This window comes from Tenacibaculum jejuense (assembly GCF_900198195.1).
Taxonomy (GTDB): Bacteria; Bacteroidota; Bacteroidia; order Flavobacteriales; family Flavobacteriaceae; genus Polaribacter; species Polaribacter jejuensis.
This window is the reverse complement of the sequence record NZ_LT899436.1, coordinates 4329044-4559729: the sequence shown is the minus strand read 5'-3', so window position 1 is coordinate 4559729 and position 230686 is coordinate 4329044. Positions and strand designations below refer to the sequence as shown.

Here is a 230686-nt window from a genome sequence, read left to right as displayed (position 1 = left end):
ACTGAGTTTATAAAAGGGTTGATTAAATCAGATGATTAATATTTTAAAGTAAAGTATAGAAAGTATTTTCTTGTCAGAGAAGAGATTAACAAAAGATAAATATTAAAATGAAAAACAATGTAATAAATCTTTTGAATGAAATGATAAGATTTGTAGATACTGAAAATTACAAGTTAATCTATTTTCAAAAAGTTAATGAGAAAATAGATGATAAAAGATTATCCGTAATGTTTCAAGAGATCTTAGTATGGAATCACCCAGTATTTATAGATTTAGAAATAAGTGTTGAAACTGAATTATCTTTGAAAGATAGAAATAAAACTGATTATCAAAATTTATTGGAACAGAGTTCTCTAGGTGATTTTTTATTTATAGATAACGACTCTATAAAATTTAACAAGTCAGTATCAAAAGAAAAAAAGAAAGAGTTAAGAGAATTCATTAGAGAAAATAAAAAAGTAACTTTAAATAGTAAAGAAACTAGAAAAAAGGAGTTCAGAAATTAGTTTTGTTTAAGGTAACCGCATAACATGAAGCTAGCGCTCAACTTATGTCGAGTGCAGAAACAAATTTTAATAAGTGTTTGTAATATTTTACAATTAAAAAAGAAGAGGTGCTATTTTGCACCTCTTCTTTTTTATAAAACTGATAATGATTTTCAATTCTTAAAATAAAACTTCATCATTATCTTGCGAATATTTTATGTAACCAATTGAAACTGTTGTGAAAATAGCTTTACCACCACAAAAAGTTGCATCTGGCCTTACTTTAATTCTACCTATAGTTTGTAAAATACCATTAGAATTAACGGTGTTATAACTATTAAAATAAGTCTCTAAAATTAAACAAGCTATTCTATCTCTCATTATTTCTAAATCTGAAGTAAGAAATCTATCATGGTGGAAAAAATTATCAAAATATATTTCAAAATTACTAGTTTCTATCCACTCAGTTTTAGTCCCTGGTGCTAAAACAGGAGGAACTCCCTGATTCCTTAATCCTCTAAGAGCATTTTCTAATATATAACCAACACTACCTACATGATTAGAGTCGGCAGATATATTATATAAATAGTAAGGAGCTTCAACATTAAGAGGGATTTGCCAAATGTGAGGATTTCTAATTAAATCAAAGTCAGAGTTTACTAGATCTAAAGGATTACAGCTGTTATCATTTTTATGTACTAAATTGTATGATAGTACTTTCCTTTCTTTATCTGAAACAATAGTTAAAGAATTGGCACACAAAAAATCAAGATTTGATTTTTGAAAGCTATTTTCCTCTAGATGCACTTTTTTATTTAAAGAACCAGAATTCATGTCTAAAAATAATTGAACCTCAGATTTGCTTATATTTTTATGTGATTCGTTATTAGTTATAAGCTCTTCATTAATATCATGAAGTTCATTGGCATCACATGCTGTTAATAAAAATGGTAATAAAGCAAGTAGTAACTTTTTGTTTTTCATTGCGAATTTAATTTTTAAATTTTCCTCAAAAGTAACTATAAAATCAGTACAACTTACAGTGAAAAGTAGTTAAATGTTATAGAAAGAAGAAGCTCAAATCAAGTGTATATTATCTTGTTTTGAATCAGGATATTAGTGATAAAGAATTGTATGTAACAATAGGTTTATTGCTGTAAGTCTGTTATGTATTTGAGCAAAATGCTGTCAATTCAAGTGATTTTTTGGAATGAAATAGAGAAAAATCGTATCGAGAATACAACTTTTGACCTAATAGAAATTAGATTAACTACCGATTTAAAAACCTTCACAACACTTTAACTGTAAAATGTTTTTAAAACTGTAATATGTTTGTTATATTTGCAATGCTTATTTAACAGTACAACAGTATTGCAGAGGAGAAAGAAAAATTGATTAAACTACAATCTAGTTAAGACAAAAAGAAAAAGAAAGAATCAATTCATTATTTATCTCTTTTTATTTAAAAAAACACTTGCATGAACAATTTTAAATCAATGTTTTAGATATAAAAAACATTTTAATTTAAAAAAGAAAAATCAGTGAAAAGATCTTCGAACAGACACTTAGGTGTACTGTAGTATGAACATGTCTCTATTTTAGAGATTAAGATGATTACATATCAATAACCCAGGGATTTTTATAGTGAAGTAATTCCTGAGTTTTATGTGTATTTATTTCACAAAATTAAAAATATAATAATGAAAAAAAGTAAAGAAGAATTAAAGAGCTATTTTGAAAAAGGAGACAAACCTACACAAGCACAATATGCAGATTTAATAGATAGTTTTATAGATGAAAAACAGCCTTTAGGAGAAGCGAACCGAACATTTAACATAAATGAAAATGGAGAGATAAATCTTGTAAGTCAACAATCAAATTGGACTCAATCAGACGCTACTCAGCCAGATTATATCAAGAATAAACCAGAGTTAGAAAAATTAATTAAAGTACCTACTCGTAATTACGTGTTAAAAAGTCATGAGCGAAAAACAACCAATGGTGATACTTACGAATGCAAAGTACCATTAGTAAAAATGTATGGAGCTACTGAGCCAAAAACAAGTTCTTACTTTATGTCAGCAGATTTTCAAGTTACTGGTAAAACAAATCCAGGTGGAGAGATTGCAATAGAGTTTGTTGCTACAACAGAAGACGGAACAGTAATTACAGAAAAAATAGGTCTTCCTAAAGATAACATTACAGATGTTGGCGGTAGAAATTATTTAGAAAGAATAAGTGGTTTTTCATCTTTTTTTGGAGATGCTTTGTTAAGAAGTTTAACATGTAATTTAATTATTGATGTGCCGGATACACCTAGAGTTTTAGTATCTAATATTTATTTTGGATCTGGAAATGTTGCTGTAGATTGGCAACCTGCATTTGAAGACAGTGTATCTAACACATCAAGATCACCAATTACAATGTAAGCATATGAAAAAGACAAAAGAAGAATTAAAAACATACTTTGAAACTGGAGATAAACCTACACAGGAACAGTATGCAGATTTAATTGATAGTTTTATAGATGCAAAACAGCCTGTAGGTGAACCAAATCGAAGATTTATTATTGATGAAAATGGTGATGTATCCTTAAGTTCTGAAACAGCTCAAACAAGTAATTTCTCTGAGTTAGAAATTAAAAAGCTGAAAACATTAACAAAAAGGTTTGGCAGACTAGATTTTAATCATTTCAAAGATAGAGATGCACTTCCTACATTCCTTTGGGAAAATGGTTCATTGTTAGTGTTTTTTACAAATTACAACGACGGAACAAATAATGGAAACTATTTATTGGTAAAACAAACAGGAATTAGTGAAAATGTAAACTTATTATATCTTAGAAATAAAGAAAAGCTACAAATTTTATTTTATGATGATACTTTGTTTAATTTAAGTTTAATTATGCAAAGAACAAATGAGATTGTATTGAATGATTATATTGTTTTCAAACTAGAAAATACATATAGTGCTGCTTATGATCTTTTTGTACCCGATAGCGAAGGTTCATTTTATAAAAATATTTTAGTTATTCCAATTGAACCTAGCACAGAAAAAAGTGATGTGATTCCAATTGCAAGTAAAGATAGTAATGGGTTAATGAAAGCTAATTTTTACGAGGAAGGAGTTTATTCTCCAAACTTAGGAACTGGTTATACTTTTGCAAATTCAAATTGTAATTATGTTAGAATAGGAAACAAAGTAACTGTTAATATAGATGTTAACAATATTAATGGAAATTCTGGACCAATAGCAATATCAGCTCCTTTTCCAATAAACTCATATTCAGCGGGTCAATTGTATCAACTCAGAGGCTCGGATTTAAGTGAAATAGCAATAGCTAAATCATGTATTCATGCAAGTTTATTAGATAATTTTAATTTGGGTCAGATAGATGTTAATTCGGTGCAAGAAAATGTAAGTTTTACAAATGGTAGAATTATAGCTACAATAACATACATGACTAATGTATACACACCATAACTATTTCTAATTCTTTTTAGATGTTAAAAAACACCTTTTTGAGTAGTGTTGAGAATCTAGGTTTTATTACTCAGGTTTTACGACTATTCAATTAGGTGTTTATGAAATGATGGACAATTAATTTGTTAAAGAAAAAGAAATATTATGAGTGATTTTAATAATTTAATCAATTTTCTAAATCCTTACCGAGGTCAAAACGGGGATAGAAGAAGAGAAGAATATCAATTTATACGGATTGACAACGATTTTATCAATGAAAATCAAGATTTAAAAAGCAATAACCTTACTAGAGTTATAAGATATAAAGATGGTCGACCATTTAACAATCCATTTTCAGAAATCATTACAGAATTACCACTATATGTAAGTACAGCAAATAAGAGTTTAACTTACTTCTTTCAGAAAGATTTTAACGGACAAACTAAATACATTTCTATAGAAGATTTAATCAAAGGAGAAACCTCAGAAGAAAATTTTTTAGCGTTAGATGACTCAGCATTTATAGCGATAAGAGTAGTAACAGAAGAGGCTCTATTTTATAATGAAGAACAAAATAGTGTATATCTTTTAAATGTAGTATTAAGGGAAGTTATAATATCCGTACGAAAAACATTAGAGTACAATCCTAAAGAACTAGGAGGGTTATCTAGCGGAGTATATTATGTCGATTATACCAATGCAAAAGGATACAGGGATAATTTTATAGATAGAACATTAGGAAAAATCACAACTGAAATTTCTGAAGAAGATCTTAATAGAAGACATGTAAACTTAACTTTAAATCCTAAACCAGGTAAATTATATAGGTTTCCAGATTTTCAAATCGATAAAGATCAAGTTACAGTTTATTACGACTACGACATGATTGAAAACGATGACTATGAGGTAGAACCACTCAAAGAAGATTATGCTATAAAATTGAAATTTAGAGACCCAGAAGGTTTTTTAGGTTTTATGGTAGAGGTTTATTTTTTAAATGGTGTATCAATTTTAAATACAACTGAAGGTAGTGGAAATAGAAAATCTGATTTCAGTACAAAATATATAGAAATTATCCAGATTTTATTAAAAAAGAGGAGTAAAAATAACATTACTGAAAAGCTGACTTATTTATATTATGTTCCGCAAGAAATCTTTCAGAAAAAATTTAGAGGTTTAAACTTTGGAGAAGAGTACCTGTGGCAGTTAGTACAAGAAGCAGCGGAAGAAGCTATTACTAATTTCAGAACCAATAAAGAGGATATAGTTTTAAAACTTTTAGAAGCAATAAAGCTAAATCAAGACGATGAATATAATGTAGATCAAAAGAAAAACGATCTGTTTTTAGAAGAACTTTTAAAAAGGAGAACAAAAGACAAAAGCTCACTGTTGTATAAGTTAACTAAAAGAATAGATGGAGAACAGTTTATTAAGTTTATTGATTTTATATGGCAAATTTGGAAGAATAGTAGTTACGCAGTAACAGAAGAAACTAAAAATGAAAAGGTAAAAATAACCAAAACTAGCCCTGTATTACTAGATTATAGAACCAATAAAGTGTTAGGTTTTTATACCGATAATGCAGAAATTACTTGGAAAGATGAGCAAAACCAGTTAGACGTTACAGTGCGAGTAAAATCTGGAGAAAAGGAGGTGCCAAAACCTAGAATTAATTTTGATGATGGTAAAGTAACTTTTGAAGATACGGGAGAAACGAGGATTATAGATGTTTTCCAACATATCGATTATCAGTACCATCCTTTTTCACCGATATCATTTGTAAATAGCGAAAATCCACAGTTTTTATTACAAGATGGAGAAACTACAAATGCAACGAAAACAATTCTACCTGCTTTTGTTTTATTTGCCAATAATGAAAAAGCATTCTGGGAAAATGTATTTACTAGTTTAGAATATGCTTTAGATGTAGTGACAACAATATCTGGAGTTGCAAATATCATTAAAGCAGGACGTTTATTACGAGTATTACAGAAAGGAAAAACTGTTTTTTATAAAACAACGCAAGGAGTAAAAACCGTAGCAGAGTTTGCTGATGGAGTAGTAGAAGTTACCTCTGGAACTGTAAATGCTTTATTGAAATTAACAGGAGCCGAAGATACAGAGCTAGGAAAGTTAGCAGCTAAATATTTATTTTATTTAGAAATGGCTTCTTTGGCTGGAGGAATTTCAGCTTCATTAGAGCGTAAGTTAAAAAATACAGCTACAGAATTAGTTAAAAACTCTAAGTTTGAGGGATCTTTGGATGACTTGGTTAAAAAAGGAGATTTAAACGATGTAGATAAGGTCAAAATCACTGCTGAAATGCGTTTGATTTCCAAAAAAGGAATTAAAAAACGTTTAGATGTTGATAGAGTTGCGCAAAAATTTGTTCGTTTTGTAAGTGTAAAATCTGATGATGTTTCTAAAATTATTAAGAAAGCAGAAGAAGATATATTGAAATTAGCAAAAGGACCTAATGGTAAAACTTTACCTGAAAACCAATTAGAGTACGCATTTATTTATAATGAATCCAAAGGTTTTAGAACTTTAAAACCCTTTACATCTAATGCTAAAACTTATATAAATATTGATGATGCTTTTGATGTTGGTGAACTTACAATTGATAGGCTTAAGAGTTTTAAAGGAGCAATATATACTCATAATCATCCAAACTTCACAAGATTTAGTAATGCAGATATCAAAACATTTTTACAGTATCAACTAAAGGAAATGAGAGCTATTAATACTGATGGTATTATTTATAGTATTAAACTCAAAAATGGATTTAAGTTGACAAGACAAGAAGTAACTAAAGGCTTTAAGGTTTTAAGAAGAAAAAAGAAACAATGGATTAAACAATTTAATCTTAATATTAAAGAAGAGACTGATCGTATTTTATTACAAGACTTTGAAGAAGAGTTTCTACTTAATACTTTTGGGAATAAAATAGATTATAGAATTTTCATATAATGAACAATTATGATAGATAGAAATGTAACAGAATGGCTTTTTTATAAAAGTATATACCATAGAGCAATTGGTCGAGATAAGTGGGATGATCCAAAATGGGTTGACTTATATTTTCCGAATGAAGAAATATTTTGCAGTCAAATTATAGAGAGTGGTCTTGATGATTTTGTAAAAACTTTAATTTGGATTTTTAAAGATCAATATCCTATTGAATTTGCAAGTATAGAAACATGTATGTGGGGATTAGATAAAGAGAACACACCTTTTTACGAAGATGTTAACACTCGAAAATTACAAGACATTAAACCTATGGTTGTAAAAGAAGATGATTACGGTGGTATTCAGAGTGTTGCAGTTCATTTTAAAGAATCTCAACCTATGGTTTTTTCTTGGGTAACATCTGAGTTAAGTGATAAAATCGATACAAAAAAAGAAGAAGACGGAGTAATGATTTATACAGTTTCCGACAGTCCAATAAACTTCATAGAAGTAACTAAAGATATTATTACTATTCATATCCATCAAGATAAAATTGTTTATTAGTATATTATTTAGCTTTAAGAAACCAGCAATATCACAAAAAATTAAATCCCGAAATTATCTTTCGGGATTTTTACTACGTTAAAATAAAACATTTTACAAAAAAAACAGCAAAAAGTTTGTGAAAACTAAAAAAAGGTTGTATATTTGTACTCGTAATCGTCAGTTGGCATACAGTCGCAAATCGAGCTATTTTGTATGAATTCCAAACGGTACTTTTTTTGAGGTTTTAACTTGAGTTTCTTCATTTTTTTAAAATCTCTTCAACATTAATTCCAACATATTTTTTGAAGCTTTTATAGTCAAGCGCTTATCATTTGAATCATGATGCTATAAAACTGCAATCTGTTCACCTTTTTCGGGTGTATCTGTATGTGAATTAATAGAAGAGGACAAAACATTTTATGAAAGAACCAAATTAAAACTCTTATGGAGGAAAGCAGAAAAACCATATAAAAAACAGAGTACGTATATTTTAAAACCATCCTATTTATTATGCCAAATTTAGTACCAGAATTAAACAGTTTAGATTTCAACGTGTATATCGGAGGTCCGTTACAAGCGGCAATCCAAGCCCAAACAGAAGCTTCTATGGCTACTGTAGATTTCATTGAAAGAGTAGGGTTTGAAAAAGATGTTGATCCAGCAAAGCCAGATAACTTACGTTATGTAGATTTTAAATATAAGAAATCTACAGCTAATCCACATTTTGGAAAAACTGCTATCGAACTTTCTGATGAAGGTTTACCAGCCGACACAGATACTGATAATCAGTTTTTAGAAAGTAACGTGGCAATAAAGGTTCCGTTTTTAACAATGTTAACAATCCCATCTTTACGTATAGATGAAGTAAATGTTGACTTTAATGCACGTTTAAGTTCTGTTGAAACTAGAAGTATCGATACAAAGTTTGCTTTAGATGCTAAACTAGGTTTAAAGTTCAAGTTCATCAAATTTAAAGCTTCTGCTTCTTACAGAAGAAATACAACTCAAGGAACTAAAGTTGATAAAACATACAACTTAGGTGTTAGAGTTAGAGCTGTAAACGAAGAATTACCAGAAGGATTAAATAGAATTTTAGGCATGTTAGAAGATAGTATTGCTACTATAGCTTAGTAATTTATTTGAATTAATCTAACCACGGAGGTCATTCATTTTGAATGGCCTTCATTTTAAAAACTTAAAACAAAACAATGGTAAAACTTAATGAATATTTAGGAAGTATCGCTTCTAGTATTGCTGAAGCAAGATTAGTTTCTGATTTAAAATCTCTAGAAGTTGCAGAGCAATTTGCTAAACACGATTTGTTAAAACATTTTTCTATACCACGTTTCAAGGCTGAAAATATAGAGTTAACAATTCCAGTTGCAATTGCAGAAACGGGTCAAGACGATACAACTACAACATATGTTGCAAGTGTAACCAATAAGACAAGTTTAAGAAATGTAACGATTGAAGTTTTACAAGATCGTTTACCGTACAAAAAAAATGTTATTGGCGATATTAAAGGAGATATTGTCAGTAAAGATGAAACTGCTGCTTTTCCTCAAGAAATAAAGCCTACTGAAGATATTGTGGCTTTTGACGATGTTCAACCTCCTAGAGAAGAATCTTTAGCACCTCCTATTAAAGATGATGTTCCAGATTATAAAATTGCAGAATTAGAGAATTTTATTAATCAAGAAATTGTAAAACTTGATACAAATTTAAAGCTAGGTTTAAGTATTGAAAAAGAGTTAAGCGCTTATGCAGAAAGAGCGGTTAGAGCATTTACGAAAGTATACCCAATTCCTCCATATGTTAGAGTGGATTTAATTGGGGCTCAAAATGCTGTCAGCCAAAAGATAAAGAGTTATGTTAAATCTGCGCCTGTAACCGATGATTCGGCAGCTAAAGCTGGACCAAGAGTAATTGTAGAAGGTCACAAATTAAGAGAATTACCACCAGAAAATATCGTTCAAATTAAAATGACTTTAAAAGAAGAAAGTTTAGAATGGTATGCTTCTGAAAATGAAGAAGGAAACGTAAGTAATAAATTATTGCCAGAATAACAATGAGAAAATCAATTCTTAATACTTTAAATAGTCTAGAAGCTCAACTTTCTAAAATACATCCTATTGTAGATTTACTTGAGAAAAAGAGTAATTCAACTGCTAAAGAATTACGAGATTGGTTAGCAGAAACTGAAGAGTTATTCAAACAGAGTAATTTGGCAGAAGCTTCTATGTTTGCTGTAAAAAGAGGGGAATTATCTACCTATCACCCAGAAAACAGTCAGCATAAGAGAAAACAATTGTTGCAATTTTGTTCTAGTCTTTTAACAGATGCTCAAGGAGATGTATGGAAAGTATATGCTAGACTAAAAGATACAATTGAAAAAGCAAAAGTTTCTGTAAAACAATTGTTGGGAGTTATTTATCAAACCAAGCAATTTAAATACGATGTAAAAACTGATTTCACTCAATTCATAAATGAGTTATGGCAATTTTGTACAATGCATGAACAATTAAGAGGAATAACTGCTCAAATACAATCTTTAGTGAATAAAACAGATGTTTTACTTTTAATTGCTGAAGAAATAGAAATAGAAAACTTATAAGTTAGGAAACAAAAAACAGTAATATTACACAAAAAACAAGCTTCAAGTCTATATTGAGCTTGTTTTTTTGTTTTCGTATAACATTTTACAAAAATAAATTGTATTTTGTTTGTTTTGTGGTGTGATATGTTGTATATTTGTATTGCTATTAATTAGTGTTGTTTAATAATGAATCTTTTTATGTTATGTAGAAACATAAAGTTAGGTTAAACCACAATCTGGTAAAGAGAAAATATGAACCTCCAACTTTTTATGTTCTGTCTGCAAACGCTTTTATTAAAAAAATTATATGAATAAATTAATATCAGTGGCGTTATCGCAATATGGAGTTAAAGAAGTAAAAGGGGCAAAAGATCATCCTCAAATACTGAATTATTTTAAAACTATGGGTTTCGATATAACAAACTATAATGATGAAACAGCATGGTGTAGTGCTTTTGCTAATTGGGTAGCAAAAGAAGCTGGATATGAAAAATCAAACAAACTGAATGCAAGAAGTTGGTTGTCTGTAGGAACATCTACAAGTACACCAAAACAAGGAGATGTCGTTGTATTATGGCGAGAAAACCCAACGAGTTGGAAAGGTCACGTAGGTTTTTTAATTAAACAATCGAAACGTTATGTGTATTTACTTGGTGGTAATCAAGGGAATAGTGTAAGTATAAAAGCATATCCAAAAAATAGAATTTTAGATTATCGTGTTTTACAAAAAACCGCATAAATATATAAAAGCAAATGCTTGATAAAAGAAAGTGTAAATAAAGAGAAAAAGAAGAGTTAATCATAAGTCGCTAATGTAAGTTTAGCGGCTTTTTTTATGCAACATTAAAATAAATTATCTGTTAGTAATTTTCATTTCTCCGACCAATTTGTAAATTTGGTTTATGGCAATTCAAGATATTAAAACCTATACTTTTCAGGATGTTTTTTCATTACAGCTTGTAGATTTTGAAAAAGCTTGCGTTGTAAATGAACCAACACAAATAAATGAATATAAAATCTTTTGGATCAAAGAAGGTAAAGGAACTTATAATATAGATTTTAAAAGTTATTCTTTTGACGGAACAGTTTTGTTTTTCTTGTCTCCTGGTCAGGTATTTACTGTTGATTCTGAAAGAATAAAAGAAGCATATCAATTGAGTTTTACTAGAGATTTTTATTGTATACAAACTCATGATACGGAAATAGCATGTAATGGTGTTTTATTTAATAATGTCTATGAAACTCCATTTGTAACACCTTCAGAAAGGGATATAAAAAAACTTAATTTTATTCTAGATAATTTAGTAGAAGAGTTTGAATTAGCAGAAACAGCGCAATATGACATGTTACAATCTTTTTTAAAACAGTTCATCATTTATTCTGTTCGAATGAAAAAAGAACATTCTACAGTTAAAGATGATACAGAGACTAAATTATTTAAAGACTTTAGTTTACTTGTAGAACAAAATTTTAGAAAGCTTCACAGTGTAACCGACTACGCAAATCGTTTAGGAATTTCTCCAAAGTCATTAACCAAACATTTTCAAAAAATAGGAGCAGAAACCCCAAGTGATTTTATTAAAAATAGAATTGTTACTGAAGCAAAGCGACAATTACTCTATTCTTCTGAAGCTGTAAAGCATATCGCTTTCGATTTAGGATTTAATGATCCAGCTTATTTTTCTCGCTTTTTTACTAAAGCTACCGGAAATTCTCCTGCACAATTTAAAAAAACACAAAAAGTATAGTTGTAAAGTATACTTTTAAAATTATAGATTAAATCCGCTTTTGAAGAAATTTCAAGGCGGATTTTTCGCTTTTTCACCTTGTTTTTCAGCAAAAAGTCCAAATGTACAAGGCTTAGGAACTTTTGTCCATTTTTTAAGGTCTATTCTCGTCGCATCTTTGTACCAGAATTATTTGTTAATCCTCATTAAAAACAAAAAAGACATGAAAGTAATAACACATCAGTGCCCGAACTGTTGGGGATACCAAGAGTACGAAGAGCAAAACGAATTAAACAACAAACAAGAAAATAATAACTAAATAAAAACCTTAAGAAATGAGTACAAGAATTGAAACATTAAACCCAGAAACAACAACAGGAAAATCAAAAGAATTATTTGATGCAGTTCAAAATAAATTAGGATTTATTCCAAATTTAATTAAAGTTTTTGGTAATTCACCAGCAACATTACAGAGTTATTTATCATTAGGAGATTTAACAGCTAGTGGAAACTTTTCAAATAAATTTAGAGAGCAATTAGCCTTAGCAATAGCAGAAGAAAATAGCTGTAACTACTGTTTATCTGCACACACTGCAATTGGAAAAATGAATGGTTTAACTGATGAGCAAACTGAAGCAAACAGACAAGGACGCTCTTCTGATGATAAAGTAGCAGCGGGATTACAATTTGCTCAAAGTGTAACTAGAAACAGAGGTAACGTAAGTTCTGAAGAATTAGCAGCAGTAAAAGCAGCAGGATATAACGATAGTGATATTCTAGAAATTGTTTTAAATGTAGTTTCTAATACATTAACAAACTATGTAAATCACATTGCAGAAACTGAGATTGATTTCCCAGCAGTAGAAGCAGGAAAATTTACAGTTAATTCATAATAAAAAGTAATAAATATTTAAATCCCAAAAACAATAAATTAATTAAACATGAAAAAAGTAATAGCAATTTTAGTAGTAGTATTAGGTGCAGTAATGAATGTTAATGCACAAGAAGTAAAGACTGTATCTTTGGAGCAAACTAAAGGTGAGTTTACTCAAAAATCAGTAACATTAGCAGAAGGAACTTATATCTTCGAAATCGCTAATAGTAATGTTGGTAAAGATGTTGGTTTTGTTTTAGCTCCAAAAGGAAAGACAGATCAAGCAAACCACATTAAAGAAGCTTATGTTACTTCATTAGCTAAAAATAACACAAAGTCTACTTCTAAAAAAGTAACACTAAAAAAAGGAGAATACGTATATTTTTGTCCTTTAAACCCAACACCACAATATACATTGATTGTAAAATAGTATAGATTGTTAATTTTAAAAAGCTCGGTAGTTTTTACCGAGCTTTTTTATTTTTATAACTTTCCACCATCAAGTTCATCTTGCCATTTCAGTAATTCTTCCCATTTACCTTCGTAAGCAAGTTTAGCTTGTTGTGGCCATGTATCTGGCTTATGAATTCTGTATCGTTCACCACCGCTATTTAATACTTCTTGGCATTTTTCGATTGAAGCTTCACTTAAAGCTTTCCAGGTTTTAATATCAAAATTATGGAATAAACCTTCTATTTTTGGTCCAATTCCTTCTACAATCTTTAAATCGTCTTGTTTAATTTTTTTACCAAATACAGCTTTTGCGGCATCTGCATTAAATGGAATTAAATTTAAGTTGTTATTGGTGTTTTTAGCAGCTTCTAAATCAGTTTGTAAGTTAGCTTTTGCTTTATTACACGCATCTAATTCAGCTTCTAATTTTGTGATTTTATCTTTTAATTCTGAATCATCATTAGAGTTTTTAGCTAAAGATGCTGCTGCACCCAAGTTAGCGCTAGCTTCTCTAGCAAGTTTTAAGTCAGAACTTAATCCAGATTTGCTTTCACGACACGCATCTAAATCATTCTGTAAAGCTAATTTTGCTTTATTACAAGCGTCTAGATTAGCTTCTAATTGAGAAATCTTATTTCTTAATTCAAGTATTATCGAATCATTATCGTTGCTACTATTATCGTTTGAACTTCTAAAAAGTCTACCTAATAAGTAACCCAAAATAGCGCATATTAGGCCAACAATGATAGGAATGTAAATGCATGGACTCATAATTTTCTTATTTATTTAATTGTTATTATTGTTCTTCTGTTTTTTGCTCTTCCTTCTGGAGTACTATTATCTGCTATAGGTTCTGACTGTCCTTTTGAGGTTGCAATAATTTTATTCGCTGGAATAGCAGCATTTTTAACAAGGTACTCTTTAACTGAATTTGCTCTATTTTGACCCAAAATCACATTTTTAGTCACATCTCCAGTATTATCGGTATGCCCAGTGATAATACATGTAGCTCCATCTACTTTATCTAAATATTTTGCAATGTCAGCAATTTCTTGTCTTTCTTCTGAATTTAAGCTGATCTCAGATTGTCCAGATTTAAAATGTAATTCAATGGCATGTTCTTTAATGTATGTAGCTAGTTTATCCATTTCTTCAGAGTTATCTTTTAATTCTGAAATAGAAAAAGCAAGTGGACCGTGATAAACTTGCAACGAGTCAGCAATCATATCTTGTTTCAATTCGCCAAAAGTGTTCATTATTTTAGATGAAACACCTTTGGAGCTTAAGAAGTTCTTAATTGAGTTTGCTCTCGCTAAACCTAAATTAGGGTAGGCAGATTTGTTTTCCTCATCTTGAGTATAATATCCGGTTATTGATAAAGATTTACTATCATTTGTAGTTAAATAGTCTTTTAATTTATCAATCTCAGTTTCTAAATTAGTAGAAATTGGTTTTAAAAAGTTGAGGTTTGAAGCTTCAAAATTGAAATTATCATTTGACGAAAATGATAAGTTGCTAATAGCATCTTTAGCTAAGAACGGATATAAAGTAGGTTCTTTATATACTTTTTTGGTAGCTACAATTTCACTTGATGTTGTGTTTTCATCTTGGCTTTCGGAATTGCAGCATAAAATATAACTAAAGTAAGTTCCAATAATAATGGTAAGTAAAATACCTAGGAGATAAAATGATTTTCTACCCATAATTTTTGATTTAGATTACTGATTGTGAATTTATTATTTTTTTTTGAAAATTTTAACAGATTGAGTCTTTTACCTGTGTTTTTTTTAAGTTTTTAAAGAATTAGTATAGATTTTAGTATGATTTTAATAAATGTTAAAGAAATCTTATTAAAGTTATTGTTTTGTTAATTAAGCTGTTATGGTGAAACGATTTAGTTTTTTCTGTGTCTTGTAAGTAAATATCTACTAATTAATATTGAATTATGAAAAAAATCATTTTAACCATCGCCTTAGCCTTTTGTGCTCTTTCAACGACTACTGTTAATGCAACAGAATTAACAGATTATGAGAATATTACTGTTTTAGCTTATGACGACGTAACTACTTTTTGTAAGTTAATTAAAGAAGGGAATTACAAAGCAGTAGAAGCTATGATAAATAGTGGAGAAGACATTAATAAAAAGTCTACAGGATTAACTCCATTAATGTTTGCAGCTCGTTATAACAAAGCAAAAATTGCAAAATTATTAATTGATAATGGAGCTAAATTGAAAGCAAGATCGAATAGGGGATTAACAGCCTTAAAATGGGCAAAATTAGCGAAAGCTAATGAGACCATGAAAGTTATTGAAAATGCAATGAAGAAATAAGACCAAAAACTTCATCTGTAAATTGTTTGAATCAAAAAAAGACCGACAAATTTGTCGGTCTTTTGTTTTATATAGAATAATAAAAATTCTTATCCTTCAGCTTCAGCAGCAGCTTTAGCAGCATTACGAGACATACGTACTTGAGCAACCACAGTATTATCTGGGTGTAAGAAAGTAAAGTTCTCACTTGCTAATTCAGTAATATAAAGTTTATTACCAATTTCTAACTCAGTAATATCAGCTTCAATAAAATCTGGTAAGTTAGCTGGCAGAGCTTTAACTTTTACTTTACGCATATTGTGACGTAAAGCACCACCAATCATAACCCCTTTAGAATTACCTACTAATTTAACAGGAATTTCCATAGTTACTGGCTTATCTTCAAATAATTGATAGAAATCAATGTGTAAGATTTTGTCAGTTACAGGGTGAAACTGAATGTCTTGTAAAACAGCAGCGTAAGTGTTACCGTCCACTTCAATCGAAGCAGTATATACGTTTGGAGTGTATACTAAACTTTTGAACGCTTTTTCTTCAGCTGAAAAGTGAACAGGCTTATCTCCTCCGTATAATACGCAAGGAACCTTTCCAGCATTACGTAGGGCTTTAGTTGCTTTTTTACCTACGCTTTCTCTTTGAGATCCGTTGATTGTAATCGATTGCATTACTTATATTTATTTAAAAAATTTACATTAAAAACTTATCGCTTATTGATGTATTTTCTTGCACTTTGTGCATAACATCAGCGAATAAGGGCGCGCAAGATACAACTTTTATTTTAGAAATATCCTTTTTTAAAGGAATTGTATCTGAGACAATTAACTCTGTTAATTTAGAGTTCTGAATTTTCTCATAAGCATCACCAGAAAGTATTGGATGTGTACAAATTGCTCTTACAGATTTTGCACCTCTTTCTACCATTAAATCAGCAGCTCTAGTTAAAGTTCCTCCAGTATCGATCATATCATCAACTAGAATTACATTTTTACCTTCTACTTCACCAATTAACTCCATATGCTCAATAACATTAGCTTTTTTTCTTTGTTTGTAACAAATTACAACATCACTTGCTAAGTATTTAGAATATGCATATGCTCTTTTAGAACCTCCCATATCTGGAGACGCTATAGTTACATTTTCAAGTTGTAAACTTTCAATGTACTGCATAAAAATTGTAGAAGCATATAGGTGGTCTACTGGTTTTTCGAAAAAGCCTTGGATTTGATCTGCGTGTAAATCCATTGTCATAATACGAGTTGCTCCAGCAGCTTGTAAAAGATTAGCAACTAATTTCGCACCGATTGCTACTCTAGGCTTATCTTTTCTATCTTGTCTTGCCCATCCGAAGTAAGGCATAACAGCAGTAATATGTCTTGCAGATGCACGTTTAGCAGCATCTAACATTAACAGCATTTCCATTAAATTATCAGCAGTAGGGAAAGTAGATCCAATAATAAAAACCCTTCTTCCTCTTACTGATTCTTCAAAAGCAGGTTGAAATTCACCATCGCTAAAAGGTGTAATTTTAACATTACCTAGCTCTTCGCCATATTCTTTTGCTATTTTTTTTGCTAGCTCCATACTTTGTCTGCATGCAAACAATTTAGGAGTAAGTTGACTATAAGACATTTATCAGTTGTGTTTATTGTTGTGTTTGCGCAAAAGTAAAATTATTTTGAACAGTAATAAAGAGATTTATTCGAATTCAATAAAAAATATTTAGATTTGCAGCCTATTATTGCCAAAGTGGTGGAATTGGTAGACACGTCGGATTCAAAATCCGATGCTCATTAGAGCGTGTGGGTTCGAGTCCCACCTTTGGTACAATAACTCTTTTAGGTTTAAAAATTTTTATAAATCGAATCCAATATCTTTTCTGTAGTTCATTTTCTCAAATGAAATCTTGTCGATATTTTTATAAGACTTAGCTAAAGCGTCTTTAATAGTATCACCAAAAGATGTTATTGCCATAACTCTTCCACCGTTTGTTACTACCTTAGTATCGGTTATTTTAGTTCCAGCATGAAAAACAATAGAATCTTCAATTCCTTCGAAACCAGAAATTGCTTTTCCTTTTTCGTATGCTTCAGGATATCCACCAGAAACTAACATTACTGTAGTCGCAGTTTGTGAAGTTACTTCATAAGTTTTCTCATGTAAATTTTGGTTGGCAACTCCTTCAAATAAATCAAATAAGTCAGAATTGATTCTAGGCAAAACCACTTCAGTTTCAGGATCACCCATTCTTACATTGTATTCAATAACAAAAGGATCTCCAGCTACATTCATTAAACCAATAAAGATAAATCCTCTATAATCGATTCCTTCTTTTTGTAAACCATCAACAGTTGGTTTTATAATTCGATCTTCAACTTTAGTAAGAAAATCAGTATCAGCAAAAGGTACAGGTGAAATTGCTCCCATTCCACCAGTATTTAATCCGGTGTCTCCTTCACCAATTCTTTTATAGTCTTTAGCAGAAGGTAAAACTTTATAGCTTTTTCCATCGGTAAGTACAAAAACAGAAAGTTCAATTCCTTTCAAGAATTCTTCGATAACTACTGTAGCAGAAGCATCTCCAAATTTTTGATTGGTTAACATTTCTTTTAACTCAGTTTTAGCTTCTTCAATATGATCTAAAATTAGAACTCCTTTTCCAGCAGCTAAACCATCAGCTTTTAAAACAAAAGGAGGATTTAAGGTTTCTAAAAAAGCATATCCGTCTTCTAAAGAATCTTGAGTAAATGACTGATATTTTGCAGTAGGAATATTGTGTTTCTCCATAAATTGTTTAGAGAAATCTTTACTTCCTTCTAGCAAAGCACCATCTTTTTTAGGTCCGATTACAGGAATGTTTTTTAGTTGATCGTCTGCTAAAAAGAAATCATGAACTCCTTCAACTAAAGGAGCTTCTGGACCCACAACAACCATGTTAATTTCATGTTCTAAAACAGCTGTTTTAACGGCATTAAAATCTGTTGGATTAATACTTAAATTTTTAGCAATTTTATCTGTTCCTGCATTTCCAGGAGCTACAAAAACTTGGTTAACTTTTTTACTTTGAGATAGTTTGTAAGTGAATGCATGTTCTCTACCTCCGGAACCTAAAACTAAAATATTCATGTGTGTTGTGTTGTTATTTGGCTGCAAATATAGGTATTACCACTTTACGAAATACTTAAAAGCAGAAGATAAATGCCAAAGAAATAATTTAATTTTTTTAGAGGATTCTTTTTGTAAAACATGAGTGATTTGAACACTTGGATCGTAGTATTTCTTTTTTTCTAAGAGGTCTATTTTTTTACAGATATCTATATCTTCCATATACAAGAAATAACGTTCGTCAAAACCATTTAAACTAATGAAGTCTTCAGATTTAAATAACATGAAAGCGCCATGAATAGCTTCGGGATAAAAAGGTTGATTCAAATCTTTATTTCTGTATTCTTGTTCATGAATTCTACTCTTAAAAATATTTAGTTTTCTAATTATTAAATCGAAAAAAGTAGGATACTTCCTAACGTTATATTGGTGTTTTCCGTTTGGAAATTGAATTTTAGGAGTAATTACAGCTACATTAGTTTTGTTTTTTAATGTTTCAATTAGTTGCTGTATAATATTAGGTTTAAAAGTTACATCTGGATTTAAAACTAAATGATATTTAGAATCCTTTATTTTATCTAACACAAGATTTTGAGCCTTAGCAAAACCTAAGTTTTTATTGTTAAAAACATAAGTAATATCGGGGTGATTTTTTAGTTCCAGAGGTAAGTTCTGTTGAGGTGAATTGTCTACTAAAAAAAGGTGTTTTGTAAAATTAGAAATATTTAAAAAGGAATGAACAGCATTTTCTAAATCATTAATATTCTCATTATATAATACAATGCACGCTGTTATGTTGGTATAATTATCCATTAATAAGCATTTTCATCGCCCTTAAAAACGTTTAATACGGTACTAACAACAATTTTTATATCTAACATAAACGACCAATTTTCGATGTAAAAAATATCTAATCGAACTCTATTTTTAATATCTGATTTCTTTTTTATTTCGCCTCTATAACCGCTGATTTGAGCTAAACCAGTTATACCTGGTTTCACAGCGTGTCGTTCTAAATAATTATCAACATCTTTTTGATATTCAAGAGCTAAACTTTCTAAATGTGGTCGAGGTCCAACGACACTCATATTTCCTAGTAATACATTAAAAAACTGAGGAATTTCATCTAAGCTTGTTTTTCTTAAAAATGCACCTATGGGAGTAATTCTACTGTCATTTTTTGTAGCGTGAACTTTGTTCGCTTGTTTGTTTACATACATAGATCTGAATTTATAACACACAAATTCATCTCCGTTAAACCCTTCACGTCCTTGTTTAAATATTGCAGGGCCTCTAGATTCAATTTTGATTAATATCCATAATATTGGGTATAGCCAAGAAATAATAAACAAACAAACAAATGAAGAAAAAAGAATATCGAAAATACGCTTGATGATTCTATTCTCAATTAAATCGAAAGGTAGTTTTTTAACATTTAAAATTACCAGTGAATCTCCATAAAATTCTGTAGTGATATTCTTGTTATAAAGTTCATTAGCATTGGGTATTAATTTTACTATTCTTTTGTGGCGAATTGCAAATTGCTTAATTTTTTTTATTTGTTTGCTTTTCAATTCTGTTAATGAACAGTAAATTTCATCAATATTGTTACTTAAAACATAATTTTCATATTGTTTTAAAGTACCTAAAGTATCGTTAGTTTCAATCTTCTTATTAGTGAAAAAACCAAGAAATTGATACCCTAATTCTTTTTCCTTTTTTAACATCTCTGCTAACTTAATAGTAGATTCATCAAACCCCAATACTATAACTTTTCTATAATTTTTCCCATAGCTTCTATATTTTTTTAATAAATAGAAGAATAAAATACGAACAATACTAATGATTACTATAATTGTAACTAATACCTTAGTTTGGTTATGTACTATCTCTCCTTCCCTAAATAAACTAAAATATGAGAAAAACCCTAAAATAAAGAGTAATAATTGACCTGTTAATCGTGATAAAATTTTAAAGTAGTTGTGATGTCTGTAAATTTTATAAAAACCTGAAGTTAACGAAGCTATTATCCAAAATAAATTAATGTAAACTAAAAAATTAGTAATTAAATACTCTTTGTCTTTAAGAATAATCAAAGATAAATTTATCAAAAACAAATCTATTATCAATAATAGATAGGGAATGTATGTTGAATATCTTTTTTTCAAAATTAACTTATAACTGTTGCAAATATATTTTTTCTAAAAGAGAAATATTCTTGTTAATATTAAATTTCTGTTCATAAATTTTTTTCGAGGCATTTTCCATAGATTCCCTTAAGTTATTATTAAGTAAAATTTCAACGATTTTTTTAGAAATCTCTAAAGGATTCTCATTTACTAGAAAACCATTTACTTTATCCTCTATAAGATCTTTATGACCATCAACATTTGTAACTACACATGCTTTAGATAAAGCAATAGCTTCTATAACTGCATAAGGTAATCCTTCATATCTTGAAGTAGATATATAGAGTTTAGCTAATTTTAAAATGTACAATGTTTTGGCTCTTTCTAACCAAGGTATAATTGTTATACTTTCGTTAAGGTTTAATTTTTGAATTAAATAATTAACGGCTTCCAGTTCTGGTGAAAAATGACCTGCTCCCAAAATAACAAGATGAATGTTAGGAATCCGTTTTTTTAACTCAAAAAAGCTATGAATTAGTAATTGAGTGTTTTTTTGATACGACGGACGACCTATTGAACAAATAAAATTTGAAGGAAGTTTATCTTCAAAAGCCTGTAGATTAAAATTATTTTCTATAGCATTATTCCACAACAAAGCCTTTTTAGCATTAAATTTTAAGTCGTTTATAGTTCTATTATATTCTGATGTAGAACAAGCTAGTGTTTTTGCTGGAAATAGATTAAAAAGCTGCTCTATTCGTTTAAATTTTTTTTGTTTCTTTTTTGTGGTGGCACTTAAATAAGAATAGGCATGAGGAGTATACAATGTTGGAATACCTAAATAAGCACCAGCTATTCTACCTAATATTCCGGCTTTTGCACTATGGCAATGAATAACATTAGGTTTTATCTTTTTCAAATGTTTAATGATATCAATAAGACATTTATAGTCATTGATAATATTAATTTCTCTTTTTAAATTAACATGATAGGTTTTAATAGACTTATTGGTTAAACTTTTTATATCAATAATTTGATCTTTTTCATTACATAATAAAATATTATTAAATGTTATATGATCAATGTATTTATAAAGTAAATTGATGTAAATACCTACACCTGCAACTGGTCTAGCAATGTGAACAATCTTTGTCATTTACAAATTTTTTATTTAAAAAAAGTAAGGCGAAAAAACTAAATAATAAAATTCCTTTACCTCTTACTAATACAGATTCTGTAAGCATTATAAAACAAAAAAATAAAATAAAATAAATGTTTATCTCTTTATTCTTTAGTAAAAAGAAAATAAAAAAAATAAAAAATAAGAATCCTAAAATTCCCATTCCTATAAAAAAATGAAGGTATTGATTATGTGTATTAATTCCTTGAAAATATTTATATCCATCCGCTATTATTTTTTCACTGATTTTTTTTTCTACATTCTGCATGCCTATGCCAAGAAACCAGGATGTTTTTAATTCTTTGAAGGTATAATCATATGCAAGGTATCTTAGATACATGTTTTTCCAAGAATTATCAATTAAGTTTTGTTTGTTTTCGGTTTTAACAGCAGTGTAAAGTGCTGAAATTTCTTGTGTTCCTCTTTTAAATCTTGAGTTTTCTGAGGCTAAAAAAATAAAGATAACTGTTAACACAAAAATAATAGTTATCTTTTTTATTGGTTTTATTTTAATTTTCTGATAAATGAATAGTAATAGGATAAAACACGAAGTTAAAAGAGCTAATCTTGATCCAATATAAGCCATTAATGCAGTATTAAACATAAAAAATATACTATCTGTTATAGGGCTGATAAACGATTTTTTTTTAGAGTTAAGGTAAAGCAAAAACATATTAGAGGTACCTAAAAAGACACCCATATATACATGAGATAGTCCAATAGGTTCAGAGAAAAAAGTATGAACACTGCTCATTAACTTTCTTTGAAAAATATTAATAATGAATAGCAATACCGATGCAATAAATACAGAGGTGATATATACTTTTAATGATGTGATTATACAGATTTTAAAGTGTAATTTTTTTATTCCTAAGAACAACAGCGGGATTAATAGAAAATAGATAAATATATCCAAACCCTTTAAGTAAGGAGGAAAAATAAGATGATTGAGAGTTATTAAAATAAAAATCATTAAAAATAGATACTCATTCAACTTTTTTGGGATACGACTTTTTATTTTTCTGTTCACTATTAATTTTAAAAAAAATAAGAGCAAAATGCATAAAATGATCTTATGAATGCTATCGTAAAAAATACTGGCGTATATTAATAGATAGAAATAAATAGTAAAGAAATATTGATTAGAAATTTTATTCCTAAATAACTGATATACTTCAAAACAAGTAATAACACCAAATAATAGTAAACCAATACTATGTGTATTTTTAAAGCATAATGATACTGCCACAAATAATAATAGTGTTTTAGGGTCTTTTAAAAGAAAACTTTTTTGTGCTAGCTTCTTATCCATTAACATATAGTTTTTCCAATTGTTTAACATAGTTGTCTATATGGTATTTTTCTGTGAATGTATTATATCCTTTAATAGCTATTTTGTTTCTTAATTCAGGGTTATCTATTAATTCTTTTAGCTTTTCTGATAATTCTTTATCGTTTTTTGGAGTAAATAAAAGTCCATTTTTTTGATGTTGAATTAATTCAGCTGGTCCCTCAATATTTGAGGAAATTATAGCTAATTTTGCCCTAAAAGCTTCTAAAATTACAATTCCAAACCCTTCCCAAATAGATGGTAATATAAACACGTCTGCATTATAAAAATAGGAATCTATGTTTTTTTGTTGTCCAACAAAGTAAACCTTATCCTTTATATTTAATTTTTCTGCTAATGCTTCTAAGTAAGTTCTTAAATTTCCATCTCCTACAATAGTTAATTTGAGGTCTGTTTTTTTTAAAATAGCAATCGCTTTTAATAAAGTGCTAACAGATTTTTGTTTTACTAAACGCCCCACAAATAGTAGTTGTATAGTTGTATTCTCTTCTTTTACTAACTCTTTTTTATAAGATGGTATTGCGTTATATAATAAAAAAGACCTAGACTTTGACTGTTTTAAGGTGCTTATAACATGATTTTTTACAGATTTAGAAATAGAAATAACATGTGTTTTTTTAAGTTTGAAAAGGATTGTATATACAAAAAACAAAAAAGAATCTATTTTATTTTTCTTAAAGTAAATATTATGCATGGTACAAAACACTTTCGCTTTAAAACCTAAACTGGCTATAATTCCTAAAATATCTGCATGACTTAAATGTGTATGTATAATTTTTGCATTTACTTTTTTATAATATTGTCTTAATTTAATTACAGTTAAAGGGGATAAAGGAATGTATGTAATGCTGATTTCTTTTTTTAAAAAAGGAGATAAGTCATGTATCTTTTTTAAATAGATGATATGCACCTTATTATTTTCAGCTTGTTTATTTGCTACATTTAAAAGTAATTTTTCTGCACCACCAATACCAAAAGCAGTAATTACATGAACGATTACCATAATTTTTTTTCTTTTTGCTCAAGATAAACTAATTGAATAAATAAAAGTAATATCCACAAAGGAGCATGATAAAAATCGGACAAGATACACAAATGTAAGAAAGAAGTGATGATTGAGAATAGAATGAAAGGTCGAATTAGACGATTCATTTGGAGTGTTTTTTTAAATATTGCTTCTTGAAAACCAATAAAAAAGATAAAAGCAACAATTCCTAAGTCAGACAGTACAGTAAAATAAACACTTAAATAACCCTCATGATCTTCGTGAACACCATAACCAGGTCCATAGCCAAATATAGGATGATGAATAAAGTTAGTCAAGGCTCTTTTCCACTGGTATAATCTTTGTCCACTTGAGGTATAAGATCCAGTTTCATTAAATAATATTTTATCGATAAAATCACTTAGATGAAGACGAATACCGCCTAAATTAAAAGTTAAGAGTATCAATGTAATAATAACAATGGTACTTAATAAAAGAAAAATAATGTTAATCTGTTTTTTATTGATTTTGTTACGCTTAATTTTTTCGTAGATGAATATAGAAATTCCAGAAAAAATAGCAAGGGCAATGCCAGCACTAGAAAACATAGCAAAATGACTAATTAAAAACAACAACACTAAATACTTTAGGTGTTTTTTCTGCCTATTAATCGTTAAGTAAAATAAAGATATACCAAAATATAAGTTGTAAAAAAGAGCCATAGTACCAGGTTCTTCTGCTACTCCTCCAACTCTTCTAAAACCACTTCTGATATAATAATCCATATTACTAATTTTTCCATCCGCTACAGAGAAAACTTTTCTAAAACTAACTTCAAAAAAGTTAATTCCAATAAAATCGACAATTATGATTACTGATACACTAATGAATGAGAAGAAAATTGTTTTAGCGATTTGAAAAGAAGAAATATTAAATTTTTTCACAACATACTTCCCTAAGAAAAAGAAAAATAGAATTGCATTTGTATATGCTAAAGAATGGTTAAAGCTTCTCTTTTCTTTAAATCCTAATAAAAAACTTAACCACATAAGACCAAAGAATGTTAAGAGGTATATATCTTCTTTTAGTAACCATTTTTTATGTATTTTTTTAAATGTAAAAACACTTGAAAGGGTAATAAAAAAAAGAAATTGATTTACTATTACCGGTAGCCTTAACCAAGCTGACAAAGCAAAAAAACTTGTAAAAGGAGCAAAAAAGACAAAACCGTGAAATAGTTTTTTAACCATTTTTAATCGGTTTAATTACAATATCTCGAAAAGCAACTAAACAGTTAAAAGCTTGTTTTTTAATATAATTTAAAAAAGCATTTTTTACATGGTTCTTTTTTTGAATATGATAATCTTCACTAGACGATATCCATAAATTTTTTACTTGGCTAGTAGCACCACTATTACGCATATTAACTAAAAGATCTTCTGTATATAGAAAGGGGATATTGGCTTTAAAAGCTCTAAACATAAAGTCATAATCTGCTGAAAGTTTATAATATGTATCGAATTTTCCAATACTTGTATATATATCTTTAGGAACAAAACTAGCAGGATGATTAATAGGCATAAAATTACTAACGTTACTTATATTTTTATTGAGCATGGTTTTGTAAACTTTCTTTTCATGTGTCACTCTATTCATAGCTCCAGAAATAATGGCTTTTGAGTTTTTTTGAAATAAATTTACAACTTTTTCTATAGCATCTAATTCATACCAATCGTCACTATTTATTATCCCAATAAGTTTACCTTTGGCAATATCTATTCCTTTATTCATTGCATCATAAATTCCAGAATCAGATTCACTAATCCAAGAATAAGCGAATTTTTTTTCAGCAAATTTTTCTTCATACAAACGTATAATATTAAGCGTGGTATCTTTTGATGCTCCATCAACAATAATGTATTCAATATTTTCATATGATTGATTCAGAACAGATTCGATAGTGTCCTTGATTGTTTCTTCACTATTATAAGTTACTGTAATAATTGAAATTAAAGGAAAGAAATGATTCATAAATCTACATTAATATATTTTTGAACAAAATTTCATAATATATTTCACCATGATCACTTTCGGCAAAGGTTTCTCTATAAACCTCAATAAATCCATTAGATTTCATAAAAAGTATCATATCATCTAGTTTACAGCAGTTTTTATATGATTCGAAATTTGCCACTTCTGTTGAGATATATTTTATTTTCTTTAATAAGGCGATACTTCCCTGTAAAACAAGTAATTCGGACCCTTGAGTATCTAATACAATGGCTTGATATTTATTTATATCTATTAGCTCATCAGCGACTAGTTTTTGTAGGGTAATACTCTTTAATTGAAGTGTTTTTTCATAACTAACTTCTGGCCAAAGATCTTGATGTTTATCTAGTTTTAAAATAGAAGAAGAAGCTCCATTATTATTTGCTATATTAAACTCGTAAGTTTCATCATTTTTATTGGTTAAAAGAGCCTGAATTGCTTTTTGGTTAGGGAACTTTTTAATATTTCTTTTTAATTGTTGAAAGACCTCTGGTATTGGTTCTATCCATATTACATCTAATCCATATTTTTTATATAATCTACATTCCTGACCAATATTAGCACCTACATGTATTAAACCTGTAATATCTGTAAGGAATTTTTCAGATTCTTTATCAAAAAGTTTTTTGAATTTGTTTATTATTTTTTCTGAAAAGCTTTTCTTTTTTATCATTTTATTTATACCAAATTTGGGGTAATTTAACACTCTTTAATCCTTCAACACAATCTGCATCTAATTTGTGAGGAAAATCAGTTCTTTTATCTCTTACTTTACATCGATCATTTCTTAAAAATGTAACTTCTATAAGAGGAGGTATTTTTATACCATTAATAGTTACAATTTTGGAGCTATTATTAGGATGTATATGTACACAAGTATGATTTTCAATTAATCTACTGAAGACATTTGAGGCTACAGTATAAAAAAAAGGATTGGATAATTGTTCTAAATGATGAAATTCTACAACAATAATTCTAAATCTTTTTAGTAATTGATCTGAAATGTTTAAAAAATTAATATATTCATCTCCTTCAATATCCATTTGTAAAATCAAATCTGATTTTTTACTCTCTATGCTATTAGTAACCCATTTATCCATTGAAATTAAATCATCATTACTAATAGGATTAATAAATTTTTCTATAAAGTTAAACTTTTGAGGAACGTTCTCTTTTTTCACTGTTTTATCTGCAATAAAAACTGCCATTTCCTTTTTAAAACAATCCTCTTCAAATTGAAATTTATTGTCACATCCAGGAGAAAAACAGGCTTCAATTCCTTCAAAATCATTAGGTAGTAAATAACCACTATCTTTAGAAGCTCCTAACCGAACTAAATCTAAACCTACATAAACAGGTTGAATACTTTGTATTAGTTTTAGTATTCTAGTGTTGTTTACTTTGTAATTTATATTAAACCCTAGTAAATGTAATAGTCGTCTTAAAAAACTTTTCATGTTTAGGTGTATTTAAATACGTAAATAAATAAGATTGATGATATTAAAATTGCTAATATTGTAACAAAATGATTTTGTGGTATAATTTTATTATAAAAAATTAGGTCCATTTTTCTATTATATAAAACCGTAGATATAGCATAAGTAATTAAAAATGATAGAATTATTAAGTGTAAACTCTCATAAGTAGATAAAAAATAAAAACTAACATATAAAACAATAGAATTTATAAAACTAAAAAGGAATACAGTTTTTATTTTTCCTAAACCCAACAGATAATAATAGGGAATTGTGATGGTTGCTAGTATGGGAAGTATACTCACAAATAACGTTATATATTTTTTTGCTTTATTATACTCTTCATAACCTAGCCATAAACTAAAAAAGAAATCACCCAAAAGTAAAATACTTAATGTACTCAACGAACTTAACATAAGTATTGATTTTGAGCTTTTTATATACGATGTTGGATTTAACTTCCCTCGTCCTTCAAAAGAAACTTTTGGGAATAACCAAGAGGCAGATGAAGATATTAGCATATGTAATTGGTAAAAAATGTTTACAGCAATACTGTAATATGTTACCACTTTTAAGTCATATAATACGGCAACAATCCATTTGTCTAATTGAGTAGAAATTAGTACAAACAGATCGTTTAACCACACCCAAAAACTAAACGTAATAAAATCTTTAAATATTTTCCATTTTACATTTAGAAAAAAAGAAATCTCTGGATACCAATATTTGTTTAAAAAACAATGAAAAACAAAAAAAAAGAAAGAAAAGATTAAAGAATATGTATACAAGCATACCAAATCTTTTGTAATTAGGATAACAATTATTTGAATTGAAAACCTAATTATTTTGCTTACTGTTGAGATAATTAATGCTCTATCAAATCTCTCAAATCCTTTATGAAGACCATTGAAATTTTTCTCAAAGTTTTCAATGAGAAAAAAAGGAATAGCATAAACAATAATATTTTTAAAAATAATAGTATTTGCAGTTGGTTTAATTAAAGAAGATATTATGTAATCAGATAACAATAGAGTTAAACATAGGACTAATAAAGAAAGTACTAACTGAAAAACAAATATTGTACTACTAAATTCTTTGATTTTGCCTATTTGTTTTTTTCCACGATAACTAGAAATGTATTTGGTAATAGTAAAGTTTCCACCCAAATTAAAAATTGCAGCAAAGTATAATAAGCTTTGTACTAAAACATAGATACCATATTTTCCAGGCCCTAAATTTTTTAGAAAAATAGGTAATGAAATAATTATGAATAAAAGATTAGTTCCCGATTCAGAAATTGTAAAAAGAGATTTTGCTAATGATTTAGAAGCAATAAGTTTTTTTATTTTATTTCTAGTCAATGTTAGTTTCTATATACCATTTATACATTCTATCTATTCCATCTGTTAGCTCAACTGAATGTTTCCACGCTAAACTATTTAGTTTAGTTACATCTGTAACTTTTCTCATAGTACCATCAGGCTTATTACTATTAAACATTAATGTGCCTTTAAATCCTACTCTTTCTTTTATTAATAGAGCCAATTCTTGTATTGATATTTCTTTTCCTGTACCAATATTTATGTGTGTGTTTTTTACTTCTTTAAAATCCTTAATTAAGTCTTTAAAATCAACTTTATTCATAATATGAACACACGCATCAGCCATGTCTTCACTCCATAAAAACTCTCTTTTAGGTTTTCCTGAACCCCAAATTTCAACACTTTCAGAAGATACTCCGAATTTTGATAAATAAGATTTTGCTTCTTCTATTGAAGTTACATTCAAATCACTAATAATTTCAGATTCTTTTCCTTCAGATAATAATTTAGCTAAATGTATTTTTCTTATCAAAGCCGGTAGTACATGAGACTTTTCTAAATCAAAATTATCATTAGGGCCATATAAGTTTGTTGGCATTACAGAAATGAAATTAGTATCATACTGTAAATTATAACTTTCACACATTTTTATTCCTGCAATTTTTGCTATTGCATACGGTTCGTTTGTGTATTCTAATTCTCCTGTTAATAGTGAATTTTCCACTAAAGGTTGAGGTGCATTTTTAGGGTAAATGCATGTGCTTCCTAAGAATAAAAGTTTTTTTACATTGTGCTTATAACTTTCATGAATCACGTTATTTTGAATCATTAGATTAGCATAAATAAAATCTGCTCTATACGTATTATTGGCAATAATACCACCAACCTTTGCAGCTGCTAAAAACACATATTCAGGTTTTTCTTTTCTAAAAAAAGAAGCGGTTTCGGTTTGATTTGTTAAATCTAACTCATCATGTGTTCTGGTAATAATATTTGTGAAACCTTTTTGTTTAAGGTTTTTAGTTATAGCACTACCTACTAAACCTCTATGTCCTGCAACAAATATTTTAGAAGATTTATTCATAGTTATTTAAAATATTATGACCACCTTTTTGTAAATATCTTTCACGTTCCATTAATTTTAGATCACTTTCCATCATTTCTTTTACCATGTCTTCAAGTGTGTATTCTGGAACCCAGCCTAATTTTTCTTTTGCTTTTGAAGCGTCTCCTATTAATAAATCTACCTCTGTTGGACGATAATAATGAGGATCGATACAGGTTACTGTTTTTCCTATTTCTAAGTTGAAATTAGTGTTGTTACACGACTTTATAATTCCTTTTTCGTCTTTACCTTCTCCTTCAAATGATAATTCTACACCTATTTCATTAAAAGCCATTTTAACAAAGTCTCTTACTGTAGTTGTTTTACCTGTTGCAATCACCCAATCTTCTGGTTGTTCGGCTTGTAAAATCATCCACATCATGCGAACATAATCTTTTGCATGTCCCCAATCTCTTTGAGCATTTAAATTTCCTAGGTATAATTTATCTTGTAAACCGTGAGCAATTTTTGAAACAGCTCTGGTAATTTTACGTGTAACAAAAGTTTCTCCACGTATTGGAGATTCATGATTAAATAAAATTCCGTTACATCCAAAAATATTATAAGCTTCTCTATAGTTTACAGTAATCCAATATGCATACATTTTCGCAACACCATACGGACTTCTTGGGTAAAAAGGTGTTGTTTCTGATTGTGGTACTTCTTGAACTTTTCCATAAAGCTCTGATGTAGAAGCTTGATAAATTTTAGTTTTGTTTTCAAGTTTTAAAATTCGAATAGCTTCGAGTAATCTTAATGTTCCTAGTCCATCAACATTAGCGGTATATTCAGGTGTTTCAAATGACACATGAACATGACTCATAGCTGCAAGATTGTAGATTTCATCAGGCTGAACTTCTTGCAGAATTCTAATAAGATTAGTACCATCAGTCATATCTCCATAATGAAGAATCAAATTCCTGTTTTTAGTGTGTGGATCTTGATATAAATGATCTATTCGTTTTGTGTTAAAGCTTGAAGCTCGTCTTTTTATACCATGGACTATATAGTTTTTCTCTAATAAAAGTTCCGCTAAATATGCACCGTCCTGTCCTGTAATTCCTGTTATTAAAGCTACTTTTTTCATTTTATAATAAGACTAGTTAAAAAAGAATAAATATTAAGATGATTTATTGCTTCTGTAAGATTCTAAATATGAATTTAATTTGAGTAATAATAGTCCTGCTATCATCAAAGCTAAACCAGCTAATCCGAATTGAAAAGCTTTATTTTTTTCAATTTCTTTAATTTCATGACCAATAGGTTGAAAGTCAGATATGATGTTAATTACCTCCGATTTTTCAGATAAATCGTCATTAATTTCAATTAAACTTTCGTTGATTTTAATATCAGTATCAAAGAGTTTCAATTCTTTATTTGAGTTATTCGTCCTCTGTCCCAAATCAATATTAGTTCCAGAACTTGTTTTTTTAGCTTCCTCTAATAAAACTTTTTTATATAAATAATGTAGGGAATCTGCTTTTTGAAGATTTTTTCTTAACAAGGAGTCTGTTCTTAATAAGTTTTGCTTATTAATTTTTTTTAAGTTCTTGAAGTAACTATTATTTATAATTGAAGAAATAATTGGTCTACTTAATTTGGTAAAGAAATTATTTTTGTTAGAAACTACTGATATTTCATGCACTTTATAATCAAACTTGGTAAAAGCATTTTTGAATTTTTCATAAGAATAGCTTTTTACAGTTGAGGTATCTATAACCTGAATAAGTTCATCAAATGACGTTAAAATATCATTTTCGTTAATTACAGGATTTATTTTAAAACTCTTTAATGATTGAGCTTCTTCAGGGGTAATTTTAAATATGGTAGATAAATCTGTACTTTTCTTTTGTTTAACAAGATCGTTGTAAAATTTTACACTATTGTATAATTCTCTTGTACTTCCAAAATTTGGTTTTACATAAAGATTTCCTTCGTATCTATCTCCTGAGTTTTTTTCTAATAGTAGACCAACACCAACACCTATTAGAGAAGCAATACCTAATTTGATAATATTTTCTTTAAAAAAGAGTAAAACTTCTATCAGAAAAGTGAAAATAGTTTTAAAGATTGAACCTATAAAACTAAAAAGTTTAGAAAACCCTTTTCCTATGATAATGAATAAAGATCCTAAATCTACCTCTTCATTTTCTTTATGATGTTGATCAGACATTTTTAGTCGTTTAAGATTTGTTCTAGTATTTTTTGTGTGATAGCATAAGTTGGTGTTACACCACTCATTCCTAATCCACCAGAAGCTAATGTTGCTCCTGTTTCTAATGGATTATCCGAAGCATAATATGCATATCTTACTTTCACATTTTCACCAATATTACCTCTAATCTTAGATGCTGATTGAATAGCTTTTTGGTAATGCGCTCCTTCCATTTCTAACCCAATAACATCCCACGTTGAGTCATGGAAGAATTTTAAAAGATCTTTATTTTGTAAAGAAGTTCCTAATACAGTAACCATGGCACCATCAAATACTTCAACACCAAAACCTTCTAAGTCTTCTTTTTTAAGTTCGTTCTTAAATGGATAGTTATCTGCTGTACCTTCAAAAATGTGAGAAGAAGGAATCATAATATCTCCTTTACCACCTTCTAAAATTCCTGCTTTACCCATTATAGAAACCGATTCAACATTAATATGAACGATCTCATTATTACACTTGTATGGTTTTAACAATTCATCCATTGTTTCGTAAGCTTGCTCACCAAAAGCATAATCCATTACAATAATTACTGGTTTTGCAGACGAATTCGGACTGTTAAATTTAGTATTGTTGAAATTTACTTTAGCAGTATCAATAATTTGAACATTAATATTAGTTCCACTTCTATCTTTTAAATAAATTAATCCGTTTTCTGAAGCGTAATTTTTTACAGTAGTTTGTAAAGGTTTGCTATTTGCGTTACTTAATAATTCATACAGTTCAAAGCCTGAATTATTTTCTTCTGGTAAAGCGTTTTTGGCATATAATGTATTCAAGACACTGTGCATATTTGCACTGATAATATGAATAGGTCTGTTTAATAAATCGTTTTGTAATAAAGCTTCTTTAATATCATTAGCCCAAATTTCACCATGATAATGACGACCAATTTCTTCTGATAAAACAGAACTAAAACGGATAGATCTTTTCTTATCGTACAGTTCTTCATTAATTGCAAGTTTACCTAACCAATAAATTAATTGGAAGAAACGATGTGGATTTTCCTCTGTTCCGTAAGTATTGTGAGCTTGATAAACTTCTTCATAAGTTCTTCCTAAAATGCTTCCAAGATGAACGATTAAAACGTCTTTTTCTTGATCGGTAAGCGATTTGTTATGAAGAACAGTTTCCTCTAAGTTTTGCCACTCACGAGTTGTTTTTTTACCGTCACTAATTAAAACTCTATCTTTAATTTTATGAGATTCAATGAATAAAAAGGTAAGGTGAGTTAAAATATCATAGATATCAGATCTTCCTCTGGTAATCTCGATATTCATTTGATCTTTATCGATTCGATAACAGTTCCTTCTCCTTTTTGGAGGAATTATGGCTTTAAAATTAGAATTTCTATACCCTTCATCTCCTGTAAGATTAATGAATTGACATTCTTCTATTCCTTCAGGAAGTCTTTCTATAATATAATTTAAACCATTTAATTCAGATTTATCTTCAGCGATAGAACCATAGATTTCTGGTCTAAGTGATAATAATGATTTTCGTAAAGTTTCACCAGAAACTCCCATAGGTTTATAAAATCCACGACTAAATAAGTGACGCATAGAAATGTATAACCGTTCTATTGCATTTGTAGATTCTTGGGCTCTTGTTCTTTCTTTATATATTTTCGACATGTAATTTCTAGCTATTTCCTAGTATTTTATTGTATTTTGATGTATTATTTAATAAATCAACAGCTTGTTTTATTGTAGGATCGTTTTTCAAATGGTATTGATAAACTCCTTTATTATAAAAATATTGTTGCAGAATTTCATCTTGAATTTTTTCTAACAAAATATCTTTGTTTTTGTTGATTTGTTGAACTTTATAGGTTTTAATCTTAGCGATTAATTGATTATAATCTGATGCAACATTATCTTTATTTTTTAGTTTCTTGTAAGCATCTTTAAAAAGTTTTTCTTGTTCAGTAACAAAAGCTGTGTCTTTAACTTTTAAATAAGTTTTAAAACTTTCAAAATCATTAAAAGAGAAAGCATTGATATCTGACTTTTTATTTTGTCTCACATAGTCTGTTGCAAAATTAAAAATCGCTCTCGAACTTAAAAGTTTTTCGGTTTCTTCTGTTTTTTTAGAGATATCAATTTTAATATCAGGAGTTACTCCACCACCGTCATAAACAACTCGACCATTTTCAGTTTTAAAAGCGTTTACTTGACCATCAGAAAATTTAGGCACTTTTCCTGTTTTCCAATCACGATTTGCGTAATCTAATTCTTGAATACATCTACCACTTGGAGTGTAGTATTTTGAGATAGTAGCTTTCATTTGCGTACCATACGGTAAATCAAAATAACGTTGTACTAATCCTTTACCAAAAGATCGCTCACCTAAAACTACAGCACGATCATAATCTTGAAGTGCTCCAGATACAATTTCTGATGCAGAAGCAGATCGATCATTAATCAATACAACAACCGGAAGTGTTTCATCTAATGCGTCTTGATTGGTCGTATAACTTCTTGAATTTTTTCTAGTTTTCCCTTTTGTATCAACAACTTTTTTTCCCTTAGGAATAAATAAATTAGTAATATTTACTGCATCAAACAAAGAACCACCAGGATTACTTCTTAAATCAAAGACTAGTTTTTTCATTCCCTTTTCTTTCAAAACATTAATGGCATTTCGAACACCATCAGTAGATTTTCGAACAGTGAATTGAGTTAGTATAACATATCCAGTATCTTCATTAATCATTTCGAAAAAAGGAACAGGATTATCAATAATTTTATCTAATTTTAAGTCAAAATTTAAAGTTTTATTTCCTCTTTTAATAATTAAGGATACTTCAGTTCCAGGAATTCCTTTTAAAACCTGAGATAAATTTTCATTATCTAAGCCTTCTAATTTTTGATTATTTACATCAATAATTATGTCACCTGCTTTTAAGCCAATCTTATCTGCAGGAAATCCTTGCTTTACTTTACGTATAGTAATTCCTTGTTTAGAATACCAAGAAGAAATACCAATACCTCCATATTCACCTTCTCGTCTAATTTTCGCATCTTCTACCTGTTGTTCATTATAAAAACGAGTGTAAGGATCTAAATTTTCTAACGTATTATTTATCGATTTCGTTGTAATTTCTCCAGGATTAATCTCGTTGATATAATCAATATTTAGTGTCTTATATAAATTGTTATAGATTTCTATTTGTTTAGCAATCTCAAAAAAACGAGATTGAAAAGAGAAAAAAATAAGAACTACACTACTAGTAATTAGAATTAATTTTTTTTTATTTCTCATCTTCAGAAATTTTTTCGGTAAACTTCACTAAAAGTTTTTCCATTGAGTTTTTTAAGTTGGCAAATTGCCACTCTTCTTTTGCAAGATAAGAAATCATGAACACATAAGGTTTATCTACTTCCGAATACACTATATTTTTTTGTAAACGATAACTTTCTCTTAATAAACGTTTAATTCTATTTCTATCTACAGCTTTTTTAAAGTTTCTTTTTGGTACAGAAACTGCACATTGAACAGGAAAATTTGAGAAATGATCTGTTTGTAAATACACCATTCGTAAAGGAAAAACTTTTACAGATTTCCCTTCAGAAAATAACTGAGTAATTAACTTTCTACTTTTTAATCGTTCTTGTTTTCCTAAAGTAAATTTCATTAGGGCAAACATAAGGAAAGAAAGATGAATATCTGTTTTTTTAGCTATTTTTGAATAAAGCAAACAAATATGAAACCCGATCTTTTTCAAGCTCCAGATTATTACCTTATTGATGAGTTGTTATCTGATGAACATAAGCTAGTTAGAAATACTTCCCGTAGTTGGGTAAAAAAGGAACTATCACCAATAATCGAAGAATACGCTCAAAAATCAGAATTTCCAAAACAATTAATAAGTGGATTAGCAGAAGTAGGTGCTTTTGGTTCATATATTCCTTCTGAATATGGAGGAGCAGGATTAGATCAAATATCTTATGGTTTAATTATGCAAGAGCTGGAAAGAGGTGATAGCGGTATTCGTTCTACAGCGTCAGTTCAAACCTCTTTAGTAATGGGACCAATTTATAATTATGGTTCAGAACCACAACGAAAAAAATACTTGCCAAAATTAGCATCTGGAGAATGGATTGGAAGTTTTGGTTTAACAGAACCAAATCATGGTTCGAATCCAGGAGGAATGGAAACGAAGTTTAAAGATATGGGCGATCATTATTTGCTAAATGGAGCAAAAATGTGGATTTCTAATTCTCCTATTTGTGATGTTGCTGTTGTTTGGGCAAAAAATGAAGAAGGTAGGATTCATGGTTTAATTGTAGAACGCGGTATGGAAGGTTTTACAACTCCAGAAACTAAAAATAAATGGTCGTTGAGAGCATCGATTACAGGAGAACTTATTTTTAATAATGTAAAAGTGCCTAAAGAAAATATATTACCCAATAAATCTGGGTTAGGAGCTCCGTTAAAATGTTTAGATCATGCGCGTTATGGTATAGCTTGGGGAGCAATTGGTGCTGCTATGGATTGTTATGATACAGCTTTAAGATACTCAAAAGAAAGAACTCAGTTTGGAAAACCAATTGGACAATTTCAGTTACAACAAAAAAAGTTAGCTGAAATGATTACAGAAATTACAAAAGCACAATTAATGGCTTGGCGATTAGGTGTTTTAAAAAATGAAGGTAAAGCTACTTCAGCACAAATATCTATGGCTAAACGTAATAACGTAGAAATGGCAATTAATATAGCCAGAGAAGCTAGGCAAGTTTTAGGAGCAATGGGAATTTCTGGTGAATATTCTATCATGAGACATGCAATGAATTTAGAAAGTGTAATTACATATGAAGGAACACATGATGTTCATTTATTAATTACTGGACTAGATATTACAGGCTTAAATGCTTTTAAATAAAAAAAGCTACCGAATCCCCGCGGTAGCTTTCTTTGTGTCTAACTAATGTTGAATTGCATAACCGGCCCCTTCTCCCAGTTTGCTAAGCATTTTAGTTATCCCGTTTAAAATAATAGTTAATCGTTCTAATAACCCTTCAAATTGTTTCATTTTGTTCCCGTTTAATGTTCGTTATTTGGTATTAATACAATCCAAATTCTGAACACCCTACGTTTTTTTAAAAAAAGTTTGAAAAGCTATCGAATTTTAGTCGATAGCTTTTACATTAAGTTCGGTTTTTAGTGTTGTAATGCATAACTTGCTCCTTTACCCCACTCTTTTAAAGCTAATAAACAACGCCTTAAAATTCTTCTAGTTTTTATGAAAAAAACTTTCCCCATGATTTTAATTTTTAAAAATAATCCCTAAACTTGTTATTAAAGAATAACACTACAAATATACTAGGCTCTGTAAGGTTTAATCAAGGGGATAACCGCAAGATAGTATGCAATTTTCCGTAAAGTTTTTAAGGTTTTTTCCTAAATAGAAAGCACAAAAAAACCACCTAGTTTTAGGTGGCCATTTATATAGTTTATAGATTCGGGGGGTACTATATTCTAATTTTGTAATGCGTAGCTTGCTCCTTTAGCACATTCAACTAAATTAGCTATAAATGTTTTTGTTATTTTGTTAATCGTTAAAAGTAATAATTTTCCCATATTTTTAATTTTTTATAATCCCTAAAATTTTGTGTAACAAATAATTACATTACAAATATATCACGGGAATTTAATTTTTTAAAAGGGATATCCGCAGAAAAAAATGTGATTTTCCGTAATTAGGTAAAAAAATCAAGAATAATTGTTTAAAATGCTGATTAAGTTTGGTTTATGTTTTTGTCCGATAGGGATTTTATGTTCAGATACTGACAAATGATTCCCTTCAATAAAATTGATTTTTTTAGTATTAATTATATAAGATTTGTGAACTTGAATAAAATCTTTAGATGGAAGCTTTTCAAGCATTGCACTTAATTTACTATATGTAGTTAAAGAGTTATTTTCAGTATGTACTTTTACATAGTCACCTAATGATTGAATAAATAATATTTCATCAAAATTAATAAGATGAAGTCGTTTATCTGCTTTAACAACAAGTTGATGATCGTCTTTTTTTAAAATATCTTTTACTTTAGTTACGGCTTTAAAGAATCTTTCAAATGAGAAAGGTTTTAATAAATAATCGGTAGCATTTACATCAAAGCCTTCTATGGCATATTCTGCATATGCAGTTGTAAAAATTACCAACGGAGGATTAGTTAGAGATTTATAAAAATCTAAACCAGAAATAATAGGCATATTGATATCTAAAAATAATAGATCAATCTTTTCATTTTTCATTATTTCTTTAGCTTCTAATGCATGATTACATGTAGCTTTTAAAGCCAGAAAATCAATTTCATTTACAAACTGTTGTAACACTTGTTGAGAAGAAGGTTCATCATCGATAATGATACAGTTTATTTTTTTCATCATAACTCAATTTTTAATATTACGGTATAATCTGTATCTTTTTGAATAATTTCTAGTGTATATTGATTAGGAAATAAAATTTCTAATTGTTGTTTAACATTTTGTATTCCTATTCCTGAATATTTATCTGTATGATTTTTTTCTAGAAAATTATTAGATATATGGAATGATAGGCGATTATTTTTTTCTACCAAATTAATAATTACAAAAGGATTTTTTATACCACTTTTAATTCCATGTTTAAAAGCATTTTCAATTAAAGGTAATAAAAGCATTGGAGGAATTTTTTGATCTTTTTCTATGGCGTGTTCAAAATTAATTTTAGCATTAAGTACACTTCTGTTTTTTTCAAAATCAATGTAATTTTTAATAAGTTCAATTTCTTTACTTAAAGGAATCTTTTCATTTTCTGTTTCATAAATACCATATCTTAAGATGTTGGACAATTGTAAGATAGCTTGCGTTGTTTCCTCTTTTTTACTGATGGATAAAGAATACAAAACATTTAAAGCATTAAATAAAAAATGAGGATTAATTTGATTTTTTAAAACAGAAAGTTCTAATTGTAAGGCAGCTTTTTCTTTTTGATTGAAGTAAATCCAATCCTCTGCAAGCTTAACAAAAATGGCTAAGAAAACAGCAGTTATAAACAATAATACTGTTTCTGAGTTTTTTAAGTAAGAAATAAAGAAGTAATCTGGAAACAAGAAATCAATTAAAATATTGTGGAATGAAATATTTAAGAAGGAAAAGAATAGCGTAGTTACTAGTACACAAATTACGAAGAGTACATTTTTTTCCTTTTTTAAAAGTTTTGGAATAAAATAATACAATCCTAAAATAACTGGAGGAACTAATGTGATTAGATAGCTTATAGTGTAAATGATATCAATCTTTTGAATAGGATAATCAGAAAAGATAAATAGTAAAATGACAAAAAAGAACAGCCACAATATAACATTGAATGTAGTTATATTGTGCCTGTTCCAAATATTATATTTTTTGTTCAACTTCATTAACTCTTTGTTAAAGTAAATTTTGTTTCCGTTTGCCATTTTTCAGCAGATTCAGAAACCATATATTTCTTTAAAAACTGTTGTAATCCTTCAGAAGTTGCAGTTAATAAAATATCATCTTTCATTGCACCAACTTTTTTGTGTTTGATTTTTATCTTCTTTTCTGTGAATAATTTTTCTAATCTTTTTTCATCAAACCATTTTATACTAACAGTTCCATCATTTAACATATCAAGTTTTACAAGTGAATGCGTATAAATAATATGATACTTCATTAAAGAACTCAAATCAATATTTTCAGAATTAAAAGGAATAAAGTCTAAAAAATATTGATTTCCAATTTTAAAAGGTGTTGCAATAAAAGTAGAAGTTTCTTTCTTTTTCTTGTATTCAACAAAGTAAGAGTTTTTAAACTGTTCTCTTAGTATTTTTTCTTCCTTAGAAATTTCCCCCTTATTGTTTTCAGGCTTAGAGAATTCTGCTTTTGTAGAAATAATAGTCCAACTATTATTACTATTATCTTTCCATTCTCCAATTAAACTTTCAATATGTTTTACAGTGTCTTTTGTGTAAAAAGGATTTAAAGATTTTACAATACAAGAATTAAAAACTATTAAACTTAAAACTAAAATTATGTGTTTCGTTTTCATAATACTCAAATTTAAATTATTTGAGTCAAAAGAACCTCAAAGTAAAAAGAATTGAAACTTTTTTCGATGAACACTATTATTTTCTAGTCAAACATAGAAAAAGAGTATATGGTAAATTATTCTTTAAAGAAAGCGCCAACTATGGCTAACATCATTCCAACAAATGTAGTAGCTGCATTTGTTATACTTTGAGTTGCATCTGTATTTAATATAGCCCATACAACAATAGAAGCTAAACCAATTAAAATATATGCCCAAGCGTAAAGATTACCTAGTTTTTCTTTTAGTTTTTCATCGCTAGCAGTCATGGCAAATTCACCCATTCTTTTCATTTTAGTGTTACCTGAAGATTTAGGTTTGTTTTCTAGGTTTTCATTTTCTGTATCGTCATTACTTTTAACTCCAAAAGCTGCAGCAACAATACCACCTACGAGTCCTGTTAAAGCACTAGCAATGTACATAAGTGCAGGATTTGCTTTAAGTTCGTTGTTTTCTTTTACTTCAAAAGCTTCTATAAAAAGTAGAACAGAACTTACAATGTAGCCAAGTAATGCAACAATAACAATAAAGTTTATGATAGCTTCTTTTCCTTTCATGATAAAGTAGTTAGAGGTTAAAAATCAGTTTGGTATACTCAAATGTAACCTAAAAAAAGAGCAAGTTCAATAAATATTTGTAATTCTTTTTTAGTGCTAATTATCTTAACGCTTATACTTTATTTTGATACGTTAAAGATTTTAGAATTCTTAATAGAAAGGGTTAAAATTATATTTGAGTAGAATTAGAATGAAATTTGTTCGGGGGAATATAAATTTTACTAATTCAATATTCTTCAAAGGCTGAATAATCTATTCAGCCTTTATTTTATCATGAACTTTAGTTGAAATATTATCATTCCATAAAGTAAGAATATCTGTAGCAACCGAAGCGCCGCTACCAGCTGCTATAGCATATTGACTTCTCCAGCCTGCGATTGTTCCGCAGACATATAATCCGTCTTTAATAAGATGATTAAAATTTCGTAGTTGAATTCGATCTTTCATTGGATTAGCACGAGAATGTTTTTCAACATATTGTTCCAATCCAGCTATCGAAAATGGTTTAGCATAATTTAAAGCGACAACAACATTTTTTGCAAAGTGCGTCTCTTTATTAGTTATTACTTTATAACCATCTTGATCGTCGAGAACAGCCTCGACTTTTTCACTATGAATTTGATGAATATGCGGATAAAGTTCGTTCATTTGATTTTTTCCCATCTCTAAAATATCTTTACCTAAAGCGCCAGGATTTAATCCTAAAACGTTATTAAATAAAGCATTTTGTAAGTGTGAACTTCTTTGGTGCATTATAATTCCAATGTTTTTGTCTTTGGCAAACCATTTCTCTTTTGCAGAACCTAAAACTAAGGCACATTGCATACCAGCAACACCACCACCAATAATTAAAGCATCAAACTTCATATTAAGCTAGTAACATTTTAATGTTTGCAGCAAAAAGTTTTACAGCAATTGCCAATAATATTACTCCAAATATTTTTCTAATAATTGCAATACCGTTTTTACCAATAATGCGTTCAATTCTTGCAGAAGTTTTCAATACTAAATAAATAACGATTACATTTAGTAATACAGCTATGATAATATTCATTAATTGAAATTCTGCTCTAAGCGATAATAAAGTTGTTAAACTACCTGGTCCTGCAATTAAAGGAAAGGCTAAAGGAAATACTGTAGCATTGAGCGCTTGATCTTCTTCGTCTTTGTATAACGTGATACCAAGAATCATTTCTAAAGCAATAAAGAATAAGATAAACGAACCCGCAACAGCAAAAGAATTTACATCAATTCCAATAAATCCTAATAATCGTTGTCCTACGAATAAGAATAAAATCATAATTAACCCGGCAATAATTGATGCTTTTTCAGATTGAATATGACCAACTTTTTTTCGTAAATCGATAATAATAGGAATGTTACCTACAATATCAATCACGGCAAATAATACCATGAATGCAGTGAAAATTTCATTTAAATTAAAATCCATAACTGATGTTTTTAGTTATACTTTTTTTAAAACAAGCGGCAAAAGTATGTATTAATGGAATTAAATGTAGTAAAAATAAGTTTATTTTTACGCCATGTTTCAGTTAGGAAAAACAATAGTCTCAGAAGACATTATAGAAAAGGAGTTTGTATGTAATTTATCTGCATGCAAAGGTATTTGTTGTGTTGAAGGAGAAGCAGGAGCTCCATTAGACAAGGAGGAAACAAAGATTTTAGAAGAAATTTATCCGAAAGTAAAGCCATTTCTTCGTAAAGAAGGTGTAGAAGCCATAGAATCTCAAGGAACTTGGGTGACAAGTGATTTTGGAGAATTAGAAACACCACTAGTAAATCATGCAGAGTGCGCTTATGTAATTTTCGATGAAAAAAATACAGCTTTGTGTGCTATAGAAGAAGCTTACAATAAAGGATTAGTAGATTGGAAAAAACCAGTTTCTTGTCATTTATATCCTGTACGAGTAAAAGATTATGCCGAATTCTCTGCTGTGAATTATCATAAATGGGAAATTTGCGATGATGCTTGTTCTTTAGGAGAAGAGTTAGGTGTTCCTGTATACAAGTTTGTAAAAGAAGCTTTAATTAGAAAGTTTGGAGAAAATTGGTACTCAGCATTAGAGAAATTTGCAGAAGAGCGTAAATAAATTTATAATTTATTAAGTAGCTCTTCTATTTCCTTGCTTTTGTATTTACTTAATTCTTGAACATTTTTAAAATATTTTTTAGCTTGTTCTTTACTGTTTAGTTGTAAGTAACTTAAACCTAAATACCAGTTTGCCTTATCTTTAAATATTTCTTCTTTAGTAAGATATTCGTTTAAAGCGCTAATTGCTTGTTCGGGTTGTTGTAAAGACAGCAAACAATTCGCTTTGTATAAAAGTAAATGTGATTTTTGAGTGTTATTATACGCAGATTCAAACAAAGTTAAAGCCTCATTATATTCTTGCTTTTCGTAGCTTAAAAAAGCTTTAAACTCGATAGTTTCAGATGATTCTCCTCTTACAATAGGTTGCACTACATTTTCGTACGGACTGTAATACTCTCGAAATAAATCTTCTGAAGAAGCAGGATTATTGAGTAAAAAATAAGCTCCCAGTGAAAAAATTAAAACAATAGATGCTGCAACTTTTAAGAGTGGGAATGCAGATTTTTTCTTTACTTTATTAGTAATGTCAAATTCTAAGTCTTGAAGCTCTTTCTTTAATTCTTCCCTTTCATTTTGATGAATAGCTTTTTGAAGGTTCGATTGAAATTCAAAATCTTTTTTAAACTCAGAATCCGTATTGATTAATGAATCAAACTCTTCACGTTCAATTGAAGACAAAGTACCTTCAAAATATTTTTCTATAAGTGAAAGTTTATCCATTGATTTTAGATTTTAATTGTTTTAAACATCTTGATTTCTGACTTTTAACTACATTTTTATTGTCGTATTTCAAATAGTCTTTAATCTCTTCTATAGTTAAATTATTATAATAAAATAGTGTTAGAACCTCTTTGCATTTTTTTCCTAATTGGAGTAATGCTTTTTGAATTTGTCTCTGTTGTAAGTTAATTGTATCAGAAAAACTTGGAACTTCAACAGTATCATAATCATCTTTTATATCATGATTTACAATACTCACTTCTTTACTTTGTTTTCTGTTTTTATCAAAAATCATATATTTTCCTATACCAAATAAATATGTTTTCAACGTACAATTTAAATCATCTGTTTTTCCTTTTAGTACTTGTTCTCTAAAAGCAATAATAGCATCTTGATATACATCTAAGATATCTTCATCAGAAGAACTAAACTTTTTACCAAACACTAAAAAAGGTTCTCTATAAGTTGTATAGATTTCCTTTAATATTTTAGTGTCTCCTTTTTTTATACGCTGGAGTTTCTCACTATCATTCATTTAGTGTCATTTTTTTTCTAAAAGTAAACAAAAATCTCAAAAAACTTTTTTCAATAGTAATGTTAACCTTTTTTAAAAGTAAACATTAAGCTATAAAACAGATACTATTATGAGAACAAAAAAACTAATTAGAATAATTTGTGTTGTTGGAGGTTTGCTTTATGCACCAATGAATGTACAAGCTCAATTTTGGAAAAAAGTAAGCAAAAGACTTCAAAACAAAGTGGAGAATAAAGCAATGAATAAAATTGATAAAAAAGCAGATGAAACAATAGATGGAGCTTTGAAAAAGAAGAAGAAAAAGAAAAAATCAACATCAGCAAACTCGAAGTATTCTTTTAAAGGAAGCGTTACTGTAGAAGTTTCTAATGATAGGAATGATAAAACGGTTTTTAATCTTCTTTTTAACAGGAGGGAAGATGTGATTTGTATGGAAATGAATGTAGATGGTACAAATCAGATTTATAATGTAATTACACCATCTAAAATCATTTCTTTAATTGATGCAGGAGGAATGAAGATTAAAAAAGAAAGTGAATCTATTGAGTTTGATAATTCTGACAAAATGCCTCAAGGAGAAGAAGGCTTGATTAAAACTGGAAATACGAAAACTATTTTAGGATACAATTGTGAAGAATACCAATATAAAAACGAAGAAGGTTCTGCTTCAATTTGGGTAACATCAAAGTTCCCTATAGAGTCTAATTATGCACCTTTGTTAGGAATGACAAACAGTACAAATATTAAAGGTTTTGTGCTAGAGTTAAACTACGAGTCTAAATCTGGTGAAAAAGGTTTAGTTCAAGTCATAAAAATAGAAAAGGATAAGAAGCAAGAGATAAATACTGCTGACTATAAATCAATGTTTTAATTATGAAAGCTGTTTTATATGTTTTAGGAGTTGTTTTATTTATGATTTATCCTAAAGAAGAAAGAAAGGAAACAAAAGAACTTTACCATAAAGAGGAGTTTAAGATAGCCAAAAAGTTAAAACCTTATATCAAAATTAGTTTTAAGAACGGACCGTTTAAAGGGACACATACTTTTAAACCTGCAAAAGGAGATTACTTGAGTCAAATTAATCTCGGATTTCACGATAAGGTAAGTCAAATAAGTGCCAATAAAATTATTTCTGAAAAAGGAATTCAGATTCATAATTTTTCAAGGAGTTTTTTAGGAGAAGCTAGAGTAGGAGATCAGACGACTAAAAAATATACTTCAGGATGTGGTCATTTAAATTTTATTGATATTAAAAATAATCAGAAGTATAAAAGAATTGATGGTGATTTTACAGGCTGTACGAAGACTAAAATTATCAAAGCTACTCCATGGAAAAAAGGTGTTGTAAAACTTAGAAGAAAAGTTACAGGAACATTTACAGATTCAGTAAAGTTTAAAATTACTAATGACGATGGCTCTGAAGAAACAATAACAACAGAAGTCACTGTGGAGTTCTTAGCAAATCAGTCAAAATTTTCATGATTTTGTTTGTAAAAATAATAGTAGATAATTAGTTTTTTGATGGAATTGTTTGTTCTGCTTTTATACCTCAGTGTTTTACAATGCTGAGGTTTTTTTAGTGGTATTTTATGTTAACCTTTAATTCAAATAAACATAAAAAAGTATATAAATTAAAAAACATAAAGAAATGAAAAAAAGAAATCTAATTTTAGTATTCTTAATCGCATTAAGTTTTTATTCATGTAGTAAAGATGATGAAAATATTACTCAGCAAATAAATGAAGAACTTCAACTTACAATTGAGTTTGCAGATGGACCTCACAAAGGAAAATACACGTTTAAAGAGATTGAAAATAAATTCGATAGTGATATTGGTGGAGATGTGTTTGATGGAAATTCTAGTTTTGAATTTAGGAACATAACAACCGAAAACAATTTTGTTTTAAATAACTTCAGAAGAACTTTAAAAGGATTTGTAGATACAGGAAAAATAGAAAGTGTAGAATTTACTAATGGTTGTGGAAGTCTTTTTTTTAGAGATGAAAACAATAATTTTTCTTACAAAGAAATACGAGCAAATTTTACTGGTTGTTCTACTACAGAAGTGTTAGAAGTTTCATCTTGGCAAAAAGATTTAGCATACGAAAAGCGAAAAATAAAAGCAGAATTTGATGAAGATATTGTGATGAAGGTCATAAATGATGATGATAGTATTTTAGAAATAAATACTACAATTAAGGTCAGCTTTGTTGCGGAACAAAAAAGATTAATTTAAGATGAAGAAAATATTGAATTATAGTTTATTTCTATTGATTTTGTTATCGTTTTCATGTAGTAATGATGATAAAGTTTTAGAAGAAACAAAACCTTTTCATGAGGTGGTAATTGGTAGTTTAAATGAAGCTTTAAATTTTACAATATTACCAGATAATATGATTACTAATACGAATCAAACTTCTAAGGAAGCTGTTGTGGCCTTTAATGATATTGTAAAAACAACTAGTCAAATAGTTGATTTTTTAAAGGTTCCTAAAACTACAATTTCATCAACTATAACAGATAAAAAAGAATCTTTTAATTGGTTAGATAATCTTTTTGGAGATGTAGTTGAAGTAAATTATGCAGTAGAAAAACAATTGGATAGATTTTCTTTTGTGTACAATGTTTCTTCAGGAAATCTTTCTTTAGACTTTTTAAAAGGAAATACTTTATTAGATGAAAATGCGGGTGTTTTTATAATAAACGAAGGTTCTGCAATAGGAGCTTTAAATTGGGAAATAACAGATGAAAATATTATTATCGAATTACTTTTTGAAGATAAAACTACCCTTGTATATAACAAATCTGATAGATCTGGTACTATAACAAGTGAAGAGGTAATTTATAAATGGAATAAAGATGGGAAAGGCTCGTTTACAGATAACAGTACAAATATACCAGTTGTAAAAACATGGTAACTAAAGTTTGATACAAAAAAAAGAGCTACTCATTTAGGTAGCTCTTTTTTTTAGTTTATTGTATTACACTTCCATTCACTTTTTTATACAAACGAATAGCATATCCATCAGACATACTTGCTATATAACTACAAATTTGCATAATTCTATCGTACAAATTTTCTTTTGGTTCTTGGTATTCTTCTGGTAGTAAATTCAGCACTAGTTTATCGTAATTAGATTGTTTTTCGTCATATTTATTATTTAAAGCGACGACGAATACATCTAATAAATCTGCTATAATTTTATATCCTGAAACTTCTTTCTCAATAACTTCTTTACTCTTATAAATCTTTTCTACACTAATATTTATAATGTCACGTATTTGAGCTTCAAACTTACATTTATCTAATAACGCATTATTGAATTTACCTTGTAAAATAGCTTCCTCATTATCTAGAAATATAGAAACAGCTTCACCAACTAGAGTATTAATTGCAATGGCTCTTAAATATGCAGTTCTATCTTTTTTATATTTTAAGGAATAATATTTATCTCTATTAATGTTAGAAACTAATTTAGACATGTATTCTAATGCATAACTTTCATCAATTAAGCCAAGATTGATTCCATCTTCAAAATCAATAATAGTATAACAAATATCATCAGCAGCTTCTACTAAATAGGCTAAAGGATGACGGTGAAAAGCAATTTCATTTCTGTCTTTTTTTAACATTCCTAGATCTCCAACTAAATCTAAAAAAGCTTCTTTTTCAGATTGAAAAAAACCATATTTTTTATCAGAAATTTCTTTAGTTGGTTTTTTAGGAAGACTTTCTTTAGGATATTTAATAAAGGCTCCTAAAGTAGCATATGATAAGCGTAAGCCACCAGGAGTTCCTGCTCTATCTTCAGTAACTATTTTTAAACCATTGGCATTTCCTTCAAAGTCAACAATATCTTGATATTCTTTTTCTGTCAATTGCTCTTTGTATTGCTTTCCGTTACCTGTTTTAAAATATTCTCCAATAGCTTTTTCACCTGAATGACCAAAAGGAGGATTACCAATATCATGCATTACAGAAGCAGCTGCTACAATAGCTCCAAAATCGTTAAAAGTATATCCTAATTTTTTTAAGTTTGGGTGTCGTTCTAATAATTCTTTTCCAACTCTTCTTCCCAAGGTTCTCCCAACTACAGAAACTTCTAAACTATGTGTAAGTCTTGTATGTACAAAATCAGTTTTTGATAATGGAATAACTTGTGTTTTATCTTGTAAGCTTCTAAAAGGAGAAGAAAAGATAATTCTATCAAAATCAACTTCAAAACCTAAACGAGTTTCATCTTGTTGAATTCGCTCACGCTTTTGTGTATCACCATAACGTTTTAAAGAAAGTAATTGCTCCCAGTTCATTTATTCTATTAAATCAATTCGAAACAAAGTTATTTAATCTTTTTTCTTTATATTAGAGAAATGTGAGTAAACTTTAACTATTTGATTTTTAGCTTCAGAAATTGTATTTTTGTCCTGTAGAAATTGAAAAAGGTTAAAAATTGTCACTACATTTGTATAAACAACACAGTATTAAAGGTATGGGAACAGCTAGCTCTGTAGCTAATGAATTTATAAGTCTTGCAAAACAGCACAATGTTGGTTTAACTAATATGAAATTAGTAAAGCTAATGTATATCGCTCAAGGGCTTTCACTATCTTTATTAGAAAGACCAATCTTTAAAGATGATACTATTGAAGCTTGGAAGTATGGACCTGTAGTTCCTAGTATTTATCACGAGTTTAAACATTTTAAATCAGATCCAATCACTTCTAAATCGATGGCTTTAGAAAATGAATGGGATAGCCCTTACGAACCTACTTTAACAGATGAAGAAGACAAGAAAATTGTAAGGTTAACTTGGAAATTATATAGAGATACTTCTTCTCAAGAATTAGTTACTTCCACTCACAGGCCTGGAACTCCGTGGAGTTTAACTTATAGGTATGGAGAAAATAGGGTAATTGGAAACCGACTCATAAAAAAATACTACGACGAATTTGTTGTTAACTTAAGAAAATACCTAAGAAGTGCATAATTCTGAATTAGATGATCTACTTAAAGGTGCTGGAGATACAGGTGTTGATGGTAAAGAGTTGGACTTTGACATTAATTTAAATTTAACTCAGCAAGAGATTTCTGACAGAATTCAGGATAGAAATGAGCGAAAAAAATATGCTTACAGAACCTTTATCTTTTTAAGTGTTTTTACTTCTTTTATTTTACTTATAATTACGGCCGCTGGTTTTTCTAAGCAATTAAACTTTAAATTAGAAGATACTGTTTTAATAGCTTTAATAACATCTTCTTTAGCAAGTGTTGTTGGTATTTTTATATTAGTAATGCGTTATTTATTTAGATAAAAAAAAGAGAAGTTTTTTAACTCCTCTTTTTACTCCCTTTTAATTAAATTCAAATTTTAAGAACCACACATTAAGCAATCTTCTGGTCCTTCAGCGTTTTTAGAAGCTTCTACCATTGCTTTAAATTCAGCAGGACTCATTGGTTTATCCTCCTGTTCTGTGTTCTTTTCTTTTGACAATGTAAACTGAATAGCGTTTACAGCAGATTTTGTACGTAAATAGTACATTCCTGTTTTTAATCCACTCTTCCAAGCATAGAAATGCATAGAAGTTAATTTACCAAAATCAGGATCTTTCATAAATAAGTTTAAAGATTGAGATTGATCAATAAAATATCCTCTATGGCGAGCCATATCGATAATATCTTTCATGCTCATTTCCCAAACTGTTTTATATAAATCTTTAAGATCTTGTGGAATCGAATCTATATGTTGAATAGAACCATTGGCTCTCATGATATCTTCTTTCATATCATTGTTCCATAAGTTTAATTCAACAAGGTCTTCTAATAAATGTTTATTTACAACGATAAACTCACCAGATAAAACTCTACGAGTATAAATATTAGAAGTATATGGTTCGAAAGCTTCATTATTACCTAAAATTTGAGATGTAGAAGCGGTTGGCATTGGAGCTAATAATAAAGAATTACGAACACCATGTTCGATAACTTCTTTACGTAATGATTTCCAGTCCCATCTTCCGCTTAAGTCTTCATCTTTAATTCCCCACATGTTATATTGAAATTCTCCTTCAGACATTGGAGAACCTTTAAATGTAGAATAGGTACCTTTATTCTTGGCCATATCTTTAGAAGAAGTTACAGCTGCGAAATATAAAGTTTCAAATATTTCTTGGTTTAATTTTTTAGCTTCTTCACTTGTAAATGGTAAACGAAGCATGATAAATGCATCAGCTAAACCTTGAATACCTAACCCAACTGGACGGTGACGTGTATTTGAGTTTTCAGCTTCTACAACTGGATAAAAGTTCTCATCAATTACTGTATCTAAATTTCTGATTACTTTTTTAGTTACATCAAATAATTTATCGTGATCAAAGAATTTGTTTCCGTTTTCATCTTCAGCAACAAACATAGGAATTGCAATAGAAGCCAAGTTACAAACAGCAACTTCATCTTCAGCTGTATATTCCATGATCTCTGTACAAAGATTAGAAGAGCGAATTGTTCCTAAATTCTTTTGGTTCGATTTACGGTTAGCAGCATCTTTATATAACATGTATGGAGTTCCTGTTTCAATTTGAGATTCAAGAATTTTCTCCCATAATTCACGAGCTTTTATTGTTTTTCTACCTTTTCCGGCTTGTTCGTAGCTAGTGTATAAACGCTCAAATTCTTCTCCGTAAGTATCATATAAATGTGGACATTCGTGTGGGCACATTAAAGTCCAATCTGCATCTTCCTGAACACGTTTCATAAATAAATCAGAAACCCACATTGCATAGAATAAATCTCTAGCCCTCATTTCTTCTTTACCATGATTTTTCTTTAAGTCAAGAAAATCAAAAATATCAGCATGCCAAGGTTCTAAATACATAGCGAAAGAACCTTTACGCTTTCCTCCACCTTGATCTACATAACGGGCAGTATCGTTAAAAACACGTAACATTGGTACAATACCATTTGATGTTCCATTAGTACCGGCAATATAACTACCTGTAGCACGAATATTATGTATAGACAAACCAATACCACCTGCAGATTGAGAAATCTTAGCAGTTTGTTTTAATGTATTGTAAATACCATCAATACTATCATCTTGCATTTGTAATAAGAAACAAGAAGACATTTGTGGTTTAGGAGTACCAGAATTAAATAAAGTAGGTGTAGCATGAGTAAAGTATTTTTTACTCATTAATTCGTATGTAGCAATTGCTTCGTCAATATCTTCTTTATGAATACCAATAGAAACACGCATTAACATTTGTTGAGGGCGCTCAACAATTTGTCCATTTAATTTTAGTAAGTAAGAACGTTCTAATGTTTTAAAACCAAAGTAGTCGTAGTTAAAATCACGACTATAAATAATAGTAGAGTCTAATTTATCAGCATTTTTCATGATAATTTCATAAACATCATCTGCTAATAAAGGAGCTTTTTTGTTTGTTCTTGGATTAACGTAATTATACAAATCTGTCATTGTCTCAGTGAATGACTTTTTTGTGTTCTTATGTAAGTTTGAAACGGCTATTCTTGCAGCTAATTTAGCGTAATCAGGATGAGCAGTAGTCATAGTTGCAGCAACTTCGGCTGCTAAATTATCTAATTCAGAGGTAGTCACCCCATCATATAGCCCTTCGATAACTCTCATGGCTACTTTAACCGGATCAACAATATTGTTTAATCCGTAACACATCTTTTTTACTCTTTCTGTGATTTTATCAAACATCACAGGTTCTTTTCTGCCGTCTCTTTTTACTACATACATGGTAAATTTTGGTTTTATATAGGTTAGTCCTAGGGAGAATACTTCCCTAAGATTTAATTGTTTTTGGATGTTTTTATGTGTGTAAGCTCTTAAAAATCAGCGTCAAAACTGATTGAGCCTGTTCCCCCAGATTTTACTCCTGCTTTTTGATATTCAGATACTCTTTTTTCAAAGAAATTGGTTTTCCCTTCTAATGAAATCATCTCCATAAAGTCAAAAGGATTAGTTGTATTGTATTCCTTTTCACAACCAAATTCTAATAATAAACGATCTGTTACAAACTCTAAATATTGAGTCATTAAATTAGCATTCATACCTATTAAACTAACAGGTAATGATTCTGTGATAAATTCACGTTCTATGTTTAAAGCAGAAATTATAATTTCCTTAATTCTATCTTTAGAAACTTTATTTTGTAGATGATTATTGTGTAAGTGAACTGCAAAATCACAGTGCATCCCCTCATCTCTAGATATTAATTCGTTTGAAAATGTTAATCCTGGTAATAAACCTCTTTTCTTTAACCAGAAAATTGAACAGAATGACCCCGAAAAGAAAATACCTTCAACAGCTGCGAAAGCTATTAGTCTTTCAGCAAAAGAATCAGATTCAATCCATTTTAAAGCCCAGTCTGCTTTTTTCTTAATAGCAGGAAAAACTTCAATTGCCTTAAACAAGCTATTCTTTTCATCATCATTCTTTATGTATGTATCAATTAATAAAGAATAAGTTTCAGAATGAATGTTTTCCATCATGATTTGAAAACCATAAAAGAATTTAGCTTCAGAATATTGAACTTCATTTACAAAATTCTCAGCTAAGTTTTCATTTACAATTCCATCAGAAGCAGCGAAAAACGCCAATATATGTTTGATAAAATAACGTTCATCATCAGACAACTTGTTGTTCCAATCATCAAGATCTTGATGCAAGTCAATTTCCTCCGCTGTCCAAAAACAGGCTTGTTGTTTTTTATACCAATCCCATAAATCATTATGTTGAATAGGAAAAATAACAAATCGGTCTTTATTTTCTTGTAAAATTGGTTCTAATACTGCCATTTTATGTGTACAATTTTGTTGTTAAAAAGTTACTGCTAGGGGGGAGGACAAAGATTCAAAATTTTATGAATAAAATAAAGCTATACTTATCCACAAACTCCTTGAAGTTTTTAACAAATAACCTAATTTTTAAAAAAAAGGACAATATTTTTGATTTATGTAAAATGTTGTAAAACAGGTGTTTGACCTGTTGTTTTTTGCTCAACTCCTTGTGTTTGTTGACATTCTTATTTTGATAAAATTAGAAGAAAAAGTTGTTGTTTTTTTGTAGAAAAAAGACAATAAAAAAAGCAACGTCTGAGAAACGTTGCCTTTGATTCCATAATTCGAATAATCCCCAATATTACGATTTATGATTGTGTAAATGTTGAATACATAAAAGTACACCGCGAATATACAGAGATTTAATAGTTTAGAAGTTATATTTTGTATAAATGGTTAAATTTTGTGTGTATTTGGTAATCAAAATACTTTAAATTTAAAAAGAATACAATAAAATCGTCTTATTTAGATACTTTTAAAACATCTTCAATAATTTTTTCTATTTGTTGCTTAGGCAGCGCACCATGAGCCATCTGAGGAGCTTCCTCAACAGGACAAAAAAGCATTGAAGGTATACTTCTAATACCAAACATTGCCGACAATTCTTGTTCTGCTTCAGTATCTACTTTATAAATTATTACTTTGTCTTTGTATTCTTCACTCAACTGTTCTAAAATTGGAGCTAACATTTTACATGGCCCACACCAATCAGCATAAAAGTCAATAATAGCAGGTAGTTTACCCGAATAATTCCATTCTTTATTTTCTTCATAGTTGAATACTTTTTCTAAAAATGTATTCTTAGATAATAATTCAGTCATTTTATTTTGCTTACGTTTTTTTGTTTAGACGTTAAATGTAAAGGAAATTACAAATAAAAACTATTGATGTTAAAAACCTCTTAAAATGTAACAGTTCATAGTTTTTTTAATCTAATTTTGAAGTATTAACTAATCTTTCTAAATAATGAAAAAAATAATATTACCAGTAATAACAGGATTACTGCTTGTAGGATGTAAGCAGGAAACCCCTAAAAATACAATAGCATTGAACTATCCAAAAACTGAGAAAATACCAGTAGTAGATAAATATTTTGAGACTGAAGTAACGGATAATTACAGATGGTTAGAAGATGACAGGAGTGAAAAAACAGAAGCATGGGTAAAAGCAGAAAATGCTGTAACATTCGATTATCTTGATAAAATTACTTATAGAGATCAGTTAAAAGAAAGATTATCTGAGCTTTGGAATTATGAAAAATTAGGAGTTCCATTCGAGAGAGGTGACTATACGTATTTTTACAAAAATGATGGTTTACAGAATCATTATGTATTGTATAGAAAAAATAAAGAAGGTAAAGATGAGGTTTTTTTAGATCCTAATTCTTTTTCAGAAGATGGTACAACTTCTTTAAGTACAGTAAGTTTTTCAAAAGATGGAAAAATATTAGCGTATTCAATTTCAGAAGGTGGTAGTGATTGGAGAAAGATCATTATTATGGATGTAGAAAGTAAAGAAATCAAAGAAGATACTTTAGTTGATGTAAAGTTTTCAGGAATTTCGTGGAAAGGAAATGAAGGATTTTACTATTCAAGTTACGATAAGCCAAAAGGAAGCGAATTATCAGCTAAAACAGATCAACATAAATTATACTATCATAAACTAGGTACAAGTCAGAAATCAGATAAAGTTATTTTTGGTGCAACAGCAGAAGAGAAACATAGATATGTTTATGCATCTGTATCTGATGATGACACTTATTTAACGATAGCAGCAAAAAAATACACAAAAGGTAATAAGCTTTTTATAAAAAACTTAAAAGACCCTAATAGCAAGTTTACTACTATAGTGGATGATTATAAAAATGATACGTATCTATTGGAAAATGTAGGGAGTAAATTATATTTAGTGACTAATTTAAATGCTCCTAATCAGAGAATAGTAACTGTTGATGCTGCTAACCCAGGTGTAGAAAACTGGAAAGATTTTATACCTGAAACAGAGAATGTATTAAGTCCATCTACAGGTTCAGGGTATTTCTTTGCTAGTTATATGGTCGATGCAGTTTCTAAAGTATATCAATATGATTATGAAGGAAAATTAATTCGTGAAATTGAATTGCCAGGCGTAGGTTCTGCTGGTGGTTTCGGGGGAAAAAAAGAAGCAAAAGAGTTGTATTTTTCTTTTACAAATTATAAAACTCCAGGAACATCTTATCAATTAAATCCAAAAGATGGGACTTATAAAAAATATTGGAAACCAAATATTGCTTTTAATTCAGATGACTATGAAAGTAAGCAGGTTTTTTACACTTCTAAAGATGGAACAAAAGTTCCTATGATCATTACACACAAAAAAGGAATTGAACTTAATGGAAAGAACCCAACTATTTTATATGGTTACGGAGGATTCAATGTGAGTTTAACACCTAGTTTTAGTATAACAAATGCTGTTTGGATGGAGCAAGGAGGTGTTTATGCTGTTCCAAATTTACGCGGAGGTGGTGAATACGGAAAGAAATGGCATAAAGCAGGGACTAAAATGCAAAAGCAAAATGTTTTTGACGACTTTATTGCAGCAGCTGAGTTTTTAATTAAGGAAAAATACACATCTTCAGATTTCTTAGCTGTAAGAGGTGGTTCTAACGGAGGATTATTAGTTGGTGCTACAATGACACAACGTCCAGATTTAATGAAAGTAGCATTACCAGCAGTAGGAGTTTTAGATATGTTACGTTATCATACATTTACAGCAGGAGCAGGTTGGGCATACGATTATGGAACAGCAGAAGATAACAAAGAGATGTTCGAATATTTAAAAGGATATTCACCAGTTCATAATGTTAAGTCAGGAGTAGAATATCCAGCTACAATGGTTACAACAGGAGATCATGACGATCGTGTAGTTCCAGCTCACAGTTTTAAGTTTGCTGCAGAGTTACAAGACAAACAACAAGGAACAAATCCAGTATTAATTAGAATTGAAACTAATGCAGGTCACGGTGCAGGAACTCCTGTAGCTAAAAGAATAGAGCAGAGTGCAGATATTTTCGGATTTACATTATTTAATATGGGATTTGAAACTTTACCATATTCTCCAAAAACAAAAATTAAAGGTTAATTCCTGTAACGTTTTATCTAAAAATGATTCTTATATAGCGTAAAACAAAGTAACTAATCGTTTATGAAAATTATAGAATTGAAGAAAAATAATCAGTTAACTCAGAAAGAAACAACAAAAAAAGCGTTTTCTAATTTAGAAAAGACTTTAGTTGCTTTAAGAGAGTTAGAGATACCTCTTGATTCTGTAGAAAAAATTAACGAGAAAATTACAGTAATAAATTCCTTTCAAGAAAATAATGAAAGAAAATTCAGAAGAAAATTGTTAGTTCAAAAAAGTAACATTATTCATCTTCTGGTAAAAGAACATGGTTTAGTTCCAGAAAAATACTATCAAAACCAATGGTTTGCTATAGGTATGTCGACATTTGGAATTCCATTAGGTTTAATTTTTTCTTCCGCTATTGGTAATACCGCTTTTTTAGGTTTTGGTCTTCCGCTTGGGATGTTAATAGGTTCTATGATTGGAAAGCAAAAGGATGAAAAAGCTAAAAAAGAGGGGAAACAAATAAACTTATCATTTAGATAAAATGTAATACATAATATTAAAAACCGGCATGAAAATGTCGGTTTTTTTATTGAAATTGAACGTACTGATTTCTGTATTTTAAGATGTTGTTTTAATTTTACCTTATGAATTGTAAAAACTGTAATGCAGAGGTTATTGGTAATTTTTGTTCAAACTGTGGACAGAAAACAAATGTAGATACAATTGATTTTAAATATTTACTGTCAGAAATTAACAATTCTATTTTTCAGGTAGATCATGGTTTCTTTTATACAATAAAACAATTAGCAATAGCACCAGGACACAGTGTTAAAGATTTCATTGACGGAAAGAGGAAAAAATACTTCAAACCTATAACTTTTGTGTTGATCCTGTCAACTATTTACGGATTAATCGCCGGTATTTCTGGTGAAAAAACAATGCTTGCCGACTTTGTTTCTGGCTGGAGTAATTATGAAAATTCTGAGTTTGACTCTCATGATAAAATATTTGTTTTTCAGTGGTTAATTAAAAATTATGCATATGCTATGTTGTTATTGTTACCTGTGTTTTCTTTAGGTTCTTACTTATCTTTTAGAAAATACAAATACAATTATTTTGAACATTTAGTCTTAAATTCTTTTATCACCGGTCAACAAGCGATTATCTATATTTTATTTATTTTTTTAAAGTTAGTTACTGGAGATGGAGCTTACATAGAACCGATTTACATGTTGTTTGTTTTAGGTTATGTTTTTTGGAGTTACTTACAGTTCTTTAATAATTATAAAAAGTTAAAAACGTTTTTCTTAACTGTTCTTTCTTACGTGTTTTATTTAATTTTTATAAGTTTAATGGGACTTGTTTTCTTGTAATTAAATGATATCAAAGTTATTATCATCAGTATAGTCATCTATAAAATCTTCAACTTCTTTTTCGCTAGAAGTTAAAACTTTATACACAAAAATTATGACGAAGGTTATAAATAAAGTAATTACGGCAAATAAAATCATTAAATATTCTTTTTTTTATTTGAATTATAAAGGTTTGAAATTCCCCATGATACATGTAAGTTTTGGTTTAGATTTAATTTGGTTATAATTAAATTCTTTCACTAATTCAGCTAACGGAATAAAAGTAAAAATAAGAACAAGAATAATTGATGTGTATTTAACTAAACAAGAGGTTTTCCTTGGGTTTAAAATCTTTATATGAAGTTGTTCATAGTTTTTATCCATGGGGTAAAAATAAACTAAAAGTTTAAGTTTTATTTATTTTTTGATGCTGAATAAATAGATCAAGTGATACATATTATTATAATGACAAAAATACCAATAGCAATTAGTACAGGTGTAAAATTTATCGATTTGCACATATGGCAAAATTAATAAATAGTAGAGTAAAATAGTGGTTCAGATGTCTTTTTTACATGAAAAGAGCTTATTTTTACACTCATGCTACAAGTAAATAACATTACATTTTCATATTCAGAAAAAAAGAAAATTCTTAAGAATATTAGCTTGAAACTTTCAGAAGGTGAACACTTAAGTGTTATGGGTGAAAGTGGATGTGGAAAATCAACATTGTTAAAAGTTATTTACGGATTGTTAGATCTTGATGAAGGAAATATTTTTTGGAAAGATCAAGAAGTTTTAGGTCCGGCTTATCATTTAGTTCCTGGAATGGATTTTTTTAAATACGTTCCTCAAAACTTCGATTTAATGCCTTACATAACAGTTGCAGAAAACATCTCAAAATTCTTATCTAGATTTTATCCAGAAGAGTCTGAAAGAAGAACGAATGAATTGTTAGATGTTATAGAAATGAAAGCGTATGCAAATGAAAAAGTAAAAAACTTAAGTGGAGGTCAGCAGCAACGTGTGGCAATAGCAAAAGCTTTAGCAAAGGAACCAGAATTGTTATTGCTAGATGAACCTTTTAGTCAGATTGATAATTTTAAAAAAAATGCTCTAAGAAGAAATCTTTTTTCGTATTTAAAAAAGAATAAAATTGCTTGTATCGTAGCAACTCACGATGGTAATGATGCTTTGTCATTTTCAGATCAGTTAATTGTAATTCAACACAATGAAATTATAGCTTCCGGAACTCCATCTGAATTGTATCAAAAAAGAAACAACAAATATGTGGCAGCTCTATTTGATGATGTAAACGAAGTTGTAATTAATAATGAAACAAAACTGTTTTACCCACATCAAATAAAGTTTGTAGAAGATTCAGAATTTAAAGTAAAAGTACTTAAGAATTATTTTAAAGGATTTTACTGGTTGGTTGAAGTAACTTACGATAATCAAAGCCTTTTTATTGCTAGTGAATTTGAATTAGAAGTTACATCGGAAAGGTTTATCATTTTTAGAGAATAGATTGTATTGTTATCGAATTTCCATTGAAAACAACTTTATCGCCTTCCTTTTTACCCAAGAATATTCTTCCAATTGGAGAAGAACTAGAGATAATAAAATAATCTTTGTTGTCAACGGTTGTTTTACCTAAGCTTATTGCGATAAAATAATTCATCTTTTCGGTGATAATAACACTACCTAAACGGACTAAATCGTGAGAATTAGCAGTATCAACTTTAGCTAAAGTTTCTTTCATTTGTTGTACGACAGCAATTTGCTGGCTAGCTTTTTCCATTTCTAATTGCAGCATAGCTCGTCCAGTTTCATGCTTGTCACCAGCCGAACTTTTGGTTTCAGAAAGTAATGCTTTTTTGTTTGAACTTATAATTTCTTGAATTGTTCGTTCTCGTTTTTCAACATAAAAAACACATTCTTGATATAGTTTTTCTTTTATACTCATACTAAATCCGCTAATTCTTGTCCGATTAAACTACCAATAGCAACACCCATTCCTCCTAATCGTATTCCGCAAAATACATTTTCTGATATTGGTTTTACAATGCTTTTTTTCTGGTTTCCTATTCCCATAATTCCACTCCATCGATGATCAATTTCAAAAGCGGTATTTGGTAAAATAGTATCTTTTAAAATTTCTTCTAATTTCTTTTGAATCAATTCTGTTAGAGAAAACTCAGTGGTTTCTTCAGTTTTAAAATCTAAATTTCTACCACCTCCAAACAAAATACGATCATTAATATTTCTAAAATAATAATATCCTTTGTCTAAATGAAAAGTTCCTTTAATATGAAGGTTTTTAATAGGCTTTGTAATTAAAACTTGAGCTCTAGCTGGCTTAATATCCTCATTTAATAAAGTTTTAGAAAATCCATTTGTAGCGATAAAAACTTTATTTGAGTTAAAGCTTAGTAAGTTAGTTTTAATATGAACAGCGTTTTTGTGATCTTGAATTTCCTCAACAGTAATATTATTGATGATTTTAACTCCAAGTGATTGAACTTTTTTAAGAAGTTCATGCATCATTTTTCCTGTATCAATCTGGCCTTCATAATTATTTATAATATATTTTTCTTCAATTTTTTTGAAGTTAAAAGTATTGCTTGATGTTGAAAATACGGGAGTATCAAAAACACCTGAAAGTAACTTATTAATTGTTTCTTTTTGAGATAAACAACCATCTAAAAGTTCCTTGTTTTGAAACAATTCAAAACCTTTGTTTTGTTGAAAATCAATGTTTTTATCACCTAAGTTTTTTCGTAATAATTGTAAACCATTCCAACGTTTTTTAACTAAACCCAATACTTCATCTTCTGTATGATTTTGTAAATCATCAACAAGTTCAGATAAACTTCCAAAACAAGCAAACCCAGCATTTTTAGTGCTTGCACCGTGTGGTAAAATACCTTTTTCTACAATTAAAATATTTGATTTTGGAAATTGTTGTTTTAACTGCAAAGCACAATTTAATCCAACAATTCCACTACCAACTATGGTATAGTCTACATTTGTAAACCATTCTTTAATTTCCCAATAACTTAGTTGTATCATGCGTTAAAACTATAAAAAAGGTTTCATTTAAATTTGTACATTGGTATGATCCTTGAAAAAACATTTTGAAAATACATATTATGAAGATAATTAAGACTAAAAAGATAATTTTCCCACTTTTTATTTTAGCAATTGTTAGTTGTGGAAGCTATCAATTTGAAAAAAAACCACCTTTTAAGATTCTATCTGGAACGTACACAAGTTGGGTAGGAGGTGTACGAGGTGTTTCTGGAGTAAACATTAACCTTGTATATTCTTCTGAACAAAAAGTAAAATTTGAACATATCTTTTATCGTGGAAGAAAGGCAACAGTTAGTTACAAGAAAGGTAACGGAAGCGAAACTTCAATATTAGGGCAGTTTAGAAATCAGTCAGATGATTTACAATTACACGATGATCCTAGAAATGAATATGGAAACACAGTTCCAAAAGATGCAGCAAAAGAAGATTTTCCGTTTAAATTAGATGGAAATGAAGTTGTGATAAGTTATATAGAAGATGGTCGGGTAAAGTATTTTAAATACAGTGGGTTAACTCAAGGAAAACAGGTGCTTTTTCAATAGAAAACAAAGCGAAAACACAAAAAAATAAAGCCGTTCGAAAGAGCGGTTTTATTTTTTGGCACACATTTTGAAAATACTTTTTACATAACCGTAAAACTTAAACTTATGAAAACATTAAAATTACTTTTAACGCTATTTGTAGCCGCCACAACTTTAACTTCTTGTGTTGTAAGAAATGAAGAAATCATTGTAGATAATATTGTGCCTACAGAAGCAATTGTTTCTGGTTATGATTTATGGTATGTAGATTTTCATAGAACACAAGGAAGCGCAGAAATTCCATTTTTATCTAAAGCTTTCACAGTTTCTTTTTTAAACGGAAATATGTATGCAAACAATAATATTGTTGACATTGGTCAAACAGGAAATGGTTTAGGAATCAATGTAGGGAGTTATAGAACTTTTGATGATGGAGTGATAGAAACGTTTCATACACAAGATGGTGATTATAGTTTTGAAGTTATAGAATTGAGCAATAATGAAATTCGATTGAATGATTTAAATAATAACGTGAGTTATTTTTTAATAGGATATCAGAGAAATAATTTTGATTATGACAAGTTGTTTTATGACAATATAGAGTTCTTTTTACAAGAATATATTGCTTGGGAAAGAGTAGAAACAAGAAACGGAGCACCAAATCCATTTGATGCTGAGCATTTTTTACAATTTACTCCAGAAAACAATACAACTTTTTATTCGTCTCATGACGCATTTGGCACAAATCTTGCTTCTATTAATTGGGACTTTGTAGGTGGATATACTGTAGACAATATTATAGATTATGACAATCTAAAGTTTTTAACACTAAATTATGACGGAGGAGATACTGAGGAGTTTGAATTGAGCGTTGTAAATGATGGAGAGATAGAATTGTTCCATTTAAATACACAAACAGTATATGTTTTCAGAGGTAGAGGATATATTCAATTCTTAAAAGGAGAAAATGCAAATGGTTCTAAAAAACCAGTAAGGAATAGTAATAGAAAACGTACTAAAATAAAAAGAAAAGAAATTACAAGAAAAGTATTAAAATAAAGTTTGGTTAGTTGATTTTTGGTTGGTTATTCTCAAATAACCAATTAGAGATGCCGCCCCAGGAGGGCGGTTTTTCTCTTTATATAACCTAAGGTTTACATTAAAAGTTTTACTTTTATAGTAAATAATAAAATTTATGTCAACCGTACTAATTACTGGTGCTACATCTGGAATAGGTAAAGCTTGTGCGTATTTATTTGCAGAACAGAATTATAATTTAATTTTATGTGGTAGAAGATCAGAAAAATTAAATGAATTAGAAAAAGAGCTATCAAAACAAACCAAAGTACACACACTTCAATTCGATGTGCGTTTTAGAGAGGATGTTTTTAAAGCTATTGAGAGTATTCCATCAGAATTTAAAGCGATAGATATTTTAATTAATAATGCAGGAAATGCCCACGGATTACATTCAATTCAAGAAGGTAGTTTAGATGATTGGGATGCTATGATTGATGGTAATGTAAAAGGCTTGTTATATGTTTCTAAAGCAATAATTCCAACAATGATAGATAGAAACCAAGGTTTCATTGTAAATATTGGATCTATTGCTGGGAAAGAAGTATACCTGAACGGAAATGTATATTGTGCTTCAAAATTTGCAGTAAATGCGTTAAATAAATCAATGCGATTAGATTTAAATCAATACAACATCCGTGTAAGTGGAATTCATCCAGGTTTAGTAGAAACAGAATTTTCTGATGTTCGTTTTAAAGGAGATTCAGAAAGAGCAAAGCAAGTTTATAAAGGTTACAAGGCACTTCAAGCTGAAGATATTGCAGATATCATTCATTTTGTAGTTACAAGACCATATCATGTAAACATAGAAGATTTAATCGTTTATCCAACTGCACAAGCAAGTGCTACAATGTTAAATAAGAATGAAAACTAAATTATCAGATATTATAATAGGCTGTATGTCTTGGGGTATATGGGGTAAAAACTTCTCGACTAAAGAAATGACCGATCTTATACATTTTTGTGTTGAAGAAGGAAATATTACTTTCGATCATGCAGATATTTATGGTGGATATACAACTGAAGCAGCTTTTGGAAAAGCATTTGCTGAAAGTGGTATAGAACGAGAACAAGTTCAGTTGATATCTAAATGCGGAATTCAATACATCACGGAAGAAAGACCTGATAACAGAGTGAAGTTTTATGATTATTCTAAAGAATATATCATTTGGAGTGTAGAACAATCTTTAAAGAATTTAAAAACAGATTATTTAGATGTTTTACTGTTACACAGGCCAAGTCCTTTAATGCAATCTGAAGAAATTAATGAGGCAGTTGTTAAACTTCAGGAAGAAGGAAAAATTATAGATTTTGGAGTTTCAAATTTTACTGCAAGTCAAATGGAGTTGTTAAAGAAGAAAACTCCATTAACATGTAATCAATTAGAGTTTTCGTTGGTTCAAAACTCAGCAATAGATCAAGGTACTTTAGATTATCTAATTAAAGAAGATATGAAAGTGATGAGTTGGAGTCCTCTAGGAGGTTTCTTTGGTTTAGAAACTGAGCAAGCAGAGAGAGTTCAACAGGTTTTAAAACCAATGTGCGAGAAGTATAATGCAACAAGCGATCAGTTATTATTAGCTTGGATTTTAAAACATCCTTGTAATGTTGCTCCGGTTATTGGTACATCGAATAAAGAAAGAATAAAAATGTCAAATCAAGCTTTACAAATTAATCTAGATTTACAAGATTGGTTCGTGCTTTATGAGGCTAGTAGAGGTCACAAAGTAGCTTAATATGATTAATAAAAGGCTGCTAATTAAGAATTTGCTTTCTCATAATGATGAAAATAGTTTTTACGATAAAAAACAACGACTTTCATTAGGTAGTAAAGAAGGAAAAGCAAAGTTTATAAAACATATATGCGCCTTATCTAATTCTAATCCAGAAAATAATTCATATATCTTAATAGGTATTCGTGATGAAGATAATGAAGTAATAGGTGTTGACTTTTTTGATGATAGTAAAATTCAAAATTTAGTCAACGCCTATTTAATAAATCCACCCAATATTCAATACGAAAACATACCTTTTCCAGGTTTGCCTCGATATAAAGTTATAGGATTAGTTACCATTCATCCTAAAGAGAAAATTTCTCATTTATCTAAGTTTATATGGAAATATCCTAGAGGAACTGTCTTTTACAGAAGAGGAAGTAATTCAATGCCATTGTTGGAAGAATTTAAACTCCCCAACAGTAATAGAGAAATTGTAGAGTCTATTGAGAAAAATGCTAGAAATAATATTGAACTAACACTCGATGGAGTTTTCGATTTTTTTAATAGACACAAAGAGGAATATCATCCGAAATATAAAGTCTTTAAGGAACAATTTGTTTTATGTTGGGCAGGAAAAAAAACAATGGTAAATGAAGAAGAGTTTTATTCTAGAGTTGATATTGAATTAATCAATGAGCAAGTACAGCTTTTCTATTCAGCATTAGATGAAGTAAAAATCAAAATAAACCATCACTCATTTATAATTATTGAATATATAACTTTAGGTTTAGAAAAAGACGAGGTAAAATATCCTTTAGAGAAAACCATTGTTCATTTTAAAAACAACGGAAAGCTAGATATTATCAAAGAGTTTTTATTCGAGCCTCCGACTTACGATAGTAAGATTATTAATCATATTTACGAGAATAGCAATAATATAGTTAACAATATTGAAAATAATATTCCTTTATCTGTAACAGAACATGAAGATGTTCATCGATTACCCAACAACTATTTAATCTGTTATTTAAATGGATTTTTAGATGCTAGAGAACAATTAGAAAAAGCAAAAGATTATATTAAAAATCTAGAAGATAAAACGACTTACATAAAATATAAGGAAGTAAATAGAGTACTTAGAAAAGTAAAATATCATTAATTTCTCTTGTAGTTTGAATCAACCAAACATTTATTGTTTTTCCATTTTCCTTTTAATGAGTTGGATTCAATTAGTTTTCCATCACACATTAAAAACTCGCCTTTTTTGTTTTTCTTGATGACTTTCATTTTGCCTTTTTTAATAGCATTTGCAACTTTATGAATCAAACCAATTTTTGAAGTTTTACAATTTTTTACGGTTAATGTAAGACCAACATCATTGTTAAATAAATCCATTTCAGAAGAAATCTCATCAGGAACAACACCTTCTTCTAATTTTCGCTTCTTATACATTAAATAATTTTCTTTCTCGTGTGCTTTACCAAGAGATCTTGCGGCAGATTTTCCAATTTCCTGACGTAATCTAGCCATCCAATATGCATGTCTAAAGGCATCTACTTGTCCACCAGCATGATCACGATCTAATAAATCAGTTTTTCGAATACTATCTGAAACTCGACTAGCCTCTTTAGAAATTTCCAAAGCTTTTTTTGCTTTAAAAGGATGGAAAACAACCCACCATTTCTTAGGAGAAGAAAGCTTTTTGAAATTTTTGTAATTAGATTGAGAAAATCCAATAGTCACCGATAAAACAAGAATTAGAAAGAAAACTTTTTTCATGAAAAGAAAGATACTATGTTTTTTATAAATGAAAAAGAGAGGCTAAAACCTCTCTTTTCATTACTTTGTTTAAAAGTATATTTCTTATTTTATAATTAATCTTTGTGTAGCTATCTTGTTAGATTCTACTACTTTTAAGATATACATTCCTGAACCAATAGATGAAACATTTACATCCTTTTTAGTTCCAGAAATTGAAGTTTCGTATACTTTCTTACCAATCATATTAAAGATTTGAATGTCTTTTACATCAACAGAAGCAGAAGTAAGAGTGAATGTTTTATTATTTGTTGGGTTAGGATACACTCCAAAACCATCTATTTCATTTTCTATTATAGAAGCTGTAGAATTATCTTTAGGAGTAACTTCAGCCCAGGTAGTAGCAATTCTTAATTCATCAATTTCTATAGTTGGTGTTTCGTTTGTTGAATCCTGTCTTAATATAAAAGTATTGATAAAAGATGGTGCACTAGGATCGTTACCTCCTAAATCTGGAGTAGGTGCAGCTCCTTCAAAAGTCGCACTGTCTGGATTAATCCATAAACTCACTACTTCATTATCTAAATCGTAAGCCATTACGATAAATAATACATCTCCTAAATTATAAGTAGATGTTGTAAAAGGAGGATTTGAACTTTCTGGTCCAAAACCAATATCAAATGTAGTTCCACTAGTGTCTGGATTTGGTCTAACCCATAATCTAGCATCGTAAGATGTTGTAGTTGCTGCTAAACCAGCAAAATAACCTCCGTCAGTTAGGTCAGGACTTCCAGTTTGAAAAGCTGATACTTTTAGTAAGAATGAACTGTAAACTGTACCTGTTGAAATATTAGTGAACTTAGTAAAAGATTCAGCTCCTGAACCATCAAAAATAACTTTATTCCCTTCAGAAGCCTTTAAACCACTATAATCTAAATTTCCAGAAGAAATAACGATATCATCTCCAGAATTTGTACTTTCCCAATTCACTTGATTAGATAAAACAGCAGCATCAGCATAATCAAAAGTTTCAATAAAAGGTAGAGCTTTACAAGTTGGACTAGAAATGTTTCTTGTGAAATCACAACTACTATTGCTAGTATCACCTTTAACGGTGAAAACAATATTTGTTCCTTCAGTAATTCCCGTAATGGTAATTGTACCAGAAGCCATCATTGAAGGATTATCTCCACCTACTGCTCCATTATCAGCAGTTAACGTATATGTAGAAGTTCCTCCTCCTGTAAAATCGATAGAAACATTATAAGTATCTACACCAGAAGTTTCTGCAACACATGACGTAGTAATTGTACTTACTTGTATATCACAAGGAAATCCTACAGTAAAAGAAATTGTTTGATTTACTGGAGTTGATAAAGCATTTCCGGCATTATCAACCAACTCGATAAATACTTCATAAGTAGTTCCTCCCGTAGTAGCAAAAGTGATATCATCTGTATCAAATTTATCAGCCTGAGCTACGCTATTCAATGTCCATTTTATATAACCATCTCCTGAACCACCAGCAGCAACATTAAAATTGTTTACAGAAAATTTAACTGTTGCAATATCAGTAAAAGATATTGTAGATCCGTTTGAAGGAGAACTAATTGTTAATGAAGGTTCTGTAGAAGCTGTTCCAGCGTATGTTCCAACAGGAAATACAGAAGAACAGTCAGCATTTGTTCCAGAGTCGTCACTTTTATCACATCCATCAAGAGCGTTTGGGCCGCTAAATGTCCATTCATTTGGATTAAAAGTAGCACTTGGTCCTTGTCCGTCTTTTCTGTAAGCCCATCCATCAACATAGTCCCAATCTTTACCAGTACCATCTTCACCAATTCTCCCTAATAGATCTTCAACTGTTCCGTTCTTATACAGAATTATTGTATCATCTCCATTAACGTTAATAACATTGTCAACATATTGAGGTGTTACTCCTAAATACTGATTAATGCGAGTATCTTCGAATGATAAGTAAATATATGTACCTGCAGTTATGGCGTCTGCAGGAAAAGTATATTCAGCTCCAGCCGCAGGGTCACCATTTGTTGTAGATTCAATACCATAAATACTTAAATCAGCAATGTTATTTACTGCATATAGTTCGATAGCTTTTGGTGCACCTGAAGGTAAAGGGCCGTCAATAGCTCCAGTTATAATTAAGTCCTGAGAAAAAGCAGAACTAAATAAAAAAGTTAGTAAAAAAGTAAAAAAGTAATTTTTTTTCATATTATCCCGTTTTAAAAAAAATGCTCTCAAAATTAGGTAATTATCCGACTTATAGATAGTTTTTTTAGATTAATTTAATGTTAAGCGTCTGATATTTAATATTTATGTAAAAGGTTTTTGTTAATATTAAATCAACATTAAGTTAAAGTCTCTTTAACTGTTTTTGTTAATTTATCGTTACTTTTGGGTTGTTTTGCACATTAATTATACCAGTATGAATACTAACGATATTAAAATTTTATTAGTTGATGATGAACCAGATATTTTAGAGATTGTTGGATACAATCTAAGATCTGAAGGTTATCAAGTTTTTACAGCAACTAATGGATTGGAAGGGGTTAAAATCGCTAGAAAAATCACACCACATTTAATTTTATTAGACATAATGATGCCTGAAATGGATGGTATCGAAGCTTGTGAGAAAATTAGAGATATTAAACCTTTAGAGAATGTTATAATTTCTTTCTTAACAGCTCGTGGAGAAGATTATTCTCAAGTAGCTGGTTTTGATGCAGGCGCAGATGACTATATCACAAAACCTATTAAACCTAAAGTTTTAGTAAGTAAAGTGAAGTCATTATTAAGAAGACTTAAAACAGATACAGTTTCTGAAGCAACTACTAAGATAGGAGATATTTTAATCAATAGAGATGAGTATGTAGTGTTTAAGGGTGAAGAGAAAATCACATTGCCAAGAAAAGAGTTTGAATTGTTTTCATTGTTAACCTCTAAGCCAGGAAAAGTTTTTAAAAGAGAAACTATTTTAGACAGTGTTTGGGGTAACGAAGTAGTAGTCGGTGGTAGAACTATAGATGTTCATATTAGAAAATTAAGAGAAAAAATAGGAGACCATCATTTTAAAACAGTAAAAGGTGTTGGTTACAAATTTGTCTTAGAAACAGATAAATAATCGAAATATTTATTATTGAATAAATTAAGAAAAACATATCGATACGCGCTTACTTCTGCGCTATATTTAACAGTAATATCAGTTGTTATTGCTGTTTTTTCGTATTTGTCATTTTTTAAATCTTTAGGTTTAGTTGCAATAATAATTTTTGGGATTTTATTATTTACAATCTCATTTTTTGTAATTCAATATAGAGCAGAACATTTTATATATCAACGAGTTAAAAAGTTGTATCAAGATATTTCTATTTTAGATGTACAAGATTTAAAACGAGATAAAATTACAACTGATATAGAGGATTTTACGAAAACTGTTCAAGATTATGTAGAAGATAAAAAAGAAGAGATTGCTAACTTAACTGAAAGAGATTCATTTCGTAGAGATTTCTTAGGGAATGTTGCTCATGAATTAAAGACTCCTCTTTTTACTGTTCAAGGTTATATTTTAACTTTAATCGAAGGAGCTGCTAACGATAAAGTAATTCGAGACAAATATCTAGAAAGAGCAAATAAAGGTGTAGAGCGTTTAACTTCCATAGTGAAAGATTTGGATATGATTGCCAAATTAGAAACCGATGGAATGAAAATGAAAATAGAACCTTTTAATATTATCGAATTAATTCAAACAGTTTTCGATCTGTTCGAAATGAAAGCGAAAAAAAGAAATATTCAATTAGTTTTCGATAAGGTTTATGATTTTCCTCTTTTTGTAAAAGGAGATGTAGAACGAATAGAACAAGTTCTAATTAACTTAATTGTAAACTCTATCAAATATGGTAAAGTTGATGGAATTACTACTGCTAGTGTAGAGTCATACAATGAAAATAAGTTTGTGATTAAGATTTCAGACGACGGAGAAGGAATTAAACAAGAACATATTCCTAGATTGTTTGAGCGTTTCTATCGTGTAGATCAAAGTAGATCTAGAGAACAAGGAGGTTCTGGACTTGGACTTTCCATTGTAAAGCACATTATAGAAGCACATAACGAAACAATTTTACTAAAAAGTACTTTTGGCGAAGGTTCAGAGTTTTCTTTTACTTTAGAGAAAGCAATTTAATTTACTACTACAATTTGTTAGATTCAATTTAATTTAATTGAATAAATTGTATTTTCGTTATATGCCAACAGACTTAGAACTACAAATAAAAACGCTACCCAATTCACCAGGAGTTTATCAATATTTTGATAAAGAAGACACTATTATTTATGTTGGTAAAGCAAAGAATTTAAAGAAACGAGTTTCTTCATATTTTACCAAAAACCATGAGTACGGAAAAACCAGAGTTTTAGTAAAAAAAATAGTGAAGATCGAGCATATTGTCGTCGATACAGAAACAGATGCTTTATTATTAGAGAATAACTTAATAAAGAAATACCAACCACGGTATAACGTGTTGTTAAAAGATGACAAATCGTATCCTTGGATTTGTATTAAAAAAGAACGTTTCCCTAGAATATTCATAACAAGAAGAGTTATTAAAGATGGGTCAGAATATTTTGGTCCGTACACAAGTGTAAAAACAGTACATAACTTACTAGATTTAATAAAACAGTTATATCCTCTTCGTACCTGTAATTACGATCTTAGTGAACCCAAAATACAATCAGGAAAATACAAAGTTTGTTTAGAGTATCATCTTAAAAACTGTAAAGGACCTTGTGAAGCTTATCAAGATGAAGACTCTTATGTTAGTAATGTTAGAGCGATAAGAAATATTATTAAAGGAAATTTTAAAGAAAGTCTTGAAAGTTTGCATAATATTATGATGGATTATGCTGCTGATATGAATTTTGAAGAAGCACAACGTATTAAAGATAAATTAGATTCATTAAAGAATTATCAAGCAAAGTCAACCATTGTAAATCCGAGTATCAATAATGTTGATGTTTTTTCAATTATCTCAGATGAAACTCATGGTTATGCGAATTTCTTTAAAATAATGAATGGTGCGATTGTGCAATCGTATACAACAGAAATCAAGAAAAAGTTAGATGAATCCGATAAAGAACTATTAGAACTTTTTATTGTAGAAACTCGACAGCGATTTAATTCATTATCAAGAGAAGTTTATGTTCCGTTTGAACTCGATTTAGGTGAGAAGATTAAGGTTACTGTACCTAAATTAGGAGACAAAAAGAGAATTGTAGATTTATCATTACGTAATGCAAAATATTACAGACAAGAACAATTCAAACAAATAAAAATTGTAGATCCAGATCGCCATACCAAAAGAATTATGGCACAAATGCAAAAAGATTTACGTTTAAGTCAAGAACCAAGACATATAGAATGTTTTGATAACTCGAATATTCAAGGAACAAACCCTGTAGCAGCTTGTGTAGTTTTTAAAGATGGAAAACCAAGTAAGAAAGATTACCGTCATTTTAATATCAAAACTGTCGAAGGACCAGATGATTTTGCTTCTATGGAAGAAGTTGTTTTTAGAAGGTATAAAAGACTTTTAGAGGAAGATAAACCATTACCGCAATTAATTGTTATTGATGGGGGTAAAGGACAGTTATCATCTGCATTAAAAAGCTTAGATGTTTTAGGATTAAGAGGAAAAATTGCTATTATCGGAATTGCAAAGCGTTTAGAGGAAATTTATTATCCAGGAGATAGTGTTCCTTTGTATTTAGATAAGAAATCAGAATCTCTAAAAATTATTCAATACCTCCGTAACGAAGCCCATAGATTTGGAATCACTTTTCATAGAAATAAGAGGAGTAAGAGTGCAATTCAATCTGAATTAGAACAAATTCCTGATGTAGGTAAGCAAACCATAACCAATTTGCTTCGAAAATTTAAATCAGCAAAAAGAGTGAAAAGTGCTACATTAGAAGAGTTAATAGAAGTAGTTGGAAATGCTAGAGCAAAAAAGGTTTTCGACTATTTCAACACAGAAAAATTGAAATGAAAAAACTACTACTAACATTAATTTTACCATTACTTATTTATGGTCAAGAGCAACCAAAAGTTGGACTAGTTCTCAGTGGAGGAGGAGCAAAAGGTTTTGCTCATATTGGAGTACTAAAAGAGTTAGATAATCTGGGTATCCAAATAGATTATATAGGAGGAACAAGCATGGGAGCCATTATTGGTGGAATGTATGCTTCTGGCTATAGTCCAGAGCAGATAGAACGTATTATTACTGATATCGATTTTTTATCTGTAATTCAAGATAATATATCAAGAGAAGATAAATCATATTTTGAAAAAGCTTTTTTAGAAAAAACTGCTGTAAGCTTACCTATAAAAAACGGAAGTATCGGTTTGCCTTTAGGATTATCTAAGGGTCAAAATGTATTAAACTTTCTTACAGAACTTTTAGCTCCAGTAGATGCTGTAGATGATTTTTCTAAATTACCAATTCCTTTTTTCTGTGTTGCAACAGATACAGAAACAGGAGAAGAGGTTGTTTTAGAAAAAGGATCACTTCCTTTAGCTTTAAGAGCAAGTGCTTCGTTTCCGTCGCTTTTAAACCCTGTTGAAGTTGAAAACCGATTGTTGATGGATGGTGGTGTGGCAAATAATTTTCCTGTGGATAGAATGCAGGAAAAAGGACTAGATATTATTATTGGAGTTAATGTTCAGGGAACTTTATTAAAACGAGAAGAATTATCTTCTGTAGCTTCTTTATTAAGTCAGATTGTAAATTTTCAGATGTATAAGAAGTCAGCCAAACAAGTGAAAAGGCTAGACATTCATATTCATCCTAACATAAATGAATACACAGTCGTATCGTTTGATAAAAAAGGAGAAATTGTAAATGAGGGTGTGAAATCTGTAAAGCCTTATCTTAAAGTCCTTAAAGAGTTAGCTAAACGACAAGTAAACAAAAAAGTAAGGAAAGAAATTACTTATAAAGAAAAACAATTTTTAATAGATAGGATTATTCTTAAAGGAAATAAATACTATACACAAGATTATATTTTAGGAAAGTTGCGCTTAAAGGAAGGAGATTCTGTTTCTTACAGAGACATTTCCAAAAAAGTGAATACACTTACAGCATCAAAAAACTTTCAACGAATAGATTATACATTAAAAAAATCCTTTAAAGGAAAAAAATTAGAAGTAGTTGTAAAAGAAAATGATATTAAGAGTTTTTTAAGCTTAGGTGTACACTACGATCTGTTGTATAAAACAGGAGTTCTTTTAAATTATAATCAGAAAAAAATACTATCATCAAATGACGAAATTTCTTTAGATGTTGTTGTCGGTGATGACATTCGTTACGATTTTCAATACTTTATAGATAACGGTTTTTTACTAAGTTATGGTGTTTCTTCTAGATTTAATTCTTTTGAAACAGATGTGCTTTTCAACGAGAATAATTTGAATAAAATCAATGTAGATTATAGAGATTTTACCAATCGAATTTTCGGTCAAACTATTTTAAATAAAAGAACAGCTTTTGGAATAGGATTAGAGTTTAAAAATTTAAAAATATCTTCAGATACTTTTTTAACAAATAATGAAGAAACAGTATTTGATAGTAGTAATTATGTGAGTTCTTTTGCCTTTCTGAATATAGATACTTACAATAAAAGTATGTTTCCTACAAAAGGGTTTTTGGTAAATGCAAACTTCAAATGGTTTATGTGGTCAAACAGAGATAATAGTCTTAACGATTTTGCAAACGGAAGTGTAGGGTTTAACCAATATTCACAAGTTGATGCGTTGTTTAGTTTTGCAAAAACATTTTGGGAAAAATTTACTTTTTTAAATTCATATCAATTTGGAGCTACATTGGGTGAAGAAGATTCAGAAATTTTCGATTATCGTGTCGGAGGATATAACCAAAATTATATTAATAATTTTATTCCTTTTTACGGTTATGATATTTCTTCATTAACAGATCAGTCGTTCTTAAAATCAGAATTTCATCTACGATACCAGCCTTTTAAGAAGAATTACATCAGTTTTATTGCAAATTATGGTAGAGTAGCAAAAAATGTTTTTAGAAGAGGAGAACTCTTAAAAGACACCAAATCAGGGTATGGTGTAGGTTATGGTTTAGAAACAATAATCGGACCGATTGAATTAAAGTATACATGGTCGCCAGATCACAATGATAAATTTTTACTATTTAATCTAGGTTTTTGGTTTTAAAACAAAAAACCTACCTGAAAATACTTCAAGTAGGTTTTAATTTCTTAATAAGAAAATTGCCTTATTTATTTTTTTTCTTGTAAGAGAAATGGTATTGTAAATACTGATACGCATCTCTAGGTATAATTTTAATCCATTTTTTGTGTCTCAAAAGCCAGTTAAAGCGAATAGATTTTAATAAACCTTTAGTTAAGTAGGCGTAAATGAATGGATGCACATTTAAAGTGATCTCTTTGTATTCTGTTTGGCTATTAACTATTTTATCTAATTCAGCTTCAATTTTATCAATTAAAACGATTGGAGCTTCAACTTCTCCATTTTTATTAGGATTTGGTTCACGAGTTTTAATTTCGAGTTCAGGTCTAACTCGTTGTCTAGTAATTTGAACAAGTCCAAATTTACTTGGAGGTAATATTTTATGCTTTGTTCTATCCAAAGCCATAACTTCTCTAAAGTGTTGAAATAATTTCTGTCTATTTTCAGCAGACTTCATATCAATAAAATCAACAACAATAATTCCTCCCATATCGCGAAGTTGTAATTGTCTAGCTATTTCTGTAGCAGCAATTAAGTTCACTTCTAAAGCAGTTTCTTCTTGATTTTTTGCTTTATTCGAGCGGTTTCCACTATTTACGTCAATTACATGCAGTGCTTCTGTATGTTCAATAACTAAATAGGCACCTTTACTCATAGATACGGTTCTACCGAAGGAAGTTTTAATTTGGCGTTCAATACCGTACTTTTCGAATATTGGAATGTTAGATCTATGGAGCTTTACAATGTTTTCTTTTTCAGGAGATATTTCTTGTAAATACTCCTTAATTTCCAACATTAAACTCTCATCGTTTGTTACAATACTTGTAAAAGAATCATTCATAACATCTCTTAATATAGAAGATGCTCTGTCTAATTCACTTAAAACTTTTGTTGGTGTGTTTGTGTTTGGAATTCTCTTACACAGAGATTTCCATCGGTTAAGTGAATTTTGTAAATCTTTATCAAGCTCTGCTACTTTTTTACCTTCAGCAACAGTACGCAAAATAAGTCCAAACCCTTTTGGTTTAATACTTTTTGCTAGCTTTTTTAAACGCTCTTTTTCTTTATTATCAGTAATTTTTTGAGATACTGATACTCTGTTAGAAAAAGGGACTAATACTAAATATCTACCGGCAATCGATAACTCAGAACTTATCCTTGGGCCTTTAGTAGATATTGGTTCTTTTACAATTTGTACTAATAAATTTTGACCTGATTTTAGTACATTGTTAATGCCTCCATCTTTGTCGATATCATCTTCAAAGCGGAAGTTTTTTAAAGTGAACTCTTTAAATTTACCTGTGCTTACTTTTTTAATAAACTTATTTAATGATTGAACTTGTGGGCCTAAATCATGATAGTGTAAAAAACCATCTTTAGGATAACCAACATTAACGAAAGCAGCGTTTAAACCTGTCATCACTTTCCCTATTTTAGCAAGGAAAATATCTCCAACAGAGAATTTGTTATCGCTTGTTTCTTTATTCAACTCAATAAGTCTACCATCTCTTAATAAGGCAAAATCAATATCAGAAGAATTGGAACGAATAATTAATTCTGTTTTCATCTGAATAAATTTTGTGTTTACGTTAAAAACGAAAACTGATTAAGATTTTAAGCAGGTATTTGTAATACCAGTTTTGAGGATTTTAACCTCAATTTCAAAGAACTTAGTGCTTCTTTTAAGCAAACGAAAAAGTAAGTAGAAACTACTTACTTTTTCTTGTGACGATTTGCTCTTGCTCTTTTTTTCCTTTTGTGTGTAGAGATCTTAGCTCTCTTTCTTTTTTTACCACTAGGCATATTAAAAATGTTTTAAAACTCTTTTATAAAGAGTAGGTTAATATCTTATTTTACTGCAACTTTAGCTTTTACACCTTCTGTGAAAGTCTTAGCAGGCTTGAAAGCTGGAATGTTGTGTGCAGGAATTTTAATTGTAGTGTTTTTAGAAATATTTCTACCTGTTTTTTCAGCTCTTGTTTTGATGATAAAGCTTCCAAAACCTCTTAAATATACATTATCTCCACTCTCTAAAGAATCTTTAACCTCAGACATAAATGCCTCTACAGTCGCTAATACATCTGCCTTCTCTATCCCTGTCTTGTCTGAAATCTTCGATACGATATCTGCTTTTGTCATTGTATATATACTTTTATATTATATGTTGTGAATTTAATTTTACGAGGGTGCAAATATATGATAATTAATCAATTCGTAAAATATTTGTTCTTAAAAAAATCTAAATAAAATACAGTAATTTCGCTAGCACAACTTTAAATTGATGAAATTTAGTAAGGAGCTGATAGACTGGTATTTAAAAAACAATAGAGAATTGCCATGGAGAAAAACCAAAAACCCATATTACATTTGGTTAAGTGAAATCATGTTGCAGCAAACTAGAGTTGCGCAAGGTTTACCATATTATTTAAAGTTTACAGAGGCTTTTCCTACCGTTTTCGACTTGGCAAATGCAGATGAAGAATATGTATTAAAGTTATGGCAAGGATTAGGATACTATTCAAGAGCCAGGAATTTACATTTTACGGCAAAACATATTGCAAATAATTTAGATGGAGAATTCCCAAAAACATATAAAGAACTATTAAAGTTGAAAGGAGTTGGTGATTATACAGCTTCTGCAATAGCTTCAATTTGTTATAATGAGCCTACTGCCGTAGTAGATGGAAATGTGTACAGAGTACTTTCTAGATATTATGGTATAGATACAGCAATAAATTCTACCAAAGGAGTTAAAGATTTTAAAGAGTTAGCCCAACAAGTTATAGATGCTGATAGAATAGGGATTTATAATCAGGCAATAATGGATTTTGGAGCAATTCAATGTAAGCCTAAAAGTCCAGATTGTACAGTTTGTCCTTTAAACACTAGCTGTGTAGCTCTAGAAAAAGATAAGGTTAATATTCTTCCTGTTAAAGAGAAAAAGCTAAAAGTTAAAAAACGATTTTTTAATTATCTCGTTTTGAATACAGACAATAAAACCATCTTGAAAAAAAGAGAAGGTAAAGGAATTTGGGAAGGTTTGTTTGAATTTCCTTTAGTTGAAACTTCAAAAAGTATTGAAGTAGAAGAGTTAATAACTAATATAGATTTTTTAGGCTTTTTTCCAAAGGATGTAAAAATTAAGCTGTTTAATGCTAAAGATATTGTACATAAATTATCGCATCAACATTTACATACAAAATTCTGGATTATTGATAGTGAAACTACAACTGAACAGATTATAAATTGGAGTAATGTTGAAACTTATCCAGTTCCAATTTTGATCCATAAATTTTTAAATGAATACAAAATAAGCAAAAACTAAATTCGTATATTTGAAATTACACAAGTGTAAAAAATGGCAGGAACAATAAATAAAGTAATACTTATTGGTCACTTAGGAGACGAAGTGAAGATGTACAGATTTGATGAAGGTAATGCTGTTGGGCGTTTTCCTTTAGCTACTAATGAAACGTATACAAATCGCCAAACTGGTGAAAGGGTTTCCAATACCGATTGGCATAACGTTGTTGTGAGAAATAAACTTGCAGATCTTTGTGAAAAATATTTGAGTAAAGGAGATAAAGTATATTTAGAAGGAAGGATAAAAAATCGTCAATACGAAGTTGAAGGACAAAAGAGATATACAACTGAAATTCATGTCCAAGAGATGACTTTTTTAAGTACTAAAAAAGAATTAGGTACTCCTAATGAACAACCTCAACCACCTGTACAAAACAATAATCAAAGTACTTCAAGTGAAGATGATGATTTACCATTCTAGTTTAACTAAAATTTAAAAATTGGACCCAGAACCCCATTTTTTACTCATAGCGAGCACTGCTTTTTTAAATTCAATAAGTTTAATAATTTTATTATTTCTTTTAATTTGTTCTGCGTTAATATCGGGAGCTGAAGTCGCTTTTTTTTCGCTATCTCAAACCGAGTTAGATGAACTTTCAGAAAAGAGCAAAGGAAGAAATACTGTAGTTAAACTTTTAGAAAAACCTCAAAAACTTTTAGGAACGATTTTAATTACTAATAATTTCATTAATATTTTAGTGGTTTTAATCTTCGCTTCGTTAGATGAGTTTATGTTTGGTAATATCAATTTCTCTCTAGATTTCGGGTTTTTTATTCTGCCAGCATCAGTAGTAAAGATTATAATTCAAGTAGGTTTAGTAACGTTTTTAATTTTGCTTTTTGGAGAAGTATTGCCAAAAGTGTATGCAAGTAGAAAATCTCTTCAATTTGCTAGTTTTATAGCAAAACCTTTAGATGTTTTAAATGCAGTTTTAAGTCCATTAAGTATTCCGCTTACAAGCGTTACAACTATTATTGAGAGGAAGCTAGGAAATAAAAACAACAACTTATCAGTAGAGCGATTGTCGCAAGCTTTAGAGTTAACTTCAGAAAGTGCTACAACTAAAGATGAACAGAAAATTTTGGAAGGAATTGTAACCTTTGGAAATACTGAGACTGTGCAAATCATGAAGCCAAGAACAGATGTTTGTGCCATATCAAATGCAGATTCTTACGATAAGGTTTTAAGTACTATTTTGAAAAATGGATACTCAAGAAACCCTGTATACGAAGAGAACATTGATAATATCGTTGGTATTTTATATGCAAAAGATTTATTAGCGCATTTGAACAAGCAAAAATTTGATTGGTTGTCTCTATTAAGAAAGCCCTTTTTTGTTCCTGAGAATAAAAAACTAGATGATTTATTAAAAGATTTTCAAGAAAGAAAAAATCACTTGGCCATAGTAGTTGATGAATATGGGGGAACAAGTGGAATTGTTACTTTAGAAGATGTTATTGAAGAAATTGTAGGAGATATTAACGATGAGTTTGATGATGATGACTTAACTTATTCTAAATTAGATTCAAATAATTTTATTTTCGAAGGAAAAGTAACTGTTAGAGATTTGTGTAGAGTTTTAGATGAAGATGAAGATATTTTCGAAGATGATAAAGGAGAAAGTGAAACTCTTGCAGGTTTTATTTTAGAAGTTTCTGGGAAGTTTCCTAGAAAAGGAGAAAAAATAAACTTTAAGAATTATACGTTTACTATAGAGGCTATAGATAGAAAAAGAATAAAACAAGTAAAAGTAACAAGAAATGTATAGGTGTTTATATGGTTTTTTATTGATGATTTTAATGAGTTGCGGAGGAGAAACATTACCAAAACCAAAAGCATATTTGAGCCTGAAATATGCAAAGCCCAACTACCAAAGAATTACAATAGAAAGACCTTATTCTTTCGAAGTCTCTACAGTTGCAAGTGTAAAATCACTTCCTAAAAATTGGTTAAAGATTAGATATCCAGATTTAAAAGCTTCTGTAGATATTACTTATAGACCAGTAAACAATAATCTTAAAGAGCTTTTAATTGAAGCTGAAAAATTAGTTTTTGAGCATACCGTAAAGGCAGATAATATTTCGAATACAGAAGATTATATTAATCCAGAAGAAAAAGTATACGGGAAAATGTATTTTATTTATGGAAATGCAGCTTCGCAAGTACAATTTCATGTTACCGATAGTGTACAACATTTTTTAAAAGCGTCGTTATTCTTCTATTCTAAACCTAATTTTGATAGCGTTTTACCGGCCGTAGATTATATTAAAAAAGATATGGTCAAAATGATGGAGACATTACAATGGAAGAAAAATCTCAATGAGTAATAATTGTTGGTATGAAATTAGAAAATAATGAAAAACTCTTCAAAATTCTGAATCAAATAATTTTAGAAGAACACTACAAAGGAATGATAAGCCCAACAAGTTTTGAATTTCAAAGAGCAGCAAAATCTAATAATATTAGAATAATAGGAGTTTTAAAGGAAGATAATCTGTTTCATCTTAAACACGATTACGTGTTCCCTACGAATTATAGTTTTAGAATTTTTCTTGTATGTCTTTTAGTTGCAATTGTTGTTTTTGCTATTCAAAGTAATTGGTTTCCAATAATTCTTTTTTTTGCTCTAGGCATAGGATTATTAATGAGTTTTAGAGTGAAGGGTGAGAAGCAAAAAGAACTTTTTTTAGAGCGATTTATAGAGACGAAAAAAAGATTATTTAAAGAAGATTATAGTTAAAATTAATTGTTAGGGATATTCAACTATTGGTTATGAATAAGAAAAAAATGATAGTATAATGAAGAGGTTTAAGCTACATCTCATTTGTCATTTTATATTCTTGTTATGTTTTAATTTCATTATTGTTGCTCAAAGTGAAATCCCTATTTTAAAGGAAATAGTTACAGACAACGCTAAAATTTTTACTAACGAGCAAACAGAAAGGTTAAAAGAACAGCTAACATCTTTTGAATCTCAAACAACACATCAAATCGTAGTTCTTACTATAGAAGAACTAAATGGAGAAAGTATTGATGATTTTACACTACATGTTTTTAATAAAAATAAATTAGGTCAAAAAGGAGTAGATAATGGTCTACTTATCTTGTTTTCAAAAGCAGATAAAAAAGTTAGGATTGAAGTAGGTTACGGTTTAGAGTCCATTATAACAGATGCTGTAGCTTCAAGAATTATACGAGAAATATTTATACCAAATTTTAAAGAAGAAAAATACTTTAAAGGAATAAGTAAAGGAGTTTATAAGATCATCGAACTGATTAATAATCCAGAGTATTTAAATGAATTTAATACACCTATTTCGAGTAAAGAAGATGATACAACATCTATTTTTACGAGAATTTATAGCGCTCTTTTTATAGGTCCAATTTTTTTGTTTCTAATCGTATTAATTTTGAATCGAACTATACGAAAAGATAGAAAAATTAGCATACGCGAGTTGTATAAGAACAATCCGAAACGATTTTTAATTTTCTTTGGTTTAAGTATAATGCTAGTAGCATTTTTTATTAAAATAATCATACTGATTTTCTTTCCGCTACTATTTTTAGGCTTCATATCAATTTTTGTATGGTTAGGTGTTATGGTCATATTAAAAGAGGCTTCAAGAAGATCAATAATGATATTTAAAGGTTTGTTTACTGGAAACATAGGTGTATTTACTTTTCCTTTTTATTTACCTACTATACTCATGTTTTTCTTTGGTGGCTTCACTTTTACGCTAGCACCAATTTTAGGAGCCATAGTCATTTTTATACAAACTGTTTTAAAAGAAAATCTCAATGAGTTGTTAGCAGACTTTAAACCGATCTATATTTTGTACTTCTTTATATTTTGTTTTGGGTTATTTTTATTAACGACTTTTATTATTGCATACAGACACGTTCTTAAAAAACAAAAGTTTAGTTTTTCATTTTTTGCATCAAAAGTGGTATTCTCTACGAATATTTCTAGTGGAGGAAGTTCTTCTTATCGTAGAAGCTCCTCTTACAGTTCAAGAAGTTCTTCTTCTAGCAGTAGTTTTTCAGGAGGAGGTGGAAGTTCTGGTGGTGGCGGTGCTAGTGGAAGTTGGTAATTTTAAAATAAACACTATGATAAAACGAATATTTAAAATGCTACTACATGTTTTAATCATTCTGGTTTTGACTATAACGACTCAAGTAGGAGGTTTTATATATTTGTTAACTATTGTATTTTTCAGAAAGAAGAATAGAAAAATTAAAATAACTATTTTTTTAATCAACTATAGTATCTTTTCCTTTTTGATTTTACCTTATTTGTCTCCCTTTTTTGGAAGGGAAAAGATTAAAAATTCCGAATTAATTCAACCCAATTCTTTCGTGTATGTTCTTGCTAATCGGAATTATGTCGTGCCAGAATTAAATTTTGTGTTAGATAGAGTGAGTAAAGAGTTAAGCAAGAAACATAAAGGGATTAAATTGGTATATCTAGATGCTAACTTTCCTTTTTTTGATGGTTTTCCTTTGTTGCCACATTTGAGTCATAACGATGGAAAAAAGATTGATGTTTCTTTAATTTATGAGAAAGATAATGTTGTAACTAATAAAAAGAAATCAGTTACTGGTTATGGTGTTTTTAGTGGACCAAAGAAAAGCGAATACAATCAAATAACAATTTGTAAAAGCAAAGGTTATTGGCAATATGATTTTCCTAAGTATTTGACTTTTGGTAGTATTAATAAAGATATTGAGTTTTCAAAAAAAGGAACAAAATCATTAATAAATACTATTTTAAAACAGAAACAGGTTAGTAAACTCTTTATTGAGCCACATTTAAAAAGCAGATTGGATTTAAAAAATAAAAAAATACGATTTCATGGATGTCAGGCTGTTCGCCACGATGATCATATACATTTCCAATTATACTAATTCTGTAAAAGTAGTTTTTCTACTTTGCATCCATAAGTAAAATTGTAATCCAAATAAAATTGCTCCAGCTAATAAATGTACAGCTTGTGTTCCAATAGGAAATTCAGCATAGTACATTAAAATTCCTGTTATAGTTTCTAGGAAAATTAAAAAGACAATCCAATTAACCAGTTTATAACCTAAATCTTTGATCTGATTTAAGTAAAACATTCCAAAATTAACTAACACAATGGCAATGGTGAAAGACCTGTGAAAGTAAAATTTAAAACTAGGATTCATTAAACTATATTGCTTATTATCAAAACCAAATTGTTTTACTTGTTCATCGATAAACTGTCTTACTTGAGTTCCCATGGCAATTTGAATTACCGAGAAAATTACAGAAAAGATTAAAAGTTTATTGAAAAGCGCATTGTATTTAAAGTTGTTTTTCCTTTCAGAAACGATAAAATGTAAATAGAGTAATATTCCAATAATTAAAAGCCCAACAACCATATGAATGGTAATTATAGTCGGTTTTAAATTAGAATCTACTACGGTTTTTCCAAGCCAAGCTTCAAAGCCCATCAGAAATAAAGCAAAGAAAGATAAAAGAGTAATCGATTTTTTTTCTTTCCAATATTTAATAGAACCCAAGATTAGAAAAATAAAAACGAATCCAGAAAGTACAGAAGCTAATCTGTTAATATATTCCGTCCAAGTGTGATATTTATTAAATTTGGCGTAATCGTGTTTTGTGTACTTTTCCCAATTACTGGCAGCGAAATTTTCAGAAGTTTTAATATCGTTTTGAGCTACAAAAAGAGTTTCATCTTTAACAATGATCATTCCTTTTTTAAACTCCTTATTTGGTTTCCAAGTAATTTGTTCTTCTGAAGTTGGAGGAATTAAATAACCAAAACATTTTGGCCAATCTGGGCATCCCATTCCAGATCCAGTCATTCTAACCACAGCTCCTGCTAAGAAAATAAGATAAACCGAAATAAAAGTGATTTTAGTAATCTTAGGAAATTTAGACTTAAAATAGTGAAGTAAATTATTAATCTTTGACAACATTGACCCTCGGAAAAAAATTTATACAAAGATACGGCAAAACCAAAGAAAAAGTATTTATACTAATATAAGATGTTATTTTAAAATGAATTTAAATTATTCTTTTTTTAATTTTATAGAATGGAATTGGAACCACCTTTTAGAAAAATTATTCATGTTGATATGGATGCATTTTATGCATCTGTAGAGCAATTGGATAATCCTGAACTTAGAGGCAAAGCTGTTGCTGTTGGTGGAAGTGAAGTAAGAGGTGTGGTTTCTGCTGCAAGTTATGAAGCTAGAAAATTTGGTGTTCGATCTGCAATGAGTGGTGTTTTAGCAAAAAAGAAATGTCCGCATTTAATATTTGTAAAGCCCAGATATGAAAGATATAAAGAGATTTCAGCAAAAATTAGACAGATATTTTATGAATATACCGACTTAGTTGAGCCATTATCTTTAGATGAAGCATATTTAGATGTTACGGAGAATAAAAAAGGTAATCCGTCTGCTAGTTTAGTTGCAAAAGAGATTCGTAATAGAATCTGGGAAGAGTTAGCGTTGAGAGCTTCTGCAGGAATTTCTATTAATAAATTTATAGCTAAAGTTGCTTCAGATATTAACAAACCAAACGGACAAAAAACAATAAACCCAGAAGATGTAATTCCTTTTCTTGAAGAACTTCCTGTAGGAAAATTTTATGGTGTTGGAAAAGTTACAGCTGCCAAAATGCATAATAACGGAATTTTTAAAGGAATAGATTTAAAGCAAAAGACATTAGAAGAGTTAACAAAGCTTTTTGGAAAGTCTGGTGTACATTACTATCATATTGTTAGAGGGATTCATAATAGCGCAGTTAAACCGAATAGAATAAGAAAATCGATAGCAGCAGAAAGAACATTTAATGAGAATTTATCGTCTGAAATTTTTATGCTAGAAAAGCTGGAACATATCGCAGAAGAGCTAGAAAGACGAATGTACAAATCTGATACAAAAGGGAAAACGATTACATTAAAAATTAAATACAGTGATTTTACACAGCAAACTCGAAGCAAAACCATATCGTATTTCATTCATAAGAAAAAAGAATTTTTTCCAATAGTTAAAGATTTACTCTTACAAGAAGAATTGAAAAATTCAGTACGTTTATTAGGTATTTCTTTCAGTAATTTAAACACAGAAAAAAAAGAACCAGTTTGGGTACAACTACAGTTTGAGTTTTAAACTACTGGAAACTGAATAGATACTTTTGTTCCTGCAGGTTTACCAAAATCGTCAGTTAAATCGTGGTAGGTAAGTGTAAATTCTTCTTCGTAATCTTCAGCGAAAGTTTTTAATCGCTCTATGGTTAAATCAATTCCAACAGATTTTCTTTTTAAAGATTTAGACCTCTTAATTTCTCCTGCAGCTTCTCTACCTATTCCATTATCTATAATATTTACAGAGACAACATCTTCAGAAACCTTATTTGCAGTTAGTGTAATTTTTTTATTTCCTTCTTTAGAAGACAAACCATGCCAAATAGCGTTTTCTAAAAAAGGTTGTAATACTAAAGGTGGTACTTTTATAGTGTCTGTATTTAAATCCGGATTTATATTTAGCGTATAATCTATTTCATTAGAGAAACGGATATTTTCAATAGTCATGTATAAATCCATAGTAGAAAGTTCTTCCTTCAAACTAACTTCCTTTACCTTAGAAACTTCAAGAATATTTCGAATTAATTTAGAGAATTTATTTAGGTAATAAACAGCTTGTTTTTGATCGTTATTAATTACGTAAAGTTTTATAGAGTTTAAAGCATTGAAAATGAAGTGAGGATTCATTTGCGTTTGTAATGCTTGTTGCTCTAACAATAATATTTTTCTGTCATTATTTAATAACTTTTGCCTGTAAACAGAATATAAAGCAATACTCGATAACGCAATAGTAACTAAAGTAATGATAAGAATATTACGATCTTGTTCTGTTCTTAAATCTTGAATTTGGAACTGTTTCTCCATATTATCTCTTTCATTAATCTTAGCTAAAATATTTTGCTTCGAAATTAAGTTATTAACATAAGAGAACGTTTTTTCATTGATAGTTTTCTTCTCTAAAGCAACAGCTTTTTTGTAGTATTCATATGCTTTTTTTTCTTCTTTCTGTTTCTCATATAATTCAGAAAGTGCAAATAAGCTTCTGGTATTGCTTCTGTTAAAATTATTTTCACTTGATAATTTTACAGATTCAGTTAAATATTTTTCTGCATCTTCAAGATGATTCGTCTTAAGATTTGCAATTCCAAGATTTGTAAGAGTACGTGCTAAATAGAACTTGTTGTTTTTTTCTACAGCTAAAGGATAAATTTTTTCCATGAGTTCCAGCGCTTTTTCAAACTCTAATTTTTTCAAATTTGTAGAAGCTAAGCTGTTGTAACAAATGATTTGTCCTCGCTCAGAATTTAACTCTTTGTTTATTTTTAATGAATTGTAATAGTTTTCTATGGCATCGTCATAAAACCCAAGATTTTCTTGACTGAATCCCATATTCTGATAATTGATAGCTAAACCAAGTTTGTTGTTGAGTTCCTTAGAAATTGAGATAGAAGTTTCGAACTTTTGTAATGCTAAATCGTATTGTTTTAGTAGAAGATAAATGTTTCCTATGTTGTTTACAGAAATACTTTTATTTCTTTTATTTATTAGCGTTTCTTTTTTTACTCTTTTAGTCAGTGTTAATGCATCTTGATGACAGTTTAATGCATTTTTTATATCGTCTAACCTTCTGTAACAAGATCCTAATAAGTTTAGTGTGTAAGCTTTAACATCATTGTTTTTAATAGTGTTTACTAATTTTAAAGCTTTGATGTGGTATTCAATTGCTTTTTCATATTTAGATTGTAAACGAAAAACTTTACCAATGTTATTGTACGCGTAAATTTGACCTATTTTGTAATCTTTTTTTAAGCTGTTTTCGTACAGTTTGTAAAACTCTTCTTGCGGTATAGTATTTAATTCACGATTTTTTTCAAGTATAGAATCGAGTTTAAAATAGTTTTCATACTTGTTATCTACAATTTGATTGAAGATAGTTTTTAAATCTGTTTTATTAGTATTCTGAGAGAACACCAAAGAATTTAAAAAAAGAATAGCAAGTATTACTAACCTATTTTCCATTTTTAAAACTTGTCTAAAAATTCAGTTTTTCGCTGTCTAGATACTGGTATTTTATGATTTTTTTCTAAAATTACATAACCATCTGTTTTGTAGTATTCCTTCACCTTTCCAAGGTTAATAATATAAGAGTTATGTATTCTAAAGAATAGGGTTTCCGGTAGTAAAGAGTTTACCTCTTTTAATTTTTTTGTAACTACTATTTTTTTTCCTTCAGTGGTATAAATTGAACTATAATTTCCATCAGATTCTATGCAAAGAATCTCTGAAGGTTCTAAAAATATTAAACGACCATCAGCATTAATAACAACTTTTTTTTCTTCTAGTTTCTGATTGAAGTTGTATAAAATTTGCTCTAATTTTTCGTTGGTATCGCTTACTGATATTCGTTTGGTAAATTTCGTGATTTTTTTAAGACTTTGCTCAAGATCATCTGTATCTACTGGTTTTAACAAATAATCTATAGCTTCTTTCTTTAAGGCTTTTATGGCATATTCATTATAAGCAGTTGTAATTACAATAGCGAAGTCTTTTTTAGGAAGTTTTTCTATGAATTGAAAACCATCCATAGTAGGCATTTCTATATCCAGAAAAAGACAATCAATTTTATGATTAGCTATAAAATCGAGTGCTTTACTAGGGTTAGTAAAGGTTTCAAGTATTTCAACTTCATCGTTAAAATTCGAGAGTTCCCATGATAAGCTTTTTATAGCCTTGTCCTCATCGTCGACAATGATTGCTTTTAACATGCTAAAAAAGTTTTTTTTGCAATTTATACAAAAAAAACGACCATTCATACAAAAAAATCATTTTTTTAACAAAAACTACAAAGATGCTAGGGAAATAAGGGGTTTTAAAGAAAAAGCTCACAAATTATTGCAAGCTTTTTTGAGAATTATTTATTTGGAAAATTTGGTTTTCTTTTTTCTAAGAAAGCAGTTGTTCCTTCTTTAAAATCTTCAGTTCCAAAACAAGCACCGAAAGCATTAATTTCAGATTTATATCCGTTTTCTCCATCTTTAAATCCAGAGTTTACGGCTTCTATAGCTTTTCCAATTGCAACAGATGAATTTTTAATAATTTTTCCCGCAATTTTCTCTGCTAAAGGTTTTAATTCTTCCTGAGTTACTACATAATTTACTAATCCGTAAGCCTTAGCTTCTTCAGCAGACATCATTCCCGCAGTCATAATTAACTCCATAGCTTTACCTTTTCCTATAAGTTGAGGTAAACGTTGTGTTCCTCCATATCCAGGAATTACGCCTAATGAAGTTTCTGGTAAACCAACTCTTGCATTATCAGAAGCAATTCTAAAGTGACATGACATTGCTAGTTCTAATCCGCCACCTAAAGCAAAACCATTAACTAAAGCGATTACAGGAGTTGATAAATTCTCAACAAAATCGAAAAGTAATTCTTGTCCTTTTGCAGCTAATTTTCCACCTTCAGCTTCAGAAAAATGAGCAAATTCAGAAATATCGGCACCAGCAACAAATGCTTTGTCTCCACTACCAGTTAATAAAATAACTTTAGTGTTTACATCATTATTTAAATCTTTAAAAGCTTCATGCAATTCTTCAATAGTAGCTTTATTTAATGCATTCAGTTTTTTAGGTCTATTAATTGTAATAGTTGCTATTTCATTAGTTTTTTCAACCAATATGTTCTCAAAGTTCATAAATTAAGTTTTTGGTAAAGTTACAGTAAAAACAGTTCCTGTGCCTAGAGTAGATGAAAAAGTTATTTCACCGTTATAGGCTTCAATAATGTTTTTTATCATAGGTAAACCTAATCCCATTCCGCTAGTTTTGGTTGTGAATTTAGGTTCGAAAATTAATTTTTTATTTTCTTCTGAAATTCCTTTCCCGTTATCAGAAACAGTAATAATTACATTGTTCTCTTTTGAAATTACTTTTACTTCAATCACAGGATTAGTTTCATCATCTTTCATGGCTTGTGTTGCATTTTTCACAAGATTAGTGATAATTCTAATCAATTGAGTTTTATCTAAATGTGCATGAAGTTCTTTTTCTTCAGGATAATAATGAATATAATCTTCATTAAAGATGTCTAATGCATGTTTTACAACATCTACTACATCTAGGTTTTCTTTTCGTTGTGTTGGCATTTTAGCAAAGTCAGAAAATGCTGAAGCAATAGAACTCATTACGTCTATTTGTTGAATGATGGTTTCACTGTACTCTGCGATTTTTTCTCTGATATTCGAATCGGTAGGATCAAACTTTCTTAAGAAACTTTGTACTGTTAATCGCATTGGAGTTAATGGATTCTTAATTTCATGTGCTACTTGTTTGGCCATTTCTCTCCAAGCTTGTTCACGTTCACTTTGCGCTAATTTAACAGCACTGTCTTCCAGTTGATCGATCATGTTATTGTAAGAGTCTACTAAAGAGTTGATTTCAGAACTAGCAGCATTGAGTGTAATTTTTTCGTTTTGCTTATTCAAACGTGTTTCTTTTAACTTGTTTGAAATTGTTTGAATTGATCGTGTAATATATGTAGACAAGAAATAGGCTAGAGCAATACCAGCAATTAACATCAAAATATAAACAACTAAAAGTCTGCTCATAAATTCACGAAGTTCTTTTTTTTGTTCTTCGTTATCTTGAGCAACTGTAAGTTCTAGAATTCCAATGCGTTTAAAACGAGTGTCATTAATGTAGGTGTATGATGATTGGTAAGTAACATCATTTACAGTTCTATTTTTAGAAATTCTATAATTAGAGTTATTAGCCAATTCATTTACGATGCTTTTGGATAAAGGTTTTTCATCAATCTCTTCAAAGTTATACGGAATGGAAGATTTAAGAGGTTTTCCATTCATGTCGTACATACTAATTGTTAAATTATGAACGTTGGCGATTTCGTAAATTCTATCTTGAAATATTTTAGATAAATTTTCTGCTGTAACAGCAAAAGTTGTCTTACGTCTTAACTCGATTTCAATATTATTTCGAGTGGCTTTTTCTTTTCTCTCTAAACGATGAATATTATACTCTTCAGTTTGTTCACCATATTGATAGTAAGTAACAACAGCAATAAGAATCGATGCCAACAACACTAAAAGTATCATTGAAATGAAAATTCTTATTCGTAGCGATATATTGTTTAAGCTAAGCAAATTTTATTGTATTCTTTTAGATTTCATAATTAATGTATCATCGTTTTCACCATCGTTATCCCAGTCGTAAGTTACAGTTCCAGTAAACTGATTTTCTTTTTGGTCAATCGTATACCAAACTTGAACTTGTTTCCCAGAATATTGGTAATCTACATACAAACTGTCACTGCCTTTAGTTTTCCAATTTCCATTAGTTTCTCCAACTTTAGAACTATCAGGTTGCTTAAACCAAGCGGTGAAAGTTCCATTATTTACGTATTTCGATTGTGCTCTTCCAGAGTTTGGTTTACTGAAATCATCTTCAAATACATAAGAACTGTCGGATTTTTGATAAGTCTGATATTCAATTTTTATGTATTGAGTTTCCCATTTTCCAACCATAAATGTTTTTAAAGATTGTTTTGAGATTTCAGTTAATTTTGATGGTGTAACTTCTTTTTTTTCGCTTTTACAAGCAACAAAAATCAGTCCAAAACTAATAATAATGATAGAAAATGCAGTTTTCATACTAAGCTTCTATTTTTTGTTCTTTAGTGTGTAGTAAGCGCGTAAGTTTTATGGATAAGTCTAATAAAATAATTTTAGCGTTCCCATTTCTTTCAATATGATATTGTGCGTCATTCACTTCTTTTTCTATAGTTAAAATATTGCCACTGTGTATAAAAGGAGCGAATTTTTCTAACTTGAAATTTGCGGTTTGCGGAACTAAATATACAAGATCAGGAGCGCCATAGTTTAATAACATTGCTTGTCTGAAAAAATGCAAACAATACTGTAAAAATTGTTTCTGTGTTTCTCTTCCAGATTTGGAAATAATTTCACTCCATATAATTAAATCTTGAATTACAGATGCATTTCCTTTGGCTTTAAAAGCACTACGAATCCACGTGATGAACCATTCTTCAAAAATTAGATCTTTCGAATCGTTATGATATAAATGTAGCGCTTTATTTAAATTTCCTTCAGACTGTTGAGCAATTCGGTTAGCATCTTGTTGATTGATATCGTGTTTTCGAGTTAAAAATGAAACGATATCATTTTCAGACAAACTAGGGAAATGTAAGGCTTGACAACGTGATTTTATTGTGTTAATAATTTTCCCTTCATCTTCAGTTACTAAAAGAAATATAGTTTTAGATGGCGGTTCTTCAATCAGTTTTAAAAGTTTATTAGATGCAGCGATGTTCATTTTTTCTGCCATCCATATAATCATCACTTTAAATCCACCTTCGTAAGATTTTAAAGATAGTTTCTTAACAATATCTTCAGCCTCATCTACACCAATTTGTCCCTGTTTATTTTCTACACCAATATGTCTTAACCAATCGAATAAACTGCCGTATGGAGTTTCATTAATAAATGTTCTCCATTCCTCTAAAAACAAATCACTAGTTGGGTGTTTTTTTACCTTATCATTTGTGGTTACAGGAAAAGTAAAATGCAAATCAGGATGTTGTAATTTGTTGCATTTTATATTACAAGCATCAGCATCATTAGAAAAATTACACAGTAAAAATTGTGCATAAGCAATGGCCATTGGTAATGTACCAGACCCTTCTTTTCCAACAAATAGTTGAGCATGTGGAATTCTTCCATTCTCAGTTGCGGTAACTAAGTGTTTTTTAATATGTTCTAAACCAACAATCTCTTCAAAAGTCATAAGACAAATATACCACTTCTAAAAAGAGAAGAAAACAACTTCTTTAGAATCGTTCTAATTTAGTATATTTGCATTTACCTATAATTCCCGCTAAGGCGGGAATCTTTGTATTAAACACATTATTTTTTGAGTACAATAGCATCATTAAAAATCGGTCAAGTCGGAGTGATATCTGAAGAGAGTGAGCATTCTATACCTTTAAAATTATTAGAAATGGGTTGTTTACCTGGTTCTGTGGTTGAATTAATTCAAATAGCTCCTTTAAATGACCCTCTATATGTTAATGTGAATGGAAGTCATATTGCAATAAGACGTGAAATTGCATCAAAAATAAAAATTACCAATTTATAGTTTTAGATGGAGAAAAATAATATTCAAGTTTCGTTAATTGGTAATCCTAATACAGGAAAAACATCTTTGTTTAATAAGTTAACTGGTTTAAATCAAAAAGTTGGTAATTATCCAGGAATCACTGTAGACAAAAAGCAAGGAGTTTGTAATTTATCTTCTGGAAATAAAGCTATAATTACAGATTTGCCAGGTACATACAGTATCAATCCAACATCTTTAGATGAAAGTGTTGTTCTAAAGGTATTACAAAATACTACTGATGAAAATTATCCTGACGTAATTGTTGTAGTCGCAGATGTGGAAAACTTGAAAAGAAACTTATTGTTATTTTCTCAAATTCAAGATATTGGTGTTCCTACGATTTTAGCTATTAATATGGCTGATGAAATGGATAAAAAAGGCATTTCTATTGATATTTCAGGATTAGAAAAAGCTTTACAAACAAAAGTTGTATTAGTTTCTGCTAAGAAAAACCAAGGAATACAAGAATTAAAAAACAGTATAGCGACGTACGAAAACTTAAAAAAAGTTGCTGATTTTTCTGAAATAGCAAATAAAATTGATAGAGTATATTTTGAAACATTACAAAAAGTAAAACCACACAAATCGTTATATGATTTATGGTTGGGGATAACTCAACAGTCAATAGATACATCTGAGAAGCAGGAATTTGCTAATTTCTTAGATGATATTTCTAAACTAAAGAAATATCAACATAAAGAAACGATTTACAGGTATCAAAGAATCAATAATATTCTAAAAGAAAATTACAATTTAGATATAAGTAAAGCAAAGGATTTACGAAGCAAATTAGATAAAATTTTCACACATAAAATTTTTGGTTATTTCATTTTCCTTTCAGTTCTGGTATTAATGTTTCAGTCAATTTATGAGTGGGCAAGTATTCCAATGGATTTTATTGATAATTCTTTCGGAAGTTTGGTAGAATACACCAAATCTATTATGCCAGAAGGAATGTTTACCGACTTATTAACTGATGGTATTATAGCAGGAATTGGAGGGGTTGTAATTTTTATTCCACAAATAGCAATTTTATATTTTTTAGTAGCCTTTTTAGAAGAGTCTGGATACATGAGTAGGGTTGTCTTTTTAATGGATAAAATTATGAGACGTTTTGGTATGAGCGGTAAAAGTATTGTGCCTTTAATTTCGGGAACAGCTTGCGCAATTCCAGCAGTTATGGCTACACGAACGATTTCAAGTTGGAAAGAAAGACTAATTACAATTTTAGTAACTCCTTTTACAACTTGTGCTGCGAGATTACCTGTTTATGCCATATTAATTGCCATAATAATTCCTGATAAGAAAGTTCTTGGGTTTTTAAATTTACAAGGATTAACACTTTTAGCTTTATATGCTTTAGGTTTTTTTACAGCTATAATTTCAGCATATGTGTTGCATAAGATATTAAAAATAAAAAGTAAATCTTTCTTTGTCATGGAAATGCCAGAGTATAAGTTACCTTCTTTTAAGAATATTATTTTTACTGTTTTGGAAAAAACAAAAACTTTTGTAGTAGATGCTGGTAAAGTAATTTTAGCAATTTCTATCGTATTGTGGTTTCTTGCAACACATGGTCCGTCTTCATATGATAAAGTTGAAGAAGAGGTGAGAAAAGAAGCTGTTTTAAGTGAGTTTTCAGAAGAAGAGATTGCTCAAAAAATAGCTTCTAAAAAACTAGAAAAATCTTATATAGGTATTGCAGGAAAAACTATTGAACCTATTGTAAAACCTTTAGGGTTTGATTGGAAAATAGGAATAGGATTAATCACATCTTTTGCTGCAAGAGAAGTTTTTGTCGGAACTTTAGCTACTATTTATAGTATAGAAGGTGTTGAAGAAGAAGCGACAATAAAAGAACGAATGGAAGCCGAGATAAATCCAGATACAGGAAAAAAACGGTTTAATTTTGCCACAGGTATGTCGTTACTTGTTTTTTATGCATTTGCAATGCAATGTATGGCAACTTTAGCGATTGTAAAACGAGAAACAAATAGTTGGAAATGGCCTTTAATTCAGCTTTTTGGAATGGGAATCTTAGCCTATGTTTCTGCTTTAATAACTTTTCAAGCTCTACAATGATTCAAGAAATTATCACATATAGTATTGTAGTTTTAGCTGTCCTTTTTTTAGGAAGAAAATTTATTTTTAAATCTAAAAATAATGGTTGCGATCCTGGTTGTGGATGTAGTTAGTTTAACATAAAGAGTTTTGGCAAATCTAAATTTAACAGTTACTTTTGTAAAAAAATGTTATTTAATTAATTGCTAAAAATCATCTCTTTATGAAAAAAATAACGATTAGCATTTTTATGCTATTTATGTCTGTATTTATCTATGGGCAAGAATTGCCTGAAATAGTCCCGTTAAGTCCTAATGCCGCTGAAATAGCCAAATATGGTGAAATCCCAATTAGTCATTTTACTGGAATTCCAAATGTTAGTATTCCATTATATAATATTAAATCTGGATCTCTTGATTTACCTTTGTCACTAAGTTATCACGCAGGAGGTAATAAAGTAGAAAGTATAGCTTCATGGGTTGGTTTAGGTTGGTCTTTAACTACTATTCCGTCTATTTCAAGAAGTATTCGAGGTATAGCTGATGAGGATGGAGGTTATTTTTCTAAGTACAGTGGTAAAACAGTTAATGAGTTGATGGAATTACCAGAAGGAAATAACTTACTTGATACTTATAGACATGATTTATTCGAAGGTACCGTTGATTCTGAACCAGATATATTTTACTATAATATAGTTGGTGAGAGTGGTAAGTTTTTTTATAATCAAGAAACAGAAACATTTATTACATACCCAAGATCAAATACTAAAATTATTCGTGAAAACTCTAATTTTAGGATAATAGATAAAAATGGTGTAGAATATTTATTTAATTTCATTGAAACCAATAGTAGTTCGGGGACTACTCAATCTCCTTCAGTTAAGACAACTTGGTATGCATCTAAAATAGAATCTTCAGATAAAAAAGATCGTATTCGTATAACATATCAAAGTGAAACTTATTTAAATAATACACAAAACGTAACTGTTAAACATCATAAACTGGCAGAGAAAGGAGCAACCGCAGGTAACGGAATTCCTACTAATCAAGGAAGTATTTTAATGCGAAACAGAACTGTATCGCAAGTTCCAGACTCTATAATTTTCTCTAATGGATATGTAAAATTTAATAGAAGCTCACAAACTAGAGAGGACCTCCAAGGAGCAAAAAGCCTTAAAAATATTTCTATTTATGATATTGGAGATCATCTAATACAAAAGTATGAGTTTGATTATAGTTATCAGTCGGGGGGAGGTGGAATCTCTGGAACTCCATGTTATAATGCTGATGATTTTTCGAAAAAATGGATGTTTTTAGATAAAGTATCACAAGTTTCTAAAGATTTGAATAACAAATTAGAACATGTATTTACCTATGATAAAACAAATATTCCACCATGTAGGAGAAGTGCAGCGCAAGACTATTGGGGATTTTATAATGGTGAAACGACTAACAAAAGCTTAACACCTCCTTATTATATTCCAAATGTTAATACTATTTATGTTGATGGGGCTAAAAGAGGTGTCAATCCTTCTAAATCTAATTTTGGAATTTTAAAAAAAATTACTTATCCAACAAAAGGTTATACTGAATTTGATTATGAAAATAACATGATAAATGGAGAAGGTTCCATTGAAGAAGATCCATTACTTGAATATTCTACAGATGAAGTAATGATTACAGGAGATGAACTGATTGATTGGGAAAGCCCTCTTAGTCCCAGAGCAACTTATGAAGCAGACTTTACCATAGATAACCCACAAAATGAAGTTTTAAATAATAGAAATCCTAATGGAGGATCTATTGTAAGTTTTGTAATTCAATTTCCTGGATGTGATATTAGTAATGGTGCGAATAATTGTGCTAGATTTATGTTAGTTAATACAAGCAACGGACAAATTATTGATGTTCATACTAATGGTAGAAGTTTTTATCTGCCTAACGGAACATATAAGATAAGAGCAAGTTTTAATCAAGATCCTGCAAATTATCAAGATTTCATTTTTATTGCTAAATGGAATATTATTTCAAATAGTGGTACAGGTGCAAGTCCGGAATCATATAACAGATATGTAGGAGGTTTAAGAGTAAAAGAGATTAGAGATTATCCAAGTGCATCTTTACCTCCATTAGTAAAAAAGTATAAATATATAGAAGGGGTTAATTCTGAGGTTTCTTCGGGAAGTTTATTTGGTAAGCCTAACTTTAGTTTCACAGATGTTATACAGTATGATTACAATGGTAGTGATCCAAGAGGTTTTAGTTATTCAAAGCAATTTTTATATTTGAAAGTGAGTTCTACTTCAAACATGCAACAAGTAACTCATTCTGGTTCTTTCGTGGGATATAAAAATGTTATTGAAGAAACAAATGATCCTAGCAGAACAGGTTATACAGAATATAAGTTTTCACATGCAGCCGATGAGTATAATTTGATAAATTCGAGGAATGAAACATCTATTAATTTTTCTGGTTTTGATAATAATCTTATTTCAGCTAATACCGAGGAAGAGAATAGTTTTCCTTACATACCTACAGAAAGTAAAGAAGTTTACAGGGGACTTTTACTTCATTTATTGCAATATAAAAAAACCGAAGATCGTTTTATATTAGTAAACAAAAAGAGTTTTAATTATACGGATGAACCATTTAAATCAAATAATATATTACCTAAATATTCATCAGCAATAAAATGGGGAAATAATATAACATCTAATGAAACATATGGTGCGACTAATGGAGTTCTTTATAATCGAGCACAAAACCTCAAACAGTATAACGTTTTAAGTAGCTGGTATCAATTATCAGGAGAAAAAGAAATAAATTATGATAGTAATGGTCAAAACCCAGTTACAATAGAAACAGAATACTCTTATGATAATCCTAATCATCTATTAACAACTAAGACTAGTACAACAAATAGCAAAGGGGAAGTTATGATTTCAACAACAAAGTATGCTCACGATGTTAATGACAATCGCTTAATTACTGAAAACCGTATTGCAGAACCTTTAGAGGTAGAAACAAAGAAAAAGATAGGTAATACTACTGTTGCTTTAAGCAAGCAAAAAACAATTTATAGTGATGATCATAATATTTCAGGGATATATCTTCCTAAAAATATAAGAGCAAGTAAAGGAACTCAACCTATTGAAGATCGTATAGTATATCATAGTTATGATAGTGATGGTAACCCAACAGAAGTAAGTAAAAAAGATGGTACTCATATTGTTTATATTTGGGGTTATCGTCAAACACAGCCGATTGCTAAAATAGAAGGAGTAGATCTATCTGCTCTTTCAAAAACTACAATAGAGAACCTTCAAGATCTTTCAGATTCAGATGATGATCGAACTTTAGGTTACCAAGGAAAAGAAGGAGATTTACGAGAAGCTTTAGATGCTTTACGTAGTTTACCAGAATTATCAAAAGCTCAAATCACCACATACACTTACGATCCATTAATAGGAGTCACAAGTATTACCGATCCTAGAGGCTATGTTATGTATTATGAATACGATAATTTTAATCGATTAAAATTAATAAAAGATGCCTCAGGGAATTTGATACAAGAAACAAAATACAACTACAAAAACTAATATTGCTATGAGAAAGATAATATATATGTTTTTATTGTTTTTACCATTATTGGTAAAAGCTCAGACACAAGTTCCAGACAACAGAGTAGAACGAGATTTAGAGATAAGTAGTGCCAACGGTCCTACAGTTTTAACAGCGACCAATAGCATTGTTTTACGTCCTACAACATGGATAAAGCCAGGTTCTAATTTTACAATGCGTATTGTAGCAGATGCCTATTTGCCATTATCATTAAGTAACGAGAATTACATACTTACCAGAGCATTTCAAACACCAACACAAACAGGCGTTGTTTCTAGTAATAACGATGTAATAGAGTCAGTTACTTATTTTGATGGATTGGGTCGAGCTAAACAAAGTGTTGGTATAAAGCAATCTCCAGACAAAAAAGATATTGTAACGTTTATAGGATACGATGATCTAGGAAGGCAAACTCACGAATATCTTCCATACACTGCCAATACGAGTAATGGTAGTTTTCATTCAGGAGCAAAAACAGCGACACAGCAATATTATCAATCAAACTATGCAGACGACTTTCCTAGTATTACTGATGTAGGAAATATTAATGCTTTTTCACAAAAGAGTTTAGAAGCTTCACCTTTAAATCGAGTTTTAAGTCAAGCAGCCCCAGGAAGTGCTTGGAAAAAAGGTGCTGGTCATGAAATAGATTTTACTTATGATACTAATACAGCAGGAGAAGTAAAACTGTTTCGAGTAGCTTTAAATATTGGTGAAAATGAAAAAGTTTATGAGCCTAGTTTAATTGGAAATGGAAATGCTGTTTATGGAGTAGGAGAATTGTATAAAACAATTACTAAAGATGAAAACCACGACGGTACAGCAAGTAAATTACATACCACAGAAGAATTTAAAAACAAAGAAGGACAAGTTATTTTAAAACGTACTTATGCTTTGGTTGGTTCAACAGAAGAAGCTCACGATACATATTATGTTTACGATGATTTTGGGAATTTAACTTATGTGTTTCCACCAAAAGTAAATGTTAATGATGGAGTTTCTTTAGTAGAATTATCAGAGTTAAGCTATCAATACAAATACGATTACAGAAATCGTTTGGTAGAGAAGAAAATCCCAGGTAAAGATTGGGAATATATCGTTTATGATATTTTAGATCGTCCAGTACTAACCCAAGACGCAAACTTGCGTTCACAAAATAAATGGTTATTTACCAAATACGATCATTTAGGAAGAGTTGTATATACAGGTATATACACTCATAATACAGAATTAGATCAAGCTGATATGCAGCTTAAATTTAAAGAGGATAATAATCTAGCCTCAGAACAATATGAAGATAAACTAGATACAGCAGGATCAAAAAGTATTTATTATTCGAATAGAAACTTTCCATTATCAAACATAGAAGTACTAACTGTAAACTATTACGACAATTATACTTTCGATGTAGCAGGTGCTTCAACGAGTAAAAGTTTATACAAAGGAACAGGAACTACAACAGCTCAAACCAAAGGTTTAGCTACAGGAACCAAAGTAAAAGTGTTAAGTACTAGTAGTTGGATTACAACAGTTACGTTATACGATGATAAAGCACGACCAGTGTATGTATATTCTCAAAACGATTACTTAAAAACTACAGATATTGTAGAAAGTAAATTAGATTTTGTAGGTAAAGTAGAAGAGACCAAAACGACACATACCAAAGCCGGAAAATCACCTATTGTAACGGTAGACACCTTTAGTTACGATCATGCAGCCAGATTATTAAGTCAAGAACAAAAAATAAACAATCAAGCAACAGAAACCATTGTAACAAACAATTACGATGATTTAGGACAATTAGTATCTAAAGAAATAGGGGGAGGTCTACAAAAAGTAGATTACGATTATAATGTACGCGGATGGTTAACTAAGATTAATGAAGATACAGATAATGACAACGATTTGTTTAACTTTGAGATACGATATAACAACCCAACTAGTGGAACAGCATTATTTAATGGAAACATAGCGCAAACCAGCTGGCAGACTACTAATGAAAATACGACTAAGAAAACGTATACTTATAATTACGATGCGTTGAACAGAATTAAAAGCGCTGTTGGAGCTTTAGGTTCGAACTATGATGTGTCAGGTATCAGTTACGATAAAAACGGAAACATATTAAGTCTACAACGAAGAGGACACATTGTAGCCAATCCAGAAGTTGGAAAGAGTAACAATTTTGGATTAATGGATAACCTGAAATATACCTATAGTGATAACAATATAGGAAATAAATTATTAAAAGTAGAAGAATTATCAGGCGGACACAAAACTTTTGGTTTCAAAGATGGAAACCTTACAGGTAGCGACTATACTTATGATGATAATGGAAACATGATTTCTGATAAAAACAAAGGAATTACGAGTATTAAATATAACCATTTAAATCTACCAACTAAAGTTACTATTGGAGGTAAGAATATCGATTATATTTATGATGCGGCGGGTATGAAGTTAAAAAAGATTGTAGAAAATAATACTACAGATTACGCTGGTAACCATATTTACGAAAATGGAGTATTACAATTCTTTAACCACCCTGAAGGTTATGTAAAAGCAGATGTCACATCGAGCGGAGTCGAGATGGATTATGTATACCAATACAAAGATCATTTAGGCAATGTTCGTTTATCATATACAGATAATAACAAAGATGGTAATATCACCCAAAATGAAATTGTAGAAGAATCTAATTATTATCCTTTTGGACTGCGTCACAAGGGGTACAACAATATCACTAACTCCCTAGGAAACAGTACTGCACAGAAGTTTGGGTATAATGGAATGGAGCTTAATGAAGAATTAGGGCTTGAATGGCACGACTTCGGTGCCAGAAATTATGATGCGGCTTTAGGTCGTTGGATGAACTTAGACCCATTAGCAGAAGAAATGCGAAGACATTCGCCTTATAATTATGCATTTAATAATCCTGTTTATTTTATTGATCCTGATGGAATGGCGCCACAATCAGGTGGATGTCCTGATGGAAATTGTGAAGATGTCCCTAATGGCTCTAAATCTCAAGGGACAGCTATTTCAAAAGAAAAAGCTTCAAAACCCATTGTTAGTGCCGTTAAAAACCAACTTTCCAAAAATACTGGTATAACTGCCACTGGATCTCAATCTGAGGTTAGTGCTGGAGATACTCAAAGTATACACAATATGGTACAAGGTAACTTAAGTCTTAATGGAAATGCTCCTTCAGTAATAGATATAAATGTAGAACAAGGTCCATTAATTGCTGATGATGCCATCCAAATTAGTTATGAAGGAGCTCAATATGATAAGAATGATTTGTCCCCAGAAGGTACTGTTGAAGTAAATGTTTCTGATTCTGGACAAAGTTCAAACACTATGTCGGCAGAAAACTCCAAAGAGAGTACTGTAGGAGGTGGAGCAGAAGGAGGAAAAGTAAAAGCTGAAATATCAACTACAAACGGTAACAAATCAGGAAGCGGTACAAATAATGGCACGAGTAAAAATACAAGTAATACACAAGTCTATTATAAATATACATCCACAGTGACTCATACTTATCAAGTTAAGTATATTAACAAAGGGTTGAGGAATAATGTTAGCTCCCAAACTGTCAATGTATCAACTAAAACAACTTTTTTATCACCATTTAAATTACACAAATAATGAAAAAAATAGTTTATGCTTTCTTAATAATTACAACTTTATTTTTATCTGTACTGAGGATCGATATGGAAACAAATTTAGACAGGTATGGTCTTGTACATAGGGAAGTTCCTAATGAATCAGGGTTTAACGTTTCAATGTTTCCGACTGGTATTTTAGAGGGTTACTCTGGATCTATGACAATATTTGTTTTGTTAATAATAAATCTTATGGTTTTATTGTTTATTAATTATAAGTATGATTCAAATAATAAGAAAAAAGGTTTTTTTTTTTTATTGCTTTTCGGTTTTAGTATGATGATTTTTGAAGAAACTTTAATTAGAAGTTTAGGGTTAATAATTATATCTATATTAATATATAAGTATGTTTTAGATCTCCGCTAGCGCTCGAATCCCTCCGCTAGCGCCCGAATCCTTTCGGGTGACAAGCAAGAGTAAGCAAGAATAATAATTAAATACATTAACCATAACATTTTTATAAGTGTTGTGGTTTTGTTATTGTATTTATTAGATAAGTTTATAATCACTCGACAGAGTCGAGCGATAGCGAAACAAGTAAAACTTATAGAAGGAACTAGTAAAGGAAAAATGTTAGTTACTGAAACGAATGGGAATTTTATTACTATTACCAATAAGCCCTCTCCCCGCTAGCGCTCGAATCCTTTCGGGTGCCAAGCAAGAGTAAGCAAGAAAAATAACTAAATATATAAAACCATAACAGTGAGTGTTATGGTTTTTTGTTTAGTTCAATTTTTATATTTTAGTAAAGCTATGAGTAGAAAATATAAATTCCATAACGGATCAGGTGTTTATTTTGTGTCTTTTGCTACAGTATATTGGATAGATGTATTTACAAGACAAATTTATTTTGATGTTTTAGTAGATAGTATAAAGTATTGTAGAGAGCACAAAGGTTTGGAGCTGTATTGCTATTGTTTTATGCCAAATCATGTGCATTTTATATTCAGATCTACAAACGAACAACCTATGGAATTATTAAGAGATTTTAAGCGGTATACATCAAGAAAAATAATAGAAACGATTCAAGATCATCCACAGGAAAGTAGAAAAGAGTGGTTATTGTGGATGTTTAAAAGAGCGGGAAATAAACAAGGAAATGTAAATAAATATCAATTTTGGCAACATCATAATAAACCTATAGAATTGTGGAGTACAAAAGTTATCCAGCAAAAAATAGATTACATTCATAATAACCCAGTAGAAAGCGGTTTGGTAGTACATCCAGAAGATTGGAAATATTCTAGTGCTAGAAATTTTCAGGAAGATGATATGGTTTTGGGAATAGACGATATTGGATTTTTTAATTAATAAAGTTTAGTCACTCGACAGAGTCGAGCGCTAGCAGAGTAGGATGATAAATAATTATGAAAAAAATGATAAATCAAGAGCTGATACCAGAAGCCAGAATGGTAGATTTTAAAAAGATATTTATTAAATGTGTTTTCATTTCTGTAACCCTAGGGATATTATCATGTAAAAGTAAAACTGATTCAATATTATTAGAATCAAATAAATTGTCGAATGAAATTTATATTAAGGAAATTAAACTCTTAAAATCTATATTTGAACTAAAATTAAGAGAAGAACCGATTAAATACAAGGAAGCAATCGACAAAATATCTATTTTAGAAAATGGTATAAAGAATATAAATGAAAAAGACTCTATAAATAAGCAAAAACAATTCATAGCAGAATTTAAAAAAATAGTCAGAACCATATTTAAAGAAGACTGTAGACTCTTATCTTTAAAATATGATGGAAACAATCGAAACATTTTTTTATCAATTGTTAAAAACGATATAAATAGAGTTTCATATAAAGTATATCGAGATCTTTACTTATCATACACTAGTATGGCTTTTTAATATGTTTGAGTAATGAATGTCAACTCCGCTCCCTCTCAAATCCTTTCGGGTGCAGATTCAGAAGATTGGAAATATTCTAGTGCTAGAAATTTTCAGGAAGATGATACGGTTTTAGCTATAGACAATATTGGATTTTTAATTAGTGAAATTTAGTCACTCGACAGAGTCGAGCGCTAGCTGAGGAGGAAGTAAAAAATAAACATAGAGGAGTGAATAATTTTAATCAAAAACCATTCAAAGAACAAGTTAAAATAGGTTTGTTAAGTATTTTAATGACAATTATATTATCTTATTTGGTTATTACTTTAACGTCTTAATGATATTGGTATAATACTCAAGAGTAAGTAAAACAATAATTAAATATACGAACCACAACACTTATAAAATATTGTGGTTTTTTTACTAGTAGTAGGCATTCGAAGCCCTTTTAACACAAAACCAAATTGAATTTTGAGAGAATAAACTATTTTTGACATCTATTCGTTGTACAACATATGATCAAAAAGCTATTTATTTTTTTTCTGTTAATTGCCACTGCTGGATTTAGTCAGAGAAACCTTAAAGAATTTCGATCAAAAAAAATCAATGTTAAAACCGATACCATACAAATAGATTCGGTAAGTATCAATCCAACTTTTTTTAAGTTACTCAATAGCAAAGGAGATTCCATTCCTAAGTATAAATATCAAGTAGATTTTCCGAAAGCAAAATTGATTATCAATGCAAAAGAATATCGAAAAATCACTGTAGAGTATCTACGATTTCCAGATTTTTTGACCAAAGTATACGCGCCTCTAGATGAAAAACTCATAGTTCCGAATACAAACAGAACAGATAAATTATACAGTTTAACAACGAATAAAAAGAAGCAAGATTTTAAGCTTTTTGATGGATTAAAAACTCAGGGTTTTATTTCACGAGGAATCACAACAGGAAACAATCAAAATGCTGTTACAAACGCTTCCTTAGATTTAACATTAGAAGGAAAACTATCCAAAGAAGTTGGTATTCGAGCCAATATTTTTGATACCAATTTACCACTTCAGCAAAATGGGTATTCACAAAGTTTAACCGATTTCGATCGTATTTTTATTGAGTTATTTAGTAAAAACTGGAAAGTAAAAGGAGGAGATGTTTCATTAAATAATAAAGATAGTTATTTCCTGAATTTTGATAAACAAGTTTCAGGAATACAAGTGGATGCAAATTTAAGTGAGCATTTTAGTGTTGGAGCTTCTGGAGCCATTGTTCGTGGTCGGTTTTCTGCATTTAATTTTGTTGGAGTAGAAGGAAATCAAGGTCCGTATAAAATCTTTGGTCCAAATAACGAAGCGAATATTGTAATTGTAGCTGGAAGTGATGCTGTTTTTATTAACGGAGTTCAGTTAGAACGTGGAGAAAATAAAGATTATATTATCGATTATAATTTGGCTGAGATTCGTTTTAATACGACATATCCAATTACCAACGATATGAGAATTCGAGTAGAATTTCAATTTTCAGATCAAAATTACACACGTTTTATTACCTACGAAAAAGCGCAGTATAAAAACGATAAATTTTCAATTTCTGGATTCTTCTACAACGAAAACGATGCTAAGAATCAGCCGATTCAACAGAGTTTAACAAACGATCAAAAACAGATTTTAGCAAATGTTGGAAACGATATAACTCAAATGGTAGCAGAAAGTGCTTTTGAAGACGAATTTTCAGAAAATAGGATTCAATATCGTAAAGTAATTGTTGGCGGAATCGAAACCTTTGAATTTTCAACAGATGAAACAGCCGATTTATTTACGGTAACTTTTTCTAATGTGGGTGTAAATCGAGGAAGTTATGTTATAGACAGCGCAATTGCTACCGGAACAATTTACAGGTATGTTGGTGCAAATTTAGGAAACTTCGATCCGGTTGTTCGTTTGGTCGCTCCAACGAGTTTACAAGTTGCAGTGGTAAATTCTGAATACAATCCTACAGCGAAAACTAAGATTCAAGCAGAATTGGCATATAGTGATAACGATCAGAATTTATTTTCTTCTATAGATGATGAAAAAAATCAGCAAGTCGCTTCAAAATTAAAATGGGATCAATTAATTTTTGATACTACATGGAAGTTAAAAAGTACAATCGATTATGAGTTCGTACAAGAAAATTTTAGAACCGTACAACGTTTTAGAAGTGTTGAGTTTAATAGAGATTGGAATGTGCGACAACAATTAGGAAATCAAAATCAATTATCAACACGATTGTGGTTAGAAAAAGACGAAAACAACTTTCTTTCGTATCGTTTTAATCACTTGAATTTTTCTGAAAGTTTTAATGGAAACAAACATGAGATTCAATCTAAAATCAACAGGGAAAATCTATCGTTTCAAATAAAAAGTAGTTTGTTATCTAATACTTCAAACACAGAAAAAGATAATTTTTTCCGATTGTATGCCAAAGGAATTTACAGTTTAGGAAAATCGTGGTTGGGTGGTTTTATTGGAGCAGAAACAAATGAAATTCAAAATAGAAATACGAACGATTTTAATACATTAAGTCATCAATTTCAAGAATACGAAGGTTTCTACGGAATTGGAGATTCTACAAAAGTATTTGCTAAAATCGGATTGAATTACAGAGTAAACGATAGTATAAAAAGCAATCGTTTTACTCAAATCAATAATCGAAACACGTTGTATTTAGACAGTAGATTAATTCAGAATGAAAACACAAATTTATCGTTGTATGCAAACTATCGATTTACAGATAATAAGTTCGAACCTAATGCACAATCTCTAAATTCAAGATTAATTTACAATCAGCAGTTTTTTAAGCGTTTTTTAAATCTAGGAACTGTGTATGAAACGTCATCAGGAAATGTTGCTCAACAAGATTTTGTATATGTAAAAACAGAACCCGGACAAGGTTTTTATACTTGGAACGATTACAATAATGACGGAATTCAACAGTTTGAAGAATTTGAAATAGCCGAGTTTCAAGATCAAGCAGAATATTTACGTGTGCCTTTACCTAATATTCGATTTTTACCAACGCAAAAAGCAGCTTTAAAACAGTCGATTACGCTAAATCCTACACAATGGAAAACACAAAAGGGATGGAGAAAATGGATGAGTCATTTTTATAATCAAACGTTTTTAACCATTAATAACGAGAGAAAAAGAGAAGGAGACGGTTTTAATTTTAATCCGTTTAATTTGGCTGAAGAAGGTTTGTTGAGTTTACAGTTTAATATTAGAAATTCATTTTATTACAATAGGAATTTGCAGCGATACAGTTGGATTTATACTTACGGAACATCTAGAAATAAGCAACAGTTTTCCATAGGAAATCAAGAGAATAACGCCTTAATACATCAATTAGAGTTTCAGCATAAATTGTCTTCATTTTGGTTGTTAGAAGTTGCTTCTTCTTACGGAGAAAATAAGTTGGATACCGAAAATTTTGCCAATAGAAATTATAGTTTAATCAATAAAGAATTAAATCCAAAACTGAGTTATCTGTTCAATAGAGATCATCGCTTTTCAGTATTTTATCATTTAAAAGATAAAAAAAATACAGTTGCAGGTTTAGAAACTTTAAATCAGCATAAGATAGGTGTAAATTATTTTTACTTAACTAAAAAGAAGAATCAGATTTCAGCAGATTTTTCTATGTTTTTAAACAATTTTGAAGGAAGTGCAAATTCACCTGTTGGATATCAAATGTTAGAAGGTTTACAAGAAGGTAGAAACTTTACTTGGAATGCTTTATTCAATCAAAAAATAAATTCATTTTTAAATTTAAGTTTGAATTACTTCGGAAGAAAAAGCGAAAATGCTAAAGCTATTCATTCAGGAACGGTTCAGTTAAAAGCAATTTTTTAGAACTTTTTTTCAAAAAAAATCTAAGTCAAACTTTAAGTTTTGTACAGTTTTTGATTGTATCTTGAAACATATAAATAATGAAGTATATCATGAAAAAACTAGTAGTAATTTTAACGATTTTAGGAGCTAATTTTTTACAAGCACAACAAGAAGTAAGTATAGATTTAGCCGATGCTTTAGTAATAAAAACATTAGAAGTTACTTACGAACATTATATTGGAGAACAGTCTTCTATTGGTGCATCTGCACTTTTTAATTTTGAAGGAGAAAACTCAGATTTTAGGTATAATGAAGATAATATGATTACTCCATTTTTCCGTCATTATTTTACTACAGCAAGAAACTGGAATCACTTCGGAGAAATATTCATGGGAATCAATTCAGGAAAAAATGATAGTGGAATTTCTTATACTGATGGTGCATTAGGTATTTCTGTAGGAACAAAATATGTATCTAACGGAGGTTTAGTAGTTAGTGTTCATGGTGGTTTAGGGAGAAACTTTTTTACAGATTTATCTCCTTCGGTAGTACCAAGAATCGGATTAAATGTAGGATACCGTTTCTAAGCTTCCTTTTTGCTTAAGAAAAAAGTTATTGTAAAAGTTAACAACGCTGGTAACACCCAACCTAAATTATAATTAGCTAAAGGAATATAACTTTGAATATTTGTAATAGTATCATTTTTAGCGATAGATTGTATAAAATCTGGTGTGCTAAAAACGAGTGTTGCAATTACTACAGCTTTAAAAATATTTGCTGTAGCAACTTTTTCAGATAAAAGATTAAGCAAGATTAATACAATAGTTATCGGGTAAATAAACATTAATGCTGGAATAGCAATGTGAATAATATGATGTACATCAAACTGTCCCATAACCACACCTAAAATACACCCAACTATTGCTGTTACTGTATATGCTTTTTGAGAATTATCGAATAAACCTTTAAAATAATCAGAAGTTCCAGTTACAATTCCAACCGCAGTTGTAAAACACGCCAATGAAACCAAAACATTTAAAAAAGTAGTTCCAATATTTCCAAGTGTTTTTGAGCTTAGTCCAGTTAAAACTTCTGTTCTAGTCACTTCTTTTTCAAAAGTTCCGCCAAATAAAGCGCCATTGTAAATCAATCCAGCATAAATAACTAAAAGACCTAACCCAGCGACTAAACCTGCTTTGCTAATCAGTTCTTTTTTCTCTTGAAAACTAGCTTCTTTTTTAAAGTTCATAGAAATAACTAAAACTCCACCAATAACTACGGCTCCAATGGCATCAAAAGTCTGATAACCTTCTAAAATTCCATCAACTAAAGGTGTGTTAAAAATTGTAGCTTCTGTAATTGTATTGTCAGAAAAAATACCAATAAAAATTATAGAGATTAAGATGAGAATAATTAAAGGAGTTAAAAAACGTCCAATAAGATTTAAAATCTTACTTCTGTTCATCACAAAAATAAATACAAGAATAAAGTAAATGCTACTGGTTAACAATGAGCTTGTTTCGAAATATGGAGCAATTGCCATTTCATGAGTTACAGAAGCTGTTCTTGGTGCAGGTAAAGCAATGGAAATAGCATACACAATTAAACAATAAATTAAACTAAATGAAGGAGAAACTTTTTTCCCAAAATCATACATTGTTCCTTGTAAACGAGCATGAGCTAAGATTCCCAAAATAGGAATAAAAACAGCGGTAATAAAAAAACCTAAAGTTACCCAAAACCAAGAATCTGCCGCGTTTTTACCCAAAAATGGAGGAAGAATTAAATTTCCAGCACCAAAAAACATAGAAAATAAGGCAAATCCAACAATAAGGATTTCTTTTTTAGGATTTTTCATTGATTATTTAGTTGAATTTAATGAAGAGATAAAATCAATGGTCTTTGTGTTAAAAATAGTTGGTTGTTCTACGTTAACTACATGACCACATTTTTTAATAACAAATAAAGAAGAATTTACATGATGTTGCACCACTCTTTTTATCGACGGCAAAAACAAGTGATCTTCTTCTCCCATAATATATAAAGTAGGAATTTTTATGTCTTTACTCCTAAAAAAACGTAGTAACGGATTAATTTCTGAAGTAAGTTTAAACCATTTTAAAAACTCTTTTTGATACAGTTTTTTCGCTTCATTAATAAATAAAATTCTAGAATTCCTATGGTTTTTTCTAGGCATAATAATAAAAGCAAATAACTTGTAAAGTAACATGTAAGGAACAATAGATTTAAAAAGATTACCCAATTTCATGAGTAATTGCGATCTAAAATTCAGTTTTAAAATAGCGCCTCCTAAAATCATACTTTTCACCAATTCAGGTTTTTTTTCAGCAAGATTTCTAATTAGAATAGATCCTAAAGAAATACCAATAAAATGTGATTTGTTAATTTTTACATGATTTAAAACTTCAATAATGTCCTTAGTTACGACATCAAAATTATATTCACTTTTAAAAATTTTACCTAAGGTAGGTTTACTTCTTCCATGTCCTCTTAAGTCGAGAATAAGTACATTAAAATGTTTTTTAAATTCTCTAACTTGTTTAAACCAAATCGTACTACTTCCACCAGCTCCATGAACAAAAGTAACCCACTCTGTAGAGGTTTTATGCAAATATGTATTGTGATATAACAAGTCTCGTTTTATGTTTTAATCTTGAAAGATACATATTTTTGCGCCATGGTAGATTCTATACTATATAAAAATGCTAAAGTTGCATATCAAATTTATGGTGCAGGAAAGCAAAAATTAGTTTTGTTACACGGTTTTTTAGAAAATGCTAAAATGTGGAATTTTCTAACGAAAGAAATGCAATATGATTTCCAAATTATAACTGTAGACTTGCTTGGTCATGGAGCTTCGGAGTGTTTAGGTTATGTGCATACCATGGAAGAAATTGCCGAAACCATTCATTTGGTATTAAAAAAAGAAAAGATTGTGAAAGCAACTTTTATAGGTCATTCAATGGGAGGTTATGTTGCTTTGGCTTTTGCTGAAAAATATCCTGATTATGTGGAACGATTATGTTTGTTGAATTCAACATCTTCTCCAGATTCAGAAGAACGTAAGGAAATACGAGATAGAGCAATTAAAATGGCCAAGACAAATTATAAAACATTAGTAGCAATGTCTGTTGGAAATTTATTTGCAAGAGAAACTTATGAAAAGTTTGGAGATAAAATAGAAGCTTGTAAACAAGAAGCTTTAAAAACTAAAGTACAAGGCTATATTGCTTGTTCGGAAGGAATGAAGCTGAGAAAAAACAGATCAAATGTTTTACAAAATAGTACATTTAAAAAGTTAATCATCGCAGGGAAAAAAGATCCAGTTTTAACAATAAAAGCGATACAAGTCGAGGCAGATCATACAAAAACTCCGCTACAAGTTTTATCTAACGGACATATGAGTCATATTGAAAATGAGGAAGAACTAGTAGTTCTATTAAAAGATTTTTGTTTGTCGTAAGTGCATCAAAGAATATTCATTTATATTTGAATTGAAGCCAAACAAATGAATAATTTAGATTTAAGGGTTTTTATTGGAATCCTAGCTACTTTTGTAACATTACTATTTGCTGTTTTTATTTTCACTGTTAAGTCTGAAAATAAATTGAGCAATCGTTTATTTGGTGTTTTCCTGTTGTTAAGTTCAATTGAAATGAGCGGTTTTTTTGTTCATGATTTCATACCAACATCGTTAAGTATGATTATGCTTAAGAACAACAACTATTATTTACTAACTCCAGTTTTTTACTTTTATGTTTGTTCGGTATGTTATTCTAATTTTAAATTAGAAAAAAAACATTTGTGGCATTTATTGCCTTTTATTATTGGTAACATAGCCATGATGCCTCGATTTTATTTTGGTAGCGATCAAGTTTTAGAAGAAGTTTCTAAAGACACAATTCATACTTGGGAAGTTATTTTTATGCATCTTTCCATGCATTTACAATCTGTTTTTTATTATGTGATGAGTTTAGTTGCGTTGAAACGGGCAAAAAATATTTTTTACGAAAATCATTCAGGAAATAGAATTCAAGCTTATAAATGGTTGTATCAAATTGTAATGTTTTGGATTGTCATTTTTTGTATTGCGCTTGTGAAAAATATTCTAAAATATTCTGATGTTGAAGAAAAGATATTTTCGTGGTCTCAGGTAATTTTAATTTTTTCGGTCTTATTAGTTACTTGTTGGTATATTTTAAAAGCCTTAAATAATCCTGAACTGTTTAAAGGAGTAGATTCTCACACTAAATTAACAAAGGATTTATTAAATGAAAATGAAGAGAAGGGTGAGAATGATGAAATTATTGAAAGGCTAAAAGTGTTTATGGACACAGAAAAGCCTTACTTGAATCCATCTTTATCTATTCGAAATTTGGCACAGCAAATGAAAATTCCTTCAAGAGAATTGTCTATAGCAATCAATCACGATTTAAAACAACATTTCTTTGATTTTGTAAACGAATACAGAATAAAAAAAGCAATGCAATTGTTAACTGATAAAAATCAACCAAAATTAACAGTGTTAGAAATTTTATATGAAGTAGGATTTAATTCGAAATCGTCTTTCAACACAGCGTTTAAGAAATACACAAGTTTAACTCCTACTCAATACCGAAAAAAAGTTTAAGGACTAAATACAATGGAAAAAGTTTCTGTAATAGCAGTTTTAGGATTTATAATTTTCTTGTTGTTCTTGTTTTTTGCAGGCTTCTTACTTACTGTAAAAACCAATAAGAAATTAGGAAATCGTTTATTGGCTTTTTTCTTAATAGTTACAGCTTTAGATATTAGTGTGTTTTTTTATTCCATGTTTGTAACACCAAACCTGAATTTAGAAATGCTAAGGATCAAATTATCTGCTTTTAAAGATCCGTTATTATTCTTGTACGTACTTTCGGTTATCTATTCTAATTTTAAACTGAAGAAAATTCACGTATTACATAGTTTATTTTGGGTAGTAAGTATAGGAATATTATTACCAAATTTTTTCCTTGTAGATACTTCAGCAAAAGAAGTTTTTTTAAATAATTATGATGATAATTGGGAAATTCAATTTTTAGATTTCGCAGGGCATTTTGTTTCTTTAGGCTATTTTTTAGCAACATTGTATTACGTGTTGCGATATCGAAAGTTGATTCTTGAGAATTACACAAATTCTGATGTTTTGAAAAATTATAATTGGTTAAAACAATTACTAATTTTAATTACGATCGGACATGTGTTAACGTTAATTAAAGGATATGCTAGAGATACAATTGAAAATGATGAAGTAACTCAGGTTTTAAGAATTGTAGTGTTACTTTTTGGAGTCTTTTTTATCTTTTGGTTATTCTTAAAAGCATTACACTCTCCAAAATTATTTAGAGGAATAGATGTTCATCTTTCTACATCAAAAGAAATAGAAAAAGAAGTAGATGAAAACAATACGAAGGTAGAAGATTTAAAAAACTACATGATTACAAAAGAGCCGTTTTTAAATCCAGATTTAACGATTCGTAAACTTGCTGAAAATATGCAAATGCCTATGCGAGATTTATCGGTGTTAATCAATCAAAATTTGAATCAACATTTCTTCGATTTTATAAATGGATATCGAATAGAAAAAGCTAAAAAAATACTCTCAGATACCTCAAAATCTAAAGTTACTGTTTTAGAAATCTTGTATGAAGTTGGTTTTAATTCAAAATCATCTTTCAATACTGCTTTTAAAAAACATACAGGGAAAACACCTACACAATACAGAAAATCAGTTGTTTAACGTAAAGTCGAACGTTTTAAAAAAATAGTCGAACCAATTTTTAGAAGAGAAAAAGGTTCGACTTTATGTTGTCGGTCGCACAAAATAGGAATCTAAAGCACTTTTGTGTCATCAAAACAAAAAAACACAAAACATGAAACGTTTAGCTTTAGTAACACTATTATTTTTATCAGTATTAGTTTACGCACAACAAGTAAAAGGAAAAGTTGTAGATGCATTAGGAAATATTGCATTTGCAGATGTAGTTTTAAAAGATGCTACAGGAAAAGTTATTGCAGGAACAAACTCTAACGATGATGGAATTTTTTCACTTAAAAGTCCGAAAGGAAACTATGAGATTACAATTTCTTTTTTAGGGTATAAAGGTTGGAAAAAACAGATTTTGATAACGAATACTATCGATTTGGGAACAATCACATTACTAGAAGACAGTGAAAATTTAGAAGAGGTAGTTATAAAATCAAAAACAAGAGTGATTCAACAAAAAGTAGATCGATTAGTTTTTGATGTAGAAAAAAGTGTTGTTGCCGAAGGAGGAAATGGTATAGATATTTTAAATGTTGCGCCAAGAGTTCAGGTACAAAACGGAACTTTAGAAATTTTAGGAAAAGGACCTTCTAGAGTTTTAATTAATGGCCGCTTATCACCTTTAGAAGGAGAGGAGTTAACAGCTTTCTTGCAAAGTTTAAATGCAAACGATATAAAAACAATTGAAGTTATTACAAATCCGCCAGCAAAATATGAAGCTTCTGGTAGAGGAGGTTTAATCAATATCATTTTAAAGAAATCGAAGCAAAATTCTTGGAATAATACTGTTAGAGCTGTTTACAATCAAAACAGATATAATTTCGGTTCACTTCGAAACAACTTTTCTTACAATAAGAATAATTTATCTGTAGTTGCAAGTATAAATGCTACAAAAGGGCATTACAGACATACAGAGGATTTACAAATTCAGTATCCACAAAACTTTTGGGATATTGCTATTGAGTCTAAAGAAAGAACAGATAATTTTTCAGGAAGATTTCAATTAGATTATCAAGTTTCAGATCATACATCTTTAGGAATTCAATATTTAGGAAATGCCAGAAAACCAGGAGGATTTACCACAGTAATATCAACAGTTTTTGATGAGAACAAACAATTAGATCGATTTATTGAAAACAAGGGAGATAATAGTATTAATAGAAAAAACAACACCTTAAATTTTCATGCAGAAACAAAACTAGATTCTTTGGGAAGATCAATTTCTGTAGACGCAGATTATTTTAATTACAATTCTAAAAATGATAGAGATTTTACAACAGAAGTGTTTGATAATAGCGGGAATTCAATGGGAATATCATCGGCTGCATTAAATATTTCAGATCAGGATATTCAAAACTATAGTTCGAAAATAGATGTGAATTATCCAATAAATAAAGTTCAATTATCGTTTGGAGGAAAGGCAAGTTTTACAACTACAAAAAGTAATATTTTGTTCTTTGATACACTTTCTGGAAATCCGGTTTTAGATCCAACAAGATCGAATAATTTCGAATACCAAGAAGATAACTTGGCAGCTTACATATCTGCAAGTACAAACTTAAATTCAAAATTAGAATTGAAGTTAGGATTACGTTTAGAGAATACAAATACAAAAGGAATTAGTGAGCAAACAAATCAAGAGATAGAAAATGAATTTACAAAGTTGTTTCCAACGTTGTATGTATCCTATAGAAAAAATGATCATCATGCTTTTTCTTTCTCTTACGGAAAACGAATTGATAGACCAAGATTTTCAGATTTAAATCCATTTAGATATTATATTAATGATAATAGTTTCGGAGAAGGAAATCCTTTTTTACAGCCATCATTCACAGATAGTTTTGAGTTGTCACATTCTTATAAAAGAAATTTAAACACAAGTGTATTTTTAAATGTTACTACAGATGGTTTTGGAGTAATTTTTACTTCAGATCCTGTTGCAGAAACTCAAATAGTGACTCGTGATAACTATATCACACAATATAATTATGGAATTTCTGAGAACTATAGTTTTAAAGCAAATTCATGGTGGCAAAGTCAGAATAGCATCAATATTTTAGGGTATTATTCAACATTTCAAAAAGAAATAGGAGCAAAGCCAAGAAATGGAGTGCAAGTAAGAATAGCTTCTAATAATACATTTTCATTGTCAGAAAAATCAAAATTTTTAGTGAACTCATGGTATAGTTCTGCGTACAGCGGAGGTTTGTTTAGTGTTGGAGAAATGTATAGCGTGTCTTTAGGGTATCAACACGATTTTAAAAACAATATAAAACTCTCTGTTTTTGCTAATGATATTTTTAATACAAGTGCCTTAAATAATTTAACATCTGTAGTGGATGGTGTTGAACAAGTATACGGACAAAATGAAAGTAATAGAAATTTCAGAGTTTCTTTAGCGTATAGTTTCGGAAATAAAAAGATAAAAGTAAAAGACAGAAATTTCGGTAACGACGAAGAACGAAGAAGAAGTAATTAAAACAAGTTTTGTTTTGATAAAATGCTATGCAAAATGAAGTATATTTTAAGATTCCTGCATATGCAGGAATCTTTTTTAGTTTAAAATGTATACTCCAATCCAAATACCAATCCAGATACAGTTTCACTACCTAATTTATAGTTGTGATATCCTGTATAAAGAGCTGTTTTTTTTATGTGATATTTAGCCTGAGCTTTAAATACATTTACAGAATTATCATTAATAAAACTTTGTTTCCAACCCAAGTGTAGACTAATTGGTTTAGCAGGATAAATATCTGTACCAAAATTATAAGAAACTCCAGCAGTATTTACACCATTTCCGACATAAGTGACTCCCAATCCCCACCACATAGATATATTACGATTTCTAATTCTGTAATAATTTAAGTTTACAGATGTAATATTTAAAGATTCTGAGTTTAATAATGTGTTTTCAGAAAAGTTAATGTGAGAAAGTTCAACTCCAACTAAATAAACAGGTTTGTATACTGCGTTAAATTCAATTCCTCTTACGCGGTTAACTAAATAGTTTGTGCCTAATTTTAGGCTTTGTTTTTTAAGGTTTCCATCTAAGCTAATAGAATATTCACCTTCTTTATCATTGTAATAGGGATAGGGATTCATTGCTGTTTCTGTGGGTTCTCCAATGAAAACACCAAGACTAGCATAATAAAAGACATCTAAGAAAATTTCTCCGAAAAAAGCGGAAAAAAAATTAATGTCATCATCATCGTCTGAATCATCATTTGAATTACTGCTAGATGATGAACTAGAGCTGCTGCTTAAACTTTGTTTAGCATTACTTAAAGTACTTTGACTGCATAAAAAAAAGGGAATAAATACTAATAATAGTAGTTTTCGTTTCATAGTAGTTTCGTTTCAGTTTTGTCATTTTTTACCAAATTTTGTACCGTAAATTTTTATATGTGAAACCTATGATTAATTTTATAGATTAATTAACATTTAAATAGAGCTCCTAAAAAAACAATGAAAGTATTCCATTTAGCACACAAAAACTCTATTCTTAATAAGTTTCTTACAGAAATAAGGGATAAAACTATTCAAAAAGATAGTATGCGATTTCGAAGAAATATTGAAAGGATTGGAGAAATTTTAGGATATGAATTAAGCAAAAATCTTAAATATAAAACTCAAAAAATCAATACGCCTTTAGGAGCTAAACAAGTTAACTTACCAGATAATGAAGTTGTTTTATGTTCAATTTTACGAGCAGGTTTACCACTTCATAATGGGTTGTTAAATTATTTCGATGATGCTGAAAATGCTTTTATATCTGCATACCGTTACCATCCAAATAATACGGAAGAATTTGAAATTATTGTAGAGTATTTTGCTTCACCACCCATAGAAAATAAAACCGTTCTACTTATTGATCCGATGTTGGCCACAGGTAGGTCTTTAGTCTCAGTTTATACGGCATTAAAGAATTATGGAACACCAAAGGAAATTCATATTGTTTCAGTAATTGGGTCATTAGATGGAATAGATTTTATTAAAAATCACTTTCCGGTTAATACTTCTTTATGGATTGCAGATATTGATAAAAATTTGAATGCTAAAGGATATATTGTTCCAGGTTTAGGAGATGCAGGTGATTTAGCTTTCGGCAAAAAAATGTAATCAAGAAAAATACGATAATAATGATGCCGAGAGAATTCCAATTAAAATAATATCTGAATACCATTTTTTTTGAAACAACTCGAAACCATTAGCTATAATAAGAGCTGCAGGAAAAATAATATAAAGTAGTTCAGTACCACTTCTTTCACTTAACAATACAACTAATACCAAAGAAAAGAAAAAGTGAAAGCAAATTAAAATCCAACTTTTTCTAAAAGTATTTTTTACTCTAAAAGTTTTCGGCGTTTTAAGTATCGAAGCTAAAGTGATTAAAATTAAAAGTAAGCTAAACAAGATGATATATCTTGAAGTATTGTATATACTAAAATCATAATTTGTTTTCCACGATAATAAATTATAAAAATTTTCTAATTCAGAATACCAAAAACAATACGTAAAATAGAGAATTATTGGTACTGAAAAACCAATTATTGGGGTAAAAATCCTTCTAACATCAATGTGTTCGTGAACTAAAATCCCAATAAAAGTTAAGGGGAAAAACAACAAAGTATAAGGTTCTATTAAAAAAGAAATACCAATCCAAAACCCACTATCAAATAACTTTTTAATGATATTTTTTGAAGATTGAAAACTATATACTCTTCTGATATATATTATTAGAATGAGATTAGAATAAAAGAGCGTGTTGATTTTAAAAACTTCAGGAAAAAAACCTAGAAGAATACAAAAAAATAAGAAAAAATAAGAGTTGTCGAAAGTGAGATTGTTTCTTGAATTCACAAAGTTTACAATCCCAAAAAGTGTTAAAAACCACAAGAAAAGAGGAATGTTAACCACATCAATATAGTTTGTAAAAAAACTAGTAACTACATAACAAGCAAATAATCCTATGATAAACATAGAATTTACCGGTTTAGTTGTACTGAAAAAGTTGGTTAACATTTTTTCTTTTTATATTTTTGCAGGCGTAAAGATAATCAAGATATGTTAGGATTAAATATTTTTAGACTTATAGGTGAGGTTTTTCAAGTTTTATTCATTCCATTTGAATGGATTCGAACATCTCTTGCAAAAAGTAGTGCTGGTTGGTGGACTTCTAATGCTATCAATTGGTTTTTCTTATTCATACTTATTGCATTACTTTCTTACTGGATTTCTCAAGCTCTTAAATTTAAGAGAGAAGGAACAGAAGATAGAGCCTAAGCTTAAGCTATTTTATATTGGGAAGTAAAAACAAACTCAAACGTTTCAGAGAAAACGAAACTTTTGCTAATGTTATTCAACCTACAAGAGAAGAAGTTGTAAACGACTTTTCTCTTAAAGGCAAGTGGAATACATTTTTTAAAAACGATAATCCTATTATTTTAGAATTAGGATGTGGTAAAGGAGAATATACTATTGCATTAGCAGAAAAGAATCCAGAATTCAATTTTATAGGAATCGATATTAAAGGTGCACGTTTTTGGAGAGGTGCAAAAACCGCTCTAGAAAACGACATGAATAATGTTGCTTTCATCAGAACACAAATAGAATTAGTTGATTTTATTTTTGCTGAAAATGAAGTGCATGAAATTTGGATTACTTTCCCAGATCCTCAAATAAAATATAAGAGAACTAAACATCGTATGACAAATACTAGTTTTCTTAAGAGATATCATCATATTTTGAAGCCAGATGGTGTCATAAATCTTAAAACAGATAGTGAATTTATGCATGGCTACACCTTAGGACTTTTACATGGTGAAGGTCATGAAGTTTTACATGCAAACCACGATGTGTATAAAAATCACTACTCTCCAGAAGAAGTTACAGGAACACAAACTTTTTATGAGAAACAATACCTAGAAAAAGGTAAGCCAATTACATATGTCAAATTTAAGCTGAATTACTAGTTAAGTATTTATAACTCTCAAGAAAGTTTTCTTTTATTACAGCGTCTAAAACTATTAACAAATAGTTTTAAAAATGCTACTTCATTTTATTCTTGGTTTTATCACTTCTTACTTCGGTTTTGCAGCACCAAGTATGCTAAATTTAACTGTAGGTAAAATTTTTATTGATGAAAATAAAAAATCAGCAAGACATTTTATTTTTGGAGCAGCGATTGTAGTTTTCTTTCAGTTTTTATTGAGTTTGATCGTGATTCGATTAATTCATAAATTTCCAGATATATTATTGTGGATTAAAAATATAGCAGTTCTTGTTTTTGTATATCTATCTTTTTTCTACCTAAATAAGGAATTCTCGTCAAGGGAAAAAGTACAGCAAGTTTGTAATCAAAAAACTTGTTTTTCTTACGGAATCAAACTGTCTTTTATAAACATGTTTGCAATTCCTTTTTTCGCATTAGCATATTCATTCTTCATCGCTAAAGGTTTATTATCTCAAGAATATGACTATTTGTTGTCTTTTGGAATCGGAACTTCATTAGGTGTAGTCGCGGTTCTTTCAAGTTATATTTTACTTATTAAAAAGATAGAAGCTAAAGTGACTAAAGTAATGGTGTTTTTTAATCCGTTAATGAGTATAATTACAGGTTTTTTAGCAATAGTAACATTAATAAAATTGTACTTTTAAAGCATGGAAGATTCTAAAAATTTTTTTGATAAAGTATATGAAGTAGCAAGATTAATTCCCCACGGAAGAGTAACAAGTTACGGAGCAATTGCAAAATATTTAGGAGCTGCCCGTTCTGCAAGAATGGTAGGTTGGGCAATGAATAACTCAGGAGGTAAAGAGGTTCCAGCACATAGAGTTGTAAATAGAAAAGGTATTCTTACAGGGAAACATCATTTTGATGGAACAAATTTAATGCAACAGTTATTAGAAAGTGAAGGAATAGAAGTTATAGAAAATCAAATACAAGATTTAGAAAAAGTATTTTGGGATCCAATGAAGGAATTATAGTTTATTTATTTAAAAATAAAGTGATTATTAAAGCTTATTGAGCTATAAACAATCACAATTCATAAGCTTTAATATCTGGAGCTTAAATGGTATCTTTGTTGGTAGAATTAATACAAAACATAATGAGCTTTAAAAAGCAAGATATATATAACGCATTAGAAACAATAACTGCTCCAGGAGAAGGAAAAAGTTTAGTTGAAAATGATAATGTAAAGAATGTAGTTACTTTTGGTAATGAAGTAATTGTAGATGTTGTAATTGGAAACCCAACTTTACAAGCTAAGAAAAAGGTGGAAACAGAAATTAAAAAAGCAATCCATCAAAATGTAAGTAATAGCGTTGAAGTTAAAGTTAACGTAAAAGCAGAAGTAAAACCAAAGGAAGAGGTAAATCAAATCCGAGGGAAAGAAATTCCTAACATTAAAAATATTATTGCAATTGCTTCGGGTAAAGGTGGAGTTGGAAAATCTACAGTTACTGCAAACGTTGCAATAAGTTTAGCGAAAATGGGATTCAATGTGGGTGTTTTAGATGCAGATGTTTACGGACCTTCGCAACACATTATGTTCGATGTTGAACGTGAAAGACCATTATCAGTCAAAGTTGATGGGCGCTCAAAAATGAAACCTGTTGAAAATTACGGAGTAAAATTATTATCATTAGGTTTCTTTACCAATCCTAATCAAGCTGTGATTTGGAGAGGGCCAATGGCTTCTAAGGCTTTAAATCAATTAATTTTTGATGCAGATTGGGGAGAAATAGATTTCTTATTGATAGATTTACCTCCTGGAACAGGTGATGTTCATTTATCAATTGTTCAAGCATTACCAATTACTGGAGCAGTGGTAGTAAGTACGCCACAAAATATTGCTCTAGCAGATGCTAAAAAAGGAGTGGCTATGTTTCAACAAGAAGCAATCAACGTTCCTGTTTTAGGAATTGTTGAGAATATGGCATATTTTACACCTGCAGAATTACCAGAAAATAAATATTATATTTTCGGTCAGAATGGAGCTAAGAATTTAGCTGAAGATATAGAAACAAAATTCTTAGGTGAAATTCCAATTGTTCAAAGTATAAGAGAAGCAGGTGATGTTGGTCATCCAGTTGCGTTACAAAATGGAACAAAACTTGAAGCTTCTTTTAAAGAAATTACACAAGAAATTGTGTCACAGTTATTAAAAAGAAATGCAAATTTACCTCCAACAGAAGTAGTACGAATTACTACCATGAGTGGTTGCAGTACAAAATAAGTTAGTTTATGTCAGTAGAAACACAAAGTAAAGTAGAAAAAGCATTAGAAGAAATTCGTCCATTCTTAATCAGTGATGGAGGAAATATTAAGCTTTTATCAGTAGAAAACAATATCGTAAAAGTACAATTAGAAGGAGCTTGTAGCGGTTGTTCAGTCAACCAGATGACACTAAAAAATGGTGTTGAAGCAACAATCAAAAGACATGCTCCAGAGATTGAAGAAGTGATTAATGTAGCCTAAAAATTTACTTTTATGATTAAAACCGATATACTAATTATAGGTGCCGGTCCTACAGGTTTGTTTACAGTTTTTGAAGCAGGTCTATTAAAATTACGTTGTCATTTAATTGATGCGTTACCACAACCGGGTGGACAATGTTCTGAGATTTATCCTAAAAAACCTATTTATGATATTCCTGCATATCCAGAGATTTTAGCTGGTGATTTAACAGATAAATTAATGGAGCAAATTAAACAATTTGAACCAGGATTTACTCTAGGAGAACGTGCAGATACTGTAGAAAAACAAGAAGACGGAACATTTATCGTTACCACAAATAAAGGGACAAAACATCATGCACCAGTAGTTGCTATTGCTGGTGGTTTAGGAAGTTTTGAGCCTAGAAAACCACCTATTAGTAATATAATAGATTTCGAAGGAAAAGGAGTAGAATATATTATTAAAGAGCCGGAAATGTATCGTGGTAAAAATGTGGTTATTGCTGGTGGTGGAGATTCTGCTCTAGATTGGTCTATTTTCTTAGCTGATGTTGCTAATTCTGTTACGTTAATTCATAGACGAAACGAATTTAGAGGTCATTTAGATTCTGTAGATCAAGTACAAAAATTAAAGAACGAAGGAAAAATCAATTTAATCACTCCAGCTGAGGTTAAAGCAATTGTTGGTGATGGTAAAGTTGAAGGAGTAGAAGTTCATAAGAAAGAAGAAGAGCCTTTCGTGATCAACACAGATCATTTTATTCCTTTATTTGGATTATCACCAAAATTAGGACCGATCGCCGATTGGGGATTAGAGATTGAGAAAAATGCAATTAAAGTAAACAATGCATTAGATTATCAAACTAATATTCCTGGAATTTATGCCATCGGAGATGTAAATACATATCCAGGTAAGCTAAAGTTAATTTTATGTGGATTCCATGAAGCTACTTTAATGTGTCAAAGTGCTTTCAAAAGGATTTTTCCAGATAAAAAATATGTAATGAAATACACAACAGTTGGTGGTGTGCAAGGTTTTGACGGAACTAAAAAAGAAGCACCAAAAGCTGTAGTAAAGGCAATAAATTAAGTTGACAATTACAGAATATATACAACAACTGTCACAGGATAAACTCTTGTATTTTGCATTGCCAATTTTCTTTGTTTCTATGTTAGTAGAATATTGGTTTGCAAAAGAAAAGTATCATGGTAAAGACACTACAGTTTCTTTAGTAATGATGTTATTTTCAGCAGTTATTGAATTTATACCAAAAGTATTGGCATTTGTTGTATTTTTCTATTTGTATCAATTAAGTCCTTTACAAGATGTTGTTCATCGTCAGTGGTGGGCTTGGTTACTATTATTTTTTGCTGATGATATTTCATATTATTGGTTTCATCGATTAAATCACGAAGTTCGTTTGTTTTGGGCAGGTCATGTGCCACATCATTCATCTATTTATATGAATTTGGGAACAGCATTACGCCAAGGTGTTGGAGAACGTGTTCACAAGTTTTTCTTTTGGTTATGGATTCCATTATTAGGATTTGATCCTTTAATGATGTTCACCATGATGGGCGTAAGTTTAATTTATCAGTTTTTTGTGCATACAGAATTGGTAGATAAATTACCAAAACCAATCGAATTTATTTTCAACACACCATCTCATCATCGAGTTCATCATGCGTCCAATATTCGATATTTGGATTGTAACCATGCAGGAATTCTAATTATCTGGGATCGTATTTTTGGTACCTTTTCTGAAGAATTAAAAGAAATTGATCAGCCAGTTTACGGCTTAACAGTAAATATTGAAACATTTAATCCTGTTAAAGTTGCTACACATGAATACGCCGCTATATGGAAAGATGTAAAACGAGCCGATAAATGGTCTGATAAATTGAATTATATTTTTAATTCACCAGGTTGGAGTCACGACGGAGAAGATAAGCGAGCGAAAGTGCTTCGAAAAAAGTTGAAAGAAAAAGAATTGAAATGATAGAGTTAAATTTAGTTTCAACGTATTTTTTTGATAAGGTTTTAAGTACAAGAATTTTACTATTTTTTGCTTTAATATCAATAGTTTTTATAGTTATTCTCATTAACTATTATAGTTTTTTAGAAAGAAAAGAATGGGATAAAAACAAACACTATATTGACTATTCAAAGATTCTTTTTAGGATAGTAAATTTTATTTCGTTAGTGATAATATTTAACACAATCATGTCGTTTGAAACTATTCTTAAGTACTCAGATATACTAACTTTACCCTGTTTATTAATATCAATTTTCTATTTTAATTACTACAGGAAAGTGAGTTTCAAAATCAAGAGAAAATTAAAATCACTTACAAGAGGTACATCAATATATCGTTCAAGTAAAAACATTTTTTTAATAGAAAAGATTGAGTACACAACAGATACTAAAACTGAGCAGAACCTTTCTCCTTTTAGTAAATTACTCTTATTCACATTTATTACTATTATTATTTTAACTCCTATACATAAATTGCTAGGAATAGATTACTTTATTTAACATGGAAGATCAAGATATTACAATAAAAATAACAGATAGAGAAGGTGTTACACACGAAGTACAAGCACCAACAGATATGAATATGAACCTGATGGAAGTAATTCGTTCCTTTGAATTAGCTCCAGAAGGAACAGTCGGTATTTGTGGGGGAATGGCAATGTGCGCTTCTTGCCAGTGTTATGTGAAATCTGAACACGAACTTCCTGAAATGTCTGATGATGAAGATGCAATGCTCGCTGAAGCCTTTTATGTTGAAGATAACAGCCGTTTAGGGTGTCAAATTCACATGACTCCAGAACTTGATGGATTAGAAGTTGAAATGGCTCCTGAAAGTTAATTTTAATTTATTCTAAATAAGTGTTACATTTGCAATATGAATGTAGATGTAAATGTTGAGTACGAAATAGATCTTAAAGAGATCACGTTTTGTAAATACGAGTTAAAAACTGTCAATAAAAGAATCCCTTTATCATTTCCTCAATTACTACAATTGAGAAAAAATGTGTACAATCTTACAAAACCAGAAGCTTTGTATGATATTATTGATTCAGAGAATTTTGTGCTACTTTTTGTCGCAGATAAACAACATTTAATCTATTTAGATATTCCCCAAATTTTAAACTTAAGAAACACCATAGATTCGTTTTTTTACAGTTTTAAATCAGTTTCAATCTAAATAATATACTTATTTAGACTTCCTTTAAATTTTGAATGTCAGTTTTTTACAGCCTGATATTATTGTATTTTTGTATTAAGCAAAATTAGAATATCATGAAAACAGCAATAAGAAAACAAATGACAATAAATCCTGTAGTTATGGATTTACTAAATAGTCAAATAGCATTAGAAATGAAAGCCTCTGCATCTTATTTAGCTATGGCTTCATGGTGCGATCAGAGAGAATTAGTAAACAGTAAATCGTTTTTCTACAAGCAAGCTGAAGAAGAGAGAGAGCATGCAATGAAAATATTTACTTTTATTAACGATAATGGTGGAGCAGCAATTTCTCCAAGTGTAGAAAATGTAAACAATGATTTCGAAAGCCTTAGAGCGATTTACGAAACTTCATTAGATCAAGAAATAAATGTGACAGAGTCAATCTTCAATATCTTTAAAACAGCTAGAAAAGAGGATGATTTTGTAACAGAAGTATTCTTACAATGGTTTATTTCTGAACAATCAGAAGAAGAAGATACAATGAGAAGTATTATCGATGTATTTGATTTAATGGAAGGAATGCCATTAAAAATGATCGACGAAAGATTACCAAAAGAGTAATTTGATGCATAACAATATGCTTAGGTCCGAAGTTAATAACTTCGGACTTTTTGTTTTTTAGGAATTCTTAGTAGAGAGACTTTTATCAGTCTGTAATCCACATTCTTTTTATTATATTTGTAAGACAAACAACTAAATCGCTAAGAATGTTCTGGTTAGGCTTACTAGCACACTTAAAATTTTTAATCAAGCGAAACCCTGAGTGATAGGTTAATGGATCAATATATCTATTTGAAAATGTAATGCTTAATCAATTTTGTTAGATTTTAAGTACACATTATATCATTAACAAATAAAACTATCGGCTTATGCCTTTTTATCATAAATTAGGAAAAATTCCACCAAAACGTCATACACAATTCCGTAAAGAAGACGGGAGTTTGTATTATGAACAGTTATTTGGTACTATAGGATTTGATGGAATGTCATCAAATTTATATCACGAGCACAGACCAACTCAGGTAAAAGAAATTAGAAAACAATATTCTGTAGCTCCTAAAATCGCAAAGAAAAATAATATTCAATCGTATCGTTTTAGAGGTTTTCAAGTGCCTCAGGTCGAAGACTATTTAGAAAGTAGAAAAATAGTTTTGACGAATTCAGATTGTAATATTATTCTTTCAGCACCAAAATCATCTACAAACGACTATTTCTATAAAAATACAGATGCAGATGAAGTAATCTTTGTACACAGAGGAACAGGAAAATTAAGAACACATATGGGGAATATAAATTTCAAATATGGAGATTACTTAGTAATTCCTCGCGGTATGATTTACAAGTTAGATTTTGATACAGAAGATAATCGCTTATTTATTGTAGAATCATACAGACCAGTATATACACCAAAACGTTATAGAAATTGGTTTGGTCAATTATTAGAACATGCACCGTTTTGCGAAAGAGATATTCGTCAGCCAGAAGAGTTAGAAACACATAACGAAAAAGGTGACTTTGTAATTAAAATTAAAAAGCAAGACGAAATTATAGAAATGGTATATGCGACACATCCTTTTGATGTTGTTGGTTACGATGGATTTAACTATCCGTATGCATTCTCAATTCATGATTTTGAACCAATTACAGGTAGAGTGCACCAACCGCCACCTGTACATCAAACTTTCGAGACAGATGCATTTGTGATTTGTAGTTTCGTGCCAAGATTATACGATTATCATCCACAAGCAATTCCAGCTCCATACAATCACAGTAATATCGATTCTGATGAAGTTTTATATTATGTAGACGGAGATTTTATGAGTAGAAATGATATTAATGCTGGACATATTTCATTACATCCAGCAGGAATTCCTCACGGACCACATCCTGGAGCAACAGAAAGAAGTATCGGAAAGACTGAAACAGAAGAGTTGGCAGTAATGGTAGACACGTTTAAACCATTAATGGTAACAGAAGAAGCAATGAAAATTGCAGATGATACGTATTATCAGTCTTGGCTTGAGTAAATTTTTTATTGAAAAGAGAAAAGAGATATTAGAGAATAGACAAAACTTGGAATGAAAAGACATAATTATAAGAATCTTAAAATTTGGTCAATAGGTATTGAAATAGTAGATATGGTTTTTATAATGACGGAAAAATTTCCAAAAGAAGAAAAATTTGGATTAATATCTCAAATTAATAGATGTTCAATTTCGATTCCAAGTAATATTGCAGAGGGGTCATCGAGATCAGATAAATCATTTTCTCATTTCATAGATATAGCTTTAGGTTCTTCATTTGAACTAGAAACTCAGATGATAATTGCCTTTAAAAGAAAAGATATAACACAAGAAGAATTAAATAATATTGAAGAAAAGTTAGCAGAGTTTCAAAAAATGACAATGAGTTTTCAAAATAAACTATAAAGTCTCTTCTCTCTATTCTAACTTCTCTATTCAAATTCAGAATTAAGATGAGTAATAAAGATATAAAATCAGTAAACTACGGTTTAGAAAAAATATTTGAAGGAGCACAAGATTTCCTTCCACTTTTAGGAACAGATTATGTAGAGTTTTATGTAGGTAATGCAAAACAAGCAGCCCATTTTTATAAAACAGCATTTGGTTTCCAATCTTTAGCTTATAAAGGTTTAGAAACAGGATCTCAAGATGAAGTAAGTTATGTACTTGTACAAGATAAGATTCGTTTAGTATTAACAACTCCGTTAAATAGTAAATCACCAATTAATGACCATATCGTTAAGCATGGAGACGGAGTTAAAGTTGTAGCACTTTGGGTTGAAGATGCTCGTTCTGCTTGGGAAGAAACTACAAAAAGAGGAGCAAAATCTTACATGGAGCCAACTGTAGAAACTGATGAACATGGAGAAGTAGTGCGTTCTGGAATTTATACTTACGGAGAAACTGTACATATGTTTGTGGAGCGTAAGAATTATAAAGGAACATTTATGCCTGGATTCATGGATTGGAAATCAGATTATAATCCACCATCAGCAGGATTAAAATATATCGACCACATGGTAGGAAATGTTGGTTGGGGTCAAATGAACAAATGGGTAAAATGGTATGAAGATGTAATGGGATTTGAAAACTTCTTATCATTTGACGATAAACAAATTCATACAGAATACTCTGCTTTAATGAGTAAGGTAATGAGTAATGGAAATGGACGTGTTAAATTCCCAATTAATGAGCCAGCAAAAGCTGCTAAAAGATCTCAAATAGAAGAATATTTAGATTTTTATGAAGGTGAAGGAGTGCAGCATATTGCAGTTGCAACTGATGATATCATCAAAACAGTTTCACAGTTAAAAGCTAACGGGGTAGAATTTTTACCACCACCACCTCAAGCATATTACGATATGATTCCTGAACGTTTAGGGGTTCATAGAGATATGATGAAAGAAGATATTTCTAAATTACAAGAATTATCAATTTTAGTAGATGCTGATGAGGAAGGATATTTATTACAAATTTTCACAAAACCAGTAGAAGACAGACCAACATTATTCTTCGAAATTATTCAAAGAATGGGAGCAAGAGGTTTTGGAGCTGGAAACTTTAAAGCTCTTTTCGAATCAATCGAAAGAGAACAACAAAGAAGAGGAACGCTATAGATATATAGAATTGAGGAACTGAACCAAGAAAACATAAAACTTTTCTTGGTTCTTTTTTTACTGTTAAAAATGAGCAAAGCACATTAAAATGACGAAAGTCTCGTATCTTGGCTCTTTTATTCTTTAGTCTAAATGAAACCAATGAGTCGAGAAGAATTATTAAAAGCAATTGAAGAAAAATACGATAAATTAGGAGTTCCTGTTGAAGCAATGTTAGAAGGTTTATTGTGGAGTAAACCAATAACGTATTGGGATTATATACAAACTGATGCTTTATTAGGATTGCAAATCCCTAGAACTACGCAACCAGATGAAATGGTGTTTATTATGTATCATCAGGTAAATGAGCTTTTGTTTAAAATGATTCTTTGGGAAATTGATCAAGTAGCGAAAAGTGTAGAAATTTCCGCAGATAAATTCTCAAAACATTTAATGAGAATAAGTAGATATTTTGATGTTTTATGTAGTTCGTTTGATGTTATGGGAGATGGAATGGACGTAGAGCAATATCTTAAATTTAGAAATACATTAACTCCGGCAAGTGGCTTTCAAAGCGCTCAGTATAGAAAAATTGAATTTGCATCTACAGAATTAATCAACTTAATAGATATTCGATTTAGAGATACTATAGATCGTAATTCTTCATTTAAAAATGCGTACGATCATTTATATTGGCAGGCAGCTGGGAAAAATTATACTACAGGTCAGAAAACAACATTATTAAAGTTGTTTGAAAAGAAATATATGGGTGAATTTATGGAGTTTATGGAAGATTATAACGATATCAATCTTTCTAAAAAATTCCAACAGCTTCCAGAAGATATTCAAAAAGATGAAGCTTTAATTAAGGCAATGCGTCATTACGATTACACAGTAAATGTAAAGTGGGTTATGGCACATTATAACGCTGCAGGAAAATATTTAGGTGGGAACGATACCGATTTAGAAGCTACAGGTGGAAGTAGTTGGAGGAAATATTTACATCCTAAATATCAAAAAAGAGTTTTCTTCCCGTATTTATGGAGTAACGAAGAGTTAGAAAATTGGGGAACTTTTTAGGTATTATCCTAACCCTAGAATATGATTCTTGTCGAGTTCTCTAATTACTTCTCCTTTAGAAGAATATAGAAGCTTTAACCATTCAGTAAAATTGGTTACTTTAAAATATAACTTTTGGTCTTTTATGTCAAAATAAGCCAAAGACCACTCGTTATTTTCTTTTTTTTCAGATGTTAACCAAACCCAAGAGCCACCATTAGAATCTTCACTCATCAAACAAAGTAGTGAATTTGAAGGGACATACTTTTCATTAACTAATTCAATTTTTTGATTTAATTCTCTGTAAGAACTCAAATAACTATATCTTCTAATATCATCTATAGGTTGATAATAAATTAATTCTGCTCCAGCACCAATAGTTTTAAGGAAGTATTTATAAGTTTCAGGAAGTGACTTTCCAATTTTCTTTTCAATACTTGAAACTTCATCATCAGTTAATTTTTTCTCAATATTCAAATGTTTACTAGCATCTTGCTTTATAGCATTAATAATACTAGTCAGTTCATTATTTGTATGAGTATTTGTTGTTGATGTTTTCTTTTTTTCGTTGTTAGAAACTCTACAGGAACTCAATAAAATAGTAGTGAATAATAAGAAATATAAATTTTTCATTTTCAAGAATAGAAAGTTTACCACATAAATTTAAACAAAAAGAGTTAACTGCTCTAACAAAATATATAGCAAAATAAACATAGGGTTTTTTAATGCAGTGTTGTATTAATAACAAGGGAACAAATTTTATAGATAATTATGGGACATTTTGGAGAATTTTGCTTGTTAATATCATTAATGTTGACAGTTTTAGGGGTTTATTTTGAAACAGATAATAATTTATTTTAACAAAACCTGTAGGGTAAAAAAAGACTGAGTTGTATTAAATCTGTAACATCAAAAAAATATTTACAATGAAACAATTTCGAACACTTTTTTTAGGAATTAGCTTAGCTGTGTTTGTTAGTTGTGTTGATTCTGAATTAACACCTATTGAAAACGAACAACCAAATCAAGAACAACTAATTTTTAAATTAGATTTTGAAGAAGGGAATGAAAATTTTATAACTCATGCTATTGGAGATTTTCCTGAAAACGAACCTGTAATAGATAGAGGTCAAACGGAAGATACTTGTGGAACTCTATTTAGAGGACAAACAGAAGATTTTACTGAATGGAAAGGGTATGATTTTAAAGGAAATGATACTAATTTTATGGGACTTGATATGGGATCTTGTGGAGGTTTCTTTGAGGCTGTAGTGAAAACTGATTTTTTCCTTGAAGAAGGTTTAAATCAAGGAGAAGGTAAATTATCTTTTAGATATTATATGCCAGGTGATTTCACAGAATGGGAAAATAACAACTATACGTTAAATGTTATTATCGAGCATGCGAATTCAAATAATGACTTTAGTAATGATCCTGATTTTATAGATGTACTAGTAAGATTTTCGGCAGAAATAAACCAAGATGGATGGGTAGACTTTTCTGGAATAATACCAACATCTATAGATGCTGGAGAATACAGTGTTATAGTTAGAATTGTAGGTTCTTCTGCTGCAATTGACGATATAACATTAGTGAGACTTGTTTCTGGAGAAGATCAAGATGGCGATCAAGGAGGAAGTGATAAAGGAAACGGAGGTCAAGACGGCAACCAAGGAGGAAATGACAATGAAAACGGAGGACAAGATGGTAACCAAGGAGGAAATGATAATGGAAATGGAGGACAAGATGGAAACCAAGGAGGAAATGACAATGGAAACGGCGGTCAAGATGGAAATCAAGGAGGAAATGATAATGGAAATGGAGGACAAGATGGAAACCAAGGAGGAAATGACAATGGAAACGGCGGTCAAGATGGCAACCAAGGAGGAAGTGATAATGGAAATGGAGGTCAAGATGGCAACCAAGGAGGAAGTGATAATGGCAACGGAGGTAACTAGTAGTTGAAAACCCAGAACTTAGTAATTTAAAGAATAATTATAAGTGAATTAATTCTTTAAGTAAAAGCAGAGCGATTTGATTCTTTTCTTTCTAAAGCTCTGCTTTTCAATAATGAACGTTAAAAAATAATACTTGTTGGGATAAAAGGAGTTATTTTTGCAGTAATGGAAGTAGGAGATAAATCATTATGTGATTCGAAGGTGTTCGAACAAGTATATAAAACGAATGCAACAGCATTACGAAATTTTGTGTATTACAAATGCGGAGATATTGATGTAGCTGAAGATATAATACAGGATTGTTTTATGACAATATGGAAAAAATGTTCAACTATAGTATTTAAAACAGTAAAATCTTTATTGTTTACTATGGCATCTAACGCTTTTTTAAACATGGTAAAGCATAAAAAAATAGTCTTAGAACATCAAAAATTAAATAAAAATATAAATGATCGTACTAATGAGAATCCAGAGTTTTTGTTAGAAGAGCAAGAGTTTTTAAAAAAGTTAGAATCAGCTATAGCCGAATTACCAGAGAAAGAAAGAGAAGTTTTTCTTTTAAATAGAATAGACAAGAAAAAATATAGAGAGATAGCAGATTTACTTAACATATCTATCAAAACTGTTGAAAAAAGAATGAGTAAAGCATTGAAGCAATTAAGAAATCAAATAGAAGGTATTTAGTATATGGAAAATCAAGAATTTGAAATATTGTTAAATAAGTTTATAGAAGGGAAAATTTCTTCCGAAGAACTTTTAGTATTAGAGAATTCAGAAGAGTTTTCTACATACAAAAAAATACTAGATTCTTCTGCAGAGTTTTCAACTCCTTATGTTGATAATGATGAGTCATTTAATGCTTTTATGGAGAAAACCAAGTTTAATGAAAAAGAGCAAAAACCAGTACGAAAATTAAATAGATATTATGTAATTAGTGGAGTAGCTGCGTCATTGTTGTTTTTATTTGGTTTATTTCAACTATTCAATACAAATCAAACATATTCTACTGGTTTTGGAGAGCAATTAGCCGTTTTATTACCAGACAATTCAGAAGTAGTTTTAAACTCAGATTCATATTTAGAGTTCAATAAGAAGGATTGGAAAAAAAATAGAAAGTTAAATCTTAAAGGAGAAGCATACTTTAAAGTGAATAAAGGAAGTAAATTTGAAGTAATAACTCCTGAAGGATCAGTAACTGTTTTAGGAACTCAATTTAATGTTAACCAGCATAAAAATTTTTTAGAAGTGCATTGTTTTGAAGGAAAAGTACGTGTGGCTAGAAATGAAAAAAAGTTTATTTTAACTCAAGGAGATGCAGTTCGTCAAATTGGAAATGCTGCATTCGAAAGCTGGAATTTTTCTGAAGTTTCTCCAACTTGGAAGAGTTTTGAAAGTAGTTTTAAAAACACGCCATTACGATTTGTGGTACAAAGTTTAATTAAAACTTATGGAGCTACTGTAATTTCAAATAATATTGATTTAGATAAACGTTTTTCTGGTAGTTTTCCAACAAATGATCTAGAAATAGCATTAAAAACAATTACCACTTCTATGAATTTAACTTACAATTTAGAAGAAGGTAAAAAAGTAACATTACGATCTAAAGAGTAAAATGATTAAAGCGCGAGTATCCCTAATTTTCGTTCTATTTTCTCTATTTCTTTTTGCTCAGAAAGAAAAAGAAGTACCGTTATTAAAGGTTTTAAATTCTATAGAGAAAAACTTCAATATTAAATTTTCATTTTCTGAAGAAGTTATAAAAAATAAGTCAATAAAGCTTAATGATAAACAAGAGTTATTGTCAGTTATAATTAGTCAAATAGAAAGCCGAACAGGATTAGAAGTAAAAAAAATAAATGATCGATATTATACAATAACACAAAAAACAGATAACATAAAAATTTGTGGGTATATTTTCGACGAAAAAAGTAATACAGCATTAGCAGATGCTGCCGTATTTACGAAAACTAAAGGTGTAGGTACAGATACAAAAGGGTATTTTGAGTTGAAAGGTTTAAAAGCAAAAGACACAGTCACATTTTCTTTTGTTGGTTATGAGGAGATTAAAAAAGTAGTAGCAGAGTTAAATCAAACTAAGTGCTCTAAGATTTATATAAAGGAAGCTTCTCACACATTAAATGAAATCATTATTTCTAGTTATCTTACAACGGGTATAGCAAAAAATAGTGATGGTTCGATTGTTTTAACACCCAGAAAACAAGGAGTTCTGCCTGGGTTAACAGAAGCTGATGTTTTATTAAGTACACAACAATTACCAGGAATTCAGAGTCCTATTGAAAATGCATCAGGAATTCATATTCGGGGAGGAGCACCAGATCAAAATCTAATTTTATTTGATGGAATTAAATTGTATAATACATCACATTTTTTTGGTTCTATTTCAGCGTTTAATCCTTACGTGGTAGATAATGTAAAAGTGTACAAAAATGCTTCGAATGTTAAATATGGAAATCATGTTTCTGGAGTTATTGATATTGAAACCATGTCGGATATACCAAGCCAAATAAGTGCAGGAGCAGGATTTAATTTTACAAATGCAGATGTAAATACCTCTTTTCCAATAGGTGAAAAATTAGGAGTGCAGTTTTCATTTAGAAGATCTATTTCTGATTTGTTGGATACACCAACGTTTGATAAACTTTCACAGAAAGTATTTCAAAACACAGTTTTAGATGAAGGAAAAGTATTAGCGGAGGAACAACCATTTATAGAAGATGAAAATAACTTCAGTTTTCTAGATTTTAATACCAAAGTTATTTTTAAACCTAATGATAATAATACTATTTCGCTACAACAGATACGTGTAAAAAATGATTTGAAGTATATTTTGGTGAATAATAATGAAAACGAACGACGTTTTGATTTTATTGATATTCAAAATGAAGGATACGGTATCACTTGGGATAAAATCTGGAGTGCCAATTTCTCTCAAAAAACAAACATAAATTATACAAATTACAAATTGTTTTACGATGGAAATAAAAAGCGAGATAATTTCATTTATAATTTGACAACTAAAAATAATGAAATAAAAGAAGTGTCATTTAGTACAATATTTAATCAAAAATTAAACGACATAAGTGCATTAAATTTTGGCTATCAATTTACAAATAGTAACATATCTTATCGCTTGGTACAAGAAAATGACGGTTTTTCAAATTTACTTAATGAAGACAGAAAGTCTAATAATCAGCAAACACTTTTGGCAGAATATGTATTAAGTAAAGATAAAAAGTACAATGTAAATGTTGGTGTAAGAGCAAGCTACATGCCTTTACTAGATAAAACTTTTTTTGAACCTAGATTATATGGAAGATTACGTCTTTTTCCATCATTTTGGATAAATGCTTCCGCAGAAATGAAGCAACAATATACTAGTAAAATTATAGAGTTTTTTACTTCAGATTTTGGGTTAGAGAATGAGTTATGGGCAATTTCAAATGGTGTTGAAATACCTGTTCTAAAAAGTAAACAAGTAACTTTTGGTGTGTTGTTTGATAAAAAAGGTTGGCTAATAGATGCAGAAGCTTATTTTAGAGAAATTGACGGATTAACAACACTTGCCACAGGTTTTGATAATACTAATGGAGAAGAAATATTTAATGGAAGTGCTAGGGTAATTGGAGCTGATTTTCTAATTAAGAAAAAATGGACAAATAATTTTAGTTCTTGGGTAAGTTATACCATTGGTGAAAATGAATCTGATTTCTCTGGATTTAACGAAGGAGGTAAGTTTAATGGTAATTTTAATATTTCTAATGCAGTATATGTAGCACAACAAATGAAATTTGGGAATTTTGAAATGTCACTCGGATGGACTTTTAGATCGGGCTTGCCATTTAGTGATATTGTAGACTCTGGATTTAACGATGATCAAATAAGATTGCAAAGATTAGCGAATATAAATGGAAGAACTTTACCTAATTTCCACCGTTTAGATGCGTCGGCTTCATATGATTTTTATTGGAGTAAAAAACGTAAAGTGAAATCAAAAATAGGAGTTTCTTTTATTAACATTTACGACAGAAAAAATATTTTAAGAAGATCGTACGAGAAAGAATTTGTAGTAGATCCAAATACATCAGAACAAACTGATGGAATAACCACGGTAGATACTTTTTCTTTAGGTTTTACTCCAAATGTGGTGTTTAGGGTTCAATTTTAGTTATTAAATTACTAATTAATTTTTTGGAACAATAATTGTCATTCTTTTTTTATAAGTTTGAAAGTATGAGAAAGTCGATAATTTTTTTATTGTTTATCAATATAGTATTTACAAGTTTTTCCCAAGATAGATCTTCACCAGCTTTTCAAGGTGGAGAATGGTTACAATATAGAATGAGTTATAGTGGTTTTTTAAAAGCAGGAACAGCTACATTGTCATTACAAGAAACCGAGCTGGGAGGAGAAAAAGTACTTCATGCTATTGGAGAGGGAAAAACAGCTGCCGTAGTTGGTTGGTTTTTTAAAGTAGAAGACAAATACGAAAGTTACTTCAAAGCTTCAGAAGTAAAACCTTTGTTGTTTAAAAGAAAAATCAACGAAGGAGGTTACAAAAAAGATAAGCAAATTACTTTCGATCATAATAAAAATACAGCTCGAGTACAAGATTTTCTTAAAAAGAAAGATAGTACATATGCTGTAAGTGGTCCGCAAGATATGATTTCAACATTTTACTTTTTAAGAAGTCATGATACTAAAAATCTTAAAGCAGGTGATGAGATTGATGTATCTATGTTTTTTGATGAGAAATCTTATCCATTCAAACTACACTGTTTAGGTTTCGAAACAATCAAAACTAAATTCGGTAAAATTAAAACTCAAAAATTCAGACCATTAGTACAAGCAGGAAGAGTTTTTAAAGCAGAAGAGAGTGTAACCATTTGGATTACTGCAGATGAAAATAAAATTCCAATTAAAATGAAAGCTTCTTTAGCAGTTGGGTCTTTAAGAGCAGAGTTAGAGGCTTACAAAGGTTTAGCTAATCCGTTTGAAGTTGTTTATGACTAAATCGTTTTAGTTGTTTACATTGTGTTAAAGTAGGCTTCACCAAAGCTTTTATTTGTACATTTGTCTATTGAGAGGAGCAAAAAACTAAGAGGTGAAGTCTAACTATTATTCATGCATTTTTTTAATCATTATTTTTTTATCAATTTCTTGTAAGAAAGAAAAAGAAGAAGAACTACCAGAAGAGGTTATAGAAGTTAAAGAACCAGAGCCAGTTATTGAATATGGTTTTAATATCGATAATTACACTGTAATTAATGATACCATAAAAAGCGGAGAAAGTTTTGGAATAATTTTAGATCGTCATCATGTTTTTTATCCAAAAATTAATGCAATCTCAACTAAAATTAAAGATACTTTCGACGTTAGAAAAGTAAGAGCAGGAAAGCCTTATACAATTTTAGCATCAAAAGATACTACCCAAACAGCACAAGTTTTTATTTACAAGCACAACAGAATAGAGTCTACAGTAATTAATTTTAAAGATTCTATAATTGAAGCTTACACGTATAAAGAACCGGTTAAAGTTGTAGAAAGAGAAGTTTCTGGTAGAATTATAGATAATTTTTCTCAGGCTTTAGATACTTTAGGTTACGGTTCAACTTTGGCTAATGAAGTAGCTGATATTTATTCTTGGACGGTAGATTTTTATAGACTTCAAAAAGATGATACATTCAAACTAATATTTGAACAGAAATTTATAAATGACACTGTTCCTGTTGGATATGGAAAGGTAAAAGCAGCAGTATTTAATCATAAAGGAAATGAGTTGTATGCATATCGTTATGTAGTAGATTCTATAAAAGGAGATGTAGATTACTATGATGATGAGGCTGGATTATTAAGAAGACAGTTTTTAAAATCACCAATAAAATTCCAATATCGAATTTCTTCAAGATATAATTTAAGAAGGCGAATAGCCTTATATGGAAATAAAGTAAGACCTCACCGAGGAACAGACTTTGCTGCCGCTTATGGAACTCCAATTATGACAACCGCAAGTGGAACTGTAGTAGAATCTGCAAGAAGAGGAGGAAATGGAAATTATGTGAAAGTAAAACATAATAGTACCTATACTACTCAATATTTACATATGAAAAGACGTAAAGTTCGTGTTGGAGAGTATGTAAAACAAGGAGATATTATTGGTTGGGTTGGAATGACAGGAAATACAAGTGGTCCTCATGTGTGTTATCGATTCTGGAAGAATGGAAAACAAGTAGATCCTTTCCGTCAAAAACTTCCTACTGCTAAACCAATGGTAGATAGCCTTAAACCAAAATATTTTGAGTTTATAAATCCGTTAAAAGAACAACTAAATAAAATTCCTTTACCTGTTATTGAAGATGTTTTAGAAACAGAAGAATTAGAAAAAACAGAAGAGGATAAAACTATCGCTAAAAATTAACCAATCCATGGCTTTGAAGAACTATAATCCAACACAAACTGAAACTTGGAAAAAATTAACAGATCATTTTGAAGTATCAAAAAACTTAAACTTAAAAGAATTATTTAGGACTGATGCGAATAGAAAAGAAAATTTTTCTGTTACAGTTAATGATTTAGAAGTTGATTTTTCTAAGAATAGAATTACAAAAGAAACTTTAGATTTACTAGTAGAATTAGCTAATGAGGTTGAATTAAAGGATGCGATTGAAAAATATTTTACTGGAGAAACAATAAACGTTACAGAAGGTAGAGCAGTACTACATACAGCACTAAGAAGTACTTCTGAAGAGCCAGTTTTAGTCGATGGGAAAGATATTAAGCCAAAAGTTCAAACCGCATTAAGAAAAATTAGAGCTTTTAGTAATAAAGTAATTTCTGGAAAGTGGAAAGGATACTCAGGAAAGTCTATCACTGATGTTGTCAACATTGGTATTGGAGGGTCAGATTTAGGTCCAGATATGATTGTTGAAGGATTAAAGTTTTACAAGAATAAATTAAATACACACTTTGTTTCTAATGTTGATGGAGATCATGTTTCAGAAGTATTAAAGAAATTAAACCCAGAAACAACGCTCTTTGTAATTGTATCAAAAACATTTACAACTCAAGAAACAATTAGTAATGCGAATACAATTAAAAATTGGTTTTTAAAATCAGGATCAATTTTCGATGTAGCTAAACATTTTGTTGCTGTATCTACAAACTTAGATGCAGTTTATGATTTTGGTATTGATAAAAATAATGTTTTTCCAATGTGGAATTGGGTTGGAGGAAGATTCTCTTTATGGTCTGCAGTAGGTTTATCAATAAGTTTAGCTGTAGGATTTGATAATTTTAGAGAATTATTAAACGGAGCAGAAGAAATGGATATCCATTTCAGAACTACTGAGTTTGATGAAAATATACCAGTAATTTTAGCATTGTTAAGCGTTTGGTATAACAATTTCTATGGAGCAGAAACCGAAGCGATTTTACCATATACACAATACTTATCAAAACTTCCAGATTATCTTCAGCAAGCTGTTATGGAGAGTAACGGAAAAGGAATTGATAGAGATGGAAATGAAATCACTTATCAAACAGGAACAATTGTTTGGGGAAGTACAGGTACAAATATGCAACATGCATTCATGCAGTTAGTACATCAAGGAACAAAGTTAATACCAACAGATTTTATTGGATTTAAAGAATCGTTACACGGTTTAGAAGATCATCACAATAAATTAATGGCAAACTACAATGCCCAAATGGAAGCACTAGCTTTTGGTAAAACAAAAGAAGAAGTTCATTTAGAATTAAAAGCTTCTGGAAACATGGAAAAAATTAACTCTTTATTACCTTATAAAGTATTTTCAGGAAATAGACCGAGTAATGGAATTTTATTTGACAAATTAACTCCTAGCTCTTTAGGAAAATTAGTTTCTCTCTATGAACATAAGATTTTTGTACAAGGTATCATATGGAATATATACTCTTACGATCAATTTGGAGTAGAATTAGGGAAAGAACTAGCTAAAAAATTCTTAAAAAAATAGTCCTTAAAACTAAAACGAGCCAAAAATTCTTAAAGGATCGTTAAAAAAGTTAACATTTATTTAATATTGGAAATATTAAAAAGAGTGAATTTTGCTTCGTTTTAATTACATTATATAAGGACAATGAAAAATTTCAAAAATTTACTACTAGTATCTTTACTGTTTGTGGCTACAGCAGTATTAGGTCAAGGTGTAACTTCTTCTTCTGCGTCGGGTAAAATTACCGACGATACAGGAGAACCGTTACCAGGTGCAAACGTACTTTTAGTACACACACCATCAGGAACAAAGTATGGTGCTTCTACAGATTTAGATGGATTCTTTAGAGTTTCTAACATGAGAACAGGTGGGCCATATAAGTTAACTGTTTCTTTTGTTGGTTTTCAAACTATTGAAAAACAAGGGATTTATTTAAGATTAGGTGGAGCAGAAGTTTTTAATTTAAAGCTTTCAGAGGAAGCAAATGCTTTACAGGAAGTAGTTGTAACAGCTTCTTCTGGTTCTAAAGATGGTTCTGAAACAAAAGTTTCACGTAAGCAAATAGCATCTTTACCAACAATTTCAAGATCTATAGCTGATTTTGCTAGACTTACTCCTCAAGCACAGATTAGTGGAGATAATACTATTTCAATTGCTGGACAGAACAACAGATTTAATGCTATTTATCTTGATGGTGCTGTTAACAATGATGTTTTTGGTTTAGCTGCTTCAGGAACAAATGGAGGACAAACTGGTGTAAATCCGATATCTTTAGATGCAATTGATCAGTTTCAAATTAATATAGCTCCATTTGATGTAAAGCAATCAGGATTTGCTGGTGGATCTATAAATGCGATTACGAGATCAGGTACTAACAAAGTACAAGCTTCTGCATATTCATTTTTTAGAAACGAAAGCTTAGCAGGAAAGACACCTGTTGATATCGCTGGAGATAACCCTAGAGAAAAGCTTGCTGAATTTACAGCGTTAACTTACGGAGCTAGAATCGGAGGAGCTATAAAAGAAGATAAGTTATTCTATTTTGTGAATTATGAAAGACAAGAAGATGAAACACCAAGAACTTTCTTTATAGATAATTATACAGGAGATTCTGATGCTTTAGATATTGCTAATTTAGCTCAGTTCATTGCAACAAACTACAATTATAATGTTGGTGGAGTACAAGATGCTATTTCTTCTTTAAAGAGTCATAAATTAATTGCTAAGTTAGACTGGAATATTAATGATGATCACAAATTATCTTTAAAGCATTCATTTGTAAAAGGTATTAACAACAGAGCAAATGCTTCATCAATTTCATCTATTAATTTCTCAAATGGAAATCAAATATTCGAATCTATAACTAACACAAGTACGTTAGAATTAAATTCTAGATTTGGAAATAAATATTCTAATAATTTAGTTTTAGGTTACACATCTGTAAACGATGATAGAGGTTTTAATGGAAACCCATTTCCAAATGTTAGTATTCGTGATGGTAGAGGTCGTATAAATTTTGGTTCTGAACCATTTTCAACAGCGAATCTTTTAGAAACAAGAATTTTCACATTAACAGATAACTTTGAAATTTATTCAGGAGCTCATAAGTTTACTATTGGTACTCACAATGAATTTTCTAGTGTTAACAATGTTTTCTTTGGAAGAAATTTTGGTGCTTATGAATTTGCTAGTGTGAGTGATTTTATTACTAATCAACCAGCAATAAGATACCGTTTAGGTTATTCATTAATTGGAGGAAATGGAGATACTTCAGAAGGTTCTGCACAGTTTAATTCAATGCAGTTAGGTGGTTATGTACAAGATGAAGTTACTTTTTCAGACAGATTAAAAGTAACTGCAGGTTTACGTTTCGATATTCCAGTATGGGAAGATGGTAGAGTAAATGAAGATTTTAATACAAGAACAGTAAGTTTATTAAGAGCTGCTGGTAAAAATCTACAAGGAGCTAGAGTTGGTCAAGGTATAAAATCTAAATTACATATTTCTCCTAGACTTGGTTTTACTTGGGATGTTAATGGAGACAGAAAAACTAAAATTAGAGGTGGTATAGGTATATTCACATCTAGAGTTCCTTTAGTATGGCCAGGAGGAGCTTATAATAACAATGGGGTTACTTCAGGAAGAATTGATAATCAATCTAGATTTGGAGATTTTATACCTGCTTTCAATCCAGATGTTAACTCACAATTCAAAGATCCAGCACCTGGAGCTGGAGCTACTGGAGGTATAGTTGATTTATTTGCTGCTGATTTTATGTTACCACAAGTATTTAAAACTAATATTGCGATTGATCAGAAATTACCAGCCGGTTTTGCTATTTCTGCAGATCTTATCTTAAACGATAATATTAGAGCTGTAGCATATGAAAACTTAAATTTAGGTGATGCTCTGTTTACTACTACAGGACCTGGTGGAGGTATACCAAACTTTGGTCGTCAAAGAATAGATAACACTTATCAAGAAGTTCTTTTAGCTTCAAATACAACAGAAGGTAAATCATGGAATTTCTCAACTACATTAAGTAAGAACTACTATTCAGATTTCATAGATGTTAGAGGGCAACTTTCTTATTCTTTTGGAGATTCTGATGTATTAAACGACGGAACTTCTTCTCAAAATATTTCTCAATGGTCGAGAATGGAAAATGTTAGAGGGGCTAATAATTTAGATGTATCTAGATCTGATTTTGCACAAGGTCATAGATTAGTAGGTAATGCTTCTATAGATTTTAAGTGGAATGATTGGAATAAAACTACATTAGGATTCTTCTATGATGCAGGTGAAGGTAACGTTTTTAGTTATGTATATAACGACCGTGGAGCATTAACAGCAGATACAGGGAACTCTAACACTCTTGCTTATATTCCTAAAGACGAAAATGATATCATTTTAGTAGACGATGGTTCTTTTACAGCTGCTGAACAATGGACAGCTTTAAATGCTTTTATTGAAGGTAATGATTATTTAAGATCTAGAAGAGGGCAGTTTGCTGAAAGAAATGGTGATAGAGCTAGATGGAGTCATGTTGTTGATTTAAAGTTTGCTCACGAGTTTTCTTTAAAAGGAAAGAATAACCATTCAATCGAATTAACAGCAGATATCTTTAACTTTACAAACTTATTAAATAAGAACTGGGGTAAAAGATACTTTTCAGGAAGTTTTAACTCCGTGAGATTATTAAACTTTGAAGATTTTTTACCTGACGGAACAACTCCAACATTTACTTATAATCCTAGAGCGGAAACTGATTTAAACAGATCTGACGATGCAGGATTAAATTCGTCAAGATGGCAAATGCAATTAGGTATTAGATATAAATTTAACTAATCCAGTTACGATTTTTTTAAAACCACCTCTTATGAGGTGGTTTTTTTATGCATAAAATTCAGTATTTTTACATCATAAATAAACTAACAAATTATGATGAAAACAGTTCACTCTTATTGGGCCTACATCGCATTAGCTGTTTTAGTTTTTGCTGTAGTAAATGCTGTAATAGGACTAGTACAAAAAAAAGAGTTCACACATAAAGATTTTCGATTAGGCTTATTTGCATTAATTACATCTCATATTCAATTATTAATTGGTTTAGGATGGTATTTTATGTCTCCTTGGTATAAATCAATGAAAGCTAATGGAATCGATGCAAGTAATAGATTATTAGCTGTAGAACATCCTGTAATGATGATTTTAGCAATTACTTTAATCACTATTGGTTGGTCTAGACATAAAAAACAAATAAAAAGCGAATCAAAATTTAAAACTTTTTCGATTTTCTACGGATTAGCATTAGTATTTATTTTATCCAAAATTCCGTGGTCTAATTGGTTACCGTTTTAATACAATTTCATTCCCGCAATTAGCGGGAATCTTATTTTATAGTAAATGAAAATAATAAGTTATTTTTTATCTGCAATTTTTGCATTAGTATTCTTTCTTCTTCTTATAGTATTTCACCCAATACAGTGGATAGGTTTGAAATTAGGTGGTCAAAACGGCCATCAAAAAGTAGTAAATGTTATGAACTGGTTTTTAGTAAAATCGTTACTTATTTTAGGAGTACCAGTTCGTGTAGAAAACAAACAAGAATTACCAAAAAAACAAACCCTTATTTTTGTATCGAATCATCAAAGTATGTTCGATATTCCTCCGATTATTTGGTATTTCAGAAAACATTGTCCAAAATTTGTTTCTAAAAAAGAATTAGGGAAAGGTATTCCTAGTATTTCTTTTAATTTAAAACATGGAGGAGCAGCTTTAATAGATAGAAAAGATAGAAAGCAAGCAATCACAGAAATGATTGAGTTTGCTAAAAGAATACATAAAAATAACTGGTCTGCAGCTATCTTTCCTGAAGGAACAAGAAGTAGAAACGGACAACCGAAAAGTTTTGCATCTAATGGACTTAAAATGCTTGTGAAATATAATCCAGACAGTTATGTAGTACCGTTAACTATAAACAATTCATGGAAAGTATTTAAGTATGGAAAATTCCCTCTAGGAATTGGAAGTCCTATAAAAATTACAACACACGAACCAATAAAGATAGACAGTTTACCGTTTGATGACTTATTAGCTAAAGTAGAAGCTGAAGTTACTGGTGCTGTCGTAGCATAAAACAACTAAATTAATGTCGATAAACAATATAAGAAAAGAAGTAATGAAAACCTTGGAGAGTAAAATCCATGGTTTTGTAGACGATTTTTTAATTCCAATAGAGAAAATTTGGCAACCTACAGATTTTTTACCAGATTCTCAAAGTGAAAACTTTATAGAAGAGGTTAAGGAAATTAGAGAAATCTCTAAAGAATTGGATGACGATTTTTGGGCAGTTTTGGTAGGAGATACAATTACTGAAGAAGCTCTACCAACTTATGAATCTTGGCTAATGGATTTGGATGGAGTAACTCAAGATCCAGATAACGGTTGGGCTAAATGGGTAAGAGCTTGGACTGCAGAAGAAAATCGCCATGGAGATGTATTAAATAAATATTTATACCTTTCTGGAAGAGTAAACATGAGAGAAGTAGAAATTTCTACGCAGCATTTAATTGCAGATGGTTTCGATATTGGTACATCCACAGATCCTTATAAAAACTTTGTTTACACGAGTTTTCAAGAATTAGCAACCTATATATCGCATAATAATGTAGCTAAAATAGCTCGTAAAAAAGGGCATAAGTTATTATCGAGAATGTCAAAAATTATTGCAGGTGATGAAATGAGACATCACAAAGCGTATTCTGGTTTTGTAAAAGAAATTTTCAAGATCGATCCTAGTGAAATGATGCTAGCTTTTGAAAAAATGATGAGACATAAAATTGTGATGCCAGCAATGCACTTACGCGAATCTTTTAATGAAAAAGGAACTCTTTTTGATGATTTTTCAACTGTAGCACAACGTATAGGAGTTTACACAGGTTTTGATTATGTAGATATTCTTAGAAAGTTAAATACAGCTTGGGAAATCGATAAAATTACAGGATTAACTGCGGAAGCTGAAAAAGCAAGAGACTATCTAATGAAATTACCAGATAGAATGTACCGTGTTACAGAAAGAATTGTAATTCCGGAAACAGATTTTAAATTTAAATGGATGATACCAGCATAAATGAAAAAGCAACCAATTTGGTTGCTTTTTTTATTGTTAAAATGGGTTAATTTAAACTAATCAATTGTAAATTATTTTCATCGATATGTTTAAAAGTTCCAAATACATTATTTTCAGTTTGTAGTTTGTTTTCTAATTCCTGACATAAATTTTCACAGTCAATTGTAATTGCATCTAAAATTAAAAAGTCAGAAGAAGAAGTATTTACAAAATTATCTCCCTCAAGTTTTAATGTTAAGTCAAAAGAAACATCTTCACTTACTTTCTCTTTAGAAAGTATTTTTTGTAATGAATATTTAAAAGAATTAGTGTCTTGAAGAGGATTTTGAATTGTTTCTTTTTTTACAGACAATGCATAAATATAACCTGGTTCATAAGTGAATCCTTCAATAGAGGAATAGAAGTTATGCCAAGTATCAGTATTTAAAATAGCTCCTTCTTGAATTAAAAGTGTAAACTGAGGAGATAAACCTACAGCGGTATTTTTGTAATGATTTACGTGAATATCAACAATTTCACTTTGATTTTCTTCTTCACAAGAAATCAATATTCCAATAAAAGTTAATAAGAGAATTAGTTTTTTCATTTCAGAATCCTTTTAATTTATACTAGTTAGATAAAGAATACTCGATTTGGTTGCTTTAGAATATAACTTAATTTCAAATTAATTATTTCGAAAGCTCATCTAATCTTTCTTTTTCTCTTTGTGTAAGATTTTTATAACCTTTCTGATTTATTTTATCTAGAATAGAATCAATTTCTTCTTGTTTTGCAACTTTTATCTCATTGAATTTATCATCTATAGTAATGTTTTTAGGTGCGTCTTTAAACGGATCATTCAATAAAAGAATATGGGGTTTTATAATAAGTAAAAACAAGAATATAGAAGTTGGAATTAATGCTAGTGCAATAGTTAAAAAATTAGTATTAATAACTTCTGGTTCAATAGCAATAGCGGTTAATAAACCTATTATTGCACCACCTAAATGAGCTTCGTGCCCAATATTATCTCTTTTACTTGTAATCCCGTAAATAGAGTATAAAACGTATCCTATAGCATATAACCAAGCAGGAAATTTAAAGGGAAGAATGATAAAACCGACTTCCATACTAGGAGACAATCCAATAGCAGCAAAAACGATTCCACTAACAGCTCCAGAAGCACCAACAGCTGTATAATCGGAATGATTTTTATGAATGTATAAAGCAAACAGATTTCCACCGATTAAACTGATGAGATAAATAAGGAAGAAAAGAAATGCACCAATAGAGTCCTCTAAATTAGATCCGAAAAGATATAAGGTAATCATATTAAAGGCAAAGTGTTTCCAATCTACATGAAGAAAACCAGATGAAATTAGTCGGATATATTCTTTGTTGATGAATACTTTATCAACATGAAATAAGAATTTGTCTTGGAAAGTAAATTCCTTTAAACCTTTGTTAGTAATAAAAGCTGTTACACCGATAAGAAGTAAAGTGAACAGTTGTACCTTTTCCATATAAATATTGAATATTTTTTTACTCGTTAGTAAAAATAGGAATAAAAACGATTCATTTAAAGTTGAAAAGAAATTCCAGATTCAATACCAAAACTGTTATGTCCTTTATTAGGAGAAGCAAAATTTAAATTAGAATTGTGTCGCAAAGTCAATCGAAAATCAAACAAGATTCTTTTTTGTTTCCAAGAAAACCCTAAACCCAAGATATCAGAAAAGGCAAATCCTCTTTTTAAACGTTCTGTGTCTTCATTAGAAATCATAGGACCAACACTACCAAGTAAATAAGAACTGAATTTTGAAAATATATTGTAACGAATTAAAATTCCAATGTTTAAAGCGTATTCTTCAAAAGCTCTTCTTTTGGTGAATTTTTCTCGTAACTCTAAAAAGTTTTCTGTGGTTGGTAAAACAAATTGCTCGTTTAATAATTGATGATTGGCAAAGTATACACTTGGCTCTATTAAAAGTTCAAAATTAAAGTTCTCCTTTAGTGTTAGCGGATAATTGATTTGAACTTTTAAATACTGATTGTCATAATCGTAATCAGGATCATTTAACGGAAAGCTATTCTGTGTTGCTCTTCCGTAATTTAAACCTAAGTAAATTTTGCGTTCTTGAGAAAAAAGTGTTGTTATCGTTAAATTGAATAAAAAAAATAAGAAAATTGATTTTTTCATTTATAGCAAACTAAATTTATCTCGATCTTTTAAAAATCCGAGCTTTTCTCGAATAGTTTCTTGTTCATTTTTCTGAAGTTTCAGTGTAATTGTACTTTCTAACTCATTATTTTCTTCAGACAAACAATTTCCTAAGCAATCGTATACAGCAGAATGACCAACATATTCATAATCATTACCATCTAAGCCAATTCTGTTTACACCAATGGTGAAACTCATATTTTCAATCGCTCTAGCTTTTAATAAAGCATCCCAAGCGCTAATTCGTTTTTTAGGCCAACTTGCAGTATATAAAAGTAAATCATAATCTTCTACGTTTCTGGCCCAAATGGGAAAACGTAAATCGTAACAAATAAGCGGACAAATTTTCCATCCTTTATATTCCACAATTAGCTTTTGAGTTCCCGAAGTATACGTTTCGTGTTCTTTAGCTAAAGTAAACGTATGTTTTTTATCGTAATGTTTGATTTCACCTGACGGAAAAACAAACAACAAACGATTAAAATACGCATCATTTTCTTCAATAATAATACTTCCAAGTATAGCAGCATTTTTTGCTACTGCTGTTTTTTGCATCCATTGTACAGAAATACCATCCATTTTCTCAGCCAAATTACTAGCATTCATAGAAAAACCAGTGGTAAACATTTCAGGTAATATGATAAGATCTACAGTATCAGAAATATGATTTATTTTCTTTGTGAAGTTTTCTAAATTCTTAGTCGGGTTTTCCCAAACTAAATCAGATTGTAATGCAGCAACAGAAAGTGTATTCATTTGTATTTAGTTGAAATCAAAAATAACATAATTATCGTATTTTAGAAATCTATCCAGTTATCATGTTATCTCTGTATTCTTAAGAATAACATTATTGACTTAACTTTGTATTCTCAATTTAAAGATTCAAACAGAAATAAAATAAATGCAAACATTTATTCAGGAAACAATTCAAGACATCTTAAAAACGACGCAATCTTTTCAAGATGTAACTTTTGTATTGCCATCGAATCGTGCTGGAGTTTTTGTAAAACAAGCACTAAAAGATGCGCAAGTACAAGGTTTTTTTCCTGAAATATTGAATATTGAAGAGTTTACAGAAGAAGTATCTGGAATTCGTAAAGTAGATTCAATTCAGTTACTGTTTTATTTCTATCAGATTTATAAAAAGGTTGAAGAAAAGCCAGATACGTTTGATGTTTTTGCTTCTTGGGCATTTACAGTGTTACAAGACTTTAATGAGATCGATCAGCATTTGATCAATACCAAAGAAGTGTTTCTATATATTCGAGATGTTGAGCGTTTAAAAAAATGGTCGGTAAAAGGTACGTTTCAAGAAACCGAATTAATAAAAGATCACTTTGCATTTACTGAAAAGTTAAATGAATACTATGATTTTTTCTATGAATATCTGATTGAAAATAAAATCGGATATCAAGGATGTTTGTACAGAGAAGCAACTAAAAAACTAGAAAATTTTTTACAAAACTCAGGAGATAGAAAGTTCTTTTTTATTGGATTTAATGCTTTAAACAAAGCAGAAGAATTCATGATTAAACAAATGTTGTTGGAAGAAAATACTGAAGTATATTGGGATATTGATGAAACGTTTTTGTATTCAAATCATCAAGCAGGTGCATTTATCAGAAAATATAAAGCCAGGTGGAAATATTATCAAACAAATGAAATAAAAACGATCGGGAATTGGTTTTCACAACCGAAGAATATCGAATTAATCGGAGCTTCTAAAAATGTAACTCAAATGAAGTATGCAGGAGAGTTATTATCGCAATTCTCTAGTCATGAAAATACAGCTTTAGTTTTAGCCGAAGAATCGCAATTGCCAATTACTTTAAACTCGTTACCACAGAATGTAAATTCAGTGAATATAACAATGGGATATCCGTTAAAAGATATGCCTTCAACAAGTTTGTTTTTGTCGTTGTTTCAACTGTTCATCACACAAGAAAGACTTCAGAAAAAAGATGCACAACAATTTTATTACAAAGAAGTAGTAAAACTGTTAAAAGAACCTTTTGTTTATAAAATACTAACTACAGAAAATGAAGTTGTTTCCGAGCAAATTATAGGTGCAATTTTTACTGAAAACCGAACTTTTGTTTCTAAAACTTACATCGAAAGTTTTCTTAAAAATGTAGACGAAACAAAACGAGATTTGATTTCTGATTTATTTTCTGAATTTAAAACAGTAGATGCTTTTTTACAAAGAATTGTTCGATTTATAGATCATTTAAAAGATAAAGTTCAAGGATTAGAAAAAGAGTTTTTATTTCGATACTACACAGCTTTTAATCAGTTACAAAACTTACAATTAGAATTTGGTTATTTTTCCGACCTAAAGGTTTTATATCAATTCTTTAAACAACTTATTTCTTCTGAAAGTTTATCCTTCCAAGGGGAACCGTTACAAGGATTGCAGCTAATGGGGATGTTAGAAACACGTCTGTTAGATTTTAAAAATGTAATTATTACTTCAGTAAATGAAGGCGTTTTTCCAGCGTCTAGTAAACAAACTTCGTTTATTCCTTTTGATGCAAAAGTGCATTACGGTTTGCCTAGTTATAAAGAAAAAGATGCAATTTTCTCGTATCACTTTTTCAGACTGATTCAAAGAGCAGAAAATATTTATTTGATTTATAATACAGAAAGTGATTCGTACGGAGGAGGAGAGAAGAGTCGTTTTTTAACACAATTAGAGTTGTTAAAAGATAACGTAAAACACACATTTATAAGTCCGAAAGTTACGCAACAAAGCACAGAACTACTAGAGGTTCATAAAAATGAAGCAATTCTTGAACGATTAAAAGAATTAGCAACTAAAGGAATTTCTCCTTCTGCTTTAACCAATTATTTGTATAATCCGGTTGCTTTTTATCAGCAAAAAGTTTTAAAAATCAGAGAGTTTGACGACATCGAAGAAGAAGTTGCATTTAATACTTTAGGAACTGTTGTTCATGAAACGTTACGTGTTTTATACGAACCTTTTGTTGGAAAGTTTATTGTGAAAAATGATGTGTCTGTGATGAAAAAGAAAGTCTCTGAATTGGTAGAACATTTCTTCGCAGAGTATTTTAAAAACGGAGATATTTCGACTGGAAAAAACAGATTGATTTTTGAAGTTGCTGTTCGTTTTGTACAAAACTTTTTAGATCAAGAAATCACATTACTTTCTGATACAAATAATGTCTTAAAAATTGTTGAAGTAGAAAAAGATTACGAAGCGTTTTTTAATGTAGATGGAATCAATTATCCGATTAAAATACATGGACAAGTAGATCGTGTAGATCAACTCAATGGAGTAACTCGTATTATTGACTATAAAACTGGTGTTGTAAATGCTTCAGATTTAAAAATTTCTGACATAACAGCGGTTATAGATTTTAAATATAGCAAAGCCATTCAGGTATTGTTGTATGCGTTTATGTATACGCAAAATAATCCTACAGCAGAACTTCAAATAGAAGCTGGGATCATTTCTTTTAAAAGATTGAAATCTGGATTTATGAAGTTAAACTTCTCTGAAAAGTATCGTGGACAAGACAATATTGTTTCTTTAGATAGAATAGATTCGTTTATCGATCAAGTCAAAAAGTTAATTCAAGAGATTTACAATCCAGAAATATCATTTTTAGAACCTTCTGAACTTCCTTTTTAAGTACGTAACAATTTTTTAACGTAAACATTTAAGTGCTCTTTTTAGGAAAAATTGATTTCAAAAAATGTTAAAAAATTCGACAAAAAACTGATAATCAAAACGAAAATAAAACAGGAGTGAATTTCGTTATAAACCTATGATTTTTATAGGGTTTACGTGGAATTAATAAAGTCAAATTTCTTATGTTTTTTTTAAGATTTCTTTAAGACTTTCTGAGCTACTTTTAACCTCAGAAAAACAGAAAATAGAAACAGAAAGATGAAAACTAATTTACAACCACTATTACAATTTTTGCTACTCTGCATGAGTACTAATTTTGCATTTTCTCAAAACACAATTGTACCAGATGATAACTTCGAAAGAGCTTTAATTGCTCTTGGTTTAGATTCTGGAGATTTGGATAATGTAGTGCCTACAGCAAATATTAATCGAGTAGAAAATTTAGATATATCGTTTAGAGATATTAAAGATTTAACTGGTATAGAAGGTTTTACTGTATTAAAAAGACTTGAAGCACAAGGGAATGATATTGAAACTATTAATTTAGAATCAAACATAAGCTTAGAAACTTTAAATCTTGAAGGAAATTCATTAGAAGAAATAATACTAACTAATAATGTTCTTTTAAAAGAAATAAATCTTATTAAAAACAAACTGAATCTTTTAGATGTTTCTAGAAGTATTCTTCTTGAAAGTTTAAAGGTTTCAGATAACTTGCTAACAGTTCTTGATGTTACTGAAAATAGTCAGTTAAAAACACTGGAAATTAATAATAACGAAATAACAACAATAGATTTAGGGAGAAATACATTTTTAGAAATATTTAGTGCTAACAAGAATTTATTTACAACTGTCGATTTAACAGATAATCGCTTATTGAAAGAAATAAGTCTAGGAGATAACGATCTTACTACAATAGGTTTACGCCTTAATCTTCAGTTAGAAAAATTGTATTTAAAAAACAATAAGCTCACTGAGTTAGATATATCTGGAAGTCCTCTTTTAATTCATCTAGATGTTAGCAATAACGAATTAAATGCATTAAGTACACTAGTACAGTCTAATTTAGAATCTTTGTATGCAGATGAAAATAATATTGAAGCAATAATTCTATCAGCAAATACCCGATTAAAAGTAATTAACTTAGCTTATAACAAGTTGAAAGAAGTTAATTTGAGTAGTAATAGAGATTTAGAAGTATTTACTATTGATGGAAATTTATTAACTGATCTTGCCTTAAATCGAAACAGAGAATTGTATTACGTAAGTGCAGATGATAATCAACTGTTAGATTTAAATTTAAAAAATGGAAACAATACAAACTTTTTAACTGGTGCTGCTGGTTCTAGTTTTAAAAACAATCCAGCATTAACTTGTATTGAGGTTGATGATGAAGATTATAGTAATGAAAACTGGGCAGATTTTAAAGATGATATTGCAAGTTATGATAGATTTTGTAGTAGTAGTGTTATTGTAATTAGAGATGAGAATTTCGAGCAAGTTTTAATCGATTTAAATATAGATGCTGGAGAAATAAACGGTACTGTTTTAAATCGAAATGTTGAAAATGTAGAATCTCTTGATCTTTCAAACAAAGGAATCGAAGATGTAAGAGGAATAGAACATTTTGAATCTTTAAAAGAATTAAAAGTCCAAAACAACAAAATTGAGCTCTTGTCTTTAACAGGAAATAGAGACTTGAAAAAGCTAGAAGCATTCAACAATGAAATTACTAATATTTTCTTAGGAAATACCTTAGAAGAAATAAACGTTAGCAACAATAAAATAAGAGTTCTAAATGTATCTAGAAACGACAAATTAAAAACATTAAACGTTTCTAACAACACAATGGAATTTCTGTCTGTTCACGATAATTTAGAATATCTGAATGCATCAAATAATATTCTTGAAGATTTAAACTTATCAAACAGTAAAATCAAAGAAGCAAAGCTTCAGGATAATGAAATACTTACTATAGGTTTAAATAATAATACCGAATTAACGCATTTAAATCTAAATAATAATAGATTAAGAACCATCAATACAACTGATGCTTCAGCATTAAAAAAGTTATACTTAAATTCAAATGAGTTATTAATTATAGATGTTTCTTCAAATGTAGGGTTAGAGGTTTTAGATGTGTCTAATAACGAATTAATCAACCTTGATTTATCTGAAAACTCAGAAATTTACAGTGTGTATGCAAACGATAATAAACTAACTTCTGTAGATATAAAAAACGGGAATAATACTAAGATCGATTCAACATTGTCAGATTTTACTTCAAATCCAGAGTTGACTTGTATTCAGGTAGATAATAAAACTATGAGTGATAACGATTGGACAACAATTAAAGATAACACAGCTACATATAATGAAAATTGTAGAGCGACTGCCTCTAATGAAGACAATGAGTTTGTTTTAACGAATACTGAAATAGCGCCAAACCCTGTATTACAAAAATTAAATATAAAGTCAGATAAAGAGATTAAATCGTTAACAGTTTATAATTTACAAGGAGCTAAAATATTAAGAGCTAAAAACACAAAAACGTGTAATGTTAGTCAATTATCTAATGGTTTATATGTGTTAAAGATAGAAACAGATGAGGGAGAAATAGGAATAAAACGTTTTATAAAAAAATAGATTTATAACTTATTTTAGTACATAATTAATGTCTTTTTGGGTTTGTAAAAAAAACTCAGAGAGACATTTTTTAGTTTTATAAAAATAATTCAACTAAGAAATCTTAAAAACTATATACTCATAACAACAACTTTCCATAATTGTTGTTCTGTTTCATAAGTACAAAGATCAGAAAACCCAATAGCTTCATGCGCTTTTAAAGACCGAGTATTATTAGCGTCAATTTCTGTGATAATACTTGTAAACTGACCAGAAAAAGTTGTAACCATTGTATCATACAAACCTCTAAAAATTCCTTTTCCTCTGTATGCTTTATCAACACAAACTTGTCCCATTACAATAAAATTCGGATGAATATCAAGTTTGTCTATTTCATTAAACATAGGAATTAAAACAGGAATTTCATTTTTAAATGATGTAGACATCGATAATGCATAGCCAACAACACTATTATTATCTTTTGCTATAATATGCGGATGAAGATTATGCATTTTAGAAAGTATTTCTATATCATGTTCAACAGTCACAAAACCCTGTGTTTTCTTTTCTTCTTCAGTAAGTTGTTTGGGTAAGTTTCGTTGTTGTAATGCTAAGATTTGTTTTAGCTCAGAAGTGTCAGAAGTTTGTGTAAAAGAGATCATAATTAAGCAGAAAGTTTACAGTAAACGTTTTCGTTATAAATTTAGAGAAATAAGCGTTTTTAATCGTGTTTTTTCTAATTTAGAATAATTATTTTTGTTGGAATCAACAAAAAAGCAAACTTCTAAAAAACATAAAGAATGAAGACAATCAACGATTTTAATTTTGAAGATAAAAAAGCATTAATCCGTGTAGATTTTAATGTGCCACTAAACGACGAATTTCAAGTAACAGATGATACTAGAATTCAGTCAGCTAAATCAACAATCATTAAAATTTTAGAAGACGGAGGAAGTTGTGTGTTAATGTCGCATTTGGGTCGTCCAAAAGGAGTAGATGAAAAATTTTCTTTAAAGCATATTGTTGATAAAGTACGCGAAGTAATTGGAGTGCAAGTAAAGTTTGTAGAAGATTGCGTAGGAGAAGCTGCTGAAGCTGCTGTTGCTGAATTAAAAAGCGGTGAAATTTTATTGTTAGAGAACTTACGTTTTCATGGCGAAGAAAAAGCTGGTGATGTTGCTTTTGCAGAACAATTATCAAAATTAGGAGATGTTTATGTAAACGATGCTTTTGGTACAGCGCATAGAGCGCATGCTTCTACAGCAGTAATCGCTCAGTTTTTTCCAGAAAATAAGTGTTTCGGACATTTATTAGCGAAAGAAATTGAAAGTATCGATAAGGTATTAAACAATTCAGAAAAACCTGTTTTAGCAGTTTTAGGTGGAGCAAAAGTTTCTTCTAAAATCACTGTAATCGAAAATATTTTAGATAAAGTAGACCACTTAATTATTGGTGGTGGAATGACATTCACATTTGTGAAAGCACAAGGTGGAAAAATTGGAGATTCTATCTGCGAAGATGATAAGATGGATTTAGCTTTAGAGATTCTTGAAAAAGCAAAAGCTAAAAATGTACAAGTTCACATTCCTGTTGATGTAATTGCTGCTAGCGCTTTTGATAATAATGCAGAAACTCAAGTTTCAGATGTAAATGAAATTCCAGATAACTGGCAAGGATTAGATGCTGGTCCGAAATCATTAGAAAATTTTGAAGCTGTAGTAAACCAATGTAAAACGATTTTATGGAACGGACCTTTAGGTGTTTTTGAAATGGAAAGTTTTGCAAAAGGAACAATCGCTTTAGGAAACTTTATCGACAATGCAACTAAAAATGGAGCTTTCTCTTTAGTTGGAGGAGGAGATTCTGTTGCAGCTGTAAAACAATTCGGATTTGCAGATAAAGTAAGTTACGTATCTACTGGAGGTGGAGCAATGTTAGAAAGCTTAGAGGGTAGAGTTTTACCAGGAATCGATGCGATTTTAAATTAATAAGATTTATCAGATTAAAAACCAATTGTGTAATTGGATAAAAACTCTGTCAATTCGAGTGATTTTTTAGAGTGAAATGAAAAAAATTGTATCGAGAATAAGAATTTTGATTTAGAAATAGTTCTCGAACTGATAATTTAAAATTGTTCAATTCTCTGAAATCACAGCAAGTTAATAATGTAGTAATGCAATAAAATAGTAGAAAATTAGAATACTGTTGCATTAGTAAATTAAATAATTGAGTACATGAAATACACAACATTACCAAATACCGATGTTAAAGTTTCTAAGATTTGTTTAGGAACAATGACTTGGGGAAATCAGAATACGGAAGCAGAAGGATTTGAGCAAATGGATTATGCCTTAGAACAAGGTGTGAATTTTTTTGATACTGCTGAATTATATTCTGTTCCTGCAACTCCAGAAACTTATGGAGCTACAGAAAAAATTATCGGAAACTGGTTTAAGAAAACAGGAAATAGAGATAAAGTTGTTTTAGCTTCTAAAATAGCTGGAGGTGGAGATTATACAGCACATATTCGATCTGGAGGTTTAACAGGAAAGAATATTGTTGAAGCTGTTGAAGGTAGTTTACAACGCTTACAAACAGATTATATCGATTTATATCAGTTACACTGGCCAAATCGTGGAGTAAACTGTTTTGGTGTACGTGATTATCCGTATAAAACTTCAGCAAAAGAAGCCGAAAATCATATTGAAATTTTAGAAACACTTCAAGGTTTAATTAAAGAAGGAAAGATAAAACATGTAGGTTTATCAAACGAAACTCCTTGGGGAACAATGAAGTATTTACAAGCTGCTGAACAACATGATTTACCTAGAATGGTAACCATTCAAAATTCATACTCATTAATTCACAGAGGTTATGAATACGGAATGTCTGAAGTTTCTATGCGAGAAGATATTGGACTTTTAGCATATTCTCCTTTAGCGCAGGGAGTACTTTCTGGAAAGTATTTAAACGGAGGAAAACCAGAAGGAGCGAGAGGAACTTTATTTCCACGTTTTATTGCGCGTTACATGGGAGACGGATCTCAAAATGCAGTGCAAGCCTATTTAGCAATTGCAGAAAAACACGGTTTAACATTGTCTGAATTAGCTTTAGCGTATATTAATCAGTTACCATTTGTAACGAGTAATATTATCGGAGCTACAAGAATGGATCAATTAAAAGAGAATATTGACTCAATTCATGTTGAATTGACTGAAGAAATTCTAAAAGAAATAGAAACAGTTCATGCAGCAATGCCGAACCCAGCACCTTAAATTATGAGTTTATTAAAAAAATTGTTTTCAAAAAAAGAAAAAGAACAAGCAATAACATCGTATCAAGATTTTTGGGATTGGTTTTTACTTCATGAAAAAACGTTTCATAAAGTAGTTGCTAGTGGAGATTCCAATAGACTTAGCAAGGAGTTCTTTGATGTTATTGGTCCAAAATTAGATCAAATTAAAAAAGGAGTTTTCTATTTATCAGGGATGCTCAATGATACTACTGCAGATTTAATTCTTACACCAGATGGAAACTTAAAAAACTTTTATTTGGTGGAAGAATTAGTTGCTGCAAGTCCTAAGCTACCTAATTGGAAATTTCAAGCATTTAAACCAAATTTTGGTTTTAACGATTCTGGAATAGAAATGTATAACTATAAATTCAGTATAGAAAATATGTATTTCTATGCTGAGAATGATCAAGAATATCCAGATGAAATTTCTATAACAATAGTTCATAATGATTTGTCAGAAGAAAATAAATCTGAAATAATCAACGGATGCTATATTTTTTTAGATAATTATTTAGGTGAGCTAAAATTTGCAACTTTAATAGATGTAGTTCATTTTAAAAGGAAAGAAGAAGCGACACAAGAATTGGTAAGTTTAGACAAGCTCGATAGTTTTTTAACTTGGAGAGAAAAAGAGTTTGTAGAAAAATATGAAGGCTTAAGAAGAGATACTGAAAACGATAATTACGGTAGTTTTGAAACTACGCTGAAAAATGGAAGTCCTTTTATGGCCATCATGAATACAGATCTTTTAAATTGGGATGCAAAAGCTTCTCATCCTTGGATCTTACGTTTGAAAATACCTTATGATGGTGCAGAAAATAACGGTTTCCCGAATAAAGATGTATACCAATTATTAAATGATTTTGAAGATGAATTAATGCTGTCTTTAAAAGATGAACAAGGATATTTAAATATTGGAAGAGAAACGGGAGATAATCTTAGAGAAGTATATTTTGCATGTAAAGATTATAAAAAACCATGTAAAGTCACAGATCAAATAATTGAAAATTATAAAGGGAAATTAGAAGTAGATTACGAGATGTATAAAGATAAATACTGGAAATATTTCAATAATTATATTCAATAATTGAGTTTAAAGAACAAAATATTTGCATCATATGTAGTCGTATTTCTTATGATTATGCTGATGCTTTTTTCTTCTGCTTTATTTTCTGAAACAACAAAAGAAGAACCAAGATTTTTTTGTGGAACAGTAAATATTTCTAAAGAACAAAGAGCAGGAAGAAAACTTTTTAATGCAAATTGTGCTTCTTGCCATAGGTTAGGTAAACCTGCTACAGGTCCAGCTTTAAGAGGTGTAAAGTTTGATTCACTTTCTTTACATAAATATTTGAGCTCTAAAAAACATCAACCTACTTTTCCACAGTTAAGTATTGAGCAAGTCAATGAAATTCTAAAGTATACTAAAGATTAAAAATAGCTGTCTAAAAATAATGTCATTCTGAATTTATTTCAGAATCTCACTGCGCTAATTTTAAACAGCTTTTTAGTAATTTATTCTTTCAAAAGATCAATAGTTTGATCTATCCAGCTTTTTTGATTGTTCAAATAGAAATCAGGAGCAATACCAATCACTTCATAAGCACGTTGTTTTTTGTAGCGACTAGATGTGCATGTTAATGTGAAATCGTAACAAGGAGTTTTTACAGCGCCAACTTCACCATAACCAACATACCCGCCAGAGTTTTCTCCAACTAAAATCGTTTTCTTACTCTGTTTTGCCCAGAATAAAAGAGTTTCACAAGAACTAGCACAATTTTTATTGTATAAAATAGCAACCTTTTTTACAGCATTAGGCTTAAATTTCCTACTCATTCGCCCTCCTTTCGATACAGAAATATAAGAGTTCAACTTTGCTTTTTTCATTCGTTCTACTCTCTTTTCAAACCATTTTACTCGATCTTTATTAAAGTTTACCGTATCACTTTTTGCATCTTCATACCAGCTTTCCCAAATTTTAATATTGTCTTTTGTAATATATAGCTCAACATTATCAGTTTTGATTTTATTCGTGTAGATAAATTCTAAAAGTGGATTTACGTTATCATCACTTCCTCCACCATTATTACGAACATCAATAATTAAATAAGGTTGCTTTTTAATTTTATCGAAAGAAGCTTTGTATAGCGAATCGATTTTTGCAGTTCTTTTACCAGAAAAAGTAGGAATTCGTAAATAAGAAATACTATCGTTAATTGTTTTAAAATCGTAAGTAGATGGAATATCAATTGCATGGTTTACATAAGAATTTAAAGATGTTTTAAACCAATAATCTCCTAACACACCTTCTTTTAAAGCAAATCGACTATCGTATCTAACAGCATGATTTCTTAAATAACTAATTGCTAAAAACTCATTTGGAGTGGTTGTTTTTTTAAGTTCAAACTTTACTTGTCCTTTTTTCCAAAGTTTTGTTTTCGCATCAAGTATGACTCCAACATAATCTCTTAACTTAGTTTTACTAGGAATTATAGCAACAGTATATGCATTTTTAATCTCATAAATTCCAAGAATATTGTCTATTGGATATTGTTTTTGATCTACTTTTTCTAACGGAATTGTTTCTCTTGAAGTATAAATTTCTGAAGCTAAAAATTCTTGTAATTCTTCTTCATTATTTTCATCGATATTTTGACTTTGCATGTAAATTGAAGAATGATTATCTCTAAAAAATTCTACATATTGTAATGTTAATTTATAACAATCATTTTTTGTGCTGACTTTCTTTGCTGTATCAATTAGGTTAGTTTTTAAAGAATTGTAGGTTGCCTTTGTTTTAGAGGTAACATTATCTTTAAATCCAGGAAGATTGTTTTCATAATAAGTAATTACAAAATCTAAATCTCTAGAACATTTACATTTTTCTTGAGCGAAGGAAAGATATGTTAAAAGTAGTAGAGAAAGTGTTAGAAAGTTGTTCATATTCGATTTTTAGTTGTTTTAAAAAGACATTTAAAATGTATAGTTGTTACACTATTTTTTTTTGGTTAATAGTGTTCTTTAAAAGTCAAACTATGAATTTTTTAAATAGAGAAATCGAATTATTTTCCCAATAGTAAATTATTTTATCTGAATAGGATAATTAATTCTAATTGATAAACCACTATAAAAAACAAAAGCTTCTAAGAAATATTCTCAGAAGCTTAAGTCTATATAATTTAGTTTGAAATTAGTAACCTACTTTTGCACGTACACGTTGTAAAACATCTTGAGCCACTTTTCTAGCTTTTTCAGCACCAATTGCTAATGCTTCATCAATTTCATTTTTGTTCTCCATGTAGTGATTGTATTTTGAACGCACATCAGCAAACTTATCGATAATCAATTCGTATAAAGCTTGTTTAGCATGTCCATAACCATAATTTCCACCTTCATAATTTGCACGCATCTCGGCAATTTGCTCATCAGAAGCTAATAATTTATACAAAGCAAAAACATTATCACCATCAGGGTTTTTAGGTTCTTCTAAAGGAGTGCTATCCGTTTGAATTTTCATGATTTGCTTACGTAACTTTTTGTCTGGTAAAAAGATATTAATGACGTTATCACGAGATTTACTCATTTTTTCACCATCAACTCCAGGAACTAACTGTGTATGTTCTTGAATTTTTGCTTGTGGCGGAACTAAAGTTTCTCCGACAATATTATTTAGTCTCTCGGCAACATCTCTTGTCATTTCTAAATGCTGTAATTGATCTTTTCCTACAGGAACAATTTCAGCATCGTATAACAAAATATCAGCAGCCATTAACATCGGATAAGTAAACAATCCAGAATTAACATCTTCTAAACGATCTGCTTTATCTTTAAAACTATGTGCAAGTTTTAATCTGTTGTATGGAAAGAAACAATTTAAATACCAAGTTAATTCTGTTACTTCAGGAATATCACTTTGACGATAAAATACAGTCTTATTCACATCAATACCACAAGCTAACCAAGTAGCAGCTGTACTGTATGTGTTTTCACGTAATTGATTTCCGTCTTTAATTTGAGTTAATGAGTGCATATCTGCAATAAATAAAAACGACTCGTTTTCTGGTTGATTTGCCATTTCAATTGCTGGTAAAATTGCACCTAATAAATTTCCTAAATGTGGCGTACCAGTACTTTGTACACCAGTTAAAATTCTAGACATTTTAGTTTTGTTTCTTTTTAAATTATTTAAAAAAACAATTGTAAATACTTACAAATGTTTTCTCAGGTGAACAAAAGTAAGCTTTAAATCTATCAAACGAAAGAAATTACTACATTAGCAAATATGAAATACATAAAGATTCCCTTTCTACTATTATGGCGTGCATGGTTTTATGTATTGATGTTTGTAGGTATTGTTTTATTATCGCCATTACTAATTATATTATCTTCAAGTGAAAAGTTATATCCGTATTTCTGGAAGGTAGCACGTTATTTTTCATATTTCTTAGTTTTTGCGATGGGATTTCGTCTTGAAATTGATCGAGAAGAAGAAATTGATAGAGACAAAAGTTATGTGTTTTGTGCCAATCATACTTCATTTTTTGACATTTGGTTGATGATTATCATGAGTAAAAATCCAATTGTTTTTGTTGGAAAAAAAGAATTGGTTAAGATTCCTGTTTTTGGTTTTTTTTACAAAAGAGTGGTGATTATGGTCGATAGAGGAAGCGCTGAAAGTAGAAGAAAAGTTTATGGTTTAGCCAAACAAAGATTAAGTGATGGAACGAGTGTGGCAATTTACCCAGAAGGTTTAGTGCCAGAAGAAGAGGTAGTATTAGCTCCTTTTAAGAATGGAGCTTTTAGTTTAGCTATAGAATTTAAAATTCCAATTGTACCGCAAGTTTATTTCGATTGCAAACGTTCATTCTCATGGAATGTTTTTAAAGGTGGTCCAACGAAATTACGTGTAAAACAATATAAATTTATACCAACGAGTTCATTACAAATTGAAGATCGTCGTCAATTAAAAGAAGAAGTTTTTGATTTGATGTATAACGCATTAGCGAATGATAAACAATATATGAAAGACACGAATAAAGTATTACATGCAAAGCAGAAACAAAGTAAGTGAGTATAGTAAAGAAGAAGAGTATTTAAATGTACTCACACATGCAATTGGTTTATTCGCAAGTTGTATTGCATTTTCTTTTTTGATATTTAAAGCATGTTGCTATGTTAACGTTTGGTATCAAATAAGTTTTATTATTTACGGAATAAGTTTAATAACACTATATGCAGCATCTACGTTTTATCATAAAGCAACAGATCCAGTTAAAAGGAAACGATTAAAAGTTTTCGATCATGCAGCAATTTTTATGCTTATTGCAGGAAGTTATACTCCTTTTTGTTTGGTTGCTTTAAAATCTGATTTAGGTTTACGAATGTTCCTAATTGTTTGGACTTTCGCTTTGGTAGGAATAATTTTCAAATTGTTTTTTACAGGAAAGTTAAAACATGTATCTACAGTAATGTATGTATTAATGGGGTGGTTAGTAGTATTTTTTATTCAACCATTAATGGAAAGTTTATCTTCAGAAGGAACTAATTATTTAATTGGCGGTGGAGTTTTTTATACTATTGGAGCTATTTTGTATTCAATAAAGAAAATACCTTTTAACCATGCTATTTTTCATGTTTTTGTATTGTTAGGAAGTCTTTGTCATTTTTGGGCCATTTACAACTTATAATGACCAATCTTTATAAGGTAATTTACTAATGTTAGAATTGTAATATTTAGTTTCACCAGTGACTTCTTTATCTAACCAATCTGGTTTTACGAAGTTTTCGTTTTCACTTGAAAGTTCTATTTCAGCAACAATCAAACCTAAATTGTCACCTAAAAATTCATCTACTTCATAAGTGTGATTATCTATTATGACAAGATATCTGTATTTTTCAATAATTCCTTTTTCACATAAATTGAATAAATCCTCAGCTTCTGTTTTCGGTATTTCTTTTTCCCATTCAAATCTTGTGGTTCCAGAAGCATTTGATTTTCCTTTAATAGTTAAAAAGCCTTGATCATCTTTTAAACGAACTCTAACTACACGCTCTTTATCAGAATTTAAAAACCCTTGTTTGATATACACTTTTTTCGAAGCTTCGTTTATAAATCTATTATCTTTTACTAAGAATTTACGTTCTATTTCAACACTCATAAGATCAAGTTCTATTTTGTACGAATGTATCGCTTTTATCGTTATTATTAAATATCTTTGAAGCAATTATGAAGAAAATCTGTACACTAATAGCCTTATGTTTTTTGTTGTTATCCAATGCACAAAATGATTTTAGTGATCGTTGGGAAGATTTCTTTTCATATAATAATGTAAGAGACTTTGTTATTAATGGTGAAAATGTCTTTGCATTAACAGATAATGCGGTTTTTTCATACAATACAACTACAGAGGAGTTAAGGAAACTATCTTCTGTTAATGGTTTATCTGGTGAAACGACTTCGGCAATTCACTATAATGAAACTTTTGATAGAATTGTTATCGGATACGAAACAGGTTTGGTAGAAGTAATTAGTGATGATGGTACAGTTACAGTTTCTCCTGATATCGTAAACTTTAACCAATCTGGTTTAAAGAGAATTAATGATATTTTTGAGCATAACGGACAATTATTTATAGCAACTTCATTTGCAATTGTTTTATATGATATTGAACGCTTAGAATTTGGTGATACTTATTTTATTGGCGCAGGATCTACTAGTGTAAATGTAAATCAAATCACCGTTTTAAATAATGAGATTTATGCTGCTACAGATAATGGAATATTTGTGGCAGATATCACAAGTCCTAATTTGATTGATGCAGCAAATTGGGAACAAAGATTCACAGGGATTTTTCAAAAAATCACATCTTTTTCAGGAAATGTTTATGCAGTGTCTAATCGTAACTTAGTTAGGTTAAACGGAACAACACAACAAAACGTACTTTCTTTTCCTGAAAATATTAAGGATGTAAAAAGTTCTGCTACGAATTTAGTAGTATCTCTATCTAATTCAGCTAATGTTTATAACACTTCTTTAGCACTACAAAGCACTAATACAACATCTAGTAGTTTTGATTTTACGCTAAATACAGCTATTGTTAACAATAGTTCAATTTTACTGGGTACATCAGAATTCGGCTTATTAAATGCTCCTCTAGGATCACAATCTTACACAGAGATTCATCCTGATGGACCATTATCAAATCAAGTATTTTCTATAGATGTTTTCAATAATAATTTATGGGTGTTGTACGGAGGTTACGATGTAACATTTACACCTTCTCAGATACGCCAAGGTTATTCAAGATTCAATGGTGAAACTTGGTTAAATACTCCGTTTAATCCAACGAATCCATTTGGAGATTTAGTAAGTATTACGATTGATAAAAATAATGATAATAGAGTTTTTATAAGTTCTTTTGGAGATACAGGATCAGTAAATACACCACTAACTGGAGGTTTATTTGAGATAGTTGACGATAACATTACAAACTTTTATAATCATTTAAATAGTCCTTTAGAAGATATAGTGCCTACAGATCCCAACAGAGTAACAATTCGTATTTCTGGAACAGCTTTCGATAGAGAAGGAAACTTATGGGTAACTAACATTTTGGGGAATTCAAGATTAAAGAAATTATCACCTGCAGGAAATTGGACAAACTTTAATATTAATCAATTGTATGTTCAGAATAGGGCTGGTATGGGAGAAATTGCAATTGATAATACAAATACAGTTTGGATTACTACCAGAAGTAATGGTTTGTTTGCATATAACGAAAATGGAGATAGAAAAAGAGCTTTAACAACTGAGCCAACGAAAGGAAATTTACCCAATAGAAATACAAGAGCCATAGCCATAGATAGAAATAATAGACTTTGGATAGGAACTTTATCTGGTTTAGTAGTCTATAATAATCCTGCCTCAATTTTCGATGCTAGTGTTTTTGATGCAGAACCAATAATTATTTTAGACGATGGTATCGCAAAAAAGTTATTAGGGGATCAAACTATAAATGCCATAAAAGTAGACGGAGCAAATAACAAATGGTTTGGTACAGATAATGGAGGAGTTTTATATACTAATCCTAATGGTCAAAATACGCTGGCTAACTTTAACAAGGATAATTCACCTTTACCATCAAACAAAATTTTAAAGATTGCTGTTGATGAGTTTACAGGTAAAGTTTTCTTTGCAACAGATAAAGGAATTGTAGCTTACAATAGTAATGTTGCTCCTTTTGGTGATGAATTAAGTGAAGTATATGCATATCCAAACCCGGTATTAAACACTCACGATCGTGTCACTATAGCTGGTAGAAATGAAACAAATATACCTAAAGGCACTAATGTGAAAATATTAGATGCTTCTGGAAACTTAGTTTATGAAACAAATGTAGTGGAAGGTCAGCAAGTTGAAGGAGGAAAAGTAGTTTGGAATAAAAGAAATTTAGCAGGACAAAAAGTTGCTTCTGGAATTTACATTGTATTATTAACCACTGAAGAAGGAGAACAATCAGCCACTACTAAAATAGCGATTGTAAACTAATGACTGTTATTTCTACAAAAGCCATAGTTTTTAGTGCAATAAAGTATAGTGACTCTAGTTTAATTGTAAAATGTTTTACAGAAGAAGATGGAGTTAAAACTTACATGGTAAGAGGAGTTTTAAAATCTAAGAAAGGAAAATTAAAAGCGGCTTATTTTCAACCTTTAACCTTATTACAGTTAACAGCAAATCATAATACAAAAGGAACTTTAAATTCAATAAAAGAAGCTCAAGTTTCACCCATGTATGAAACAATACATATGTCTGTTGTTAAGCAAACTATAGTCTTATTTATATCTGAGATTTTATCTTCAATAATTCAAGAAGAAGAGAAAAATGAGATATTATATAATTACATAGAAACTGCATTAATTTGGTTAGATACTCATGATTCAATTTCTAATTTTCATTTACTTTTTTTACTCAATTTATCACGTTTTTTAGGGTTTTACCCAGACACTACAAATACTGAAAGTTCAGGATTCAATTTGTTAGAAGGAAGCTTTACAAATTCAGTTTATGACAAAACAACTATCACTGGTAAAGATTTTGTTTTATTCAAAAGACTTTTAGGCATAAATTTTGATGCAATTCATACAATTTCATTTAATAAAAAAGAAAGACAGAGCGTACTAAAGCTAATAATTCGATATTTTGAGTTACATTTGGATGGTTTTAAAAAACCAAAATCTTTAGACGTTTTAGAATCAGTGTTTAGTTAACTCATGAGGTGGATATTTTTACTTTTTTTATTAGTTTCTACTACTTTATTTTCACAAGAAGTTACCGTTTACGATGCGGAAACAGGTAAGGTAATTGAAGCTGTAGCAGTTTTTAATAAAGACAAGAGCAAATCTGGTGTTACCAATGAAAATGGTAAAGTAGATCTTACTATGTTTTCAAATGAAGTTATTTACTTCTCACACGTTTCTTATGCCGAATTTTCAAGCAAAAAGTCTGTAATTTTACTTAACAACAATGAAGTTTTTTTGTCTAAAGAATCAGAACAATTAGACGAAGTTGTAGTTTCAGTGTTTAAGAATAAGGCAAAAACAAAAAGAATAGCAGAACAAATAGAAGTAATTAAAGCCAGAGAAATACAAAAAATAGCAGCACAAAGTTCAGCTGATGTGTTGGCGAATGTACCAGGAATTCGAGTGCAACGATCACAGTTTGGAGGAGGAAGTCCAGTATTAAGAGGTATGGAAAGTAATCGTGTGCTTTTAGTTGTTGATGGTGTTCGAATGAATAATGCAATTTACAGAAAAGGACATTTACAAAATTCAATTACGGTTGCACCAAGTATGTTAGATAGAACTGAAGTTGTTTTTGGTCCAACCTCAGTTACTTATGGCTCCGATGCTTTAGGTGGTGTAATACATTACTACACCAAAACACCAAAACTATCTAAAAATAAAGAAGTAAAAAGCAACTTTTTTTCTCGTTTTTCTACGGTGAATAACGAAATTACAAATCAGGCTTCTGTAGAGTTACAATTTCCTAAATGGGGAAGTTTCACAAGTGTTTCGCATAGTAATTTTGGTGATTTAAAAATGGGGGAAAATAGATCTCATGGATTTGAAGATTGGGGAAAGATTACATATTTTTCTGAAAATGTAGGAAGTCGTTTTGTGTCAACTCCAACGTTAAATTCAGATCCAAATCTTCAAAGAAACACAGGATATAATCAAACAGATATTCTTCAAAAGTTTTATGTACCACTTTCTAAAAGTACAGATCTTAAGATAAATATTCAGTATTCAACATCTTCTGATGTGCCTCGATTTGATAGATTAACAGAACTTACTGATGAAGCTGATCCAGCTACATTAAAGTTCGCAGAATGGTATTATGGTCCGCAAAATCGTTTGTTAATTTCACCTCAATTAGAGATCAACCCGAAAAAAAAATGGATGAAAAGTGGTGTGTTTACATTAGCTTATCAAAATATAAAAGAAAGCAGAATTCAAAGGAAATTTGGAAGTTTACAAAGATCTTACAGAGAAGAAGAGGTTGATATTTTTAGCTTAAATGGTGATTTTGCTGTTCCGTTAGCAAAACACAGAGATTTAGGGTATGGATTTGAAGTTGCTTACAACGATGTAAATTCTAATTCTTTTGGAAAAGAACTAGATGTAGTTAACAATGAGATTATTGGATTTAACGGTGATTTTGCTGTACAATCTCGTTATGCAGACGGCGGAAGTAGTTATTTAAGTTCAGCATTATATGTAGATTACAGACAAGATATATCTAAAAGATCAACATTAAACTCTGGTATTCGTTTAACAAATACGCAACTTAGAGCCAAATGGGTAGATGATGCATTTATCACATTACCAGATAATGACATTAGCTTAAGTAATACAGCAGTAACCTTCAGTGTAGGTTATGTTCATAAACCAGCGGAAAATTGGAAATTAAATGCTGTGATTTCTTCTGGATTTAGATCTCCTAATATCGATGATGTTGGAAAAGTAAGAGAAAAAGGAGGAAATGTAACTGTGCCAAATGTGAATTTAAGACCAGAACACGCTTACAGTGGAGAAATAGGTTTGGAAAAGTACTTTAATGATAGAAAATTTAAGATTGGAGCCAATGTGTATTACACTTTATTAACGAATTATATTTATCGTGATGACTTTATCTTAAATGGTCAATCAACAATTAGATTTGATGGTGTAGATGGGAATAATATTGTAGCAAATGTAAATAGAGATAATGCTTATGTAACTGGTTTTACAATGAATTATCAAGGAAAGTTGTTTAAAAACTGGACAACTACAGGTTCTATAACATATACAAAAGGAAGAACTTTTGATACAGATCAACCAATGTCTTCAATTCCTCCATTATTTGGAAATTTTGATGTGAACTATGTTACTAAAAAAGTAGAAGCAGGAGTGAATTTCCGTTTCAATGCTAAAAAAGATATTGATGATTTTAATATTGATGAAGGAATCGATAATCATGAACAAACTCCAATAGTAGATATAAATGCATCAGAGGAAACTGAAAGGTATTTTGGTTCTCCAAGTTGGCAAACTTTAAGTGCTTTTGCGAGATATAACTTAAGTAATAATTTTAGTTTGCAGGCAAGAGTAGATAATATTTTTGATGAGCATTATCGCGAATTTGCATCTGGAGTTTCAGCTCCTGGAAGAAACCTTTCAGTGAGTTTATTTGCTAATTTTTAATATTAATTATGATCAACATATTTAAAATAGTAAGTTTTTTAGAAGGAATTTCGTACATCCTCTTACTATTTATAGCTTCTCCTATAAAATACATTTACGAAAATGAAACTTATGTAAAAATGTTAGGAATGCCACATGGAATTCTATTTATTGGATATATAGCTTTGGCAGTTTTACTAAAGGTTGAATTAAAATGGACTAACAAAGAGTTTGCAAAAGTTTGTTTGTTAGCTATTATTCCTTTCGGAACATTTTTTGTTGGAAAGTATTTGACTAAAAAAGAAGATTAATCGGGTAAATAACCATATTCAATTAACTCTTCTTTTTGAGAAATTCTTCTTAAGTTTCCGTTATCTAACAATTGTATTTCACTAGATATTTCTATAATACTAGAGTAGTCGTGATCGGTTACGATGATCCCTTTATATTTAGAGTTTTCTTGAATTAATTTTTTAATAAAATCTCTATTAATAGGGGACACTCCTTTAAAAGGTTCGTCTAGTAAAACGAATTTAGAATTAGCGTTAAAATTCATTGAATATCATTAATCAAATAAACTAATTCCAAACAGGAAACGATTTTCTTTAACTCCATTAAAGTTAGATTGTACAAAATCAAATCGTAAAAAACGCCATTTACCCCATCCAATATTGTCTAAACCAATAGAGTATTCAGAATAAGGTTTTCTTCCTCCAGAGAAGTATCCTTTAGCTCCAATAACTGTATGGAAATTCAATTTATTAATCAAAGGAATTTTATTTAGTAAAAAACCTTTAAAGTTATGCTGTACATGCATTTCAGCATAACTATCATTGGTGCTAAAATCATAATAAGGCATGATAAAAAAGCTACTTAAACGATCGGAAGGCGCTAAATCTATCTCATTAGCTAAAGGATGGTAGAAATCCATAAAAGGAATGTTTTTTTGCTCTAAAAATATTCCACCTCTAAGATTGTAGTCAAAGTCACCCAAATTACCTAAAGAAAGATATTGTGTTAGCCTTGAAAAAAGAAGATCAGAGTGGAATTCTGAATTTTCAGATCCAAATGTTTTTCTATATCCTAAAGTTAATGTTGGAAAGGCATTATTTCTTACTGTGAAACGAGAATCTGGATAACTAATATATTTACTTCCAAAGTTGATTGTTGTAGCTATTTGAGTTTTAATAATTCGATGTTTTGTAAAAGAGGCAGTATTGGAAATCGGATTTATAGGGTTATTAGCCTCAAAAGTTCCGTCTCTATTAAAGAAAGAGTAATCTGTAGTATTTACTACTGGTCTTCTATCTGCATATTCTGCACTAGAAAAGAATTGAATTCCAGGATATAATTCTTGAGAAAAAGAAACAGAAGCAAAAGACTTTGAGAAAAACTTGGCAAAGTTTTCCTTGAACATAAGTGAGTAAATTGTGTTGTTTAAATTACTTACAGGATTTCTTTCATCAAATTGACTCAATTTATTACCAGCAGAAATAGATAGTCGAGGTTTATCTATATTATTCCATTTTTTATAAAAACTAACGACAGGACGAAATTTTTCATCTGAAAAACCATAATTTATAGATCCGCTTAAACTCCATACATTTCCCTTGTCATTCACTCTTTTATAATAAGACAATTCAGGATTAAAATTAAATCCTTGTACTGTATTAAATCGAATACTTTCTATAAAACCATTAAAGTTTAACGACCATTTATCGTAGCTATTACGGTAAGTATAGCCTAAGATAGGAGATAGTATTTTCAATTTATTACTTCTTGTATCAACAGAATCTAAATATTTTTTCGATTTACGAACCACCTTAATACTATCTTTAACTACATAGTCTTTTTGTTCTTCTAAAGTTAAAGGAACACTTCTTAACTCATTCCAGTATACAGAATCTTTTTTAGTAGCATTATCATTAAAAGAAAGAATTTCTTTTCCAAAAGTTTCAGTGTTGAATTCTGGTGAGAAATTATAATTGGAGTAGGATGCAGAAAAGCGTCCATCAATATTAAATCCTAAAAAGCCAACTTTAAAATCTATAGTTTGTAATAATAATGCCCAAATACCAGATTTAGGTTCGTAGTTATAATTTTGTTTAATATGTAAAACATCAATAGCCGGATTGTTAATTTGTGCACCAGTAATCGTTAAATCTGCTCCATAAATAGCCCAATCATCTTCAACAATATAAATATGACCACCAAAAACTCGATCGTTTTCTCTTCTAGGAATAATTTTAATTTTACTAATTAGTTTTCCATTTTCATCATAAAATGTACCTATTAATTTAAATTTATAATAACTAAAGGTGTAATTAGATATTGGTGAGAAAATATCAGTATCAGCAACAGGTACTAAATTTTTATAAAGATTAAAGTTAACATCTGCAGCTCTATTGAAGGAAATTCCATTGTCTTGTCCACTTACCTTAGATGCGACAATAACTTCTTTAAAGTTTTTAGGTCTTTTTTGATACCAAATTTTTGAAATAGTTTCAGAAAGATAAATAATTCCACTACGTGTAGAATCTAATCCACCACCTAAATCTCCAATTTCTTGACCTAATATCTTTTTAGGTGCATTTTTAATTTTAAATAAACCTCGTGAATAAAAGTCTGCTTTGTATTTACCCGATTTATTGGTGTTTTTTTCTTTGCTTGCAATCACTTTTCTAATGATAACATTAGCAGGGTTTTCTGTTGAAGAAACTGTTACTTCTTCCAGTAACTTTTCTTCTTCAGCCATTTTAATATTCAGTTCAAAAGGAAATTGATTAATAGTAACTTCTTTTTTTACAGTTTTAAAACCTAAAAATTGAAATACAACTGTTTGTTTTCCTTTTTTTGAAGTAGGTAACTCATAAAAACCATTGTCATTAGTTGTTGTTCCTTTTAAAGAATTTTCTAAATAAATACTTACAAATGGTAAAGGCTCATTGTTTTTGTTGACTACTTTACCTCTAATTTGTGCAGAGCTAAAAAATGAAGTTAAAAAGAAAAGAACTAAAGTAAAGTTTTTCATAATCAATAGTTTGGTTTTTATGTGGCAAACATAATTGAATTATTTATGAAATATTATTTAGGAAATGTTAAAGAATGTATTGAAAGTAAAATGAGTACAACAGTAATATTGACGATTTACTATTGTACTCAATTAAACAAGGGACTATTAATACAACTATTTACTGCTGGCTTTTTATATTATTACTTAATATCGTTAACTATTATTAATTAAATTAATTAGAAGTACTAAGGGACATGTAAAACAAATAAAATATCTGTTGTATATGACTTATTTTTAAGTTACGAAAAGAACCTAAATGAGTAAGTAAGCTTCAAGGAGCGAAATAAAATTTTTCATAATAGGGGATATTAAGCTTTAAAGTCTAAGCTAAAATTGCATTCATTCAAATATAAAAAATAAAAATCTAAAAATCAATCATTTACGATTAATTTTTTTTCTTTTCATCTTTCTTTTTCTTCTTTTTGCCAAATAAACCACCTAAAACATCTTTTACAGCATTTACTGTATTATCTTTTTTATTATCAGTAGCAGAAGCTTTATTGTTTTTATTTCCTAATAAACCACCGACTGCTTTGTCTAATAGTTTGTTTTTTTGTTTTTGAACCAATTGAGTAGTTAAATTACTAACAGCCGATTTTAAATCTGTTTTTACCGATGGGTTAGTAAAGCTTCCTGAAAAGTTTGCTGTAACAGGAACTTTCACGTTTTGGTCTTTACTGTCTAGTTTACCAAGTAAATTACTAACTTCACTTCCTAAGTATTTTGCAGGAACATTAAAAGTAGCGTTATAATCCATTAATTGATCAAAACCATGGCTACCTCCAACTTGAATGTCAATATCTTTATATTTTAGGTTGAAAGGTTTTACATTCACTTTTCCATTATCAAAAGATAAATTAGTTTTAATGTCTTTTAAGTTCAGTTGTTTTAAATCTACGAATCCTAAGTTTTGATCTAATAAGCTTAAAGCTTTGGAGTTTTTAGGTTCTACATTTGTTGCTAATACTTCCGCTAAAGCTTTACCAGTCATAGAAGTTAAATTAGGTGTAAAATCATCATTAAGATTTCCAGATAAATTTAAATTGGTGTTTAATTTTCCTTGTAAAACATCGGCAATTGGAGAAAGCATTTTAAATAGTTCAATGTTTTTAAATGATTCACTGATGTTAAAAGACTTAATTCCCATATCCATATCAAATACAGGCTGTTCTTTTTGAGTATTTACAGCTCCGTTTAAGGCTATAGTTCCACCAAACATATTTCCATTTACATTTTGTAATGTAGCTTTTTCATCTTTTATAATTAACTTTCCTTGAACATTAGAAAGTTTTAAATTATCGTAATAAACTTCTTTTGCAGAAGCGTTAACAACACAATCTAAAAATGCTGGAATTTTAAGTTTTTCTTTAGGTTGTCCTTCTTTATTTTCAGGAGTTTCTTTTTTAGGTGTTTCACTGGTTTCAGTTTCAGCAACCATAAAATCACTAACCTTAAAAGAGTTAGAGTTTAAGTTAAAGTTTCCTTGTAAATTTTTATCTGAAAGTAAAAAACCTAGTAAATTATTAATTGTACCAGTGGCATTTAAATCACTTGTGCCAGTAACGGCATTAAATTTTGTTAATGATATTTTTTTAGGGGCAAAATCAACTTTTGCTGCATTAATTTGTATTGGGTTCGCAACTTGTTCTCCGCTAAATAAAAAGTCTTTAATTTCTAAATTACCACTATTTTTTATGCGTTGGTATTTATTATTTTGAACAGCATCAATATCGAAGCTAGAAGTTAAATTTGCTGTTATAATTCCGCTTAAATCGTTTTTAAGCTCTAAAGGATATACTTTATCAATATGACTTAAATCAATTTTTCCATTAACAGTAGAGTTGATATACGGATTCTTAGTTAAATTACTCACTTTAGCATTTCCACTAAACTCATTTTCATCAATCTTGAAAGCTAACTTCTGCAGATTAACATAAGTATCATCTACATTTCCAGTAGTGTTTTTAATTTGAGTGTTTATGCGAATGTTTTTTACGCTTTTTGGTAAACTAGGATATTTGAATGAAGCGTTGTTAGAGGCAATCGTTACATCTATTTTAGGAATAGTTGTTTCTGTAACTTTTCCATCCACTTTACCAATAATACTAAAATCACCAGTAGTTTTTACATCAGAAATATTCTTAGCATATTCTTCTGGAATTAAAGCTAAAAAGTTTTTAAAGTCAGAAGACGGAGTTTTAAAATTCACATGAACTTCTTGGCTATTATCTTTATTTAATTGAACAAATCCATCAAAAATTAAAGGAAGTTGATTGATATGTGCTTCGTTTTTTAAGAATGAATATTTAGAGTTTTTTAAATCTAAAGCTAGAACTGCATTCAGATCTAAATGTTGATTCTTAACTAACGCTTTTCCGTCTTTTTCAAAAAGAATATTAGTAGTTGTTTTTGTATCAAGTTCTGTTGTTTTTTGAGAAAAATCCCCACTTCCAGAATGATTGAAATCAGATAAAACGACATCCATTTTTCCTTTGTCGTCGTGGTATCTTAAAGTTGCATTGGTAATTGCATATTCTTTTAATGATAAACTAAAGTTACTGGTTTCTCCGGTAGCTTCTTCAGTTTTTTCTTCTACTGCTTTAGACGCGTCTTTTTTCGCAATGTCATAATTTGCATTTCCTTGTTCATCAATATGAATTTTTACTAAAGAATTATCAATAGTAAACGAGTTTATATTTAACTGACTGTTAGAAGATTTAAAAACCTCAGTAAGTTTAAGTTTAATTTTTACAGATTCGCTGTAAAGTAATGTATCACCTTCAAAAGGTTTAAAGTTGGTAACCAAAACATCTTTTAATTCTACAGAAGCTTTAGGAAAGTTTTTAAGTAGGCTCAAATTAGCATCCGCGAATTCAACTTTAGCATTTACATTATTGTTAATTGTTTCTTTTATAAGAGCAACAATTTTATCTTGAAACATGAAAGGAATTGCCGCTAGCGCAACAATGATTACGACTAATGTTATGACTACAATTTTGACAATTTTTTTCATGATACTTATTTTTTATTACAACGATTTATATTGGGGTTTATTGGATTTACATTTAGTAAATCTAACAACAAAGTTAAAAGTTATGAGTAATTTTGTAGTTAATAAAAAGTTTAATTTTTGAAAAAAACTGCAGAATATTCTCAATTCATAAAAAAAGAAGCTAAAAGGCTGGGTTTCATGTCTTGTGGTATAGCTAAAGCAGATTTTTTAGAGGAAGAAGCTCCGCGTTTAGAAACTTGGTTAAAAAATGGTTTTCATGGAGAAATGCATTACATGGAAAATCATTTTGATAAACGTTTAGATCCTAGACTTTTGGTAGAGGGAGCAAAATCAGTGATTTCATTATCGTATAATTATTTTCCAGAGGAAGTTCAGAATTCTGATTCGTATAAATTAGCAAAATATGCTTATGGAGAAGATTACCATCATGTTATTAAAAATAAACTTTTTGAATTATTAGAATCTTTACGAGAAGAAATAGGAGAGATTAATGGCCGTTGTTTCGTTGATTCTGCTCCCGTAATGGAACGTTCTTGGGCAGAAAAAGCGGGTTTAGGTTGGAATGGAAAACATACTTTATTAATTCAAAAACAACAAGGATCTTTTTTCTTTTTAGCAGAGTTAATTATTGATTTAGAATTAGAATACGATCACCCTTTTGAAACAGATCATTGTGGGAAATGTACACGATGTATAGATGCTTGTCCGACAGATGCAATATTGCCAAATAATCAAATAGATGGTAGCAAATGTATTTCGTACTTAACGATTGAGCTGCGTGATAATATTCCGAGTCAGTTTAAAGAAAATATGGAAGATTGGATGTTTGGTTGTGATATTTGTCAAGATGTTTGTCCTTGGAATCGTTTTTCAAAACCTCATAGCGAACCATTATTCAATCCAAAAGAAAATTTATTAGGATTAGAAAAAAGAGATTGGGAAGAACTAACTCAAGAAACGTTTAGTAAGGTTTTTAAAAAATCTGCAGTTAAAAGAGCAAAATTCAAAGGCTTAACAAGTACTATAGATTTTATAAAAAAAACTACACCGTAAGAAAGTTAACTTAAGGTGTAGTTCACACAAATCAACAATCAACTCATTTCGTATTCAGTTACAAAAAACCAGTTGAGTCCCTTTTTAAATATATTTTCTCTTTTTGCTATGGCATTTCTTTTCTTTTGTTTCGCAACTTCTTCTTCAAATAAATCGAGAACAAATTCATCATAACTTTTGCCTATTTCTTCGTTTAAATATGCATTAAAGTATAATTCGCTTGCCTTTTCTCCTTTTAATTTTTCTATTTCCACTAGTGTTTTATAAATAGGTTCTATTTTTTCAATAACGCTATTTGGCACTGCTTTTCTTCTGCCAGTATAACCTGTAATTTCATTTTTTTCATTTCTATCTATAATGAAATCGGTAATTACCCAATAGTATTTTCCAGATTTAGTTCTGTTTTTCACAATAGCATGAAAGTTTTTTCCATCTTTTAAAGCTTTCCATAAAACTTTAAAAGCAACTTTAGGCATATCAGGATGTCTTATAATGTTATGAGGTTCTCCAATAAGTTCAACTTTGCTATATTCAGAAGCTTCACAAAAAACATCATTTACGTATAATATCGTTCCAAAAGCATCTGTTTTACTAACAATGGTTTTTTCTTTATTCCATTGTACTTCTTCGTTTACTGTTTGCTGAGTCGGGGGGATGTGATTCATAGTATTAGTATTTATTGTTTGATAACAAAAATCATAAGATAGATAATGAGAAAGAATGATATTTATCATGTTTCCTTTAAAATGATACATTTTAACTATTTTAGGAGAAACTAATTTGAATCTGAATTTACAGGTATGCAGAAGAAATATATTGCAGCTTTTGATCAAGGTACGACAAGTACAAGAACTATAATTTTTAATACTGATGGAGAGATTGTTGGTATTGGACAAAAAGAACTAACACAACATTATCCAAAATCAGGATGGGTAGAACATAATCCTATCGATATTTATAATGATCAGTTAGAAACATTTAAAGAAGCAATAAAAAAATCGAATATAAATCCTGCAGAACTTGTAGCGGTTGGAATTACAAACCAAAGAGAAACAACTGTGGTTTGGGATAAAGAAACTGGCGAACCTGTTTATAATGCAATTGTTTGGTTAGATAAAAGAACTAAAGCGATTTGCGAAGAATTAAAAGCTAAAGATTTGTCTTCTTACATTCAGGAAAATACGGGACTGATTATCGATTCTTATTTTTCTGGAACAAAACTAAAATGGATTTTAGATAATGTTGAAGGTGTAAAAGAAAAAGCAGATCAAGGTAAATTATGTTTTGGTACGATCGATAGTTGGTTGATTTATAAATTTACCAATGGAGAAAAACACTTAACAGATCATACCAATGCATCTCGAACAATGTTGTATAACATTAAAGATTTGTCTTGGGATGAAACTATTTTAAATGCTTTAGATATTCCGAAATCATTGTTGCCAAGTGTTCAGCAATCTTCTTCTGATTTTGGTAGTATTAATTTTGAAGATGAACAAATTCCTATCTATGGAGTTGCTGGTGATCAACAAGCTTCATTATTTGGTCAAGGCGGATTTAAATCTGGTATTGCAAAAAATACTTATGGAACCGGCTGCTTTATCTTATTAAACATCGGGAGGAAGCAAGTTGTTTCTAATAACGGATTATTAACGACTTTAACTTGTACTTTAGAAAATGAACCTACGAAATATGCTTTAGAAGGAAGTGTATTTGTTGGTGGTGCTTCTATTCAATGGCTACGAGATCGTATGAAAATTATAGATAAAGCTTCCGATACAGAAGCGATTTGTAATAGTATTCCGTCATTGAAAGATGTTTATGTGGTTCCTGCATTTGCTGGTCTTGGAGCACCGTATTGGGATCAAGAAGCAAAAGGAAGTATTTACGGAATGACCTTAGATACTGGTAGAAATGAAATCATAAAAGCAACTGTTGAATCTTTAGCTTATCAAACAAAAGATGTAATTAATGCAATGATTACCGATAGCAGTAAAGAAATGATTACGCTAAAAGTTGATGGTGGAGCTAGTGCGAATAATTACTTAATGCAATTTCAGTCTGATATTCTAAATGTTGAAGTAGATCGACCAAAAATGATTGAAGTTACTGCTTTTGGAGCTGCTTTATTAGCTGGAATTAAATCTGGAGTTTGGACATTAAATGATATCGATACCATACGGAAAGTTGATACGGTTTTTCAAACAAAAATGACTCCGAAAGCCAGAAAAAAGAAATACAAAGGATGGCTTAAAGCAATTGAAAAAACACAAACAAAAGGAAAAAAGAAAAAGCAAAAACCAATTCGTTTTTCAGTTCTAGATAGAGAACGACAGCTAAAAAAAATGAAATCTACAGTTTTTGATTTAATCATTATTGGTGGAGGAGTCACTGGAGCTGGAATCGCATTAGACGCTTCATCTAGAGGAATGAAAGTGTGTTTGATTGAAAAGAATGATTTTGCTTCAGGTACAAGTAATAAATCAACGAAACTGATTCATGGTGGTTTACGTTATTTGAAACAATTGGAAATTGGTTTAGTTAGAGAATCGGGAACAGAACGCGCTATTGTGCATCAATTAGCTCCGCATTTAGTAATTCCAGAGAAAATGTTATTGCCTTTAATTGAAGGTGGGACTTATGGTAAAATGATGACTGCAATCGGATTAAAAGTCTATGATTTATTAGCAAATGTTGATGGTGATGATCGCAGAAGAATGTTAGATAAAAAACAAACTTTAGAAAAAGAGCCGCTTTTAGATGAAAGTATCACTTTAGGTAGTGGTTATTATGCAGAATATAGAACCGACGATGCTAGACTAACAGTAGAAATTTTAAAGAAAGCAACAGAATTTGGAGCCACAATTGTGAATTATTGCGAAATGGAATCGTTTGTTTACAATAGTGAATCAAAGATTGAAAGTTTAAACTGTATAGATCACAATACTGGTAAAACATTAAATATTAAAGCAAATAATTATGTGTCTGCTGCTGGTCCTTGGGTAGATACATTACGTAGAAAAGACAATTCACTAAATAATAAACACCTGCATTTAACCAAAGGTGTGCATATTGTATTTCCGTTAGAGAAATTACCAATTAAACAATCTATTTATTTCGATGTTCCAGATGGACGAATGGTTTTTGCAATTCCAAGAGGTCGTTGCACATACGTAGGAACAACAGATACAAATTATGCTGGTGATTTAGATAGAGTAGTGGCGACTGCTGCTGATGCTGAATATTTGTTAAGTGCGATTAATAATATGTTTCCAAAAATTCATTTAACAATAGATGATATTGAATCAAATTGGGCAGGATTACGTCCTTTAATTCACGAAGAGGAAAAAGATCCGTCAGATTTATCAAGAAAAGACGAGATTTTTGTTTCAGATACAGGTCTGATTTCTATCGCAGGAGGAAAATTAACAGGGTATCGAAAAATGGCACATCGAGTAATTGATGCTGTTTTAAAAACGATGAGTGAAAAACGTAGAAGATCAGTTAAAAAATCAGAAACAGAACATATTTCATTAGTGAACCCGTCAATGTCTTCTTCGGAAGAAGTTCAGGCTTACGAAAAAGAATTAGAAACGAATTTGGCGAACTTAGGAATTGATGATGAAGATTATGCTTGGTATTTGGCTACAAATTTTGGGAAGAATGCAAGTAAGATTTTAGAACGTTTTTCTTTTTATTTATCAGGAACAATCGAAGAGCGTTTTATTCGAGCAGAACTCTGGTACTGTATTCATTTTGAAATGGTAAATGGATTAGCGGATTTCTTTGTAAGAAGAACAGGAAGGTTATATTTTGATATTCATAGCATCTTTAAATACAAAGATTTAGTGCTGAAAGATTGTGTTAAAACATTAGATTGGGATCGTAAACGAGTTGAGCACGAAAAGCAAATTTTACAAATGCTTTTAGATGATGCAACAACGTATTATGAAACAGAATTTAAATCATAAAGAATATATTTAAAATGAAATACCCGATTGCTAAAAGAGTAGGTTTACTTTTAGGTCCTGTTTTCTTTTTGATTATTAATGTTTTGCCTTTTGAACTTGTTTCTAATAGTGGAGATAAAGTTATTAGTGTTGCACTTTGGATGATTACATGGTGGATTACAGAAGCAGTTTCAATTTCTGTAACTGCATTACTTCCTTTGCTTTTATTTCCTTTGTTGAAAGTTATGTCGATGAATGAAGTTGGTTCCAATTATGGAAGTCCGATTATATTTTTATTCTTCGGAGGATTTGTAATGGCCTTAGCTTTAGAGAAAGTGAATTTACATAAACGCATTGCGTTATCCATTATTAAATTAACAGGAACAACCCCCAAAAAAGTGGTGTTAGGTTTTATGATTGCTACTGGATTGTTAAGTATGTGGATTAGCAATACGGCTAGTACAGTTGTTATGTTACCAATAGCTTTATCGGTAATTCAATTGTTAATAGATGATGAAGATGGTTTTACAAAAGACGATAAGAATTTTGCAGTTTCAGTAATGTTAGGAATTGCTTTTTCAGCAAATGCTGGAGGAATAGCAACAATTATAGGGACGCCACCTAATTCTGTTTTAATAGGTTTTTTAGAAAATGAGTATAATATAGAAATCTCTTTTTTAGAGTGGATGACTATCGGTCTTCCATTTTCTCTAATAATGATTTCAGTTGTGTATTTGGTGTTGGTAGAGTTAATGTATCCAAATAAAAATTTAAAATTTAAGGCTTCTCAAGAAGTAATTCATACAGAATTAAAAAAGCTTGGAAAAATATCAAAAAGAGAGAAGTTTGTCTTGTTAGTTTTTGCTTGTGCTATTTTTTTATGGATTTTCAGAGCTTTAATTAATAAAGTCTTTCCGGAATTAAAGCTTACAGATACAATGATTAGTGTTTTTGCTGCATTAGCAATTTTTGCGGTTCCGTTTAACTTCAAAAAAGGAGATTTCATACTAAATTGGAAAGATACCGAGAAGCTTTCTTGGGGAATATTAATATTATTTGGAGGAGGTTTAGCGTTAGCTAAAGGAATGTCCAGTAGCGGAATTGTAGATCAGGTTTCTAGTGCAATTGCATCGTATAATTTGGGTGTGTTTTTAACGGGTTCCATTTTAATATTCTTAATGTTATTTATGACGGAGTTAATGAGTAATGTCGCCTTAGTTGCAGTTTTAGCTCCAGTAGTTGCAGGAATAGCTTTAGGGTTAAATATTCCAATAGTAAACTTGTTGGTTCCTGTAACGATAGCAAGTAGTTGTGCTTTTATGTTACCAATGGCAACACCGCCGAATGCAATTGTATTTGCAAGTGGTTATGTAAAAGTAAAAGACATGATGAAAACTGGTTTAATTTTAAATTGCTTAGCTGTTTTATTACTGATAGTTATCTTCAAATACATCTTACCAATTTTACTTTAACGTATATTTTTTGAATCTAACCTCAAAAGTTATAACAAAACACCTATATTTAATTTTTAAATAATCAACTAAAAGAGTTTATGAGTCAATCACGTAAAAGACGAGAAGCACTATTGTATCATGCTAAGCCTAAGCCAGGTAAAATATCAGTAGTGCCAACGAAGAAGTATGCAACTCAACACGACTTATCATTAGCGTATTCCCCTGGTGTAGCAGAACCATGTTTAGAAATCGCAAAAAATAAAGACAACGTATATAAATATACTACTAAAGGAAATTTAGTAGCAGTAATATCAAACGGAACAGCAGTTTTAGGATTAGGAGACATTGGTCCAGAAGCTTCTAAACCAGTTATGGAAGGTAAAGGTCTGCTATTTAAGATTTTTGCAGATATTGATGTTTTTGATATCGAAGTGGATACTACAGATGTAGATAAGTTTATAGAAACTGTAAAAGCTATTGCTCCAACTTTTGGAGGAATAAATCTTGAAGATATTAAAGCACCAGAAGCTTTTGAAATCGAGAGACGTTTAAAAGAGGAATTAGATATTCCTGTTATGCACGATGATCAACACGGAACAGCTATTATTTCTACCGCTGCATTAAAAAATGCTTTAGAAATCAATGGGAAAAACATAGCAGATGTTAAGATTGTAGTTAACGGAGCAGGAGCTGCGGCTATTTCTTGTACACGTTTATATTTAGCTTTAGGAGCAAAACGTGAAAACGTTGTAATGTGTGATAGTAAAGGTGTAATTAGAAAAGATAGAGGAAATCTTACGACACAAAAAGAGGAGTTTGCTACAGATAGAGATTTAAATACATTAGAAGAAGCAATGAATAATGCTGATGTATTTATTGGTTTATCTAAAGGAAATGTAGTAAGTCCAGAAATGTTATTGTCTATGGGCAAAAATCCTATTGTTTTTGCTATGGCGAATCCTGAACCAGAAATCGATTACGATTTGGCAGTAGCTACAAGAGATGATATTATTATGGCAACTGGTCGATCAGATAATCCAAATCAGGTGAATAATGTACTTGGTTTCCCATTCATATTTAGAGGAGCTTTAGATGTTAGAGCAACAAAGATTAATGAAGAAATGAAAATGGCTGCGGTACATGCATTAGCAGATTTAGCTAAGAAATCTGTGCCAGAGCAAGTAAATATTGTTTACGACGAGGTAAGTCTTTCTTTCGGAAAAGAGTATATTATTCCAAAACCATTTGATCCAAGATTAATCTATGAAATTCCACCAGCAATTGCTAAAGCAGCAATAGAAAGTGGTGTTGCAAAAGAACCAATTGAAGATTGGGAAAGGTATAGAAATGAATTAATGGATCGTTCAGGTTCAGGAAGTAAAGAAGTAAGAATTTTACATAACAGAGCAAGAACAAATCCTAAGCGTGTTGTTTTTGCTGAAGCAGATCATTTAGATGTGTTGAAAGCGGCACAAAGAGTGTATGATGAAAAATTAGGTCATCCTATTCTTTTAGGAAATAAGGAGATTATTCTAGAATTGAAAGAAGAGCTTGGTTTCGATGCAGATGTGCCAATTATAGATCCTAAAACTCCAGAAGAAGTTGAAAGAACAAAACGCTTTGGAAAGCTGTTTTGGGAAAAACGTCAACGTAAAGGAATGACTTTACTAGAAGCCGAAAAATGGATGCGTCAACGTAATTATTTTGCTTCTATGATGGTAAACGAAGGAGAAGCAGATGCATTGGTAACAGGATATTCAAGACCTTATTCTTCTGTTGTGAAGCCTATTTTAGAGTTAGTAGAGAGAGATAAAGGAGTACAAAAAATAGCAGCAACAAATTTAATGTTAACGAAGCAAGGACCAATGTTCTTAGCTGATACAACAATAAATATAAATCCTTCAGCCAAAGAACTAGCCAAAATAACACGCTACACGAGTATATTGGCAAGAATGTTTGGTATGAAACCGAAAGTAGCAATGCTAGGTTTTTCAAACTTCGGATCAACAAAATCTGAAACGTCTGTGAAAATAAGAGAAGCAGTTGCTTATATGCATGAAAATTATCCTGATTTAATTGTAGATGGAGAATTGCAAGCTGATTTCGCATTAAATGCTGAAATGCTTACTAAAGAATTTTCGTTTTCTAAATTGAATGGTCAAAAAGTTAATGTTTTAATTTTTCCAAACTTAGAATCTGCAAATATTACGTATAAATTAATGAAAGAAGTAAATGGAGTAGAATCTATTGGTCCGATTTTATTAGGTTTAAGTAAGCCAGTTCACGTGTTACAACTAGGTGCAAGCGTAGATGAAATGGTAAATATGGCTGCTGTAGCAATTGTAGATGCACAAGAGCGAGAAAAGGTAAAAAACAATAATTGTTAAGTAGGATATTACTGGTTTTACAGAAATAAAAAATTTATTACTTTAGGCGTCTGTTAAAAGAGAACAATGATTACACAAATAAAAGGAAGACTTGTTGAAAAAAATCCTACTTATGTAGTTGTTGACTGTAATGGGTTAGGATATTTACTCCATATCTCATTAAATACTTTCTCTGCTCTCCCCACAGATGAAAATGTATTGTTATATACGCATTTATCAATACGAGAAGACGCTCACACACTTTTTGGTTTTATTAACAAAGTAGAACGAGAAGTGTTTAAGCTGTTAATTTCAGTTTCTGGTGTTGGCCCAAGTATAGCGAGAACTATGTTGTCTTCAATGACAGCTGAAGAAGTACAGCAAGCTATAGCATCAGAAAATGTAAGCCTAATACAATCCGTTAAAGGAATTGGGGCAAAAACAGCGCAGCGTGTTATCATTGATTTGAAACAAAAGATATTAAAGACATTTGATATTGATGAAGTTTCAGTAGTTGAAAACAATACAAACAAAGAAGAAGCGTTATCTGCATTAGAGGTTTTAGGCTTTGCACGAAAACAAGCAGGTAAAGTTATAAACGATATTTTAAAAGAATTGCCGTCTGCTAGTGTAGAAGAGCTAATTAAGAAGGCACTAAAAAATTTGTAAAAAGGTTGGGAGAAAATTTTCGCAATAAATGTTTAACGGCACTTGCTTTATTGGTAAGTGTTGTTTTATTTGCTCAAAATACAACAAAGAAGAATGACTCTATCACTAAGAAAAAAGATACGGTCATTCCTTTGAAATATAATTTTAATTTCAATCAAAAAGCACACCTCTTTTTAAATAATCCAACTTCGGTTGAAGTGTCATATGACAAGTCTATTGATAAATTTGTTATTGTAGAAAAAATAGGAGATTATGTCATTGGAACCCCAATGTATTTAACTCCAAGAGAATACAATAAGTTTCGTTTAAGAAATGATTTGAAGTCCTATTTCAAGGAAAAAGTAGATGCTGCAAATCCTAATAAAAAAGGAAGCGAAAAGGCAAGGAAAAACCTACTGCCAAAGTACTATGTGAACTCTAAATTTTTCGAATCAATTTTTGGAGGAAGCGAAGTTGAGGTTATACCAACAGGTCAGATTAGTATAAAATTAGGTGGTATTTATCAAAATACCGAAAACCCACAAATTTCAGTTGAAAACCAAAGTAGTTTTACCTTTGATTTTGATCAGCAAATTAGCGCAAGTATACAAGCAAAAGTAGGAACAAGATTACAAGTTACCGCAAATTACGATACTCAAACTACTTTCGATTTTCAGAATATCATCAAGTTAGAATACACACCAACTGAAGATGATATTATTCAAAAGATTGATGCAGGTAATGTAAACTTACCCATCAAGAACTCTTTAATAAACGGAGCGCAAGCTTTATTTGGAGTTCGAGCAGATTTTCAGTTTGGAAAAACAACAATTCGATCTGTATTTTCTCAACAAAATTCACAATCACGTAATGTTGTTGCTCAAGCTGGAGGATCTATAGAAACTTTTGAAATTAGAGCTACAGATTATGATAATGACAGACACTTCTTCTTATCTCAATTTTTTAGAGAGAATTACGAAAGTGCACTAAAAAACTATCCTTTAATTAATAGTCCTATAAATATTAATAGGATTGAAGTATGGGTAACTAATAGAAACCAAAATGTAACAGACTTTAGAAGTATCGTTGCTTTTGCAGATTTAGCAGAATCTAAACCAAATAATCTAGTAAGTGCAGAAGCTGTCGGAGGTGTTTTCCAAGAAGGGTACGTAGATGTAGTCAACAATCCAATCACTGTTAGAGGACAGAATTTACCATACAATGGAGTAAACGATATTAATGATTTGTTTGTTGATAACGGAGGAATTAGAGATGTAGCTACAATAAATACTGCTGTTCCAGCTCAAATGGTCCAAGGTAGAGATTATTCATATTTACAAAATGCCAGAAAACTACAACCTAACGAGTATACATTACATCCGCAATTAGGATTTATATCTTTAAATAGAAGACTAAATGATGGAGAAGTTTTAGCTGTAGCCTATGAATATACTGTAGTAGGTGCGCAAGAAAATGGAGCTCCAGTTAGCGAAACTATATTTAGAGTTGGAGAATTTTCTAACGATGGAATTAATGCGCCATCAAACATAGCTGTAAAGTTATTACGTAGTGAAATCTTAACCACTAGAAGAGAAATTGCTCCAAATGATTTTGTGCCTTTTCCTACATGGAGGTTAATGATGAAAAATGTTTATGCTTTAGGAGCTGTGCCTTTGAGTCAAGATGGTTTTCGATTCGAATTGTTGTATAGAGATGACAACACGGGTATACTTCAAAATACGTTACAAGGGGCAAACGATCCAGGTCTATTAAACAGAACACTTTTAAATTTATTCGAAATTGATAAGTTAGATCAAAGTCAGTTTAAAGTAGACGGAGGAGATGGTTTCTTTGATTATGTTGAAGGAATTACAGTAAATTCTGCAAGAGGATTAATTTACTTTCCAAAACCAGAACCTTTTGGAGAAGATTTAGCGATAACAGATGCTGGAGACAGGCAGCGTTTTGCTTTCGATCAATTATATTCAACAACAAAAATTCAAGCAAAAAACGAATTTCAAGACAGAGATAAATTTTTCTTGAAAGGATATTATAAATCAGAAACAAGTAGAGGAATACCATTAGGAGCATTTAATATACCTAGAGGATCTGTAAGAGTTACAGCAGGAGGAAGAACTTTAGTAGAAGGTGTTGATTATGTAGTAGATTACCAATTAGGTAGAGTTCAAATTTTAGATCCAGGACTAGAAGCTTCTGGAGTTCCAATTAATGCTTCTGTAGAAAACAACACGTTCTTCAATCAACAAAGAAAAACATTTTTAGGAGTAGATGTAGAGCATAAGTTTAATGAAAACTTTATTCTTGGTGCTACATTTTTAAACGTTACAGAAAGACCAATTACACCAAAAGTAAATTTTGGCGCAGAGCCAATAGATAATATGATGTTTGGTTTAAATGTAGATTTTTCTACTGAAGTGCCATACTTTACAAAACTTGCTAATAAACTACCTTTTGTTGAAACTGATGCACCATCAAATTTATCTGTTAGAGCAGATATGGCATATTTATTACCAGGTTCACCAAGTGGAATTGATGTTAATGGAGCAGCTACATCATATTTAGATGACTTCGAAGCAACACAAATTCCGATCAATTTAACTTCTCCTCAGCAGTGGGCTTTAGCCAGTTCACCGTTATCTCAACCTTTTTCAGAAGATATTGACTTAAGATATAATGATAATAGAGGAAAATTAGCTTGGTATAGTATTGATCAGTTATTTTATACCAATGGCGCCGCAAGACCATCTAATATCAATGATATTGAATTATCAAGAAATGAAGTAAGGCAAATTAGTTTCTCTGAATTATTTCCAAATACAGATTTAGATATCACCCAGTTAAACCTTGTGCGTACGTTAGATTTAGCATTCTATCCAAACGAAAGAGGTCCGTATAACTTTAATCAAGCAGCAGGAAATCCAGAAGACAAATGGGGAGGAATAATGCGTGCTCTAACAACTACTAATAACTTCGAGCAAGCAAACGTAGAGTATGTTCAGTTTTGGTTAATGGATCCGTATGAAGGATATTCTTTAACTACTGAAGAAGGTTTACCAAATGGAGTTGATCCACAAAGTGATATTAATCAAGGAAAATTATTTATTAACTTAGGAAGTATTTCTGAAGATATTCTTAGAGATTCACAAAAGCAGTTTGAAAATGGTTTGTCTACAACTCAAAATCCTGCACCACAAGTTGAAACAGTTTGGGGTAATATTCCAAGAAATCCATCTATTTTATATGCATTTAGTACAGATCCAGATGAAAGATCACAGCAAGATGTTGGTTTAGATGGATTAAATGATACACAAGAACTTGAGAAAATTGTTCAAAATTTTCCTGGAATTACAAATGTAGAACAAGCAAGAAGCATTTTTGGAAATGACCCAGCAGGAGATAATTTCCAATTTTTTAGAGGAAGTGAATTCGATGCTACAGGAGCTTCAATTCTTACTCGTTATAAAAACTATAATGGTACCCAAGGAAACTCACCAACAATAGATCAATCTAGTGAAGACTTTCCAACATCAGGTTCTACTTATCCTGATGCTGAAGATTTAAACCGTGATCAAACCATGGATGCGGTTAGTGCTTATTTCGAATATGAAGTATCACTAAAAAAGAATGATTTAGTTAAAGGATCTAATTTTATTGTAGATGTAAAATCTGAACCTATTTCTTTACCTAACGGAGATACAAGAAGTACTACTTGGTACCAGTTTAGAATTCCAGTTAGAAATGGTTTTTCTCAAGCAGTAGGAGGTATTACAGATTTTAATAGTATTCGTTTTATGCGTATGTATTTAACACAGTTTAGAATGCCTGTAGTTTTACGTTTCGCAGAGTTAGAATTAGTTCGTGGTGATTGGAGACGATATACTAGAACTTTAGATCCTGCAGTACAACCTCAAGAAGATTTAGATAATGTTGATTTAAATAACTTTGAAGTTGGTGTAGTAAGTATCGAGCAAAATGACGATCGTTATGAACTACCTCCAGGAATTCCTAGAGAACAGTTACAAGGAACCAACAGAATACAAAGACAAAACGAACAATCATCTACAATTACAGTTACAGATTTAGAACCTAATAAAGCTAGAGCTATTTTCAAAAACATTAGTATCGATTTACGTCGATATAAGAATTTAAAAATGTTCTTACACGCTGAAGATATTCCAGGTAGAGTAGTAGGAGATAATGATATGAATGCTATCATCAGATTAGGAACAGATTTGAATGATAACTATTACGAAATTGAAAGACCATTAATATTATCTACATCAAGTGCGGGTCCTTTAGATGTGTGGCCAGAGGAAAATAATTTAGATGTTCAGTTAACAGAATTAGCAAGTTTAAAACTTGAACGTGATGGAACTGGAACAGCAGTTACAGATGTATATACAAGTACAGCATCAAACGGACTAATAATTAAAGTTAAAGGTAATCCGACTTTAGCTCAAATTAGAACAGTATTGTTAGGAGTGAAAAATAATACATCTACCAATGTTAGCGGAGAAGTTTGGTTTAACGAATTAAGAGCAGTTGGTTTTGATAATAAAGGAGGTTGGGCAGCTGTATTAAATGCAGATGCAAATTTTGCTGATGTTGCAGATTTAAGTTTAGCAGGAAGCATGTCTACTGTAGGTTTTGGAAATGTAGACCAAAGAGTACAAGAGCGAAGTTTAGAAGAAAATAAACAATATAGTGTAGCTACAAATGTTCAATTAGGTAAAATGATGCCTCAAAAATGGAACATGCAAGTACCTATGAGTTATAGTTATGGAGAGCAATTTATTGATCCAAAATTCGATCCACAATATCAAGATGTAGAGCTTGCAGATGCAAAAGCTTCCGGATCAGATCAAGTAAAGCGAAATGCAGAGAATGCCCAAGATTATACTAGAAGAAAAAGTATTAGCTTTATTAATGTTAAGAAAAACAGAAACCCTAAAAGTGACAAAAAACCTAAGTTTTACGATGTTGAAAACATTTCTGTTTCTTATGCTTTCAATGAAGAGTTTCACAGAGATTATAATATTGAGAGATTTGTCAATCAAAATTTAATGGCAGGAGCTAGTTATAATTTCAATTTTGCTCCTTGGAGTATAGAGCCTTTTAAAAAATCAGAAAAATTAAAGAGTAAGCACTGGAAATTTATAAAAGATTTAAATTTTAATCCTATACCTAAATCATTAGCATTAAACTCAAAAATAAATAGAAATTATAATCTACAACAATCAAGAAATTTAGTCGACTTACCAGTAGCACAGCCTGAATTAATACAAAGAAGGTTTCTATTTGATTGGGATTATGCTGTTGTGTTTGATTTAACTCGTTCATTGAATTTAAACTTCAAAGCAACAAACAATTATATATATGATAGTTTTGGTGAAGATGAAGAACTTGAAATTTTTGATAAATTCTTTGCCTTTGGTAGAAGGAATCAATACCATCAGACTTTAAATGCAACATATAACTTACCAATAAATAAGTTACCATATTTAAATTTTATTACTTCAGATTATGGTTACACTGCTGATTTTGATTGGCAGGCTTCTTCTAGAAGTACCATTACTGAAACAGATATTAATGGAAATTCTGTAGATGTAAGTATTGAGGATAAAGTGGGTAATATGATTCAAAATGCCAATAAGCATAACATTAATGCTACTATAGATTTTAACCGTTTTTATAAAACATTAGGTTTAGATAAATTATTACTAAAAGGAACTAAAAAGAAAGGTGCTAAAGGTAAAGTAGCTTTAGGAGCAAAAGCTAAAAATGCTCCAAAACCTAAGCTAAAGAAGAATGCATCTTTTAGTCAAAAGTTATTAAAAGGAACTTACGATGTAATAACATCAGTAAAGCGTGCAAAGATTAGTTACTCTCAAGAAAATGGAACTTTATTACAAGGTTATCGACCATCTGTAGGCTTCTTAGGAAGAAGTAATTTTAATGGAAATGCAGCTCCTACTTTCGGTTTTGTTTTTGGTAGCCAAACAGATATCATAAGTAAAGGTATTGAACAAGGTTGGTTAGTTACCAGAGGAGAAAATGAAGATTATTTCAATAAGAATTTTGCTCAAACTCAAGCCAACAAATTAGATTATAACATTTCAATCAAACCATTTAAAGATTTTACTATTGACTTAAGAGGAACTCGTATTAGAACATCTAATACAAGCCAACAGTTAGATATAGTTAGATTTGCAGATGGTAGCGTAAGACAAAATCCAGACTTATTAGCATTTGAAACTGGAAACTTTAATATTAGTCATTTCATGCTAGGAACTATGTTTGAAGATAGTGATGCATTGTATGAAAAGTTCTTAGGCTACAGGCAAATTGTATCTGATAGACTAGCGAGTCAAGCACAACCTAATGGAATTTTTAGAGCTTTTCAAAGAGAAGGACAACAATCTATGTTACCAGCTTTCTTAGCTGCTTATTCTGGAGTTAATCCTAACGATGTAGACACAGGTATTTTTAGAAATATACCAATTCCAAATTGGACGATGCGTTATAATGGTTTAATGAAAGTTAAATGGTTTAAAAAGAGATTCTCTTCTTTTACTTTATCTCATAGTTATAAATCATCTTATAGTATTCTTAATTATACAAATAATTTACAGTTCGATCCTAATGATCTTAGTTTAACAAATAGTTCGGGGAATTATCAACCAGAATTATTAATTTCGTCAGCAACTTTAGTAGACGAGTTTTCGCCTTTAATTAAAGTGGATATGAAAATGAAAAATTCCTTTTCATTCCGTGGGCAAATTAATAAAGATAGAAGTTTAACACTTAACTTTAATAATAACACATTAACAGATATTAAAGGAACTGAGTACGTTCTTGGACTAGGATATAGAATAAAAGACGTTAAATTTATCACGAGAATTACTGGCAAAAAAGAAACTCTTAAAGGAGATGTTAATTTCAGAGCAGACATATCTTTGCGAGATAACTTAACATTAATACGTTCTATTGATGAGCAAAATAATCAGATTACTGGAGGAGAACGCTTATTCGGATTAAAGTTTTTAGCAGATTATAATTTAAATAAGAACTTAACAGTTTCATTTTATTATAACCATAATACATTCGATTATGCTATTTCAACAAATTTTCCTAGACAATCAATTAATGGAGGATTTAATCTAGTATATAACTTAGGAAACTAAAATCAAATCTAAACATATATAAAACAACATTACAATGAATATTCCAGCAGAATTAAAGTACACGAAAGACCATGAATGGATAAAAATAGAGGGTGATGTGGCTACAATAGGAATCACTGACTTTGCACAAAGTGAGTTAGGTGATATCGTTTACGTGGACGTAGATACTTTAGATGATACTGTAGCAATAGAAGAAGTTTTTGGCTCTGTAGAAGCTGTAAAAACTGTTTCAGACCTTTTTATGCCTTTAACAGGTGAGGTGACTGAATTTAATGAAACTTTAGAAGACGAGCCAGAATTGGTGAATTCTGATCCTTATGGAGCAGGTTGGATGATTAAAATAAAAATAGCTGATACTAGCCAAATAGAAGGATTATTAGATGCTGAAGCTTATCAAGAGCTTATTAAAGGATAAAGCTATATACCTTGCTATATTACTAACTTTAATAATTACTTACTTAAGCTTAGCAAATCTTAAAGGAAAGTCAATAATAAATTTTAGTTCTATAGATAAAGTACAACATGCTTTAGCATACTTTACACTAGCTGTAATTTGGATGTTAGCTTTCATAAAAAAAAGCAAGAAAAAAGCAGTTGTAATCTTATGTATCGCTTTTGGAATTTTAATGGAATTTCTTCAAGCGAATTTAACGAGCTACAGATCGTTTGAATATCTAGATATGCTAGCAAATACTGTAGGAGTATTAATAGGTTTGTTATTTTTTAATAGAATTGAAAAAAATCTAATCAATATGTTAAATAGCTTGTAAAAGTCCAAAGAATTTAACTAAATTAGCAAACCAGAAAAAACTAAAAGGATGGAAATAAAGAAAAATCCAAAATTTAACCTTGAAAACTATAGTAAGTTGTTTATACAACTTGGTTTGGTTTTAGCTTTATTCGTTACTTACGTAGCAATAGAGTATAAAACTTACGAGAAAGACTATGGTGATTTAGGTAGTGCGGATCTTGGTTCCGAAGTAGAGGAAGAGACGTTAGTCATTAATGCACCGCCACCACCGCCACCGCCACCACCTGCTCCACCACCACCAACACCTGAAAAAATTGAAGTTGTTGAGGACGACAAGGAGATAGAAGAAACTGTAATCGAATCTACTGAAACTGATGAATCTGAAGCTGTAGAAGTTGAAGAAATAGAAGAGATAGAAGAAGTAGAGGAAGTTGTGGAAGATGTACCGTTCTCTATTATTGAAGAGGTACCTGTATTTCCTGGTTGTAAAGGAACTAATCAGCAGAAGAAAGACTGTTTGAACAAAAAAATGCGTAAGCACGTTCAAAGATACTTTGATGCAGAATTAGCAAATGAGTTAGGTTTAGCACCTGGTAAAAAAAGAATCTTTGTTCAGTTTAAAATTGATAAAGACGGAACAATTACTAGTGTAAGAGCAAGAGCACCGCATCCAAGATTAAAAAAGGAAGCAGAGAGAATTGCAAAAAAGCTACCTAAAATGGTACCTGGTAGACAAAGAGGTAAACCAGTACGTGTAGGTTATACTTTACCTATTACCTTTAATGTAGAATAACATTTATAGATATAAATAAAAAAGCAGCTTTTAAGCTGCTTTTTTTATGGCATGTTTTTTGGTGTTTTTAAATATCAATTTAAAAACTAATAAGATGAAAAAGTTTAAAAAAAATCCAAAAAAACAGCTAGAGAAATTCTCAACTATTTTTATGCAGTTAGGCTTAGTGGCTGTGCTTTTTATTGTTTTTGTAACACTAGAGTACAAAACTGAGTTAAAAAAAGAAGTAGCAGAAAAGTATGATGAAGACAATTCCAAACCAATCGTTTTTGAACAATTACCAGTTCTAATCAAACGAGTTGAAAAGGTTGAGCAGGCGGTTAAAAAAACTAGACAAAAACCTGTTGTATTAGAAAAACCAGAAGTCGTAGAAAATGATCAAGAGATTATTGAGCAAGTCATAGACAGTGATGATGATATTGTTGAAGTTAATGATGACGATATTATAGAAATTGTTGAAGAAGATGTTGCTAAAAAAGAAGACGAACCAGTCTCAATGACTTTTGTACAGAAAGCTCCTATTTTTAAAGGATGTGAAGATTTATCTGAAAGCGAAGCTAGAGTTTGTTTTGAGAAGAAAATGAAACGTTTAGTTCAACGTCATTTTAATACTGATTTGGCAAATGAATTAGGTTTACAAAGTGGTAAAAAAAGAATTGTAACTCAATTTGTGATAGATAAAAAGGGAGAAATTACTGATATTGTGATTAGGGCGCCACACCCACGATTAAAGAAAGAAACAAGTAGAATTATTAAAAAAATTCCAAAGTTTAAACCAGGAATTCAAAATAATGAACCAGCAAAGGTGAGATATACCTTACCAATAAGCTTTATGGTAGAATAAAAAATAAGAGTCCAATTTTAATTGGGCTTTTTTTAATGAAGAATAAAAAGAAAATTCCTTATTGTAAATTTTCAACAATATAAATTATTGAAGAAGAAAAAATTGTGTTAAAAATTTAACAATAAAATGTTAATTTATTTTGGACAAAACAGAATTAACTTTATATTTGTTATGTGGTTATAAACCACTTTCTTTTTCTTTTTCATAGCAATTTTTCCCACTCAGACGTGAGTGGGTTTTTATTTCATAAAACATAAATAAATACACTACTAAATACTCCACAAAAACAAACCATAAATTTTCTTTCCAAGGTGTATTAGCGTAAGCTTGATAACTTAAAATAATCATGGCCGACCATATTAAAGGAAATCGATATTTAGTGAATATAGATAATACGATTAACGTGGCTAAATACCATGGATGCATTGTTGTTGTTGTGAAATAGTAGAACGAAAGCCCAAATAACATAGATGTAGCCAAAGTTTCAAATAAATTATTACGTTTAAAGAAAGTTAGATATGCTAAAAAAAGAATGGTTAAAACCGGTGTTATTTTGCCTATTGTGGCAATTTCATTATAACCTCTAAACATATAGCCAATCTCTCTTAAAATATAGTAGAAACTAGCATTAAATTCAAAATTACGGAACCATAAACCAATAGAGTTAGTGTAACTATCTATCAATTCATTTGAAAAAAATGGAACAAATAAAGCGATAGACATTAATATTATGATGCTGTAAAATAAAATTAGTTTACCAAATTGATTCCATTGTATGTTGTTTTCTTTCTTTATAAACCAAAAGAAAAACAATGGTAAGAAAAGAAGCGGAATCAATTTCACATTGATTGAAAATGCAATTAAAAATGCTGATAGAATCCAATTTTTTTTCTGAAGATTATATAAAGCCCAAACAAAAAAGAATAGCATAACAGGTTCAAAATGTAAATTTCCTGTGAGTTCAATAATTATAAAAGGATTTAAAAGATACAAGAAAATTAAATTAGGATTTTTATTCAGATTTTTTAAGAGCTTGTATCCGAAATAAAATATTCCAATATCAGCTAGAATAATAATAACTCTCATTACTATAGCTGCACCTAAAATTGATTCATTAGATAATAAGGCTGCAATGTAAAAGCACAATTGATTTATTGGTGGATAGTTTGTAAAATGACTTCCATTCATGGCTCCCATACCAGCATAAAGCTCTGTTGCTTGCTTTATGGGATAATTTCCTTCATTTATAAAGATTTCAGGTAAAGAGATATATGGGTTGAATCCTTCAAAAATCATTCTTCCATCCCAAATAAAACGATAAAAATCTTGAGATAAATTGGGAATTGTAGCAATAAATATCAAACGAAATACTATGGCTATTGTCAAATAGTAATTCGTAGGTATTTTTGTTTTTTTTGTAAGTAAATAGTATCCTGAAAACAATAATAACCAAATTGTAACAACTTGTGTAAATTGAGTTCTTACAGTATGATAAGCGAAAAAATAATATAGTACACTAGAAAAAAGTGCAACTAATAATATCGTTGAATTTCTTTTTAGAAAATTCATTTATGCTTTAGAAAATACTGATTTAAAGAATACATATCCAAAACCAATGAATAGCATCAAATGGAAAGGGAAAAGTCCAAAGTCACCATCACCATCACCAACTGTAAAAGCACTAAACAAACCGAAAGCAAAATACAGAACAAGTAAACCTTCTATAACTACATTTAAAGATGGTCGTTTTTTAATGTATTTGTTATTCTTCCAGCTATCAGCTAATGTTTTGATGTTGAATTTTGGTGTTCTTACAAATTCACTCTTCTTTCCAATATGTCCTTCAAGAACTGCAATCGTATTATGTAAAGAGAATCCCATGGCTATAGAAAAGAAAGTAAAAAAAGCTCCAATATATTTTATAAAGTTTTTGAAACCGCCACCAAATGAATTTTTATACATAAACCAATAGCAAACAAAGAAAATAATTGTACTTGTAACAAAGAAACTCATTACCCAAAAGTATAATTCTAAGTGTCCATATTTATTTTTAATGTAAAGCATAGGAATACTTAAAATTCCCATTAAAAATACACAAGTAAACATAGAGCTATTTAACAAGTGAAGCAAACTATGTACTTTCGTTTTTAAATTAATGTTTTTACTAGTAATAATTCTAGCCATCATTTTTTGAAAGTTTTCTGCACCACCTTTATTCCATCTAAATTGTTGAGACCTAGCTGCGCTAATTACAACTGGTAATTCAGCTGGAGTAACAACATCTTCTAAATATTTAAACTTCCATTTTTTTAACTGTGCTCTGTAACTCAGATCTAAATCTTCAGTAAGTGTATCTCCTTCCCAATTTCCTGCGTCGATAATACATTCTTTACGCCATATACCAGCTGTTCCATTAAAATTGATAAAATGTCCTTTACTATTTCGGCCAACTTGTTCTAAAGAAAAATGTGCATCTAAAGCAAAAGCTTGCACTTTAGTAAGGGTAGAGTAATCTCTATTGATATGTCCCCAACGAGTTTGAACTACACCAATTTCAGGATCTTTAAAATAAGGAACAGTTTTTTCTAACCAACATGGTTTCGGTAAAAAATCAGCATCAAAAATGGCAATAAACTCACCTTTAGCAAATTTTAAGCCTTCTTTTAAAGCACCAGCTTTAAAACCAGTTCTGTTCTCTCTACGAATATGTTGAATGTCTAATCCAGTTTCTTGAAGCTTTTTTATTTGAGCGGCTGTTGATGCTACAGATTCATCAGTAGAATCATCTAAAACTTGGATTTCCAGTTTGTCTTTTGGGTATTGAATCAGTGCAATGTTATCTAATAACCTTTCCATTACGTATAATTCATTATATACTGGAAGTTGAATAGTAATGTAAGGAACTTCATCTTCATTTGTTAAGTCAAATTTCGGTGAATTATCAACTTTCTTTTTTGAAGATAGGTAGTTAAATAATAAATTTAACTGAGCAATAGCATATAAAAAAACTAATAATAGAGATATACTATATAAACTGATAATGATGTATTCAAGTATCATTATTTAAAACTGTATTTAAAAATCCAACTTAATATTTTTACGCCTGCTAATATAGTTCCTTTTATTGTACCTGAAACTTTAGATACACCAATTCTGTTCCTATATTTTACAGGAATTTCTACGTAAGAATATTTCCTTTTAATTGCCTTTAATTGCATTTCTACTGTCCAACCGTATGTTTTATCTTCCATATCAAGTGCCAAAAGCTTATCAAACTTTATAGCTCTAAAAGGTCCCAAATCTGTAAACTTAGCATTAAAAAACACTTTCATTAGAAAAGTAGCTAACCAATTACCGAAAACTTGTTGTGGAGTCATAGCTCCACTTTCACGTAGTCGTTTAACACGAGAACCAATTACAAAATCAATATCTTTATCAAGAATTGGCTTTATAATTTCAACAAGTTCCTCAGGGTAATCTGAATAATCGCCATCTAAAAACACAACGATATCAGTCTCTAGATTATTTGATGTGATATAATTTATTCCTTTTAAACAAGCATAACCGTATCCTTTTCTTTCTTCTGATAAAACTGTAGCACCTGCTTTTTTAGCATTTTCAGGAGTGTTGTCTGTTGAATTATTATTTACAACAATTACTTCCTCTACAATATCAGGAATATCATGAATTACTTTAGGAATAGAGTCTTGTTCATTATATGCAGGTATAATTACTCTGATTAATGGCTGCCTCATTATTTTAAATCATTAAGATTATTTTCTCTTTTGAAAGAAGAGAAATCCGTCCACTCTTTTACTTTTTTACCATTCACAAACTTAGAAGCTTTAATTAATTTACTTTTTTGGTAAATTAAACAGTATCCATTTTTAATGTCATTTTTCAATTGACATTTATGTTCTACAGTACCTTTATTATCATAATAAAGCCACCACTTGTTTTGCATACCATTTATATAATGTCCTTCTTTTAATTTAGAAGCATTATCGCGGTAAAAGTACCAATATTTATCTTTTAAGCCCTTACTGTAATGTCCTTTTTCTTTGATTTCTCCATTAGGATAATAGAATTTCCAATAAGCATGTCTTAAGTTATCTTTCATCCAGCCTTCTTCTTTAATAGAACCGTCTGAATAATATTTTTTTTGATATACTTTTTGAGCAATTCCTATGAAGCCAATCAATAAAAAGAATAATAAAAACTTATTTTTCATTCATTAATTTTATCAAATCTACATCATTACCTAACAATACTTGTGTTGGGTTAATTCTTCCATCTTCTGGTCCGTTTTCTAATTTTAAAACTCCTCTAGGACAAACAGCAGAACATACACCACAACCAACGCAACTAGAACGAATTATATTTTCTCCTTTTTGAGCATAAGATCTTACATCGATACCTTGCTCACAGTAGGTAGAACAGTTTCCACAAGAAATACATTGACCTCCATTAGTTGTAATTCTGAAACGTGATTTGAAACGTTGTACTAATCCCATATAAGCAGCTAAAGGACAACCAAAACGACACCAAACACGGTTTCCTAAAATAGGATAGAATCCTGTTCCAATAACTCCAGAGAAAATAGAACCAATTAAGAATCCGTATGAACTTTGTACATCATATACAGAAAGGCCAAAAGCTAATTCTTTCCAAGTTTCCATTTCTGCAAAATATGTGTACAATGTTAATGCTGTCATTACCGTAGCAAAAACTAAAACTCCATGAATTAACCAACGCTCAACTTTCCATGAAAATAAAGACTTACTAGATAATTGTCTATATGGATCTCCTAAAGTTTCGGCTAAACCACCACAACCACAAACCCATGAACAATACCATCTTTTTCCGTAGAAATATACCATTACAGGAACAATAACTAGGGTTAAAATGATTCCCCATACTAACATGAAGATTCCTAAGTTTCCATTCTCTATTAAACTATTAATATTCCAGTCGAAAAAGAACGTATAATTTAAAGGCCAAGCATTTTTAAAATCGAACCAAGGTTTGTTAAATGCAACTAGAATTTCAGGAATTAAGAAAGCAAAAGCAATTTGGAAAAATAATACGACAGCAGTTCTTACAATTTGATAATTATTATGTCTGTATTTGATAAACATTCTGATTGCAAAAACGGTCATTACAGAACAATACATGAATCCATATAAAAACCATTGATCTGAAGCATTACCATTTAAAGCTTGCTTGATTGGATTTACAGATAAAATAGGGTTGATTAAGTAATTTGGGAAGAAATACAAAAGCATATAAAACCCTACGAAATATACGAAAGCAATCATTCCTAAAACACCTCTATTGGTTGCAGAATGTTGGAAAATTCCATTATTTTTTATTCCTGCAGGTCCTAATAGCTTATAATCAGCTCCAAAGAATAATAGTCCACCTAAAATGGCTAATCCGAAGGTTAAAAAGAAAAACAATCCTTGGTTTTGAACAACCCAACCAGTGGCAGAAGACCTAACTAATGGATAAACAAAATCTTTATATGTTTTATTCCATTTTATCCAAATGATTTTATCCCAAGCAATTTCCTTTTGACTTTTATGATATTCGTTAGATTGTTTAGCGATATCAACAATTTTAGAAGACAATTGAGCGGCACTAAGTTCTTTACCAACAATTTCTTTTTTCGCTTTTTCAATAAAAACTTCACTTTTAACTTTCTGTGAAGCCCAAGTATTAAATGTTTCTTCAGAAACTTTATTAGTTCCTGTAAACATACTTGCTGTAAAAATAGCAAACCCAATAAGTGAGATTACTAAACCTATATTTTTAATTACTTTCATGGTATTCATTAATTTTTTTATGCCTTACTAAATATGCGTTTCCAACTTTTCTTTTTTACTTGAAGATTAGTACCGTTTTCTTTATTGAATTGCGATACAATTGCTTCTTCGTGTTGTTTAAAGAATTCAGGATCAAAATTGGCATCCTTAAAATGTTCTAAAACATGAGTTACACTTTTTTTCTCGGTAAGCACTTTATCGAAAAATTCATGTCTAAGTCGAATTCCGAAAGTATTAATACCAATAAACTCTTGGGTTTCCTTATCATAATTTAAATGAATGGCTTTTTTACCAGTTTCATCTTTCCAGAAAAAACGTGCTTCATTTTCTTTTGGCTTAGCCCAAACCCATCCATAAGTTTGATATTCAATGTCAATGAATTTTGCTGAATTAAACCAATGTCCAGGTTTATATTCAATTCGATTTCCACAAATAGTTTGCGCTACAGTTTCTCCCATCATTCTACCAGTATACCAAACAGCTTCTATTGGCCTTCTTTGTCCAATAGCTTCATGTTGCTCAGCACAATCACCAATAGCATAAATATCTTTTTCACTAGTTTCTAAAAAACGATTTACAAGTATTCCTCTATTTGTTTCAATAGAAGATTCTTTTACAAAGTTGATGTTTGGGGAAACACCAGCAGTTAATCCAACAACATTACAAGCAATTTCTTCACCAGTTTCTGCAATAACGATAGATTTTACGTTACCGTTTTTATCTGCTTTAATTTCTTTTAAGTTTACACCTAATCTTAAATCAATATGATTTTCTAAAATTTCTTTATTAATCATTTCAGATTCTTGTTCAGGTAATACACCATTCCAAAAACTAGCTTCACGAACTAAGAAAGTTACGGGGATATTTCTACTATGTAACATTTCTGCAAGCTCAATACCAATAAGTCCACCACCAACAATTACTGCACGTTTACACACTTTATTGTTTGGAGCATATTTTTCTAAACTTTCTAAATCTTGTTTATGGTACATGCCCATAACACCATCTAAATCTTGACCAGGCCAACCAAATTTATTTGGTTTAGAACCTGTAGCAAGAATTAATTTATCATAAGAAAAAGAGCTCCCATCTTGCAATAGCAATTGTTTATTCTCAGCATCAATTTTTTCTACTAAGGCTTTTTTTAATTCGATTCGATTCTTTTTCCAAAACCAATCTTCGTAGGGTTTGGTGTTTTCGAATTTCATATGCCCCATGTATATGTACATAAGTGCTGTTCTAGAGAAAAAATGTTCAGTTTCTGAGGAGATAATGGTAATTTTTTTATCCGAAAGCTTTCGAATATGTCTTGCGGCAGTAACGCCAGAAATACCATTACCGATAATAACGATGTGTTCCATGTTTTTGAAAATTGCTATTGACTATGTCGATAGAAAAGATAATAATTTACTTTTGTTCTAAATTTAGAATTGTTTTAAATAAGAAAAAGAGTTAGGGTTTTTATGTAATGCCATGTTTTTTTAAACGACTTAGCGTACAATAAAAAACTAATTATGAAACGAATTTCAATTCTTTTAGCATTATTTACATTCAGTTCTTTTGTGTTTTCTCAAGAAGAAAATCAAGAAGAAGAAAAGAACAATTTACAAGTATTTACACCGTCTAAACTATTAAATAAAGGCCAGTGGGATATCAAATGGTTTAATGGTTTATACACACAAACTAGAGAAACAGGTCAAAATAATAGTGAGGGAAGCGATGTAGCAAGATCAAACTTTTTCACGTCTACGTTAGAAGTTTTCACAGGTATTTCAGATAATAACAGAATCAATGTAGGTGCTATTGTAGAATTTCGTTCAAATACATTTGGAGGTAGACAAGCTCTGTCTGTATTTAGTTTAGAAGATACTCCAACAAATAGAGTGGGATTTTCTTCAATTGCCCCATCGGTGAAAATTCAACCTTTTGAAAACGTAGGTAATTTTTCTATTCAGAGTGCTATTCATATTCCTTTATTAGGAAGTGGTGATGAAAGTAATCCAGATGGAGGATTTTTAGATCAAACAGCATGGTCGTTTCAAAATAGATTCTTTTATGATTACACATTTCCAAGCGGAAAGTGGCAGTTATTCACAGAGTTAAATACTGAATATGGTTTTGGAGATGACAAAAGTTTTGCTAACAATACTTTTTTAGTAGTTCCGGGAGCATTTATCAGTTATTTCCCAACTCAGAAAGCAACAGTATTAGCTTTTGCTCAACATTCTGAGCGTTTTGGAGATTTTGAGCAAGACAATACTTCTTTAGGTTTTGGTGGTAAATACCAATTAACAGATGTAATTAACCTAGAAGTTTTATACAGTAACATTGTAAGAGGATTTAATTTTCAAGGTCTAGGAGAAACATATAGTTTCGGAATTAGAGCTTTATTTTAAACTTTTAATGTATAAAGAAGTGTAATTTAATGGCTATTTTAATGCATGAAGATCAAGCAAATTTTTCTAGTATCATTTTTATTACTATGTACTTCTTGCAATAGTCAGAAAGAAAAAATAAACGGATTAAGCTTTGTTGCTTCTTCGGAAGCAATAAATGATAAACATACAACACCCGTAGTTAAGGCATCAGCGAATTATGTTTCGTTGATGCCTTTTGGTTTTATAAAAGATTTAGCCTCTCCAGAAGTTCGATATAATTCGTCTCGACAATGGTTTGGTGAAACCAAAAAAGGAGTAAAACAATATGCTGAAGAATTTAAAAAACTAGGGATAAAGTTTATGATTAAACCTCAGATTTGGGTTTGGAGAGGTGAATTTACTGGATATATAGAAATGAAAACTGAAGAGGAATGGAAAATCTTAGAAAACTCTTACAGTGCTTTTATTTTAGATTATGCGAAAGCTGCTGAAGAAGTTAAAGCAGATATATTTTGCATTGGTACTGAGTTAGAAAAGTTTGTAATGAACAGACCGAATTATTGGAATTCATTAATTCAGAAAATAAAAAAAATATATTCAGGCAAATTAACCTATGCAGCAAATTGGGATGAGTTTAAAAGAGTTCCGTTTTGGAATCAATTAGATTTTATTGGTGTAGATGCCTATTTTCCTTTAAGTGAAGCGAAAACGCCTTCTGTTGAAGAGTTAGAGCTAGGTTGGAAACCCCATAAAGCAACAATTAAAGAGTTGTATCAAAAATTTGATAAACCTATTTTATTTACTGAATTCGGATATAGAAGTGTAAATTACACTGGTAAAGAACCTTGGAGTTCGAACAGAATTTCTGGAGAAGTAAATTTAAAAGCTCAAGAAAACGCTACGCAAGCAATTTATAATCAGTTTTGGAATGAAGATTGGTTTGCTGGAGGATTCTTATGGAAATGGTTTCACGATCACGAAAAAGTTGGAGGAGAAAATAACAACCGATTTACACCTCAGAATAAACCAGCAGAAAAATTAATTCAGAAATTATATGCACAGTAAGTGGATACTTATTGTTACAATACTACTTTTTTCATGTAGTAAAGATGAAAAATCAACCAATTTATCTAATACTATTTTAAGTGATTTTTTACTTAATCATTCAGATAAAGTTTTAGATGAAGTTATTGCATGTGCAGGAAGTAGTAACAACGAAGATGCAGTTTTGGTGTATTATTTTCCTGAAGAAGGAAGTTTTGATTTTAAATATTACGAAACTGAGAGTGCAAATGTAAATCCTGACGATTTTTCTAATTATAAGCTTAAAAATTTATCTATTGAAGGTGTTTTTGGAAACAAACTTTCAGCTTTTAAAAGAAATGAATTACAAGATGCTTGGGGAATTGTTACATACCAAACCGAAGGTAAAATTCATAAATCGAATCCTATACGAATAAAGCATACACAACAAGCAACAGTATATAATTCTGATGTGACAATTGATACTTCTGTTCGTTTATCACCAGAATTTCGTTGGAATGAAAGCGAATTACAAAATGATGCTATTTATTTTCAAGTCTTATTAGAGCACAACAGCATCTTTGTATCAGGAACTTATACTTTTGATCGATTTTTCCGTTATTATGATACATCTAATGTAGTTTTAACGATAAATCCAACCACGCCTCCTAAATTAGAAATAGCAAATGATTACCAGTTTATTGTACTAGGTGTAAGTCTAGATAATTGGGTAAATAGTTATTCCTACAAAAATTTTACCGCAGAGTAATAATGAAGAAATTAATAACCATATTGCTTTTAATACTTTATACATTTCCCGTGCTCTCTCAAGAAGATGGAATGATAGTTCGTTCAGTTACTTTTAAAGGAATGAAAAGAACGAAAGCATCTTTTTTGAAATCGATAACAGAGACAAAGAAAGGAGATGTATATAATACTAGAAAAGTTGAACAAGATATTACTATTTTAAAGCGATTACCAGCTGTTGCACATGCCTATTTAAAGACAAATACCGAAGGTGGAAAATGTGATCTTGAGTTTCACATTCAAGAAAGCTCAACGATTTTACCAGAATTAGCTTTTTGGACAACAACTAATAATATATTTGCTTATAAATTAGGTGTTTATGAATATAATTTCTTAGGTAGAAATATCGCAGTTGGCGGATTTTATCAGAATAACGGACATGATACTTATGCGTTTAATGTTAGAGCTCCTAATTTATTTTCAAAAAAGTTTGGATTAGGTTTTAGTCATCAAAATTGGAAAAGTGAGGAGCCTTTATTTTTCGACAATCAGACAGCAAATTACTTGTATAACAATATTTCAACTGAATTATTAGGGTTGTATCAAATTAATTTTAATCATCATCTAACTTTTGGAGTTAATTATTTTCAAGAAAAATATCAGTACTTAAATGGAGCTACAAGTCCTGAAGTTCCAAGAGATTTAAAAGTAAATAAGATCTTGTATAAGCTTTTGTATACTTATGAAGATCTTGAATATTATTTCCATTATTTGGACGGATTTAAGAGTATTCTTTATTTACAGTATGTAACTTCTCAAAATAATTTTCAGGACAAGTTTTTAATAGCATGGAACGATTTTTTCTACTATGATAGAGTAGGAAAGAAAGGAAACTGGGCAAATCGATTACGTATCGGTTTTGCTTCTAATAGCGACTCACCTTTTGCTCCATTTGCTTTAGATAATAATATTAATTTAAGAGGTGTTGGTTTTATTGTAGATCGAGGTACAGCAAGTATAGTATACAATACTGAATACAGACATACACTTTACGATAAAAAATGGCTGACAATTCAGGGAAATGGATTTTTAGATATAGGAACTTGGAGACAACCAGGTGGAGAAATTTCAGATTTTTGGAAATCTGAGAATGTTAGAGCGTATTCAGGAATTGGTTTGCGTTTTATCAATAAGAAGATTTACAACGCAGTTTTTCGAATCGATTACGGAATTAGCTTAACCGATAATACAAATGGATTAGTTTTTGGTATTGGACAGTATTTTTAGGTTTAAAACTTGAATGTTAATCTAACGTTGTTTTTTAAAAAAACATTTTAAGTAACTTTGTAGCTAATTAATAGTATGTACAATTGTAATGATTGTTTACTAGAAAACTATGCAAAAGTGAAAAAGATATTAAATGCTCTAATTTTATTACTTTTTATTCTATGTAATTTTAAAGGTTATTGTCAAGATATTCATTTAGAGTCTATTCAGGAAATAATTGAAGTTAAAGACGATTCATCCTTCACAAATAATGTTTCAATTCATTTTAAAAAAAGTGACGAACGCCGTTTTTACCCCATATTTTATGATACAGAATTGGAAAAAGTATCTGACATAAAATTATTCATAAAGAAAAGGAAAAGAGAGAAGCCAATATATATTAAAAAAATTTACGAAGAAGATGCTAAGCTAGAATATATCACTAGTAAAAAAATCAAATATGTTATGATTCCTGCTGATAAAGAAATTAAACTTTCTTATTCAGTCAGTTGTAAAGAGTTAATGTATTTTTCAAGCTTGCCTTTTTTTTCTTATAATCAATTAGATACACTTAATTATAAAATAAAGGTTCCTGAAAATTTTGAATTAGTTTATAATACGATTTACAAAGAATCTATTCCTTACTATAAAATTGATTCTACTAAAACAGAAACTAGTTCAGTGTGGAATATAAAAGTAGTTCCTCAAAAAGTAGAACCAGATCCTTTTCAGTTTTTTGGTGTTTATAAGAATATGAGAAATCCTTTGATGCGAATTATAGTTACTCCAGATTCCTATAAAAATAGACCTACTAATTACATTAACGATTGGTATTCAGAGAAAGTAGCTTCAAAAAAAGGATTAAACTATCAGGTAAAACAAAAAATAGATCAACTAACTGCTAACATTAAAGATCCTTCTGAAATTACCAACATCATCTACAACTATGTTAAAAATAACTTCAAGTATGTAGCTATAGAAGTGGGTATGGGCGCTTTTATTCCAACTCATGCAAATGCTGTTTATTTAAATAAAGAAGGGGATTGTAAAGATTTATCAAACTTTTTATCCGAAGCATTAAGATACAAAGGAATTAGTAGTGATATTGCTTTAGCTGCCACTTTTGATCATATTAGTGATTGTGATTTTCCTTCATTAAGTTCTGCTAATCACGTAATTGCTGTGGCTTATTTAAACGGTAAAGTAGTTTTACTAGATCCTACAGATTCAATTCATAGAGAAGGAACACCAGTAGAGAGTTTACAGGACCGTAATATCTTAATTGTAAGTTCTAAGGGAGGTGTATTCCACAATGTAAAAAGTTTTACTCCAGAAGAGAATACTATTTTATATCAATTGGAATTAAAAGAAGATAAAACAAGCATAAACGGAACATTCAAAACTACTTACAAAGGTATTTCAGGTAACTTTTTAAGACGTAGAATTAAAGGTAAAAATCAAAAAGAGCTTCTTGACTTTGGTAATGTATTTTATGAAGAAATTTTCAGAAATCAATCTATCTCGAATTTAGAACTATTTAACGATAGTGAAAAAATAGAGTGTAAGGGAAATGTGTCTATTAATAGTAAATCTTTTGATGACGGTGAAAGTAAATATTTATTTATCGATTTTTTACCTAGAATTATAGAAATAGAGAATAGAGAAACATTAATAGAAGGTATTAATTTGGCGAATCCATTTCATAAAAAAGTTCGAGCAAAAATTAGAATTAATGAACCCATAAAAGATTTCGATCCCATAACATATGATTATCAAGAAGAAGGTATTAAGCTAAGTGTGATTATTAAACCAGTATCAAAATCAGAAATTGAGTGCAATTATGATTTCATTCTCAGTCATGTTTACTTAGAAAAAGAAAAAGTTAGTAAAATAAATGAGATTTTAAAATCATTTAAAAAAATAATTAATGAACCCATTATCCTCAAAAAACAGAAAAGTTAGTTTATTTATAGTAAGTATATGTTTACTTTTTTATAGTTTTAAATCTGTTTTAATCAATGGAGATGATCCTTTTACAGCGCTTTGTAAAAAGTCAGATGCATATTATACATATTCTTATAAAGATATTACTTACGCCAAAGAATGGTCAGGGTATAAAAAATATACTTCTGTAACCAATAAGTTAGTAATCAACACATCTAAAGGTGTTGAAGATTATGCTTTTTTAAATTTAAATGAATATGAAAGTAATCATTTACAAAGTATTAAAGTTAAAACTCTTAAAGCAGATGGAACTAAAGTTAAATTAGATTCTAGTTTGGTATTTAAACGCACTACTAAAGGAAAGAAATTTGGAGAAATAAATTATCCTATTCCAGCTGTAGAACCAGGAGATACAATTGAAATGAATTATGTATACTATGAAAGATTAAATAAGAATGATTTAAAGAGTTATGTGAGTTTATATTCAGATTTACCTAGTTTAAATACTCAATATACAATTAAGACTCTTCCAGATGTTGTGTTACGTTATAAATCTTACAATGGCTTTCCAGAGCCAGCAGTAATATCAAATGATACTTTGCTTTACGCACAGTTTTCTATGAATAAAGTTAAGGGAATTAAAAAAAATGAATTTAATTGTTTGCCTTGTGAAAAACCATATTTATATTATTCTATAGATAAAAAAGGGACGAAATTAAGAACTTGGAAAGATGTATATAATGAAGAGTTTAATTTTGTAACCCAACCATTTGCCTTAGATTATGAAAAATTCTCATATTATAAAAGGTGGAAGAGAAAAGTTATTGGGAAAGCTAAAGATAGTTCTAAATACTATAAATTCAACTTATTGCACTCAGAGGTGATAAATAACTTTAAAATGGGACCTACTAGAAAAGAAGAGTTAATTAAGTCTAGTGGTTATTTTTTAAAGAAAAAACGATTTGACCCACTAAGTATAAAAAGGTTTTACCGACAAATATTAGAAGATTTAGAGATAGAATATTGGGCTGTTTTTGGTAGAACCAAACGTTCAGGTCCTATTAGTAAACATTACATTAGAAAAGGAGAGTTTGATCATATATTTTTTGCTTTTGAAGATGAAAAAAAAGAGTTAAAATTATTATATCCACACGAAGACTTTTATCAATATCGAATTGATGAAATTCCAATTTCTATTTACAACTCTGATATCATTCTTGTAAAACCATACTTAACTAAAAAAAGGAGAAAAAAAGATAAGTTTATTTCTAGGAACTTAAAACTTGCTGAAGCAGACTCAGTATCTATCAAAACAGTTAAGCTACCTGGTATGAATGCAAATACTAATTATCTCCATCAAATAGTTTCCGCTGAAGTAAATGTTAAGCTGAAAAAGACTTCTTTCAAGTCAATTTTTAAAATTTCTGGAGGAGTATCTACTGAATTACGTAGTTTTTATGGGATGTTAGATAAAAATAAAGAAGTAAACGATTTTTATAATGCTTTATCAGAATATCAAGGTGTTGATAACACTATAGATATAGACACAATTACAAGTAGAACGTTAAGTTCGAAAAGACCATTTACCTATAAGGTTAGAGGTAGAGGTACATTAAAAAATGCAATTACATTTATAAATGATAGCCTTGTTAGTATTTCTTTAGATAAACTGATAAACCATAATCAACTAGACAATGACACTAATTCTTCGGAGTTAAATTATTATTTAGATTATGGTTATTCTGATTTAATGATGTTTTTTTTAAAATTCCCTAATGATATAGAGATTTTAGGCGAAAAGACGGCTAACCTGAAGTTGAAAAATAATTTAGGAGAATATTCTTTTGAACTAAAAAAAACTAAAAATAATCAACTTAAAATAAAATCAGATTATAAAATTTTAAAAGATTTAATACCTAAAGAAAAGCTTATTGATGTAAAATTAATCAATGAAAAAGTTAAAGAAGCAAAAGGTAAACGTTTTGTAATTAAACTAAAAAAGACAAAATCATAAGGAGATGGTACAATTGAAGAATTAAATTATGATTCTTTTCTGTTGATAGGATACAACTCCTGTCCAATAAAATTATTTGGGAATTTTTCGTCACCTTCAAAACCAATTTCAATATCTCTACCAGAATACGGAATATAGTTTGTTTTAAAAATATAGTCCCAAATACTTAACGTAATACCGAAGTTCACACCATTTTTTCGGTCTTCTGGTAATTCTTTAACATGATGCCAAATATGCATTTTAGGATTGTTTAAAATATATTTTAAAACACCATAATCCCAATTAATATTAGCGTGGTTTAAATGTCCGATTGTAATATTAAAAAAATGTACAATAGCAACATCTTGAGCTGTAAATCCACCCATAATAGCGAGCGGAATATATTTCATTGATTTATACACAACAGGTTCCATCCAATGGTAACGTAAATGAGCTGCAAATCCCATTTGTTTTACAGAATGATGCACTTTATGAAAGTTCCATAAAAATTCATATTTGTGTAATAATGTATGTGTGTACCATTGAACAAAATCAATAATAATAAAGAATACAAACAAACGAAGTGCGTATGGAAAATCATTAATATTGAATAACTGAAGATCTGTTACCGAAACATCTATCAATCCTAAAATATCATTAAAAACTTCAGAAGCAGTATTAGAAAGAGCAATCAGAACAATTAAGTTTAATAAGAAGAAATTAAAGAACATGTAAAATGTATCTAACCAAAAATCTTTTCTGAAAATAGATTGATTCTTACGCCAAGGAAACACAATTTCTAATGCCCAAACAACAAGAGAGATTAAGATTAATCCATAGAAATAATTCTCCCAGTTCAATTCAAATAAAACAGATTGTTTTATGTAATTCCAATAACCAGTGTAAGAATTCTTTATAATTTCTAAATATTTCTCCATACGACTAAGATACTCAACAAAACAAAGTTTATTGATTATAAAGTCGAATAAAAAGGAAACAGTTTACATAAAAAAACGCCTTTTTTAAATTAGAAAGACGTTTTTGAAGTATAAAATTTTAATCTTATTCTACATAAATGTTTCCGTTTGTTCTAATGTAAATGGTAACATCTTCTTTGTTATTATTGGTTACTTGATGTTCTGCTTTAGTAGTTGATGTAAAATAACTTCCTGGATCTAACGTTTTTATTTCTTGATTTAGAGGTAAGGTATAGTTTAATTTCCCTTTGATAATAACTGCATGTAAAATTGTACCATCTGTTTTAATTTTCCCATCAAATTGTTTTGGAAGTTTTATAAAAAGACCTTTGGTTTTATTCGTGTTTTTGCCTTCCCAAAGAAAACTGATTTCAGCATTACTTTTAGAATCGATCCAATTTGTTTTAGTATGATTTAACCAAACAACATTGTTAGCACTAATATTTACAGGTCTCTCTCCATTATCGAAAGCTTGATCTATTGGTTTTACTAAATAAGGTCCGTGATCAATCTCTACATATGCAATATTTACATTTCCTTTAGCAGAAGTAATATGAGATTCTCCTTTTGGCTGTGTCCAAAATGAACCTTTAGGCATCCACATATTTGCAGCAGCTGGATCATCATTATGAATTAAGCCTTCAATAACTACTGCTCTGTAAGTTACATTATGAATATGCGGAGGCGAAGAAAACCCATCAACAAATTTTGCTAAAAAACCTGTAGCTACTTTTCCTTTTCGATCTCCCCAAATGGTTCCGGCTTGTGGACTTTTATCTCCTCTTGCAGGATTTAATTTTTCCCAAATAATTTCAGAACTAAGTACAACTTTATTGGTAGGATTCTCAATTTTAGAAACTTCTTTTTTTTCTGTTTGATTACAAGAAATAAAGAAGGATAAAACGAATAAACTAATAATTATTTTCTTCATTTTTAATGTCTTTTGATTCACAAAACTAGTTATAGCTTACAGCATTATCAATAACTATCATTTTTGATAGTTGCACTTTTAAGAATATTTTTAGATTATAAAGAACTTTTCAATCCCTATACAATAACAAAAAAAATAGTAGTGAAAAACTAAGAGAAGCTAATTGTTCGTTAGTAATATACGATATCTTGATTGACCTGAAACATTAAATTAATATTTAAAAAAAAGGAAAACCACATTTTTAAGTGCGGTTTTCCCATTTATAAGTTAAAAAGATTTCTTTATCTGGCAGTTTTAAAACTGATATTTCAATCCAAGTTGTGCTCTCCAGCGAGAATTAATTCCATCTAAAACCCAAGGTGTAGCGTTTTCATCTAAAGTAAATTGATACACAGGTTGATTATTCTGAACACCTCTAAATTCTAATAAGTTGAAATTTGAGTTTACTACGTTAGGAACAAAAACTAATCGTCCCCAATTTTTATGAATTAAGTTTAAAACATTAAAAATATCTAAACTGATTTGTAAATTCGAATTATTTTCAAAAGGAAGATTGTATACAAACTTAGCATCTAATTGATGATTCCAAGGTGTTCTACCTCCGTTTCTCTCTGCATAACTTCCTCTATTTTCTCTCAAATAATCATTATTCTCAATAAAAGCATCTAAACGATTCCATTGTTCTTGAGCAGAAACCAACACATTTCCATTGGTATCAGTAATATCTTGTAATTGAATTTCTCCTTGATTTGCAGGAATATAAACTAAATCATTTCTAGATGATCCATCTCTATTTACGTCTCCTTGATACACTACAGAATACGGGCTTCCTGAGGTTCCTGTATATAAAGCAGAAAGTTGTATTTGATGTTTGTTTTTGAAGTTGATATTGTAACTGTGAGATGAAACAAACTTATGACGCAAATCGAAATTAGAAAACGATACATCTGGATCGTGAGAGTTTATTGCCTGATTCCATTCAAAGTTTGCAGCAGAAGAATTACGAACAGTACTCGATATTTCTTTACTTTTTCCATTTGTATACCCTAAGAATCCAGAATAATTGTCGGTTTCTTTATATAAGCCAAGATTGATGTTATAACGGTATCCTTTGTTTGTATTACTTAATAAAAATACATTGGTAAAGTTGTCGTTTACACGAGTTCCATTATAAAATAAACGATTATCTGCTCCAGAATAATTACCAAATTCTTGTCTTCTATTTATCGATTGAAAGAAAATTCCTTTTAAAACATCAGTATAAGTTGCTTCAGCTGTAAATCTAAACTTCCTTGGTAATTTTGCTTCAAAGTGTAAGCGAGTTTTCCATTCTCTTGGTAATTCAAAATCATTATCAATTAAATTGATTTCTGTTAAACCTGGCTGTTGAGCTGCTAATGTTCCTAAATTTTCTTCTAAACGAACTGTATTTCCATTAGGGCGAATATCTACATTAAAATAATCTGTTCCAGAAATATATTCTGCATATGCAAACCATAAATACGGAATTCTACCTGTAAATAATCCGCTTCCTCCACTAAGTTTATATTTCTTGTCTTCATCTAGCGTATACTCAAAACTTACTCTTGGATTGATATGCGGATTTACTTCTATTTGATTCGTGAAATTACTGAACTCAGGAGTGTTTCTAACTAACGGACTTAAAGGTAAATCATTTAATAATAACTGGTTGTCTAATCGAACACCTAAATTCAAAGAGAATTTATCACTGATTCTTATTTTATCTTGAAGATAAAAAGCTGAAGTCAAAACATCAATTGTTGCTGAAGGACGATTATTTACAAAATCAAAAGAATTGTTTGTAACGTGGTATACTCCACGAATTCTAGAAGGTCTATCATTTAAAAAATCATCGACAGAACGATAAGCCCAACGTCCATTCCATGCAGTTAAAAACCCGTAATCAATATCATTGTATTGAAATAATAATCCACCTGTAATCGTATTATTATTTTTATAATACGTTAACTTATTGGTAAGTTGAAAAGTGTTCAGGTTTGTATTGTAAATAGAAGCTTCTCGATATGTTCCGGCAAAAATTCTATTAGAAGAATCGTTAATTTCTATATGTGGAAAAACTCTTCCGTCATACGAACGATCTTCCTTTACTTTTGTGTAACCGAAAGTTAAAATATTTGATGTGTTTTCAGATAAACTAGAGTTTAATTCTAAAGTAGTACCGTTAAGAATACTATTGTGTCGGTATCCTTGATTTCCAAAATTAAAAACCGCTTGGTTCCATTCTAAATTATCAGCAAAACTCTTTACAAAGTTGTTACGTAAAGTAAGTTTGTGTTTTTCTGAAATATTATAATCTAAACGAGCAAAAATCTTCGTAGAAGCAGTTTCAATATCACTGCTTTCAAAAGCACCAGGATCATAATTATAATCTGTTCTTAATTTATCTGCAATATCAATCACAGTTTGTTGACTAATATTTGATCCTGAAGAACCCGGAGCTCCGATAAGAGGAGTTTTACTCAACGCTTGCTCAACATTTACATAATAAAATAGTTTATCTTTTTTTATGGCTCCACCAACGCCACCACCAAACTGAATATCATAAAAACTATTCACTTCTTGTTCAATTCCATCAGCAAAAGAACCAATTAATAGTTGATTATTTCCATAGCCATATATTTCGGCTTTTGTAGTATTTGTTCCGTTTTTTGTAACCACATTAATATTGGCTCCTGTAAAGTTCCCTATACTTACATCAAACGGAGACGTTTTTACAGAAAGCTCTTTAATTGCTCCGAAACTAATAGGCTGACTACGAGATAAACTTCCCGGAGTTCCATTTGCAGAAGATCCTGCTGCACCACTTGCTGGCTCTTGAAAACCAACAACGTCGTTACTTGCTATTCCATCAATATTAAAATTATTAAATCTATTGCTTGCTCCTCCAAATGAATTCAAATTTGCTTCAGATAAGTTTCTTGTTAAATCTTGCACACTTCTACTAATTGTAGGTGTTTTTAACAGTTGTTTGGTGTTAATAACAGACGGATTTATCCTATTCGATTTTCCAGAAATTACAACTTCATCTAACGTCGCATTTTCTTCCTGTAAAGGAATATCTATAGTTAATGTTTTTCCCAACTGAATTGTAATTCCTGTTTTAACATATGTATGATAGCCAATAAAATGAACTTCGATTTTATAAGTATTTCCGGGTGGAATATTAGCAATTACATAATGACCAGATTCTTGAGAACTTGTTCCATAAGAAAAGTTAGTTTCTGTATCTGTTATAATTACCGAAGCAAAAGGAATTGAAAGTCCTTGTTTATCTGTTATTTTTCCCTCAACATTTCCTGTAGTTTCTTGAGCGTAACTGAATAAAACAGAAAAAAGAACAGCAATAAAAAATTTAATTTTCATAAGAATGAAAAATGATTTAGTTAATTAAAATAAAGGTGTGCATAGCTTATACTTTTAAGTCACTACTTAAAAGTTCATAACAAGTAAATAATATGATTAAGCTAATAGGGGAGAACCTTTATTGTGCTGACTTTTTATATAAGCTTCTGAAGAAGTACATTCAGTGTAAAAAGGGATACTGAAGACTGAAATGATTGTTAAAATGATACTTTCTAAAACAGAATTTTCAGTGTTTAAAAAGTAAAAAAGATCACTTTTAGAATCTACATCTTTTAAAGGGGTTAAAAGAAGAGGTGATAAATTTTCTTTAGTGAATAGTGTAGATAAAGCTTCTAACAATTTTGAAGTTTGCCAAGGTAATGAAGCAAACTCATCTTTTTGGAATTGTTGTTTTGAAATTCCTATTAAATATACTCCACCATCAAAAGCAGGACCTAAGGTGTTTCTATGTTCAATTAAATTTTCATGAGCGATTAAAATATGTTCTGAATTTAACTCGGGACTATCGTTACCAATAGTAATTACATGATCGTATCCTTGATTAAAAACCGTTTCAATTGCATTAGAAAATCGTTCACCGAAAGTTTTTCCTTTTTGATTGTTTTCATTGAAAACAAGAGTGTCTAAGCCTGTTTTCTGAGCTTCAGAAAGTGCTTTTTGATGTAAGTGTTTAAATAAAAGTTGACCATTATGTATTTGCTTTTCTTTTACTTCTTTTTGAGAAGTATTTGAAAACAATAAAATGGCAGTATTGGTACTTTTATTTAACATTCTTTTTAATAAAGTGGGGTATATAGTCGATATAAATTACAATACATTACTTGATAAAGCAAAAAAACGACCAAAAAGGTCGTTTTTTAACAATGAATATGCTGTAATATTATTGACTTTTAAATCTTTAATTCGTCAAATAATTCAATAAGTTTCTTGTTTGAAGGTCTAGGTGCATAAGATTTTACAATGTTTCCTTCTGGATCAATTAAAATAAAATGAGGAATTCCTTGAACTTGATAATCTAAAACGAATTTAGATTGCCAGTCTTTGTCAGCCATTAATTGAATTCCTCCTAGTTCTTCATCTTTAACCATCTTTTTCCAAGTATCATGATCAGCTTTAGCGTCAATTGAAATACTAACAAAAGCTATGTTTTTACCACTGTATTTTTCTTCTACTTTCTTTAAAAATGGAATTTCAGCTTTACAAGGTTGACACCAAGTAGCCCATAGATCAATGTATACATATTTTCCTTTTAAGTCAGCTAAAGATGTTGTTCCTCCAGCGTTATTCTCATAGTTTTCAAATGATGGAGAAACTTTACCGTCTGCAAGTTTTTGCATTGAAGTATACTGTTTCGTTAATTTTTCTTTGAACTCTTCATCATTAGAAAGTTCCATAATACCATTGTATAAAACTTCAGAGTTCGGATTACTAATAGATACCTGAAATGCTAAGCCTTTCAATATATCATTTTTTATTACATCGCTTTTTTGATTTTTTAAATAAGTAATTGCCGCAGCTTCAAAAGAAATATTTTCTTTTTTAGCATTTTTACTTGCCGTTTTTGAAAGATGATAACGAACAATTTCTTTATAAGCATCATACTTCTCAAAATGTTCCTCATTAGTAACATCTATTTTCTCCAAATCAATAGGAAAAGCTTCTGAAACTGTGAAGTCTTTATTTTTAGAAAAATATCGATACGCATCTTGGTACTTCATCATATGCGTTAATTGTTCGTATTTGATTTTAATTTTTTCTTCTTCAGCAAAATCACTATCGACTTTCTCGAGTGCTTTTTCCAACTCCTTATTTAAATTGTTCATTTTATCTACGTATGCAGATTCTTCTAGTCCGTAAAGCTCAGGAGGAGATCCAGCTCTTTCTTTGATTAGGTATTTTTGAGCTAAGAAATTATTTACTTCGTTACCTTTACCTGTGTAAACAATTGTTTCATCAAACTCTTTAGTATCCATATTTAAAGAAAGATCATAACCATCTTTTAAATAAAAAGAAGAAGATTCTTTTCCGTCACTAAAACGATGATGTCCGTTTGCATTAAAAATAGTGTCAGTAAATGAACCATCATCTAATACTTTAATAGTTCTAACCAATTCGTTTGAGCTGTTTGTAATTTTTAATTCTTTGCCATTAGGATTTTTAATATTTCCTTTAAATAGAGCGTAGTTAACGGTTTCTTCCTTACCGCATGAAACTAAAGCTATAGTAGCGATACCAAAAAGTAGCTTTTTCATAATTTTTAAGATTTAGATTGGTTTTTAATATGAAATAAATATATGTTTTTTATCAAAAACAATGCCGATTCTATATCTTATTTAACTGATTTTTAATTGTTTTATTTCTTTTTGTTGTGAATTTGCTAAAGTTATATAATCAAAAAAACGACCCAAAAGGTCGTTTTTTTGATTATAATATGTTTTGATTATTAACAGCATCCACCTCCATCATAATGGAATGTAGATTCTGAAAAATAAATATCATCTCTTCCTAAAGCTTGTAAAGCAGCAGCTGTTTTATCACAAATTGCTAAAGGTTGATTTTGTAATAAGGTGTGTCCTTTACCATCATCGAAATATTCTTCTTCACCATAGTAAATAGCAGCTTTTCCGGTAAAAATACATGGACCATCTTCTGGCATAGGATCTTTTATTGCAGCTACTTCTATAGATTCGATATAAATCAATTCATCTGTAGGGTAATTTTTTGGATCTAAAATTCTGTAAGGTTTTCTAGCTCTAATTTCTATAGTACCGAAACCAGCGTCAGTTAACATTTTTACATATTCAGCAATTGGTAAACTTCCACTTAAACATAAAGCACGTAAACGTTCGTCGTTACGTAAAGTGTCATTCATTGGTTGTTCACAAGTTGGATCACTCATTACTAAACGTCCGTGAGGTTTTAATACACGATACATTTCAGCAATAGCTTTCTTTAAATCGTCTGCTTTAAAAATGTTGAATAAACAGTTTTGAGCAGCAACATCGATAGAATTATCTTCTACAGGTAAATTCATTGCGTCACCTTTACGAAGATCAACAAATTCACTTTTAAACCAATCGTTTTGCTCTTCAGCTTCAATAAAGTTTTTTCGAGAAGCTTCTAGCATTTCGTCTACTACATCTAAACCAATAACACCATTTTTTTGACGAGAGAAGTAAGAGAATTGTAATAATTCCATTCCACCTCCAACACCAACGTATAATATTTTCGGACTATTAGTTAAATCTCTAGCATGCACTGTTGAACCACAACCGTAGTTCATTTCTTGCATGATTTTAGGGATTTTTAATCCTGGTAATTCCCAAATTGGGTTAGTAGTACAACATAATCCTACATCTGGAGTTAATGCTGCTTCTTTATATACATCTTTTGTTGTTTCTAAATAACTCATTCTTACTTGTCTTTTTTTATTAAAAAGTCTACAGAAAATTTATCAAGTTCTTTTGGTAATAATAATAAACTTACCAAAAGTATTGTTCTATACATTACATGAGATAAATCCCAAATAGGATCCTTTAAACCGTGACCAAAAGTTACAATCACTAAAACTAAGGCTAAAGTATATAAGGCATAATCTCTTTTTAAACCAATTACTAACAAAAAACCGCCGATAAACTCCGCTAAAGAAGTAAAGTAAGCAGAAAATAACAATAAAAAGTCAGGAAGTAATTCACCATAACTAGATTGGAAGAAGTTCTTGTAAACATTATCCAACCCAAATTTGAATACCTTTCCGAATCCTTGGAAAAAGAAAATAAATCCAAGAATTAGTCTAATTGTTAAAACAGCTATTTGTTTGTTAAGCATTATAGTTCTTTAATTAAATCTTTAAATATAGCGACCAAATTAGGTTCTGCTTTTCCAGCAGTTGCGATAATATCAGCAATGTCTACTGGTTGTAAATTTTTAGGATCGCACTCATCAGTTAAAACAGATATAGCGCAACATGGAATATTTAATTGTTTTGCTACAATTACTTCAGGAACAGTACTCATACCTACAGCATCTGTTTCAAGTATTTGAAGCATTCTGTATTCTGCACGCGTTTCTAATTGCGGACCCAATACACTAGCATATACTCCTTCGTGTAGCGTTATGTCGTGTTTTTGAGCAATACCTTTCAGTAAATCATTTAATTTTTTTGAATAAGGTTCTAACATGTCCGCAAAAATGTTTCCGAATTCTTTGGCTTCACCAAAAGCTAAAGGAGATTGTCCTTGTAAATTAATATGATCTTCAATAAGCATTAATTCACCTTTGTTGTATGATAAATTAATAGCTCCGGCTGCATTAGAAATTAATAAGTTTTCAATTCCTAATCCGTGCATAGTTCGAATTCCGTAAGTAACTTCCCATGGTGTATAGCCTTCATATAAATGAAAACGACCAGACATTACAACCACTTTTTTACCAGCTAATTCTCCGTAGATTAATTTCCCTGAATGAAATTCTACTGTAGCTTCTGGAAAATTTGGAATATCACTGTAAGGGATTTCTGTTTCTATTGTAATTTCATCTACTAATTTTCCTAAACCTGTACCTAATACAATTCCGATTTTAGGATTTGTAATACCATTTTCTTTAAGATAATTTATAGTTTCTTGTAGCTGTTGTTTTTTCATAAGTTTAAAAATTGTTGAAACGCAGGGTGTTGTTGAATGTCTTCAATAACATCAACATCATTTAACATTGGTAATAAATGTACACTTTCTTTTTGTAAGTCTTGTAGTGTTTCTTGTCTTACAGTTGAGGTTCCCCAAGCTTTGTTTTGGAATATTTCAGGATACACTTTTTTGCTGGCTAATAAATAATAACCACCATCTTCTGCTGGACCAATAACAACATCGTTACGATCTAATTTTTCAAAAGCTTCACTAATATGATCTGGAGTTAAATCGAATAAATCACTACCGATAATAGCAACTTTTTCGTAACCATTTTCAAAAGCTTCTGTAAATGCATTTTGCATACGTATACCTAAATCTTCTCCAGATTGTTGGTGTTTTGTATACGCTGTATCCCAAATATCGTTAGTTCTAATTTTTACAGAATAAAAAACAGCTTTATCACAAGATAAATGCTGCGTAACTTCTTTGGTTTTATTCAGTAAGAATTTATATATATCTAATGCTTTTTGATCTCCTAGAGATTTTGCAAGCCTTGTTTTTACTTTACCCAATTCTGGGTTTCGCGTAAAAATCATCAGCAAATTTTTACTCATATACTTTTATGCCCTTTTTTAACCATTTTCCCCATTCTTTATCAAAAGCATGTACTTTTTCTGTAGGCTTGTTATTTGTGTTAATCACAGTAAAGCCTTTGTTTTTCCATTCAAAAATACCTCCGTATAAATTAAATACATTGGTAAATCCTTTTTTCTTAAGCTGTTCTGCAATGTCTTCAGAGCGTACTCCGAGAGAGCAATATACTACTATTTTAGCATCTTTCTTATTCGCTAAAATTACATCTGTAGTTCTTTTTAAATCGAAATTTTGATAACCAACAAAGATTCCATTTTTAATACTGCTAACATCATATTCTTTAGATTCTCGAGCATCTAATAAAATGTAATCGCTTTTTTCTTTTGATAACTCTTCAGCAGTAATGTATGGAACAGACTCAGTATTGTATTTTTTCAATAACTGTTTTAAACTACTTTGTGAGAAAGTAAATGAAAAAATAAAAAACGATAGAAAAAATACAATTTTAGTCTTCATGGTTTATGCAACAGTTCCTTGACAGCTACTTCCTGCTCCAGCAGTACACCCGTAACAATGTTGATTGATAATGATGTTTCTGTTTTGAAGTAATTCTTCGTTATATTCAGAAATGTGCTTGACTTTACTTGCTACTTTTAGGTTTAACATTTGGTTGAAATCACAATCATATAACCAACCATCCCAACTTATAGATAAAGTATTTGTACACATTACATTTTCTACAGCCATTGGATTATAAGCTTCAACTAAAGCATACATATAATCTTCATAATTTTCAGAAGCGATTAAATAATCTAAAAATCTACTGATTGGTAAATTTGTAATTGCAAATAAGCTGTTGAAAACAATATCAAAATCTTCATGCAATGCTTTTTTGAAATCACTTTCTAAAGCTGCTTGATCTCCTGGTAAAAATGCTCCTGAAGGATTGTAAACTAAATCCAATTGAAGTCCAGAACCTTCTTTTCCATATCCAACTTCATTTAGCATTTGAAGTGCTTTAATAGACTTGTCAAAAACACCGTCACCTCTTTGTTTGTCTGTCTTTCCTCTTGTCCAGTGTGGCATAGAAGAAACAACATGAACATTATGTTTTTTGAAGAACTCTGGTAAATCGTAGTATTTTTTATTGGCTCTAATAATTGTTAAGTTAGAACGAACGATAAAATCTTTGATTCCTGCTTTAGAAGCTTCTTCAACAAACCATCTGAAATTTGGATTCATTTCTGGCGCTCCACCAGTTAAATCTAACGTGTGTGCTCCAGTTTTTTTAATAACATCTAAGCATTGTTGCATAGTTTCTGTGGTCATAATTTCTTTTCTATCCGGACCAGCATCAACATGACAATGCGCACAAACTTGATTACACATATAACCTAAGTTTATTTGTAAAATTTCTAGCTTTTTTGGACGTAAAGGAAACTGATTTGTCTCCTTTATCTTATCTGCAAATGTTGGTAATTCACCATTTTGAAATATTCCGTTAGATAATATTTCTAATTGGCGAGTAGTATTTGCCAAATCATTATTTCTAGCTAAGAGTGATTTTTTCATTGAGTTTTAATTGTGAATTAAAAATTATAAACGAAATCAAGTTCAATTCATAATTTAGAATAATTCATAGCATGATTACATTTCAAGCTTATTCACTTTATTCATCATTTGCACACCATGTACTAAAGTTGCTCCACTTTTTATAGCAGCTCCAACATGAATTGCTTCCATCATTTCTTCTTTAGTTATGCCTCGTTGTAATCCGTCTTTTGTGTAAGCATCAATACAATAAGGACATTGCTCTGTGTGTGCTACAGCTAAAGCAATTAAGCTTTTTTCACGAGCAGTAAGTGCTCCTTCTTCAAAAACTTTTCCATAATAGTCGAAGAACTTGTTTCCAAGTTCTTCGCTCCATTCTGTGATTTTTCCAAACTTTCTTAAGTCTGAAGGATCGTAATATGTTTTAGACATTGATAATTTCTTATGTGTTTAGAAAACTAAAGATACTATTTTCCGTTTAGATTCCAGTCGTAAGGTAAGTGATGGATTTTAGCATCGCTAGCTACTTTTTCATCAGCATACTTATTAATATAGTCTACAATAGAACCTTCTTTTGTGAAATCTCCTTTAAACCAGTTGAAGATTTCTGAGATGTGTATTGTTTTCTTTTTGTTTAATTTATTTCTTTTTGAATCATTTATGAATTGCTTCATTAAGCTTTCTAATTCACTATCTACATTTTTAGCTGTAAAAGCTTTATTGTGTAATTTAGGACAAGAATCAGAAGCACAATTTACACCAACATGAATTCTTGGATCGAATAACTTTTTTCTTAAAATATTATGTTCTATATGATCTAAAGTATATGTTTTACCACCAACTTTTGCAAATGGTATTTTCCATGCGCTTTTACCTTTCTTTTTAATTTTAGTGATACTCTTTAATGGGTAGTTCTCTAAAATTAATTTTATTGTATATGCATTATAAGCATTCATCCAAAAAGCTTTTTGCTTGTTTTTAGACCAAGAACTGCTAGGCGTTGTTTGGTTTAAATATGCTAAATAAGAATCTAAAGTAGCTTCATCTTTTTTTAATGCTTTATAATTAACATTTCCCTTAGTGTCTACATGTTTATTTAATAATGTATTGAATGTAGCCGTTTGAGCAATTACAGTTGCTGATAAAAATATGGATAGGATAAAAACGATTTTCTTCATGATAATTGTTATTTATAATAGTAGACGGATTTTTTACAAGAACTTTACAAAGAGTGTTCCAAAAAAAAGTACAATAATTAATTTAAATAAAAAAACCCACTCAAAGATTGAGTGGGAAAATTGCTATGAAAAAGAAAAAGTGTTCTCAAACGTCTCTGAGAACACTACAAATATAAAGCAATTAAAAAGTATAAATACAGGAAAAACATGGTTTTTTTTGTGGTATTTTTTATAGTGCTGTAAATCAACGGTTAAGAGATTGGGTTTTTATGTTAAAGTTTCTTAAAGTTTGATAGATGGTTTAAATATTACTGATTTTGGTCATTTTTTGTAAGATTTTTGTTTTGAAATACTTCTAAAGTTAGTTCGGGATATTGTAATGTATTAAGATCAATTTTTTCTGCTTTAAGATGTTTTTTAAAAAATGCAATAACAAGTTTTCTACTGATATTAATTGCTAGTTCTGGATTAATATTTCCAGATTCATTGATTGATTGTAATGGTATCATAAATGGTATGTCCATAAAGTTGCTGTGCCCTGATTGTAAAATTTTAGCTTCGTAGAAATAAGAGGTACTTTTATTGACGTATGCGTGTTTGTTGTAATTTGGGTGTTTTTCTGGCCAATCTGAAGAAAGAAAGAGAAAAGGTTTTTGAAAAGTTGTATCTACAATTTGTCCCCACTGTACACCATCTAAATTAGCTCCTGCTTTTATTTTATTATTAATTAATAAAGCTTCTCCTGCTGCTGCGCCTCCTCTTGAGTGTCCGAAAACACCAATTTTATTAAGATCTAATCTATTTTCAAAAAATCCTTCAGAATTATATTCGTTTAACTTTGCAGTAACAGAGTTAATATCTTCAGCCCAGCGTTTAATCATATTTTTTACGAAATAAGACGTCAAACTTTTTCGAACTATGGGATGACGATTTTCAAAAGTCATATTTTGTTGAAAAGCTTTAATAGATGGTTCTATAGTGTTCCAAGAATCTTTTTCAATTTTATTAGCAAACTCATAACTAAAGTATTTTATAGAATCATCAGGGAAATGTGAGCCAGTACTTTCATAGGTGTGATTTATAGCAAATATTATAAAACCATGGCTAGCAATTTCAGAAAGTAAAGCATAATAACCATTCGCTTTTGAATGATATCCATGGGAAAAAATTAGAACAGGAAACTTTTCTTCTGCGACATTAATATTTTTATAAACTTCTGTTTCTATTTTGTTCAAATAGTTAAATGTTGAATTAGGTAATCCGTATTTTTTTGCGAAGCCATATCTACCAGCTTTATCAATGTAATAGTCTTTTGTTCCTTTTTTGTCATTTGAAGGATACCAAACTTTTATTGTAAGTTCTCTTTTATCTGTTGTAATTGAAGTGATAATTTCTTCACGATTCGTTTTTAAGAAGAGGTCTTGTGTTCCTACTTTATAAGCCCCTGTTGTTTTAGGTAGTTTGAAAATAGGTAGGAGAGAAGGAAGTAAAAAACCAATACCAGTTAATAAAACAATTCCTATTGTTTTTAAAATACGAACTATAATATGATGCTTCTTTTTATGTTGTTTAATAATTGCAAAAACAGAGATAATTATTAGCACATATGTAGGAATCATTTGCCATCTGTATCCTTCCATGATTAAATGGATGAATAGTATAAGGGAAAAATATCCTAGTAAATAAGATTTCTTAGCTTTAGTGTTAATAAATTTTTTGATAAAGAGGAAGCCTAAAGTGCTTAAGATTAAAATGTATTCGAAATTTTGCATTTTGTTTTCTTACAAATCTCGTAGTCAAGGTGTTTTTATACAACGTTATATCGCTGTTAAAACTTGCTTTTAGACTGTATAATTAAGTAAGTATAATAAATGAGGAGAGAATAGAGGTTTTATTTTTTAAATAAAAAAACCGTTAAAAATCATAAGATTAATAACGGTTTAGTACAGAAGGCGGGACTTGAACCCGCACGGGCATTACGGCCCATTGGATTTTAAGTCCAACGTGTCTACCAATTCCACCACTTCTGCATGGTATTTTTAAGAGTTAGAGCGAAAGACGGGATTTGAACCCGCGACCCTCACCTTGGCAAGGTGATGCTCTACCCCTGAGCTACTTTCGCATTAGCCTTTTATAAGAACTTGTGCAATTGTTATTGCGGGTGCAAATATACAATGGTTTTTTTATTTTGCAAGTGAAAAACTATAATTAAAATAACTTTTTTCAAGTAAAATGATTAAATGTCTAGTTTTAAAAAGAAAAGAATGATCGAATAGTTGAAAAAAATGTTTTGTAAACAAAAAACCGTTAAAAATCGTAAGATTAATAACGGTTTAGTACAGAAGGCGGGACTTGAACCCGCACGGGCATTACGGCCCATTGGATTTTAAGTCCAACGTGTCTACCAATTCCACCACTTCTGCATGGTGATTAAATTTTTAATATCAAAAGTGATATGCAAATTTAAGAACTTGTGCAATTGTTATTGCGGGTGCAAATATACAATGGTTTTTTTATTCTGCAAACAAAAAACATAATTTTTTAAATAAAATATTTTTACAATGTAATAAAACTCAAAAAACATGGTGGTTACACTATTATAGAATATCTTTGCAAAAAATTTGGAATTAGCAAGGTGGGTTTAGTTTTGGTTGAAGATAAGTCGATATTGAAAACAGTTTTTTTAGATTTTAAGCAGCTTACTAAAGTAGGGCTTTCAGTAAGTGTTGTATTTACATCAATAGCCGGATATTTATTAGGTGCAGACACTATAGAATTTACAACAATACTTATGTTGGCTACAGGTGGTTTTTTGATGGTTGGTGCCTCAAATGCATTCAATCAAGTCATAGAGAAAGATATAGATAAATTAATGCAAAGAACAAAAGATAGACCATTGCCTTCTGGAAGAATGAGTCCCACAATTGCATTAACCATAGCTACTTTATTTACGATATCTGGTATTGTGATATTGTACGCTATTAATCCAAAATGTGCATTGTTCGGAGCAATATCTATTTTTTTGTACACAAGTGCTTACACTCCTTTAAAAGCTGTAACACCTTTAGCAGTTTTCGTTGGAGCAATTCCTGGAGCTATTCCTTTTATGTTAGGTTGGGTTGCAGCCACAGGTAAGTTTGGTATTGAAGCGGGCTTCTTATTTATGATTCAGTTTTTCTGGCAGTTTCCTCATTTTTGGGCCATTGGTTGGCTACAATTTGAAGAATACAATAAAGCAGGCCTTCATATGCTTCCTATGGATAAAAAAGATAAAGGAGCTGTTGTTCAAATGATATTTTATACTGCAGTGATGATTTTAATCTCTATTGCACCAGTTTTAAAGAGTACAGGTAGTTTATATATATACCCTATTACGGCAATTATCGTAGCTATATTAGGATTGTTGATGTTGTTTTATGCAATAAAGTTGTATAAATCAGAGTCAAATTTAGATGCAAGAAAGTTAATGTTGGCAAGTGTGTTTTACATCACAGTATTGCCTATTATATATGTTATTGATAAATTTTTACACTAATGAATAGAGCTCAAGTTGATAACGAGTTAAGAGTAGCGAAAAGAAAATCAGCTAAACCGATGCTATGGGTTTCACTTATCAGTATGGTAATGTTTTTTGCTGGTTTAACGAGTGCGTACATAATAAGTATGAAGAGAGATGATTGGGTAACTTTTGATTTACCTCAAGCTTTTTATGTTAGTACTGTTTTAATTGTTTTAAGTAGTATTACTTTGTTTTTATCGCATCGATTCTTAAAACAAGATAAACTAAAGATATCGTTTATATTATTAAGTCTAACTTTTTTACTAGGGTTAGGGTTTGTTTGGTATCAATATATAGGTTTTGAACAACTAAGAAATTCAGGTTTGTATTTCACAGGACCTGGTAGTACAGTTTCAGTATCATTATTATTGATCATTACTTTTATGCACGTTTTACACCTTTTAGGAGGAATTATAGTGCTAATTGTTGTTATTTATAATCATTTTAAAAAGAAGTACAGTTCCGCCGATATGCTTGGTTTTGAACTAGGTGGAATCTTTTGGCATTTTGTAGATGTTTTATGGATTTATCTATTTTTCTTTTTCTATTTCATTAGATGATTAAAAATGTGTAATTTTGGCGGACGATTTAACAAAATTTAACTGATAAAGATATTTATGGAAGCTAATATCGCTGTAAATTCTGATAATAAAGAGACCTGGAGCGGAGGTGGAGCAAGACCATTTGGCGCTAGTTATGGTAAAATGATGATGTGGTTCTTCATCTTGTCTGATGCATTAACCTTTTCTGGGTTTTTAGCTGCTTATGGTTTAACACGTTTTAAGTTTATAGATTCTTGGCCAATAGCCGATGAAGTATTTACTCACGTTCCTTTTTTCCATGGTAATTACCCAATGTATTATGTTGCATTTATGACTTTTATACTTATCGTTTCATCTGTAACAATGGTTTTAGCTGTAGATGCAGGTCATAAAATGAAACAAAAGAAAGTAGCATTTTACATGTTTGTTACTATCGTATTTGGTTTGATATTTGTTGGTTCTCAGGCTTGGGAATGGAAAACATTTATTAAAGGATCTTACGGAGCTTTAAAAACTACAGATAATCATATACTTCAATTCGTTAAAGATGGAGAGCAAATAGCTTTAGCTGATTTTGTTCAAAGTGATCGAACTGACGGTAGAGTTCAGCACTCAAGAAAAAATGGATTATGGTTCACTAATGAAGCTACAATTTCTCAATATTCAGTAGCTCAAGTACAAGAAGCATTCAAAAATGATCCTTCTTTACAAGTGAGAGGAGAGAAAATTGACTTAGCAACTAAAAAGAAAATTATCCTTTCAAGAGAAGAAAGTTTGAAACAAGTAGCTAAGGGGAAATTAGTAGTAGAAGGAGCAAATTTAAGAGATAACGAATATGGTAACCCTATTTTTGCAGATTTCTTTTTCTTCATTACTGGATTCCACGGTTTCCACGTATTCTCAGGAATAGTAATCAACATCATCATCTTCTTTAATGTAGTTTTAGGAACTTATGAAAAAAGAGGTCATTATGAGATGGTAGAAAAAGTTGGATTATATTGGCACTTTGTAGATTTAGTTTGGGTATTCGTATTTACATTCTTCTACTTAGTATAATTAATATTTAAAGTATTTAAAATGGCAGGTCATACACACGAGTCAAATAAAAGAATCTGGATAGTATTAGCAATATTATCTATTATCACTGCAGTAGAAGTAGGTTTAGGTATTGTAAAACCAGACGCTTTACACCTACATGGTCCAGGTACAAGTTGGTTAAACTGGATATTCATTATATTAACCTTAGCAAAGGCTTATTATATTGCTTGGGCGTTCATGCACTTAGAAGGAGAGAAAAAATGGTTTAGAAGATCTATAGTATGGACAGGAGTTTTCTTAATTTGTTACTTATTATTTATAGTACTTTTAGAAGGCGATTATTTATATGATACATTAGCGCCATTAATTAAATGGTAATAATATAAATTGGTGGTTTTAACCACCTTTTTTTTGCTTTAAACTATACACTTTTAATGAAAATTAGTAAAAAACATTTAGTTCTTTTTATCCTATTTATAGTTCCATTATTGTTTTATATATATCTACAAATGGGAACTTATAATTTCGGTAAACTTCCTATTGTAACTAAAAATGTTATTGATGTGAGTAACATTGATAAAAAATTAAAGTTTAAAGGAAAGGTTACAGTTGTAAACTTCATAGGAAAAGATACTACAGATAGTAGAGGAGAGATCTTTAATTTGAATGAAAAGATTTATAAGAAATTTTATGGATACACAGATTTTCAGTTAATTTCATTTGTAGATAAAGCGTACAAAAGCCAAACGGAAGCGTTACAAAAGAAATTAAGTAAGTACACTAACATGGTAAAGTGGAAGTTTCTATATGCTTCAAAAGAAGAAATAAATGCATTGTACGAAAGTTTTCAAACAAATGAGAAATTAGACGATAATATCCACACCATAAAAGCTTTTATCATAGACAAAGAAGTTGCCTTAAGAAGAGGGGAATCTACCATAAAGAAATTAAAAAAGAAGAAGCTTTTTGGTTATAATATGCAATCTGTTGCTGAGTTGAAGAATGATATGTTCGATGATGTGAAAGTTGTTCTAGCTGAGTATAGTTTAGCGCTTAAGAAAAACAATAGAAGTGAAGACAGAAGGATAAAAAGTATATCGAATGAAGAAAAGTAACTATTCTTATATAGGAATTTCATTTATTATTTTATTATTTGGAATATATTCTATTCCAAAGATTGTAAAGCATTTTCAAAAGGCTGACCTACATAAATTTGGAAAGGTTCCAAGTTTTGAATTTACAAATCAAAACGGAAAAACCATTACTGATAGTGATTATAAGGGAAAGGTTTATGTAGTAGAGTTTTTTTTCACAACATGCCCAACTATTTGTCCAATCATGAATAGAAAGATGGTGACTATACAAAATGAGTTTTTAGGAAATCCCAATTTTGGAATAGCATCATTTAGTATCACTCCTGATAAGGATACACCTGAAGTTCTAAAAAATTATGCTGATAATTATAAAATATCTCACGTGAACTGGCATATGTTAACAGGTAAACCTGTAGAGGAAGTATTTAAACTTTCTGAAACTGGTTTTAAGTTACCTGCTGGAGTAGGAGGTGAAGATCATGGAGGCTTTTATCACTCAGGTTTATTCGCCTTAGTGGATAAGGAAGGTTATATACGTTCTAGATACGATGAACACGGAAATCCAATTATGTATTATAGAGCGTTAGAAGAAGAAACATTTTCAGATCAAATTACCGAATTAAAACAAGATATAAAGTTATTATTAAATGAGTAATTTAACGATACAAGAAAAAAAATATAAAAAATTTATAACTATTGTTTCAATAGTAGTGCCAATAGCGGTTGCTGCACTGTTTGGAATTAAAATACCTGATGTAGAACCATTACGTTTTTTGCCTCCAATTTATGCTACAATGAATGGAATAACAGCTTTGTTGTTAATATTTTCTGTTTTAGCAATAAAGAAAGGTAATAAAAAAAGACACGAATTATTAAATACATTAGCTATAGTTTGCTCTGCGCTATTTTTAGTTATGTATGTTGCTTATCACATGACTTCTGAATCAACACCTTTTGGAGGAGAAGGTTTAATAAGATATATCTACTATTTTATTTTGATAACACATATATTATTATCTATTGTAATCATTCCTTTTGTGTTATTTACATTTATGAGAGCCAAGTTAGGACAGTTTGTTCAGCATAAAAAAATAGCCAAAATTGCTTATCCGCTATGGTTGTATGTTGCAGTTACTGGAGTTATTATTTATATCATGATTTCACCTTATTATGGTTAAAAAGATCTTATTTTTTGTTTTATTAATTACACAGTTAGCTGACGCTCAATGTGCCATGTGTAAAGCTGTTATAGAAGGAGGTAATGAGTCTGTTGCAGAGGGAGTTAATAATGGTATTACATACTTAATGGTGTTTCCTTATTTGTTAATAGGCTTACTTTTATTCTTTTTGTACAGACATAGAAAAAAAACTAATAGCTAATTTCATTCTTTTTTTGTAACATATTGTTTACTTTGTCGTCATATCGATACTTACTAAATAAACAAGATTGTGAAGAACAAAAAATTACTACTGTTATTTCCTTTTTTATTAGTCACTATACTTTCTTACAGTCAAAAAGAATGGACTTTAAAAGAGTGTGTTGATCATGCTATGAAAAATAACATACAGGTTAAGATAAACGAACTTAATGTACAAGTTGCAGAAAAAGATGTAAAAAGTAATAAAGGAAATTTTCTACCTACTCTAAGTGTTTCTACAGGAGGAGCTTTATCTACAGGTTCTACTTTTGATCCAGTTACACAAAACAGAACACCAAATACTACTTTATTCGGAGGGTCATTAGGAGTTGTTTCTAGTTATTCAGTTTTCAATGGCTATAGAAATTTGAATACGTATAAGCAGGCAAAACTAGGAGTAGAAAGAAGTAAGTTAGATTTAGAAGTAATAGAAAATGATATAGCATTACGAGTGGTAAACACTTATCTAAATGTTTTGTTTGCTAAAGAAAATTTAGAAGTAGCTAAGGTTCAAGCAGACATAAGTAAAAAGCAGATAGAGCGAGCACAAGCACAGTTTGATACAGGAGCTATTCCTAAGGGAGATTTACTAAATATTAAATCTACTGCAGCAAACGATGCTCAAAATGTTGTTACTCAAGAAAACACTTTAAACATAGCGTTATTAAATTTATCACAGTTATTACAAGTAGATTATGAAGGTTTTCAGGTAGCCAAAATAGAAATTGGTTCACCTTCTTCAGCTTTACTATATAGTAGTTCTAACGAAGTATATCAAAAAGCATTAAAAACAAGACCAGAGATTGATAAAGCCAAATTGAATATCGAAAATTCTAATTTTGCAATTGAAATAGCAAAATCTGGCTATTATCCTACAGTAGGACTTTCCTTATCTGCAGATTCTAACTATAGATATATTTTAGATCCATCTATTCCTACAGGTCAATTCTTTGATCAGTTAGATGGTAATTTAGGTTATAGTTTACGTTTTAATGTAACCATACCTATTTTTAATGGTTTTAGAAATGATGCAAATGTAGAGCGTTCAAAAATTCAGAAATTAATATCTGAGGAAAATTTAGAAGTAGAAAAATTACAATTAAAACAAACGATAGAACAAGCTTATTTAGATGCTAAAGCAGCTGCTAAAACTTTTGAAGCGGCAAGTATTTCTCTAGAATCTCAAGATGAGGCATTCAAGAATGCTCAAGCTAGTTATGAGTACGGAGCAATGACACGATTTGATTATGATCAAGTACGTAACAGATTAGTAAATGCAAAATCAGCTTTAATTAGAGCAAAATTTGATTATGTTTTTAAA

The 230686-nt window shown here is 30.0% G+C and carries 208 protein-coding genes and 4 tRNA genes (2 of these 212 cut by a window edge); 124 read left to right on the top strand and 88 right to left on the bottom strand.

What is annotated here, in order from left to right:
* Positions 1-39, top strand: the 3' portion of a protein-coding gene (locus tag AQ1685_RS20605) for a hypothetical protein (RefSeq protein WP_262509585.1). 84 nt of this gene lie to the left of the window's left edge; only the last 39 of its 123 coding nucleotides appear in the window; the start codon falls outside the window, past its left edge; the stop codon is at positions 37-39.
* 68 nt (positions 40-107) lie between these two features.
* Positions 108-506 (top strand): hypothetical protein, encoded by a 399-nt coding sequence (locus tag AQ1685_RS20035; RefSeq protein WP_157730303.1) that lies wholly within the window; start codon positions 108-110, stop codon positions 504-506.
* A 159-nt stretch (positions 507-665) separates the two neighbouring features.
* Here AQ1685_RS20035 and AQ1685_RS20030 read toward each other — a convergent pair whose 3' ends face one another.
* Entirely contained in the window at positions 666-1469 is an 804-nt protein-coding gene (locus tag AQ1685_RS20030; RefSeq protein WP_095074911.1) for a hypothetical protein, read from the bottom strand.
* Between the two features lie 716 nt (positions 1470-2185).
* Between AQ1685_RS20030 and AQ1685_RS20025 the strand changes: the two genes are divergently transcribed.
* The 12 genes from AQ1685_RS20025 (at position 2186) to AQ1685_RS19970 (ending at position 13069) form a co-directional block, all read left to right on the top strand.
* A complete protein-coding gene (locus tag AQ1685_RS20025) occupies positions 2186-2914 on the top strand; it encodes a hypothetical protein (protein WP_095074910.1) in 729 nt (242 codons plus the stop codon).
* Between the two features lie 4 nt (positions 2915-2918).
* The gene (locus AQ1685_RS20020) at positions 2919-3968 is read left to right on the top strand and encodes a hypothetical protein (RefSeq protein ID WP_095074909.1); all 1050 of its coding nucleotides are present in this window, start codon (positions 2919-2921) and stop codon (positions 3966-3968) included.
* Between the two features lie 144 nt (positions 3969-4112).
* A complete protein-coding gene (locus tag AQ1685_RS20015) occupies positions 4113-6917 on the top strand; it encodes a hypothetical protein (RefSeq protein WP_095074908.1) in 2805 nt (934 codons plus the stop codon).
* Between the two features lie 9 nt (positions 6918-6926).
* A complete protein-coding gene (locus tag AQ1685_RS20010) occupies positions 6927-7460 on the top strand; it encodes a hypothetical protein (protein ID WP_095074907.1) in 534 nt (177 codons plus the stop codon).
* Between the two features lie 492 nt (positions 7461-7952).
* A complete protein-coding gene (locus AQ1685_RS20005) occupies positions 7953-8573 on the top strand; it encodes a DUF2589 domain-containing protein (protein WP_095074906.1) in 621 nt (206 codons plus the stop codon).
* A 77-nt stretch (positions 8574-8650) separates the two neighbouring features.
* Positions 8651-9508, top strand: a complete 858-nt coding sequence (locus AQ1685_RS20000) for a hypothetical protein (protein WP_095074905.1) — start codon at positions 8651-8653, stop codon at positions 9506-9508.
* Between the two features lie 2 nt (positions 9509-9510).
* Positions 9511-10056: a hypothetical protein gene (locus AQ1685_RS19995; RefSeq protein ID WP_095074904.1), complete on the top strand. Its 546-nt coding sequence runs from the start codon at positions 9511-9513 to the stop codon at positions 10054-10056.
* Positions 10057-10345: 289 nt separating this feature from the next.
* Positions 10346-10777 carry a TIGR02594 family protein gene (locus tag AQ1685_RS19990; protein ID WP_095074903.1) on the top strand — a complete coding sequence of 144 codons (432 nt, stop codon included), beginning with the start codon at positions 10346-10348 and terminating at the stop codon, positions 10775-10777.
* Positions 10778-10940: 163 nt separating this feature from the next.
* Positions 10941-11786, top strand: coding sequence for a helix-turn-helix domain-containing protein (locus tag AQ1685_RS19985; RefSeq protein ID WP_095074902.1), 846 nt, complete (start codon positions 10941-10943; stop codon positions 11784-11786).
* Positions 11787-11826: 40 nt separating this feature from the next.
* Positions 11827-12084, top strand: a complete 258-nt coding sequence (locus tag AQ1685_RS19980; RefSeq protein WP_157730302.1) for a hypothetical protein — start codon at positions 11827-11829, stop codon at positions 12082-12084.
* A 16-nt stretch (positions 12085-12100) separates the two neighbouring features.
* Positions 12101-12658: a carboxymuconolactone decarboxylase family protein gene (locus tag AQ1685_RS19975; RefSeq protein ID WP_095074901.1), complete on the top strand. Its 558-nt coding sequence runs from the start codon at positions 12101-12103 to the stop codon at positions 12656-12658.
* A gap of 48 nt (positions 12659-12706) precedes the next feature.
* Positions 12707-13069 (top strand): cupredoxin domain-containing protein, encoded by a 363-nt coding sequence (locus tag AQ1685_RS19970; protein ID WP_095074900.1) that lies wholly within the window; start codon positions 12707-12709, stop codon positions 13067-13069.
* A 53-nt stretch (positions 13070-13122) separates the two neighbouring features.
* Here the strand turns inward: AQ1685_RS19970 and AQ1685_RS20630 are convergent, their stop codons facing one another.
* Together AQ1685_RS20630 and AQ1685_RS19960 are read right to left on the bottom strand one after the other, a co-directional pair.
* Positions 13123-13863, bottom strand: a complete 741-nt coding sequence (locus AQ1685_RS20630) for a hypothetical protein (protein ID WP_157730301.1) — start codon at positions 13861-13863, stop codon at positions 13123-13125.
* An 11-nt stretch (positions 13864-13874) separates the two neighbouring features.
* Positions 13875-14795 carry an OmpA family protein gene (locus AQ1685_RS19960; RefSeq protein WP_095074898.1) on the bottom strand — a complete coding sequence of 307 codons (921 nt, stop codon included), beginning with the start codon at positions 14793-14795 and terminating at the stop codon, positions 13875-13877.
* A 242-nt stretch (positions 14796-15037) separates the two neighbouring features.
* Between AQ1685_RS19960 and AQ1685_RS19955 the strand changes: the two genes are divergently transcribed.
* On the top strand, positions 15038-15424 hold the full coding sequence (locus AQ1685_RS19955) for an ankyrin repeat domain-containing protein (RefSeq protein WP_095074897.1): 387 nt from the start codon (positions 15038-15040) through the stop codon (positions 15422-15424).
* A gap of 89 nt (positions 15425-15513) precedes the next feature.
* Here the strand turns inward: AQ1685_RS19955 and AQ1685_RS19950 are convergent, their stop codons facing one another.
* Positions 15514-16089 carry a 50S ribosomal protein L25/general stress protein Ctc gene (locus tag AQ1685_RS19950; protein ID WP_095074896.1) on the bottom strand — a complete coding sequence of 192 codons (576 nt, stop codon included), beginning with the start codon at positions 16087-16089 and terminating at the stop codon, positions 15514-15516.
* Positions 16090-16111: 22 nt separating this feature from the next.
* Entirely contained in the window at positions 16112-17053 is a 942-nt protein-coding gene (locus tag AQ1685_RS19945) for a ribose-phosphate pyrophosphokinase (RefSeq protein ID WP_095074895.1), read from the bottom strand.
* A gap of 111 nt (positions 17054-17164) precedes the next feature.
* Between AQ1685_RS19945 and AQ1685_RS19940 the strand changes: the two genes are divergently transcribed.
* Positions 17165-17248, top strand: a tRNA-Leu gene (locus AQ1685_RS19940).
* A gap of 27 nt (positions 17249-17275) precedes the next feature.
* On the opposite strand, the gene purD is transcribed toward AQ1685_RS19940, so the two are convergent.
* From purD to rnpA, 17 genes are all read right to left on the bottom strand, one after another.
* Complete coding sequence (gene purD, locus AQ1685_RS19935; protein WP_095074894.1) at positions 17276-18547, bottom strand: phosphoribosylamine--glycine ligase; 1272 nt, start codon at positions 18545-18547, stop codon at positions 17276-17278.
* A 36-nt stretch (positions 18548-18583) separates the two neighbouring features.
* Positions 18584-19339, bottom strand: coding sequence for a glycosyltransferase (locus AQ1685_RS19930; RefSeq protein ID WP_095074893.1), 756 nt, complete (start codon positions 19337-19339; stop codon positions 18584-18586).
* On the bottom strand, positions 19339-20637 hold the full coding sequence (locus tag AQ1685_RS19925) for an exopolysaccharide biosynthesis polyprenyl glycosylphosphotransferase (protein WP_231970221.1): 1299 nt from the start codon (positions 20635-20637) through the stop codon (positions 19339-19341). The genes AQ1685_RS19930 and AQ1685_RS19925 overlap by 1 nt, the downstream gene beginning before the upstream one ends.
* 64 nt (positions 20638-20701) lie before the next feature.
* Entirely contained in the window at positions 20702-21811 is a 1110-nt protein-coding gene (locus tag AQ1685_RS19920; RefSeq protein ID WP_095074891.1) for a glycosyltransferase, read from the bottom strand.
* On the bottom strand, positions 21786-23147 hold the full coding sequence (locus AQ1685_RS19915) for an O-antigen ligase family protein (protein WP_157730300.1): 1362 nt from the start codon (positions 23145-23147) through the stop codon (positions 21786-21788). The genes AQ1685_RS19920 and AQ1685_RS19915 overlap by 26 nt, the downstream gene beginning before the upstream one ends.
* A complete protein-coding gene (locus tag AQ1685_RS19910) occupies positions 23140-24189 on the bottom strand; it encodes a glycosyltransferase family 4 protein (protein WP_095074889.1) in 1050 nt (349 codons plus the stop codon). The genes AQ1685_RS19915 and AQ1685_RS19910 overlap by 8 nt, the downstream gene beginning before the upstream one ends.
* The gene (locus tag AQ1685_RS19905) at positions 24183-25421 is read right to left on the bottom strand and encodes an O-antigen ligase family protein (protein WP_095074888.1); all 1239 of its coding nucleotides are present in this window, start codon (positions 25419-25421) and stop codon (positions 24183-24185) included. Before AQ1685_RS19905 ends, AQ1685_RS19910 begins: the two co-directional genes overlap by 7 nt.
* A complete protein-coding gene (locus AQ1685_RS19900) occupies positions 25414-26202 on the bottom strand; it encodes a glycosyltransferase family 2 protein (RefSeq protein WP_095074887.1) in 789 nt (262 codons plus the stop codon). The genes AQ1685_RS19905 and AQ1685_RS19900 overlap by 8 nt, the downstream gene beginning before the upstream one ends.
* A 4-nt stretch (positions 26203-26206) precedes the next feature.
* On the bottom strand, positions 26207-26896 hold the full coding sequence (locus AQ1685_RS19895; RefSeq protein WP_095074886.1) for an FkbM family methyltransferase: 690 nt from the start codon (positions 26894-26896) through the stop codon (positions 26207-26209).
* Position 26897: 1 nt separating this feature from the next.
* The gene (locus AQ1685_RS19890) at positions 26898-27680 is read right to left on the bottom strand and encodes a class I SAM-dependent methyltransferase (protein WP_095074885.1); all 783 of its coding nucleotides are present in this window, start codon (positions 27678-27680) and stop codon (positions 26898-26900) included.
* A 2-nt stretch (positions 27681-27682) separates the two neighbouring features.
* Positions 27683-29059 (bottom strand): lipopolysaccharide biosynthesis protein, encoded by a 1377-nt coding sequence (locus AQ1685_RS19885; protein WP_095074884.1) that lies wholly within the window; start codon positions 29057-29059, stop codon positions 27683-27685.
* Entirely contained in the window at positions 29052-30104 is a 1053-nt protein-coding gene (locus AQ1685_RS19880; RefSeq protein ID WP_095074883.1) for a GDP-L-fucose synthase family protein, read from the bottom strand. Before AQ1685_RS19880 ends, AQ1685_RS19885 begins: the two co-directional genes overlap by 8 nt.
* The gene (gmd, locus tag AQ1685_RS19875) at positions 30097-31212 is read right to left on the bottom strand and encodes a GDP-mannose 4,6-dehydratase (protein ID WP_095074882.1); all 1116 of its coding nucleotides are present in this window, start codon (positions 31210-31212) and stop codon (positions 30097-30099) included. The genes AQ1685_RS19880 and gmd overlap by 8 nt, the downstream gene beginning before the upstream one ends.
* A 33-nt stretch (positions 31213-31245) precedes the next feature.
* Positions 31246-32298: a hypothetical protein gene (locus AQ1685_RS19870; RefSeq protein WP_095074881.1), complete on the bottom strand. Its 1053-nt coding sequence runs from the start codon at positions 32296-32298 to the stop codon at positions 31246-31248.
* A gap of 2 nt (positions 32299-32300) precedes the next feature.
* Positions 32301-33974, bottom strand: a complete 1674-nt coding sequence (locus AQ1685_RS19865) for a DUF6909 family protein (RefSeq protein WP_095074880.1) — start codon at positions 33972-33974, stop codon at positions 32301-32303.
* 7 nt (positions 33975-33981) lie between these two features.
* Positions 33982-35604, bottom strand: coding sequence for a S41 family peptidase (locus AQ1685_RS19860; RefSeq protein ID WP_095074879.1), 1623 nt, complete (start codon positions 35602-35604; stop codon positions 33982-33984).
* Positions 35594-35977, bottom strand: coding sequence for a ribonuclease P protein component (gene rnpA / locus AQ1685_RS19855; RefSeq protein WP_095074878.1), 384 nt, complete (start codon positions 35975-35977; stop codon positions 35594-35596). The genes AQ1685_RS19860 and rnpA overlap by 11 nt, the downstream gene beginning before the upstream one ends.
* A 69-nt stretch (positions 35978-36046) precedes the next feature.
* On the opposite strand from rnpA, the gene AQ1685_RS19850 reads away from it, so the two are divergent.
* Entirely contained in the window at positions 36047-37225 is a 1179-nt protein-coding gene (locus tag AQ1685_RS19850) for an acyl-CoA dehydrogenase family protein (RefSeq protein ID WP_095074877.1), read from the top strand.
* A gap of 830 nt (positions 37226-38055) precedes the next feature.
* On the opposite strand, the gene AQ1685_RS19845 is transcribed toward AQ1685_RS19850, so the two are convergent.
* The 6 genes from AQ1685_RS19845 to AQ1685_RS19820 form a co-directional block, all read right to left on the bottom strand.
* The gene (locus tag AQ1685_RS19845; protein WP_162288589.1) at positions 38056-38736 is read right to left on the bottom strand and encodes a LytR/AlgR family response regulator transcription factor; all 681 of its coding nucleotides are present in this window, start codon (positions 38734-38736) and stop codon (positions 38056-38058) included.
* A complete protein-coding gene (locus AQ1685_RS19840) occupies positions 38736-39752 on the bottom strand; it encodes a sensor histidine kinase (RefSeq protein WP_157730299.1) in 1017 nt (338 codons plus the stop codon). Before AQ1685_RS19840 ends, AQ1685_RS19845 begins: the two co-directional genes overlap by 1 nt.
* Entirely contained in the window at positions 39752-40402 is a 651-nt protein-coding gene (locus tag AQ1685_RS19835) for a hypothetical protein (RefSeq protein ID WP_095074874.1), read from the bottom strand. The genes AQ1685_RS19840 and AQ1685_RS19835 overlap by 1 nt, the downstream gene beginning before the upstream one ends.
* Before the next feature lie 116 nt (positions 40403-40518).
* Positions 40519-40998, bottom strand: a complete 480-nt coding sequence (locus AQ1685_RS19830; protein ID WP_095074873.1) for a hypothetical protein — start codon at positions 40996-40998, stop codon at positions 40519-40521.
* A 252-nt stretch (positions 40999-41250) separates the two neighbouring features.
* Complete coding sequence (locus AQ1685_RS19825) at positions 41251-41865, bottom strand: NAD(P)/FAD-dependent oxidoreductase (protein ID WP_095074872.1); 615 nt, start codon at positions 41863-41865, stop codon at positions 41251-41253.
* Between the two features lies 1 nt (position 41866).
* Positions 41867-42448, bottom strand: coding sequence for a MarC family protein (locus AQ1685_RS19820; protein WP_095074871.1), 582 nt, complete (start codon positions 42446-42448; stop codon positions 41867-41869).
* A 94-nt stretch (positions 42449-42542) separates the two neighbouring features.
* Between AQ1685_RS19820 and AQ1685_RS19815 the strand changes: the two genes are divergently transcribed.
* Positions 42543-43109, top strand: coding sequence for a DUF3109 family protein (locus tag AQ1685_RS19815; RefSeq protein WP_095074870.1), 567 nt, complete (start codon positions 42543-42545; stop codon positions 43107-43109).
* 2 nt (positions 43110-43111) lie between these two features.
* Here AQ1685_RS19815 and AQ1685_RS19810 read toward each other — a convergent pair whose 3' ends face one another.
* Together AQ1685_RS19810 and AQ1685_RS19805 are read right to left on the bottom strand one after the other, a co-directional pair.
* Complete coding sequence (locus tag AQ1685_RS19810) at positions 43112-43831, bottom strand: tetratricopeptide repeat protein (RefSeq protein WP_095074869.1); 720 nt, start codon at positions 43829-43831, stop codon at positions 43112-43114.
* Complete coding sequence (locus tag AQ1685_RS19805) at positions 43824-44366, bottom strand: RNA polymerase sigma factor (RefSeq protein ID WP_095074868.1); 543 nt, start codon at positions 44364-44366, stop codon at positions 43824-43826. The genes AQ1685_RS19810 and AQ1685_RS19805 overlap by 8 nt, the downstream gene beginning before the upstream one ends.
* Before the next feature lie 109 nt (positions 44367-44475).
* Here AQ1685_RS19805 and AQ1685_RS19800 point away from each other — a divergent pair, with 109 nt between their 5' ends.
* The 4 genes from AQ1685_RS19800 (at position 44476) to AQ1685_RS19785 (ending at position 47284) form a co-directional block, all read left to right on the top strand.
* Positions 44476-45237, top strand: a complete 762-nt coding sequence (locus tag AQ1685_RS19800; RefSeq protein WP_095074867.1) for a DUF4412 domain-containing protein — start codon at positions 44476-44478, stop codon at positions 45235-45237.
* Positions 45238-45239: 2 nt separating this feature from the next.
* The gene (locus tag AQ1685_RS19795) at positions 45240-45848 is read left to right on the top strand and encodes a hypothetical protein (RefSeq protein WP_095074866.1); all 609 of its coding nucleotides are present in this window, start codon (positions 45240-45242) and stop codon (positions 45846-45848) included.
* 166 nt (positions 45849-46014) lie between these two features.
* On the top strand, positions 46015-46602 hold the full coding sequence (locus tag AQ1685_RS19790; RefSeq protein ID WP_095074865.1) for a hypothetical protein: 588 nt from the start codon (positions 46015-46017) through the stop codon (positions 46600-46602).
* A 1-nt stretch (position 46603) separates the two neighbouring features.
* Entirely contained in the window at positions 46604-47284 is a 681-nt protein-coding gene (locus AQ1685_RS19785) for a hypothetical protein (protein WP_095074864.1), read from the top strand.
* A gap of 55 nt (positions 47285-47339) precedes the next feature.
* On the opposite strand, the gene AQ1685_RS19780 is transcribed toward AQ1685_RS19785, so the two are convergent.
* Positions 47340-48677, bottom strand: a complete 1338-nt coding sequence (locus AQ1685_RS19780) for a deoxyguanosinetriphosphate triphosphohydrolase (RefSeq protein WP_095074863.1) — start codon at positions 48675-48677, stop codon at positions 47340-47342.
* A gap of 140 nt (positions 48678-48817) precedes the next feature.
* Here AQ1685_RS19780 and AQ1685_RS19775 point away from each other — a divergent pair, with 140 nt between their 5' ends.
* Both AQ1685_RS19775 and AQ1685_RS19770 read left to right on the top strand, forming a co-directional pair.
* Positions 48818-49354 carry a Panacea domain-containing protein gene (locus AQ1685_RS19775; RefSeq protein ID WP_162288588.1) on the top strand — a complete coding sequence of 179 codons (537 nt, stop codon included), beginning with the start codon at positions 48818-48820 and terminating at the stop codon, positions 49352-49354.
* Positions 49347-49679 (top strand): hypothetical protein, encoded by a 333-nt coding sequence (locus AQ1685_RS19770; RefSeq protein WP_095074861.1) that lies wholly within the window; start codon positions 49347-49349, stop codon positions 49677-49679. The genes AQ1685_RS19775 and AQ1685_RS19770 overlap by 8 nt, the downstream gene beginning before the upstream one ends.
* A 56-nt stretch (positions 49680-49735) precedes the next feature.
* Here the strand turns inward: AQ1685_RS19770 and AQ1685_RS19765 are convergent, their stop codons facing one another.
* The 3 genes from AQ1685_RS19765 to trxA all read right to left on the bottom strand — a co-directional run bounded on the left by AQ1685_RS19765 (position 49736) and on the right by trxA (position 54053).
* On the bottom strand, positions 49736-52129 hold the full coding sequence (locus AQ1685_RS19765) for a ribonucleoside-diphosphate reductase subunit alpha (RefSeq protein ID WP_095074860.1): 2394 nt from the start codon (positions 52127-52129) through the stop codon (positions 49736-49738).
* 89 nt (positions 52130-52218) lie between these two features.
* Positions 52219-53190 (bottom strand): ribonucleotide-diphosphate reductase subunit beta, encoded by a 972-nt coding sequence (locus AQ1685_RS19760; RefSeq protein WP_095074859.1) that lies wholly within the window; start codon positions 53188-53190, stop codon positions 52219-52221.
* A 503-nt stretch (positions 53191-53693) separates the two neighbouring features.
* Positions 53694-54053, bottom strand: coding sequence for a thioredoxin (trxA, locus tag AQ1685_RS19755; RefSeq protein WP_095074858.1), 360 nt, complete (start codon positions 54051-54053; stop codon positions 53694-53696).
* A gap of 145 nt (positions 54054-54198) precedes the next feature.
* Between trxA and AQ1685_RS19750 the strand changes: the two genes are divergently transcribed.
* The 3 genes from AQ1685_RS19750 to AQ1685_RS19740 all read left to right on the top strand — a co-directional run bounded on the left by AQ1685_RS19750 (position 54199) and on the right by AQ1685_RS19740 (position 57713).
* A complete protein-coding gene (locus tag AQ1685_RS19750) occupies positions 54199-56352 on the top strand; it encodes a prolyl oligopeptidase family serine peptidase (protein ID WP_095074857.1) in 2154 nt (717 codons plus the stop codon).
* Between the two features lie 63 nt (positions 56353-56415).
* The gene (locus AQ1685_RS19745; protein WP_095074856.1) at positions 56416-56880 is read left to right on the top strand and encodes a hypothetical protein; all 465 of its coding nucleotides are present in this window, start codon (positions 56416-56418) and stop codon (positions 56878-56880) included.
* A gap of 104 nt (positions 56881-56984) precedes the next feature.
* Positions 56985-57713 carry a DUF3667 domain-containing protein gene (locus AQ1685_RS19740; protein ID WP_095074855.1) on the top strand — a complete coding sequence of 243 codons (729 nt, stop codon included), beginning with the start codon at positions 56985-56987 and terminating at the stop codon, positions 57711-57713.
* Here the strand turns inward: AQ1685_RS19740 and AQ1685_RS19735 are convergent, their stop codons facing one another.
* Positions 57714-57851 (bottom strand): hypothetical protein, encoded by a 138-nt coding sequence (locus AQ1685_RS19735; RefSeq protein ID WP_157730298.1) that lies wholly within the window; start codon positions 57849-57851, stop codon positions 57714-57716. It lies immediately after the preceding gene.
* Between the two features lie 441 nt (positions 57852-58292).
* On the opposite strand from AQ1685_RS19735, the gene AQ1685_RS19730 reads away from it, so the two are divergent.
* The gene (locus AQ1685_RS19730) at positions 58293-59219 is read left to right on the top strand and encodes an ABC transporter ATP-binding protein (RefSeq protein WP_095074854.1); all 927 of its coding nucleotides are present in this window, start codon (positions 58293-58295) and stop codon (positions 59217-59219) included.
* Here AQ1685_RS19730 and AQ1685_RS19725 read toward each other — a convergent pair.
* Together AQ1685_RS19725 and AQ1685_RS19720 are read right to left on the bottom strand one after the other, a co-directional pair.
* Entirely contained in the window at positions 59209-59658 is a 450-nt protein-coding gene (locus tag AQ1685_RS19725) for a GreA/GreB family elongation factor (RefSeq protein ID WP_095074853.1), read from the bottom strand. The genes AQ1685_RS19730 and AQ1685_RS19725 overlap by 11 nt on opposite strands.
* Positions 59655-60761: an NAD(P)/FAD-dependent oxidoreductase gene (locus AQ1685_RS19720; RefSeq protein ID WP_095075130.1), complete on the bottom strand. Its 1107-nt coding sequence runs from the start codon at positions 60759-60761 to the stop codon at positions 59655-59657. Before AQ1685_RS19720 ends, AQ1685_RS19725 begins: the two co-directional genes overlap by 4 nt.
* 83 nt (positions 60762-60844) lie before the next feature.
* Between AQ1685_RS19720 and AQ1685_RS19715 the strand changes: the two genes are divergently transcribed.
* From AQ1685_RS19715 to AQ1685_RS19695, 5 genes are all read left to right on the top strand, one after another.
* Positions 60845-61327: a hypothetical protein gene (locus tag AQ1685_RS19715; RefSeq protein WP_095074852.1), complete on the top strand. Its 483-nt coding sequence runs from the start codon at positions 60845-60847 to the stop codon at positions 61325-61327.
* Between the two features lie 105 nt (positions 61328-61432).
* Positions 61433-62365, top strand: coding sequence for a hypothetical protein (locus AQ1685_RS19710; RefSeq protein WP_095074851.1), 933 nt, complete (start codon positions 61433-61435; stop codon positions 62363-62365).
* 136 nt (positions 62366-62501) lie between these two features.
* The gene (locus tag AQ1685_RS19705; protein WP_095074850.1) at positions 62502-63257 is read left to right on the top strand and encodes an SDR family NAD(P)-dependent oxidoreductase; all 756 of its coding nucleotides are present in this window, start codon (positions 62502-62504) and stop codon (positions 63255-63257) included.
* The gene (locus AQ1685_RS19700; RefSeq protein WP_095074849.1) at positions 63247-64119 is read left to right on the top strand and encodes an aldo/keto reductase; all 873 of its coding nucleotides are present in this window, start codon (positions 63247-63249) and stop codon (positions 64117-64119) included. The genes AQ1685_RS19705 and AQ1685_RS19700 overlap by 11 nt, the downstream gene beginning before the upstream one ends.
* Position 64120: 1 nt before the next feature.
* The gene (locus AQ1685_RS19695; protein WP_095074848.1) at positions 64121-65260 is read left to right on the top strand and encodes an ATP-binding protein; all 1140 of its coding nucleotides are present in this window, start codon (positions 64121-64123) and stop codon (positions 65258-65260) included.
* Here the strand turns inward: AQ1685_RS19695 and AQ1685_RS19690 are convergent.
* Together AQ1685_RS19690 and AQ1685_RS19685 are read right to left on the bottom strand one after the other, a co-directional pair.
* Positions 65257-65880, bottom strand: a complete 624-nt coding sequence (locus AQ1685_RS19690; protein ID WP_095074847.1) for a DUF6973 domain-containing protein — start codon at positions 65878-65880, stop codon at positions 65257-65259. The two genes, AQ1685_RS19695 and AQ1685_RS19690, sit on opposite strands and share 4 nt — an antisense overlap.
* A gap of 84 nt (positions 65881-65964) precedes the next feature.
* Positions 65965-68091, bottom strand: a complete 2127-nt coding sequence (locus AQ1685_RS19685; protein WP_095074846.1) for a T9SS type A sorting domain-containing protein — start codon at positions 68089-68091, stop codon at positions 65965-65967.
* A 214-nt stretch (positions 68092-68305) separates the two neighbouring features.
* Here AQ1685_RS19685 and AQ1685_RS19680 point away from each other — a divergent pair, with 214 nt between their 5' ends.
* The 4 genes from AQ1685_RS19680 (at position 68306) to AQ1685_RS19665 (ending at position 74116) form a co-directional block, all read left to right on the top strand.
* On the top strand, positions 68306-69001 hold the full coding sequence (locus AQ1685_RS19680) for a response regulator transcription factor (protein WP_095074845.1): 696 nt from the start codon (positions 68306-68308) through the stop codon (positions 68999-69001).
* A gap of 15 nt (positions 69002-69016) precedes the next feature.
* Positions 69017-70060 (top strand): sensor histidine kinase, encoded by a 1044-nt coding sequence (locus tag AQ1685_RS19675; protein WP_095074844.1) that lies wholly within the window; start codon positions 69017-69019, stop codon positions 70058-70060.
* Positions 70061-70121: 61 nt separating this feature from the next.
* The gene (uvrC, locus tag AQ1685_RS19670) at positions 70122-71921 is read left to right on the top strand and encodes an excinuclease ABC subunit UvrC (protein WP_095074843.1); all 1800 of its coding nucleotides are present in this window, start codon (positions 70122-70124) and stop codon (positions 71919-71921) included.
* Positions 71918-74116, top strand: a complete 2199-nt coding sequence (locus AQ1685_RS19665; protein ID WP_095074842.1) for a patatin-like phospholipase family protein — start codon at positions 71918-71920, stop codon at positions 74114-74116. Before uvrC ends, AQ1685_RS19665 begins: the two co-directional genes overlap by 4 nt.
* A 61-nt stretch (positions 74117-74177) precedes the next feature.
* Here the strand turns inward: AQ1685_RS19665 and AQ1685_RS19660 are convergent, their stop codons facing one another.
* Positions 74178-75719 (bottom strand): Rne/Rng family ribonuclease, encoded by a 1542-nt coding sequence (locus tag AQ1685_RS19660; protein WP_095074841.1) that lies wholly within the window; start codon positions 75717-75719, stop codon positions 74178-74180.
* Between the two features lie 281 nt (positions 75720-76000).
* Positions 76001-76291 carry an HU family DNA-binding protein gene (locus AQ1685_RS19655; RefSeq protein WP_075340504.1) on the bottom strand — a complete coding sequence of 97 codons (291 nt, stop codon included), beginning with the start codon at positions 76289-76291 and terminating at the stop codon, positions 76001-76003.
* Positions 76292-76433: 142 nt separating this feature from the next.
* On the opposite strand from AQ1685_RS19655, the gene mutY reads away from it, so the two are divergent.
* From mutY to AQ1685_RS20550, 7 genes are all read left to right on the top strand, one after another.
* Complete coding sequence (mutY, locus tag AQ1685_RS19650; protein ID WP_095074840.1) at positions 76434-77477, top strand: A/G-specific adenine glycosylase; 1044 nt, start codon at positions 76434-76436, stop codon at positions 77475-77477.
* Positions 77478-77510: 33 nt separating this feature from the next.
* Complete coding sequence (locus tag AQ1685_RS19645) at positions 77511-77936, top strand: single-stranded DNA-binding protein (RefSeq protein ID WP_095074839.1); 426 nt, start codon at positions 77511-77513, stop codon at positions 77934-77936.
* 19 nt (positions 77937-77955) lie between these two features.
* Positions 77956-79284 (top strand): gliding motility-associated protein GldE, encoded by a 1329-nt coding sequence (gene gldE, locus AQ1685_RS19640; protein ID WP_095074838.1) that lies wholly within the window; start codon positions 77956-77958, stop codon positions 79282-79284.
* Positions 79277-79843, top strand: a complete 567-nt coding sequence (gene gldD / locus AQ1685_RS19635; protein WP_095074837.1) for a gliding motility lipoprotein GldD — start codon at positions 79277-79279, stop codon at positions 79841-79843. Before gldE ends, gldD begins: the two co-directional genes overlap by 8 nt.
* A gap of 11 nt (positions 79844-79854) precedes the next feature.
* Positions 79855-80256 carry a hypothetical protein gene (locus tag AQ1685_RS19630; RefSeq protein WP_095074836.1) on the top strand — a complete coding sequence of 134 codons (402 nt, stop codon included), beginning with the start codon at positions 79855-79857 and terminating at the stop codon, positions 80254-80256.
* A gap of 58 nt (positions 80257-80314) precedes the next feature.
* Positions 80315-81607 (top strand): TPM domain-containing protein, encoded by a 1293-nt coding sequence (locus AQ1685_RS20430; protein WP_157730313.1) that lies wholly within the window; start codon positions 80315-80317, stop codon positions 81605-81607.
* Positions 81608-81920: 313 nt separating this feature from the next.
* Positions 81921-82421 (top strand): hypothetical protein, encoded by a 501-nt coding sequence (locus AQ1685_RS20550; RefSeq protein WP_231970220.1) that lies wholly within the window; start codon positions 81921-81923, stop codon positions 82419-82421.
* Here the strand turns inward: AQ1685_RS20550 and AQ1685_RS19615 are convergent.
* The gene (locus tag AQ1685_RS19615; RefSeq protein WP_095074835.1) at positions 82413-83477 is read right to left on the bottom strand and encodes a COX15/CtaA family protein; all 1065 of its coding nucleotides are present in this window, start codon (positions 83475-83477) and stop codon (positions 82413-82415) included. The two genes, AQ1685_RS20550 and AQ1685_RS19615, sit on opposite strands and share 9 nt — an antisense overlap.
* A 117-nt stretch (positions 83478-83594) precedes the next feature.
* Here AQ1685_RS19615 and dinB point away from each other — a divergent pair, with 117 nt between their 5' ends.
* On the top strand, positions 83595-84677 hold the full coding sequence (gene dinB / locus AQ1685_RS19610; RefSeq protein WP_095074834.1) for a DNA polymerase IV: 1083 nt from the start codon (positions 83595-83597) through the stop codon (positions 84675-84677).
* Here the strand turns inward: dinB and AQ1685_RS19605 are convergent.
* The 6 genes from AQ1685_RS19605 to AQ1685_RS19580 form a co-directional block, all read right to left on the bottom strand.
* Complete coding sequence (locus tag AQ1685_RS19605) at positions 84674-86611, bottom strand: tetratricopeptide repeat-containing sensor histidine kinase (protein WP_095074833.1); 1938 nt, start codon at positions 86609-86611, stop codon at positions 84674-84676. The genes dinB and AQ1685_RS19605 overlap by 4 nt on opposite strands.
* Positions 86612-86613: 2 nt before the next feature.
* Complete coding sequence (locus tag AQ1685_RS19600) at positions 86614-87357, bottom strand: LytR/AlgR family response regulator transcription factor (RefSeq protein WP_095074832.1); 744 nt, start codon at positions 87355-87357, stop codon at positions 86614-86616.
* A 146-nt stretch (positions 87358-87503) separates the two neighbouring features.
* A complete protein-coding gene (locus AQ1685_RS19595) occupies positions 87504-88286 on the bottom strand; it encodes an enoyl-CoA hydratase/isomerase family protein (RefSeq protein WP_095074831.1) in 783 nt (260 codons plus the stop codon).
* A 3-nt stretch (positions 88287-88289) separates the two neighbouring features.
* The gene (locus AQ1685_RS19590) at positions 88290-89702 is read right to left on the bottom strand and encodes a sensor histidine kinase (RefSeq protein ID WP_095074830.1); all 1413 of its coding nucleotides are present in this window, start codon (positions 89700-89702) and stop codon (positions 88290-88292) included.
* 51 nt (positions 89703-89753) lie between these two features.
* On the bottom strand, positions 89754-90257 hold the full coding sequence (locus AQ1685_RS19585) for a hypothetical protein (RefSeq protein WP_095074829.1): 504 nt from the start codon (positions 90255-90257) through the stop codon (positions 89754-89756).
* A 1-nt stretch (position 90258) separates the two neighbouring features.
* Positions 90259-91410, bottom strand: coding sequence for a DNA polymerase III subunit (locus AQ1685_RS19580; RefSeq protein ID WP_095074828.1), 1152 nt, complete (start codon positions 91408-91410; stop codon positions 90259-90261).
* A gap of 126 nt (positions 91411-91536) precedes the next feature.
* Here AQ1685_RS19580 and AQ1685_RS19575 point away from each other — a divergent pair, with 126 nt between their 5' ends.
* From AQ1685_RS19575 to AQ1685_RS19525, 11 genes are all read left to right on the top strand, one after another.
* The gene (locus AQ1685_RS19575; protein ID WP_095074827.1) at positions 91537-91761 is read left to right on the top strand and encodes a FeoA family protein; all 225 of its coding nucleotides are present in this window, start codon (positions 91537-91539) and stop codon (positions 91759-91761) included.
* A gap of 6 nt (positions 91762-91767) precedes the next feature.
* Positions 91768-93864 (top strand): ferrous iron transport protein B, encoded by a 2097-nt coding sequence (gene feoB, locus AQ1685_RS19570; protein ID WP_095074826.1) that lies wholly within the window; start codon positions 91768-91770, stop codon positions 93862-93864.
* Complete coding sequence (locus tag AQ1685_RS20625; RefSeq protein ID WP_095074825.1) at positions 93786-93977, top strand: FeoB-associated Cys-rich membrane protein; 192 nt, start codon at positions 93786-93788, stop codon at positions 93975-93977. Before feoB ends, AQ1685_RS20625 begins: the two co-directional genes overlap by 79 nt.
* Positions 93978-94066: 89 nt before the next feature.
* Positions 94067-97441: an RHS repeat domain-containing protein gene (locus AQ1685_RS19560; protein WP_157730296.1), complete on the top strand. Its 3375-nt coding sequence runs from the start codon at positions 94067-94069 to the stop codon at positions 97439-97441.
* A 7-nt stretch (positions 97442-97448) separates the two neighbouring features.
* Positions 97449-101111 (top strand): DUF6443 domain-containing protein, encoded by a 3663-nt coding sequence (locus AQ1685_RS19555; RefSeq protein WP_095074823.1) that lies wholly within the window; start codon positions 97449-97451, stop codon positions 101109-101111.
* Complete coding sequence (locus tag AQ1685_RS19550; RefSeq protein WP_095074822.1) at positions 101111-101494, top strand: hypothetical protein; 384 nt, start codon at positions 101111-101113, stop codon at positions 101492-101494. Before AQ1685_RS19555 ends, AQ1685_RS19550 begins: the two co-directional genes overlap by 1 nt.
* Before the next feature lie 387 nt (positions 101495-101881).
* A complete protein-coding gene (locus tag AQ1685_RS19545) occupies positions 101882-102439 on the top strand; it encodes an REP-associated tyrosine transposase (RefSeq protein ID WP_095074821.1) in 558 nt (185 codons plus the stop codon).
* 56 nt (positions 102440-102495) lie between these two features.
* Positions 102496-102996: a hypothetical protein gene (locus tag AQ1685_RS19540; RefSeq protein ID WP_095074820.1), complete on the top strand. Its 501-nt coding sequence runs from the start codon at positions 102496-102498 to the stop codon at positions 102994-102996.
* Positions 102997-103008: 12 nt separating this feature from the next.
* Positions 103009-103149 (top strand): hypothetical protein, encoded by a 141-nt coding sequence (locus AQ1685_RS19535; RefSeq protein WP_157730295.1) that lies wholly within the window; start codon positions 103009-103011, stop codon positions 103147-103149.
* 341 nt (positions 103150-103490) lie between these two features.
* On the top strand, positions 103491-106865 hold the full coding sequence (locus AQ1685_RS19530; protein ID WP_095074819.1) for a hypothetical protein: 3375 nt from the start codon (positions 103491-103493) through the stop codon (positions 106863-106865).
* A gap of 89 nt (positions 106866-106954) precedes the next feature.
* Positions 106955-107431 carry a hypothetical protein gene (locus tag AQ1685_RS19525; protein WP_095075128.1) on the top strand — a complete coding sequence of 159 codons (477 nt, stop codon included), beginning with the start codon at positions 106955-106957 and terminating at the stop codon, positions 107429-107431.
* Here AQ1685_RS19525 and brnQ read toward each other — a convergent pair.
* Together brnQ and AQ1685_RS19515 are read right to left on the bottom strand one after the other, a co-directional pair.
* Positions 107428-108702, bottom strand: coding sequence for a branched-chain amino acid transport system II carrier protein (brnQ, locus tag AQ1685_RS19520; RefSeq protein ID WP_095074818.1), 1275 nt, complete (start codon positions 108700-108702; stop codon positions 107428-107430). The two genes, AQ1685_RS19525 and brnQ, sit on opposite strands and share 4 nt — an antisense overlap.
* A gap of 3 nt (positions 108703-108705) precedes the next feature.
* Positions 108706-109497, bottom strand: a complete 792-nt coding sequence (locus tag AQ1685_RS19515; RefSeq protein WP_095074817.1) for an alpha/beta fold hydrolase — start codon at positions 109495-109497, stop codon at positions 108706-108708.
* Between the two features lie 45 nt (positions 109498-109542).
* Between AQ1685_RS19515 and AQ1685_RS19510 the strand changes: the two genes are divergently transcribed.
* The 4 genes from AQ1685_RS19510 (at position 109543) to AQ1685_RS19495 (ending at position 115132) form a co-directional block, all read left to right on the top strand.
* The gene (locus tag AQ1685_RS19510) at positions 109543-110328 is read left to right on the top strand and encodes an alpha/beta fold hydrolase (protein ID WP_095074816.1); all 786 of its coding nucleotides are present in this window, start codon (positions 109543-109545) and stop codon (positions 110326-110328) included.
* 45 nt (positions 110329-110373) lie between these two features.
* A complete protein-coding gene (locus AQ1685_RS19505; RefSeq protein ID WP_095074815.1) occupies positions 110374-111495 on the top strand; it encodes a helix-turn-helix domain-containing protein in 1122 nt (373 codons plus the stop codon).
* Between the two features lie 12 nt (positions 111496-111507).
* Entirely contained in the window at positions 111508-112626 is a 1119-nt protein-coding gene (locus AQ1685_RS19500; RefSeq protein WP_095074814.1) for a helix-turn-helix domain-containing protein, read from the top strand.
* Positions 112627-112759: 133 nt separating this feature from the next.
* Positions 112760-115132, top strand: a complete 2373-nt coding sequence (locus AQ1685_RS19495) for a TonB-dependent receptor domain-containing protein (protein ID WP_095074813.1) — start codon at positions 112760-112762, stop codon at positions 115130-115132.
* An 80-nt stretch (positions 115133-115212) separates the two neighbouring features.
* Here the strand turns inward: AQ1685_RS19495 and AQ1685_RS19490 are convergent, their stop codons facing one another.
* Entirely contained in the window at positions 115213-116001 is a 789-nt protein-coding gene (locus AQ1685_RS19490) for a hypothetical protein (protein ID WP_095074812.1), read from the bottom strand.
* 120 nt (positions 116002-116121) lie between these two features.
* Here AQ1685_RS19490 and upp point away from each other — a divergent pair, with 120 nt between their 5' ends.
* Positions 116122-116775 carry a uracil phosphoribosyltransferase gene (gene upp, locus AQ1685_RS19485; protein ID WP_095074811.1) on the top strand — a complete coding sequence of 218 codons (654 nt, stop codon included), beginning with the start codon at positions 116122-116124 and terminating at the stop codon, positions 116773-116775.
* Here upp and AQ1685_RS19480 read toward each other — a convergent pair whose 3' ends face one another.
* Positions 116776-117678, bottom strand: a complete 903-nt coding sequence (locus tag AQ1685_RS19480; RefSeq protein ID WP_095074810.1) for a DUF6427 family protein — start codon at positions 117676-117678, stop codon at positions 116776-116778.
* Positions 117679-117720: 42 nt separating this feature from the next.
* On the opposite strand from AQ1685_RS19480, the gene AQ1685_RS19475 reads away from it, so the two are divergent.
* From AQ1685_RS19475 to AQ1685_RS19405, 15 genes are all read left to right on the top strand, one after another.
* The gene (locus tag AQ1685_RS19475; RefSeq protein ID WP_095074809.1) at positions 117721-117939 is read left to right on the top strand and encodes a DUF6341 family protein; all 219 of its coding nucleotides are present in this window, start codon (positions 117721-117723) and stop codon (positions 117937-117939) included.
* A 17-nt stretch (positions 117940-117956) separates the two neighbouring features.
* Positions 117957-118628, top strand: coding sequence for a tRNA (guanosine(46)-N7)-methyltransferase TrmB (trmB, locus tag AQ1685_RS19470; RefSeq protein WP_095074808.1), 672 nt, complete (start codon positions 117957-117959; stop codon positions 118626-118628).
* Positions 118629-118701: 73 nt separating this feature from the next.
* On the top strand, positions 118702-119313 hold the full coding sequence (locus tag AQ1685_RS19465; RefSeq protein ID WP_095074807.1) for a hypothetical protein: 612 nt from the start codon (positions 118702-118704) through the stop codon (positions 119311-119313).
* A gap of 3 nt (positions 119314-119316) precedes the next feature.
* Positions 119317-119643 (top strand): MGMT family protein, encoded by a 327-nt coding sequence (locus AQ1685_RS19460; RefSeq protein ID WP_095074806.1) that lies wholly within the window; start codon positions 119317-119319, stop codon positions 119641-119643.
* 122 nt (positions 119644-119765) lie between these two features.
* On the top strand, positions 119766-120896 hold the full coding sequence (locus tag AQ1685_RS19455; RefSeq protein ID WP_095074805.1) for an Mrp/NBP35 family ATP-binding protein: 1131 nt from the start codon (positions 119766-119768) through the stop codon (positions 120894-120896).
* A gap of 8 nt (positions 120897-120904) precedes the next feature.
* Complete coding sequence (locus AQ1685_RS19450) at positions 120905-121138, top strand: NifU family protein (RefSeq protein ID WP_095074804.1); 234 nt, start codon at positions 120905-120907, stop codon at positions 121136-121138.
* Between the two features lie 12 nt (positions 121139-121150).
* Positions 121151-122206: an NAD(P)/FAD-dependent oxidoreductase gene (locus tag AQ1685_RS19445; RefSeq protein ID WP_095074803.1), complete on the top strand. Its 1056-nt coding sequence runs from the start codon at positions 121151-121153 to the stop codon at positions 122204-122206.
* Between the two features lies 1 nt (position 122207).
* Entirely contained in the window at positions 122208-123116 is a 909-nt protein-coding gene (locus AQ1685_RS19440) for a sterol desaturase family protein (protein WP_231970219.1), read from the top strand.
* 537 nt (positions 123117-123653) lie between these two features.
* Positions 123654-123989 (top strand): 2Fe-2S iron-sulfur cluster-binding protein, encoded by a 336-nt coding sequence (locus tag AQ1685_RS19435; protein ID WP_095074800.1) that lies wholly within the window; start codon positions 123654-123656, stop codon positions 123987-123989.
* A 36-nt stretch (positions 123990-124025) separates the two neighbouring features.
* Positions 124026-124328, top strand: a complete 303-nt coding sequence (locus AQ1685_RS19430) for a hypothetical protein (RefSeq protein WP_095074799.1) — start codon at positions 124026-124028, stop codon at positions 124326-124328.
* A 95-nt stretch (positions 124329-124423) separates the two neighbouring features.
* Positions 124424-124930: a ferritin gene (locus tag AQ1685_RS19425; protein ID WP_095074798.1), complete on the top strand. Its 507-nt coding sequence runs from the start codon at positions 124424-124426 to the stop codon at positions 124928-124930.
* A gap of 308 nt (positions 124931-125238) precedes the next feature.
* Positions 125239-126396 carry a homogentisate 1,2-dioxygenase gene (locus AQ1685_RS19420; protein ID WP_095074797.1) on the top strand — a complete coding sequence of 386 codons (1158 nt, stop codon included), beginning with the start codon at positions 125239-125241 and terminating at the stop codon, positions 126394-126396.
* 51 nt (positions 126397-126447) lie between these two features.
* Complete coding sequence (locus tag AQ1685_RS19415; protein WP_095074796.1) at positions 126448-126798, top strand: four helix bundle protein; 351 nt, start codon at positions 126448-126450, stop codon at positions 126796-126798.
* A 47-nt stretch (positions 126799-126845) separates the two neighbouring features.
* On the top strand, positions 126846-128009 hold the full coding sequence (gene hppD / locus AQ1685_RS19410) for a 4-hydroxyphenylpyruvate dioxygenase (RefSeq protein WP_095074795.1): 1164 nt from the start codon (positions 126846-126848) through the stop codon (positions 128007-128009).
* Positions 128010-128150: 141 nt separating this feature from the next.
* Positions 128151-129068: a tryptophan 2,3-dioxygenase family protein gene (locus tag AQ1685_RS19405; protein ID WP_095075127.1), complete on the top strand. Its 918-nt coding sequence runs from the start codon at positions 128151-128153 to the stop codon at positions 129066-129068.
* A gap of 3 nt (positions 129069-129071) precedes the next feature.
* Here the strand turns inward: AQ1685_RS19405 and AQ1685_RS19400 are convergent, their stop codons facing one another.
* Complete coding sequence (locus AQ1685_RS19400; protein WP_095074794.1) at positions 129072-129680, bottom strand: SMI1/KNR4 family protein; 609 nt, start codon at positions 129678-129680, stop codon at positions 129072-129074.
* A gap of 293 nt (positions 129681-129973) precedes the next feature.
* Between AQ1685_RS19400 and AQ1685_RS19395 the strand changes: the two genes are divergently transcribed.
* The 11 genes from AQ1685_RS19395 (at position 129974) to AQ1685_RS19345 (ending at position 144628) form a co-directional block, all read left to right on the top strand.
* Positions 129974-131005, top strand: coding sequence for a hypothetical protein (locus AQ1685_RS19395; protein WP_095074793.1), 1032 nt, complete (start codon positions 129974-129976; stop codon positions 131003-131005).
* Between the two features lie 165 nt (positions 131006-131170).
* Entirely contained in the window at positions 131171-131689 is a 519-nt protein-coding gene (locus AQ1685_RS19390; protein ID WP_095074792.1) for an RNA polymerase sigma factor, read from the top strand.
* Between the two features lie 3 nt (positions 131690-131692).
* Complete coding sequence (locus AQ1685_RS19385; protein WP_095074791.1) at positions 131693-132616, top strand: FecR family protein; 924 nt, start codon at positions 131693-131695, stop codon at positions 132614-132616.
* Position 132617: 1 nt separating this feature from the next.
* The gene (locus tag AQ1685_RS19380; RefSeq protein WP_095074790.1) at positions 132618-135191 is read left to right on the top strand and encodes a TonB-dependent receptor; all 2574 of its coding nucleotides are present in this window, start codon (positions 132618-132620) and stop codon (positions 135189-135191) included.
* Between the two features lie 65 nt (positions 135192-135256).
* Entirely contained in the window at positions 135257-136036 is a 780-nt protein-coding gene (locus AQ1685_RS19375) for a DUF3108 domain-containing protein (RefSeq protein WP_095074789.1), read from the top strand.
* 91 nt (positions 136037-136127) lie between these two features.
* Positions 136128-137441: a peptidoglycan DD-metalloendopeptidase family protein gene (locus AQ1685_RS19370; protein WP_231970218.1), complete on the top strand. Its 1314-nt coding sequence runs from the start codon at positions 136128-136130 to the stop codon at positions 137439-137441.
* Positions 137442-137448: 7 nt separating this feature from the next.
* On the top strand, positions 137449-139017 hold the full coding sequence (gene pgi, locus AQ1685_RS19365) for a glucose-6-phosphate isomerase (RefSeq protein ID WP_095074788.1): 1569 nt from the start codon (positions 137449-137451) through the stop codon (positions 139015-139017).
* 123 nt (positions 139018-139140) lie between these two features.
* Positions 139141-142344 carry a TonB-dependent receptor gene (locus AQ1685_RS19360; protein WP_095074787.1) on the top strand — a complete coding sequence of 1068 codons (3204 nt, stop codon included), beginning with the start codon at positions 139141-139143 and terminating at the stop codon, positions 142342-142344.
* Positions 142345-142440: 96 nt separating this feature from the next.
* Positions 142441-142857, top strand: a complete 417-nt coding sequence (locus AQ1685_RS19355) for a hypothetical protein (protein ID WP_095074786.1) — start codon at positions 142441-142443, stop codon at positions 142855-142857.
* Positions 142858-142902: 45 nt separating this feature from the next.
* A complete protein-coding gene (locus AQ1685_RS19350) occupies positions 142903-143634 on the top strand; it encodes a lysophospholipid acyltransferase family protein (protein WP_095074785.1) in 732 nt (243 codons plus the stop codon).
* 13 nt (positions 143635-143647) lie between these two features.
* Positions 143648-144628, top strand: a complete 981-nt coding sequence (locus AQ1685_RS19345; RefSeq protein ID WP_095074784.1) for an acyl-ACP desaturase — start codon at positions 143648-143650, stop codon at positions 144626-144628.
* A gap of 46 nt (positions 144629-144674) precedes the next feature.
* On the opposite strand, the gene AQ1685_RS19340 is transcribed toward AQ1685_RS19345, so the two are convergent.
* The 4 genes from AQ1685_RS19340 to AQ1685_RS19325 all read right to left on the bottom strand — a co-directional run bounded on the left by AQ1685_RS19340 (position 144675) and on the right by AQ1685_RS19325 (position 147584).
* Positions 144675-145214 carry a DUF4377 domain-containing protein gene (locus AQ1685_RS19340; RefSeq protein WP_095074783.1) on the bottom strand — a complete coding sequence of 180 codons (540 nt, stop codon included), beginning with the start codon at positions 145212-145214 and terminating at the stop codon, positions 144675-144677.
* 82 nt (positions 145215-145296) lie between these two features.
* Complete coding sequence (locus AQ1685_RS19335; protein WP_095074782.1) at positions 145297-146130, bottom strand: rhomboid family intramembrane serine protease; 834 nt, start codon at positions 146128-146130, stop codon at positions 145297-145299.
* Positions 146131-146186: 56 nt separating this feature from the next.
* A complete protein-coding gene (locus tag AQ1685_RS19330; protein WP_095074781.1) occupies positions 146187-146807 on the bottom strand; it encodes an acyloxyacyl hydrolase in 621 nt (206 codons plus the stop codon).
* On the bottom strand, positions 146808-147584 hold the full coding sequence (locus AQ1685_RS19325; RefSeq protein ID WP_095074780.1) for an amidohydrolase: 777 nt from the start codon (positions 147582-147584) through the stop codon (positions 146808-146810).
* Positions 147585-147729: 145 nt separating this feature from the next.
* Here AQ1685_RS19325 and AQ1685_RS19320 point away from each other — a divergent pair, with 145 nt between their 5' ends.
* Positions 147730-150480, top strand: a complete 2751-nt coding sequence (locus AQ1685_RS19320) for a PD-(D/E)XK nuclease family protein (RefSeq protein ID WP_095074779.1) — start codon at positions 147730-147732, stop codon at positions 150478-150480.
* A 303-nt stretch (positions 150481-150783) separates the two neighbouring features.
* Entirely contained in the window at positions 150784-153126 is a 2343-nt protein-coding gene (locus tag AQ1685_RS19315; protein ID WP_157730293.1) for a T9SS type A sorting domain-containing protein, read from the top strand.
* 110 nt (positions 153127-153236) lie between these two features.
* Here the strand turns inward: AQ1685_RS19315 and AQ1685_RS19310 are convergent, their stop codons facing one another.
* Positions 153237-153767 (bottom strand): GNAT family N-acetyltransferase, encoded by a 531-nt coding sequence (locus tag AQ1685_RS19310; protein ID WP_095074777.1) that lies wholly within the window; start codon positions 153765-153767, stop codon positions 153237-153239.
* A 138-nt stretch (positions 153768-153905) separates the two neighbouring features.
* Between AQ1685_RS19310 and AQ1685_RS19305 the strand changes: the two genes are divergently transcribed.
* From AQ1685_RS19305 to AQ1685_RS19290, 4 genes are all read left to right on the top strand, one after another.
* Positions 153906-155093 (top strand): phosphoglycerate kinase, encoded by a 1188-nt coding sequence (locus tag AQ1685_RS19305; RefSeq protein ID WP_095074776.1) that lies wholly within the window; start codon positions 153906-153908, stop codon positions 155091-155093.
* A 246-nt stretch (positions 155094-155339) separates the two neighbouring features.
* Positions 155340-156380 (top strand): NADP(H)-dependent aldo-keto reductase, encoded by a 1041-nt coding sequence (locus AQ1685_RS19300; protein ID WP_095074775.1) that lies wholly within the window; start codon positions 155340-155342, stop codon positions 156378-156380.
* A gap of 3 nt (positions 156381-156383) precedes the next feature.
* Entirely contained in the window at positions 156384-157487 is a 1104-nt protein-coding gene (locus AQ1685_RS19295) for a DUF695 domain-containing protein (RefSeq protein ID WP_095074774.1), read from the top strand.
* A gap of 54 nt (positions 157488-157541) precedes the next feature.
* Positions 157542-157835 (top strand): c-type cytochrome, encoded by a 294-nt coding sequence (locus AQ1685_RS19290; protein WP_231970217.1) that lies wholly within the window; start codon positions 157542-157544, stop codon positions 157833-157835.
* An 80-nt stretch (positions 157836-157915) separates the two neighbouring features.
* On the opposite strand, the gene AQ1685_RS19285 is transcribed toward AQ1685_RS19290, so the two are convergent.
* Both AQ1685_RS19285 and trpS read right to left on the bottom strand, forming a co-directional pair.
* On the bottom strand, positions 157916-159343 hold the full coding sequence (locus AQ1685_RS19285) for a S41 family peptidase (protein WP_095074772.1): 1428 nt from the start codon (positions 159341-159343) through the stop codon (positions 157916-157918).
* 247 nt (positions 159344-159590) lie between these two features.
* Positions 159591-160559: a tryptophan--tRNA ligase gene (gene trpS, locus AQ1685_RS19280; protein ID WP_095074771.1), complete on the bottom strand. Its 969-nt coding sequence runs from the start codon at positions 160557-160559 to the stop codon at positions 159591-159593.
* A 123-nt stretch (positions 160560-160682) separates the two neighbouring features.
* Here trpS and AQ1685_RS19275 point away from each other — a divergent pair, with 123 nt between their 5' ends.
* Together AQ1685_RS19275 and trhA are read left to right on the top strand one after the other, a co-directional pair.
* The gene (locus AQ1685_RS19275; RefSeq protein WP_095074770.1) at positions 160683-161471 is read left to right on the top strand and encodes a lysophospholipid acyltransferase family protein; all 789 of its coding nucleotides are present in this window, start codon (positions 160683-160685) and stop codon (positions 161469-161471) included.
* On the top strand, positions 161446-162087 hold the full coding sequence (gene trhA / locus AQ1685_RS19270; RefSeq protein ID WP_095074769.1) for a PAQR family membrane homeostasis protein TrhA: 642 nt from the start codon (positions 161446-161448) through the stop codon (positions 162085-162087). Before AQ1685_RS19275 ends, trhA begins: the two co-directional genes overlap by 26 nt.
* Here the strand turns inward: trhA and AQ1685_RS19265 are convergent.
* Complete coding sequence (locus AQ1685_RS19265; protein WP_095074768.1) at positions 162082-162558, bottom strand: CYTH domain-containing protein; 477 nt, start codon at positions 162556-162558, stop codon at positions 162082-162084. The two genes, trhA and AQ1685_RS19265, sit on opposite strands and share 6 nt — an antisense overlap.
* Positions 162559-162626: 68 nt before the next feature.
* Between AQ1685_RS19265 and porZ the strand changes: the two genes are divergently transcribed.
* The 4 genes from porZ to AQ1685_RS19245 are packed head-to-tail and all read left to right on the top strand — an operon-like array spanning position 162627 to position 168435.
* On the top strand, positions 162627-164948 hold the full coding sequence (porZ, locus tag AQ1685_RS19260) for a type IX secretion system anionic LPS delivery protein PorZ (protein WP_095074767.1): 2322 nt from the start codon (positions 162627-162629) through the stop codon (positions 164946-164948).
* A complete protein-coding gene (gene recO, locus AQ1685_RS19255) occupies positions 164948-165670 on the top strand; it encodes a DNA repair protein RecO (RefSeq protein ID WP_095074766.1) in 723 nt (240 codons plus the stop codon). Before porZ ends, recO begins: the two co-directional genes overlap by 1 nt.
* Before the next feature lie 3 nt (positions 165671-165673).
* Complete coding sequence (locus tag AQ1685_RS19250; RefSeq protein WP_095074765.1) at positions 165674-168145, top strand: TonB-dependent receptor; 2472 nt, start codon at positions 165674-165676, stop codon at positions 168143-168145.
* Positions 168146-168153: 8 nt separating this feature from the next.
* Positions 168154-168435: a DUF3817 domain-containing protein gene (locus AQ1685_RS19245; protein WP_095074764.1), complete on the top strand. Its 282-nt coding sequence runs from the start codon at positions 168154-168156 to the stop codon at positions 168433-168435.
* Here AQ1685_RS19245 and AQ1685_RS19240 read toward each other — a convergent pair.
* The 3 genes from AQ1685_RS19240 to AQ1685_RS19230 all read right to left on the bottom strand — a co-directional run bounded on the left by AQ1685_RS19240 (position 168432) and on the right by AQ1685_RS19230 (position 174210).
* Entirely contained in the window at positions 168432-168680 is a 249-nt protein-coding gene (locus AQ1685_RS19240) for a hypothetical protein (protein WP_095074763.1), read from the bottom strand. The two genes, AQ1685_RS19245 and AQ1685_RS19240, sit on opposite strands and share 4 nt — an antisense overlap.
* 9 nt (positions 168681-168689) lie before the next feature.
* Positions 168690-171155, bottom strand: a complete 2466-nt coding sequence (locus AQ1685_RS19235; RefSeq protein ID WP_095074762.1) for a DUF5686 and carboxypeptidase regulatory-like domain-containing protein — start codon at positions 171153-171155, stop codon at positions 168690-168692.
* 427 nt (positions 171156-171582) lie between these two features.
* A complete protein-coding gene (locus tag AQ1685_RS19230; RefSeq protein ID WP_095074761.1) occupies positions 171583-174210 on the bottom strand; it encodes an AsmA-like C-terminal region-containing protein in 2628 nt (875 codons plus the stop codon).
* A 117-nt stretch (positions 174211-174327) separates the two neighbouring features.
* Here AQ1685_RS19230 and queG point away from each other — a divergent pair, with 117 nt between their 5' ends.
* Positions 174328-175263, top strand: a complete 936-nt coding sequence (queG, locus tag AQ1685_RS19225; RefSeq protein ID WP_095074760.1) for a tRNA epoxyqueuosine(34) reductase QueG — start codon at positions 174328-174330, stop codon at positions 175261-175263.
* Positions 175264-175301: 38 nt separating this feature from the next.
* Here queG and AQ1685_RS19220 read toward each other — a convergent pair whose 3' ends face one another.
* A complete protein-coding gene (locus AQ1685_RS19220; RefSeq protein ID WP_095074759.1) occupies positions 175302-175928 on the bottom strand; it encodes a PAS domain-containing protein in 627 nt (208 codons plus the stop codon).
* A 135-nt stretch (positions 175929-176063) separates the two neighbouring features.
* On the opposite strand from AQ1685_RS19220, the gene glpK reads away from it, so the two are divergent.
* The 9 genes from glpK (at position 176064) to AQ1685_RS19175 (ending at position 193274) form a co-directional block, all read left to right on the top strand.
* Positions 176064-179234 carry a glycerol kinase GlpK gene (gene glpK / locus AQ1685_RS19215; protein ID WP_095074758.1) on the top strand — a complete coding sequence of 1057 codons (3171 nt, stop codon included), beginning with the start codon at positions 176064-176066 and terminating at the stop codon, positions 179232-179234.
* Positions 179235-179248: 14 nt separating this feature from the next.
* Positions 179249-180685 carry an SLC13 family permease gene (locus AQ1685_RS19210; protein WP_095074757.1) on the top strand — a complete coding sequence of 479 codons (1437 nt, stop codon included), beginning with the start codon at positions 179249-179251 and terminating at the stop codon, positions 180683-180685.
* An 80-nt stretch (positions 180686-180765) separates the two neighbouring features.
* The gene (locus AQ1685_RS19205) at positions 180766-183054 is read left to right on the top strand and encodes an NADP-dependent malic enzyme (RefSeq protein ID WP_095074756.1); all 2289 of its coding nucleotides are present in this window, start codon (positions 180766-180768) and stop codon (positions 183052-183054) included.
* Between the two features lie 66 nt (positions 183055-183120).
* A complete protein-coding gene (ruvA, locus tag AQ1685_RS19200; protein WP_095074755.1) occupies positions 183121-183702 on the top strand; it encodes a Holliday junction branch migration protein RuvA in 582 nt (193 codons plus the stop codon).
* A gap of 5 nt (positions 183703-183707) precedes the next feature.
* A complete protein-coding gene (gene sov / locus AQ1685_RS19195; protein ID WP_231970216.1) occupies positions 183708-190886 on the top strand; it encodes a T9SS outer membrane translocon Sov/SprA in 7179 nt (2392 codons plus the stop codon).
* A gap of 34 nt (positions 190887-190920) precedes the next feature.
* Positions 190921-191301, top strand: a complete 381-nt coding sequence (gene gcvH / locus AQ1685_RS19190) for a glycine cleavage system protein GcvH (protein WP_095074754.1) — start codon at positions 190921-190923, stop codon at positions 191299-191301.
* The gene (locus tag AQ1685_RS19185) at positions 191267-191656 is read left to right on the top strand and encodes a VanZ family protein (RefSeq protein WP_095074753.1); all 390 of its coding nucleotides are present in this window, start codon (positions 191267-191269) and stop codon (positions 191654-191656) included. Before gcvH ends, AQ1685_RS19185 begins: the two co-directional genes overlap by 35 nt.
* Positions 191657-191704: 48 nt before the next feature.
* A complete protein-coding gene (locus AQ1685_RS19180) occupies positions 191705-192430 on the top strand; it encodes an energy transducer TonB (RefSeq protein WP_095074752.1) in 726 nt (241 codons plus the stop codon).
* Positions 192431-192524: 94 nt separating this feature from the next.
* Positions 192525-193274: an energy transducer TonB gene (locus tag AQ1685_RS19175; RefSeq protein ID WP_157730292.1), complete on the top strand. Its 750-nt coding sequence runs from the start codon at positions 192525-192527 to the stop codon at positions 193272-193274.
* 177 nt (positions 193275-193451) lie between these two features.
* Here the strand turns inward: AQ1685_RS19175 and AQ1685_RS19170 are convergent, their stop codons facing one another.
* From AQ1685_RS19170 to AQ1685_RS19145, 6 genes are read right to left on the bottom strand one after another with little or no spacing between them, the layout of a single operon-like run.
* Positions 193452-194843 carry a glycosyltransferase 87 family protein gene (locus AQ1685_RS19170; RefSeq protein WP_095074750.1) on the bottom strand — a complete coding sequence of 464 codons (1392 nt, stop codon included), beginning with the start codon at positions 194841-194843 and terminating at the stop codon, positions 193452-193454.
* Positions 194844-196334, bottom strand: a complete 1491-nt coding sequence (locus AQ1685_RS19165) for a cellulose synthase family protein (RefSeq protein WP_095074749.1) — start codon at positions 196332-196334, stop codon at positions 194844-194846.
* A complete protein-coding gene (locus AQ1685_RS19160; RefSeq protein WP_095074748.1) occupies positions 196334-197029 on the bottom strand; it encodes a glycosyltransferase family 2 protein in 696 nt (231 codons plus the stop codon). Before AQ1685_RS19160 ends, AQ1685_RS19165 begins: the two co-directional genes overlap by 1 nt.
* On the bottom strand, positions 197029-197505 hold the full coding sequence (locus tag AQ1685_RS19155) for a toxin-antitoxin system YwqK family antitoxin (RefSeq protein ID WP_095074747.1): 477 nt from the start codon (positions 197503-197505) through the stop codon (positions 197029-197031). The genes AQ1685_RS19160 and AQ1685_RS19155 overlap by 1 nt, the downstream gene beginning before the upstream one ends.
* On the bottom strand, positions 197495-199099 hold the full coding sequence (locus AQ1685_RS19150) for a 4Fe-4S binding protein (protein WP_095074745.1): 1605 nt from the start codon (positions 199097-199099) through the stop codon (positions 197495-197497). The genes AQ1685_RS19155 and AQ1685_RS19150 overlap by 11 nt, the downstream gene beginning before the upstream one ends.
* A 17-nt stretch (positions 199100-199116) precedes the next feature.
* On the bottom strand, positions 199117-200460 hold the full coding sequence (locus AQ1685_RS19145) for an NAD(P)/FAD-dependent oxidoreductase (protein ID WP_095074743.1): 1344 nt from the start codon (positions 200458-200460) through the stop codon (positions 199117-199119).
* 153 nt (positions 200461-200613) lie between these two features.
* On the opposite strand from AQ1685_RS19145, the gene AQ1685_RS19140 reads away from it, so the two are divergent.
* From AQ1685_RS19140 to AQ1685_RS19115, 6 genes are all read left to right on the top strand, one after another.
* Positions 200614-201495: a hypothetical protein gene (locus AQ1685_RS19140; RefSeq protein WP_095074741.1), complete on the top strand. Its 882-nt coding sequence runs from the start codon at positions 200614-200616 to the stop codon at positions 201493-201495.
* A 45-nt stretch (positions 201496-201540) separates the two neighbouring features.
* A complete protein-coding gene (locus tag AQ1685_RS19135; RefSeq protein WP_095074739.1) occupies positions 201541-202542 on the top strand; it encodes a glycoside hydrolase family 113 in 1002 nt (333 codons plus the stop codon).
* Entirely contained in the window at positions 202532-203269 is a 738-nt protein-coding gene (locus tag AQ1685_RS19130; RefSeq protein ID WP_095074737.1) for a hypothetical protein, read from the top strand. The genes AQ1685_RS19135 and AQ1685_RS19130 overlap by 11 nt, the downstream gene beginning before the upstream one ends.
* 2 nt (positions 203270-203271) lie before the next feature.
* On the top strand, positions 203272-204534 hold the full coding sequence (locus AQ1685_RS19125; protein WP_095074735.1) for a POTRA domain-containing protein: 1263 nt from the start codon (positions 203272-203274) through the stop codon (positions 204532-204534).
* 117 nt (positions 204535-204651) lie between these two features.
* Positions 204652-206475 carry a transglutaminase-like domain-containing protein gene (locus AQ1685_RS19120; protein WP_157730291.1) on the top strand — a complete coding sequence of 608 codons (1824 nt, stop codon included), beginning with the start codon at positions 204652-204654 and terminating at the stop codon, positions 206473-206475.
* The gene (locus AQ1685_RS19115) at positions 206441-208471 is read left to right on the top strand and encodes a DUF3857 domain-containing protein (protein ID WP_095074731.1); all 2031 of its coding nucleotides are present in this window, start codon (positions 206441-206443) and stop codon (positions 208469-208471) included. The genes AQ1685_RS19120 and AQ1685_RS19115 overlap by 35 nt, the downstream gene beginning before the upstream one ends.
* 26 nt (positions 208472-208497) lie before the next feature.
* Here AQ1685_RS19115 and AQ1685_RS19110 read toward each other — a convergent pair whose 3' ends face one another.
* The 17 genes from AQ1685_RS19110 to AQ1685_RS19030 all read right to left on the bottom strand — a co-directional run bounded on the left by AQ1685_RS19110 (position 208498) and on the right by AQ1685_RS19030 (position 224137).
* A complete protein-coding gene (locus AQ1685_RS19110) occupies positions 208498-209388 on the bottom strand; it encodes a sterol desaturase family protein (RefSeq protein WP_095074729.1) in 891 nt (296 codons plus the stop codon).
* 124 nt (positions 209389-209512) lie between these two features.
* Positions 209513-210358: a DUF4437 domain-containing protein gene (locus AQ1685_RS19105; RefSeq protein WP_095074726.1), complete on the bottom strand. Its 846-nt coding sequence runs from the start codon at positions 210356-210358 to the stop codon at positions 209513-209515.
* 294 nt (positions 210359-210652) lie between these two features.
* Complete coding sequence (locus tag AQ1685_RS19100) at positions 210653-213763, bottom strand: TonB-dependent receptor (RefSeq protein ID WP_095074724.1); 3111 nt, start codon at positions 213761-213763, stop codon at positions 210653-210655.
* A gap of 96 nt (positions 213764-213859) precedes the next feature.
* The gene (locus AQ1685_RS19095) at positions 213860-214534 is read right to left on the bottom strand and encodes a DUF2064 domain-containing protein (protein ID WP_095074722.1); all 675 of its coding nucleotides are present in this window, start codon (positions 214532-214534) and stop codon (positions 213860-213862) included.
* A gap of 119 nt (positions 214535-214653) precedes the next feature.
* Positions 214654-216015, bottom strand: coding sequence for a TlpA family protein disulfide reductase (locus AQ1685_RS19090; protein ID WP_095074720.1), 1362 nt, complete (start codon positions 216013-216015; stop codon positions 214654-214656).
* A 191-nt stretch (positions 216016-216206) separates the two neighbouring features.
* Positions 216207-217175, bottom strand: coding sequence for an arsenosugar biosynthesis arsenite methyltransferase ArsM (gene arsM / locus AQ1685_RS19085; RefSeq protein WP_095074718.1), 969 nt, complete (start codon positions 217173-217175; stop codon positions 216207-216209).
* Between the two features lie 2 nt (positions 217176-217177).
* Complete coding sequence (locus tag AQ1685_RS19080; protein WP_095074716.1) at positions 217178-217591, bottom strand: DoxX family membrane protein; 414 nt, start codon at positions 217589-217591, stop codon at positions 217178-217180.
* Complete coding sequence (locus AQ1685_RS19075; protein ID WP_095074714.1) at positions 217591-218406, bottom strand: purine-nucleoside phosphorylase; 816 nt, start codon at positions 218404-218406, stop codon at positions 217591-217593. The genes AQ1685_RS19080 and AQ1685_RS19075 overlap by 1 nt, the downstream gene beginning before the upstream one ends.
* Complete coding sequence (locus tag AQ1685_RS19070; protein ID WP_095074712.1) at positions 218403-219005, bottom strand: TIGR04282 family arsenosugar biosynthesis glycosyltransferase; 603 nt, start codon at positions 219003-219005, stop codon at positions 218403-218405. Before AQ1685_RS19070 ends, AQ1685_RS19075 begins: the two co-directional genes overlap by 4 nt.
* The gene (locus AQ1685_RS19065) at positions 218998-219423 is read right to left on the bottom strand and encodes a rhodanese-like domain-containing protein (RefSeq protein ID WP_317042150.1); all 426 of its coding nucleotides are present in this window, start codon (positions 219421-219423) and stop codon (positions 218998-219000) included. The genes AQ1685_RS19070 and AQ1685_RS19065 overlap by 8 nt, the downstream gene beginning before the upstream one ends.
* Positions 219424-219504: 81 nt before the next feature.
* Positions 219505-220557 (bottom strand): arsenosugar biosynthesis radical SAM (seleno)protein ArsS, encoded by a 1053-nt coding sequence (gene arsS, locus AQ1685_RS19060; RefSeq protein WP_095074708.1) that lies wholly within the window; start codon positions 220555-220557, stop codon positions 219505-219507.
* A 75-nt stretch (positions 220558-220632) separates the two neighbouring features.
* Positions 220633-220968 (bottom strand): arsenosugar biosynthesis-associated peroxidase-like protein, encoded by a 336-nt coding sequence (locus AQ1685_RS19055; protein WP_095074706.1) that lies wholly within the window; start codon positions 220966-220968, stop codon positions 220633-220635.
* A gap of 35 nt (positions 220969-221003) precedes the next feature.
* A complete protein-coding gene (locus AQ1685_RS19050) occupies positions 221004-221714 on the bottom strand; it encodes a DUF547 domain-containing protein (protein ID WP_095074704.1) in 711 nt (236 codons plus the stop codon).
* A gap of 308 nt (positions 221715-222022) precedes the next feature.
* Positions 222023-223354, bottom strand: a complete 1332-nt coding sequence (locus tag AQ1685_RS19045) for an alpha/beta hydrolase (RefSeq protein WP_157730290.1) — start codon at positions 223352-223354, stop codon at positions 222023-222025.
* Positions 223355-223658: 304 nt separating this feature from the next.
* Positions 223659-223744, bottom strand: a tRNA-Leu gene (locus AQ1685_RS19040).
* A 20-nt stretch (positions 223745-223764) separates the two neighbouring features.
* Positions 223765-223836: transfer RNA gene (locus AQ1685_RS19035), tRNA-Gly, on the bottom strand.
* A 215-nt stretch (positions 223837-224051) separates the two neighbouring features.
* Positions 224052-224137, bottom strand: a tRNA-Leu gene (locus AQ1685_RS19030).
* Between the two features lie 245 nt (positions 224138-224382).
* Between AQ1685_RS19030 and cyoE the strand changes: the two genes are divergently transcribed.
* The 9 genes from cyoE to AQ1685_RS18985 form a co-directional block, all read left to right on the top strand.
* A complete protein-coding gene (gene cyoE, locus AQ1685_RS19025; protein ID WP_231970215.1) occupies positions 224383-225249 on the top strand; it encodes a heme o synthase in 867 nt (288 codons plus the stop codon).
* On the top strand, positions 225249-225833 hold the full coding sequence (locus AQ1685_RS19020; protein WP_095074697.1) for a cytochrome c oxidase subunit 3: 585 nt from the start codon (positions 225249-225251) through the stop codon (positions 225831-225833). The genes cyoE and AQ1685_RS19020 overlap by 1 nt, the downstream gene beginning before the upstream one ends.
* 57 nt (positions 225834-225890) lie before the next feature.
* Positions 225891-226871, top strand: coding sequence for a cytochrome c oxidase subunit 3 (locus AQ1685_RS19015; RefSeq protein ID WP_095074695.1), 981 nt, complete (start codon positions 225891-225893; stop codon positions 226869-226871).
* 21 nt (positions 226872-226892) lie between these two features.
* Positions 226893-227231 (top strand): cytochrome C oxidase subunit IV family protein, encoded by a 339-nt coding sequence (locus tag AQ1685_RS19010; protein ID WP_095074693.1) that lies wholly within the window; start codon positions 226893-226895, stop codon positions 227229-227231.
* A 56-nt stretch (positions 227232-227287) separates the two neighbouring features.
* Entirely contained in the window at positions 227288-227968 is a 681-nt protein-coding gene (locus AQ1685_RS19005; RefSeq protein ID WP_157730289.1) for a thioredoxin domain-containing protein, read from the top strand.
* On the top strand, positions 227955-228602 hold the full coding sequence (locus tag AQ1685_RS19000) for an SCO family protein (protein WP_095074689.1): 648 nt from the start codon (positions 227955-227957) through the stop codon (positions 228600-228602). Before AQ1685_RS19005 ends, AQ1685_RS19000 begins: the two co-directional genes overlap by 14 nt.
* Positions 228595-229125: a DUF420 domain-containing protein gene (locus tag AQ1685_RS18995; protein WP_095074687.1), complete on the top strand. Its 531-nt coding sequence runs from the start codon at positions 228595-228597 to the stop codon at positions 229123-229125. Before AQ1685_RS19000 ends, AQ1685_RS18995 begins: the two co-directional genes overlap by 8 nt.
* Positions 229118-229327 (top strand): hypothetical protein, encoded by a 210-nt coding sequence (locus AQ1685_RS18990; protein ID WP_095074685.1) that lies wholly within the window; start codon positions 229118-229120, stop codon positions 229325-229327. Before AQ1685_RS18995 ends, AQ1685_RS18990 begins: the two co-directional genes overlap by 8 nt.
* Before the next feature lie 69 nt (positions 229328-229396).
* Positions 229397-230686, top strand: the 5' portion of a protein-coding gene (locus AQ1685_RS18985; RefSeq protein ID WP_095074683.1) for a TolC family protein. Its footprint extends 45 nt past the window's final position; only the first 1290 of its 1335 coding nucleotides appear in the window; the start codon lies at positions 229397-229399; its stop codon lies beyond the right edge, outside the window.

What these genes read in the sequence shown, in the direction of transcription:
- AQ1685_RS20035 (WP_157730303.1), top strand. Translation starts at nt 108, where the DNA reads ATGAAAAACAATGTAATAAATCTTTTGAATGAAATGATAAGATTTGTA.
- AQ1685_RS20030 (WP_095074911.1), bottom strand. Translation starts at nt 1,469, where the DNA reads ATGAAAAACAAAAAGTTACTACTTGCTTTATTACCATTTTTATTAACA.
- AQ1685_RS20025 (WP_095074910.1), top strand. Translation starts at nt 2,186, where the DNA reads ATGAAAAAAAGTAAAGAAGAATTAAAGAGCTATTTTGAAAAAGGAGAC.
- AQ1685_RS20020 (WP_095074909.1), top strand. Translation starts at nt 2,919, where the DNA reads ATGAAAAAGACAAAAGAAGAATTAAAAACATACTTTGAAACTGGAGAT.
- AQ1685_RS20015 (WP_095074908.1), top strand. Translation starts at nt 4,113, where the DNA reads ATGAGTGATTTTAATAATTTAATCAATTTTCTAAATCCTTACCGAGGT.
- AQ1685_RS20010 (WP_095074907.1), top strand. Translation starts at nt 6,927, where the DNA reads ATGATAGATAGAAATGTAACAGAATGGCTTTTTTATAAAAGTATATAC.
- AQ1685_RS20005 (WP_095074906.1), top strand. Translation starts at nt 7,953, where the DNA reads ATGCCAAATTTAGTACCAGAATTAAACAGTTTAGATTTCAACGTGTAT.
- AQ1685_RS20000 (WP_095074905.1), top strand. Translation starts at nt 8,651, where the DNA reads ATGGTAAAACTTAATGAATATTTAGGAAGTATCGCTTCTAGTATTGCT.
- AQ1685_RS19995 (WP_095074904.1), top strand. Translation starts at nt 9,511, where the DNA reads ATGAGAAAATCAATTCTTAATACTTTAAATAGTCTAGAAGCTCAACTT.
- AQ1685_RS19990 (WP_095074903.1), top strand. Translation starts at nt 10,346, where the DNA reads ATGAATAAATTAATATCAGTGGCGTTATCGCAATATGGAGTTAAAGAA.
- AQ1685_RS19985 (WP_095074902.1), top strand. Translation starts at nt 10,941, where the DNA reads ATGGCAATTCAAGATATTAAAACCTATACTTTTCAGGATGTTTTTTCA.
- AQ1685_RS19975 (WP_095074901.1), top strand. Translation starts at nt 12,101, where the DNA reads ATGAGTACAAGAATTGAAACATTAAACCCAGAAACAACAACAGGAAAA.
- AQ1685_RS19970 (WP_095074900.1), top strand. Translation starts at nt 12,707, where the DNA reads ATGAAAAAAGTAATAGCAATTTTAGTAGTAGTATTAGGTGCAGTAATG.
- AQ1685_RS20630 (WP_157730301.1), bottom strand. Translation starts at nt 13,863, where the DNA reads ATGAGTCCATGCATTTACATTCCTATCATTGTTGGCCTAATATGCGCT.
- AQ1685_RS19960 (WP_095074898.1), bottom strand. Translation starts at nt 14,795, where the DNA reads ATGGGTAGAAAATCATTTTATCTCCTAGGTATTTTACTTACCATTATT.
- AQ1685_RS19955 (WP_095074897.1), top strand. Translation starts at nt 15,038, where the DNA reads ATGAAAAAAATCATTTTAACCATCGCCTTAGCCTTTTGTGCTCTTTCA.
- AQ1685_RS19950 (WP_095074896.1), bottom strand. Translation starts at nt 16,089, where the DNA reads ATGCAATCGATTACAATCAACGGATCTCAAAGAGAAAGCGTAGGTAAA.
- AQ1685_RS19945 (WP_095074895.1), bottom strand. Translation starts at nt 17,053, where the DNA reads ATGTCTTATAGTCAACTTACTCCTAAATTGTTTGCATGCAGACAAAGT.
- purD (WP_095074894.1), bottom strand. Translation starts at nt 18,547, where the DNA reads ATGAATATTTTAGTTTTAGGTTCCGGAGGTAGAGAACATGCATTCACT.
- AQ1685_RS19930 (WP_095074893.1), bottom strand. Translation starts at nt 19,339, where the DNA reads ATGGATAATTATACCAACATAACAGCGTGCATTGTATTATATAATGAG.
- AQ1685_RS19920 (WP_095074891.1), bottom strand. Translation starts at nt 21,811, where the DNA reads ATGACAAAGATTGTTCACATTGCTAGACCAGTTGCAGGTGTAGGTATT.
- AQ1685_RS19915 (WP_157730300.1), bottom strand. Translation starts at nt 23,147, where the DNA reads ATGGATAAGAAGCTAGCACAAAAAAGTTTTCTTTTAAAAGACCCTAAA.
- AQ1685_RS19910 (WP_095074889.1), bottom strand. Translation starts at nt 24,189, where the DNA reads ATGGTAATCGTTCATGTAATTACTGCTTTTGGTATTGGTGGTGCAGAA.
- AQ1685_RS19905 (WP_095074888.1), bottom strand. Translation starts at nt 25,421, where the DNA reads ATGGTTAAAAAACTATTTCACGGTTTTGTCTTTTTTGCTCCTTTTACA.
- AQ1685_RS19900 (WP_095074887.1), bottom strand. Translation starts at nt 26,202, where the DNA reads ATGAATCATTTCTTTCCTTTAATTTCAATTATTACAGTAACTTATAAT.
- AQ1685_RS19895 (WP_095074886.1), bottom strand. Translation starts at nt 26,896, where the DNA reads ATGATAAAAAAGAAAAGCTTTTCAGAAAAAATAATAAACAAATTCAAA.
- AQ1685_RS19890 (WP_095074885.1), bottom strand. Translation starts at nt 27,680, where the DNA reads ATGAAAAGTTTTTTAAGACGACTATTACATTTACTAGGGTTTAATATA.
- AQ1685_RS19880 (WP_095074883.1), bottom strand. Translation starts at nt 30,104, where the DNA reads ATGAATAAATCTTCTAAAATATTTGTTGCAGGACATAGAGGTTTAGTA.
- gmd (WP_095074882.1), bottom strand. Translation starts at nt 31,212, where the DNA reads ATGAAAAAAGTAGCTTTAATAACAGGAATTACAGGACAGGACGGTGCA.
- AQ1685_RS19870 (WP_095074881.1), bottom strand. Translation starts at nt 32,298, where the DNA reads ATGTCTGATCAACATCATAAAGAAAATGAAGAGGTAGATTTAGGATCT.
- AQ1685_RS19865 (WP_095074880.1), bottom strand. Translation starts at nt 33,974, where the DNA reads ATGTCGAAAATATATAAAGAAAGAACAAGAGCCCAAGAATCTACAAAT.
- AQ1685_RS19860 (WP_095074879.1), bottom strand. Translation starts at nt 35,604, where the DNA reads ATGAGAAATAAAAAAAAATTAATTCTAATTACTAGTAGTGTAGTTCTT.
- rnpA (WP_095074878.1), bottom strand. Translation starts at nt 35,977, where the DNA reads ATGAAATTTACTTTAGGAAAACAAGAACGATTAAAAAGTAGAAAGTTA.
- AQ1685_RS19850 (WP_095074877.1), top strand. Translation starts at nt 36,047, where the DNA reads ATGAAACCCGATCTTTTTCAAGCTCCAGATTATTACCTTATTGATGAG.
- AQ1685_RS19845 (WP_162288589.1), bottom strand. Translation starts at nt 38,736, where the DNA reads ATGAAAAAAATAAACTGTATCATTATCGATGATGAACCTTCTTCTCAA.
- AQ1685_RS19840 (WP_157730299.1), bottom strand. Translation starts at nt 39,752, where the DNA reads ATGAAGTTGAACAAAAAATATAATATTTGGAACAGGCACAATATAACT.
- AQ1685_RS19835 (WP_095074874.1), bottom strand. Translation starts at nt 40,402, where the DNA reads ATGAAAACGAAACACATAATTTTAGTTTTAAGTTTAATAGTTTTTAAT.
- AQ1685_RS19830 (WP_095074873.1), bottom strand. Translation starts at nt 40,998, where the DNA reads ATGAAAGGAAAAGAAGCTATCATAAACTTTATTGTTATTGTTGCATTA.
- AQ1685_RS19825 (WP_095074872.1), bottom strand. Translation starts at nt 41,865, where the DNA reads ATGAAGTTTGATGCTTTAATTATTGGTGGTGGTGTTGCTGGTATGCAA.
- AQ1685_RS19820 (WP_095074871.1), bottom strand. Translation starts at nt 42,448, where the DNA reads ATGGATTTTAATTTAAATGAAATTTTCACTGCATTCATGGTATTATTT.
- AQ1685_RS19815 (WP_095074870.1), top strand. Translation starts at nt 42,543, where the DNA reads ATGTTTCAGTTAGGAAAAACAATAGTCTCAGAAGACATTATAGAAAAG.
- AQ1685_RS19810 (WP_095074869.1), bottom strand. Translation starts at nt 43,831, where the DNA reads ATGGATAAACTTTCACTTATAGAAAAATATTTTGAAGGTACTTTGTCT.
- AQ1685_RS19805 (WP_095074868.1), bottom strand. Translation starts at nt 44,366, where the DNA reads ATGAATGATAGTGAGAAACTCCAGCGTATAAAAAAAGGAGACACTAAA.
- AQ1685_RS19800 (WP_095074867.1), top strand. Translation starts at nt 44,476, where the DNA reads ATGAGAACAAAAAAACTAATTAGAATAATTTGTGTTGTTGGAGGTTTG.
- AQ1685_RS19795 (WP_095074866.1), top strand. Translation starts at nt 45,240, where the DNA reads ATGAAAGCTGTTTTATATGTTTTAGGAGTTGTTTTATTTATGATTTAT.
- AQ1685_RS19790 (WP_095074865.1), top strand. Translation starts at nt 46,015, where the DNA reads ATGAAAAAAAGAAATCTAATTTTAGTATTCTTAATCGCATTAAGTTTT.
- AQ1685_RS19785 (WP_095074864.1), top strand. Translation starts at nt 46,604, where the DNA reads ATGAAGAAAATATTGAATTATAGTTTATTTCTATTGATTTTGTTATCG.
- AQ1685_RS19780 (WP_095074863.1), bottom strand. Translation starts at nt 48,677, where the DNA reads ATGAACTGGGAGCAATTACTTTCTTTAAAACGTTATGGTGATACACAA.
- AQ1685_RS19765 (WP_095074860.1), bottom strand. Translation starts at nt 52,129, where the DNA reads ATGTATGTAGTAAAAAGAGACGGCAGAAAAGAACCTGTGATGTTTGAT.
- AQ1685_RS19760 (WP_095074859.1), bottom strand. Translation starts at nt 53,190, where the DNA reads ATGGCAGTATTAGAACCAATTTTACAAGAAAATAAAGACCGATTTGTT.
- trxA (WP_095074858.1), bottom strand. Translation starts at nt 54,053, where the DNA reads ATGACTGAATTATTATCTAAGAATACATTTTTAGAAAAAGTATTCAAC.
- AQ1685_RS19750 (WP_095074857.1), top strand. Translation starts at nt 54,199, where the DNA reads ATGAAAAAAATAATATTACCAGTAATAACAGGATTACTGCTTGTAGGA.
- AQ1685_RS19745 (WP_095074856.1), top strand. Translation starts at nt 56,416, where the DNA reads ATGAAAATTATAGAATTGAAGAAAAATAATCAGTTAACTCAGAAAGAA.
- AQ1685_RS19740 (WP_095074855.1), top strand. Translation starts at nt 56,985, where the DNA reads ATGAATTGTAAAAACTGTAATGCAGAGGTTATTGGTAATTTTTGTTCA.
- AQ1685_RS19735 (WP_157730298.1), bottom strand. Translation starts at nt 57,851, where the DNA reads ATGATTTTATTTGCCGTAATTACTTTATTTATAACCTTCGTCATAATT.
- AQ1685_RS19730 (WP_095074854.1), top strand. Translation starts at nt 58,293, where the DNA reads ATGCTACAAGTAAATAACATTACATTTTCATATTCAGAAAAAAAGAAA.
- AQ1685_RS19725 (WP_095074853.1), bottom strand. Translation starts at nt 59,658, where the DNA reads ATGAGTATAAAAGAAAAACTATATCAAGAATGTGTTTTTTATGTTGAA.
- AQ1685_RS19715 (WP_095074852.1), top strand. Translation starts at nt 60,845, where the DNA reads ATGAAGATAATTAAGACTAAAAAGATAATTTTCCCACTTTTTATTTTA.
- AQ1685_RS19710 (WP_095074851.1), top strand. Translation starts at nt 61,433, where the DNA reads ATGAAAACATTAAAATTACTTTTAACGCTATTTGTAGCCGCCACAACT.
- AQ1685_RS19705 (WP_095074850.1), top strand. Translation starts at nt 62,502, where the DNA reads ATGTCAACCGTACTAATTACTGGTGCTACATCTGGAATAGGTAAAGCT.
- AQ1685_RS19700 (WP_095074849.1), top strand. Translation starts at nt 63,247, where the DNA reads ATGAAAACTAAATTATCAGATATTATAATAGGCTGTATGTCTTGGGGT.
- AQ1685_RS19695 (WP_095074848.1), top strand. Translation starts at nt 64,121, where the DNA reads ATGATTAATAAAAGGCTGCTAATTAAGAATTTGCTTTCTCATAATGAT.
- AQ1685_RS19690 (WP_095074847.1), bottom strand. Translation starts at nt 65,880, where the DNA reads ATGAAAAAAGTTTTCTTTCTAATTCTTGTTTTATCGGTGACTATTGGA.
- AQ1685_RS19685 (WP_095074846.1), bottom strand. Translation starts at nt 68,091, where the DNA reads ATGAAAAAAAATTACTTTTTTACTTTTTTACTAACTTTTTTATTTAGT.
- AQ1685_RS19680 (WP_095074845.1), top strand. Translation starts at nt 68,306, where the DNA reads ATGAATACTAACGATATTAAAATTTTATTAGTTGATGATGAACCAGAT.
- uvrC (WP_095074843.1), top strand. Translation starts at nt 70,122, where the DNA reads ATGCCAACAGACTTAGAACTACAAATAAAAACGCTACCCAATTCACCA.
- AQ1685_RS19665 (WP_095074842.1), top strand. Translation starts at nt 71,918, where the DNA reads ATGAAAAAACTACTACTAACATTAATTTTACCATTACTTATTTATGGT.
- AQ1685_RS19660 (WP_095074841.1), bottom strand. Translation starts at nt 75,719, where the DNA reads ATGAAAACAGAATTAATTATTCGTTCCAATTCTTCTGATATTGATTTT.
- AQ1685_RS19655 (WP_075340504.1), bottom strand. Translation starts at nt 76,291, where the DNA reads ATGACAAAAGCAGATATCGTATCGAAGATTTCAGACAAGACAGGGATA.
- mutY (WP_095074840.1), top strand. Translation starts at nt 76,434, where the DNA reads ATGAAATTTAGTAAGGAGCTGATAGACTGGTATTTAAAAAACAATAGA.
- AQ1685_RS19645 (WP_095074839.1), top strand. Translation starts at nt 77,511, where the DNA reads ATGGCAGGAACAATAAATAAAGTAATACTTATTGGTCACTTAGGAGAC.
- gldD (WP_095074837.1), top strand. Translation starts at nt 79,277, where the DNA reads ATGTATAGGTGTTTATATGGTTTTTTATTGATGATTTTAATGAGTTGC.
- AQ1685_RS19630 (WP_095074836.1), top strand. Translation starts at nt 79,855, where the DNA reads ATGAAATTAGAAAATAATGAAAAACTCTTCAAAATTCTGAATCAAATA.
- AQ1685_RS20430 (WP_157730313.1), top strand. Translation starts at nt 80,315, where the DNA reads ATGAAGAGGTTTAAGCTACATCTCATTTGTCATTTTATATTCTTGTTA.
- AQ1685_RS19615 (WP_095074835.1), bottom strand. Translation starts at nt 83,477, where the DNA reads ATGTTGTCAAAGATTAATAATTTACTTCACTATTTTAAGTCTAAATTT.
- dinB (WP_095074834.1), top strand. Translation starts at nt 83,595, where the DNA reads ATGGAATTGGAACCACCTTTTAGAAAAATTATTCATGTTGATATGGAT.
- AQ1685_RS19605 (WP_095074833.1), bottom strand. Translation starts at nt 86,611, where the DNA reads ATGGAAAATAGGTTAGTAATACTTGCTATTCTTTTTTTAAATTCTTTG.
- AQ1685_RS19600 (WP_095074832.1), bottom strand. Translation starts at nt 87,357, where the DNA reads ATGTTAAAAGCAATCATTGTCGACGATGAGGACAAGGCTATAAAAAGC.
- AQ1685_RS19595 (WP_095074831.1), bottom strand. Translation starts at nt 88,286, where the DNA reads ATGAACTTTGAGAACATATTGGTTGAAAAAACTAATGAAATAGCAACT.
- AQ1685_RS19590 (WP_095074830.1), bottom strand. Translation starts at nt 89,702, where the DNA reads ATGATACTTTTAGTGTTGTTGGCATCGATTCTTATTGCTGTTGTTACT.
- AQ1685_RS19585 (WP_095074829.1), bottom strand. Translation starts at nt 90,257, where the DNA reads ATGAAAACTGCATTTTCTATCATTATTATTAGTTTTGGACTGATTTTT.
- AQ1685_RS19580 (WP_095074828.1), bottom strand. Translation starts at nt 91,410, where the DNA reads ATGACTTTTGAAGAGATTGTTGGTTTAGAACATATTAAAAAACACTTA.
- feoB (WP_095074826.1), top strand. Translation starts at nt 91,768, where the DNA reads ATGGAGAAAAATAATATTCAAGTTTCGTTAATTGGTAATCCTAATACA.
- AQ1685_RS20625 (WP_095074825.1), top strand. Translation starts at nt 93,786, where the DNA reads ATGGCCTTTAATTCAGCTTTTTGGAATGGGAATCTTAGCCTATGTTTC.
- AQ1685_RS19560 (WP_157730296.1), top strand. Translation starts at nt 94,067, where the DNA reads ATGAAAAAAATAACGATTAGCATTTTTATGCTATTTATGTCTGTATTT.
- AQ1685_RS19555 (WP_095074823.1), top strand. Translation starts at nt 97,449, where the DNA reads ATGAGAAAGATAATATATATGTTTTTATTGTTTTTACCATTATTGGTA.
- AQ1685_RS19550 (WP_095074822.1), top strand. Translation starts at nt 101,111, where the DNA reads ATGAAAAAAATAGTTTATGCTTTCTTAATAATTACAACTTTATTTTTA.
- AQ1685_RS19545 (WP_095074821.1), top strand. Translation starts at nt 101,882, where the DNA reads ATGAGTAGAAAATATAAATTCCATAACGGATCAGGTGTTTATTTTGTG.
- AQ1685_RS19540 (WP_095074820.1), top strand. Translation starts at nt 102,496, where the DNA reads ATGAAAAAAATGATAAATCAAGAGCTGATACCAGAAGCCAGAATGGTA.
- AQ1685_RS19535 (WP_157730295.1), top strand. Translation starts at nt 103,009, where the DNA reads ATGAATGTCAACTCCGCTCCCTCTCAAATCCTTTCGGGTGCAGATTCA.
- AQ1685_RS19530 (WP_095074819.1), top strand. Translation starts at nt 103,491, where the DNA reads ATGATCAAAAAGCTATTTATTTTTTTTCTGTTAATTGCCACTGCTGGA.
- AQ1685_RS19525 (WP_095075128.1), top strand. Translation starts at nt 106,955, where the DNA reads ATGAAAAAACTAGTAGTAATTTTAACGATTTTAGGAGCTAATTTTTTA.
- brnQ (WP_095074818.1), bottom strand. Translation starts at nt 108,702, where the DNA reads ATGAAAAATCCTAAAAAAGAAATCCTTATTGTTGGATTTGCCTTATTT.
- AQ1685_RS19510 (WP_095074816.1), top strand. Translation starts at nt 109,543, where the DNA reads ATGGTAGATTCTATACTATATAAAAATGCTAAAGTTGCATATCAAATT.
- AQ1685_RS19505 (WP_095074815.1), top strand. Translation starts at nt 110,374, where the DNA reads ATGAATAATTTAGATTTAAGGGTTTTTATTGGAATCCTAGCTACTTTT.
- AQ1685_RS19500 (WP_095074814.1), top strand. Translation starts at nt 111,508, where the DNA reads ATGGAAAAAGTTTCTGTAATAGCAGTTTTAGGATTTATAATTTTCTTG.
- AQ1685_RS19495 (WP_095074813.1), top strand. Translation starts at nt 112,760, where the DNA reads ATGAAACGTTTAGCTTTAGTAACACTATTATTTTTATCAGTATTAGTT.
- AQ1685_RS19490 (WP_095074812.1), bottom strand. Translation starts at nt 116,001, where the DNA reads ATGAAACGAAAACTACTATTATTAGTATTTATTCCCTTTTTTTTATGC.
- upp (WP_095074811.1), top strand. Translation starts at nt 116,122, where the DNA reads ATGAAAGTATTCCATTTAGCACACAAAAACTCTATTCTTAATAAGTTT.
- AQ1685_RS19480 (WP_095074810.1), bottom strand. Translation starts at nt 117,678, where the DNA reads ATGTTAACCAACTTTTTCAGTACAACTAAACCGGTAAATTCTATGTTT.
- AQ1685_RS19475 (WP_095074809.1), top strand. Translation starts at nt 117,721, where the DNA reads ATGTTAGGATTAAATATTTTTAGACTTATAGGTGAGGTTTTTCAAGTT.
- AQ1685_RS19465 (WP_095074807.1), top strand. Translation starts at nt 118,702, where the DNA reads ATGCTACTTCATTTTATTCTTGGTTTTATCACTTCTTACTTCGGTTTT.
- AQ1685_RS19460 (WP_095074806.1), top strand. Translation starts at nt 119,317, where the DNA reads ATGGAAGATTCTAAAAATTTTTTTGATAAAGTATATGAAGTAGCAAGA.
- AQ1685_RS19455 (WP_095074805.1), top strand. Translation starts at nt 119,766, where the DNA reads ATGAGCTTTAAAAAGCAAGATATATATAACGCATTAGAAACAATAACT.
- AQ1685_RS19450 (WP_095074804.1), top strand. Translation starts at nt 120,905, where the DNA reads ATGTCAGTAGAAACACAAAGTAAAGTAGAAAAAGCATTAGAAGAAATT.
- AQ1685_RS19445 (WP_095074803.1), top strand. Translation starts at nt 121,151, where the DNA reads ATGATTAAAACCGATATACTAATTATAGGTGCCGGTCCTACAGGTTTG.
- AQ1685_RS19435 (WP_095074800.1), top strand. Translation starts at nt 123,654, where the DNA reads ATGGAAGATCAAGATATTACAATAAAAATAACAGATAGAGAAGGTGTT.
- AQ1685_RS19430 (WP_095074799.1), top strand. Translation starts at nt 124,026, where the DNA reads ATGAATGTAGATGTAAATGTTGAGTACGAAATAGATCTTAAAGAGATC.
- AQ1685_RS19425 (WP_095074798.1), top strand. Translation starts at nt 124,424, where the DNA reads ATGAAAACAGCAATAAGAAAACAAATGACAATAAATCCTGTAGTTATG.
- AQ1685_RS19420 (WP_095074797.1), top strand. Translation starts at nt 125,239, where the DNA reads ATGCCTTTTTATCATAAATTAGGAAAAATTCCACCAAAACGTCATACA.
- AQ1685_RS19415 (WP_095074796.1), top strand. Translation starts at nt 126,448, where the DNA reads ATGAAAAGACATAATTATAAGAATCTTAAAATTTGGTCAATAGGTATT.
- hppD (WP_095074795.1), top strand. Translation starts at nt 126,846, where the DNA reads ATGAGTAATAAAGATATAAAATCAGTAAACTACGGTTTAGAAAAAATA.
- AQ1685_RS19405 (WP_095075127.1), top strand. Translation starts at nt 128,151, where the DNA reads ATGAGTCGAGAAGAATTATTAAAAGCAATTGAAGAAAAATACGATAAA.
- AQ1685_RS19400 (WP_095074794.1), bottom strand. Translation starts at nt 129,680, where the DNA reads ATGAAAAATTTATATTTCTTATTATTCACTACTATTTTATTGAGTTCC.
- AQ1685_RS19395 (WP_095074793.1), top strand. Translation starts at nt 129,974, where the DNA reads ATGAAACAATTTCGAACACTTTTTTTAGGAATTAGCTTAGCTGTGTTT.
- AQ1685_RS19390 (WP_095074792.1), top strand. Translation starts at nt 131,171, where the DNA reads ATGGAAGTAGGAGATAAATCATTATGTGATTCGAAGGTGTTCGAACAA.
- AQ1685_RS19385 (WP_095074791.1), top strand. Translation starts at nt 131,693, where the DNA reads ATGGAAAATCAAGAATTTGAAATATTGTTAAATAAGTTTATAGAAGGG.
- AQ1685_RS19380 (WP_095074790.1), top strand. Translation starts at nt 132,618, where the DNA reads ATGATTAAAGCGCGAGTATCCCTAATTTTCGTTCTATTTTCTCTATTT.
- AQ1685_RS19375 (WP_095074789.1), top strand. Translation starts at nt 135,257, where the DNA reads ATGAGAAAGTCGATAATTTTTTTATTGTTTATCAATATAGTATTTACA.
- pgi (WP_095074788.1), top strand. Translation starts at nt 137,449, where the DNA reads ATGGCTTTGAAGAACTATAATCCAACACAAACTGAAACTTGGAAAAAA.
- AQ1685_RS19360 (WP_095074787.1), top strand. Translation starts at nt 139,141, where the DNA reads ATGAAAAATTTCAAAAATTTACTACTAGTATCTTTACTGTTTGTGGCT.
- AQ1685_RS19355 (WP_095074786.1), top strand. Translation starts at nt 142,441, where the DNA reads ATGAAAACAGTTCACTCTTATTGGGCCTACATCGCATTAGCTGTTTTA.
- AQ1685_RS19350 (WP_095074785.1), top strand. Translation starts at nt 142,903, where the DNA reads ATGAAAATAATAAGTTATTTTTTATCTGCAATTTTTGCATTAGTATTC.
- AQ1685_RS19345 (WP_095074784.1), top strand. Translation starts at nt 143,648, where the DNA reads ATGTCGATAAACAATATAAGAAAAGAAGTAATGAAAACCTTGGAGAGT.
- AQ1685_RS19340 (WP_095074783.1), bottom strand. Translation starts at nt 145,214, where the DNA reads ATGAAAAAACTAATTCTCTTATTAACTTTTATTGGAATATTGATTTCT.
- AQ1685_RS19335 (WP_095074782.1), bottom strand. Translation starts at nt 146,130, where the DNA reads ATGGAAAAGGTACAACTGTTCACTTTACTTCTTATCGGTGTAACAGCT.
- AQ1685_RS19330 (WP_095074781.1), bottom strand. Translation starts at nt 146,807, where the DNA reads ATGAAAAAATCAATTTTCTTATTTTTTTTATTCAATTTAACGATAACA.
- AQ1685_RS19325 (WP_095074780.1), bottom strand. Translation starts at nt 147,584, where the DNA reads ATGAATACACTTTCTGTTGCTGCATTACAATCTGATTTAGTTTGGGAA.
- AQ1685_RS19320 (WP_095074779.1), top strand. Translation starts at nt 147,730, where the DNA reads ATGCAAACATTTATTCAGGAAACAATTCAAGACATCTTAAAAACGACG.
- AQ1685_RS19315 (WP_157730293.1), top strand. Translation starts at nt 150,784, where the DNA reads ATGAGTACTAATTTTGCATTTTCTCAAAACACAATTGTACCAGATGAT.
- AQ1685_RS19310 (WP_095074777.1), bottom strand. Translation starts at nt 153,767, where the DNA reads ATGATCTCTTTTACACAAACTTCTGACACTTCTGAGCTAAAACAAATC.
- AQ1685_RS19305 (WP_095074776.1), top strand. Translation starts at nt 153,906, where the DNA reads ATGAAGACAATCAACGATTTTAATTTTGAAGATAAAAAAGCATTAATC.
- AQ1685_RS19300 (WP_095074775.1), top strand. Translation starts at nt 155,340, where the DNA reads ATGAAATACACAACATTACCAAATACCGATGTTAAAGTTTCTAAGATT.
- AQ1685_RS19295 (WP_095074774.1), top strand. Translation starts at nt 156,384, where the DNA reads ATGAGTTTATTAAAAAAATTGTTTTCAAAAAAAGAAAAAGAACAAGCA.
- AQ1685_RS19290 (WP_231970217.1), top strand. Translation starts at nt 157,542, where the DNA reads ATGCTGATGCTTTTTTCTTCTGCTTTATTTTCTGAAACAACAAAAGAA.
- AQ1685_RS19285 (WP_095074772.1), bottom strand. Translation starts at nt 159,343, where the DNA reads ATGAACAACTTTCTAACACTTTCTCTACTACTTTTAACATATCTTTCC.
- trpS (WP_095074771.1), bottom strand. Translation starts at nt 160,559, where the DNA reads ATGTCTAGAATTTTAACTGGTGTACAAAGTACTGGTACGCCACATTTA.
- AQ1685_RS19275 (WP_095074770.1), top strand. Translation starts at nt 160,683, where the DNA reads ATGAAATACATAAAGATTCCCTTTCTACTATTATGGCGTGCATGGTTT.
- trhA (WP_095074769.1), top strand. Translation starts at nt 161,446, where the DNA reads ATGCAAAGCAGAAACAAAGTAAGTGAGTATAGTAAAGAAGAAGAGTAT.
- AQ1685_RS19265 (WP_095074768.1), bottom strand. Translation starts at nt 162,558, where the DNA reads ATGAGTGTTGAAATAGAACGTAAATTCTTAGTAAAAGATAATAGATTT.
- porZ (WP_095074767.1), top strand. Translation starts at nt 162,627, where the DNA reads ATGAAGAAAATCTGTACACTAATAGCCTTATGTTTTTTGTTGTTATCC.
- recO (WP_095074766.1), top strand. Translation starts at nt 164,948, where the DNA reads ATGACTGTTATTTCTACAAAAGCCATAGTTTTTAGTGCAATAAAGTAT.
- AQ1685_RS19250 (WP_095074765.1), top strand. Translation starts at nt 165,674, where the DNA reads ATGAGGTGGATATTTTTACTTTTTTTATTAGTTTCTACTACTTTATTT.
- AQ1685_RS19245 (WP_095074764.1), top strand. Translation starts at nt 168,154, where the DNA reads ATGATCAACATATTTAAAATAGTAAGTTTTTTAGAAGGAATTTCGTAC.
- AQ1685_RS19240 (WP_095074763.1), bottom strand. Translation starts at nt 168,680, where the DNA reads ATGAATTTTAACGCTAATTCTAAATTCGTTTTACTAGACGAACCTTTT.
- AQ1685_RS19235 (WP_095074762.1), bottom strand. Translation starts at nt 171,155, where the DNA reads ATGAAAAACTTTACTTTAGTTCTTTTCTTTTTAACTTCATTTTTTAGC.
- AQ1685_RS19230 (WP_095074761.1), bottom strand. Translation starts at nt 174,210, where the DNA reads ATGAAAAAAATTGTCAAAATTGTAGTCATAACATTAGTCGTAATCATT.
- AQ1685_RS19220 (WP_095074759.1), bottom strand. Translation starts at nt 175,928, where the DNA reads ATGAATCACATCCCCCCGACTCAGCAAACAGTAAACGAAGAAGTACAA.
- glpK (WP_095074758.1), top strand. Translation starts at nt 176,064, where the DNA reads ATGCAGAAGAAATATATTGCAGCTTTTGATCAAGGTACGACAAGTACA.
- AQ1685_RS19210 (WP_095074757.1), top strand. Translation starts at nt 179,249, where the DNA reads ATGAAATACCCGATTGCTAAAAGAGTAGGTTTACTTTTAGGTCCTGTT.
- AQ1685_RS19205 (WP_095074756.1), top strand. Translation starts at nt 180,766, where the DNA reads ATGAGTCAATCACGTAAAAGACGAGAAGCACTATTGTATCATGCTAAG.
- ruvA (WP_095074755.1), top strand. Translation starts at nt 183,121, where the DNA reads ATGATTACACAAATAAAAGGAAGACTTGTTGAAAAAAATCCTACTTAT.
- gcvH (WP_095074754.1), top strand. Translation starts at nt 190,921, where the DNA reads ATGAATATTCCAGCAGAATTAAAGTACACGAAAGACCATGAATGGATA.
- AQ1685_RS19185 (WP_095074753.1), top strand. Translation starts at nt 191,267, where the DNA reads ATGCTGAAGCTTATCAAGAGCTTATTAAAGGATAAAGCTATATACCTT.
- AQ1685_RS19180 (WP_095074752.1), top strand. Translation starts at nt 191,705, where the DNA reads ATGGAAATAAAGAAAAATCCAAAATTTAACCTTGAAAACTATAGTAAG.
- AQ1685_RS19175 (WP_157730292.1), top strand. Translation starts at nt 192,525, where the DNA reads ATGAAAAAGTTTAAAAAAAATCCAAAAAAACAGCTAGAGAAATTCTCA.
- AQ1685_RS19170 (WP_095074750.1), bottom strand. Translation starts at nt 194,843, where the DNA reads ATGAATTTTCTAAAAAGAAATTCAACGATATTATTAGTTGCACTTTTT.
- AQ1685_RS19165 (WP_095074749.1), bottom strand. Translation starts at nt 196,334, where the DNA reads ATGATACTTGAATACATCATTATCAGTTTATATAGTATATCTCTATTA.
- AQ1685_RS19160 (WP_095074748.1), bottom strand. Translation starts at nt 197,029, where the DNA reads ATGAGGCAGCCATTAATCAGAGTAATTATACCTGCATATAATGAACAA.
- AQ1685_RS19155 (WP_095074747.1), bottom strand. Translation starts at nt 197,505, where the DNA reads ATGAAAAATAAGTTTTTATTATTCTTTTTATTGATTGGCTTCATAGGA.
- AQ1685_RS19150 (WP_095074745.1), bottom strand. Translation starts at nt 199,099, where the DNA reads ATGAAAGTAATTAAAAATATAGGTTTAGTAATCTCACTTATTGGGTTT.
- AQ1685_RS19145 (WP_095074743.1), bottom strand. Translation starts at nt 200,460, where the DNA reads ATGGAACACATCGTTATTATCGGTAATGGTATTTCTGGCGTTACTGCC.
- AQ1685_RS19140 (WP_095074741.1), top strand. Translation starts at nt 200,614, where the DNA reads ATGAAACGAATTTCAATTCTTTTAGCATTATTTACATTCAGTTCTTTT.
- AQ1685_RS19135 (WP_095074739.1), top strand. Translation starts at nt 201,541, where the DNA reads ATGAAGATCAAGCAAATTTTTCTAGTATCATTTTTATTACTATGTACT.
- AQ1685_RS19130 (WP_095074737.1), top strand. Translation starts at nt 202,532, where the DNA reads ATGCACAGTAAGTGGATACTTATTGTTACAATACTACTTTTTTCATGT.
- AQ1685_RS19125 (WP_095074735.1), top strand. Translation starts at nt 203,272, where the DNA reads ATGAAGAAATTAATAACCATATTGCTTTTAATACTTTATACATTTCCC.
- AQ1685_RS19115 (WP_095074731.1), top strand. Translation starts at nt 206,441, where the DNA reads ATGAACCCATTATCCTCAAAAAACAGAAAAGTTAGTTTATTTATAGTA.
- AQ1685_RS19110 (WP_095074729.1), bottom strand. Translation starts at nt 209,388, where the DNA reads ATGGAGAAATATTTAGAAATTATAAAGAATTCTTACACTGGTTATTGG.
- AQ1685_RS19105 (WP_095074726.1), bottom strand. Translation starts at nt 210,358, where the DNA reads ATGAAGAAAATAATTATTAGTTTATTCGTTTTATCCTTCTTTATTTCT.
- AQ1685_RS19100 (WP_095074724.1), bottom strand. Translation starts at nt 213,763, where the DNA reads ATGAAAATTAAATTTTTTATTGCTGTTCTTTTTTCTGTTTTATTCAGT.
- AQ1685_RS19095 (WP_095074722.1), bottom strand. Translation starts at nt 214,534, where the DNA reads ATGTTAAATAAAAGTACCAATACTGCCATTTTATTGTTTTCAAATACT.
- AQ1685_RS19090 (WP_095074720.1), bottom strand. Translation starts at nt 216,015, where the DNA reads ATGAAAAAGCTACTTTTTGGTATCGCTACTATAGCTTTAGTTTCATGC.
- arsM (WP_095074718.1), bottom strand. Translation starts at nt 217,175, where the DNA reads ATGAGTTATTTAGAAACAACAAAAGATGTATATAAAGAAGCAGCATTA.
- AQ1685_RS19080 (WP_095074716.1), bottom strand. Translation starts at nt 217,591, where the DNA reads ATGCTTAACAAACAAATAGCTGTTTTAACAATTAGACTAATTCTTGGA.
- AQ1685_RS19075 (WP_095074714.1), bottom strand. Translation starts at nt 218,406, where the DNA reads ATGAAAAAACAACAGCTACAAGAAACTATAAATTATCTTAAAGAAAAT.
- AQ1685_RS19070 (WP_095074712.1), bottom strand. Translation starts at nt 219,005, where the DNA reads ATGAGTAAAAATTTGCTGATGATTTTTACGCGAAACCCAGAATTGGGT.
- arsS (WP_095074708.1), bottom strand. Translation starts at nt 220,557, where the DNA reads ATGAAAAAATCACTCTTAGCTAGAAATAATGATTTGGCAAATACTACT.
- AQ1685_RS19055 (WP_095074706.1), bottom strand. Translation starts at nt 220,968, where the DNA reads ATGTCTAAAACATATTACGATCCTTCAGACTTAAGAAAGTTTGGAAAA.
- AQ1685_RS19050 (WP_095074704.1), bottom strand. Translation starts at nt 221,714, where the DNA reads ATGAAGAAAATCGTTTTTATCCTATCCATATTTTTATCAGCAACTGTA.
- AQ1685_RS19045 (WP_157730290.1), bottom strand. Translation starts at nt 223,354, where the DNA reads ATGGAAGGATACAGATGGCAAATGATTCCTACATATGTGCTAATAATT.
- AQ1685_RS19020 (WP_095074697.1), top strand. Translation starts at nt 225,249, where the DNA reads ATGAATAGAGCTCAAGTTGATAACGAGTTAAGAGTAGCGAAAAGAAAA.
- AQ1685_RS19015 (WP_095074695.1), top strand. Translation starts at nt 225,891, where the DNA reads ATGGAAGCTAATATCGCTGTAAATTCTGATAATAAAGAGACCTGGAGC.
- AQ1685_RS19010 (WP_095074693.1), top strand. Translation starts at nt 226,893, where the DNA reads ATGGCAGGTCATACACACGAGTCAAATAAAAGAATCTGGATAGTATTA.
- AQ1685_RS19005 (WP_157730289.1), top strand. Translation starts at nt 227,288, where the DNA reads ATGAAAATTAGTAAAAAACATTTAGTTCTTTTTATCCTATTTATAGTT.
- AQ1685_RS19000 (WP_095074689.1), top strand. Translation starts at nt 227,955, where the DNA reads ATGAAGAAAAGTAACTATTCTTATATAGGAATTTCATTTATTATTTTA.
- AQ1685_RS18995 (WP_095074687.1), top strand. Translation starts at nt 228,595, where the DNA reads ATGAGTAATTTAACGATACAAGAAAAAAAATATAAAAAATTTATAACT.
- AQ1685_RS18990 (WP_095074685.1), top strand. Translation starts at nt 229,118, where the DNA reads ATGGTTAAAAAGATCTTATTTTTTGTTTTATTAATTACACAGTTAGCT.